Consider the following 230686-nt stretch of genomic DNA (forward strand, 5'->3'; position numbering starts at 1 on the left):
AGCAAGACAGATTTTAGCGTTTGTTCCGCTCGTGCTTGTAGGGGTTGCAAACAAATTTTTTACTGTTTCTATTCCAAAGTGGTACCCAGACGGTTTTGATTTTGCCAAAATTGGCCTTGAAGCGTTCGGAAAAGTAGATTTAACCGCAGTTGTTGGTATTTGGTCAGTGGAGTTAGCACTTGTTATTGGAATTATTACGACGATTGCGTATGACTGGAAGAGAGTGACCACCGGTTTCCAAGCGGGTCTTAACGCAAGTATTGGCGGAGCGCTTCTCGCTGCGATGAACACGGGAGCTGAGTATGGCTTTGGAGGCGTTATTTCATCTCTTCCTGGCTTTGCAACCGTTCGCGATGGTATTTCACATACCTTTACAAATCCGCTTGTCAATGGAGCCGTTACGACAAACATTTTAGCCGGTATTACAGGATCCGCTTCTGGAGGTATGGGAATTGCGCTTAGTGCGATGGGAGATAAGTATGTAGAAGCTATTAATCAATACAATATTCCTCCTGAAGTTATGCACAGAGTTGTAGCGATGGCATCAGGCGGTATGGATACGCTTCCTCATAACGGAGCCGTTATTACCCTGCTTGCTATTACCGGGTTAACCCACAAGCAGTCTTACCGAGATATTTTTGCCATCACTGTTATAAAAACGCTTGCATGTTTCTTAATCATTGGAATCTACAGCTTAACTGGACTCGTATAACAAATAAAGAGGCTGAGTGTAGTTGAAGAAAGATCCGAACGATAAATCGTTCGGATTTTTTTATTGTTGCAGTGATTTTGTATATCGAGCCTTTTGCTCTAAAACAGATTCTTTGACTTTCTAAACTGTAAGTATTATGATTACACTACTTTCTAGAATACTATATGCCGTTACATTAATTCTTAGCATGTTTATGAAGAAAGGAGAATGACTGTGAAGCTATTTGAAGGAAATTTAAAAGTAGGCGACTGGGTCAAAGGAAAGTCTCGCGACGGTGAACTTATATACGGATATATAAAAACGATTAATCCATCTAAAAAAGCCGCACTAATCAATGTAGTGAAAAGTGATGATGAAAAAATGGTCGGCACAACCATTGGCATGATGGATGAAAAAATAGAGAAGCTGCCCCTTCAAAAAACGGCGCACGAAGAGCAGATTCTTTCATTGATTGATCTTGCGCTGCTAACAAAAGACGAAGCTTGGTTTATTGAATTAACAGCTGAATTAAAAAGAGTACAAGATAAAAAGCAAGGCTGACATTCCTAGTAAAGGAATGAAGGCCCTGCTTTTTTTATTATTCCTAGGGGAAAAGCAGGAATGGAAAGCAGCTTGCGAGAAGAAGTAAATGACGACATTAAAAGAAAAGGTGATAAAAGATGAGTAAACGTGTCTTGATTTTAACAGGAGATGCCGTGGAGGCTTTAGAAGTTTTTTATCCGTATTATCGCTGTTTAGAAGAAGATATTCAGTGTACCATTGCCTCTCCCGTGAAAAAGAAGCTCCAAACGGTTGTTCATGATTTTCTTCCAGAAATGGAAACATTCACAGAAAAAACGGGATATAAAATTGATTCTCATGCTTCTGTAGATGAAGTGGATCCCGCTGATTTTGACGGACTTATTATTCCTGGAGGACGAGCGCCTGAATATATTCGAATGAACACAAAAGTTCAGGAAATTGCCGCTCATTTTTTAAAAGAAAACAAACCTTTAGGCGTTATTTGTCATGGTCAGCTCGTGTTAACGACGGTTAGAGAGTATTTGCAAGACAGAGAAGTGACAGCGTATCCTGCTTGCCGTCCGGAAGTAGAAGCGGCGGGTGCTGTATTTGTTGAACAGACGCTCCACGTAGACAGAAACTTAGTAACCGGACAAGCTTGGCCGGATTTACCTAAATTTATGAAAGAGTTTTTTAACGTGCTAAAAAAAGCTGAAAAAGTGAACGCATAATAAAAAAAGCGGGCTGAGAGAAAACCATTCTTTCAGCTCTTTTAATTGATGATAGGTGAGGTGTAAACAACGTGCAGCTAGTGTCTGAACTGTCGAAGAAAATTATAAAAGAAGTACAGCTGGTGATGAAAGAACATGTAATTGTAACGGATACACGCGGAATTATTATTGCGTCTACAGAAGAAAAGCGGGTTGGTTTTTTTCATGAAGGCGCGTGGAACGTGATGCAAAAAAAGCAAAAACTATATATTTCCAAAAAAGAAGCAGCAGATTTAAAAGGAGTTAAGCCAGGAATTAATTTGCCTATCAGTTATCAAGGAGACATTATTGGCGTTATTGGCATTACAGGTACCCCAGAAGCTGTTGAGCCTTTTGCAGATATTATTCGAAGATTAACAGAGTTAATTATTCGCGAAGCATACTACATAGAAACAAAGGAATGGGAAAATAAAGGAGTAGAAGCTTTTTTTCGTGAATGGATTTATAGCCAGCAGGTAGATGCAGAATTTATTGAACGAGGTCATATTTTAGGAGTACAAGTAGACAGTCCTTATTGCTGCACGCTGTTTCAAATTGACTCATCTCTTTCGAAAAAGAAGCAGCAGCAGGTACAAGAAACAATTCGCTACTGGTTTGAAAGTCATAAAGGTGAAGGAGATTATATCGCAAATTGGGGATACGATCGCTTGCTTTTACTGAAAGAAGCTGTAGATGAAAAGGCAAGACAAGGATTTAAAGAAGAACTAAAAAAATGTCAGCAGTACATTCAAGCAAATAATCAAGTTATGATTACTATTGGCGTAGGGAAGCCAGCGGAGCAATTTGATTTGCATGCTTCATATGAAGAAGCAAAAAAAGCGCTTAAAGTAGCTTCAAAACGTCAAGCCGTTGTTTTTTATGAGGAACTGCTGATGGACATGATTTTAGAAGACGTTTCTGAACCTGTAAAAAAGGAATTCTTAAGTCGAGTGCTTTCCGCTCTTTTAAAAGAAAAAGAGCTTCTCGAAACGCTGAAATGCTATTTAGCCAATGATCAATCGTTAAAAAAAACGGCGTTTGATTTACATATTCATATCAATACGCTTCATTACCGCTTGAAGCAAATGAAAGAACTAACAGACATTGATCCTAAAAGTGTAAAGGGTCTCACGCTTTTTTACCTTGCGCTGTCTCTACTAGAATAAAGTGCGCTATTCATTAGATAAACATACAAAAAATGAGTTTTTAAAGCGCTTTTTTTTAGTTTTTTATCTATAGTCCCTCGTTGCTTCTGCAACTATAATAAGAGTAAGAGATACATATAAGGAGGAACGTTATGCTTAATGAACGAACAAAAGCAAAGCTCATTGAAGTTGTAGGGTCAGCCAATTTTCAAGATAGCAGTGAAGCAAGACTCGTGTATTCCTATGACGCAACACCTAACTTTCAGTCGCTTCCTGATGCGGTTATTATGCCTGAAAATAAAGAACAAGTGAAAAGAATTTTAACGATATGCAACGAAGATCACGTTCCTATTGTGCCAAGAGGCTCAGGCACAAATTTAAGCGCAGGAACGTGTCCAACGCAAGGCGGAATTGTTCTTACCTTTAACCGAATGAATAAAATTTTGGAAATTGATGAAGAAAATTTAACCGCTACCGTGCAGCCGGGTGTTATTACGTTAGACTTAATTAATGCCGTAGAGGCAAAAGGTTTATTTTATCCTCCTGATCCAAGCTCTATGAAAATATCAACCATTGGAGGAAACATCAATGAATGCTCAGGAGGATTACGAGGCTTAAAATACGGAGTAACAAAAGATTACGTTCTTGGTCTTGAAGTAATTCTTGCAAACGGCGATTGTATTAAGACAGGAGGCAAGCTGGCTAAAGATGTAGCTGGCTACGATTTAACGAACTTGTTTGTCGGGTCTGAGGGAACGCTTGGCGTCGTGACAGAAGCCATTTTAAAGCTCATTCCAATACCTGAAACAAAACAAACTCTGCTTGCGCTGTTTGAAGACATGGACGCAGCTGCTAAGACGGTTTCAGCAATTATCGCCAATAAGATTATTCCGGCTACGCTTGAATTTTTAGATCAGCCGACGTGTGAAGTAGTAGAAGATTTTGCCCAAGTTGGGCTTCCAACTGATGTAAACGCTGTCTTATTGATTGAACAAGATGGCCCGCCAGAAGTGGTGAAGCGCGATATTGAAATGATTTCACGCATCTGCAGCGAAGGAAAGGCTGTATCGGTGAAAGTAGCGGCTTCGCAAGCAGAAGCAGAAGCGTTAAGTACAGCAAGAAGATCAGCTCTTTCTGCTTTAGCACGAATGAAGCCAACGACGATTTTAGAAGACGCAACCGTCCCGCGGTCTAAAATTAGTGAAATGGTCAAAGCGATTAATGAAATTGCTGTAAAATACAACGTTAAAATCTGTACGTTTGGTCATGCGGGAGACGGAAATCTGCATCCGACTTGTTTAACAGATGCGCGTGACGAAGAGGAGCTTCACCGAGTCGAACAAGCTTTTGAAGCAATTTTTCATAAAGCCATTGAGCTTGGAGGAACGATTACAGGTGAACACGGAGTCGGAGAAATGAAAGCACCGTATTTAGCATTGAAGATGGGCGGAGAAGGAGTAGCTGCGATGAAAGCAATTAAGTATGCTTTGGACCCGCAAGGAATTATGAATCCAGGGAAAATTTTTGCTAAAGACACGAGAAAAAGAGTGGTGGTTCGTTCATGACGGCAACAAAAGACATTCAGCAAGCGTTTAAAGAACGGTTAGATTATGACGAGTTAATGAATTGTATGAGATGCGGTTTTTGTTTGCCGAGCTGTCCGACGTATGGCCAAACCAATCAATATGAAGCAGCGTCACCGCGCGGAAGAATTGCTTTGATGAAAGGAGTTGTAGATGGGCTTATTGAACCGGATGAATCGGTTGAAAAGCAATTGAATCTTTGCCTTGGCTGCCGAGCGTGTGAGCCTGTTTGTCCTTCGGGTGTGAAGTACGGACACTTATTAGAAGAAGCGCGTGATATTATTCAGCAGAAAAAACGACATAAATGGCCGGTAAAAGCGCTCAGGCATATGGTGTTCGAACAGCTTTTTCCGCATAAAGAACGATTAAAAAATGTACATTCTCTGCTTGCTTTCTATCAAAGAAGCGGCTTGCAAAAAGCTGTTCAAAAAACAAATATATTAAACGTCCTGCCCGGTAATTTAGCGCAAATGGAAAAAACGCTTCCGCCTGTGCCAACAAAAAAAGAAATGAAGAAACGTCCTTTTTTATTTGAAGCAGAAGGAACAAGAGAGCGTACAGTTGCTTTTTTTACAGGGTGTTTAATGGATACGATGTTTATGGAAACAAACAACGCGACGATTGCACTTTTACAAAAAGCGGGGTGTAAGGTCGTTATACCAGAAGTGCAGACGTGCTGTGGCGCCCTGCATGCGCACGGCGGAGAAAAAGATCAGGCAAAAAAGTTAGCAAAACAAAATATTATGGCGTTTGAATCCATTCAAGCGGATGATATTGTCCTTAATGCAGGCGGCTGCGGTGCGCTGTTAGTGGAATACGATCATCTATTAAAAGATGAGCCGGAATGGAAAGAAAGAGCAGCGGTCTTTTCTGCAAAAGTCAAAGATTTCTCAGAGATTTTATTGCAGCAGCAGTTTGTAGAAAGACAAAAGTTATCGCTTCCAAGTCAAATTATTACGTATCAAGATTCGTGTCATTTAAGAAACGTGATGAAAACGTCCAGCGCACCGAGAAAACTGATCCAAGCGATTAACGGAACGGTGTTTAATGAAATGGAAAATGCGGATCATTGCTGCGGCTCAGCTGGTATTTATAACTTAACGGAACAAGAGATGTCTATGCAAATTTTAGATTATAAAATGGAAAAAGTGAAAGAAGCCCATGCCCATACAATTGTAACAGCAAACCCGGGCTGTCTCATTCAAATGAAGCTAGGCGTAGTCAGAGAAGGAGTAGAAGAAAGTGTAAGGGCCGTTCATCTTGCAGATTTACTTCTTGAAGCAGTAGAAAGCAAATAAAAAGGCCGGACGTGTCCGGCCTTTTTATTATTTGAACAGCTGAGAAACAATTTCGTACGAACGAAGGCGAGCTTTGTGATCGTAAATTTGAGCGTTAATCATCAGTTCATCTGCTTCTGTTTCTTCAATAAACTGTTCAAGCTTGACTTTAATCGTCTCAGGACTTCCGACAATAGAAGAGCCCAGCTGCTGTTGAAGAGAAGCTTTTTCAAAGTCAGTCCATAGTTCATCCATATTATCCACAGGAGCTTTTAGTTTACCCGGTGTGTTTCGAATTAAATTTAGAAACTGCTGTTGCATAGAAGTAGCCAAGCGTTCAGCTTCTCTATCTGTATCAGCAGCGATTACGTTTACACCTAACATTGCATATGGTTTCTCTAACACGTCGGACGGCTTAAAATAACGACGGTACATGTTAAGAGCTGTCATTGTATTATTAGGCGAAAAGTGACTTGCAAATGAAAATGGCAAGCCTAGCTGTGCAGAAAGCTGTGCGCTAAAACCGCTTGAGCCAAGGAGCCAAATCGGAATATTTAAACCTTGACCGGGAACAGCTTTAACACGCATCTGACTTTCTGAAGCAGGTTTAAAGTATTCTTGCAGTTCGGCCAGCTGTTCTGGGAAGTCACTGCCGTCGCTTCTGCGGTCGCGTCGCAGCGCCTGCGCTGTCAGCTGATCTGTCCCTGGCGCTCTTCCTAAGCCTAAATCAATACGTCCTGGAAATAGTGATTCAAGCGTACCAAAATGCTCAGCAATAACAAGCGGAGAATGGTTAGGAAGCATAATGCCTCCAGAGCCTACGCGAATGCGTGACGTGCCAGCAGCCACATGACCAATTACAACAGATGTAGCGGAGCTTGCGATACCTGTCATATTATGATGTTCAGCTAGCCAATAGCGGTTATACCCCCATTTTTCAGCGTGCTGAGCTAAATCTAATGTATTTCTAAGTGAGTCAGATACAGTTCCTCCTTCAACTACAGGAGAAAGATCTAACACGGAAATCGGAATATCTTTTAATGCTTTACTCATCAATTTCATCTTCTTTCTTTAAAGACTTCATAGGCCTTGTTATTTCAATGGAATACAAGTATTTTAACAATAATCTTTCGAGTTCCAAAATATTTTGCTTCGGTTGTTTTTTAAAATTCCTTACTCTTTTATTACACAAGCTCCTAAAACGCAAAAAGCTTGTACGGTATAAGGCAGAAGCCGCCTCTTTCTATAAAAAGCTGTCATATTTTATAGGAGAAGGGAGGATGAACATGGTTACTTTAAATGAACTAAAAAGCAAGCAGTACGATATGATATACAGTTTAGGCTATAACTGTTTTCCAGGGATATACATGAAAAAATATTCTTTGCGAAAACAAGCCGGCGTGATTGATTGGTGTATTAGTATTTCTCTTTCTCATGTTAACCAGCTGTTGAAAAATCGTTGTAAAGACTTATTTGTATATGAACACTTAACCTATATCAGTTCTTTCGGAGATGGTTCCACGCTTAGACTGCGTGATAAGGTGTATCAAATTGATTCTGCTCATGATTTTCCGTCGTCTATTAATACAGAAGCTAACTGGCTTTCATATAATGAAGTCAAAGAAAAATATGAACGGAGAACAGAGCGATTTTTAACGTCAATGGAGACCAGTTCTTGTATATTGTTTATTCGTATGGGCGGAACGTATGAAGAAGCGAAAGAATTAGAGCATGTTTTAAAGAGAATGGTCAAAAACGATTTCTATGTACTGCTGCTGACAAACAGTGAAAAAGAGCTTTTATCCGAAGCTAACTGGGACTTGCCTTATACATGTGTTTTACATGCACCTATTTTTTCAATGGACGTGCTGCGCGACGATAAAGTATGGGAAGAGCTCTTAAGCGGGCTTGTTATAAAATAAAAGAAACACTTTTTGTGTAATACGGGAATGAAAAAGCTCGTTTTTTTCATAGACTTTGTTATATCTGTGTATCAAAGGAGATGAAAAGATGGAGTCCAATGTGCGGAAGGCGATAAAAGAAATTGTATGGCTGCTGCTAGAACAAGATCAGCGTTGGAATGAGTATCTAGTACAGCTGGAGGATTTGAAAATACAAGTGGATTTGAATAGTTCCGCATATGAAGTCCTGAGAAAGATGACGGGTAATTACGAAGTGCTGCTTGAACATATGGATCTCATTCAGCAGTTTGAAAATCATTCTAAAAGTGAAACGGCGCTGAATGACTTAGTTACTATCGTTATGAAGCATTACTCATTAAAAAATTCATAAGCCTGCTTTGTGCAGGTTTATGGAGTTTAAGCTCTCAATGGAATTCAGTAGAGATTATCGTTTATAATAAGTACGTATGGTGATGAGAGGGTGATCGATATGGAAGAGAAACAAGAAATTGTACCCGTTCGTACAGAGGAAACAGCCAAATATTATTCGGAAGAAAAATTTTGGGACAAGCTTAAAAAGTTTGGTAAAAAAGCGGGAGCAAACGTTGTTTATGCCGTACTGCTTTTATACTACACGCTGCAAAAACCTGATATTCCTCCAAAAGCAAAAGCAGTCATTATAGGAGCGTTAGGTTATTTTATTCTTCCTTTAGATTTAATTCCGGACTTTGCAGCAGGAGTTGGATTTACAGATGATTTAGGAGCTCTGGGGCTTGCATTGATTCAAGTTGCCATGTACATTGATGAAGATGTTAAACTGAAAGCAAAAGAAAAAATCAAAACGTGGTTTTCAGAAGAACACAATTTTTCCATTATTGATGCTAAAATAAAGTAACGTTATGATCAAAATGTCATTATTAAATAAAGTGAGCAAAAGAAGGTGATAGATGAATCATCTTCTTTTTAACCGATAATATATAGGTCTTTATGACTATTTTAATCCGTTTTATGTAAAAAAAACAGGATTAAAATATTTTTTTCATTAAAATTTTAAGCAATGTAATTGAATAATTCCCCTACAAATGTTAAGTTAAAACATGTTCATAAATTCGTCACAGAAAGCAATATACAAATAAGTAAGATAGTTTGTAAAAACTTTGTGAAATTATGGAACTTTTTAACTGAGAGTTTCAAACTCTTAGAGATTCTTCCTCATCAATCAGAAGTCGCTTTCTTTCGTCACAAGATTAAGCATCTTTCATTTGAAGGTGTTTTTTTTCAGCCTAAGTAAGCCAACAACATGATTGTATGACAAGTTTTTACTAAGGTTGTAGAGTTACTGTATTGTATGACAAGTTTTATGTGATTTGATGTTGATTAAATGAACAGTTTCGAAGTAAATAAATGATTGCAGAAAAACAAAGTCCATGCGTTTTCATGAACCATTATACGTTACTTCATATTTGTAGAGATGTTTAGCAAAAGGGGAGATGAATGGCCTGACGTAAACAATATCCATAGACAAGCCTTAGAAGATAATTATCTTTCTAAGAAAGCAAATTTATATGATTGATTCTAATCTAAACAATGGAGTGTTCAAAAATGGAAATTAGTCAAATCTTTATTATTTTAACCCCAATCTTTTTTGTTATTTTGCTAGGTTATTTAGCAGGATATTTTAAAAAGTTTGATGCAACAACATCTAAAGGGTTAAATACGCTTGTAACAAAATTTGCGTTACCTGCACATCTATTCGTTGGTATTACAACAACATCAAAACAAACGCTTATTGAAAAATGGCCGTTTTTACTAGCATTAGTTCTTGGTATTATTGGATTTTATGTTCTTTTCTTACTTGTTGCAAAATATGTATTCAAATACTCACTAACAGGCGCGTCTATGTTCTCTTTAAACTCTACGCAGCCAACGTTTGCGTTTATGGGTATTCCCGTATTAGGTAGCTTGTTTGGCGCGGATGTAGTAGCAATTCCAATCGCTATTACGGGTATCGTAGTAAATGCGATGCTTGATCCTTTAGCAACTATTATTGGTACGGTTGGACAGCGCGAAAGAAGTGAAGGGGATTCTGAAGAAAGCTTATTTAAAGTAACGATTAAATCAATCTTACACGGTCTTTCTGAACCGTTAGCTTGTGTTCCGTTAATCGCAGTAGTATTAGTGCTATGTGGGTTCCAATCTCCAGATTTACTATCAAGCAGTTTAGATCAAATTGGTTCAATTACATCTGGTGCGGCACTATTCGCAGTTGGGGTAACAATTGGTATCCGTAAAATTCAATTTAGCCCAGCGGCATTTGGTATTGCGATTTTAAAAGTGGCTATTCAGCCGCTTGTAATGTTAGGAATTGCAACAGCAATGGGTCTATCATCAGCTGACATCGTAAAATTAGTGTTATTAGTAGCGTTCCCAGGTTCAGCTGTAGCAGCGATGATTTCAGTGCGCTTTGATAGCCTAGCTGGTGAAACAGCTTCAGCATTCGTACTTAGTGCCATTATGTCACTTGTTACATTACCGCTATTAATTTCTTGGTTAATGTAGTCACATATATCAATATAAAATAAAAAAGGCTTTGCTATTTTAGCAAAGCCTTTTTTGTGCATCTATACTTAAAAAAGCTTTAAAAATTCTTGAGCGATTTTGGGGAGATAACTATCGGTACGCCACGTAACTAAAGGCTCAATTACAAATGGATTATCTTCTATGCTTAAAATTTTAATATGTTCTAGCGAAAAAGAAGATAGCATCGAATAAGGAACAATAGCAGCACCAAGGCCACGACATACTAAATTAAGAAGCATCGCTGAGTCATGGCATTCGCATAAAATGGTAGGTGTTATATCCATCTTTTTAAATTCCTTTATAATGCGATTGTATATGCTTATTTCCCGATTTGAACGAAGAAGAATAAGAGGGAGAGAAGCGATTTCAGCGACTGAAATCTTTTCTGTTGCATAACTACTTTCTTTGGGAACTGCTACAACAAAGACATCTGGTGCAAGTGTTTTTGTTTTTACCTGTTGATAAGGTAAGTCTGTAGTGGTGACTGCTACATCAATCTTTCCATCCGTCAACAACTCGTTTAAATGAGCTGGTTCGTTTTCATAGATATTAAAAGTACTGTTTGGATACTGTTTTTGAATAAGAGCTAGCTTATCTAGAACCGTTGATGCACAGTAGATTGTACATCCGACTTCAAGCTTTTCATTTGTTACGTTTTTACATTCCTGTACTTCCAATACTGATTTTTCGATCCTTTGCACAATTTCTTTCGCTCGTTTTAAAAAAAGCTCTCCTTCGGCCGTTAACAATAAGCGCTTGTTATTGTTTCGTTCAAAAAGCAAAAGGCCCAGCTCATTTTCGAGCTGCTTTAGCTGTCTGCTTAAAGGAGGCTGAGCCATGTGCAGACGCTTGGCTGCTTTAGTTACATTTAATTCTTCAGCTATGACAATAAAATAATGCAGCTGTCTTAATTCCACTATATTCAACTCCATACTTTAAAGGTATTATTATATACTTTATCAATATTTTAATTGTATGGAAAATGAGTGTAAAGTTAAATGTGTGACCAAAGCAGAGAGGAGGAAAAGAAATGAAAATAGCTGTAGGAATAACAGGAGCCACAGGAGCTATTCTAGGTATTCGAATTTTAGAGCTTTTGAAGAAGGCTTCTGTTGAAACGCATTTAGTCATGTCGTCTTGGGCTCATGCCACAATTAAGCTGGAAACACCGTATAGCGTTAGGCAAGTAGAAGCGCTAGCAGATTATTGTTATTCATATCAAGACCAAGCAGCAAAAATTTCGAGCGGTTCATTTCGTATAGACGGAATGATTGTAAGTCCTTGCAGCATGAAAACATTAGCATCTATTCGAATGGGACTAGCAGATAACTTAATAGCAAGAACGGCAGATGTGATGTTAAAAGAAAGAAAGCCACTGGTGCTACTTCCTCGAGAAACGCCTTTGAATACGATTCATTTAGAAAACATGCTGGATCTCTCAAAAATGGGAGCTATCCTCGTGCCTCCTATGCCAGCTTTTTATAACAAACCTGAGACAATTGATGATATTGTCACGCATATTGCTGTTCGAACGTTAGATCAATTAGGAATTGAGCTTCCTGAGGCAAAAAGATGGAATGGAATTAAACATTTATCACAAGGAGGAAAATAAACATGGCTTATAAAGACTTTAGAGATTTCCTTGATACGCTACATAAAGAAGGGCAGCTGCTGACGATTACAGATGAAGTGCAGCCAGATCCGGATTTAGGTTCAGCAGGTCAAGCCATCAGTAATTTAGGAGATCAAACGCCGGGATTATTATTTACAAATATTTATGGATATAACAACGCAAAGGTAGCTCTAAACGTAATGGGTTCCTGGTCAAATCACGCGTTAATGATGGGACTGCCTAAATCAACTCCTGTAAAAGAACAGTTCTTTGAGTTTGCTCGGAGATATGAAAAATTTCCTGTTAAAGTGAAAAGAGAAGAAACAGCGCCATTTCATGAGTGTGAAATTAAAGATGATATTAACTTATTCGACCTTTTGCCATTGTTCCGCTTGAATCAAGGAGACGGAGGCTATTATCTAGATAAAGCGTGCGTTATTTCTCGTGATCAGCATGATAAGGCGCATTTCGGCAAACAAAACGTAGGTATATATCGTATGCAGGTCAAAGGGAAAGACCGTCTAGGCATTCAGCCCGTGCCACAGCATGATATTGCCATTCACTTGAAACAAGCCGAAGAAAAAGGTGAAAACCTCCCTGTATCAATTGCTTTAGGATGTGAACCCGCGATTGTCACAGCAGCTGCTACGCCGCTTCATTACGATCAATCAGAGTATGAAATGGCAGGAGCTATTCAAGGTGAGCCGTACAGAATTGTGAAGTCTCAGCTTTCTGATTTAGATGTACCTTGGGGAGCAGAAGTGATTTTAGAGGGAGAAATCTTAGCTGGTGAACGTGAGTATGAGGGTCCTTTTGGTGAATTTACAGGTCATTACTCCGGTGGGAGAAGCATGCCTGTTATCAAAATCAATCGCGTATACCATCGCAAAGATCCTATTTTTGAAAGTCTATATATCGGTATGCCTTGGACAGAAACAGATTATTTAATTGGAATCAATACAAGCGTTCCTTTATATCAGCAGCTAAAAGAAGCATATCCTGAAGAGATTGAAGCGGTGAACGCGATGTATACTCATGGTCTCGTTGCTATCATTTCAACGAAAAGCCGATACGGAGGATTTGCTAAGGCGGTTGGTATGAGGGCATTGACTACGCCGCATGGATTAGGATATTGCAAGCTAGTTATTTTAGTAGACGAAGATGTGGATCCGTTTAATTTACCGCAAGTCATGTGGGCGCTATCGACAAAAATGCACCCAAAACATGATGTTATAACAGTGCCTAATCTCTCAGTTCTGCCACTTGATCCAGGATCTGATCCGGCTGGTATTACAGATAAAATGATTTTGGATGCTACAACACCGGTTGCACCAGAAACAAGAGGCCACTACTCGCAGCCTTTAGATACACCACTTGAAACTGAAAAATGGGAAAAAATCTTAACGAATATGATGCAAAAATAAACAAGGAGGAATCGACATGCATACTTGTCCAAGATGTGAAGCCAAACAAGCGAACTTAGTATCTAAATCACCAGTTGAAGGAGCCTGGGAGATTTACTTATGCAACGTGTGTTTGTTTACTTGGCGTTCTTCTGAACCTGAGACGATCACCAATCCTGAAAAATACCCTCGACCATTTAAAATCAATCCAAAAGACGTACCGCTGGCAACGCACGTGCCTCCTGTGCCACCCCGATCTTAATCAGCAAAGGTGGTAAGTAAAATGAATAAAGCAGAGCTGCCAAAAGCCGTGCGCGTATTTTTAAATGGAAAAGATCTAGAAAGGAAACAGCATGCTGCGATGCTGCTATCTACAGTGACATCCGAGGGGTTTCCTCATGTAGCAATGATTAGCGCAGGAGAGCTGGTAGCTATTAGCTCTTCGCGCGTCAAGCTGTTAGTATGGAAAGATACCACGTCTTCAAAAAACATGATACAGAATCATAAGGCAACCGTTACATTAGTTGTTGAAGGCAAAGCTTATTACATTAAATTTTGGCTAAAAAAAGAAGCTCCTGTGTTATCAGGCTATGAGCTATTTACGGGAGAAGTAGCCGCTGTTAAAGAAGATTACGCAAAATATGCAGTTTTAACATCGGGCATTCAATTTCAGCTTCATGATTCCAAAGAGGTACTGAGCCGCTGGGAGCAATCAATTAAGGCTGTTCTTTCTACTGAAAAAACCGATTCTTAAAAATAAGAATCGGTTTTTTAGCTGTAGTGAAATTTTTTCAAATAGCACGCTAGCTGCACTTTTAATAGATGTTCACTATTTGTAAATGATATGTTCATTTTATCTTCGATTTTCTTCAACCGCTGATAGAGTGTATTAACGTGAATATGAAGCTGCTTAGCTGTAAGTGAAGCAGAACGGTTGTTATCAAAATACGCTTCTAGCGTTTGCTCTAAAGGTTCATCATTCAAATGATTGTTTTTAAGAGGGACAAATACTTCATCAATAAAGGTTTTGACTTCTTCTTTCGATTGATTAATAAATAAGCGGTTAATTCCTATTTCCTCATACAACATGCATCCATCTTGCTGCTGAGACAGAAGGTAAGAGACAGCTTTTTCAGCTTCACTATAACTTTTTTCTATTTGGGTAAAGTGAAAATAACGACTTCCAATCCCTATTTTTATATGACATTCATTGTAGTAACGCCATTTTGAGAGTGAATCTTCTAATTGTTTGATAATAGCATGATGGTCTTCATAAGAATCAAGCGTGAATACAATGGTTACTTTCGTGTCGAATCCGTATACGACCGGCGCTTTTGAACTAAAAACCGATTTGATGTCAGATACAAGGCGATGAAGATGTAAGTTTAAGAGCTGCAGGTCCGCCTGTGAACGAATGGTAATAAGAGCGACTAGAATATGCTTTTTTGTATCAATGTTTAGCTCATTTGCTTTTTGATACAGTAAAGTGGTGTCATAACATGATAAGTATTCACTAAATAGTTCATGCGTTCGCTTGTAAAATAAATCGACTAACGTTTGTTTTTTCAGCATTTCTAGTGCAATAACAGAGCTGCTTTGTTCGAGTGCCACTTGATCTAGAGAGGAAAGATCTTCTTGATTTGTCTGCAGAATAACTAACCCTAAGAGCGTATCAATGCCGTGTATCGGTTGAATGTAGACGCTGTGCTTCTGGTTGTGTGACTCAATAGTATAAAAGCAAGCTTTTGTATGTAAAACAAAATGCGTGTGAAATTCAGCTGTTTTTGTGTCTATATCAAAGGATTTCAAGAAGCCATAGGTCTTATTATCAACAAAATCTACAATGGTGACAGGAGATGTAACCATTCGGCGTAATTCGTTAAGTATCGGTTCAATTCCTTTACTTTGAAGGGAAACATTCATGAAGGTGCGATGAATTTGATCGCGGCGTATTAAAAGTTCATTTTGTTTTTTTACATCTTCAAAAAGCGCTGAGTTTAAGAGAGCAATCGATACTTGATCGGAAAAGCTTTCTAACAATTCTTTATCCTCTTCATTTAAAAGAGGGGTTGTACCATTTTGATAAATAATGAGTACGCATACCGTCTGTTCTTCCATACAAATGGGGACAGAAATAATAGATTGAATGTTTGTAAATGTATAGGACTGATTAAGATAGTGAATATTATCGTCAGTCATAGTAGAAGAATCGTGTATTATATCCTCTAAGTTCGTATACGTATAGCTTTTATTATGCTGAAATGTCTTTCCGATAATTCCTTCGCCAACTTTCATTTTCATGTTTTGAATTTCATTGTTTGGCCCCCCGGACCAGGCGCGAGGCAAAAGAAATTCAGTGGAAGAATCAAACATCCACAGCACGCCCATATCCGCAACAGAAATAACTGAAAGAGCATTTTCTAGAATTCTTGTTAATAGATAGTCAGAGTCTTGTAAAAGCGAGATTTCCTTAATGCTTTTCATAAGTACGTTCAAAATGTGCTCATGCCGCTCTAGCTTTTTTTGCAGCACATAAGGAGAAAAGTTAGCGGATAGCTTCTTTATTTGTTGTGGTGTCCATTCGTGCTTAGCAAATATGCGAACAACAAACGCATACCGGTTTGGAAAGGATAAGTAAATTTCTTCGAACTCTTCATATGCGATATGCTTTTGAAAGGAATCACTGCCGTTATGTAGGCTAGTGGGAGGCGTGTAAGTCAGGGATGAGCATGAAGAACTGGAAAAAATCATGTTAAAATTTGCAGAATCAATACTTGTCCAAATTTGATAAGAACTGTTTTTAATAATAGATGTAAGATAACCTTTCATATTAGCTAATAAATCACTCATATTAACAACCCCTTATAGACTACTTAATGTAAAAAAATACATAGTTATAGTTCTTATTATATAGAAATGCACATTGAAAAAATAGTCAGAATTTTTTAATATTTATGTAACGAATCGATTTGTTACAAAACGTTACATTAAATGGAATAAAAAGGAGTTGAGTGCATTTATGCTAGCAAGGTCGAACTGGAAATACATCATTTTATTTTTATTATTTTTAGGCTGGTCGCTTGGAAACTTAGATCGTTTTATTATTAATTACGCTATTTTAGATATCTCGAAAGATCTACACCTTAATGCTTCTTCTACAGGTATCATCTTAAGCAGTTTTTTTGCAGGATACGCACTGATGCAAATACCTGGTGGGTGGCTGGCAGACCGCTTTGGGTTTAAAAAAGTCATTACAATTGCCGTGCTTTTATGGTCTTTGTTTACAGTTTTTACCGGAATGGCCTGGTCTTTTGCTTCTATTATTATCATTCGCTTTTTATTTGGATTAGGGGAAGGGAGCTATTTTCCATCTGCGTCAAAAGGAATCGCAGGGTGGTTTCCTCAGCAAGAACGCAGTAGAGCCATGTCCTTTTTGTTATCGTCAGGTACGATCATGGGCGTGGTGACACCGATTCTAGCGACGCAGCTGATGCAAACGATAAGCTGGAGAAGTATCTTTTATATCATAGGAGCCATCGGGCTTGTTATTACAGTTCTGTTTGTTTTTTTACTAAAAGAAAAGCAGCAGGGGGAAAAAAGAGAGGCTTCTGCTATTCCTGCTAAGCAGATGACATTAAAAGAAATTATCAAAACCCCGATGATTTGGAATTTATTTATTGCCTATTTCAGTATTTACGCTATTAACTGGGGGCTCATGTCGTGGATGCCTACATATTTAGCCGAAGTAAGACATTTGAATTTAACAGACATCGGTTTTCTTTCCGCTATCCCAGCATTTGTAGGCATTATAGGAATGTTTGTTAGCGGCTTTATTTTAGATAAGCTTCCAGATGGAAAAGACAAGATGATAGCGGCGGTTTTTGGTTTACTGATGGGCGTTTTTCTTTGCTTAATGGCTATTTCACCTAGCGTAGGCATGTTTATCGTTTTTCAAAGCGCAGTAACTTTACTGTTTTCATTTAATGTGATTTTAATCGCTTCAGCTCCTTTAAAAATGTTGCCTGAATCAGTGGTCGGTTCAGCAAATGGTTTTATTAATACAGGGGCTCAAGCAGCCGGCGTATTAACACCAATGCTTATTGGTTTTTTAGTACAATCGTTTGGCGGGTCGTATAATGCAGCGTTTGCTTTATTAATTATCTGCGCTCTTGTCTGTGCTATTTCGTTGTTTTCGATTCGACCTGCAAAAGTGGTAGTGAACGCACAAAATGCTGTTAAATAATAAGGGAAAAAGGAGAGTGTCTCATGGGTATTGTCAAAAAAGTCGAACAACTTATTGAACAAAAGCGACACGAGCTAACTCAAATCAGTGATCAAATATGGGAATATGCAGAAACGAGGTTTGAAGAGTATAAGTCGGCACAGCTAATTTGCGACATGTTAGAAAAAGAAGAGTTTACGCTTCGTACACATATTGCTAACCTTGAAACAGGTTTTATTGGAAGTTACGGGCACGGTTATCCGATTATCGCTATTCTTGGTGAATATGATGCGCTTACCGGGCTGAGTCAAAAAGATAAGTGTGCAGTAGCAGATCCAGTCAAAAAAAATGGAAATGGCCATGGGTGTGGACATAACCTACTTGGCGTAGGCTCACTAGCAGCTGCGCTTGCAGTCAAAGAATACTTAAAAGAAAAAAATGTTCCGGGAACCGTTCAATACTATGGATGTCCAGCTGAAGAAAGTGGCTACGGAAAGACGTATATGGTACGAGAAGGATTTTTCCAAGATGTAGACATCGCGTTTTCGTGGCATCCGGCTACCGTTAATGGTGTCATGCATACGTCATCGAATGCGGTTATGCAAGCAACTTTTAAATTTAAAGGAAGAAGCAGTCATGCAGCTGCTAGTCCTCACCTTGGCAGAAGCGCTTTAGACGCTGTAGAGTTGATGAATATTGGTGTGAATTATATGCGTGAACATATGATAGATGAAGCGCGCGTACACTATGCCATTACAAACAGCGGAGGCATTTCTCCTAATGTTGTTCAAGCAGAAGCGGAAGTCATGTACTTAATTCGTGCTCCGAAGCCATCTCAAGTAAAAGAACTTTATGAACGGGTTGTGAAAATTGCAAAGGGAGCGGCTTTAATGACTGAAACACAAGTGGAACAGGAAATTCAAGGAGCCTGCGCTAATCTAATTCCAAATCAAACAATGGAGCAGCTGATGCATAAGCAAATGATGCAGATAAATTTGGCTGAAGTGAAACAAGAAGACATGGCTTTCGCCAAAGCTATTTACGAGTCTACATCCGCTGAAGACAAAGAAGCAGCAAAAAAACAAGTCGGTTCACTGCTAGACAGAGCTTTAGCAAATCATCCAGTCTTCAACCAAATTGCTCCTATGTCTAAAAATGTTTCCTTCATGACGGGATCAACCGATGTCGCAGACGTTAGCTGGAATGTTCCAACTGCACAGTGCGTGACCGCAACGTGGGCTTATGCTACGCCGTTTCATACATGGCAAGCTGTTGCTCAAGGGAAAACAGAGTATGCTCACGATGCGATGTTGTTAGCTGGAAAAGCCATTGCGGCTACGGCGATTGAAATGATAGAAAATCAAGAGCTGATTAGTCAAGCGAAACAAGAGCTAGAGGATAGGCTAGAAGGGGAAAGCTATGAATGTCTTGTGCCTTCCCATATACAGCCGCCTAATTACTCAGAAAGTGAGCACGAAGACTATAGCATGGTGTAAAAAACGTATTTTCGTGTAAGGAAAATCCGAACGATGAATCGTTCGGATTTTTTTATTGTTAGGTTGAACGTAGATTTCATTTATACCGTTTGGTCGTCTTTAGATTGGATTGATGTAGTTATGGCTCAATCTCTTTTTTGTTTTCATTAAAAATAAATGGTTAAAAATATATCTCTTTGCTGAACCTAACCCTATCTAATTGTTCAAGAAAAGAGGTAAAAACATGAGAGCGTATAAAGTAGAAAGAGATGGGTCAATTTCAACTTCACTAAAAGGAAAATCAGTTTTATCCACTTCTTATTTAAATAAAGGTTCTGCTTTTACTGAAGAAGAAAGAAAAGAGCTTCATCTGCAGGGACTTCTTCCTCCAACGGTCTTAACGTTAGAAGAGCAGGCAAAAAGAGCATATGAGCAGTTCAAAAAAGCACCGAATGATCTTCAAAAAAATAATTCGTTAAATGATCTGCATAACCGGAACGTTGTGTTGTTTTATCGTTTATTAACCGATCATTTAAGTAAAATGCTTCCCATTATTTACACGCCTACTGTAGGTCAATCTATTCAAGAATACAGCCATGAATACCATCGTCCTGACGGCTTATATTTATCCGTAAATGAAGCGGACAGATTAAGTGAGGCGATTGAAAACTTAGGGCTCGACAGCGAAGATATTGATTTGCTTGTAGTCACGGATTCAGAAAGTATTTTAGGAATTGGGGACTGGGGAGTAGGAGGGATCAATATCGCAGTTGGAAAGTTAGCGGTCTACACAGCTGCAGCAGGAATTGACCCAAGCCGCGTACTGCCTGTTGTTCTTGACATGGGGACCAATAATAAAAAGCTTCTTGAAGATCCTTTGTATTTAGGAAATCGTCATGAACGAGTAAAAGGAGAAGACTATAATCGTTTTATCGCTCAATTTGTAAAAGAAATAACGGCCAAGTTTCCTAAAGCGCTTCTTCATTGGGAGGATCTTGGGAATATTAATGCGCGTCACATTATGAAAGAATACGGAGATAAAATTTTAACATTTAATGATGATATTCAAGGAACGGGAGTAATTACTCTTGCAGCCGTTTTAACAGCCGTCCGTATTACAGGTACGCCTTTAAAAGATCAGCGGGTTGTTGTATTTGGACCGGGATCTGCTGGAATTGGGAATGCTGATCGTATTCATAGTGCGATGATGCTTGAAGGGTTATCTGAAGAAGAAGCATATGATCGTTTTTGGGCATATGATTACAGAGGTCTGTTAACGGAAGATATGGAAGATTTAGCTCCTTTTCAACAGCCATATGTTCGCCAAAATGAAGAGATTAAAGAATGGGAAAAGGGCGATGAAAATAAAATTTCACTGTTGGAGCTTGTCAAGCAAGTGAAGCCAACGATTTTAATTGGAACATCAGGCGTCACGGATGCTTTTACCGAAGAAATTATTAAAGAAATGGCAAAGCATGTAGAGCGCCCGGTGATTATGCCGCTTTCAAACCCAACTAAACTTGCTGAAGCTGTTCCAGAAAATATTATAAAATGGACGGAAGGAAAAGCCCTTATTGCAACGGGAAGTCCATTTGAACCCGTTGAATATAACGGGCACACTTACGAAATCGGACAGGCTAATAATGCATTTGTGTTTCCAGGTCTTGGTTTAGGTGCAATTGTGGTTCGCGCTCAAAAGTTTACTGAATCTATGTTTGCAGAAGCAGCCAATGCAGTAGCGCGTATAGCAGAAACAGATACAAAAGGAGATACGCTTCTTCCAAATATTAAAGATCTTCAAAAAGTATCAAAGGCGGTTGCTGTGGCAGTTGCCGATGCTGCTGTAAAAGATAACGTAGCAACTGTTACCGAAAAAAATGTAGCTGAACTTGTAGAAGAAGCGGTATGGCAGCCTGTTTATAAACCTGTTAAGGCAAGAAATGAATGAGGTGAATGATAAATGAGCATAGGTCAAATTTTTCTCATTCTCGCGCCTATCTTTTTTGTCATTTTGCTTGGTTATTTAGCAGGGCATTTTAAAAAATTTGACAAGCAAACGTCTAAGGGGCTTAACACATTAGTAACGAAGTTTGCGCTTCCTGCACACTTATTTGTAGGTGTGACGACAACGCCAAGAAAAACACTCATAGATGAATGGCCGTTTTTAGTTGCGCTGATTTTAGGCATCGTCGGGTTTTATCTCATTATATTGCTCATCGTGAAGTATGCAGGGAAGCATACGCTAACTTCTTCTTCTATGTTTGCTCTAAACTCAGCTCAGCCAACGTTTGCTTTTATGGGCATTCCGGTACTTGGAGGCTTGTTTGGTGCAGGTGCAGTAGCGATTCCAATTGCCATCACAGGAATCGTGGTGAACGCGATTTTAGATCCGTTGGCAACGATTTTGGGAACCGTTGGCCAAAGGGGACGAAAAGAAGGGGAAGAGAAAACAAGTTTATTCAAAGTAACGGTTCATTCTATTTTGCATGGTCTATCTGAGCCTTTGGCATGCGTCCCGTTAATTGGAGTGATTTTAACGCTTTGCGGCTTTCAGTCACCTAAACTGTTACAGGATATGCTTGATCAAATTGGAAGTATCACATCCGGAGCAGCTTTGTTTGCGGTAGGAGTAACGATTGGAATTGGAAAAATTAACTTCAGTAAAGGCGCGCTCGGGATCGCTGTCTTAAAAGTAGCAGTTCAACCGATCGTTATGCTTGGAATTGCAGTATGGATAGGGTTGTCTTCAGATGAAGTGACAAAAGCTATTTTACTGGTAGCTTTTCCTGGATCTGCTGTAGCTGCGATGATTGCCTTGCGGTTTGAAAGCATGGAAAACGAAACGGCCTCTGCTTTTGTTATTAGTGCTATTTTATCGCTGGTTACGCTGCCGCTTCTTATTTCTTGGCTTATGTAAATAAAAAAAAACGAAAGAGGAATTTCCCTCTTTCGTTTTAAGACGGATTAATAAGCTAATGCGAATAATCCTTTGATATGAGATAAGTAACGAACGTTACTTGCTTCTTTCATAAGTGATGCTGGTAAACCTTTTAATTGCGTTTTGTTTCCGCCGATTGTACCAATTGCATCTTTGCGTCCAAGACTTCCTAGTGTACCAGAGAAGACAGGAACGAATGATTCCATTGCTCCGCCGCGAATAGCTACTGCTAAGTTCACGCCTACAACTTCACCCATTTGCCAAGCTAATTGAGCAGTAGGTGGGTAAGGGCGACCTTCTGGACCCATTACAACCGCTGAGTCACCAGCAAGGAATACATCTTTATGAGATGTAGATTGTAAGAATTCATTTACAAGTGCACGACCGCGGTTTACTTCGATACCTGAGTTAGCAACTACAGAGTTACCTTGAACTCCGCCAGTCCATACCATTGTTTTTGTTTCAATTTTGCTGCCGTCTTTAAGTTCAACAGTTGTAGCATCCATTTTTGTTACAGGTGTACCAGTAACAAATGTAACGCCACGTTTTGTTAAGCTTGATTGAGCACGCTCTACTAATTCAGCAGGGAAGCCTGGAAGAACTGTAGGAGCTGCTTCTACACAGTATAGAGAAATTTCTTTTGGATCCACACCGTGTTTTAGGCATAGGCTTGGCATTAAGTCAGCGTATTCACCAACAAGTTCGATACCTGTTAATCCGCCACCGCCAACTACGATTGTACCGTCAGCTTTATTTTTTGTTTTGCTGTATTCAGCGATACAAGCTTCTACGTGTGCACGTAAACGGTTTGCATCATTTACTGATTTAAGAACGAAGCTGTGCTCTTCTAAACCAGGGATACCGAAGTAAGCAGTTTCACTACCTAAAGCTGTAACAAGGTAGTCGTAGCTTAATTTTGTACCATCTTCAAGAGATACTTCACGTTGATCTGGTGAAATTTCTTTTACCGTTGCAATTTTTAAATCAACGTTGTAGTTTTTAAGTAATTTATCAAGTGGTAAAGCTACCGCTTGTTCAGAAACGCCGCCTACAGCTAGACGGTGTAATTCTGTAATGATTTGGTGAGTAGCAAAACGGTTCACTACTGTAATTTTTGCTTCATCCGCACTTAGGTGTTGGCGAGCTGTCATTGCAGTTAATAAACCACCGTAACCGCCGCCTAAAATTAAAATATGTTTTGACATAGTCGATCCTCCGTCCACACTTTTTAATGAAAATTATTTTTGTTTTTCGTTTGTAATGTCTAAATACGCTTGTGCAAAGCGGAATAGTTTTTGAGCTTGTGGATCTTTAAGCATGCGTAATAAACCGAATAAACCGATTGAATTAGAAGCATTTGCTTCTGCACGATCGTTTGCTTCGATTGCAGTAGCTGCAAGACCTTTTACTGTTCCTTCTACTGGCTCGATAAATTCTTTTACTCCACCAAGTAGATCTTCTTTTAATACGTCGTCAGTTAATAATGATTGCGCAACGTCGTAAGTTTTTGTAAGCACCGTTACCATTTCAGATAATTTTGGTAAATTATCTACAAGAACAGTAAGAGCTTCTTGTACTTCAGGCTTTAACAATTGATCTAACACATCCGCTTGACCTTTGTTAACCGCCGCTTCTGTTTGTACAGCAGCATTTTCCTCTGCAGCTGATTTTTGAATAGTTGATTGAGACATGAAAAGTCCTCCTTTGCTGGATACTGTTGCATATGTAGTTCCTAGTTATCTGCTAGACTTTCAAACTACATTGTGAAGTTGTGAAATCTTGCACATAATTCTATTTTAATTTTAATACGAGATAAAATCAACTCATTTCGTTGAAAAAATAAGTGAAGAACCTCGTAACCCTTTGTTTAATAAAAGTTTATAAAAAATAAAGCGAATAATTGCCTAGGTAAATAAAATTAAAATAGGGAACTAACATAATTCCTCTTCCTACGATAAAACAAATAACGTCATATTTCAACACATACGAACTTAATATTCTATAAGTAGTAAAAAGATAGGGCGCATTTACTATTTAAAGAGTTTTCAAAAAATTACATTGACTTACTATAGTGTTCTACATATAATCTAAATATAACATCTTATGTAAGGAGATATAACATGGTTATAGTGGATGAACTTTATCATAATGTGGTCATTACATTGCCTCAATTAAAATTAATTGAATTTATAATGAAGTTAAAAGAAGCTAAAGCACAAGAAATAGAAGATATAAAAGCGAAAATTAGTAAATACGAAGAGAAGAAACGTGCTGAAGAAGCTTGGTACCAATCACTATCACCGTTTCGTAAATTTTTTACCGGGCGTCCTTTAAGTCAGCATCAAGCGGTCGAGTATATGGTATACGTAAAGGAACGCTTTAAAAAAATTGATCACCTTAAAGCACAAATGCGAGAACTTCATGAAGTTCTTGAATTAATAAAAGCGGAAAATGAAGAAACAAGTGAAATTACGCTTTCGCCTGCTATTGTACAAGAAATAAAACGACTAAAAAGCAGTGGAGGCGTTGGGATATGAGTGTTAATGAACTAAGTTTAGGTATAAATACGACGTGGGTTGTATTAACAGCGGCGATGATTTTGCTAATGGAAGGCGGCTTTGCCTTGCTAGAGGCAGGTTTTGTCCGATATAAAAATAGCGTCAATATTATTATGAAAGTATTCGCTGATATTACAATAGGAACGCTTTGTTTCTATTTAATTGGGTTTGGATTAATGTACGGAGATGATTTAGGCGGAATCGTCGGTAAAAGCGGTTTTGCGCTCTCAGGTAATTTATCGCACCTTGACATTCCAATTGGGCTTGAAACATTTTGGCTGTTTCAATGTGCGTTTGTTATTGCGGTCATTTCTATCGTTTCTGGAGCGGTGGCAGAACGAATTAATTTCCGCGCATACCTTTTATATGCGATTTTAATGACTACATTTATTTATCCTATAGCCGGCCACTGGATTTGGGGAGGCGGATGGATTAGTAAGCTAGGAATGCTTGATTTTGCCGGTTCGGCAGTTATCCATGCTCTTGGCGGTTTTTCAGCTTTAGCAGCTGCAATAATGATTGGACCGAGAAAAGGGAAGTTCACGAAAAATGGAATTAGTTCTGTTTCTCTTCCAAGCAATTTGCCGCTTGCATCAGTTGGTGCTTTTTTATTATGGTTTGGATGGTTCGGGTTTAATGCAGGAAGTACGCTAAGTGCCACTGACGTTAGAATTGGTCACATTGCTATTGTCACAATGTTATCAGCAGCAGCAGGCGGAGCAGCTACTTTATTTTATACTTTATTTCGCTACAACCGTTCAGATGCACCTTCTGTAATAAATGGATCGCTTGCCGGACTGGTTGGCATTACGGCCGGGTGCGCTTTTGTTAACACACCATCTGCTATTTTTATTGGAGCTGTATCTGGCTTATTAATGATGGCAGCTACAAACTGGCTCGAAGCACGTCAAATCGACGATCCTGTAGGAGCTTTTCCTGTACACGCTGCTTCGGGAATATGGGGCACGTTGGCTGTGGGCTTGTTTTCTACAGACGGCGGTGTGTTTACAGGAGGGGGCTGGACGTTATTAGGTGTTCAACTTCTCGGATTAATTGCTCTATGCGCTTGGGGATTTGTTACGACGTGGATAGGGTTAAAGGTTATTTCCTTGGTGGTTCCGCTTCGATCTACGGAAGAAGAAGAAGAAGTGGGCTTAGACATCAGTTACCACGGTATCATGGCAGCTCATCAAGCTCCTGAATTTATTGAATATGAAAACTACTATGCGGAAGTAAAAGAAAAAGCCGCAGATTCGTAATAAAAGGCCGCGCCTTATAACAAAAGGGCGGCCTTTTTATGTGGAAAAAAATAGATGTAAAATACTTGGTTTAAATGATTGAAAAGTCAGAATATTTGTGTTATATTATAAAAAAGCCAAGGAGTTGATTTCTTATGAAAAAGAATTTACTTAATTCACCGCAAAAATCCAACGGAAAGGTGCTTGATGCATTATTCGCTGAGATGATTTTAGACAAGGCGATTGCAGAATTTCGTAAAGCACAGCTAAAAGAAGAAATCGACCGCACGCTATTGATGAAAAATAAAGAAGAGTTTTTAAAACTCTCATCAGAACTTAAACAAATTTCTTAATTACTTACTATACTTCACACACCATCTATTTTAGATGGTGTGTTTTATTTTTGAGACCTACTAAAAGGGATTAATTAGTAATAATTATGGACTTCCATGTACGCTTAATGGGTTTACAGGATCTCGAAACGGGGAAACCGTTCCAGAGTTCAAATTTGATAACTATTATCCACCAGCAAGCGGAGCGGAACTATATCAAGTGGTAAATGAGGAAGAAGTACTTTTAGCTACCTACGTGGCAGAAGAAAAACGATTTGTACCAGCGGTTGCTAAACCAATGTAAAGGAATGTTTTTTATGATTCGAAAAGGTTTGTATGCAGCATATAATGAACGAGACTACGAATGTTATGAAACGGAAAACGGGTGTGTAAAGCTGATTAGCTATGATAAAGGCGATGTAGCAAATGGATTCATTCCATACAATGACACGACTTTTACAAAAGAAGTTCCTCGTGATGCTGTTGAAGAAGTGTTTTTTGTAGCTCCGTATGCTACTTATCAAAATGAAACGTTTGGTGTGTCAGCTGCTTCTGATGGTCAAGTGCTTTTGACCACATCTGAAAAAGAAAAAGCTGATAAATATCATTTTCAACGAACGGATAAATATCTATATGAAAAACGTGTGTTAAAGGAAGAAGTGAAGTTAACGGAGAAAAAAACTCCTTATTCATAAGACGCCAAAATAAAAAGAGGATGCACTCGCATCCTCTTTTTATTTAATCAATTTTCTTGAAGTGTTTCTGTTCGTATTATCATTTGTACGAAGGAAGGTAATGCCAAGACCGATTAATCCTCCTACAATAGCAGGAACTACCCAGCCGAGACCCACTCCATACATAGGTAGAATCGATGTAAACAGATCGTTTACTGCGGCAATTTTGAATCCAGCAGCATTTAAGCCATCAAATAAACTAACGATAAACGTGAACAGAAGGCTTACTTGGTAAACTTCAGAACGTCCTTTAAATAAAGGATGTAAGAATGTTAAAGCAATTAACACAATAGCTAACGGATAAATAGCTGTTAAGACTGGAACCGAAATAGCGATTAATTCCGTTAGGCCAAAATTTGCTACAACGGCACTGAAAGCTGATAAAATGACAGCAATCAACTTATAAGAGACCTTTGGAAACAGCTTATGGAAAAAAGATGAACAAGATGTTACAAGACCTACACTTGTTGTTAAACAAGCAACGGTAATCATCAGACCTAAAAGAATTCCTCCGTAAGAGCCAAAGTAGTAATTTGATACTTCAGCCAAAACCGTACCTCCGTTATCAAGACGTCCAAGCTCTGATACGCTTGAAGCACCCATATAGGACAATGCGCTATAAATAAGAGCTAAAATAACGGCAGCGATAGCCGTAGCTTTTGCACAAATTGTAATAATTTGTCGGTTGGTTTTTGCCCCTTTTTCTTTAATTGCATTAATAATAATAATTCCAAAAACAAATGATGCTAATGTATCCATTGTTAAGTAGCCTTCTTGGAAGCCTTTGAAAAATGAGTGTGTTGTATAAGCTTCGCTTGGTGCTTCGAACTTTCCAATTGGGTTCACAACGGCTACAACTACCAATATTCCAATAAACGTTAATTTAATAGGTGTTAAAACTTTTCCTACTAAATCGACAATTTTCGCAGGATTTAGCGAAAAAAAGCACGTAATCGTAAAGAAAATTACCGTGAAAATGATAAGGGGAAGGTGACCTGAATTTTCTGATAAAAAAGGCTTAACGCCAATTTCAAACGAAACACTTCCCGTTCTTGGCATTGCAAAAAGCGGTCCGATTGCCAAGTATAAAATCGTAGTAAAGATAATACCGAAAGCTGGGTGTACGCGACTAGCTAAAGACTGCAGATCCTCTTTTCCGGAAAAACCAAATGCGAGAACGCCTAGCAGAGGCAGACCTACACCCGTTACTAAAAATCCAGCATTTGCTGACCAAATATTGCTTCCAGCAGACTGACCTAACATTGCAGGGAAAATTAAATTACCTGCGCCGAAGAATAGGGCAAAAAGCATAAAGCCAATAACCACTATAAATGAAAAAGGAACTTTGTTTGACACATTAAAACCTCCAAAATTATAAATGCTTTTTATTATCGTGTTGAATAATTAAAATTTTCAGAATTTTATATTCGAATAATAAAAATAAACATGTATCGTATTATACTAACCTAAAATGCATATTTCAATATAAAATTTTATTTTTTTTATTTATTCGCTGAAATAGCAAAAATAGAAAAATACTTAGCAAAAAAATCTCAGTGTACAACAATTATTTGATATGATAAAACAGAACCGTGGCTTTTAAAAATTTGCATGTGCGGCCTTACATCCTTATTAGTAAAGAACTGTTTACATAAGGTGCTGTAAGGATGTATATTTATACACGGTTCGTTGAACCGCATATGCTCGATGGGTGAAAGTCAACTGTGCGAAAGGAGCAAGAAAGTGAAAAGGTTAGGTCTAGCAACTCAGATTCTAATTGGACTGATTTTAGGCGTAGCTGTAGGTGCTATCTTTTACGGAAGCGATACGGCCATTTCTATTTTACAGCCAATTGGAGACATATTTATTCATTTAATTAAGATGATTGTCGTACCGATCGTGATTTCAGCATTAATCGTAGCGGTCGCAGGAGTAGGCGATATCAAAAAATTAGGTAAGCTTGGCGGAAAAACAATTCTTTATTTTGAAATTGTTACAACCATTGCGATTGTAGTGGGGATTATTGCCGCGAACTTATTCCACCCTGGTGCAGGGGTTGATATGGGACATATTGAAAAAAGCGATATTTCTCAATATGAGGCAACGGCAAAAACGTCTGAAAGTACAGGGATTGCTCAGGAGCTTCTTCATATTGTTCCGACAAACGTCTTTCAGTCGGTAGCAGAAGGCGATCTTTTACCAATCATTTTATTTTCCGTACTGTTTGGTGTAGGCGTAGCTTCGATTGGACAGAGAGGAAAACCTGTTTTAGCCTTTTTTGAAGGCGTCTTGGATGCAATGTTTTGGGTAACTAATTTGGTGATGAAATTTGCTCCAGTAGGTGTATTTGCACTTATTGGTGTTAATATTATAAAGTTTGGTGTCGGATCACTTATTCCATTAGGGAAATTAGTGTTCGCCGTTTACTTCACCATGATTTTCTTTGTGCTTGTGGTTCTTGGAATTATTGCTAAAATGGCTGGAACAAGCATGTTTACGCTCATAAAAGTGTTAAAAGACGAGCTGCTTCTTGCTTTTACAACAGCAAGTTCAGAAGCCGTTTTACCATCTCTTATCAAAAAGATGGAAGACTTCGGTTGTTCTAAATCGGTTACATCGTTTGTTATTCCAACAGGCTACACGTTTAATTTAGATGGTTCAACCATTTATCAGGCGCTGGCATCGCTGTTTATTGCTCAAATGTACGGCATTGACCTTTCCATTATGGATCAAATTCAGCTCCTTCTTGTGCTAATGTTAACCTCAAAAGGGATGGCTGGTGTACCAGGGGCATCGTTTGTAGTTGTACTTGCTACGCTTGAATCTATGGGCTTCCCTCTTGAAGGCATGGCATTTATTGCAGGAATTGACCGCATTCTTGATATGATGCGTACCACAGTTAACGTAGTAGGAAATGCTTTAGCTGCAATTGTAATGTCCAAGTCTGAAGGCGAGTTTGATAAGCAAAAATCATTAAATTACACAAATGAATTAAAGAAATCAAACATAGCTTAAAACAAAAAAGCCGGGCAGCTGCCTGGCTTTTTTGTTTGGAGCTGCCTGTTATCTTTTTTGAAACATATGGTAAAATAAAAGAAATGAGAGACAAAGGAAGTGTCATAATGACGGAAACTGTTCAGTTAATTAAAAAGCTTGTTTCGATTCCCAGTCCTTCTGGAAATACAGAAAAGGTGATTTCATTTGTCGAAGACTATGTAAAAGAGCTAAATATTCAAACGTATCGCAATCGAAAAGGAGGCTTAGTCGCTACTATTCCCGGTAAAGATACGGATCATCACCGCATGCTGACGGCTCATGTCGATACATTAGGTGCTATGGTAAAAGAAATCAAACCGAGTGGACGTCTGAAAATCGACTTGATTGGAGGGTTCCGCTACAATTCCATTGAAGGAGAATATTGTGAAATCGAAACGTCAGCAGGAGAAGTATTTACAGGGACCATCCTTATGCATCAAACATCTGTTCATGTGTATAAAGATGCAGGTAAAGCTGAGCGAAATCAAGATAATATAGAAATTCGATTGGATGAAAAAGTACATAGCGCAGAAGATGTTCGCAGTCTTGGAATTGAAGTCGGCGACTTTGTTTCGTTTAATCCTCGTGTAGAAATAACAAAAAGCGGTTTTATTAAATCTCGTCATCTCGATGATAAAGCAAGCGTAGCTTTATTGCTTCAGCTCATGAAAACAATTCAAGAAGAGCAGATCGAACTGCCATACACTACGCACTTTCTTATTTCAAATAATGAAGAAATTGGATACGGAGGAAATTCGAATATTACGCCTCAAACGGTAGAATACTTAGCGGTTGATATGGGTGCCATGGGAGATGGACAATCTACTGATGAATACACCGTGTCTATTTGTGTAAAAGATTCAAGCGGCCCATATCATTACGGTTTGAGAAAGCATTTGGTGGAGCTAGCTAAGCAGCATGATATTCAGTACAAATTAGATATTTATCCGTTTTACGGATCAGATGCTTCTGCTGCTATTCGTGCCGGGCATGACATCGTACACGGCTTAATTGGTCCAGGAATTGATTCTTCTCATGCGTTTGAGAGAACGCATCAAGATTCATTGAACCATACGTACAAGCTTCTTTACCACTATGTGCAATCGAACATGGTTCTGCTTTAAGAAAGGAATATTTAATTAGTGTATTTTTATGCAAAACAAAGAGCAGGACGGGACTGTGATGTCTGTACTTTCCTTTCCTAAAAAAGAAGCCGGCTGTCCGGCTTCTTTTTTTAATAAATACTATATATATTTTTACTGGTGAAGCAACAGTTGGTAAAAAAAGCACCTTTTTTAAAGAGGTATAATACGGCTTAAACCTTTTGTACATTTTGTTCATTTACAGAAGTTAAAATGTTTTTAAATTTTTAAAAGTTTCTTGTGACAAGTTTTGTAGAATGGGTTTTCAAAAGGATATGGTTTCGTCATAATGTGGATATAGCGATCACTACAATAATCGGAGGCGAATCTTTTCATGTGGGTACTGACGGTATATGCTGGAAAAGAAATGAAAATGTTTGAATTTGAAACTGAAACGCAGGCGAGAGAAGCTTTTGCAAAAACAAATGGCTGTAAAGTTCTTTCAGAAGTCGTGTATTATAATGATCCTCATTTAACATTAGTAGCTATATAATGAAAAAACAAGAGCTGACTTTATGCTCTTGTTTTTTTTATAGCTTCTTGTATCTTACGAAAAGAATAGAGTTGAAATAAAAAAAAATGTACGCTATGATATGGTAGTTACTTCTATTATTCTGATAGTTTAAAAGGTTCATATATATCAAACAGCAACAGTAAAGATGCCAAGAAGGCTTAATAGGGAAACTGGTGAAAGACCAGTACTGCCCCCGCAACTGTAAGTGTGGACGAACGAGTATAACCACTGTGGAAAAATCACGGGAAGGTTCTCAAGTAGAATGATACACAAGTCAGGAGACCTGTCTTTATTGTGAAGTTTCTATTTCTCCGGGGAGCGGGAAGGGAAACGTTGGCTTAAAGTGGCATTCGTGTACACTTTTATTCTGACGTTTTACCTGCTCGCATATTAGCGAAGCGGGTTTTTCTCGTAGCACAAAACTACATATCGTGCAAAAAAGGTGCGCAATGCTCACATTGCGTTAAATGGGAAGTCTGGTGTGAAGCCAGCGCGGTACCCGCCACTGTGAAGAGGAGCTGATTGCATATGCCACTGTATTCGGGAAGGCGCAATCAAGTGATGAATCGAAGTCAGGAAACCAGCCTTTTTCTAATGCGAAGCTTACCCTACGGGATATAGGTGGAAGTGCAAAAACTTAGTTTGAATTTTTCTGCGCCTCTATCATTGATAGAGGCGTTTTTTTAGTAAAGGAGCGAATAAGTGTGACGACGTGGAACTTAAATGGAACAAAACATCACGTATTGATTTGTAATGGAAGCAGCTGTATGAGAAAAGGTGGAGAAGAAGCCACGCAAGCTATTCGAAATAAAGTGACTGAACTGAATCTAGATGAAGCGGTTCACACAACCCGTACGCGCTGTAACGGAAGATGCAAAGATGCTCCTGTAGCTATCGTGTACCCTTCAGGAGATTGGTACAAGCAGGTCACTGAAAACGTAGCTCATCGAATTGTTGAAGAACATTTAGCAGGAGGCTGCAGTATAAAGGAATCACTTATTTATGAATATGATCAAAACAGTTTTGTTTCTCCGGAAAAGAGTGACTCCATAGAAGGAATTGACAAAGTAAAAAGTAACGCATAAAGGAGGAGCTAGCATGAAAGGTAAACTGTTAGTTATTGGATTCGGCCCAGGAAGCTTTGAACATATTACACAGCGAGCAAGAGAATCCATTCAAGAAAGTGATATGATCATTGGTTATAAAACCTATGTGGAATTAATTCAAGGACTATTAACGAATCAGCAAATTATTAGTACAGGAATGACCGAAGAAGTAAGCCGTGCACAAGAAGCCGTAAAGCAAGCTGAAGCGGGAAAAACCGTGGCGGTCATTTCAAGCGGAGATGCAGGAGTATACGGAATGGCCGGCCTTGTGTATGAAGTGTTGATTGAAAAAGGATGGAAAAAAGAAACGGGCGTAGAGCTGGAAGTGATTCCTGGCATTTCGGCTATTAATTCATGCGCATCCCTCCTTGGGGCGCCCGTGATGCATGATGCCTGTACGATTAGTTTAAGTGACCACCTTACGCCTTGGGAGTTAATCGAAAAACGAATCGAAGCAGCTGCACAAGCAGATTTTGTAGTAGCTTTTTATAATCCGAAAAGCGGAAGACGCACAAGACAAATTGTGGAAGCGCAAAGGATTTTATTAAAATACCGTTCCCCCGATACGCCTGTTGGTCTTGTGAAAAGCGCTTATCGTGACCGTGAAGAAGTGGTAATGACCAATTTAAAAGACATGTTAAATCATGAAATAGGCATGCTGACTACCGTTGTTGTCGGAAATTCATCTACGTTCTTTTACGATGACTTAATGATTACACCGCGCGGGTATCAGCGGAAATATACCCTCAACCAAACAGAGCAGCCGCTAAGACCGCATCAGCGACTTCGAAAAGAAGCAGAACCATGGGCTCTTGATCAAGAGGAGACTGTAAAGCAAACGGCTTCAGCTATTGAAGATGTTCAGAATACAAAAGAAGAAAAAGCAGCTTCACGAGCTCTGGCAGAAGAAGCGCTTCAAGCAATTTTAGGTGAAACTACTTCACCGGTCGTACACCAGCCAATTGAGTCTATTTTTGAAGTGGCAGTTAGTCCAGGGCTTGCAAATAAGAAGTTTACGCCCGTTCAAATGACAACACTAGCAGAAGTTGTTGGTGAAAAAGGTACGATGGAGTATACGCCTGACCATCAAATCAAACTGCAAATTCCAACGGCTCAGCCAGATGTGATTATTAAAAAGCTCCAATCAGCTTCCTTTTTACTATCTCCAGTCGGAGACGTGTTTACAATTAAAGCGTGTGATTTTTGTGATGGAGAAAAAAGTGACGCCATCCCGCATACGGAACAATTACAAAAGCGTCTCGGTGGAATGGACATGCCAAAAGAGCTGAAGCTTGGTATTAATGGATGCGGTATGGCCTGTTACGGTGCTGTTCAAGAAGATATCGGCATTGTCTACAGAAAAGGTGCGTTTGACTTATTTTTAGGGGCTAAAACGGTTGGACGAAACGCCCATTCAGGTCAAATTGTGGCGGAAGGCATAGCGCCCGATGACATTGTTGAAATAGTGGAGAACATTGTCCATGAATATAAAGAAAAAGGTCATCCAAATGAGCGGTTTCATAAATTCTTTAAGCGTGTGAAGAATGTTTATGGATTCGACTATCAAGATATAACACCAAAAATAAAAGTAGAACCAGCTCCGTGTGGAGATTAAAAATGGGAGGGCATTATATGAAATCAGTTTTATTTGTCGGTCATGGAAGTAGAGATCCTGAAGGGAACGATCAAATTCGCGAGTTTATCTCGACTATGAAGCATGATTGGGACCCATCTATTTTAGTAGAAACGTGTTTTCTAGAGTTTGAACGTCCGAATGTAAGTCAAGGCATTGATACATGTGTGGCAAAAGGAGCGACAGATGTAGTTGTAGTTCCAATTATGCTCTTGCCAGCTGGCCACTCAAAAATACATATTCCGGCGGCTATAGATGAAGCTAAGGAAAAATATCCACACGTAAACTTCGTGTACGGACGTCCCATTGGCGTTCATGAAGAAGCCCTTGAAATTTTAAAAACGAGATTACAAGAATCAGGAGAAAATTTAGAAACTCCAGCTGAAGACACGGCTGTTATTGTCTTAGGGCGAGGAGGAAGCGATCCTGATGCAAACAGTGATTTATATAAAATTACGCGCCTTCTTTGGGAAAAAACAAACTACAAAATCGTCGAAACTTCTTTTATGGGCGTGACCGCTCCATTGATTGATGAAGGAGTGGAACGATGTTTAAAACTGGACGCTAAAAAAGTGGTTATTCTTCCGTATTTCTTATTTACAGGAGTACTAATTAAGCGTTTGGAAGAAATGGTGAAGCAGTATAAAATGCAGCATGAAAACATTGAGTTTAAGCTAGCCGGCTATTTCGGTTTTCATCCAAAACTGCAGACAATTTTAAAAGAACGTGCTGAAGAAGGATTAGAAGGCGAAGTGAAAATGAACTGCGATACATGTCAATATCGCCTCGGCATTATGGAGCATATTGATCACCATCATCATCACGATCATGATCATGATCACGGGCACCATCACCACGATCACCATCATGACCATCACCACCATGAAGATAAGGTCGGCGAGTTAAAATGATTTTATTGTTAGCGGGAACTAGCGATGCACGTGCATTAGCTGTTCAAGTGAAAAAAGAAGGTTACGACGTTACGGCGACGGTTGTAACCGACAATGCAGCAATCGAATTACAGCGAGCAGAAGTGAAAGTGAAAATTGGACGTCTCACACAAGAAGATATGATGACTTTTATAAACGAACATGGTGTAAAAGCTATTGTGGATGCAAGTCACCCCTTTGCCGAAGAAGCATCTAAAAACGCCATCGGTGCGGCTGCTGAAACATCGATTCCTTACATACGCTATGAGCGGGCTTCGCAGGCTTTTACCTACGACAATATGACGATGGTTTCTACGTATGAAGAAGCAGCTGAAGTAGCAGCTGAGAAAAAAGGAGTTATTATGCTGACAACAGGCAGCAAGACGCTGCAGGTTTTTACAGAAAAGCTCCTTCCTCTTTCAGATGTACGGCTTGTTGCTCGTATGCTTCCAAGGCTGGATAATATGGAAAAGTGTCAGCAGTTAGGATTGCCGCAAAAAAATATTATTGCTATTCAAGGTCCGTTTACAAAAGAGTTTGATCAAGCGCTTTATAAGCAATACGGAGTGACGGTCATGGTCACAAAAGAAAGCGGAAAAGTTGGATCTGTGGATGAAAAAGTGGAAGCAGCTAAAGAGTTAGGCTTAGATATCATTATGATTGGGCGACCGAAAATTGAGTATGGGACCGTGTATTCCACGTTTGAAGAAGTGGTTCATGCTTTAGTAAACCAAACTAGGAGTTGATTGAGATGGATTTTCGTACAGAATTTAAACCGTTAACTGTTCAGCCTCAGCAAATTGAAGGAAAAAGTTTTGAAATGATTACAGAAGAGCTTGGACCTCATCCGTTTACAGATGAACAGTACCCAATTGTGCAGCGGGTAATTCACGCGTCTGCAGACTTTGAGCTTGGACGCAGTATGCTGTTTCATCCAGATGCGATTCAAGCAGGAATTAAAGCCATTCGCAGCGGCAAGCAAGTGGTTGCAGATGTACAAATGGTGCAAGTAGGAACAAACAAGCAGCGAATTGAAAAACACGGCGGTGAAATCAAAGTTTATATTTCAGATCCGGACGTAATGGAAGAAGCAAAGCGCTTAAATACAACGCGTGCAATTATTTCTATGCGAAAAGCAATTAAAGAAGCAGACGGCGGGATTTTTGCAATTGGGAACGCACCGACAGCGTTACTTGAGTTAATTCGTTTGATTAAAGAAGGAGAAGCGAAGCCTGGGCTTGTTATTGGTCTGCCGGTAGGGTTTGTTTCAGCGGCTGAATCGAAAGAAGAACTTGCCAAACTTGACGTGCCGTTTATTACAAACATCGGGCGAAAAGGCGGCAGTACGGTAACGGTTGCTGCATTAAATGCAATTTCAATTCTTGCAGATCAGGTGTAACGCATGAAGGAAGTACCAAAAGAACCTAAGAAACTCAGAGAAGGCTATACGACGGGCGCTTGTGCAACGGCAGCTACGAGAGCAGCTCTGCTTACGCTAATTTCAGGAGAAGTGCAAGAGGAGTCAACGATTTACTTACCTGTTGGTCGCTTTGCTACGTTTCATCTTGAAGAATGCGAGTATCGCACAAGCAGCGCTGTAGCCAGCATCATTAAAGATGCTGGAGATGATCCCGATGCCACGCACGGAGCGCTGATTATTTCTGAAGTTTCGTGGTGTAATGGTGCAGACATTATCATTGATGGAGGAGTGGGAGTAGGGCGTGTGACAAAGCCCGGTCTCCCAGTTCCTGTCGGTGAAGCAGCCATTAACCCTGTGCCAAGAAAGATGCTGAAAGAAACGGCTGAACAGCTTCTAGCCCAATACAACATACAAAAAGGCGTTAAGATTGTCATCTCGGTTCCTGAAGGAGAAGAAATGGCGAAAAAGACATTAAATGCGCGTCTAGGTATTTTAGGAGGCATTTCGATACTGGGGACGCGGGGAATTGTTGTTCCGTTCTCAACAGCTGCTTATAAAGCAAGTATCGTGCAGGCCATTAGCGTTGCCAAAGCGAGTAATTGTGAGCACGTTGTCATTACGACAGGGGGACGAAGCGAAAAATATGGAATGAAACAGTTCCCAGAACTTCCGGAAGAAGCATTTATCGAAATGGGAGATTTTGTTGGATTTACGTTAAAACAATGTAAAAAGCAAGGAATGAAAAAAGTGTCGCTCGTAGGCATGATGGGAAAGTTTTCAAAAGTCGCGCAAGGCGTTATGATGGTTCATTCAAAAAGTGCACCTATTGATTTTAATTTTTTAGCAAAAGCAGCTTCTGAGTCAGGCGCTTCTGCTGAACTGGTAGAGGAAATAAAAGGCGCAAACACAGCTTCTCAAGTGGGAGATTTAATGACGCAAAGCGGTCATCATCAGTTTTTCGAAAAACTGTGCGAGTACTGCTGCTTATCAGCATTAAAGGAAGTAGGGGACGGAATCGATGTCGATACGTCTCTTTACACATTAAAAGGAGATTTTTTAGGACAGGCGGTGCAACATGGCAATTAAAATTATTGGAATTGGTGACGACGGGAAGTTAAGTCTACTTCCTATGTATGAACAGTGGGTGTATGAAAGTGATGTGCTAATTGGAGGAAAGCGTCACCTTGACTTTTTTCAAGATTTCGAAGGAGAAAAAGTAGCCATTGAAGGAGGTCTTTCTTCCCTTGTTGAACGTTTAAAAAACGAAGAAGGAAATGCGGTTGTGTTAGCCTCAGGCGATCCGTTATTTTACGGAATTGGAAGCTATCTTTCTGCGAAGCTAGACGTTGAAATATATCCTTATTTAAGTTCTATTCAGCTTGCATTCTCACGTCTAAAAGAGCGATGGCAAGACGCTTATTTTACAAGCGTGCACGGCAGAAGTATAAAAGGGCTGGCTCAGCGCATTGACGGTTATAAAAAAGTGGCGATTTTAACCGATGAGCAAAATTCTCCTAGTGCTCTGGCAAACTACTTGTTATCATTCGGCATGACAGAATACAAGATGTTTGTGGCAGAGAATCTAGGTGGAGAGGCGGAGCGCTGTCAGCTGCTTTCGCTGGAAGAGGCGGCGAATCAACTCTTTTCTCCGCTTAATGTCGTGATATTAAAACAGGTAGAAAAAAGTCCAGTCTGGCCTCTCGGAATAGAGGACGATGAATTTATTCAACGCAAGCCGGACAAGGGACTTATTACTAAAAAAGAAGTTCGTACACTTAGTATTAGTGCCCTGCAGCTAAAGAGAGACAGCGTCGTATGGGATATCGGAACATGTACAGGTTCAGTCGCGATTGAAGCAGCTAAAATTGCGCGTGAAGGACAAATTTTTGCTGTGGAAAAAAACGAAGCAGACTTGGAAAACTGCAGGGGAAATCTAGCGAAATTTCGAGTAGATGCCCATACTGTGCACGGAAAAGCACCGGAAGGGTTAGGTGAGTTTGCTGATCCTGATGCGGTGTTTATTGGAGGGACAGCAGGAGGCATGGAAACCATTTTAGACGTGTGCTGCAGCCGATTAAATTCAGGAGGGCGCATCGTATTAAATGCCGTAACGATTGAAAATTTGGCAGAAGCGATGAAAGCTTTTAAAGAGCGAGGATTTGAGACTGCTGTTACCCTTGCACAAGTTTCAAGAAGCAAGCCAATTTTACACTTAACACGATTTGACGCTTTAAACCCCATTTATATTATTACAGCTAAAAGAGGAGAATGAACATGATTGGAACATTGTACGGACTTGGAGTTGGACCAGGAGATCCAGAATTAATTACAGTAAAAGCATTTCGTAAATTAAAAGAATCACCCGTTATTGCGTACCCAAAAAAGCAAAAAGGAAGCAAAAGCTACGCCCAAAAAATTATTGATGTCTATTTCAGTGCAAATGAAAAAGACATGCTAGGCCTTGTGTTTCCAATGACAAAAGATCCTGCTATTTTAGAGAAAAAATGGACCGAAACAGTGGAACGAGTATGGGAAAAGCTCCAGGAGGGAAAAGATGTAGCATTTGTGACAGAGGGAGATCCTATGCTTTATAGCACGTTTATTCACATGATGCGCCTGATGCAAGAACGTCACCCTCAAGCTCCTATTCAAGTAATTCCTGGTATTTCATCTATTAACGGCGCTGCGTCTCGCTTAGGCATTCCATTAGCAGACGGTGATGAACATGTGGCCATTGTTCCTGCTCGTGAAGATTATGAAACAATGAAAAAAGTATTGGTGGAAAACGACTGCGTTATTTTTATTAAAGTGGCTAAAGTCATCGATTTTATGGTCGGTCTTTTAAAAGAGCTTGATCTGCTTGAAAAAGCATCGGTGGTAACAAAAGTAACGTCAGATGAAGAAATTATTTGGAAAGCTTCAGAACTAGAAGGAGCCGATTTACAATACTTAACGCTAATGGTGGTGCGAAAATGAAGTTATACATAATCGGAGCTGGACCCGGAGATCCAGATTTAATTACCGTAAAAGGCTTAAAATTACTTCAGCAGGCAGATGTTGTTTTATACGCTGACTCACTAGTAAGTGAAGAGCTAGTTGCTAAGTCCAAACCAGGAGCTGAAGTGTTAAAAACAGCTGGTATGCATTTAGAAGAAATGGTCAGTACGATGCTTGATCGCATGCGTGAAGGAAAAATGGTTGTAAGAGTTCATACCGGAGATCCGGCTATGTACGGAGCCATTATGGAACAAATGGTACTTTTAAAAAGAGAAGGCGTTGATATTGAAATTGTTCCGGGAGTCAGCTCCGTATTTGCTGCAGCAGCAGCGGCTGAAGCAGAATTAACCATTCCAGATTTGACTCAAACGGTTATTTTAACTCGTGCTGAAGGAAGAACGCCTGTACCTGAGTTTGAAAAATTAACTGATTTAGCAAAACATAAATGTACCATTGCTTTATTTTTAAGTGCGACGCTCACAAAAAAAGTAATGAAAGAATTTATAAGCGCCGGTTGGAGTGAGGACACGCCGGTTGTAGTAGTCTATAAAGCAACGTGGCCAGATGAAAAAATTGTTCGCACGACGGTAAAAGACCTGGATGATGCTATGCGAACAAACGGCATTCGTAAGCAGGCGATGATTTTGGCAGGTTGGGCCCTTGACCCCCACATTCATGACAAAGATTATCGATCAAAACTTTATGATAAAACATTTACCCATGGCTTTCGAAGAGGAGTGAAGTCGGAATGATTCAACTCCAAGAAGGAAAAAAAGCTCTCATTACACAGCGCGGGGATTATGCTGTCGTGGCCATCACGAAGCATGGCGTAGAAATTGCAAGAAATCTAGGCCGCACTTTTCAGCAGTCCGATGTGTATTACATGAGCAAGTTTGAAAAAGGAGACGAAAGAGAACAGAACATTCAGCTGTTTTCAGGAAGCGTGCGGATGCTCTTGCCTTCTCTTTTTGAATCGTATAAAGGACTTATTATTATTATTTCACTGGGAGCAGTTGTACGTATGATTGCCCCTATTTTAAAAGATAAGAAAACGGATCCTGCGGTTGTTGTCATTGATGATAAAGGCGAAAATGTCATCAGCGTGCTTTCAGGTCATATCGGAGGAGCAAATGAGCTAACGCGTGAAGTTGCGGCAGCACTTGAAGCTCATCCTGTTATTACAACAGCATCCGATGTTCAGAAAACGATTCCCGTTGATTTATTTGGTAAGCGCTTTGGATGGGTGTGGGAATCAGCAGAAAAGCTAACCCCTGTCAGCGCTTCTGTAGTAAACGAAGAAGCAATAGCGGTGGTTCAAGAATCAGGTGAAAAGGGCTGGTGGCACTATGAGCACCCTGTTCCAGCTAACATTAAAACGTACTCATCGATTCAGACAGCTCTCGAAGCATCGCCACATGCAGCCTTGGTCGTAACGCATCGCAATTTAAAAAAAGAAGAAGAAGCGATCTTAGAAAACGGTGTTCTTTACCGTCCAAAAGTACTGGCGATTGGGATGGGGTGCAACAGAGGAACAAGCGCAGCGGAAATTGAAACCGTTATTGAAAAAACGCTTGCTGAACTTCAGTTTTCAATGAAAAGTGTAAAAGTATTATGTACAATAGAGTTAAAGAAAGATGAAGAAGGGCTGCTAGAAGTGGCGTCTAAGTACGGCTGGGAGTTTGTCTATTATTCGCCCCAAGAGCTAAACAGCATAAGTATCCAACAGCCTTCAGATACTGTCTTTAAATATACAGGTGCATATGGCGTTAGTGAACCTGCTGCTATGTTATACAGCGGTGCTGATACGCTTGAACTTGTGAAGAAAAAGTCAGGGAATGTCACCATTTCAGTGGCGCTTATTCCATATGACTAAAGGAGAGAACAAGATGTCAAACAGAAGACTCGTCATTGCCGGTACCGGAAGTGGCGTAGGGAAAACAACACTTACAATTGGGCTGATGGCGGCATTAAAACAAGCTGGTTATAGAGTTCAAGGGTTTAAATGCGGACCCGATTATATTGATCCAACGTATCATACGGCTGTTACAGAACGAGCGTCTCGTAATATAGACAGCTGGATGCTTGAACACGATATGGTTAGGGAAATTGTAGCTCGAGCTAGTGAAGACGCTGATATTTCCATCATGGAAGGAGTTATGGGATTTTTTGATGGGAAAAATCCGTTAACGAGCGAAGGGACAACAGCAGAAATCAGCTTAATCACCAATAGTCCTGTCCTTTTAGTTGTCAATTGTGCTAGTATGGCTAGAAGTGCAGCGGCAATTGTAAAAGGGTTTCAGCAATTTTTACCGGAAGCGAACATTGTCGGTGTAATTGCTAACCGAGTTGGAAGTGAAGGGCATTATAAACTTGTTAAGGCAGCGATTGAGCAGGAATGTCATATCCCTGTAGTAGGCTACTTGAAAAGAAACGATGATCTTACGATTCCTGAACGTCACCTCGGGCTGATCCCGTCGATTGAACGAGGAGAATTAACACCGTTTTTTGAACAGTTAGGGCAGCTTGTTCATGATACAATTGATATTGAAAAAGTATATGAACTGGCTTTAGCTCCTAAAATAGAAATTAATGATCCTATCTTTACAAAGCCGTCCGTACCTCAAGTGAAAATTGCTGTGGCAAGAGATGCCGCTTTTAACTTTTATTATGAAGAAAATTTCGAATTGTTAAAAGCTTACGGAGCAGAGCTTGTAGAATTTTCGCCTTTAAAAGGAGAGACGGTTCCGCAAGATGCTGATGGCCTTTACATAGGAGGCGGATTTCCAGAAGAATTTGCTGAAACGCTGGCTCAGCAAATTGACGTTAAAAATTCTGTTCGAGCAGCCATCGAAAAAGGGATTCCTACACTTGCTGAGTGCGGAGGCTTTATGTTTTTAACAGATGCTATTGTCACAACAGATGATACATGCCATGAAATGGTGGGGCTTATTCCCGGACAAGTAAGAATGCAGACAAAATTGGCTGCTTTAGGGTACCGAGAAGTGACGGGAAAGCCAGGGAATTTTTTATTTAAAGGCGATATACAAGCTAAAGGCCATGAATTTCATTATTCAACCTTTCATTCAGAGAAAGAGTTTTCGCCTGCCTATGATACAAAAGGGATGCGAGGAATGAAAGAAGAAGGCTATATGAACAATAATTTAATTGCCGGCTATACGCACTTTCATTTCGGCTCTTCTACGAAGATGGTAGAAAACTGGGTGGAACAGTGTAAAGCGGTAAAAAAAGAAAGAAGAGATGCCGTGTGACAGTTGGAAAAGTATATTTAGTAGGAGCCGGACCAGGAGATCCGAAGCTAATAACCGTATATGGAATGGAGTGTATTCAAGAGGCGGATGTCATTTTATATGATCGCTTAGCTAATGAACAGTTATTAAACTATGCTAAAAAAGACGCGGAGCTTATTTTTTGCGGGAAATTACCGGGCAAGCACGGAGTCATCCAAGATCGTATTCACGAACTGCTTGTTGAAAAAGCACTTCAAGGAAAAGTAGTGACGCGCTTAAAAGGAGGCGATCCTTTTGTGTTTGGCCGCGGAGCAGAGGAAGCTGAAGTACTTGCTACTCAAGGAATTCCTTACGAAGTCGTGCCTGGTATCACGTCAGGAATTGCAGCTCCAGCTTATGCAGGAATTCCTGTTACCCACAGAGATCATGCTACTTCTTTTGCGATTGTAACGGGGCATGGAAGAGAAGAAAAAGGAAAAGATTATTTAAACTGGTCAGCGCTTGCTCAAGGAATAGATACAATTGCGTTTTATATGGGCGTTGGAAATTTACCTCATATATGCAAGCAGTTGATGGACCATGGACGAGATAAACATACGCCAGTAGCGCTTGTTCAATGGGGAACGACGAAGTATCAGCGCACCGTAACGGGAACGCTTGCCACAATCGAAGAAATAGCAAAAAAAGCAGAAATTGCTCATCCTGCCATCGTGCTTGTAGGTGAAGTAGTGACAATTAGAGAAAAAATAAAATGGTTCGAAGAAAGAGCGGAAAATATTCTGCTTTAACGTTAAAAGGAGGAGACAATATGACGATTATTTCACAGCTAAAAGAACGAAGAGCGGTACGAGATCATGAACCGCGTGAAGTCGAACAAGAGAAAATCGAACAGCTGCTTGAAGCAGCGACGTGGGCTCCAAATGACAGAATGAGAGAGCCCTGGAGCTTTTATGTGATTCAAGGAGAAGCAAAAAAGAAGTATGAAGAACTGGCTGAAGCGTATCTAAAGGAGCGCTTTCCGACAAAGCCTCATTTAGTAGAAAGTTCGTTAAAAGCAGTGAAAAATACACCTGTACATATTGTTGTAACAGCTGATACAGTTGAAGGAGACGAAGAAGCCACGGAAGATAACAAATATGCGGTTTCGTGCGCGATTCATTCCATGTGGCTAGCAGCTAAAGAATTAGGGCTTGGATTCGTTTGGAGAACAAGAGGAGTTGGTCTTGTTCGAGACGAGCGACTGTATGAGTTTATCGGAAAGCCTGCAGGTAAAGTCGTGGTAGGAAACGTATTTTTAGGCTATCCAAATGAAGAGTCTCTTACAAAAATGAAAGAGCCTGCTAGAACATCGTTTACAGAAAAAACAACATGGCTGTAAACTGAAATTCGAAGAAAAAGAGGTTTTTAGATTGAAAGACAAACGGGGTCTTACGTTAATTTATACCGGAGACGGAAAAGGGAAAACAACCGCTGCTTTAGGTCTTGCGTTGCGCGCTACGGGACGCGGACAAAAAGTATTAATGATTCAATTTATTAAATCTCCTCAGCGTACATATGGCGAAAAGCTGATGTTTGACAGAATAGGAATTGAAATGATTCAAACAGGAGTCGGCTTTACGTGGACAAAAACACCGCCTGAACATCGTGAAGCTTTGCAAAAAGCCTGGGCGCTCACGAAGGACAAAGTCTTCTCGAACGAATATGATGTGGTTATTTTAGACGAGTTAAATAATGCACTGGCTATCGATAAATTTCCTATTGATGATGTGCTACCGCTACACGAAGTAATTGACCTTATTCAAAAGCGCCCTGAGCATATGCATTTGGTCATTACCGGACGTTCTGCCAAAAAAGAAGTGATGGAAGCAGCAGATCTTGTGACGGAAATGAAGCCTCATAAACATTATTACGATGAAGGAATTCCGGCTGTAAAAGGAATTGAATTTTAAAAAGCCCTCAGTGAAGAGGGCTTTTTTTATGGAGCAGGGGCATCTACTTTTTCAGCTTGCCAGTAAAATTGGCTAATGACATCAGACAGTGCTTTTGTTGTGTTGGTTAGTTCATCAAAGTTATTGTCAACTCCACCCACTTCGATTAAAATCGCATTTTTGGAAACATCTTGATTATATACACCGTTACCGCTGGATTTGTTTTTGCCAATAACTCCGCGGCTTAAGCCGGGATATTTCTTTTCAAGTCCTTCATGAAGCGCTTTTGCCATTTTTAAGTTTTGTTCAAAGTTTTGATTCGCTTTCCCTAAAACAAACACAACTTTTGCATACGATTTATTGTTAATCTTAATGGTTGTATTATCTTTTCGAAGCGAATCTCGGTGCAAATCGATAAAGTAAGTTAAATCTCTATTTTCAGTCATCGCCGTTTCAATGACTGTGCGAGACATGGCGTACGATTGATTGGTGTTCCAACCTTTTTCTTTTAATTTCTGTCCAATATTGGTTTGATCAACTTCTGCCCCAATTCCCTGAGCCTCTAAATCTTTTCCTAGCATATTTGCAACAATATTAATATTTGTTTTGCTATCCACTGCTTTATTAGCATCTGGATCACCTTCAAGTCCTAACAGAGGCAAGTAAGATTCCCAGCTGTGCGTATGATAAATATAAAATACCTTTTTCCCGCCAGTTGTATTATTATTTTGAGCGTTCGTACCATTGTTTTCTTTAGGCTGCTGAACTTTTGTAGTAGAATTTCTTTCTTTTAGCGTTTCATCTAGCGGCGGTGCAGATTCTCTAGGGAAGTTTGTGAAATTTGTGCCTTCACCGGCGATAATGATATTGGAGTCGTAAATACTGAATCCAGGAAGTTCGGAACCAAACAAGCTTCTCGCGTCTTCTGCTCGAATACTTGTTGATAACTCGAGCAGTGTAGAAGAAAGACCGGGAGGCGAGTAGTTTTTATCAAAAGCCGTTGAAAAATGATGGTTTTCTTGGCTCATTAAATAATAAAGACTTTCTGCTTTATGCTTTGATAACGTTTGATAGACAATAGAAGAATTGAACTGTTCTTTAAATGCTGAGTAACTTACTAGAACAATGATAGATGATGTCATTAAAACAACGGATAAAATAACAAGAACCATCTTATATGTTAACACTACAAAATTGGCGCGATTACTAGATTTCAATGGCGAAATCTCCTCTCTATGTCAGCGTCAGGCTAATAGGTATGAAGGACTTTGCTAATCTAGTAATAATTATATGAATGGAATTTTCTAATTATGATAAGCATTTAATAGAGAAAGTAGTCTTCAAAATCAAAAAAGAAGAATCACGTGAGATACAATCTCATATTCTCCGTGATTCTTCTTCAAATAGACCTCGGATGGCTTCTCCTTTTGGAGTGAGGCTGAATCCTTTTTTCTCTTTTTTAAGCAGCTGATAGTTTTGTAATTCTTGTAAATACGTAACAATGCGCTTGCGCTTTACGGAATTTAATAATCCAAATGCGGGTATTTTATCGAGCTCTTTTTGACGAATGCTGTTAGTAGAAACGCCTTCTAAAATTTGTACGTAACTCTGCTGAGTTTCCGTGTTTTTTAAGGTATCTATAAGCGTTAATAACTGTAACATTTGGTTTGAATCGAAAGTTATTTGACCGATTTTTAGCGGAGTCAAAAGCAGGTTCTGACGCTGCTTATGAAGTTCATTTTCTATCTTAGCGCTTATTTCTGTCAGCTTCGTTTCTATTTCGTTTGGACCCATATAACATATAAATTTGTTTGTTTCCTGCAGCAGGGTGACATCTGAAAAATCCCACTGTGAAAACCATTGTATGGAACCAATTTTGAGATTGGCATTCGGTGTTTTTACTTGTAATACGTTTTGAATGAAGGAAAGAAAAGGATCATTTTCCCGTAAAACTTGTTCTTCATTAAGTTGATAAGTGGTTAGGCTGCACAATTTGTCTTGGATTTCTTTGATGTGCACTTCATGATGCTTTAAAAGACTTTTCCACTTAAAAAAGACAAGCAGTTTTTGAATCACTTCTTCATTTTCATCTATAATCTCTTCGAACTGCCGCTGAGTTGTAGCTAATCGTTTGGCTGCTAGCACTACATTATACTCATCACCGAGTGAAATAGCATCATTTGTGACATCATATGTTACAGCGAGACCTCTGTTTTCTGAAGTTAAGCGAATGATCTCGTTTTCTCCGTGAACAGTTAATACCGTATCTTCCGTATCTGCAAATCCTCTCTCAAAGGCGGTGGAAGAAAGAGAGCGAAAAGGTCTCATAATGATTTCAATCCGATTGCGCCAAAAAGCAATTTGCTCAGGGTTTTTCATAATAAAAAGCAAAGGTGATTTTTTTGATTGTTCAATTGCTTCAATCACATCTGCATTTCGGTGATAAAGAGAAATGAGGGGATGTTTGAAAAAACACTTATTAATATGCTGAATCCATTCTTCTTTTGAAGAATCATGTATTCTAGCGCAAAACATGTAATCTTTCATAATGCTTCCGAGATAATTTTCCAACTCATTTTTAGTCAAAACCGTAAAATCTTGAGAATAAAACTCATCATGATGAATAGGAATGCCGCGATTCTTATTATATTCTTTCCATAGAAATGAAGTTGGTTTCCAAAAGTAAGGATAAACGTCTTCATTTTTATCAATTGCGACGGGAAAACCGCCCCTATGATTTCCATATAAGAATGTTTGAAAAAGGATGATATCTTCTTGAGGTAACTGATTCATTGCTCGCTCAAAGTAGTCGTCTAAACGTCCAAGCAACCCTTTAGTATGTTTACTTCCTACGGACCGAATCGATTTATTCTTACGTCCGAGCGGAAGGAATGTTAAGTGGTTGTAAGCTGTAAAATCAACTGGCAAATTCTCTGGTAAAGTCATTTATCTAACTCCTTTCATTTATTGAGTATTTTACCCATTAAAGAAAAGAAGAAAAAGTTTTAATGTGTCTTGAACGCAAGAATGATTTTTAAAAATTTTCTGTTAATTAACCTTTAGAAATAAAGAAAAGGGATTCAAAGTAATTTTGAATGGGTATAGTAATAAAAATTTTGACACATATTATCGAATATATATGAATGTTGTCAAAAAAACCAACAAAAGTGATGATTCATCCAAAGGAGGAAGCTTATGGAGAATAAAGGTCCGTTTAAAAAGACGATATCCCTATTAGATTTAACATTGATTGGATTAGGGGCTATTTTTGGTTCCGCTTGGCTGTTTGCCGTTAGTAATGTCGCTACGCAAGCAGGTCCTGCAGGAAGTTTTTCTTGGGTTATTGGTGGAGTTATTATTTTATTAATAGGCCTTGTATACGCTGAGCTAGGGGCTGCCTTGCCTCGTACAGGAGGAATTATTCGATATCCTGTTTATTCACACGGTCATCTTGTAGGCTATATGATTTCGTTTATTACGATCGTAGCTTACACTAGTTTAATCGCTATCGAAGTAACAGCAGTGAGACAGTATGTGGCTTACTGGTTTCCAGGTTTAACAAAATCCGGATCTGATTCACCAACGATATCTGGATGGATTCTACAATTTGTGTTGCTTTGCTTATTCTTTTTACTCAATTACTGGAGTGTAAAAGCATTTGCGAAATCGAATATTATCATTTCTATTTTCAAATATTTTGTACCGCTTACGGTAATTGTAACGCTGGCATTTTATTTTAAGTCAGGAAACTTTACGATGGGAGAGTTTGCTCCCGGGGGATTTGATGGTATCCAGGCCGCCATTGCTACAGGCGGGGTTATGTTTGCTTACTTAGGCCTTCATCCGATTGTATCGGTAGCTGGAGAGGTGAAAAATCCTCAGCGCAATATTCCAATTGCTCTTGTGATTTGTATCATTCTAGCAGCTCTCATTTATACTGCTCTACAAGTATTGTTTATCGGAGCTATTCCATCTGATATGATTAAAGGCGGTTGGTCCGGCATTCAAGATAAATTCTCACTGCCGTTTAAAGATATCGCTGTTGTTCTTGGCCTTGGCTGGCTAGCAACACTTGTTATTTTAGACGCTATTTTATCACCGGGTGGTAACGGTAATATTTTTATGAATACAACATCTAGACTTATCTATGCTTGGTCTCGTAACGGTACGTTATTTAAAACGTTTGCTCATGTGGATAAAAAAACAGGGATTCCACGATCATCTTTATGGCTTTCATTAGGACTTTCGATTTTTTGGACACTGCCATTTCCTTCGTGGAATGCACTCGTAAACGTATGCTCTGTTGCGCTTATTCTATCTTACGCGATTGCACCAATTTCATCAGCGGCCTTTATGGTGAACGCAAAAGATTTGGAAAAGCCTTTTAAATTAAGAGGAATGAGTATAATTGGTCCATTATCCTTTATTTTTGCTTCCTTTATTGTGTACTGGTCAGGATGGAAGACTATTTCGTGGCTGCTAACTTCTCAACTGGTCATGTTTGTTATATATTTGATTTTTGCTAAATATGTGCCTAAAAATGAAGTAAGTCTTCGTCAGCAGATTAAATCAACATGGTGGCTAGTTGCTTATTATATCATCATGCTCTTTATTTCTTATATCGGTTCGTTCGGCGGAGGGAAAGGTTTAATCGATACGCCTGTAGACTTAATTATCATAGCGGTCGTATCTCTTGGGATTTATTATTGGGCTAAATATACGGGCCTTCCAAAAGCGCTTATTGATTACGATCACCATCCTGAACAGGAAGAAAAAGCGCCTGTATAACCTGTAAAGCAGCGACATTCGCTGCTTTTTTCTATGTTATGCAAACATGAATTTCTAAAGTTTATCGTATAATTGAGTAGGAAAGAAGGAATTAGCACATTATTGTTTAATTAATGTAATGTAACCGTTTTAAATCCAACGCTTGGAGGAAGAGTATGATTGAAAAAATAATAAATTCACTTCGAAAGCGGCTGTGGGAAAACAATAATGTTATAGAAGTGTGTAAAAATGAAGGAGAAGTATACAGAACCACTTGTACTTTTTTTGATGGAGTAAGCAAGAACCAACTGCAAGTTTTTGAAGAAGAAATGCATGTATCACTTCCTGAAGACTACAAGCAGTTTTTGCAGCTAACAAATGGGTGTAATTTGTTCATTGATGCTGACAAAAAAATAACAGGGAATCTTTATAGCTTAGAAGACGTAAGAGAAACAGCTTATAAAAGTCAGAGTCTTTATATGACAATTGGGTCTGTCGGAGAAGAAGAGATTATCATTGACTCTAAAAAATCAGCGCATCCTGCATATATAATAGTAAAAAAGCGGAACGCATCGTTTCAAGATGCACATGTATTACATATGAATTTTCAGAAATGGCTGGATTGTTTTATAGTGAGTCAAGGGAATTGTTTTTGGCACTGGAATAGGCTTTGTAATAAAGCTCATTCAACGGATAAAAAGACAACGGCTCAATAATATTATCTTCTAATAAATAAACGAGCACACTAGTGTGCTCGTTTATTTATTAGAAGGAAGACGTTCCCAACCGTATGCTTCGTCTTCAACTTTAGTTTCTCCAAATTGACTTGTACGATTCAAGCTTTTTTTGCCGCCTAATTTTTTATAAAACTGAACGGCTTTCTTATTTTTCTTCATGGCCCAAATAATCATAGACGTATAGTGCTGATCAGTAAATTCTTTTACTGAATGAGAAAACAGAAGACGACCAACTCCTTGGTTTTGCACTTCCTTGCAAACGTATAGCGCGTATATTTCAGCAGCGGACAAATGAGGTTTACCCGCTGAAAAGCCGACAATCTCTTCTCGTTCATCGATAGCGAGCAAAATAAAATGAGAAGGCTCGGTAAGAAAAAGGGACCACTTTTCTGCACTTTGTTTATAAGACAAGTTGTTTAAATAAGCATCAGGTACTAACCCTTTGTATGTAATGCGCCAGCTGTCTACGTACAGACGGGCAACAGAAGGGATGTGAGAGGAAGTAGCTTTAATAATTTTCATTAAAAAGTCTCCTTTTTTAAAATATTAAGGCATATAATATACCTTTCAGCCTAAGAATATTATGAAAAATAGATCATAATTTTCCAGTAATTCATAAAATGGTAAAAAAGGTGGTGTTCATTCTCACTCTATCACGGTAAAGTGAGAATATACATTTGTTTTGTTGTTTTAATTTTTACTATATGTATAATGTCTAACGATCTATTTGTTATTCACCTTTACTAGTCTATCAAATAGTTTTGTTAAAGCCAAAGGGGCATAGGGTAAGTCATGTCAATTCAGCTGCGTTTTGTTTTAACGTATATCAGTATTGTGTTTGTTTTTATTATTTTGCTTTTTTTATCGGGCTTTCTTATTTTTTTCTCCATTACTGGAGACGCCGATTTTGTAAGAAAACTGTACAGCCACTCCTATGAGTATAAATTGTTAACGCCAGAAGAAGAAAATGCATTCTTAGATTTAAAGTTATTGAGTGAAAAAAAACCAGAACAGCTGCTGCGGCCGGAGACAGTTAAAAAATATGAATTTGAAAATATTGATATTGTGATTCAAAAAAACACAGAGGTTGTATATGCTTCAGAATCCATTAAAGGAGAAAACCTTCGTAAATACTTGCCAAAGCATCAAAAAAGTAAAGGAAATCATTCGTATCAGCAGGACATGCTGCGCATAGGCAAGCAGTATTTTACATATATCAACCTTGATTTTCCTTTCTCAAATCAAGAAAAAGGAAGCATTTACGTTTTGCGAAAAATCAGTCCTTATGTAGGCATTATTAATCGGATTTTCCCTTTTTTAATCTTTCTACTATTAATTTTAGTGATTGTGATTATTGGATTTTTAAACTATCTTGTTTCAAGAAGCATTATTAAACCCATTCGTGAATTAAAAGAAGCAGCCGAAAAAATAAAACAAGGTGATCTTCACTTTGAGATCTCTGCTAATTCAAAGGATGAAATAGGCGAATTAACGCAAGCTTTTGAAGAAATGAGGCAAAAACTAAAATCTTCTGTTGAACTGCAAATTCAATATGAAGATAATCGAAAGCAGCTGCTTTCAAGTATTTCACACGATTTACGAACTCCCATTACTTCCATTGTAGGATATGTAGAAGGAATTCAAGATGGCGTAGCTAATACGCCAGATAAGCTTTCTAAATATTTGTTAACGATTTCAACGAAAGCAAAAGACATGAATGCGTTAATCGATGAGCTGTTTTTATTTTCTAAATTGGATTTGCATGAAATTCCATTTGTGTTTAAAAAACTTAATATTTCTGCTTTTATGAAAAGCTATGTGCAAGAGCTTCAGTTTGAAATGAGCGAACATGATATTGATGTTTTATTTTCTAATGATTCTCTAACGACACTGTATGCAAAGGCAGATGCTGAGCAGCTGCGAAGAGTTTTAATAAATTTAACAACCAACAGCATTAAATTTATGGATAAAGAAAAAAGAAGAATCGATATCGTTCTTTCTGCTACCGAAAGTGAACTCATTATTGAAGTAAAAGACAACGGCTCTGGGATTTCACCGGAAGCATTAGCGCATATTTTTGACCGGTTTTATCGAGCAGAACAGTCCCGCAATAGCAATACTGGAGGAAGTGGACTTGGACTGGCCATCGCAAAACAAATTGTTGAACGCCACGGGGGAGACATCTGGGCACTAAGTAAGCTTGGCGAAGGAACAAGTATTTTCTTTTCTTTGCAAAAAATGAATGAAAATGGTGATACACATGAAGAAGATATTGTTAATTGAAGATGAAGTAAGTATTGCTGAATTGCAAAGAGATTATTTAGAAATTAACGATTTTGAAATAGACGTTCAATATAGCGGGGATAAGGGATTAGAAAAAGCGTTAAATGAACATTTTGATTTGATTATTTTGGATATTATGCTCCCTAAAGTGAGCGGATTTGAAGTGTGCAAGCAAATTCGAGCTGCAAAAGATATTCCAATCATTTTAGTTTCAGCTAAAAAAGAAGAAATTGATAAAATTAGAGGGCTCGGGCTAGGTGCAGATGACTATATTACCAAGCCATTCAGCCCTGGGGAGCTGGTCGCAAGAGTCAAAGCGCATTTAGCGAGATATGAAAGACTCTCTGATAAGCAGGAAAAGCGTATGATTCGCATTCATGGTTTAGCGATTGATACGCTCGCTAGAAGAGTATTTGTGAATGACAAAGAAGTGTTTTTTACAGCGAAGGAATTCGATTTGCTGAAGTTTATCGTTTCTCATCCAAATCAAGTATTAAGTAAAGAACATCTATTTGAAAAAATTTGGGGATTTGATTCTTCAGGAGACATTTCAACCGTAACAGTTCACATTCGAAAACTAAGAGAAAAGCTAGAAGAAAACCCAGCAGATCCTCAGTACCTAGAAACGGTTTGGGGAGCAGGGTACCGGTTTAATATTTAAAAAAAGAGATCCGAACGTTTAATCGTTCGGATCTCTTTTTTATTACGTAGTAACGATTCTATGACGAGCTTTAATCTTACTCACGGGAGGTTCGGAAGAAAATATATTTTTTTCACCGATTTTATCATATAGACCGGTTGACTTTAACATTTCTTTCGGCTGGTGCTGTAAGCCAGAAATAACGACTTGGCTATGCGAATCTTTCAAACGTTCGACCACCTTCGATAGTAAAGCTTCTCCAGATGTATCAATAAAGGAGACTTGGCTCATTCGAAGCAATAAAACTTTCGGTTTCGCTTCAGCGATGTTATCAAAGGAATCTTCTAATACTTCAGCTGATCCAAAGAAAAGAGATCCTTGCATGGTATATTCCATCAGCTCAGATTTGTGAGCGTTTTCAGATGTTTCCGCTAAAACCTTTGAAATCTTCAGTGATCCGCTCATTCGTTTCACGAACATAACAATAGCTAAAAGTAGACCTACGCCTACACCTGTTGTTAAATCGATTGAAACTGTTAATAAAAACGTAGCTACAAGTACAAATGAATCAGCTGACTTGGTTTTTAAAATATGTGCAAATTCTTTACGTTCACTCATATTCCAAGCCACAAACATTAAAATAGGTGCCATACTTGCCAGCGGAATGTTTGATGCATAAGGAGCCAGCATCACAAGGACCAATAAAACAACTAAGCCGTGTATAACTCCTGATAACGGAGAAGCTGCGCCGTTTTTGATATTAGTAGCTGTTCTGGCAATGGCACCAGTTGCAGGAATTCCGCCAAATAGCGAGGTAGCGATATTAGCAATTCCTTGACCCACAAGCTCTTTATTGCTATTATGCTTGGTTTTGGCCATATTATCAGCAACAACAGCTGATAGTAAAGATTCAATACCTCCAAGCATCGCAATTACGCAGGCAGCAGGAAATAGCATCACGATGTTATCCCATGTTAAATCTGGGAAGCTAAAAGATGGTAGTTTACTCGGAATGGCACCGTAAGTAGAGCCAATCGTTGCAACTTTTCCTGGGAACAGTGTAATGGCTACAAGTGTGGAGACAAGAAGACCTAGAAGGGCACCGGGAATTTTAGGTAAAAACTTTGGCGTTATAATCACGATAGCTAAACAAATAGCGGCTATGATGACGCTGTAAATGTTAATCGTTGCAATTTTTCGTAGGATTTCAATCATATTTAAATGAAATTCCTCATGTTTTGCAATTCCCTTTAGGCCTAAAAAGTTAGCGATCTGACCTGAGAAAATAATAATCGCAATTCCTGCTGTAAATCCAATCGTCACAGGGCGCGGAATAAACTTTATAAGTTTCCCTAGTTTAAATATTCCGAGAAGCGTAATCATAATTCCAGCCATAAAGCCGGCAATAATGAGGTTCTCATAACCATATTGCATGACAACTCCAAGCAGCACCGGAACAAATGCACCTGTTGGGCCTGCAATTTGAAATTTCGATCCGCCTAATATTGAAACCATAATCCCTGCGATAATGGTTGTATAAATTCCGTATTCAGGTCTTACACCAGAAGCGATGGCAAAGGCCATTGCTAAAGGAATAGCAACGACCCCAACAACCAAACCGGCGATAATGTCTTTTTGTAAATGCCCTGCTGAATAGCCTTGAAATCGGTTATCTTTTAGCATTCGATAAAACCCTCCTTCATGAGCTTACGGTTTCAGCTCGGTCTTGGGAATAGCCGTTTACAACGACGTCAAGTTTTCCTGTTGAAGGATGAATAACCATTCCAGAAACAAGCACGTCTTTTGGTAATAAAGGGTGATTTCGAATCATATCCACACTGTTTTCGACACTATCCTCTACACATTCAAACCCAGTCAGCCATGATTCTAAATCAATACCAGCATATTTTAGATTACGAATCTGTTCCGTGCTAATCCCTCTTTGTTCAGCAGAGGCTAAAATAGCTTCAGCTTTCATGCCCGTCATTCCACATTCATGATGACCGATGACACATACTTCATCAGCTTGCAAAGCGTAGACGGCAACTAAGATACTTCTCATGACGCTACCAAAGGGATGGGAGATAACAGCTCCGGCATTTTTTACTATTTTTGCATCTCCATTTTTTAGCCCCATAGCTTTAGGAAGTAATTCTAACAAACGTGTATCCATACAAGTTAAAATGACTATTTTTTTGTCAGGAAATTTGGATGTTTGAAAAGCCTCAAATTGATTATTGGTTACAAATTTTTCATTAAACTTTAAAACTTCAGATAGACAAGTCATTGTTTTCCTCCTGCGTTATTTATTTTTAACTTATTTTTTAGTCTAAAGATAAAGTTTAAAAACGAACTAAATAAAATATTAAAATTTTCTTAAAATATTCAGAAAAAACTTATAAATAAACAGAAATTATATGCGTGAAATTATGTAAGCGTATTCTTTGTTTGTTTTCACGAAAAATAGGAATTATATGTTAAAATGGTACAAAGTTGGAATTTTATAAAAGAATGGTAGAGAGGAGGAAGGCAAAAGTGAAGGTTCTTATAGTAATAGGCATTATTTTCTGTTGTTTAGTAGGGTGCAGTTCTAATGCCCAAGTCACCAACGACAAAGAAATGGGAGAGAATATTCAGCAATCATTTGAAAAAAAAGGTGTAAGCTCAGTGGATGTATCGAAGTTAAGTGATTTTAAATGGGAAAAAGGATATTTATTCACAAACAAAAGCAAGAAAGCCGACGTAGAAAAACTTGTAAACGCACCGGTTAGTGAAGAAGTGATGAAAAAAATATCTGCTGCTGATCAAATGCTTGTGTTTGTACACGAAGGAGAGGTTGTCCGCTATGTAGAACTACCCCAAGATTTCATAGCGCATGATAAAAACCAACTTGAATTTTCATCTTCTCATTCGGAACTAAAATTTAATAAAAACAGGGAGGGCAAGCCTATAAAAGCAGGAGATAAAACGTTAAGTTCAGAAGATGCTTTAACTGTAGAATCAATTATGAAACAAATTCAATGGAAAAAAGCTGATTACAGCGTCGCTCTTGACCCAGATGTACAGCTTACTTATGAGGGCGCTGTATATAATGTACGATTCACCTCCGATAGTGCGGAACTTACTTCTAAAAAAAGAGGAGTGTACGGTAAAGTAACAGGAGAAACAGCACAGCAGCTATATGACATATTGATGTAACCTATTGATTTTTCAATAGGTTTTTTTGTGCACATATTTTTAAGATTTACATAAAATACCTTAATATTATTGACATTAACGTTAACGTTAATCTATAATGAGTATACGAATGATTAACGTTAACGTTAATGTTAATGAGAGGTGAGGTGAAACATATGTATTTAATCGATGACGTGACGAAAATGACCGGTTTGACCAAGCGAGCTCTTCGGTATTATGAAGAGATTGGACTCATTTTACCCCCGCAGCGCACAAAAGGAAATGCACGAATTTATTCCGAAGAAGAGGTAAAAGAACTAAGAAAAGTAGCAGAAGCAAAAGAAGTTCTCGGTTTTTCTCTACAGGAGCTGCAGCAGTTTATGTCGCTTAAAAGAATGATTGAAGAAAGAAGTGAGCGGCAAGGATTGTCATTGAAAGAGATCACGCAAATAGAAGATTTGCTAGAAAATCAAATCAAGATGATTGATTTTAAAGTCGTAAAAATGCAGGCATTTAAAACAGAATTAAAAGAAATGCGAGAATCTGCTATGGCAATACATGAAAAAACAAAAACAAAAGGAGAGATGAAAGAGTGGAAGGACAGCATTCAACTAACCGATTAGGTCAAATTATTACGGTAGTAGCTACTTTTTTAGCATTTATGGGAATTGGAGTAGTAGATCCAATTTTACCGGAAATTGCTAAGCAAATTGGAGCTTCTCATTGGCAAGTAGAAATGTTATTTACTTCCTATTTGTTAATGATGGCTATTATGATGATTCCAGCAGGCATTCTAGCGTCACGTGTAGGAGACAAGCGCTTAATGGTAACAGGACTTATCATTGTGACGATTTTTGCAGCCCTATGCGGGTTTTCTAACAACATTCCTCAGCTTTCCATTTTCCGAGCAGGTTGGGGACTTGGTAATTCGTTTTTCTTTGCAACAGCTATGACGCTGCTTATTGCATTATCAGGTGAAGTGAAAAAAGCAGTAGGATTATATGAAGCTGCAATTGGTTTGGGGATGGCCGGAGGACCGCTTGTAGGAGGCGTGTTAGGAAATGCTTCTTGGAGATTGCCGTTTTTCGGTACAAGTGCTTTAATTTTTATCGCCTTTATTTTAGTATTAACGATTGTTAAACAGCCTACAAGTACTAAACCTCGTAAAGCAGCAGGTTTTAAAGACATGGTTAAACTTTATAAATTAAAACCATTTACTCAAGGCGCTGTATCAGGCATGCTTTATTACTACGGATTTTTTACAGTGTTAGCTTATACGCCGCTTATTCTATCGATCGGAGCTCTTCAAATTGGCTTTGTTTTCTTTGGATGGGGATTATGTTTAGCTTATGGCTCAGCGGTTTTAGCACATCAGTTAGAAAAAAGATATCAGCCAAAACAAGTGTTACATGTTAGCTTAATTGTTTTTTCACTTATTTTAATTTGTTTATTTGCCTTTGATGCAACATGGTTGCGCATTGTTTTAATTATGGCAGCAGGTCTTGTATCAGGACTTAATAATGCCTTATTTACGAGTCATGTAATGGAAGTATCTCCTTATGAACGAGGAATTACATCTGGAGGATATAATTTCTTAAGATGGTTAGGCGCAGCGTTTGCTCCTTTATTATCAGGAGTTATCGGCAATGCCGTAGCGCCTCAAGCTCCTTTTCTTGTAGCAGCGATTCTTGGATTGCTCGCTTTTGTTATTATGGTTATAAAAGTAAAAACAACTTCTCAAACGAATGAAGCTGTTTCTAAATAAACGTTGAAATAAAAGGCTTTTTCCTGTAAAAAGCCTTTTATTTTGTTTTATGTTATAATAGTAAAAACGTTTTTAATCATAAAAATGAAACTCTTTACCAACTTGTACGTATACTTTATATGTACATAAATTCTTTTTAGGAGCGTGATGCCCATGGCCACCTGTCAAAATTGTAATCATAAATGGAACTGGAGGACAACCTTTAAACAACTGTTAACATTTAGAAACGTTTTAGAATGCCCACACTGTGACAAACAACAGTATATCTCTGCAAAATCCCAAAAACGATTATCAATCTACTCATTTGCACCCCTTATTATTTGGCTTATTCTCTCACTATTTGACTTTTCCTTTCCATCCATTGTTGTCGCGGAGCTTATTTTCTTCATAGCAGCGGTTGTTATGATGCCACTTTCTTATGAAGTAAGCAGCGAAGAAGAACCCTTGTGGTAATAAAAAAACCTTCCGTTAACACGGAAGGTTTTTTATGCGGCTTTACCGTCTAGCTGCTGTCTGTGATGGCGCTGATAATACACCCACCCAGCATTCAACAGTAGAAGAACACTCGTTGTTAAAAATACGTAAGGAATTCCTTTAGCTCCGGCAATTTGTCCGCCAATAACTGGACCGGCTAAATTCCCGAAGTATTGTGCTGTTTGATTATAGCCAAACATTTTACCTGTAATCGAGTCCGGCACAATTTTCTTCAAATAAGAATTAATAGAAGGTAACAATCCTCCCATTGCAAAACCGAGTAAGAAACGTAGTAAAAATAGCTGCCAAGTACTATGCACAAAGGCCTGTAAGCCGCAAATAACCGCTACGATGAGCAGGCATATTTGAAGCACATTTTGAGGACCCACGCGATCGCTGACTTTGCCAAGTCTGGATGCAGCTAAAATATTTGATATTCCTGTTGCCGCCACGACAAAACCTGAAATAAGGGCAAGGTGATCGGTATGAGTAGACAGTTGTTTTACATACAGTGTAACGATTGGCTGAATAGCCATAACCGCAAGCTGCAGTAAAAAAGTTGTAACAAATACACCAATCACGGCCTTTGAATTCTTAAGAGAAAGTAACCCAATGTTAGATTCTTTCGTGGTTTTCGCCGTCTCTTTTTTGTCTTCTTGAATTAAATTTACAATTAAAAAAGACAAAAACATAAATGCACCTGTCACGAAAAAGACGTGACGCAATCCAATTGTATCTCCTAAGTAGCCGCCTACTAGCGGTCCTAATAAAGATCCTGATACAGCCCCTGTAGACAACGTCCCTAATGCTTTACCGCTGTGCTCTTTAGGTGTTTGAGTCGCTACTAACGTAATGGCTGCAGAGATGAAGCCGGAAACGGCCCCCATTAAAAAGCGCAGTCCGACAAGCTGATAGACATTTTGTACAAAACCAATAGAAGTCATAACAATTGCCATACCCAAGCTTGCGCGAAGGAGCATCAGCTTTCGACCGTATTTGTCGGCCAAACTTCCCCATAAAGGAGAAACAATAGCGGCCATTAAAAAGGTAGCTCCAAATGCAATACCAGCCCATCTGCTGATGGAGCTTGTATCGTGAACCCCCAGCTTTTCAATATAAAGCGGTAAAAACGGAATAACTAAACTCATCCCGGCTGTGGTGCAAAAAGAACCGAACCAGCAAATGTACAAGTTTCGTTTCCATAATTCCATTCTATTTCCTTCTTTCGTTGTGCCGCATAGCGTAAAAACAACAAAAGAGCGAAACCATACGGCCTGCTCTTTTAGCATACATGCAGCATCTTTTTATCAGCTTAAATTATACCACATATTAGAAATATTTAAAAATAAAATGATTCACTTAGTGAACTATTAACATGAAATGAAAACAGAAAGATGTGCTGCGGTTACACTCCGCCTAGAACATAAAGTGACCCTTAGTTCACTCATTACCTTATGCTGTAACAGAAGGGGATATGTACAGAACTTATGCTTCACTGAAAAAAGCGTCAGATAATCTGTCTAAAATATACGTTATATTCACACAGTATTATATTGCGGAAACGAACTTAGCTTACGTAATGAAAGGCAAACAAAATAAAATAGTATCCATGATCCTTAAGGCAGCTCTTTTAGCCACTACTTTGTACGGGTCTATCCGAACAGCTGAAACTGCATGGGCATTAGCAGACATCGGAGTTGGAATAATGGTTTGGCTCAATTTAATTGCAATTTTGATTTTAGCTAAGCTTGCTTTAATAACCTTAAAAGATTATCGCGAGCAGAGAAAACAAGGAATAGATCCTGTCTTTTCTCCTGGGAAATTAGGAATTCAAAACGCTGATTATTGGGACGAGGAATATCAGCATGATCAAGATAAAGAAAATGTTTCACAAACTAAAAAAAAGCCAACTGGGGTTGGCTTTTTTTAGTTTGTGAAGAAGCTCTTTCGACCGCTTGAAAATGGTAATGATTCGTTTTTTTCGGGTATAATGTGGCATGAAGCGTCCTCAATTTATTTTCGTTTGAGCATTTATTTATAATAGAAGACATATAAAAGGACGGTGGTATGTGCATGACTAAAAAAGAAAATGAATCTATTTATATTCAGCAGCATTTAGCAAATGAACGAACGTATTTAGCGTGGATTCGAACGTCTATTGCTACACTCGGCATTGGTTTTGTTGCAGGCGGCCTGCATTTCAATTCCGGAAAAAAATTAAGTGAAGCAGCCGATACTCTTATTATTGCTGTTATCATCTTTTCTTTAGCTGCAAGTGCAGGTTTGCTTCTTTTCTCAACCTATCATTATTTTTCAACACGTAAAAAAATTAACAGCCAAACGTATCAATCTTCTCACGCTTTGGTTATTTTCGTTTCAATGATTATGCTGATGCTGATCGGGGCTCTTATGTTTTACTTTTTTAACATAGCGTAAAAAGTTTAAGGTGTAAGAAAAAAGGGAATACACCCCCAAAGAATTTACGGTTTTATGAAAGAAAAAGAAGATCTATTGATATGGTGGTAATGGCAGATGTAATTATAATAATATCTTCTTTATGAACCGGCTGTATAATTTTACAGGTTAAATTCTTTGTTAACCGCGGATAATGGAAAAGGAAAGCTTTATAAGCCGAAACTTATCCAATCCATGTTGAACATAAAAAATTGAATATGAATTTCACTGTAGGGTGAAGCGAAAGTAAAGGAGAACGCTGTATGATTCAAACATCTAAGACCGTTGCCGCTCGTTTTTTTACGGAGCGTTTCTTTGATCAGGCTGCTCAAACAGCCTACTATTTTTTGTTATCTTTTGTACCGTTTATTATCTTTCTTTTTTCTCTGCTGAGTTTTTTTCCAATTGATACAAACAATTTGCTGATATTTATTGAACCATTTACACCTAAAAGCGCCTACGACGTAATTGAACGGTCAATTGAAACAGTTAACAATAGCGGGAAAAAAGTTTTATCTTTTAGTTTATTGGCGACTTTTTGGCTCGCATCTATGGCTATACAATCTTTGGTTCGTTCGTTAAATGACGCGTATCATATTCAAAGAAAACAAACGTTTTTGCGCGGTTTAATCAATGATTTAATTTTAACTTTTGGTTTTATGGTTGTAGTAGCTATTTCATTATTTGTACCAATTATTGAAGAGGTCATTCGACATTTGGTCCTAACAAAAGTCCATGTTCCTGACATATGGTTTCAAAGCTGGACGACAATTAGATGGGGAATTGGGACATTATTTTTATTAGGCTTTTTTATTCTTTTTTACAAACTGATGCCAAGCGCAAGAGTAACGTGGAAAGATGTACTTCCAGGAGCTGTTTTCTCCACGCTAGGATGGCAAGTTGTATCTACCGGATTTGGATACTATGTCCAGTTTGGAAGCTACTCGCAAATCTATGGTCAGCTTGGAAGTATTATTATTTTAATGGTCTGGTTTTATTTAACGGCCGCTATTTTATTAATTGGCGGTTTAATAAACGGTAATAAGTTCATCAAAGCTCACAAGACCACATATAGAGACGCGGAAAATGACTAGGGAAACCTAGTCGTTTTTTTATATTCAGTTTTACAGTTAGAAAGTTTATCAAAAAAATATTGCGGGTACCTATTGAATATCTCGTTACCTTTTCCTGTACACACAACAAAAAAGCAGTAGGAGTTTACGTTGAGATGAGGTGGAAAATTGAATAATTTTAATCGGTTTTTAATCGCAGTTATTGGAATTGCAGGACTGATTTGTTCCGGTATGTTAGCACTGATGGTTTATAAGGTTCCTCACCTTTCGAACTGGGTAGAAAAGTGGCGGCATCAGGAGTGGTTTTACTACACAATTTTGTCAATAAGCGCATTTTTAGCAGTTATTTTTATTATTTTTCTTTTAACAGGCATATTTAGCAGGCCGCCTAAAAAGAATTTAGCAATTGTAACTGGTGAAGGCAAAATAACCATTTCTAAAGCAACGATCGAATCTACAGCTTTACGAGCAATTAGAAGCTTTCAGGGAATACGCTCTCCTGAAGTCCAGGCATCTATTCATTCTCGCAAAGAAAAAGTTAGTCTGTATATCAACTGTTCGCTGTTTGGACGAGATGGGCTACCAACACTAGGAAAAGAGATACAGCTTGAAACAAAACGCGCCGTGGAGGCCTTACTTGAGCTTCCCGTTCACTCCGTTCGTATTAACTTAACGGATACACAAACACGAAAGAAAGAGCGTGTTGTGTGATGAAGGAGGGACATAATGGGTACTCCAGATAAATTGATTCCATACCGTGGCCGAGTACTTGGTATTTTGGCAGGTTTAGTGTTGGCAATTTTACTATTAACAATTGGTTTTGGCCCCACGCTGCTAATCGTAGCTTTTATGGGAATTGGTTATGTAATTGGGAAGTGGCGAGACGGTCATTTAGACATACATGCCTGGGTAGGATTCTTTACTAGAGGAAGATAGAAAATCACTTTAAGGGAGATGTTCGTTATGGCAGTTAATGAAACAAATACAGCAGTAAAACCTCAGGAAAATACACATCAAAATACCTTAACATTTGAAGATCAAGTCATTAAAAAAATTGCTGGAATTGCAGCTAATGAAATTAAAGGGATTTTATCAATGAGCGGCGGATTTATGAGCGGGTTAACAGATCGCTTCCGCAGCACGGAAGACATCACAAAAGGGATTAATGCTGAAGTAGGAGAAAAGCAAGTTGCTCTTGATTTAAAAGTAATTGTTGAATACGGAAAAAATGTTCCAGCGATTTTCTCCGAAACTGTTCATAACGTGAAAAAATCAGTTCACGATATGACGGGCTTAGAAGTAGTAGAAGTAAATATGCACGTAGAGGACGTAATGACTCGCTCTGAATTTGAAGCAAAAACGGATCGAGACAAAGAGCAGGAGTCAAAGCGTGATCTTGAATAAAATATAAAAGGTAAACACTTCCATTCGTCATATATTCTTTGTATGATGAATGAGAAGTGTTTTTTTATGGGAGGGAGAATTCTGTGATATTGGTTAGTTCTTGCTTAGCAGGTCAAGCTTGCAGATATAATGGAAGCAGTGCCTTAGTTAAGGAAACGGAAGCGCTCGTTGAAAATAAAGAAGCGGTGATGATATGTCCGGAACTGTTAGGTGGATTTCACACGCCTAGAGAACCGGCAGAAATTATAAAAGGAACGGGAATAGACGTAATAAACGGAAATGCGCGAGTTATTGAACGATCGGGAAAAGACGTGACAGATATATACATAGACGGGGCCTATAAGGCACTGAACATCGCAAAAGAAATAAAAGCTACTGTTATTGTACTAAAAGAAAACAGTCCTTCATGCGGAAGTGAACATATATATAACGGAGCATTTCTAGGTGTTAAAATAGCCGGTGAAGGGGTAACGACTGCGTTGTTAAGAAAGCATGGTTTTACCGTTATATCCGAATCTCAATTTGCAGCTGAAATGCATGGAGACCAATCATAATCAAAAAAAGCGTACACTATGTGTGTACGCTTTTTTTCTAAAAGCTTATTTACTGTGAAGCGTATCTGCTGTGCTTTCTGTTCGTGTTACCGCATAAAGAGAGAAGCAAAGACCAAGCAATACAAAAATAGACCCGACCCAGCCGTTATAAATAACAGAGTATTGATTAACGACAATTCCTCCGACATAGGAGCCGATCGCAATTCCTACGTGTGAAATCGCTGCATTGGTGCTGATTAAAATGTCCGACGTGTCGCGTGCACTATGAATAATTAAATTGCTTTGAGCCGGTGAGACCGCCCAGCTGAGCGCACTCCAAATAATCATAAGAAGCAAGAACACAACGAATGGCAAATGAACGCCAAACGGCATAGCAATCATGCTAACAAAAAAGAGAGCAATCATGGTGATAACAGACGAAGAAGGGTTCCATCTATCAGAAACAGCTCCTCCAAGTCCTCCTCCTGCCACTGCAGCAAGACCGAAAATACCATAAATAATGGTTACCATCGTTGTATTTAATCCTAGCGTTTCTTGTAAAAATGGCGTGAAGTACGCATAAAGCGTTAAATGGCCCGCCAGTACAAACAATGTTGCTAGGTGAATAGCAAGCATTTTTTTATTGCGTAAAGCTTTTACCTGAGTCTTTAAAGGTACAATTGGAGCGGGAGCTAGACGTTCCATTGTAAACCAAACGGTAATCATAATAATAGCAGTTAAGATTGCAATCATAACAAATACTTGACGCCAGCCAAGCGCATTTCCAATCAAAATACCAAGAGGAATACCCAAAACAAGTGAGCCGCTGATTCCCATAAACACAACGCCAATTGCTCTGCCTTGATATTCAGGCTTTACCATTCTAGAGGCCATTGTGGTAGATAGGACAATAATAAAAGAGCCGCTCGCAGCAGCGAGAATACGCCCGATTAATAGCATATAATAACCTGAACTGTAGGCTGAAAATACATTGCTCAATAAGAAAATAAATAATGTCCACATATAAACTTTTTTCCGCTCTATCTTAGCCGTCACATTTAGTAAAATCGGCGCAGACAAAGCATAAACAAACGAATAAATAGAGATTAAATAACCTGCTTTTGCTAGTGATACATGAAATGCATCGGCAATTAAGTCCAAGATGCCTCCTAGAATTAATTCGACCGTTCCAACAACAAAAGAAGCAATCGCAAGTATGTAAACTTTTTTATTCATCAAAAAACCCCCTCTTTAAAAAGTTACAACTAGAATAGTAACCTTTTTTAGAGTGGATTTCAATAGGTAATATTAAAAAGGTTACTAATAAATTAGTAACCTTTTTAATATCGCAGTCGAGTAAGCAGCTCCATGATCTCAGAATCCTGAAGAAGCTGCTCTTGATATTTCTTTGTAATATGGGTAAGTGCGACATCATGATAAAAGAAATCAGCAAAAACTTTTACAAGAGGCTGCGACATGGTTTTTATTGCTTTCCATGTCTCATGTTCAATGCCGGCAAATAAAAGGTAGGCATCGTCAACAATAATCAACTGCGACGGCTCAAGGTTTTTATGATCATCTATTGGATTTAATGTATGTAAATGTTTGAGGGCAGTCTGCAAGTTTCCTATGGTTAAGACCTCGACGTTTACGCCTTGTTTCTCTTTTTCTTCTAGCAATGAGCGGTAATGTTCCAACTCATCATTCCAAGCCGATAAAATAATAGAAGATTCCGCTTCTTGAATCAACTGTTCAATGTGAGCAGAAATAGAGGATTTATCTTTTAAACTCCAAACATGATCATCTGTAAACGTTCTTTTAATTTTATATGTTTTTAATTCATTAATGTCATTTTCAAAATCAGCAGTAAGTTTTTGAATGACGGTTTGAAGGGCTACCGCTGAATAAAGTTTCTTTTTCCCGGACAATGTATTTACTACAATGCCTTTATCAATTAAACGATTAAGTACTTCATAAATCTTTGCTTTTGGAACATGCGAATACGTGACAATCGAACTAGCATCCAGCGGACCTTCATTCGCAAGCAGCGCTTCATATACTTGACTTTCATACTGAGAAAAACCAAATTTTTGCAGCATAATTCTCTATTCATCATCCTTTCTTTTTTTTAGTATATCACGATTTGTAAAAGTATTACTAATTGCAACTATATCTTATTAAACTATGTTCTAAATAATCAACAAAGATAAAAAATAGGCTATTAAAGGGTCTTTACTACGATAAAACTATTTTTAATCATGTGCTTCTCATACTAAAACACTCATCATCGGGTAAAGAAAAGAAAGAGGTGAAAAAAATGAAGAAAAATGAAAAACTACTGTTGAAAAAAATGAACATGAAACAGCAAAGAGAAGTGGCTGCTCAGCTTGAAGACGTACTGGATTCCTTACTGTCTCTTGAAGAAAAATTATGCTCAGCACCTGATAATAGCGAGTGGCTTTCTTTACAAGCTCAGCTTGAAAAAAGAGAACATGAGCTGAGATTTAAGCATAAAATGCTGTGTGAAGAATGGAATGCACTATAAAAGACAGGCATTTTGTCTGTCTTTCATTGCATCTAAATTTTTATGACCCGGATAGGACTCACCATCAAAATAGCTAAAATAATCATAAGATAAGGGTTCACATAATAAAACATGCCAAGCAGTGCGATAATTAGAGCAGGAAAAGGAATAGGAAGCCCTATAAAATAACCTACGGTTGGATTTGCGCTAAATTTAGCTAATCTCAATGCACCCATGCTTGGATAAATCATAAAAGCGAGTACCGTTAGCCAAGAGTGGGGAGAAAGAGTATGAAATAGCATTGCAGGCGCTACGCCAAAGCTTATAATATCAGCCAAAGAATCTAGCTCTACACCAAACTCACTGTTAACTTTTAGCTTTCTCGCAATTTTGCCGTCAAATAAATCGAAAAAAGCGGCTAGAAAAATAAAAAGAGCAGCTAAGCGTTCGTAGCTGTTCATATTAAAGGCTATGGAAAATACGCCGCTTAGCAAATTTCCAATCGTAAAGAGATTCGGAACCCATTTTAACAGTCGAAGAATCAATGTCATACAACCGCCTTTCACAGTGTGTACAATTAGTGTAACTGTTAAATCGTATTATTATGTGATATGCAAGATAAAAAGAAAGGAGTATTGAAAACTGGCTGTCGTTTCTGTAATATATATCGTATAATACGATAATAACTAAAAATACGATATAAAGGAGCAGGATCATGAAAGTAGAGGAGTTAAACAGCTATTGGACGTCTATTTATTATCATTTGCACTATACGCATCAAGAGAAAATTACGCACCAAACCATACGTCTTTTGCAGCATATCGACAAATCATCTTCGGTTGGAATAAGAGAAATCGCAGATTATTTAACTATTTCACATAATACGGCATCTGAACATGTAAAGAGAAGCATCAAGAAAGGATATATGTATAAAAATAGAGATATACAGGATGAAAGAAAAGTAATTCTGCATTTAACAGAAGCAGGAAAAGACATCTTAAAACGGAATTCAAGCTTGGATGAAGAAAAAGTATCAGCTATTTTACGCGAAATGACAGCATCTGAAAAACAGCTGATTCAACAGGCTTTTCAGTTATTGAGCGAGCGTGCAGAACATGTATAGTATCATCAAAATTTTAATGTCGGCTCTTATTATTGCAGGGGTAACAGAAATGGCCAAAAGATTTCCGGCATACGGTGGAATCGTGGCTGCTCTTCCAATTGTGAGCTTACTAAGTATTATATGGTTGTCAGTGCAAGGAGAAAAAAAGGAAGTGGTCAGTCAGTTTACACTTGGCGTTCTTTATGGACTCCCAGGCACTATTTTATTACTTGCTGTCGTCTATATTTGTGTAAAAAACTCCCTTCATTTGTTTGTGAGTTTATCCATAGGAGTTATGTGTTGGGCCTTGTTTTTAGTGCTTCAAAAGATGGTGATTAACCTAATTACTACATAAACTATTGGAATTTAATCCAATTTTCTGTAAAATAAAGGTCTAAGTAAAAGATAGGAGCTGAGTAGAGTTGAGTTTAGCAGAGAAAAAGTTAGGAATTGACCGAGTTGTTTTTATCGGCAGAATGTTTGAAGAGTATAGAGCTATGTTTAATTTGAATGACAAGCGTTTAAAAGGAAAAAAAGTGTTAGATTGTGCTAGCGGAGCCTGTTCTTTTACTGCTCATGCCTTGCAGCAAGGTACGAAGGCTACTAGCTGTGATATTGCCTATAAATTTACGGCAGAAGAGCTTGAAAAGAAGGGAAGCTTAGATTTAATTCATACGATGAATCAAATGCAGCACGTACAGGAGCAATATGTGTGGACGTATTTTTCGTCTATTGATGATTTAACGGAACATCGAAAAAGAGCATTAAAAGATTGTATTGCTCATATGAAAAAGAACCCGGAAGCCTATCAGTACGGAGCCCTTCCTAATTTGCCGTTTCAAAAGAACGAGTTTGATTTAACGCTTTGTGCAAACTTTTTATTTATGTACAGCGACCGGTTAGATTATACGTTTCATTTAGAGGCTTTAAAAGAACTGATACGCGTTACAAAAGAGGAAGTGCGCTTGTTTCCTTTAACGGACCTGAGCGGCAAGATTTCTACCTATTTGCCGCAGCTTTTAGAAGAGATTGCGCCTCTAGTAAAAGGAACAGAAATAGCAGATGTCCCGTATGAATTTCAAAAAGGTGCCAATCAAATGCTGAAAATATATGTATAACAAATGTAATGAAGAAGCTGAGGAAAAAGTATTTTAGCCCAAGTGAAAAACGAACCCTTGATCAAACATGTTAATCAAGGGTTCGTCTTTAGATTGGATTCATTTCGTCATGTCTTAACCTCTTTTAACATTCAAACGTTTTTTAGCAGTTTGAGTATGCTTCGTTATGGTTTCACATCCAAGCGCTTTAGCTAAGCCGAACGAAGGCATATTCACATATACTGATTCATAATTTCCTGCAGGAATGACGTACGTTTCATGATAAATGCCAACTGCATTCGTTTTTGAAGCCTGTTTATAAAAAGAATTCCAAGCTTTTAAGTGCTGAGGACCTTTGGCATAGGAGGTCAATTGATCAACTGACTCCCAATATTGAATCAGCGTAATGGTTCTTAAATTAAAAGATCCTTGCAAAGATAAAAAGCCAAGATTTTTGTTTGCATACAACTCTCGAATCATAGGAGGCATTGCTTTAAATACAGGGAGCCATTTGTGTACGGCTGTCCATTTATTAATACGCATTCCTATAACAAAGACGACCAGATCCTGACCGGGCTTAGCCATTACACGATTGGAATGAATCATAAATTCTGCGCCTCCTCATCATATAATTTATTAATCGTATCTTTGCACCATTCTATCGAAGCACGAGTTGTTCGTTTACCGTAGTCTAGGGTAATAAGCCAATACGTTCTGTCAGGAGAAGGGCTTTTAGAAATGCTGTCTTCGATTCCGCAATACATGTGATAGCGTTCAGTTAGTTTCTGCTGAGCGTTTTTTAACTGCGAAATTGTGAGCTGTTTTTCTTGGTGACTACTAAAAAATAGTTTTAACAAAAGTTCATTTCGTTCTGAGGGGAGCTGCTTAATAGGTTCACGCAGCCAATCTTGCAGAACTTCTTTTCCTTTAGTTGTTATTGCGTACACTTTTTTATCCGGCTTATCAGTTTGAGCAACGGAATTGACCGTCGCTAGTTCTTCATTCACAAGCTTTTGTAAAGTGGGATAAATTTGACCATAGCTAATTTTCCAAAAATGATTTAAACTTCGATCCATTAACCGCTTAATTTCATAACCAGTTCTGCATTCAGTGGTAAGCAGTCCTAAAATCGCATATGTTGTTTGATTTTCCTTCATTTACTTTCCTCATCTATATCTTTTTGATATATATATATTACCATAAACAGGATATTATTCAATCAAAAAACGCGAGAGTTATGCACTCTCGCGTCTAAAAAAAGGTTTGTATTGCTGAACCATCATTTGCGAAGCAGCAATAAATAAAAAGATAAAGCCTCCACACATTAGCAACATGACAGCACCTATTCTCCATAAAAGCTTTGGCATCAGCATATCTCCTTTTTTGAAGTTATTACCTATAGTGTAAAGAATAGCTTGCAAAAATTCTAGTCATAACTAAATATAATTTTATAACTTTTTTAGACTGACTCTTCCCTTGGATCATCTTCATCAAAAATAGGAACTTCTGTATACGCTTCTTCTTTTTCGAAGGCGGGAGAAGAATTCTCTTTATCCTCTTGTGCAGGCTTCGTTTTACCAGAAGAAATATCTGATTTAGCGTTTTTTAACTCTTCCATATCTTTTTGGATTTGGTCCGTGAAATCCTTTGGTATAGCTCCGCTTCCGTATGTAGCTCCGATGTTTAAAGCACCGCCGAGCTCCTTAATGCCCACTTGGCCAATATTGTTGTTTTGTTCGTATTTATCAAGAAAAAATTTATCAATATGAATAGGCGGAGGAGCATTTTCTAAAAGTGCCGCTTTTTGATGAATCAATCTTACTTCTTCTTGAAGAGAAGACGTACGTTTTAGCATGTCCACCTGTACTTCAGTTAAAAGCGACATACTTCGCTCTAATGCTGAAACTCTGTTATCTAGTTCGGTCATTTTCTCGAGATAAGGAGCCATTTGTTTCTCTACAGATTGTTCTACTAAGCTAGCTATATCCGGATAAGGCACAGCTTCTTTCTTTTTATCGCGAGGGTTTTGCGTGGAGATGATTTGTTCCAATTGTGCTACTTTTTCTTTTAAAAAATGAAGCTGCCTAGCAGTATCCTGCATGTCTTTTGTATATGATTGTTCAGTGTTTTTGTGAGCACTTCTTTGTGAAGATGAAGAATCGTTGGAAAGCACTGGCTGAGCCTCCAGCTTTTTTTTGAACATTATGAGAGAACCCATTTGCGGTTCGAGTTTTAAAAAACGGTTCATGTGAACTTCAAGCGTGTTAATACGCTTGATTTGATGTTTGAAGTCCGCTAGCTCAGTTTGAAGATGTTGGTTAGTCTGTTTGGGGTTGAAAAATCCTTTCATAGACATTTCGCTTCTCCTCATCTTGGGCTTATTTCCTCTGTAATCACAGTTAGATAAATAAATATTGATTCAGTTTGGGAGTTAATATTAAATTTTTTGCATTTATAAATGCTTATGTGCAGCATTACATTTCATTCGTAAAACTACTAAACCTTATTCAATATGAATACGCTCTTCTTGAAAAAACTGCCTGTGATAAGAAAGAATAAGCAGTCCATTTTCAAATTTTGCACGCAGATGATGCGCATCTGTAGGCTCAGGCAATTCGATAATTCGGTTAAAATCTCCAGAAGGTCGTTCTTGTACAACAGGCTGCCCTGTAATGAGAGGGTGGGGCGAGCCTTTTAATAGAAGCCGGCTGCCTGAAACAGAAACGTGCAAGTTTTCTTTTAGATAACCAGGCAGGTCAGCGATAACAATGATCTCGTGAGGAGTAACATAAATGTCGATAGGTGGAAAATTACTTCTAGGAGGTTGAGGAGCCTGATGCGAATCCTGAGCAGTCATATCCATATTTTCTTTCATAAATTCGTTAAAAGCAGTTTGATCAAAAACACCGTTCCAAAAGTCGTTTGTTTGATATTTTTTAGCGAATTCCATCCACTGCATAAGTTTATCAAAGTCCATATGGTTTCCTCCTTACCACACATCATAAAAAGATGGAATTTGAATATAGTTTGAAAAGGGGGTGGTTTAAATGGCAGGTGCATCTATAAATATTAATATTTTAATGCTAAAGATAAATTCCTTTGAAAATGCGTCTGCGGTAAATATCGGACAGAATTTACTAGCAGACTGGAATAATTCAGATAAAAAAACACAGGGGTTTGGGCAAAATTTCGGTGATGATAGCGGGTTTATAGGAACGAGAAGCTGTGTTGATGATCGTGATCAAATTGATAGCCCATCGTCTTTTCAAAAAGTACCCATTTCATAGAAAGAGCCTAATAAATATAGCCAGTTCAGACGCAGGTTATATTTATTAGGCTTCAGATTGAATACTGATAGACAAATAGATGAAGGTATGCTGCTAGTCATGCTCGTTAGAGGCGGTGTAGAAGCTTAAATTACGCTGTTTTTAACTGAGTTTGAATCGTTTACATCTGAATCTATAATCCATGAGAACGGAGTTACGTTTGGAGAAAAATCTCCGTTTGATTCTCCTAGTCCTTGATTACGTTTATAAGATACGAACACGTCAAGCTGCTGATTAGGTCCTATGCTTAAAACAGATGAATTATCCAGAACGTTCACTTTGAAGGCTTGTAAGTTAATGACCATAGGCGAAAAAATCATATGGTTTCCTCCTTATTTATCATTTTTTGTTGCAAATGCATCTACATAATCATTATCTACAGTTTTGTAAGCAGATCCTGCTGAAAAACATTGATCAGCGAGCTGCTGTCCGAAGGCCTGATTTTTCTTTGCTGTGACATACCTTGTAACTTTTAACGTATTTCCAATAGAAATATTACTTGCTTGATCAGCACTGCGAACGTTCAATTTTCCTAGGTTGATTTTTGTTGAGTCAAATAGCATATTATTCTCCTTTCAAACGACAGTTCTTCTAAGTCTTTAAAAGCTTATTGTAGCTTCGTTGAAAATATGAATAATACATGGATTCATTCCGAGAGCAGAAGTAGCCTACTGTAGCGTATTTTAGTTCTCCACAAAACGTGAAAAGATTTTAAAAAATCAGTAGTAAAAGGAGGAAATAATAAAAATGCACGACATTTTACATACTGTAGAAAAATCAACAGTAAAAAGCGTGTTGGCAACGATTGTTCATGTAGAAGGATCCTCATATTTAAAAGAAGGAACGTCCATGCTGTTTCAAGAAAACGGGGAGAACATTGGGATGTTAAGCGCTGGTTGTGTAGAAGCAGATATTGCCGAGCGCGTAAAAGAGTTGTTCCACACAGAACATGTATTAACCGTTACGTACAATTTAAAAGAAGAAGGTGATGCAGGATGGGGACAAGGAGCAGGCTGCAATGGAATCCTCTATATTCTCCTAGAGCCCGTAACTGCGAGGATGAAGCAAAACCTTTTGCGCTTAAAACGTCAGTTAGATAACCGAAATCCTGTTTTACATATTAAAAAATTAGAAAAAGACTTTATTCAAACAACCTCTTTTTATGTAGAAAAGACGGGCCAAACATTTGGTGCAAATAGCGACGAATCATCTTTTGCAACAGATGATTGGAATGGGAGAAAGAGCGGTATTCAACTTTCAAATTGCTCTCTGCTCACATATGCTCATCTATATAAACCGAAGCCTCGTCTAATTATATGGGGAGCAGGTGCTGATGCAAAATATTTAGTATCACTTGCTGCCAATACGGGGTTTTTTGTTACCTTATGCGACTGGAGACCAGCTTTATGTAATAAGGAACATTTTCCGTTAGCAGAGGAAATACATATTGGATTCCCAGAGGAAGTAGACAAACAATTGTCCGTGCAGAGCGATAATTTTGTTGTGATCATGACGCATAATTTTTATCGCGATCAAGAAATTCTCTCGCTATTAAAATCAAAATCTGTAAAGTATATAGGAGTTTTAGGATCTAAAAAGCGAACACTTCGATTATTGAATACTGATATTTCTTCACATATTCATTCCCCGGTGGGACTTTCTATAGGAGCGGTAGGACCGCAGGAAATTGCTGTTAGTATTCTTGCTGAACTAATTCAAAACCTCCGAATGTATGATGAAAAAAAGGGATGAAAATGTCCGGGTTAAATATTGTTGCTGTTTATCTTGCCGCAGGAGCTAGTAAAAGGATGGGCAGAAATAAACTGCTGCTGCCTTTAGGGAATGGATGTTTAGGGAGTAAAGCTTTACGAACAGCGGTTTGTTCAAAAGTAAATCATACGATAGTAGTCACAAAGAAAGGAGATTCTCTTGAGTGGATTGACCCTATTCTTTTTTCAGAAGCATATCAGCAGAAGTGGAGTCATACTTCTTGTAGTAGCGCCTTAAAAGGTCAGTCTGCGTCTTTAAAATGCGGATTAAAAAAAGCAAAAGAATTAAGCGCTGATGCTATTATTGTGCTGCTGGCAGATCAGCCTCTTATAAGTATCGTGCTGATAGATACATTTGTTTCTCTGTTTGAGAACCATTTTTCCGCTCCGTTTATTTCTTCTTTTTATCAAGGAATTGCCAGAGCACCGGTTTTATTTTCAAAACAAATGTTTTCAAGCTTGGATAAGCTGCAAGGAGATCAAGGAGCAAGAAAAATTATAAGGCAAAACGGACCTGGAAATGGAATGTTTTATGAATGTACCGACGCTTCCTTTTTTATGGATGTTGATACAAAACAAGCGTATGAACGCATTAAAAAGATATATAAAGAGAAATGTAGACGGGTTTGATTGATGGAGGTGAAAAGAGTGGATGTTATTGGGAAAAGCGTGATTCGAAAAGATGCGTTAGAAAAAGTAACGGGTACGGCTAGGTACACAAATGATTACAGTTTTAAAGGTTCCCTGCATGCCAAAATAGTGGTCAGCCCTTACGCTCATGCAAGGATTCAAGCAATAGACGTTCAAGCAGCGATTGCTACTCCCGGTGTTCACGCGGTTGTGACCGGTGAGCATTTGCCGTTAACCGGGGAAGGAGTTCGTGACCGGCGACCGCTTGCGTTTGAAAAAGTGCGGTATCACGGAGAAGCGGTAGTCCTTGTAGTAGCAGAAAATCCTGCACTCGCTGAGCGTGCGGCGAGTGCTGTTCATATTCAATATGAGCCGTTACCTGTCGTTCATTCTCCTAGCGCCGCTATTGAGCCGGATTCTCCTTTAGTGCATGAACATATGCACATCTACAAGCATGATGAAACGGTGTATCCAGAGCCCGGCACCAACGTAGCAAACAGAGTCAAAATACGAAAAGGCAATACGGAAGAAGGTTGGCAAAAAAGTGAGTTAATAGTTGAAGAAACGTTTTCTCTATCTCCTTCAGATCACGCGGCAATGGAAACAAGAAGTGCCGCTGCTGAAATTCTTCCGAATGGATTAGTTAAAATTATCACTTCTTCTCAAGCTCCTTTTATGGTGAAAAAATTAATCAGTGAGTACTTTGAAATTGAAGCGGGAAAAGTGATCGTTGAAACACCGCTAGTAGGAGGAGGCTACGGAGGAAAAGCAGCTGTCCAGCTGGAGTTGCTTGCATATATAGCTTCAAAAGCTGTTGGTGGAAGACTGGTTAAAATATTAAATACAAGAGAAGAAGATATGCTCACTTCGCCTGCTCACATAGGTCTAGATGCCAAAATCAAGCTAGGTTGTTCTAAAGAGGGACTCTTGCAGGCTGCTGACATTCTTTATTTGTTTGACAGCGGTGCTTATGCAGATAAAGGAACGGACCTGAGTAAAGCTGCAGCAGCTGACTGTACGGGACCTTATCGTCTTGAACATATTGTTTGTGATTCATTATGTGTATATACAAATCACCCTTACGCTTCTCCTTTCCGAGGATTCAGCCACTCAGAACTATTGTTTGCGTTTGAGCGTACGATGGACATCCTTGCTAAAAAAGCAGGTATAGATCCTTTGGAGTTTAGAGAAAAAAATGCTATTTTGCCGGGCGATACTACTCCTACGCAAGTACGTTTAACGTCTAGCAGCGTCGGTAACTTACCGGAATGTATTCGTCGCTTGAAGCAGCTGATCAAATGGGAGGAAGGACAGAGAACGGTGCATGAAAACGGCCTTATTACTGCCAAAGGGATTAGCTGCGTCTGGAAAACCTCTACAATTGAAACAAACGCAGGTTCCGGTGTTATTCTCACATTCAATCCGGATGGAAGCGTGAATTTAATGTCTGGCGTTATTGAATTAGGCACGGGGACGAAAACCGTGCTAGCACAAATACTGGCTGAAAAATTGCAGATGCCCGTGGAACGTATTCATGTGCGAATGGAAGTAGATACTCAAACGACTCCTGAACACTGGAAAACGGTGGCTAGCAGAGGCACTTTTATGGCAGGAAGAGCGGTTTTAGAAGCGGCTGAAGATGTGATTAATCAATTAAAAAAGATAGCTTCTTGTATATTTCGAGCTTCTGAGGAAGATATCGAAATAAAAAATGAAAAAGTTTTTTTACGGGATGAGCCTGAGACTTCTTTGAAATTTAAAGAAATTGTGTATGGCTATAAATATCCGAACGGAAATGCAATTGGAGGGCAAATCATAGGGAGAGGAAACTATATTTTAAGAGGCATGACCTACTTGGATAAAGAAACGGGAGCTGGGCGTCCGGGGCCTGAATGGACGGTAGCAGCTGAAGGAGTTGAAGTGGAATATAACCCTAGAACGTATAGATATCGTATTGTAAAAGCTATTTCTGTTATTGATATAGGAACCGTGCTAAACGAGAAAATGGCAAGAGGGCAAGTCATGGGTGCCATGAGTATGGGACTATCGTTTGCAGGCAGAGAAACATTTTGGTTTGATTCAAATGGCCGTATTTTAAATCCTCAGCTTCGGAAATATCGTCCTCTTCGCTACGGAGAGCATCCGGAGTACGTAGTAGATTTTGTTCATACGCCTCAATTAGATGCGGCGTACGGAGCTAGAGGAGTCGGAGAACACGGGCTGCTTGGTATGCCGGCTTCTTTAGGAAACAGCTTAACGGTGGCAGCAGAAACAGAATTAAATCAACTTCCTCTTATTCCAGAATTGATTTGGAGAATGAAAGAAGGGAATGCAGATGATTTCGTTTGACTTTGAATACTATAAACCTGCAACTGTTTCAGAAGCAGTTGCCTTGTTTCAAGAGTTAGAGAATCAAGGCAAACAGCCGCGGTATTATGCTGGCGGCACCGAAGTTCTGACATTAGGCAGATTGGGTTTGTTTGTTACCCATGCTGTTATTGATATAAAAAATATACCTGAATTTCAACAAACCGAAGCTAATGAAGATTGGCTGATTTTTGGTGCAGGAGTAACGTTAACTGAACTGGAAGAGAAAAATTTGTTTCCTTTATTAAGTAAGTCTGCTAGCGAAGTGGCTGATCACACGGCTCGAAATAAAATAACGCTAGGAGGAAATATTTGTGGGCATATTTTTTATCGAGAAGCGGTATTGCCGCTGCTTTTAACGGATAGTCAACTTGCGGTGGCAGGTCCTGCTGGAACAAATATCTATTCGATTCACGACCTTTTTAACCGGCGTTTGCAGCTGAAAAACGGAGAACTTCTTGTTCAGGTGTTTGTTGAAACGAAGTATGCTGCCCTGCCATATATGAGTATAAAAGAGCGCCAGCAGTGGGATACAGGATATCCGTTAGTGACAATAGCAGCGTTAAAAACAGAAGGAACCATTCGAGTAGCTTTCAGCGGAGTATGTTCGTTTCCTTTTCGCTCAGCAGAAATAGAAGAAGTGCTAAATCATAAAGAAACGCCATTAGAAGCTCGAATTCAAACTGCTCTTGAGTATATACCCGCTCCGATTTTGAATGATGGAGAAGGGTCGGATCGCTATCGCAAATTTGTGATTAAAAATTTATTGTTTGATATTTTCACAGAGTTGGGGGGAACGTAATGTGCTAAAAGATGAACGGTATAGAATAACAATTAAGCTAAAGGTTAATGGTGAAGAAAAAATGGTTGATATCCGAACAGCAGATACGTTGCTTTATGTATTAAGAGAAAAGCTGGGCCTTACCGGAGCAAAACCAGGCTGTTTAAACGGGGACTGCGGAGCTTGTACAGTAGGGATAAATCAGCGGCCAATGAAATCTTGCCTCATGTTAGCGGCAGAAACAGAAGAGAAAGAAATAATGACTATAGAAGGGCTGAAGAGTTCACCTATGCAAAAAGCTTTTATTGAACACTTTGCTTTTCAGTGCGGTTATTGCACATCGGGTTTTATCATGAATGCTCATTTGCTTTCCAAACACCATCCTTCAGGCAGTGACGATATTATAAAGGAGTGGCTTGCTTCCAATATATGCAGATGTACAGGATATAAAGAAATTGAAGACGCAGTAAAATCTGTTTTACACTTTTCGGAGCGGGAGTGAGACAGGAAAAAGAAAAAATAGAATAACATTTACACGTGCTTAGAATAGTATGTGCTAAGGGTGTGGAGAATGTGGAATGGAAAAGCGGCTTTGACAAAGAAAGGGAACTGATCTTTGCCATTCAACGAAATCTGGATGTAGTAACAGCTATATTATTATTAACTGGCCAAATAACAATTATAGGCGTATTTGTGACACCCGGAGCTTTTCGTATTTCAGTAGGGGGACCTATTACAGGAACTAGCCGAATAGAAGGAAAAGGCGGAGATGCGGGAATTAATATCATTATTGATATGATTGATGTAATTCTTGCGGCGTTGCTGCTTAATAACCAGATTAATGTGTCGGGCGCCTTTATTTCTTCTGGAAGGTTTACCATTAATGTAAGTGGACCTATTTTTGGCGTTCCTAAAACAGAACCTGCATTAAGTGAACTAAATCAATCCTCTCAGTTTTTTCATCGTACCGTATCAAAACATTTTTATGTAAATCCTGACTTAGTTGAAAAATTTACAAAGGACTGATTAAGATGTCATTAACGGATATACCTACAGTAAGACCTTCAGAGACGAGTATTTTTCTTATGGCGCTGCCGCTGGTTATTTTTATTTTTTTCTTTACTCAGCCAAAAGCATCAGACATTAAATAATCGTGTAGCATAATGGCGATTGTATCACTGCGTACAGAAGCTGCCTAATTTTCTGTTCGTATCATTACCTCTTCATTCATTAAGCCCCCTAACGCTTTTCTTTTCTGTCATGTTTCATTAAAATGAACATAAACATATATGTAGAGATAAGTAGAGAAAAGAATAATGTAGTGTTTTCTAACGTTATAAAATAGCTTACGATACGAAGAAAACGTCTATAATAAAAGAAACGAAACTTTTGCGTGGTCAGCTGACGATGCTTTTTATTTTTACAAACTGCAGTGAAGGCAGAAAGGAGAGAATTCGATGAGTTTGCGCGATCGGCTGCTTTATGTAGCGGAACATTATAAACAAATGGGTGGAGACGTACTTGTAAAACACGAAGTAGAAAATATGCTTACACGCAGGCTTCCGATTTCTCTTTATCGATTGGATCATATAAATCGAGAAGAAATGCGTATATCGGGCCACCACGCTGAAACATTTCCTTACGTGACTCTTACTAATAAGAATATAGAGAGTGATGTGATAGTAGCATATTTATTCAGTGAAGACGGTCAGCGCATTTACTTAGTCATGATGAAAGGAGATGCAGGGGAAGGAACTGATCTGAAAGACATTCGTTTTTTTACTCCTGAACATGCCCGCGTATTGAAAGATAATCATATTGTCATTGGTACAAGCATGGAAGCGAAAAGCTTTGAGGATAGAGTAGCTCTTTACCTTCCTTACAATATAGCAGACTTACCTAACAATGATCAGCTTCAAGATGATTTGCATTTACTGCTGAGTATACATGAACAGTATATAAAAACATACGGAATGAGCAAAGAGATGATGGGCGATAAAGACGCCATCGTCCACATTCATGAGTATATTAAGAAATCTGGATTTACATACGAACGACAAGATATAGCCAACGCCTACTTTGCTTTAAAGACCAAGCCGTTTATTGTTTTATCAGGAATGAGCGGGACGGGAAAAACAAAGCTTGCGCAGCTCTTGGCAGATAGTATCGGTGCTACGATTGAAAATGGAAGACAAGTGCTTATTCCAGTTCGGCCCGATTGGCACGATAGTTCAGATTTATTAGGGTATATTGATTTAAGAGGAGATTTTCGCAGAGGATCGTTTCTGTCGATTATGCAGCAAGCCATTCAGCATCCAGCTTATACATATGTTGCCATATTGGATGAAATGAACTTAGCTCGAGTTGAACATTATTTTAGCGATATTTTAAGCGTGATGGAAAGCAGAAGCTGGTCAAAAGGGAAAATCAAAACAGCTCCTTTATTTCCTGGACATAAGATGTTCCGAGATATTTATTTGCCGTCTAACCTTCTCATTATTGGTACGATTAATATGGATGAAACAACTCATGGGTTCAGTCAAAAGTTGTTAGATCGTACCAACACCATTGAGCTGAATAAGATTCAGCTAGATTCTTTTGATTTTTTAGATGATAGAGATCCACCTCGGCACAGTATTGAAAATGTACAAATTCAAAGTCAATACGTTCACTTAAAAGATGCGTATGTTGAACATGCTGAGCTCATTCACGAAGTAACAAATGAACTGCTAACCGTCAACGAGATGCTTACAGAAGTCGATTTGCAAATAGGTTACCGCGTACGCGACGAAATATGCTTTTATTTAATTTACGCAGTGAAAAGCGGAGTGTTTACATTTGATCAGGCGTTTGATTTTCAGATATTGCAAAAAGTTTTGCCTCGTATTTCAGGAAGCGATGGGTACACATTTGATTTATTAAAAAACCTTTACTATTACTGTACAAATACGCTGTTAGATGATGAATTTGAGACAGCTGTCGTAAATGCAGATGGGATGAGATTTCCTAAAAGCGCACGCAAAATAATGGAGATGATGAGACGTTTTGAAGTATACGGATACACGTCATTTTGGATTAATACCGTACGTTGAAATTGAAACTGACACGTGTACGGTGGTTATAAAAGGGAAAAATAAGAAAAAAATAAAATCTGCAGAAGAAATGATGTTTTTTTCTTGTACAGGAAAAGGAATTACACATGTAAAAGTATTAAATCAAACAAAAGGCATGATGACTTCAAAACCGCCGCTTGAGCCTTTATTTTTTGAAAATGAAACCTATCAAATTACAGTTGTTTCTAAAAATCAAACAAGACTGTTTGTTAACCACGATTCAAAAGGGGTTGAACAAAGCTTTCAAAGCGTAGGATTTCCCTACATTTTGACGGGAAATATAAGCTTTCAAAATGAGGTAGGGTATTCTACGTTTCATGTTTACAGCGAAAGAGAAAAAGAGCTGTCTTTTACTCTTGAAATTTTCCCTTCAAAGATGAGCTACAAGACAGACTATGTACACATGGTCGATGAAGTGAACGAATACATTCATGATTTGGCATACGATATGCTTCGTAAAACATATATTCAAGCCAAATCTGTTTGGTCTAAGCAAGCAACATGGACAGAATTTTATCATGTTCTCTCTCACTATATGAAACCCTTTCTTCATTCTGTGCGTCAGATTGAAAATCAGCCGTTTCAATCGGTAAAAGTTGAACATGAGCTCATGAGAGGAGATCAAATAAAAAAACAAGATAGCCGTGCTATATCTTTTGTCCGAACCCACCCTACCTATCTTGCACCTTCAAGCAGGGGGATTAAAATTGATCGAAATATAAAAGTAGTACCCACAAAAGCGATTGGCACCAGGCATGTGTCTACCTATGATAATCTGGAAAATCAAAGTGTAAAATGGATGATGACGCAGCTGTATCACAAGCTAACTACACTAATTGACAAATTGATAGAAGATAGATATGTAAAAAAAGAAGCCGTATCGGCTCTAGAAACCAATCATACCGAATTAAAAAGGCTGCTAAACAATGTGTTCTGGCAAAGAGTGAAGACCATACAAGTTTCAACGCTTTCTTCTACACTGCGTACGGCACCCCGCTACCGGGAAGCAAGCAGATACTTTATGTTCTTAACGCGAGGGTTGGCTCTTAACGGAGAGTTTTACCACCTTTCATTAAAAGATATCGCAACTCTCTATGAATACTGGACGTATGTTAGTCTTTTAAAGAAGTTGCAAATTTACGGCAAACGGATAGAACAAAACATCATGACAACGACAGAACAAGGGTTGAACGTCAGGATGCAGCCGTCTTATCATCGTTTTCAAGTGGGGAAAGCAGAAGTCACGCTATGGTATCAGAAAGCATACCATCATACTCATACCGTTATTCAAAAGCCTGACTTACTGCTTGAATTAAAGCAAGGGGAGAAAAAAAGTGTATACCTTTTTGACGCTAAGTATCGTATCAAACCAAATCACGATACGCCTTCACCTAGAGAAGAAGATATTAATACCATGCATCGTTACCGAGACGCTATTGTAGAGGGAAATGGAATAAAACCGGTACAAACAGCGGTTGTGCTGTTTCCAGGGAAAGCAGAAGGCTATAAGCAGCATCATTTTTATAAAAGTATTGAACGCGTTGGAGTGGGTGCGCTGCCTTTTTTGCCGGGAGAGGAAGGGCTAGTAGAAGAATTTATTAAAACTATTTGTACGGAAGAACCAAATCTTTTCAGCGCTGATTAGGTAAATAGGTAGAACGTGAACAAGCCTTTTTTTTATGCGTTGACATAGTGTTAAGTTTTTTATGTTTTGATGACATTTCGAGATTTTAGTTGTATTTTCCTGTTGAATTTTCTAGAATAGTAGATAATAAAACCGTATCGAAAAGAAGTCGTATCATGTGCAGAGAACGTATCAGGAGGACAACGAAGTGAAAAAGATTCTACTATTCACGTTAGTAGCGCTATTGGCAACTTTTTTTATTGACAGGGTATACAGCGAACGCAACCAAGCGCAACTTCAGCAAACCGTAATTAATGAAATTAAAAAAACAAATCAAAGTAAAGAAGAAGCTTCCATCCTTGATTTTAATGAATTATGTGATTTTAGATGGGATAAAGTATATGTTTTTGGACCGGAAACGACCCGCAGTGAGGTAAATGAAAAGCTGGGCTTCAATTGGTCTGAAGCAAAAGCAAAAGGTATTGGAAAAGATAAAAAAGATAACTTTATTGTTTTTGTGGAAAATGATCAAGTAACGCAATATTTAAAAATACCGGCGTCATATGGAGCAATTATTCCTAAGACTTCTGTTGCAAATGAAAGCTAACGAACTTCTTCGTTAGCTTTTTTTATGCTTTCTTTTTTAAAGATGACGTTTTTTTCTCTGCTGTTGATTTTGTCGGCTGTAAAGTAGAAGGATCTATGCTCACTTTTAACATTTCCATCAAATGTCGAATGTCTCTTTCTTCACTTTCGTTGCTTTTTGTAACTTCGCCTTGATTTATTTTTTGTTGAATGACGTTTTGTAAGGCGTCTCGGTAGTTGTTTTTGTAAATAGACGGATTAAAAGAAGTAGATAGCTTATCAATTAATTCCACCGTCACTTGGGTATCACTTTCATTAATAGAAGAAGTACTAGATAAGTTAGGCACATCTGTAACTGAACGAAGTTCTTCTTCAAAATGCATCGTGTGAAGAACGAGAGAGCCGCCCACGGAACGAATAATGGCGATTTGCTGTTTGGAATATAAAAATACATTGGCAATACCGACTTTATTCGTTATTTCAAGCGCATTTAACAACGTATAATAAGCTTTTAGGCTCGTTTCTCCAGGAGAGATATAGTAGGGCTTATCAAAAAACAGGGGATCAATGTCATTTAATGAAACAAAGTGTAACAATTCAACAGCTTTGTTTGCTGCGAAGGGTCCTTTGACACTGTCAATTTCCTGTTGTGAAAGTACAACAAACTGACCGGTCGCTGTTTCGTATCCTTTAACCAGTTCATCGGATTCTACTTCTCGTCCACACGTTTGGCAATGTTTTTCTTGATGAATAGGTGTATGGCAAACGGAGTGTAGCGTGCGCAGCTTTACATCTTTTTCCTCAATTGCTCCGTGGAGTTTAATAGGGATATCAATTAATCCAAAGCTGATTTTACCTTTCCAAGCAGTATGAAGCATAAACGTTCTCCTTTTACTCTTTTTTAGTAGTGTGCCGTAAAACCAATTAGATATCCTAGGGTTTTGAAAAGGAAAACTTTCTAAAAAAACTATGTGCTAAATAAACAATTAAATAGTTCCAATAAAGCTGCAGAGACAACATCTGCAGCTTTATTGGAACTCAATAGGAACTATTTGCTGATTAGATTCATTTGTCTCATGTTTGGAAATCGTAATTTCAAGGATTTCGTTACTAAATGTAGCGGTAATCTTTTTATTCAACAATAAAAATGGAAAGTCAATTGTACGTTCAACGCTTTCTTCCATTTGTTCTCTTGCAAGCGTTCCTTGCTTTTCATCATGAAATTCTCTAATACAGTATTTTTTGGCTGTCAGCTGTAAATGGTCAGCTTGTATCTGAACGATAATATCCTTAGGGTGATACCCTAACAATTCAGCTTCAACAATAAATGATTGTTCCGTTTCAAATAAATCTATACGAACGGAATCATAATCTAAATAACTCATAAAGGGATTTGAAAGCATGACTTCTAACAACTCTTGAAAGCCTTTTACAAACATTTGGTCTGCTGGCAGACGCTTGTTTTTCATTTCTACGTTCCTCCATTATTTAAACTGTTTCACTATACTATCATATGCGCGTTTATGTACTTAGTGAACTCCTGTTCAAAGAATAAGCTTGAAGTACTAGCTGCCTTTTCTATGCATAAAAAAGCAAGCTCTGTAGAGAGCTTGCCGCTGTTTTACATATCATGTCCGCTATTGTGTTTTTGGCGAGAATGCTTACGGTTCTTTACTTTATGAGATCCGCTTAGCGGTTCGGGCTGTCCAGAATTGCTTTTTGGCGCATTTCTTCTGATGTCTTTGCTGCTGTTTTTGTTCATAGTTAAACCCTCCCTTTCATTTATTAGGGTGGGATAGTGACAGGGGATTTATCCGATGAAAAATTCCCCTTTCTAAAAATAGGTTTAGCAAAAACAGGAAATGGGAACAGAAAAAAAGCGCCATATATAATGACGCCTTCTCGTTAGATTTCATGGAGTTAAACGATTTTGCTTTTCTAACTAGTGATTAGTATATCCAATAAGAGAGTGTTTTATTGATTTTTTTTGCGTTTTTTATTATTTTGTTTCTGTTGTTCGGTTAATGGTTCATTTGAAAATTCTTCATTATAACCCGCTCCTTTTCCTTGAGCGCTAGCCGCGTTAGCTCCAGGAATGACGTGGTTTGACTTGCGTTTAGCCATGTTGAATCACCTCCGTTTCTAGCATGCGTAAAAATCAATGAAATATGAATTATTAGAAAAATAAAAGGAAGATGGAAAAAGGTTATAAGTGAAACTTATGTTAATTAATAACATTCTTTTTATTTACTTATGTATAATATTATATTAAGATAGATGGTGAAGGGAATAGAGGATGGGGTAAGAAAATCCTTTATACATAGAATTTTAAGGGGGTAAAAGCAATGACTAAAAAAGACGTTTTTAACGCTCGTTCGTCATTCGATCTTAATGGCAGCACATATAATTATTACCGCTTACAAGCTTTAGAGGAAGCAGGTTTAGGTAACGTATCTAAGCTGCCGTATTCAATTAAAGTATTATTAGAATCTGTTCTTCGTCAGGTAGATGGCCGTGTTATTACAAAAGAACACGTCGAAAACCTTGCAAAATGGGGAACAAAAGATATCAAAGATATCGATGTTCCTTTCAAACCATCTCGTGTTATTCTTCAAGATTTCACTGGAGTTCCAGCGGTTGTAGACTTAGCGTCACTTCGTAAAGCAATGGCTGATTTAGGAGGAGATCCTGACAAAATCAATCCAGAAATTCCAGTAGACCTCGTTGTCGACCACTCCGTACAAGTTGATAAAGCAGGTACAGCTGATTCATTACGAATTAATATGGACCTTGAGTTTCAACGTAATACAGAGCGCTATAATTTCTTAAGCTGGGCTCAAAAATCATTTAATAACTATCGTGCAGTTCCGCCAGCTACTGGTATCGTGCATCAAGTAAATTTAGAATATTTAGCAAACGTTGTTCATGCTGTTGAAGAAGACGGTGAATTCGTAGCTTTCCCTGATTCTCTAGTAGGTACTGACTCTCATACAACGATGATTAATGGTATCGGTGTTTTAGGATGGGGTGTTGGCGGTATTGAAGCGGAAGCAGGCATGCTTGGTCAACCTTCTTATTTCCCAGTTCCTGAAGTAATCGGTGTTAAACTTGTTGGTGAATTACCAAACGGTACTACAGCTACAGACTTAGCGTTAAAAGTTACGCAAGTGCTTCGTCAAAAAGGAGTAGTCGGAAAATTCGTTGAATTCTTCGGTCCTGGCGTAGCAGAACTTCCATTAGCTGACCGTGCAACAATTGCTAATATGGCTCCTGAATACGGTGCAACATGTGGATTCTTCCCAGTTGACGCAGAGGCATTAGCATACATGCGTTTAACAGGAAGAGATGAAAAAGACATTCAGGTTGTCGAACAATATACAAAAGCAAACGGTTTATTCTTTACACCAGAAAATGAAGATCCAGTTTTCACTGATGTTGTGGAGATTAATCTTGCTGAGATTGAAGCAAATCTTTCAGGTCCAAAGCGTCCGCAAGATTTAATTCCACTTTCTCAAATGCAAACAGAATTCAAGAAAGCTTTAACAGCTCCTGTTAGCAATCAAAGCTTCGGACTTGATGCTAAAGACGCGGATAAAGAAATTATGTTTAAGCTTGCAGACGGTTCAGAAACAACAATGAAAACAGGTGCCATTGCCATTGCCGCTATCACAAGCTGTACGAACACATCAAATCCTTACGTATTAGTAGCAGCCGGTTTAGTTGCGAAAAAAGCGGTAGAAAAAGGATTGGATGTTCCAGCTTACGTGAAAACTTCTTTAGCACCAGGTTCAAAAGTAGTAACGGCTTACCTTCAAAATTCAGGGCTGCTTCCATACTTAGATAAAATTGGCTTTAACATCGTAGGTTATGGCTGTACGACTTGTATCGGTAACTCTGGTCCATTAGAAGCTGAAATTGAAGCAGCGATTGCAGACAGCGACTTGCTTGTAACGTCTGTTCTTTCAGGAAACCGTAACTTTGAAGGACGTATTCATCCATTAGTAAAAGGTAACTACCTTGCTTCTCCGCCGCTTGTTGTAGCATATGCACTGGCTGGAACGGTAGATGTAGATTTACAAAAAGATCCAATCGGCATTGATACAGACGGCAATGAAGTATTCTTTAGCGACATCTGGCCTTCTCAAGATGAAATTAAAGAAGTGGTTAGCCGTACCGTAACGCCTGAACTATTCCGCAACGAGTATGAGCGTGTATTCGATGACAATGAGCGCTGGAATGAAATTAAAACGAGCGAAGATGCTCTTTATACGTGGGAGAATGATTCAACATACATTCAAAACCCACCGTTCTTTGAAGGCTTATCAGAAGAGCCAGGTGAAGTAGAACCGTTAAATAAGCTTCGCGTAGTAGCGAAATTTGGTGACTCAGTGACAACGGATCATATTTCACCAGCGGGTTCAATTGCTAAAACATCACCTGCAGGTCTTTACCTTCAAGAAAACGGTGTAGCACCAAAAGACTTTAACTCATACGGTTCTCGTCGTGGTAACCATGAAGTGATGATGCGCGGTACGTTTGCAAACATCCGCATTAAAAACCAAGTAGCTCCTGGTACAGAAGGCGGCTGGACAACGTACTGGCCAACAAATGACGTAATGAGCATTTATGATGCTTGTATGAAATACAAAGAGCAAGGTACAGGTCTTGTTGTACTTGCAGGTAAAGATTACGGCATGGGAAGTTCTCGTGACTGGGCAGCAAAAGGCACAAATCTTTTAGGTATTAAAACAGTAATCGCTGAAAGCTTTGAGCGTATTCACCGTTCAAACCTAGTATTAATGGGTGTTTTACCTCTTCAATTTAAAGATGGTGAAAGCGCGGATACATTAGGTTTAACTGGAAAAGAAACAATTGCAGTAGCAGTTGATGAAACAGTAAAACCACGTGATCTTGTAAAAGTAACAGCAACTGATGAAGCTGGAAACAAAAAAGAATTTGAAGTACTGGTTCGTTTCGATAGTGAAGTTGAAATTGATTACTATCGTCACGGTGGTATCCTTCAAATGGTGCTTCGTGATAAATTACAGTCTAAAACACATGCGTAAGGTATAAAGAAAAAGAGCGGTTCTCGTGAGCCGCTCTTTTTTTATGCAAACGTACCGTTTTCGACAAAAAGTGAGAGGGAAATATGCTATATTATAAAAGAAAATGCCCGATAAAAGGATTATTTTAGTAGATATTGCACATATCTATTAGTACATAGATTATCACTTTTTAGAAGAAATAAAGGAGCCGATCATATGGTTAAAAAAATAATTGCGGTCTTGCTTCTAGTAGGCTTTCTTAGCTACGCACTTTGGGAAGGGCTTTCTCCAAATGAAGCATCCGATAATTCTAACTTAAGCGAATACAAGGATTTAAATATTAAAAAAGGCGATAGTGCTCGTCAGGCTTCTGGTCAAGCTTATGGGTTAGAACCAAAAGATACAGCACCTCCGTTTACACTTTCAGATACGAACGGAAAAACTGTTCAATTATCGGACTTTAAAGGAAAAAAAGTTATTTTAAACTTTTGGGCCACATGGTGTCCGCCGTGTCAAAAAGAAATGCCCGATATGCAAGCATTTTATAAGAAATATGGAAACGACGTACAGCTGCTTGCGGTTAATTTAACTTCATCAGAAGGTAGTAAACAGGCAGTATCTAAGTTTCTGAAAGAAAAACAGTTTACGTTTCATGTATTATTGGACGACCAAGATACTGTGGGAAGTAAAAAATACCGGGTGTCCACCATTCCGGCATCTTACTTTATAGATGAAGAAGGGAAAATTGTTCAGCGAGTAAATGGTCCAATGACGCTTAAACAAATGGAAAACTTTGCCCAACAAGCAGCGAATTAACTTCGCTGCTTGTTTTATTAAAAATGAAACTTATTTACTTTACCATCGTATATATAGATAAGTCAGTAAATATGTCAAACTTTCTTACAACTTTTCAAAAAGTATGTTTACTTATCTGACAAATTGGTTACAATATAGATAGTTATATGATATCAGTTTCTTTTGATTTTTCAGATTTTTCATAAAAATTACATAAAGTAGGTGTTGGAATCATGAGAAAATTACGCAAACGTTCATTTGAAGAGTTAGTGCAAGAAAATAAAACGCAGCTGTTAAAAGATCAGTCAGAAATTGAACGCATTGAATTGGAAATTGAAAAGCGGTTAGAAGATCGTATGCTTGAAAGAGCTGAATAACTTTAAAGTAAGTTGGTTAGAGTAACGGTGAGGAGGGGATAAGCATGGGAAATCCTAAAAAACAAAGCAAAAGTTTTGTTCCGAATCACATCGGCACTCAACCGAGAGAAGCTGGTGGAAATAACGGAAAACAAATGCAAGATACATCCGGCAAGCATCCTCAAGTTATTCAAACCAAAGGTGAATGAATAAAAAGTCGCTGAATTCAGCGACTTTTTATTATTTGAATTCTACTGTGAATAAATAAACGTAAGGGTTGCTCGAAATAAGCTCTTTAACAACTTCTCCGTCATCGGTTGAAAGCGGAGCAACTCGTATGCCACTGCCATCGTCACCAAATAAAGCAGCAACTGGATATGGTTTATTCATTTTCACTTTTTGTTTTTTCTCTAATCCAGTAAAGGAATAGCCGTTCATTTTCTTTGGCTTTTCCGCTTCTATCCCTAGGTTTGTATCGTTGCTTCCCACATTAAACATTACTTTGTGAGTATCATCATCGATTTTATATGTAATAGCAAACATATCAAATTCTTTTGAAACAGTCAACCCTCCTGAGAATAAAGGTTGTTTGGCTTTTCCCTTTTCATAATAAGTAGCTTTTACATAAGCTTCTTTTGCTCCATTAGGAGCTTTAACATCGTATGCCATGATATTGCTTTTGTAGTCTAAGTTTGTCACGGCTAACATTTTTTCTTCATGTTTTGAGTAATGGTGAGGCTTGATAGAGGCACTTATTGTCAATTTTGATGCCAATGAAGTTTGCGACATAAAAAATACGGCAAGCACTGCAATAAAGATGACGCTTAGTAATGTTATCATTCGTTTGGTCATAGCGATTCCCCCTTTGTATGTATATATTACCATATTATGTATGTTTTATATATACATTTTAACTTAATTATAATTATATTATGTAAACTAAAATCATTTTTTTCCACTTATAGAGATGAACAAATCCGGCATACTACAATTGTAACAAAGTTATTTTGAGGAGGAAGATACAATGGCATGGAATAAACCGAATCCAGACGATCGCAGTGATAACGTTGAAAAATTACAAACAATGGTACAAAATACAATGAAAAACATTGAAGAAGCAGAAGAAGCTGCTGCATGCAGCACTGAAGAAGAACGTCAGCGCATTCAGCAAAAAAATCACAATCGCGAAGTAAGCATTGAAGCAATGCGCAGCGAAATAAAAGATGAATCAGAAGCTCGTCAAAATGGTTACGAAGGTACGATTTAATAAGTAAAACAGCGACAATAAGCAGCTAAAAATAAACGGTTTTAGCTGCTTTCTTTCTATATTTTTTTAGTAAGGTCAATAATAATATAAACTAGCGAAGAGGTTTATGTAGGTGAAAAAGCATGTGAAAAAGAAAATAGTAAGGATTTTGGTCAGTTTACTTGTCGTTTTGATTATTGTGGGCTCTTATCACACGCATAAGCCCTTGCCTAAAGGAGTTTCATACGAAAGTAAGCCTCACAAAGTAGAAGATGTATTTCTTTTATCGAACCTAACGTATCAAGATCAGCAGACGTCGGTTTCCGAACAACATATTTTTCAAGCAGTTACGAATGCGATTGATGACGCAAAAGCTTTTATTATTATGGATATGTTTCTATTTAATGGCTACTATAACCAAGGTGAAACGTTTCCTCACCTTAGTGATACGCTTGCAAGTAAGCTGATTGAAAAGAAACGAAAACATCCTACTATCGAAATCGTCTTTATTACAGATGAAATCAATACAACTTACGGCTCACATGATTCAAAGTGGTTAGATTCACTGCGGCTAAACGGAATCAAAGTGGTGCAAACCAATTTATCTAAGCTCAGGGACTCCATTCCACTATATTCTTCAGTGTGGAGAACTTTTGTTCAGTGGTTTGGTGAAAAAGGAACTGGATGGATCACGAATCCTTTCGGAAATAATGCGCCTAACGTGACGGCCCGTGCTTATTTTAAGTTGTTAAATGTAAAGGCTAATCACAGAAAAGTAGTAGCAACCGATCAAAGCGTTATTATCTCCTCTGCCAATCCTCATGATGCAAGCTTTTATAATTCCAACATGGCCTTTGAAGTAAAAGGGAATATCATTGGAGATGTTGTAAAAAGCGAACAAGCCGTGTCTGATTTTTCTTACGGAGGAGATTTACCTCTATATAAAAAGAAAGAAAAAGAAAAGGGAGACCTCTATGTTCAGCTGTTAACAGAAGGCAAAATCTATAAGCACGTATTACAAGATTTACGTCATGCTAAAAAAGGCGATGATGTGTGGCTTGGCATGTTTTATCTTGGAGATCGAGACGTAATAAAGGCGCTTTTGAAAGCTTCCGAACAAGGGGCAAACGTACGATTAATTTTAGACCCTAATGAAAATGCGTTCGGAAGAAAAAAGTTCGGACTGCCTAACCGTCCAGTCGCAGCAGAACTTGTGAAAAAATCTAAAGGCGATATTAAAGTTCGCTGGTATCATACGGGAAAAGAGCAGTATCATCCTAAAACTTTATTTATTCGAAACAAAAGAAAGGCAATGATTATTGCAGGAGCAGCAAATTTCACAAAACGAAATTTGGATGATTTGAACTTAGAAACGGATATTAAAGTATCAGGACCTCCTAACAAAAAGGTTATGACGGAACTAAACGCTTATTTTGACCGTCTATGGACAAATAAGGACTACACATACACACTTCCTTATAAAAGGTATGAAAATAAGATGACGGGGCTGGAAACACTGATATATCGTATTCAAGATGCGCTTAGTCTTACAACATATTGAGTAATAACCAAACTAGTAGGAGTATATTCTCCTTATATGGTAAGATAAAACAGGAACAGTGCAAGAGGAGGTAGAGTCATGCTAGTATCGAAGAAAGAAATCGAAGTGCGCTATGCAGAAACCGATCAGATGGGCGTTGTGTATCATGCTAACTATTTAGTATGGATGGAAATAGGCCGAACACAGTTTATCAGTGATTTAGGTTTTAGCTATGCACAAATGGAAAGAGACGGTGTGCTGTCGCCAGTTATTGATATACAGGCATCATATAAAAAGCCGCTTCATTATGGCGAGACAGCTGTGGTACATACTTGGGTTGAGAACTATGACGGTCTACGCGTTGTGTACGGATACGAAATTTTTAATTCAGATGAAGAACTTGCGTTAACAGGAACATCGTCACACGTATGTGTAAAAAAAGAAAACTTTAAGCCTATTTCGATTCGCCGTAATTATCCGGAATGGCATAAAGCCTATGAAGACGCCAAAAAGCAGGGTTAAGCGTAAGAATAAAAAGCATCGATAAATCGATGCTTTTTTTCTTACGCTTCGTAATGAAAGTCAGGTTCTTTTGTTTCTTCATTATAATTTACGGTCAAATCATGACCATCAAAGTACCAAAGGTCTTCATCTTCTACGAAAAATGTTAAACCGTCAACTTTTGTTTCAACGCCAACGTTTTTAGGAGAATCTGTGTTTACACCTAAAGAAAAACCTTTTTGAACGTTGCTGCATCCGCCGTAGCGAACAAAAAAGCGAATTGTTTCGTTTCCTTCTAGCATCATTTCGTCTTTGTACCACGTAGCTGCTGCTTCTGTTACTGTTAATTTCATTAATTATGCTCCTTCCAATACTGCGGATACATTTATTATAGTAGAAAGATAGATAAATTACCAATATATACGAATCCAGCTAGGAAGGAATAAGATAAAATAAAATAAAACGATTTAATATAGAGGCGAATGCTTCATTTCTATATTAAATCGTTTCATTCTTTCATTTAAAATCATATTGTTTTCCAATGGTTTCCCAGCAGTGAACGCAGTAGCGGCTTCCTTCTAGCTGTGAATCCATTTTCTTATTACGTTTGCAAATGGGACATTTTTTCTTCACATTATTCACCTCCTTATTTTAGTATCAGTATAACTAATAAACAAGAAATGTATTCGCTTACAAAGTGATTATAAAAAAAGAAATAAGAGGATCTTTCTCTTATTTCTTTTTACCTGAAAAAAATGTGACTTTCGGTTCTGTTTTGTTAAGAATTCGCGTAATGTTTGCGCGGTGTCTGTAAATGACAAAGGCTACAATTACACCAATAATCATAATAAGCATGTAGTCTTGTTTAAATAGCGTGTAGATAAAGGTTAATACCCCAGTAACCATTGATGACAGTGATACATACTTCGTTATGTATAAGCAGATAAAAAAACATAATAGCACGAAAACAAATAAAAGAGGTTCATAACATAAAATCACTCCGGCGGATGTGGCAACAGCTTTCCCGCCTTTAAATTTTGCGAAAATAGGAAAAATATGACCAATGACAGCAAATAAACCAATGAAGAGAATGTTCTGATTTGTATCAAATAAAAGCGGTAAAGAAGCTGCTAAGGTGCCTTTTAGAATGTCTCCAAGCGTAACGATAATTCCGGCTTTTACACCCAATGTACGAAATGAGTTGGTGCCGCCTAAATTGCCGCTTCCATGCTCTCGTATATCGATGCCGTATCCTAGTTTTCCAACAACTAGTCCAAAAGGAATAGAGCCCAAGATATAGGCAAGAATAGGTAATAAATAATTCATGTTTGAAAGCTCCTTTATTTCTATATCGTTTCTATTTTACCATGAGATACTTAAAAAAACATAGTTAGTTTTGGGTGAGAGCCAATTATTTTTAAAAAAGAAGACGTTTACAAAAATAGAGAAAACGGGTACTATATGCAGGAAATCAACTGTAAATCGCGAATGTTGTTCAGTACATATTATATAGCTAAGAGAGGTAATAGACATGTCCATTAAAATTCCTTCCCGTCAAGAGATTGGAAAAATATTGAAAAAAAGCAAGCGCATTGCTGTAGTAGGTTTATCAGATAATCCTCATCGAACGTCTTATATGGTTTCAGAAGCCATGCAGCAGCAAGGTTACGAGATAATTCCGGTGAACCCAACAATCAACTCAGCGCTCGGCGTAAAAGCCGTATCTTCATTAAAAGAAATTGAAGGGCATATTGATATCGTTAATGTATTTCGTCGCTCTGAGCATTTGCTTGAAGTTGCAGAAGAGTTTTTAAAAGTAGATGCAGACGTATTTTGGGCACAATCTGGTTTAATTAATGAAGAAGCATATGACCTGCTCGCTAAAAAAGGGTATACTGTAGTTATGGATCGTTGTATAAAAGTCGAGCATGCTTTAACAAAGTAAGATCTATAAGCAGAACAACCAACCCATGCACACTGCTTGCATGGGTTTCACCATGCGTTGAAATAGTAAGAGAGTTTCCGCTACAATAGACGTTAGACAGCTAGCTTTATAAGGCTTATAATCCATGAATACACAAGATATTGCTTTTATAATACGGAAATTTGTGCTAAAATCTTGTAAGTACGCAAAAATAGAAACATACGTTCTGTTGATGCGAACACTATAAAATTAAAAGATAGGATACATGATCATTTATTCTTAGACACGAAGCGCAAACGTTTGTGTTTCATACATAATGTAGTAATGTTCGTTGTGATGAAAGGGGTAGTATGAATGGCTCGGAAACAACAATTTAATTATAATGAAGATGCAATTCAAGTACTAGAAGGATTAGATGCCGTTCGTAAACGTCCTGGTATGTATATTGGAAGTACGGATACACGAGGTCTGCATCATTTAGTATATGAAATCGTCGACAACTCTGTCGATGAAGCTCTAGCAGGCTACGGAGAAGAAATTATTGTAACCATTCACAAAGATAATTCAATTTCTGTACAAGATAAAGGTCGAGGTATGCCAACGGGCATGCATAAACTAGGAAAACCAACGCCTGAAGTTATTTTAACCATCTTGCATGCAGGAGGTAAATTCGGACAGGGTGGATATAAAACAAGCGGAGGCTTACACGGAGTAGGTGCATCTGTTGTAAATGCGCTGTCTGAATGGTTGACTGTAACTATTCATAGAGATGGATTTATTTATGAACAGCGTTTTGAAAATGGAGGAAAGCCGGTTACGACGCTAGAAAAAATAGGGAAAACAAAAAAAACGGGAACAACGATTCATTTCAAACCGGATGCCACGATTTTTTCAACAACCGTGTACAATTATGATACGCTTTGTGAACGGCTCCGCGAATCGGCTTTTCTGTTAAAAGGATTCAAAATAGAGTTAATCGATAAAAGGCATGATCGTCAAGATATCTTTCATTATGAAACAGGTATTCAAGCCTTCGTTTCATATTTAAATGAAGAAAAAGATTCACTTCATCCAGTCGTCTTTTTTGAAGGGATTCATCATAATATTGAAGTTGAATTTGCGTTTCAATTTAACGATGGTTATTCTGAAACCATTTTATCATTTGTTAATAATGTTCGTACCAAAGACGGGGGAACGCATGAGTCCGGTGCAAAAAGCGCTATGACGCGTGCGTTTAATGAATACGCCCGTAAAGTAAGCCTGCTAAAAGAAAAAGACAAAAACTTAGAAGGAACGGATATACGAGAAGGATTAGGAGCCATCGTTTCCGTTAGAATACCTGAAGAGTTGCTTCAGTTTGAAGGACAAACCAAAGGAAAGTTAGGTACAAGTGAAGCTCGTTCGTCGGTAGATGCAGTTATTTCTGAAAAACTTGCCTATTTCCTAGAAGAAAATCCAGACGTAAGCTCTCTTCTTGTAAAAAAAGCAATCAAAGCTGCTCAAGCGCGTGAAGCGGCACGTAAGGCGAGAGAAGACGCAAGAAACGGGAAAAAACGAAAGCGTCAAGAAACCGTTCTAAGCGGGAAGTTGACGCCTGCGCAATCAAGAAATCCTCAGCGAAACGAACTGTACCTAGTCGAAGGGGATTCCGCCGGAGGTTCAGCAAAACAAGGAAGGGATCGCCGCTTTCAAGCTGTGCTGCCGCTGCGAGGGAAAGTTATCAATACCGAAAAAGCCAAACTTCAAGATATTTTTAAAAACGAAGAAATTAGTACGATCATTCACGCGATAGGCGGAGGAGTAGGCGCAGATTTTACAATCGATGATATTAACTACGATAAAATAGTCATCATGACCGATGCGGATACGGATGGGGCTCATATTCAAGTGCTTCTTCTAACGTTTTTCTACCGCTATATGAAACCGCTTGTGGAAGCAGGAAAAGTATTTATTGCTCTTCCACCGCTCTACAAAGTAAGTAAAGGGTCAGGTAAAAAAGAAGTGGTTGAATATTCATGGAGTGACGAAGAGTTGCAAGGTGCTATCGATAAGGTAGGAAGAGGGTATATGATTCAACGCTATAAAGGTCTCGGTGAAATGAACGCAGATCAGCTTTGGGAAACAACAATGAACCCAGAGACGCGTACGCTGATTCGTGTTCGTATTGATGATGCTGCTCGCGCTGATCGTCGTGTGACCACTTTGATGGGCGATAAAGTAGAACCACGCAGAAAATGGATTGAAAGCAACGTAGCGTTTGGATTAGAAGAAGATCCAAATATTTTAGATAATGAAAATGTATTAACGGTCGCAGAGGAGGACGTACAATGACACAAACAGAACGCTTTTTAGATTTACCTCTTGAGGATGTACTAGGCGACCGTTTTGGTCGATACAGTAAATATATTATTCAAGAGCGTGCACTGCCGGATGCAAGAGACGGGTTAAAACCCGTTCAGCGCCGTATTTTATATGCAATGCACGTAGATGGAAATACAGCAGAAAAAGGGTTTCGCAAGTCAGCCAAAACTGTAGGGAACGTAATTGGTAACTATCACCCTCATGGTGATTCATCTGTATATGATGCCATGGTTCGAATGAGTCAAGAATGGAAAGTTAGAAATGTATTAATCGAAATGCACGGAAACAACGGAAGTATTGATGGAGATCCCCCAGCAGCAATGCGTTATACAGAAGCTCGCCTTTCATCGATTGCTGCAGAACTTCTACGAGATATTGACAAACAAACGGTTGAGTTTGTGTCTAACTTCGATGATACAAGCAGCGAACCAACTGTGTTACCAGCTATGTTTCCTAACTTGCTAGTGAATGGATCCACGGGTATTTCAGCTGGTTATGCTACAGAACTTCCTCCTCATCATTTAGGTGAAGTAATTGACGCAACGATCATGCGAATTGATAAACCAACGTGTACAATTGAAGAATTAATGACGGCTATCCAAGGTCCTGATTTTCCTACAGGGGGAATCATTCAAGGTGTAGACGGGATTAAGAAAGCCTACGAGACAGGTAAAGGGAAAATTATTATTCGCGGAAAAACGGAAGTGGAGTCCATTCGCGGCGGAAAACAGCAAATTGTCATTACGGAAATTCCGTTTGAAGTAAACAAAGCCAACCTTGTGAAGAAAATGGATGAGCTTCGTTTAGATAAAAAAGTGGAAGGTATTGCTGAAGTTCGCGACGAAACGGATCGTACGGGTCTGCGCATCGTAGTAGAATTAAAAAAAGACGCAAATGCTCAAGGAGTACTTCACTTCCTTTATAAAAATACGGATCTGCAAGTACCGTATAATTTTAACATGGTTGCCATTGCTAAAAAGCGACCAAAGCTTATGAGTTTGGCTAACATTCTTGATGCTTATATTGATCATCAAAAAGAAGTAGTAACAAATCGTTCTAAATACGAACTGCAAAAAGCACGTGAACGTGAACATATTGTAGCGGGATTGATTAAGGCACTGTCGATTTTAGATGAAGTTATTGCGACGATTAGAGCTTCTAAAGATAAGCGCGACGCTAAAAATAATTTAATTGGCAAATATGAATTTACAGAACCTCAAGCAGAAGCGATTGTGTCGCTTCAATTATACCGTTTGACAAACACGGACATTACAGCTCTACAAGCGGAAGCTGAAGAGCTAGGTGCTAAAATTAACGAGTTAGAAGAAATCTTACATAGCGAGAAAAAACTTTTTAATGTAATCAAAAAAGAATTACGCCGTGTAAAAAAGCAATACAGTACAGAACGCCGCTCAAAAATTGAAGCGGAAATCGAAGAGATTAAAATTAATCTAGAAGTGATGGTTCCATCTGAAGAAGTGATGGTAACAGTCACAAAAGACGGATATGTAAAACGAACAAGTCTTCGTTCTTACGCCGCGTCTAACGGGCAAGACTTCGGTATGAAAGATACGGACCGAATTTTAGCGAAGTATGAAATTAATACAACCGAAACGCTGCTCATCTTCACAAACAAAGGGAATTATTTATATATGCCAGTGCACGAACTTCCTGATATCAGGTGGAAAGACATGGGTCAGCATATCATGAACATTGTTCCAATTGATAAAGAAGAGCAGATTGTACGAGCGATACCGGTAAAAGAATTTAAAGAAAATCAGTATCTGCTTTTCTTTACGAAAAATGGTATGGTCAAAAAATCAGAATTACTTCAATATAAAGCACAGCGCTACTCCAAAGCTCTTGTCGCCGTTAATTTAAAAGGCGATGATGAAGTAGTGGACGTATATCAAACGGATGGTAAAAAACAAGTGTTTATTGCCACTCGCTCTGGCTACGGACTGCGTTTCCGGGAAGAAGAAATTAATATTGTAGGAACTCGCGCTTCTGGTGTAAAAGGAATTAACTTAAAAGACGATGATTATGTTGTAAGCGGCGTTATCTTCGATGAAGATGAAGCTCTATCAACTGAATTATTTATCGCCACGCAGCGAGGAGCTGTGAAAAAGACAAAAATTGCTGAGTTTGAAGAATCAGCACGAGCAAAACGAGGGCTAGTGATGGTCCGAGAACTAAAATCTAATCCGCATCAAATTGCAAAAGTAAAAGTAATCTCTAAAGAGCATTATATGATAGTGGAATCATCTAAAGGTCAAATCGAGCAGGTTGATCCATCTACAATGCGAGCTAGTGACCGATACAGCAACGGTTCATTCGTATTGGACCAAAGCGAAGCTGGGAATTTAGTTGATATGTGGCTGGAAGAAAAATAACAAAAAAAGTAGTAAAGTTTTTAAAGCTTTACTACTTTTTTTACCCAATATTTTTAAATTAAACTATGTTCTAAATAAACAGTATAAAATGATTTTCCTACTCCTCATTCCAAATAAAAATCATACATCTCCTACACAAGCCTCTAAGAAACTTTTGAATGTTCAAATTGTCCAAAACATATATATATAAGAACATCTAGGAGGTGTTATATATGAACTATTTTATTCACGTAACTCCTAAGACTAAACTTTTTGTTCGGGATATTGGAAAAGGGGAACCCGTTCTTTTCCTTCACGGGTGGCCTGTTAACGCTAAAATGTACGAATACCAATTTACAACGCTGCCGGCCTGCGGTATTCGGTGTATTGCTCCTGATCTTCGGGGATTTGGAAAATCAGATACGCCTTTCACCGGCTATTCTTACAATCAATTAGCGGATGATATTCGTATGTTAGTAGAAAAATTAGGACTTAAAAATTATACGCTAGTAGGCTTTTCTATGGGGGGAGCCATTGCCATTCGATATATGAGTAGACACTTAGGATATGGCGTGAAGAAGTTAATTTTATTAGGGGCAGCGGCTCCAAGCTTTATTCAAAAAACTGATTTTCCATACGGACTTCCTTCTGAAGAAGTAAATACAATTATTCAAAATACGTATAGAGATCGTCCTAACATGCTTGAAGACTTTGGGAAAAAATTTTTTAATCAGCCTGTCAGCGCAGCTTTTAGAGGATGGTTTCAAGATTTAGGTTTAGAGGCATCTGGCCATGGAACGATTAAAACTGCGGTGTCTTTACGAGACGAAGACTTACGGGAAGATTTGAGTCAAATTTTCGCTGAGACATATATATTACACGGAAAAAAAGATCAAATTTGTCCATTTGATCTTGCAAAAGTAATGAATCGCCACATTTCATTTTCTACACTGATCCCATTTGAAAATAGTGGACACGGTCTTTTTTATGATGAACGTGAGAAAGTAAATGACACCCTTATTGAACTCATCAATAAAAGCTCAGCCGATAAGTAAGGATACACATTTAAAACCGAATTGGCAGCCAAATAAAAAAAGTAAAAAACCAGCACCTAACGTAATGAGGCGAAAAAGCTTAGGCGTGATAAATTTTCTTGTAAAATGAATGCTGCTCGCAATATTTAAATTCCAAAGAATGATGCCAAAAATAATAAAGAAGCTATGAAAAAAGACGGATAGCCACGTTTGACTTTGAAGGCTTTCGCTTAAGCTTGATCCAAATACACCAAACCAAAACACAATATTTAAAGGGTTCATAAGAGCAATAAAAAAACCTGTAAAAAACGACTTATCTTTTTTAGCAGAAGGGTTATTTACATCTACTGAAAAGGAACGAGAGACAGCTTGTTTCATACTTTGAAAGCCAACAAATGTGAGCATGACAAAACCCGTTGCATACAGGACAACCGTAACAGCCTGCATCTGAACAAAAGGGGTTAACCCTATTAAAATGAGAAGCATAAATAAGATATCGGCTGTCATTCCTCCTAAACCAACTAGCCAAGAAGCCCAAAATCCTTTTGTCAGACCTCTTTTAATCATCTCTATATTAATTGGACCTACCGGTGCTGCGAGACTAATACCTAGAATTATTTGTTTTATAGCAATCAAAAACCACTCCACAAACACAGCCTCCTTTCTAACTTGTCCAATAGTAGCTTATATATATATAGATTAGAATTTTATAATTTAGAAGCGAGATTTAGTTAAAAATACTCATAAACTTTCTTTTTTTTAATACACATGTAACGTTGAGTTCCATAAGGAGGGTTTTAATGGCATCAAAAATGCTTTTTCGAGCTAATGAGATTTTAGAGTCAACGCATGTCCCGTTCTGGGGGAAAGATGCTTTTCAATATTTCCAAAGCGATATATTATCAGAAGAAAATCCATTTCCCTGTATATTAGGGGTAGAAGGCTTTAAAAAAGATTTACTGCGTTTTTCATTTGTGACGACTCCTTATAACTATCAAGATATTAAACATGCAGCGGCGGCACTTAGAGAATACATAGATACATTTAAGACCATAGGTCGCTATACATCCTTTGTGTTATTCTTTAAGCCTGAACATAAAGAACGGTCAATGGAAGAGTACGAAACGATGTTTTGGGATACGCTGACGTTTCTTCATCAAATTGATCAAAAGAAATGGCCGCAAGATATTCCGAAAGACCCAAAAGATGCATTATGGGAATTTTGTTTTCACGGAGAACCTATTTTTGTCGTCTGTAATACGCCTGCTCATTCTCTACGTAAAAGCCGTAAGAGCAGAGGATTTATGATTACATTTCAGCCGCGGTGGGTGTTTGAAGGTATGACAGGAGATTCAAAAATAGGGAAGCATGTACAAAAAGTCGTCCGCGATCGGTTAAAAACATATGATGACGTATCAGCTCACCCTGAGTTAGGCTGGTATGGACAGCAGGAAAACAGAGAGTGGAAGCAATATTTTTTACACGATGATAATAACAATACTACTGGACAGTGTCCATTTAAATTAAAAAGGAGTGAGCAGCATGGACGTAAAAAAAGCCTCTATTAAAAAAGGAGTTGGCGGAAAGTTTGAAGAAGTAATTAAAGAGCTGCTTCCGGCGTATACTGGATACGTTGAAGTACAGCACGATATTGCTTTTCAAACACATCCGTCTCATACGCATCCAACTGATGAAATTCTTCATATACTTGAAGGATCTATTTACTTTACAGTTGAACGTGATACGGTTCTATGTCAGGCCGGAGATCGGATACATTTACCGAAACAAACGGTTCATTCTTCAAAAGCCGGTCCTGATGGATGCACATACGTTATTTCCATTTTAAAATAAAGACGAAAGAAGATGATGCTTATGCTACGTTCCCGGCCAGTGTTGCTACTTATCGATGTACAAGAAGGGTTTTATTCACCCCAGTGGGGAGAAAGAAACAATTTAGATGCAGAAAAGAATATGCTGACGCTACTGCAAGCATGGAGGCGCCAAGACTATCCTGTCATTCACGTGCAGCATGCATCAGAAAATCCAGACTCTCCTTTACATCCAAGTTCAAAGGGGTTTCAGTTCAAAGAAGGATTTGGTCCACAAGAAGACGAATACTTAATTCGCAAGCACGTGAACAGCTGTTTCATTGGAACAGAGCTAGATAGCTATTTAAAAGCAAATGGCTATGATACGCTTATCTTAATAGGACTAACTACTAATCACTGCGTCTCTACGACTGCGCGCATGGCTGGAAATCTAGGGTATAGGACGTATGTTGCGAACGATGCAACGGCCTGTTTTGATTGTATGTCCTACGATGGAAAAACCAGACTTCTTGCAGAAGATGTACATACATTCGCACTGTCTTCCTTGCACGGAGAGTTTGCAACGGTCGTTTCTACAAAAGAGACTCTTCAAGTCCTTCAAACCTTTCAATATGCCCAAAACCAATAACCGATGTGCATGCGCACATCGGTTTTTTATGTAGATTATGTTTCTTAAAAGAAGTAAAATAAAGATAATTCTATACTATAAGGAGTTTGTACATATGATCATTCGTTATGCTAAAGAAGAAGATTTACCTATGCTTGTTGAAATTTATAATCAGTCCGTTCAAACAAGTGCTGCTACTTTTGACTTAACGCCTGTAACAGTAGAACAAAGAAGGGGCTGGTTTAATAATCATATTGGCAATGAACTTTTTCCACTTATTGTCGCGGAAAAAGATGGAGTAGTAGCGGGCTATGCTTCGCTTTCCTCGTATCGAGATAAAGAAGCGTACATTCAAACAGTAGAGCTATCGATTTATATTGATAAAAATCAACAAGGGCATGGTATTGGGAAACAGCTTATGAAGCGCATTTTGGAATTAGCTAAAGAGCTCGACCATCACGTTGTCATTTCAGGAATTACAAAAGGGAATGATATCAGTATCAAAATGCATGAGCAATTTAATTTTACATTTTGCGGAGAGTTTAAAGAAGTGGGCTGGAAATTTGATCAGTGGCAAGATGTACTTTTTTATCAGCTTATTTTATAAGATGTATGACACCTTTACACATTGTAACGTTTTAGTTTCATGTGTAAAGGTTATTAAAATAATAAGTTGTTTTATTATTTTAATACGAAAGGTGTTAGCTATCATGAGTACACATTTTCAATATCAACATCTAAGAGCTGTGCCGAAAAGATGGTCCCAAAAAGAACTGCATATCCAGCTGAATAGAATCAAACACAATTCTGAACTATCTACTATAGCAGCAGATCCGCTTTTTCATCTGTTAGAATGTACCCGTTCAGGCCTTCAAACTAAACAAGAAATCATAGACTACATCCAAACCATTCCTAATCACCAACTTCCATCTTTTGCAACTCATTTAAGCAGGTTAATTCAGCGTATTTATTATATCGAAGCTGCTGATTACTATAACCGTCCCCTCAAAGGTTATATGCTTGTTATGAAAAACCAACCCGCTTATATATCTCTTCATTTTGCCGATCAGCTCATATAAAAAAAGCGCTCTATTCTTTTGAATAGAGCGCTTTTTTTATTCGTATTTTTTCACTGTTACTTGACATTCTTTTAACGGGATAAGCTTCGACTTTTTCGTCCATTTGTATCCTAACCAAACAATTAAGAATAAAGGAAGTCCGATATAAGAAACAAGTACACCGTACCAGTCAATCGAGTCACCCATAAACGCCGAATAGTTTTGGCCTAAAATAACAACGGCACATAAAATAAAGGCAAAGATAGGGCCAAATGGGAAAAGTTTTGCATGATATGGAAGTTCACTCAAATCATGACCTTGAGCAACAAATGCTCTTCTAAAACGATAGTGGCTGATCGCAATTCCTAACCAAGCAATAAAACCAGACATACCAGAAGCGTTAAGTAACCACGTATATACCGCACCGTCTCCAAAAAATGAAGCACCAAATGCAAGTGTACCGACAAGTGCCGTTGCGATTAAGGCATTAACTGGAACGCCTCGTTTATTCACTTTTGCTAAAAACCTTGGTGCTTTTCCATCTTTCGCTAAGTTCCACAGCATACGCGTAGAAGCATACATGCCTGAGTTACCAGCAGATAAAACAGCTGTTAAAATAACGGCATTAATCGCTGATGCTGCAAACGCCAGACCTGCTCGTTCGAATATCAAAGTAAACGGACTTACTCGCACGTCATCACTTGCTAATGAATTCGCTGTGTATGGAATAAGCATTCCAATAACAAAAATAGCTAAAATATAAAATAACAAGATGCGCCAGAAGACTTGTTTAACTGCGCGAGGAACCGTTTTTTCCGGATCTTCACTTTCTCCAGCTGCGACTCCAAGCAACTCTGTTCCTTGGAATGAAAAACCAGCTGCCATAAAGATACCTAGTACAGTGAAGAATCCACCGTGAATCGGTCCATCACCAAGCGTGAAGTTTTTAAAACCTGGTGCTTCATTGTTAAAGATACCAAAAATCATCATAATACCAATAACTAAAAAGATAATAACCGTTACTACTTTAATTAACGAAAACCAAAATTCAGATTCACCAAATCCTTTTACAGAAAGGTAGTTAAGCCCAAACATAATTAATAAAAACAGGGCACTCCATAAAATAGAAGAAGAGTTTGGGAACCAAAATTTCATAATAAGGGCTCCAGCGGATAATTCAGCTGCAATCGTAATAGCCCAGTTATACCAGTAGTTCCAGCCGAGAGCGAAACCAAAGGATGGATCTACAAAACGAGACGCATACGTACTAAATGAACCAGCTTCAGGCATATAAGCTGCGAGCTCTGCTAGGCTGGTCATCAAAAAGTAAACCATGACGCCAATGATAGCGTAAGCTAAAAGCGCTCCCCCAGGTCCTGCTGTGTGAATTGCTCCACCACTTGCTAGGAATAAGCCGGTTCCGATGGCTCCTCCTAATGAAATCATCGTTAAGTGGCGAGATTTCAACCCACGTTTTAATTCTTGCTGCTCTTGCATAGATAAATACTCCTTTCGAATGTACGGAAAGAGACGGGATAACATAAAAAAAGCCCGCAGTATATGTGCGCGCTTTTAAATCTGAAAACCGCGTCAACCTTCCGTGAAGATAGCTCTTCACATCACTCGCATGATGTGACAGTTCTGTTCCTGTTCGGAGACAGCCCCAGCTTAAATCAACCGAGAAGTGATCTAAACTTCGGCAATTTTTCCTTTCAAGCAACATCCTCAATGTTCTCTGCATTTCCGTTACTTTACTATTAAAAACTGCGACCTCTACCTCATCGATTAGGATGAGGGTTTTTTATATTCAATTGACATAAAAGAAGTATAACAAATACTAAAACGATTGTCATTATAAAAAATAGATTCAGAAAATAGAAACATCTTTGAAATCTCTCGAATCTATTTTGTTACATATGGTATAATAAACATTGTCTTTATACTACATAAATATCCAAACGTACCACAGGGGGAGCCGCCGTGCTGAGAGTGAACGAAACGTTCAGACCCTTAGAACCTGTTAGTTAACGCTAGCGTAGGAATGTGGGAATAGTAGCATATATTTGCTTACTCCTGTGTAAACCGTTTGATATGAATGATTCAAAAACAGGAGTGAGAAACGTGAATAAAGCATTACCTTTACAGGCTAAAATTGAAATAGCTATTTTTGCAGCATTGGCACTTCTACTTGACCTTTTGCCTTCCATTAAGATTGCAACGGCTGTAAGTATTTCGTTCTCCATGGTGCCCATTTTTATTATGTGCTTTCGCTGGGGAGTAAAAGGCGGGGCTCTATCTGGTCTATTATGGGGGCTTTTGCAGTTAGCGACAGGAACGGCTTATATTTTAACAGCGCTACAAACATTTATTGAATATATTGTGGCTTTTGCTTTTATAGGTTTTGGAGGTATTTTTTCACAATCTATTAAAACAAATTTAGCTACCAATAACAGATCAAAAGCTTTTGTTTTGATTGTTTTATCCCTTATTATCGGAAGCTTCGCACGTTATTTCTGGCACTTTATTGCTGGTATTATTTTCTGGGGATCGTACGCACCAAAAGGTATGTCCGCTCTGTGGTATTCTTTTTCAATGAACGGTATTTCAATGGTAGGGTCACTAATAGCCTGCTTAGTCATTCTTTCATTGTTAATTCCATCGGCATCAAGAATGATTGTAACTAAATCACATTCATCATAAGAAAAAAGACTAAATCTACCAAGATTTAGTCTTTTTTTTCATTTGTCACCTTTGTTTACACAAAAGTGTGTCAGGTTTGATAACATAGTTAGTGAAATATTCAAAAAACTGTTTTATGATAGTCAACATATTCAAACGAGATAAAGGATTGATCGTATGCTACAGAAATGGATCACGAGCATAGGTTTAGATATTGGAACAAGCACAACAAAACTGATTGTAAGCAAACTGTTAATAGCAAATCAACAAAATCAGTTTACGCTGCCAGGCTGTCAAATTATTGATCGTCAAGTAACGTATGCAAGTTCTATCTATACCACACCTATGCTAAACGAGGTTGAAATCGATGTTCAACGATTAACGGTACTACTAGAACAAGAGTACAAGAATGCAGAAATCTCCTTAGATCAAGTGGAGGCGGGCGCTGTGATCATCACAGGAGAAACTGCTAGAAAGCAAAATGCAGAAACTATCGTTCACTATCTAGCCGAACATGCTGGAGATTTTGTTGTTGCAACAGCCGGTGCTGACTTGGAAGGAATATTGGCGGCAAAAGGATCAGGAGCAATACAACATTCCGCTGAAACAAATGCAGTAATTGCCAATATTGATGTAGGAGGAGGCACCGCTAACATCGCTTTATGTCAAAACGGAAAAGTGATCGAAACGTTTACGCTGCATGTAGGTGGAAGATTAATTCGGCTGAATTCAGACGGCTTTGTTACCTACGTTTCACCTTATTTAACTGAATTTTTAAAAAATAATTCTTTAATACTGCGAGAAGGTGAAAAAGCAACATTTGAAAAACTCTCGTCTATCTGTCAATTACTATCTGTCAATTACTAGCTGAAGAAACCGTGAATTATGTAAGAGCACTAATTCAAACCTCTTCGCTGCTCGTTTCTCCTCATACAAGATCTTCTATCCAACCAGAAACAATTATGATTTCAGGAGGGGTAGGAGCAATGATGGAGAAGCAAAAGCCGAAAACAGTGAGGGAAGTGGCTGTACATGGAGACATTGGTCCTCTGCTAGCGTATCAGTTTCAATCCATACACGTATCTCAAGCCGCTGAAACAACGCGCGCTACTGTCATTGGGGCTGGCATGCAAAATACAGAAGTTAGCGGATCAACCGTATACATTAAGTCTAAAAAACTGCCGCTGAAAAACATTCCGATTATAGAAATACCTGTACAGCCAGAGGAGGAGTGGAATCCGCAGCTGTTTCAAGAAAGAGCTCGAGCGTCATGTATGCAGGCTTCAACTGTTTTCAGCGCAGAAGATCCTCCCGTTGCTATTGCTTTATCTCATTTCCCTTACTGCAGCTATATAATGCTGCAAGAATTAGCAAAAGTAATAAGCGCTGAATTTGGTGCTTGTTTTAAAGGAGCTAAGTGCCTCGTTGTTTTATGCGAGCAGGATATTGCTAAAGCTTTAGGACAAGCACTAGCCAAACAGGAGAACGAATTAGAAATTATTTGTTTAGATCAAATTGACTTTACCCACGGAGATTATATCGATCTAGGGTTACCCGTAGCTGGAGAGGCAATCTCTGTTTCGATTAAAACACTCGCTTTTTCATCATAATCAACTGAACATACAAGGAGGAAAAGATGTTTAAAACTACCCGGTTGTTAGGAGAAACATTTTCATTTTATAGCTTGAAAGAAATTATGGCCAAAGCAAACGAAGAACGTTCTGGAGATCAGCTCGCAGGAGTTAGCGCTGAGTCAACGAAAGAACGAATGGCAGCCAAACAAGTGCTAGCTGATATCACACTTGCTGATATTCGAAATTACCCGCTGCTAAGCGCAGATGAAGACAACGTCTCGGCATTAATCGAAAGTCAGGTTGATTCATCGGTTTACGACATTATTAAAAATTGGACAGTAGGGGAGTTAAGAGAATACATCTTATCTGATGAGCATACCGGAGAAGACCTTCTTGCGCTTAGCAAAGGATTAAACAGCGAAATGATTGCGGCAGCTACTAAAATTATGTCCAATTTAGATTTAATTCAAGGAGCTGCCAAGATAGAAGTGCAAACTACTTGTCAAACGACTATCGGTCAAAAAGGCGTATTGGCTTCAAGAGCCCAGCCTAATCATCCTTCAGATAACTTAAAAGGAATGAGAGCATCTCTCTACGAAGCGTTAAGCTATGGAATTGGAGATGCGGTTATCGGAATTAACCCTGTTATTGATACAACGGATAATATCTACGCGCTTTTAAATGAAACAAAAAATATAATCAACGAATGGTCGATTCCTACTCAAAACTGTGTATTATCACATGTGACGAGCCAAATGAGAGCAATCGAAAAAGGAGCAGCTGCTGACTTGATTTTCCAAAGTTTAGCAGGCACAGAAGCCGGTAATGATTCATTTGGGATTTCACTGTCTATGCTCGATGAAGCGACAGCGTTAATTCATGAAAAAGGGACAGCAAAAGGTCCGAACCGCTGGTATTTTGAAACAGGACAAGGTTCTGAACTGTCAGCAGAAGCCCACTATAATATTGATCAAGTAACGCTCGAAGCTAGATGCTATGGCTTAGCTCGCCACTACAAGCCTTTCTTAGTTAACACGGTTGTTGGATTTATTGGACCTGAATATTTATATAACAGCAAACAAGTTCTGCGAGCTGGGTTAGAAGATCATTTTATGGGCAAAATGCACGGCTTGCCTATGGGAGTAGACGTATGTTACACCAATCACATGGATGCTGATCAAAACGATATGGATAATTTAAGTATGCTTCTAGGAACAGCTGGGGTGAACTTTGTAATAGGAGTGCCCATGGCTGATGACTGCATGCTAAACTATCAGTCTCTTAGTTATCATGATATCGCAACCGTGCGCAATGTACTCGGCCGTACCCCAACTCCGTTATTTCAAAAATGGCTTGAAGATCAGCGTATTATGGAAAACGGACGCTTCACATCAAGAGCTGGAGACCCAACTATTTTTATGAATTTGATTTAAGGAAGGTGCTTACTATGATACCAAAGTCAAATCGCGATCCGCTTGAAACACTGAAACAATTTACCCCTGCCCGCATAGGTGTTGGCCGTACGGGAACAAGGCCGCTAACAAAAGACGTTTTATCTTTTCGCACAGATCATGCCGCAGCCGTAGACTCTGTATACGGCTCAGTTTCAGAAGATATTCTATCTGAGTTTAACCTTTTTTCTGTGAATACACGCGCGGAGTCAAAAGAACATTATTTAAAACGGCCGGATCAAGGGAGGTTATTAGCAGATGGCGCTAAGAAAGAGATTTTAAAAAACTGCGTGCCACAGCCTGATGTACAAGTAGTGGTATCAGATGGACTGAGCGCTAAGGCAATTGAAGAAAACATGAGCGACGTGTATCCTGCTTTAATTGATTCACTGGAGTCATATGGACTTCGTATCGGGACTTCGTTTTTTGTAAAAGGAGGACGAGTTGCATGTATGGATGAAATTGGTGAAATCATAAAGCCAAAAGCACTTGTGCTATTGATTGGAGAGCGACCTGGGCTGGTCAGTGCTGAATCCATGAGTGCTTACATGTGCTATGAACCTAGCAAAGGCAAAAAAGAGTCTGATCGTATGGTTATTTCTAATATTCATAAAAGAGGAACGCCTCCTATTGAGGCAGCCGCACATATCGGTACCATGATTGACAAAATGATTAAGCAGCAAACAAGCGGTGTACATCTTATTGTCTAAACATCAAAAGGAGGAGAACGTATGGCGTTACAAAAACAATTAAAACCTATTCATTTATGGGCTATTTCAGTTGGTATGGTTATTTCAGGACAATACTTTGGGTGGAACTACGGGTTTGAACAAGGCGGGATTATCGGACTTGCAATTGCAACCTTAATTGTAACGGTGTTTTACACAACGTTTATGTTCAGCTATGCAGAGCTTTCAACATCTATCCCGCAAGCTGGTGGACCTTCAGCTTATGCAAGAAGAGCACTTGGACCTTTTGGCGGATATATCGCCGGAATTGCATGCTTGCTTGAATTTATTTTTGCTCCTCCTGCTATTGCGGTATCAACAGGAGCATACCTGCACTTTCTTATCCCAGCCGTTAACCCTGTATATGCAACGGTAGGTGCCTTTATTTTCTTTGTTTTACTAAATTTAATCGGGGTAAAAGAAGTAGCGGTGATTGAGCTTACAGCTACCATTGTTGCACTAATTGGTTTATCTATTTTTTATGTAGCTGGTTTGCCTCATGTACAAACATCAAATATTTTTAACGATCATTCATTTATTAACGGGCCAACAGGGGTACTAGCGGCTATTCCATTCGCTGTTTGGTTCTATCTTGCAATAGAAGGCGGAGCAATGGCAGCGGAAGAAGTGGAAAACCCTAAGAAAAACATTCCTAAAGGATTTATTGGAGCGATTATTACTCTTGCAACCGCAACGTTGTTTACGCTATTTGTAACAGCAGGACTTGGCGGAGGAAGCGGGAAGCTAGCCGATTATCCACTTCCGCAGGCACTGTCTTCTGTATACGGAAACGGCATTTCAACCGTTGTTGCTATTATCGGGCTATTCGGATTGATTGCTAGTTTAAATGGAATCATCATGGGATTTTCAAGACAAACCTATGCGCTTGCACGAGATGGTTACTTCCCTAAATTTCTTGCTAAAACGAATAAAAAAGGAGTTCCTGTCGGCGGTTTGTTGATTCCGGGAGCAATCGGTGTGATTTGTGCTGGATCTGCCACGTTTGCCAATGCCCTTATTATCTTATCTGTATTCGGAGCAATGATGATGTACTGCATCAGTTTAGTTTCTCTTTTTATTTTACGCAAAAAAGAACCTAACTTGTCTCGTCCTTTTAAAGTAAATTACCCGGTAGTGCCAAGCGTTGCTTTAGTATTAGGGATTCTGTGCTTATACAGCATTATAAAATACAGTGTGCTTACAACAAGTTTAATGCTGTTTGGTGTTTCTCTACCTTTAATGTATGTGATTCTTGGCATTTTCCTTCTTTCAATTATTTACTATGTTTTTTATGGTTCAAGACAGCTTAAAAAAGAGGCATCCAATTCATATCAAGAAGCATCTATTAAATAAGAAGAAAAACGGCTGCTGTAAGAGCAAGCCGTTTTTCTTGTGAAATTAAAGGGTTGAGCGTTTTTTTGTAGAATGATATACTAGGTCTGTTTGTTGGAAGAATATACATACATTTATATTAGATAAAGAAGGGGCAATTATGATGAACAAACGTAATACAATCATTATCACGGTTGTTTCATCTATTCTGTTATCAGCCTGTCAGCAAGAAGAGACAATAAAAGACGGAAATACAATGATAGTAGAAAAAGATGCAAAAAAAGTACTAAATGAACCAAAAACACAGGTAGAAAGCATTCAATCAATTGATTTGAATAAAGAAGCAATGAGCGGAAAATTTATCACAGCCTGGATGACTGATTATTTTTCAGCGTTCGGAAAAGCAGTTGATGACAACTCTTTTAATGATCTAAAAGCTTTTTTGAAAGCGGACAGTTCTTTTTATAAAGAGCAGAACCTTCTTGTTGAAAATTTCACACGACAAGGCATCGAGCAGAAGAAGCAAACGTTTCATATTGTCAATTGGTATGAAGAACCTAACCATGTGTTCAAAATACAAACCCACGAGGAAAGCTTATTAAAACAGCCCGGCAAAGATCCTTACAGCAAAGTTTGCGACCGCCTTTATACAGCTGTTTACCAAAACGATACGTTAAAGCTATCGAGTGTAGAACCATTCGACTTTTCATCTAAACCAAATACACACACTGAAACTCCCACTACACAAACAACAGATTTACACGACTACGATGGAAAATGGACCACTGGCAATGATAACGGATCTCCTATCATTCAATTTCTTGCTACATCCAACTCGGAAGCGACGATTAAAATAAATTCGTACCAGCCACCTAGCAAAATCCGCGTGTCAACCGTTGAACAAAAAAATATTCGCTTTGAAAATAACCAAGCCGCCATTGAATATGAAAATGATGGGCAAGGAAATAAAGGAACCATTGTCATTACGCTTAAAGAAAACTCCATTTCGTTACTTGCTAAAACAGTTCAACATAAAAAGGCAAAATGGGGAATTCCAAGCGGTGATTACGTACTCGATACGTTCGAAAATTAAAGATCCTTTTAAGAATAGACTAAATTCGGCATTGAGGAGGACACCTTATGCATAAAAAATGGACGATTGCATTCGTTCTACTGCTGCTAATGGTTTTGACGGCCTGTGAAGAAAAAGAAACAGTTAAGTTATCCAAACCAACCGAACCTTCCTCAGATGAAGTGATCCCAAAAGATCAAGCTAAGTCATCTACCAAGCCTGATCTTGTATCAGAAAAAAAAGCAGAAAAAACTGCAGTTGAGACGATGAATAAAATTTCAAGCACCTATAAAGAATTAGGTGAAGAGTATGAATGGGATAATGAATCTAACCCTGCTGATTATGAAACGTTAAAAAAAGCGCTAACGCCATATGCAACATCATCTTTAATTGCAACAAAGTTAAAAAGTATCTCCACTAACTATTACTGTAAAGAATGTAATATGAGCTTTTTCCCTGATGTTAATCATCTTATTCGATTTGAACTTATTAACAATCACGCCGGGCAATTTTCGGTGTCAGCCATTGAACCAATTAGTAAAGAAGGAAGCGGCGGACTGACCATTTACATGAATTTTAAATACGTTAATAAGCAATGGAAGTTAAATGAATGGGATGAAGTTACCTATCATCAAAAATACCTCAACATTACGGCTGATGAATATATGGAATACGTGAAGTCAATTAATCCTTCTAGTGATATTTCATACCAAGGCGAAACAACCCGCACAAATGAAAAAGGGGAAAAGGAAGAAATCATGGTTTTCAAAGAGAACCATACAAAGTATGCCATCAGCAAAAACAGCTCTCAGCGAATCGACGACTTTAAAGAAGGTGAAAAAGAAAAAGAAGAGAAGGAAGAAAAAGATTTTAATTTAAAAAACATCCAAAAAGTTGATCAAGAAACAGCGGATATTTTCATTGAACATTATTTGCGAGATTTAACAAAGTCCATTAACACAAATAAATTCGAACACGTACAGCCTTATATCCAGCGTGACAGTGTTTTGTGGAATGATCAAAAGCAGCTTGTGAAAATGCTGTATGAAAGAGACATTCGAGAAGAACTCGTTGATTATTCGGTATTAGACGTTGAACCTGTGAGTGAAGAAGAAGATGATGATGAAACGGTCTATACAATCCAAACAAAAGAAGTTATTTCCATTACAACGAACGGTCAAAGTCAAGAAAAAGAGTATTACCGAACGTATACCGTTTCTTACAGCAACAAACAGTTGTATCTGACAAAAATTGAATCACTTTAAAAAACATCACGTTCTGCGTGATGTTTTTATGTATACACAATTTGTGTAATTCCTATCATGATAGATTTTAACGTTCCACCATAAAAAGCAAATCTTTAGAAAGAGCATTTTAAAAAATACTTTACTATACTAACGCAAGATAACTCTTCCTTATCAAGCGTTCACATGATAAAGTAGAGTAATAAGCAGAAAATAGAATTTATTTTACATATAATGGATGTTTTTATTAAAATCTTAAAAAAACGGCTTTCTAAATTGAGTTTTGAGAGGTTTTTGAAAAATTTTAATGGTATTTGTTGCAGTTTGATAAAAATTCATTATATACAATTTTGGATCATTTAAAAGGTATTCATTTATTTGTGGTAATTAGGAGGGTTAAAATGGAAGAATTTGAATTATCGCCTGCGAAAAATTCGTTTCGCCAGCTAAAAGAGCAGTGGGAAGAGGCAGAGCTCTTAGATGAAGATAACAACTTGAATTTAAAGCACGTTTCAGATGAAGAATTTATTCAGCTCTTTTTTTCAATGCGTATTATCAAAAAATCACTTTCTCCTCATACGATCAGATCTTACAATCAAGACATGAAAACGATTCTGTCTTTTTTCTATGAACGAGAGATTACATTAAAATCGATTGGATTTATGGAAGTCAAATTATTTAATGAAGAAATGATAAATCAATATGCCAATCGCACTGCTGCAAGAAAACTAGAATTTTTTAGAAGAATGCTAGAGTTTGGACACGCTACTCATTTTTATCCTTCGCTGTATACGACGTGGATTGAAAAACCATCTATCGCAAAAGGACATTACAGTGATAAGGAAAAACAAAATCGTACCGAATACCGAGAGCTAACCGATCGCGAAGCCCAGGTGATTGTAAATGCGTTAGAATCCGTCGTGCGCATTCGCCAGCATGAAAAGGAATTCAAAGCGCGCAATCGCTTAATGGGAATGCTTTTGTATATGAGTGGAATGCGTTCAAGTGAACTGCTAAGTTTAAATTGGGGAAGCTTCCGCGAAGACCGCCGCGGAAATTTGGTTGTAGATGTGATTGGTAAAGGAAAAAAAGAACGCACTATTCCCGTGTTTGATGATGTGAAAGAAACGCTTTTCACTTATCGGCAAGCGTTAAATGAAAGCACCGAACTAAGTCCTTTTGACACTGAACCGCTTTTTTACTCCATTAAAGAGTATTATCGTACCGGCGAAAAAAAGCGATTATCCTATACAACGTTGTATCGAACGATTAAATCAGCTGTTTATAAAGTGAAAGGAAACGCGTCTATTTCTCCTCATTGGTTTCGTCATACCTTTATTACAAATAGTTTAGCTAATGACGTTCCGCTTGCGGTTGTGAAACAAGTAGTAGGGCATTCTTCTATTGCTACAACGAACGTTTATCTTGAAAAACTTCAAGAGGATATGGTATACGACGCGTTTCGAAAGTCGGGCTATCGCTAATCACTTATAATATTTTTATGTAAACTAAAAAATATATATTTTCATTTTTACTGCTTATGCGTATGAAATAAGTTGTATAAATGAATAAGTTACTTTTCCTACAATATACTGGTAGAAAGTCGATAAAGGAGGGAGCTACCTATGACGGCTAAACATCCGCTTCACTACCATTTCGGAGAAGTAACGGAGCTTTTTCATTACATATACGAAGTTTGTGAAACAGCAGGTATTTATATTGACTGGAGCGGAACAGCCCAAACCGTTCAGCTATATCGAAGTAAAGAATCTTTTTTATCCGGAGAACGCTACATCGGAGCGATTCAATATGAAGGGAGCAATCAGTTTCAAAAAAGATGGCCTTCTACCGTCAGTTTGAGATTTCGACGTGCAAACTTGTCGTTTATTTTAAAATATTGTTTAGAACAAATTGAAGACTACCGCAAAGACACAAATAAAGAACCCTTCATTAATCCAAATGCAGAATCCATCGCGTTTAAATTCACCTCTTTAACAGATGAAACCAAACAAGTGATTTCAAAAATTAAAGAAGTATTATGTATTGCCAACTACGTATAAAACCCCGCAGAATGTTACCTGTGGGGTTTTGGGTATTTAACGCAGGTTTTCTGCGTCTTGAAGCAATTGTTCGGCGCGGAATTCAAGTTTTTGTAAAGTGTCGGTATAAATCTTTACCTGCTGCTCGTTTAGCTGGGACGTTAATTCGGAAAATACCTGTTCTACAGCAGGCGTCACTTCTGTTTTTAAACGCAGGCCGTCTTCTGTTATTTGAATAAAAAACGAGCGGCGATCTTCTGGGTTTCTAACACGCTGAATCCAATTTTGTTTTTCTAGTAAATCTAAAATTTTAGTCAGCGTCGCTTGATCTTTATCTGCTCGCTCAGCTAATTGCTTCTGTGTACTATATTCAGCTTCTGATACGCGCTTTAAAACGGTCCACTGTTCTGGCGTAATCCCAAAAGGACGTAAGTGTGCGGCAACGACTCTGCTTAAGCGCTTACTTGTACGAACGGTGGGAATGCCGAATATTTCTTCTAACGATTCCATATAAAACCTCCTGCATATATACCTGCTGTGATTATATCAGCTGTTTTTATTTCTGTAAATTTGTTTGTAAAGGTGATCCTTTATAAAAATAAATTTACACAATAAATTGCAAATACACTAGACTTATTGTGTGTATCCTTGTAATCTAGTGTAAGAATAGTTAAACTTTTTCAAAAACAGTAGGGGGTACACACATCCATGATTAAAGCGGTTTTTTTCGACCTAGATGACACGCTACTTTGGGATCAAAAAAGCGTAAAAGAAGCATTCGTTGCAACATGTACATATGCAAGTGAAAAATATAATCTAAAACCTGAAGAACTAGAAGAAACGGTGCGTAAGGAAGCAAGAGAATTATATGCTTCGTATGAAACCTATGAATTTACGCAAATGATTGGCATTAATCCATTTGAAGGGTTATGGGGAAATTTTTTAGACGATCATGATCAATTCCGAAAAATGAAAGATATTGTTCCTACTTATCGAAAAGAAGCTTGGACTCGAGGCCTTCGTGCTCTAGGAATTCACGACGATGCTTTTGGAGCGGAATTAGCTGAACGTTTTCCATTAGAGCGCCGCAAAACACCTTTTGTATACGAAGAAACGTTTGAAGTGCTTGATCAATTAAAAGGAAAGTACAAGCTGCTGCTGTTAACAAACGGTTCACCTGACTTACAAAATACCAAATTAGATATTACATCAGAACTAGTTCCATATTTTGATGAGATTGTGATTTCAGGGGCATTTGGCCGGGGTAAGCCTGATCCATCTATTTTCGACCATGCTTTATCACTTATGGATTTAAAGAAAGATGAAGCGATCATGGTTGGAGATAATTTAATGACAGATATACTGGGTTCTTCTCGCGTTGGAATGAAATCTGTATGGATTAATCGTCACGATAAAGAGCGAAATGAAGTCATTCCTACTTATGAAATTACCCATTTAAGTGAACTGCATTCAATTTTAGATGAACTAAATTCGTAATACGAACAAACAAAAAGAGGCGTAAATCGTCTCTTTTTTTGTTGTAAAAACAAGTACAAAAGTCTCTGAAAGTCCTATATCCGTTCCAAATCTCACTGACTTCAGTCACTTTTTCTTCTTCCTGCATAGTAAACCAATCTTATCCTTGATTCCCAGATAAATACCATGTAGCATAGTATATAGACTAGTCATTGGAGGAATAACATGAATAAAATAGTTACCAGAAGCCTTGTAGCGGCTGTTTTGTTCACAAGTCTCGCCGCTTGTGAAGACAAACAAGGCGATACGCACGTCACTTACAAAAATCCTCAACCTAAACATGCCCCTGGAGCAGACACCATTTCAGCAACAGATGAAACGATGGCGCCTGTAAGCCGGGTAGCGACAGAAGATGAAACCGATGATCGATTAGCGTTTGGAGAACGATCAAAACACGGTCAATATTATGTTTCCACAACGGATGCACAATTTTTTCCTGTTAAAGGAGCTAAACAAGTAAACACTCAGTACGTTGTCGTATCCGTTCAGTTTCAGCGAACACCTAATGAACATTCGACTGTAGTATTAAACGACACAACGTTTACATTACAAGACACAACAACTTATCAAATCTACGAACCGTCTGATGGAGGGAATTTATCGACAGAAACCTCGCACACCTTGTGGACAGCTTTTTCATCACCGTCATTATCTGACGACGAACCACTTAACCTCGATGTTGCATTTAAAATTCCAAAAAAGGCCAACCATACGTATAACCTGTTGATTACACAACAATCAGAACGAGCAGATGTATTCAAGTTTGAAGAAGCTAAACAAGAGTATTAATTACATATAGAAAAAACGCCTGTCTTTTGTTTTATAGAAAAAGAGAGTAGACATTAAACGTGTTGATGTAGTCAATTTTAAAAAGAACGTGTATCATTGTAAGTGCTGGTAACAAAAGTTGGACATAAAATGTGGATAAAAAGTTACGAGAAAGGAAAAGGTGCGTACATCACGTTAAAGACATATGAATCATAAACATACAAAAACAAATACTGAATTCAGTAATAAAAAAATAAACATGCATTTAAATAGAAAACTATCAGCGGCTATCATAGCTGCCTTTCTTTTCGCTTTGCTTTTTTGTTTTATACCAGGGATAAAAGAGTCAATTCCCAATTTTACTATAAAGAAAAACAGTTCGCATTTCAGCGAATTATTTCCTTTATACCTTTTGTTCTTTACGCCCTTTTTTTTAATAATGGGGACGTTAGGCACAGTTATTGTTGATTTATTAGTCAGCGCTTTTGTTAAAGAACGCAGTAAAAAAATTGATTTTATCATGTCATTCTTATTTCATGGTATTTTTGGATTTTTAATGTTTGAATTTGGAATGATGGGCGTCATTCTTATTTTTATTGTTGACCGTATTCTTTCAATCCGTAAAGAAAGCTACACTTATTTATATCCACTGGTTTGCTTAGTGGTGTCGGCTATTATTGGAACTCTTGTCCATTTCATTTCTACTATCGGCTAATAAAAATGCTAAAAAAGAGACCTCAAAGGGTTAGGTACCGCCTAACAATTGAGGTCTCTTTTTTTAAAAACACCATTTGGCTAAGTTATTTGCTTTACTGCGCTAACGTTTGATAAATCAAAAAGATATTTAAACAAATGACTAATGCAGCTATCACCCAAGCTACAGTAGTTGTTGCTTTATGATTAACCAACCCGCCCATGATTTTTTTATTACTTGTAAACATGATAAGAGGTACAAGCGCAAATGCAATTCCGAACGATAAAATAACTTGACTGACAACTAGTGCACTTGTTGGATTTACGCCAAGTCCGATAATCAAAAGCGGCGGAATAATTGTAATGAAACGACGAAGATATAAAGGAATTCTGCGTTTAATAAATCCTTGCATGATGACATCTCCAGACATTGTTCCGACCGAAGAACTTGAAAGTCCTGAAGATAATAATCCAACACCGAACGCAATAGCTGCAAAAGGACCAATTAAATGTTCAAATTGTGTAAAAGCCACGTCCAAATCTTGCACGTTTAGTCCGTTTTTAAAGAATAGAGCGGCTGCGACAATCAGCATGCTTGCATTAATTGCACCAGCGATAATCATGGCAATCACAATATCGATAAATTCAAAGCGGAAAATCGCTTTTTTCTCCGCTTCAGTAGTTCCTACCACGCGGCGCTGCGTAAGAGCTGAGTGCAAATAAATCGCGTGCGGCATAACTGTAGCACCTAAAATCCCAGAAGCTAACAGCACGCTGTCTGTCCCGTGAAACTGAGGGACAAATAAGCCGTGGACAACACTTGCGCCGTCTGGATGCGCAAGAAACATTTGAGTCCCAAAAGCTAATACCACAATAAAAACCATTGCCGCAATCGCTGCTTCTAGCAGTCGAACACCTCGTCTTTGTAACTCTAAAATAGCAAAAGAACCTACCGCTGCGATGAGTGCAGCTGGGAACAAAGGAATATGAAATAATAAATAAATTCCAAGAGCAGCCCCAATAAATTCTGCTAAATCCGTCGCCATAATGACTAATTCCCCTTGGATCCAAAGCCCAAAAGAAACGAAGGACGGGAAGTGTTCCTGTGCTATCTCGGGTAAATTCAAGCCTGTTGCAATACCTAATTTAGCTGATAACGATTGAATTAAGACAGCCATTAAGTTAGAAATTAATACAACCCAAAGCAACATGTATCCGTATTGAGAGCCTGCTGCGATGTTAGTAGCAAAATTACCTGGGTCAATATAAGCAACCGCTGCGATAAAGGCAGGCCCTAAGAAAGGTAATAATCGCTTAATTCCTTTTGTTTTACCCGACAATACGTCTTGAGCACTTAGCTGCATAGCTGATAATGCTTTACTGCCGTTTTGATCTTTCATGTCTAGTGCTCCTTTCTTTGATGAACAATAAATAGCCCAAGCTAATTTTTTTAAATGAAGTATAAAATGTTTCCTTAATGCAAATTATATGCTAGCAAAGGTTCTTTTGACAATAAAAAAGTTTAGCAAAAAATATAAATCATCTTCAGCTGTTTTTTATCCCGTTTGGCACAATTCTTTAAATGCACACCCGTGACAGGAGGAAGGCGTATCTGCTTGAGGGAAATGCTCAAGCGGAAGAGGCTGATTTACCTCTGAGTGTTCCAAAAAAGTTTTCATATAGTCAATGCTTGTATCGATTTGCCGAAGAACAGCTTCAATTTCGTGAAGAGTAAGCTGATACGTACGCGCACTGCCTGAAAGCAAGTATTCGTTTCGGACTTTTATCTGATCAACGGAAATATTATATTCAGCTAGCACGTAGAGAGCGTAAATTGCCAGTTGAAACAAATCATCTTTTGTTTGTTTACTTGTTTTCCAATCAACAATCGTAAATTCGTCTGTGACTGGATTTTTAAAAAGGGAATGAAAAGGCGCATATACTTTATGGTCATACACATTTATAGAACGAAACGACTGAGGAGAATCTACTTCTAAAGAAGGTGAAGACACCACGTCGCAAAACGATTTACTTTGTAAAAAGTTATGTACACAAATGTGTACCCGCTTTTGCATGTCTTTAAGATCTTTTTTAGAAATATAGCCGTTTTCGTAGAATTCTAAAAGCATCTTATACTGAGCGGGCTTATGATACCAAAGCTCTCCATAGTCAGTAGAATCACGCAGTGCGTTATTTAGTAGCTGCTGTACTTTCTTCACTAAATTTTGTTCACCCGGGACAATCTGTGTAGATGTATAGTCAGAAATGGCTTCTGTAATCACCTGACGGACGGCTTGTCCTGCGTACATAGATAAAGTAGAAATCTTTTTTAAACGATAAGCGCTTTGAGACTGTGCAGAAGCGCTGTCAAGCCATCCGTTGTGTGAGACATAATAATGATATGCATACTTTCGTTTGCACTGTGTGATCATTTTATGCCTGGAATAGGACCATGAAAATTCAGGGAAATCAGTGATTTGAAACAAGCTATTCACATCCTTTTTCAAAAACTGCGCATAGGTTGGTCTATTAGTGTATTCGTATATGAGTTAAAATAGACTAAAAATGTAGAGAGTGAATAGCTACGCATGCATATTATTTTGTGGATTCTTGCGAAATATGTATAAATAGAAAAAACTATTTAAAAATTGGTTGCTTTTTTCTATGGCAGATGTTATATTAATAAAGCGATGAGCTAATTTGTGTAAGTCGAAGGACATGCTTTCGAGCTAAACGTGTGAATGTGGTCACACGGTCCCCGCCACAAACGCATCAAAGACGTCCTGCGTGGACGTCTTTTTCATTTTATAAAAAAGAGAGCATATTGCTCTCTTTTTTTGTGGTAACTTTTTGATCCCTTCTATAATTTCTGCCCCTTTTATTTACTGCAGCCAAACTTACTGTATTTGCACATTTGCCGCATATTGCATTGTTCCTCTTGTAGAGTTAATCACGATATCTACAACGTAAAAACCTTGATTTTCAGGAATCTTAAATTCATTATTTTTGACAAACAGCTTGGTTTTTTCACCGTTATTTTTCCATATATGCACGCTCACGCCGCGAATATAAGCGCCGTCTAGGTTGGAAAAATGGAGCTTAACCAATTGTTGCTGCTTTAAAGGGATACTTTTTTGCTGCGATATGTATGTATATAAATCATATACATTTATTTCTTTTTTTGTTGTTGAACGGCCGTTTGACCAGTTAATAGAACCTTTGTGAAGGTGATAGGTATGTTCGCTCACCGCAAGCGCAGCTTCAGGTTTGTTTTGGTCGTATTCTTCCTCTAGAAAGAAAGCACTGTTCTTAAGTAAAAGTAAGAAGAACACCGTAACAGCTCCTAGACCGCTTAAGACATATACACCACATTTTGCGGGTTGTACTTTCATAATAATTTCCTTTCACAGACCAATAATTAAGGAGGATAGGTACATAAAATTTCCACTTTTTCTATTCTAAACGATTACAAGTGAAATTACATTTATTGCTTTCTTTCTTCACAAAAAACAGGATAATAGTCATGTGTTTTCTATAAAAGATCCCCTTAGATCAAAATCAACCCCGCAGAAAAGGAAGATAAATGGAAATTAAAAGAGGGAATCTAAAAAATTTACAGAAGTTGATAAGTGATTTAAAATTATACAGAGGAAAAAAGCATTTCAAAAAAAGGGAGATTAGTAGGTTTTTTGTTCTACTTCCACTTCTTAAAAAGTCGTATTTTTCGTAAGAAACTGTAAAGTTATATTTTATAAAGGTGAACCAATACATATACAAAGAAAAGGGACACAAAAAAAAGGGGGATCAGCATGGAAATTAGAGAACTAGAATTACATGATGCTGCAAACTTTGTAGATTTGCTTAAACAGATTGAAGAAGAAAGTAAGTTTATGCTGTTCGAAAGCGGAGAGCGAAAGCTGAGTACGGATCAGCAGGAGAAAAACATCGAAATCTTTAAGCAGCAGCCAAACTCTACGATTATTGTAGCAGAAGAAAGCGAGATGCTTGTGGGATATATAGCTGCAACAGGGGGTGAAGCTAACCGAAACGCTCACATCGCTGCTCTGACATTAGGTATTCGAAAAACGTTTCAAAATCAAGGGATTGGTACGGCTTTATTCGCTGCGCTTGAGGAATGGGCAAGAGAACACCATATTCACCGTCTTGAGCTCACAGTCGCTGTACAGCATGAAAAGGCTCTTTCTTTATATCATAAAGTAGGATTCGAAATTGAAGGAACGAAAAAACATTCCCTGCGAATTGGCGGTTTGTTTATTGATGAGTACTATATGTCTAAATTGCTGAATTAAAAAAGAAACGACGTTTAAAGACGCCGTTTCTTTTTTAACTTCCTCTATAAATTTGGTATCCCCACGGTGATACAAGCAAAGGGATGTGATAATGTTCTTGTTCAGAAGACAATCCGACTCGAACAGAAACTTGATTTAAAAAGGGGGGATTTGTTGTTTGGACTTCTTGTTTTTTATAGTATTCCCCAATATGGAACAAAAGTTCATAATCTCCTGATTCAAACGCTTCAGAAGAGAAGAGCGGGTTTGCTAATCTTCCGTCTTCATTTGTAGTACCATGAGAAAGCTTTATTCGTTTACTTTCTGACTGGATGTGATAGAAATCAACTTTGACAAAAGCAGCCGGACATCCGTGAGTGAGGTCTAAAATATGCGTTGTAATTTTAGTCATGCTCGTTTCTTTGTCTCCTTATCTTCAGTAATTTTATCAGTTAAACGAAAGAAAGCAATTTTATATACTTCTTCTAACGCTGTAGCAAACTCCGTTTGTTTGGTATTCTGTAAGCGACTTTGCATTGCCTCGTAAATATCTTCTTTTTGTTTACCTCGTACTGCCAAAATAAAAGGGAAAGGAAACTTTTCCATATACATTCCATTAAGAGAAGAAAACTGTTCATACTCATTTTGTGTTAAGTTTTGTAAGCCTGCTTTTGTTTGTTCTTCAGTAGAAGCAGATGTCATAGCGATATTTTCACCTAGATTTGGATGAGCTTTCAGCAACTTAAGCTGTTTTTCTACAGATGCTTGCGCTACAATTTCTTTCATCTTTCCGTGAAGTTGTTCAACGGAAGAGAAAGGGCGCTTAGAATAAGCTTCTTCTGCAACCCAAGGTGAATGTTCAAATATATCGCCAACTAATGAGACAAAATGCTGCTTGCTAAGCTGATTTACATACTGCACAGATACATTATTCATACTAAACCACCTTTACTTTACTTCTGAATAATCTGTTTTCTCTAAAGAGACAGAAGGTACTTTTCGTTCAACCGATGCGTTAAAAAAGAGATTTAATAAAATGGCAGCTAAACTTCCAGTAATAACTCCATCACTTACAATCACACGCAAAGCATTTGGGAGCTGGGCGAATAAATCGGGTACCACCGTTACACCAAGACCCAGCGAAAGAGAGCACGCAATAATCAGCAAATTTTCTTGTTTAGCCAAATCAACAGCGCTTAGCATTTTGATGCCTGATGAAATAACTAAACCAAACAACACGACCATTGCTCCTCCTAAAACAGGAGTAGGAATAATGGTTGTAAAAGCAGCTATTTTAGGAACAAGTCCCAATAATACGAGAATAAAGCCGGCTACTACCACTACATTTTTTGTTTTTACTTTCGATAATTGAACCAGTCCTACATTCTGAGCGAATGTATTGTAAGGAAAAGCATTAAATAGCCCTCCAAGAACAATGGCGATTCCTTCGGCGCGGTAGCCTTTTGTAAAATCTTTTTCAGTTAATTCCCGATCACACAGTTTTCCTAACGCTAAAAATACGCCTGTAGACTCAATAATAATGACCAAGCATACGAGAATCATCGTTAAAATCGGTCCAATTTCAAAAGTGGGCATCCCAAAATAAAAAGGAGTGGGAATGTGCAGCCAAGAAGCTTCATTAAAGTTAGTGAAATTAACTTTTCCCATTAATACAGCGGCTATTGTTCCGGCTACAATTCCAATCAACACAGAAAGAGAACGAAGGAAACCGCTGAAAAATCGATTTAAAATTAAAATAAGCGCTAGAACACCAAAAGATAGAAGAAGATTAGAAAGAGAACCAAAATCTTTACTTCCTACTCCTCCTGCCATATTTCGGACAGCGGATGGTATAAGTGATAAACCAATCATCGTCACAACCGTTCCTGTGACAACTGGAGGAAAAAATTTAATAATTTTGCCTAAAAAACTTGCTGCCAGTACGATGAAAATACCACCGGCAATAATCGCTCCGTAAACAGCACTAATTCCATATTGAGTTCCAATCGCAATCATAGGAGTCACCGCTACAAATGAACTTCCAAGTACAACAGGAAGACCAATCCCAAACCACTTGTTCGTCCAAGCCTGCAGCAGCGTAGCTAGTCCGCAGGTCAGTAAATCAATGGCTACGAGATAGGCTAAGTCATGTGCATTTAAATTTAATGCGCGTCCTACCATCAGCGGGACGAGAATGGCACCCGCATACATAGCGAGTACGTGCTGTAATCCCAATGAAGCTAGTCGAAACGGTCGATTTTGGTTATTCACCTAAAAACCTCCTTTAATTATATCACATGTAATGTTAATAAATATTACATTTAGAATGATACATTAATAGTAAAATGTTTTTTAAGGGATGTCATTAGTCAAGTTGACCAAAAACAGAGGTTTCAATATCTCCTTTTTTACAATATATAGAGAAGTAGGTAAGCTACCGTGTAAAAAGATGTTACATTCCTTTTTTTAGTACCAACTCTTAATATCAAGTGATATAATTTTTGTATATATTTTCAACTAATAGAGAGAAGAGGAAACACTTATGTATAATATTGCGGCTCACACATGTAAATTTTTATTAAAAAGAAGGGGGAAGTTTCGGGTAAGGAACAGAGAGTATTTGCCAGCGGATACAGGCTTTGTGATCGCTTGTTCGCATAAAGGATGGGTAGACGTCGTAGCGCTTGGTGCGGCTATTTTGCCTCACCAAATTCATTTTATGGCAAAAAAGGAGCTTTTTAATCATATACTCACTAGTAATGTATTAAAAAAACTTAACGCATTCCCAGTAGATCGTAACAACCCGGGACCCAGCAGCATTAAAACACCTATTAAATTGGCAAAACAAGGACATATCGTCGGGATTTTCCCTAGCGGCACGCGAACAGAGGAAGACGTTCCCTTAAAAAGAGGAGCAGTCACTATAGCAAGTATGGCAAAGGTTCCTATTGTACCCGCAGTTTACAAAGGACCCGCAAATGTAAAAGAGATATTTTCAAAGGAGCCCGTTGTTATTTCCTTTGGGAAGCCCTTCTATCTTGCTGAAGGAAAGCTGACAAAAGATCGGCTCGCCGACGTGTCAAATCACTTAACAGCTTCGATTCGTGCGTTAGAGGAAACAGAAACATAACTTCATAGCGGAGGTGCATCATGAAGGATTGGGTACAGAGAAAGCTAAACGATGTGATTAGTGATGATGTGCAGGCAAAAATGAAAGAAAAGATGGCTGAAAGCGGTGTAACCGTTCCTATATCCGCTTCTATGCTCATGCGGATTTTTCAAAAGCAAATGACAAAGCAAGATCAAATTCAGCAATTTTCTATTTCATTTCAAGACTCCTATATTCACGTGAATGGAATTATTAAAAAATTTCTGGTGAGAATTCCATTTTCTATTGTGCTAGAACCTCTTGAAGCAAAAGAACGTACGCTTGTATTCAAAATCCATGAAATGAAACCTCTTAATCAAAATTGGATCAACTATCGAATTTTTCATAAGCCGCCTGTTACTACGTATGAAGAAAAACAAATTCATATCAATCTCAATGAAATTGATAAAATAAAGGTCATTCCAGTAGGGAAAATCAAACAATTTTCAATACAAGATGAAAAGCTTCGAGTGAAAATTGGTTTATAAATGGTTGTAAATAAAATGTAGAAATAGTTTTTTTAGAAAGAAAACCTTTTCAATTCAGCACTTAATTCGATTAGGTGCTATTTCTTTATAATTTTTATAAAATTTTTAGAATTTTTCGTCTCTAACTATTGTGACACGCTTCCCTAAAGTTGTACAATGTAACTTATATAGAGGTTTAAGCGAAAAACCCGTAAATATAAAGAGCAAGGAGAAACAACTATGACAACTTATTCAATCGATGTGACACTAAGTCAAACAAAAAAAGAAAAGCCGCAATCTGATCAATTGCAATTCGGGAAAATCTTCACGGACCATATGTTCATTATGGATTATACAGAAGGCCAAGGCTGGCACGATGCTCGTATTGTACCTTATCAACCTATCACATTAGATCCGGCATCTATGATCTTTCATTACGGGCAGTCTGTTTTTGAAGGACTAAAAGCATATGTAACAAAAAAAGAGCAAGTATTATTATTTAGACCAGATGAGAATTTCAAACGTTTAAATAAATCAAACGATCGTCTTTGTATTCCTCATGTTGACGAAGACTTAGCATTAGAAGCGTTAAAACAGCTGATTAAAATTGACCGCGAATGGATTCCTACTGCTGAAGGTACATCACTATACATTCGTCCATTTGTCATCGCGACAGAGCCTTACTTAGGAGTAGCGCCATCTGACCGCTACCAATTTATCATTATTCTATCTCCAGTTGGCTCATATTATAAAGAAGGAATTGCTCCTGTAAAAATTGCGGTTGAAAGCGAATTTGTTCGTGCTGTAGCCGGAGGGACAGGGACTGCTAAAACAGGCGGAAACTATGCTTCAAGCTTAAAAGCTCAGCAGCTTTCTGACTCAAAAGGCTATTCACAAGTACTGTGGTTAGACGGAGTTGAACGCAAGTACATTGAAGAAGTAGGAAGCATGAATATTTTCTTCAAAATTGATGGAGAAGTAGTAACGCCATCTGTGAACGGAAGCATTTTAGAAGGAATTACGCGTAAATCCATCATTGAGCTGCTAAAACACTGGGATATGCCTGTAACTGAGCGCCGTATTTCTATGGAAGAAATTAAGCAAGCTTATTCGGAAGGCAAACTAGAAGAGGCATTTGGAACAGGTACAGCTGCAGTTATTTCTCCGATTGGCGAGCTATTTTGGAATAACGAGAAAATGGTCATCAACGGTGGAAACACAGGAGAAGTATCACAAAAACTGTATGACACTCTAACAGGTATTCAAAATGGTACAGTGGAAGATCCATTCGGCTGGGCAGTGGAAGTAGAATAAATTTCGGTAATCGAATATCTTTTTACGTAAAAGAAGCGGGACAGCTCCCGCTTCTTTTTTTGTTTGCTATCGAATAGTCCAAAAGAAATAAGTTATTTTTTGAATATTTAGAACTATTTATATACTTTAATTGTAAAATAAAATATAATTATCCTTATAAAAGCAATACGTTGTCTTTATTGAAATTCACAGCATTACTTATTCGTTATATAAGGGGGAGAACAAAATGCTCTTTTTATCACATGATGAAAAAATTAAACAGCTGGCTTCACACTTAGCTGAACGACTCGAATGGGAATTAAACCAAGAAACCTCAGATGAACAAATGCACGTGCTCATCGGCTACTTATTTGCTTCTCATTTAATCGAGCACCGTCCTACAGGTTATTACGTAAGGTCTCAATACCCTGAGCAGCTAAAAGATTTATATGAAACTTTACACGTCCACCAATAAATTATCTCTTCCTCTTTTGTCCTATATCGTGTAGAATTTTAGAAAATATATGATTTTCTAGTTGATGGCAGAGCTAGGATATAGCGTGGTGTGGCATTTACCTTTAAATGATTAAGTAATGGCTTTAGAGGTGAATAATGTTAGCGCAGATTAAAGAAATGAGTTTAGATAAAAATCGTCGTAATCCACATTACCGCGTGTTGTTGCAGTGTCCAGACGGGAGTGAACTATTCATTCACTTTAATTATACATACCGATCAAAAACATATTGGTCAAGAGATGTATATTACAACAATGTTCATAAAAAATCTCAGCTTGCTTGGTATACCCAAAGCGTAGAGGAAATGACTGCTCAGCAGTTTCTTGAAGAGCTAGGAGCTATAGTAAATGAACATTTCAACTTTACACTGCGACGATAACCAAGAAAAGCATCCTTTAACAAGGGTGCTTTTCTTGGTTATTTTACATAAATAAGGACAGAATAATATATATTCTCTTTTTGAAAGTGAAAGGTGGAAAGCTCATGGCGCAAATCGTAATGTGGGTGCTTTTTATCGGTCCTTGGCTATTGCTTTTTGCAGTTGATAAAGAGCGAGTAAAGCGGTATATGGCTGTATCGCTATTCGGAGTGGTATTGTTAACCGTGGTTTTTCAAATTGCAGATCGCTTTAACTGGTGGGAAGTCAATGAAACTCTTTTTTTCTTTGTTAATATGACGCCTTTTCCTTTTGGCATATTTATAATAGGAACGCTTTTTATTTTTTATTTTACCTATCCTGGCTTTTGGATGTTTATGATTATCAATGCAGCGTTCGATTTATTTCAGGCATTTGTCATGAGTCCTATCTTTGAAAAACTAGACATTTATACACTGAAGGGAATGAATCATTTTTTATTATTTGTACTAATGATGGTTATTGCTGTTCTACTTTTTCTTTATCAAAAGTGGCAAGATACTGCGTTTAAGTTATCTATCAAGTGATAGAGAGACAGGTTGTGTTTTATCGTTAACTTTTATATAATGAACGTATAAAACCCTCTATTTATATCGGAAATAGAGGTGTTTTTACTGTGAAAAAGATACAAAATGGCAAAATATCTGCGGATGAACATCATTTTTCGCAAAAAAATTAAAAAAATGTAAAAGTTTATGTTAAAATGGCAATGTTGCGTGAACGAATTAACTAACTTTACGCAAGAATGCTATTTACATACGTAAGAAGGAGAGAGATTTAAGATGGCAAAGACGTTAATTTTTGGACATAAAAATCCTGACACAGATACAATCTGTTCTGCAATTGCATACGCTGATTTAAAGAATAAATTAGGTGTAGACGCTGAACCAATTCGATTAGGCGATATTAACGGTGAAACGCAATTCGCTCTTGAAAAGTTCAACGCTGAACTACCACGTTTCGTTGATGAAGTATCTAAAGAAACAAATGAAGTTATTTTAGTGGACCACAACGAACGCCAGCAAAGTGCAAACGATATTGATCAAGTTCGTGTGCTTGAAGTAATTGATCATCACCGTATTGCTAACTTCGAAACAGCAGATCCTTTATACTATCGTGCAGAGCCAGTTGGATGTACGGCAACGATCTTAAACAAGATGTATAAAGAAAACGGCGTAGAAATCGAACCTAACATCGCAGGTCTTATGCTATCAGCTATCATTTCTGATTCTTTATTATTCAAATCACCAACTTGCACAGACCAAGACGTTGCAGCTGCTAAAGAATTAGCGGAAATTGCAGGCGTAGATGCAGAAGAGTACGGATTAGCAATGCTAAAAGCTGGAGCTGACTTAGGCGATAAAACAGCTTCACAATTAATTTCATTAGATGCTAAAGAATTCAGCATGGGCACAAGCAAAGTTGAAATTGCACAAGTGAATGCAATTGACGTAAACGACGTTTTAGTGCGCAAAGTTGAATTGGAAGAAGCGATTACTAAAACAATCGAAGAAAAAGGATTACAATTATTCCTTTTAGTTGTTACAGATATTTTAAACAGCAACTCTACTGCATTAGCATTAGGTTCTGCTGCTTCAAAAGTAGAAGAAGCATACAATGTAACGCTTGAAAACAATACAGCTGTCTTAGAAGGCGTTGTATCACGTAAAAAACAAGTAGTACCTGTATTAACATCTGTATTTGCTTAATAAAAAAACGGTTCGTGTCTACACACGAACCGTTTTTTTGTCTATTTGCACGTTAAGCCAATTTAGTATATCTTCTATCACTTCATCTTTATTTAATTCATTCAGCAATTCATGACGGCACTCTTTAAAAAAACGGTAACTTACATCCTGTAATCCTGCCTTTTTAAAGTCGTTATATACTTTGACTACGCCTTTTGTATAGTTGCCTACTGGATCATATTCTCCAGATACCAAATAAATAGGCAGGCTTGATGGAACTAACTTTATATTAGCTAAGTTAGAGATTTGTTTGATTCCTGTTAGTAAGTCATAGAAAAACCCCGCTGTGAAAACCCCACCGCAATAAGGGTCATTTACATATAAATCTACAGCTTCATTATCTTGACTTAACCAATCAAAAGGTGTCCGAGCAGGATGAAATGATTTATTGTATTGTCCAAAAGAGAGCTTATCAAGCAAAGGGCTAGGAGATCGTAACCCTTTTCTCTTTATCTCTATTTGCGCAGCTAATATACCGCCCTGCAGTGAAAGGGAAGGAATGCTGCCAGTACCTGAGAGTATCACACCATGAATGTGCTCTGTATCCAATTGAATATATCTTCTCGTTAGAAAAGACCCCATGCTGTGACCGAAAAGAAAGATCGGTAGGTCGGAGTGTTCCGTCGAAATGTGCTTAGTCAGAGCAATCATGTCGTAGACTACTGTATCAAAACCATTTTCTTCAGCAAAAAAACGCTTGTCTTCATCTTTTAAAGCTGTTTGACCGTGACCTCGGTGATCATTCCCATATACGATATATCCATGTTGCGTTAATACATTAGCAAAGTACTCGTAGCGTCCAATATGTTCGGCCATCCCATGGGCTATTTGGACAACGCCTTTTGCAGAATGGTTTTCAACATTCCATTTTTGTGCAAATATTTCTTTTTCTTGATGACCTCTGTAATAAAAGGATTGTTTCATGCTCAGCATCCACCTTCTGTTTTCCTGTAAAATAAGGGATATATGTATATATTATACTAATTTATGCAGGTGATTTTACTATTTTAAAATAAAAAATGATTATTTTGTCATAAACCTTTACAAACCTTTGTGTGATTTGTTAAATTAGTATTTATATTAAAAATTATTAAACAATTTAAAAAGATTTAGTTTTTAATAGGTTAGATGAATACGGAGGGAATTATTGTGGCAGAATTAAGAAGTAACATGATCAAAAAAGGATTCGACAGAGCACCACACCGCAGCCTACTGCGTGCAGCTGGTGTAAAAGAAGAGGATTTCGGCAAACCGTTTATTGCGGTTGTCAATTCATATATTGATATTGTACCAGGTCATGTTCACTTACAGGAGTTTGGTAAAATCGTAAAAGATGCGATTCGCGAAGCTGGTGGCGTACCTTTTGAAATGAACACTATCGGTGTAGATGACGGTATTGCGATGGGACATATCGGTATGCGTTATTCATTACCAAGTCGTGAAATCATTGCTGACTCAGTTGAAACGGTAGTATCTGCTCACTGGTTTGATGGAATGGTATGTATTCCAAACTGTGATAAAATCACGCCTGGGATGTTAATGGCTTCGTTACGTCTGAATATTCCGACAGTTTTTGTTAGCGGCGGACCAATGAAGGCTGGCGTAACGAGCGACGGCCGTAAGATTTCTCTTTCTTCAGTATTTGAAGGCGTAGGAGCTCATCAAGCTGGTAAACTTGATGATAAAGGATTACTTGAATTAGAACAATTTGGCTGTCCGACATGCGGATCTTGTTCAGGAATGTTTACAGCGAACTCAATGAACTGCTTAGCTGAAGCGTTAGGACTTGCTTTACCTGGAAATGGTACAATCTTAGCAGTTGCTCCTGAACGTAGAGAATTTGTTAAAAAATCAGCTAAACAACTTATGGAATTAATTAAATTAGATTTAAAACCACGTGATATCGTAACAGAAAAAGCAATCGACAACGCATTTGCTTTAGACATGGCGTTAGGTGGTTCTACAAATACAGTTCTTCATACGCTAGCTCTTGCGAATGAAGCTGAAATTGATTATCCGTTAGAACGCATTAATGAAGTAGCGGAACGCGTGCCTCACTTGGCAAAACTCGCTCCGGCTTCGGATGTATTTATTGAAGACTTACATGAAGCAGGAGGCGTATCGGCTGCTTTAAACGAGCTATCTAAAAAAGAAGGAGCTCTTCATTTAGATACGATGACGGTTACTGGAAAAACGCTAGGCGAAAACATTGCAGGATGCGATGTAAAAGATTATAACGTTATTCATCCAATCGATAAGCCGTTCACAGAAAAAGGCGGACTTGCTGTATTGTTTGGTAACTTAGCTCCAGACGGCGCGATCATTAAAACAGGCGGTGTTCAAGACGGCATTACTCGCCACGAAGGACCAGCAATTGTATTTGAGTCTCAAGACGAGGCGCTGCATGGTATTGCTAACGGAAAAGTAAAAGAAGGACATGTCGTAGTCATTCGTTATGAAGGACCAAAAGGCGGACCGGGAATGCCTGAAATGTTAGCTCCAACTTCTCAAATTATGGGAATGGGACTAGGTGCAAAAGTAGCACTATTAACAGACGGACGCTTCTCTGGCGCTTCACGTGGATTATCAATCGGCCACGCATCTCCAGAAGCTGCTGAAGGCGGACCGCTAGCATTTGTCGAAGATGGCGACCACATCGTGATTGACATTGAAGATCGTTCAATGAATGTTCAAGTTTCTCCAGATGTTTGGGCAGAACGAAAAGCAAACTGGAAAGGCTTTGAGCCAAAAGTGAAAAAAGGCTATCTTGCAAGATATTCTAAACTTGTAACTTCTGCAAGCACAGGCGGAATTATGAAAATCTAATAGCACAAAAAAGGCTCTCTACGGAGAGCCTTTTTCTTTACTAAAGCAACTGTGCAAAGAAGCCTTTTTAACACGTAAACTCTTTTTTCATAATAACGTGTGGAATACCGTCTTCCATAAAGACATCAGAAGCAGTCTTATACCCTAATTTATGATAAAAAGGTTCAGCTTGAACTTGACCGTGAAGCTTAGATTGAGTTAAGCCTTCTTTTTTCGCTGCTTCTTCTAAGCTGGTCACCACTTCTTTTCCGAGCCCGTATTTTCTAAATTCCTTTAATACGCATATTCGCTCTATTTTGGCGTAATCGTCTACTATGCGGAATCTACCAGAAGCAGCTGGTTCGTTGTTATAATAAATCAACATATGTTTTGCCTTTTCTTCATGCTCATCAAATTCATCTTTCAAGGGCACGCCTTGTTCTTCAACAAACACTGTTTTACGTATACGGAATACTTCTTCAAGCTGCTCTTTTGTTGTAACATGCTCAATTTTCATTAAAATCCTTCCTTTTCTACGAATTTAGGCTTCTTTTTTGTATAATAAAAATACGTGATATAAAAAGAGTATAAAGGAAAAATAAAATGTTGTAAATGCAACAAAAAGCAACCAATAAACATTTTACACAAATTTGTGGTCATTACTCACTGTTTAAACGACCTCAACAATAGTAAGATCAACTGAAACATGTTAAAAAAGCAAAGAAAATGGATTATGAAGCGCTGTGAATCTACATAAATTGTAAAAAGAGAACTATTCACAATAGTAGTGGGATGAAAAAGGGGAATGTATCATGCAAATAACCTTAGTGTATAAAGATGAGCAATCGAATAAATTTTGGAAAGTTGAAAGAAGAGACAGCAAGTTAATCATTCACTTTGGAAAAGTTGATACAGCCGGTCGCATGCAAGTGAAAGAGTTTGCTTCCGCAGAAGCTTGTGAAGCAGAAGCTGAAAAGCTGATTCGTGCAAAATTGAAGAAAGGATATAAGCCTTTAACTTGTTCGATGCAAGTAATGAAAGACAGCACGATGTCAGAGTCTCTCTTTTGGGAATTGATAAAAAAGGCGAAGACAAAATTAGATGTCGATGAGCAAATGGAATGGCTCCGCTCCACGCTAGCGAAGCGTTCTGAAAAGGACATTTTTCGCTTTGATCAGCTACTAAATCAGCATTTTGATCAATCCTATACTTCTTCATTGTGGGCAGCAGCTTATATTGTAATGGGCGGTTGTTCAGATGATTGTTTTGATTATTTTAGAGCGTGGCTTTTATATCAGGGAAAAGACATATATTATAAAGCGATTGAATCTCCTGAGACGATGATTTCTGTACTTAAACCATTAGAAGCAGAAGGCTATGCTCCTCAATTAGAAGAATTACTTTCTGTAGCGTGTGAAGCTTACGAAGAAAAGACAGGTTTAGATAACGACTATTATTATGATAAATATGACCAGTTTGATCCAGTGTGGTACGATGAGCAAGATTTGGATCTTGATTGGGATGAAGATGATGAGGATGGTTTACAGATGCGATTCCCTGTGCTTTGGAGCCGCTATTGGAACAATCATCTCGAATATTAAAAAGAGGAGATGGAAACCTTTAAACAGATTTTCATCTCCTCTTTTTTTATTTTGATAGAGTACGCGACGGAGGGGCCGAAGACAGTTTTGTTTTTTTGTTTAGCATACTGTTCATAATCATTCCAATTACGATTATCGTCATACCAGCTAACGCAATCCCTGTTGGCATACGTCCATTTAATAAAAACACTTCGCCAAGCACGGTAAAAATCATGCTGCCTGATTGAGTTGCTTCAACCGCTCCAAGCAAACCTAAATTTTCTTTTGCCAAGTCTGTTGCGTAAAAGAACGTCATCGTAGCAATTACACCTGAACTCATTGCTAAGATAAAGGCTTGAGAAAATTGGGGAGAACTTGGGATACCTGTAGTAAAGAAGCCGTATATGGCGTAAATAATACTTAACGGAATACTTGCTAATGCCATTCCTAAAACGCGTTGAAACGTATCGAGCTTCCCGCTGCATATTTCCATCATTTTACGATTTCCAAGCGGGTATAAAAAAGCAGCGACAACCACAGGTAGAAACCCTAAGATAAACTGCATAGGCGTAATATTTTCTGCTTCTTTCACCTGCATAAGAATAACGCCTACTAAAATAAACGCTGAAACACTAAGCGTTTTTAGCGGGATTTTCCCTCTCACTTTTTTATATCCTTCCGCAGTTTGAACCTTTATAAAAAACAAGGGCGAAAGAAGAGCTCCTGCTAAAATAGTCACTTGCCACGTTCCCGCCACCAGCCAAGATGGTCCAAAAAGGGAGGAGAAACTTAAGAGAGAATAAAAACCTACTCCTGCAAGTGTTCCCCAGCCAAGCCAAGCCCAAGGGTGTTTTTTCATTTCCTGCCATAGAGGCATAAATTTCTTTTGCAGCAGCACTAAAATGAGTAAAATAGGAATAGCGAATAAAAAGCGGAGGGATGCAGTCCATGCCCAACTCGTTCCAGATACATTCATTGCTCGGTTAACAATAAACGTAGCCGAAAAGAACATGGAAGATAATAGTCCCCATATTATTGCTTTCATTGTTTACCCTCCTTATTAAATATATTATAATATGTTAATTACTTAAAAAAGTTTATCATAATATACAAAAGAAAGGAAGGAAGAAATGCACACAGAAGAGATGATTAGAAAAGTAGGCAGTGAATTACGAAAAATCAGGGTGCAAAATCATTTGACTCTGGATGAACTAGCTGAAAAGACAGGAGTCAGTAAACTTACATTAGGAAAAATTGAAAGAGGAGAGACCAATCCCACTTTAGGGGTGATGTGGAAAATAACCACAGGTTTAAATATTCCTTTAACCAAATTAGTATCAGTGGAGCCTTCAGTATCCCTATCTAAGTGCGGAGAAGGATTTTCTCTCAAAGGGCCAGATGAAGCGTGGAAAATTGAATTTATGTTTCAAAACCAAATGGATTCGACGATTGAAATGTACCGAGCCTTTCTTGCGCCTCTCGCTACATACCGTCCTGAACCGCATCACAAAGGATTAATTGAAGTAGCAACGGTAATGGAAGGAAGAATCGAAATGAAAATAGAAGAAGAGCTATACGAGCTAAAACAATTTGACTCTATAAAATTTGAAGGAAGTCATGTACACTCATACAAAAATCTTGAAGAACGTCCCGCTGTTCTGCATTTACTGCTAAAATATGAGGAGTAAAACGGCAGAGCCGCAGTAAAACGAACCATAAAAAATGATTCGTTTTACTGCGGCTCTAATAGCTGTTTATTCATCAGCTTGTTTTGATAGCTAATATATTTTTTTACTCTAATGATAATTAAGGAATATTCTTCAATCAAACGGTGGATGGATTGAACCATACACTCTGGATAATGATGTTTCTTCTGTAAGTACCCTTTATACTTTCGAATTTGTCTTTCGAAATATAAAATAACTTGCTCAGGCGTTTTCACCAGTAAAGATTGCATGTATTCATCTACTTGCTTTTCGAGAAACGAATAGCGATTTGTGATAAAAAATGTCTTCATCTTATTTTCCTCCCTATATGTTAGTGGTACAAAAAAGAAACCCTTGTGCTAGGATTTCTTTTTTGCTTTTTATTTGAATCAGCTGTGCGCACCTTTTAGGCGCTGATACTTGAAATCGAAGACTGTCTATATTTTTTTATTTTGCATTTTATATATGTAGGCGTTTCGCCGAAGAGATTTGCTACATGTGCAATAGCTCCGTAATACGTTTTAGCATCCATCATTTCTTTATTTACAATATAGTCATACAGGGATGATTCGATATCATCAACAAAAGCTAAAATGTGACGCTTTTCGAATAGGAGTTGATAAAGTTCATTAATTAAGTATGGGCTTTGATCAAATTTGTCTTGAAGCTGCTCTACTCGGTACTTTGTCATAGGCACTTCACACAAGATAATGTATCGTAACTCTTCTAAAAATAATTTATTCATCTTTCTCACATCCCTATTCTGTTAATAATTATATAATAGCACTATGCCTTCATATTTGGAAGCGTTTTCAATGGATTAATTTTAATATTTTTTTCTTCTCATTTCCCTTCATTTTTTCTGTTCTTACGTGAATTATCTGTAGTATAGTTCGTTTTACGTAAAGACTCTAGCTAATTGTTAAACTACCTGACATACTTTTTGAATTTTTCATTATTGGTGTCAAAAACTCTTACATACCTAAGCAAAAACACCTTAAAAATAAAGTCCTATGAGTCGGAATCATCTTTAATTGTGATAAAATAAAAAATGGAAAATACATCATATAGGAGAGAGGCTATGGAAAAAGATCATATTTCAGAGCTTAAGATTTTAAAAGACATTGCCGAGATTTTAAATGAAGGCACTAATTTACATACAATGCTTCACGATGCTCTTTTAAAACTGCTGCAAATAACAGATTTACAAACAGGATGGATCTTTTTTATTGACGAAAATGGAAAACATGAGATGATTGCCGCTCAGCATTTGCCGCCGGCTTTACTAAATAAAACCGCTCAGCCTATGTGTAACGGAAGCTGCTGGTGTGTTGATCGGTACATGGATGGCCGGCTTCAAAAAGCGTCTAATATTATGGAGTGTAAGAGACTTGAAGATTCCGTCATTCATGAGTGGGGAGATACACATGACATTACTCATCATGCAACGGTTCCTTTACAAGCAGGGGATGAACGCTTTGGATTATTAAATGTAGCTGCCCCTCATAAAATTCATTTTGAACAGCGAGAGCTTGATTTATTAGGATCCGTCGCTCTTCAAATTGGCACGGCTATCAAGCGGATTAAGCTGACTCAATCTCAGCAGGAAGTAAAACTTATTGAAGAAAGAAACAGGCTGGCAAAAGACCTTCACGATTCTGTTAATCAGCTGTTGTTTTCAATTAATGTCACAGCCAAAGCCGGAAGCAGCTTAGCAAAAGATGTGCAGTTAAAAGAGACTTTTTCCTTAATCCAAGAAACCGCTCAGCATGCTCAAGTGGAAATGAAAGCTTTAATTTGGCAGCTTCGTCCTCAAGGATTAGAAAACGGCATTGTCAGTGCGTTAAAAAGCTATGGTCAAATGCTAGGGCTTAACGTAAAAGAACAAATTAAAGGAGTGTCCGTTTTGCCTGCTGTAATTGAAGAGACACTGTGGAGAGTCGGACAAGAAGCTTTTAATAATTGCCGAAAGCATGCGGGTACGGCAGAGGTACATCTAAACGTAAATATAAGCAAAGACCAAGTAATTATGAAAGTCTGGGATAGCGGCAATGGATTTATGTATAGCCCTTCAGCAGAATTGCCGACGCTTGGGCTAAAAACTATGCACGAGCGAATAAAAAGATTAAATGGAAAACTATCTGTTACAAGCAGCATAGGAAACGGAACGGTTGTGGAAGTATCTATTCCTCTTTCATAACGGAAAGGAGCGCACATGAAAATAAAGATTTTAATCGCAGATGATCACCATGTCGTCCGAAAAGGACTTGTCTTTTTCTTACAAACGCAGCCTGATTTAGAAGTTGTAGGAGAAGCTTCTAACGGGGAAGAAGCTATAAAGTTAGCGACATCTCTAGAGCCTCATATTGTGTTAATGGATTTATCGATGCCGGTTCTCGATGGAATCGAAGCAACAAAAGAACTAAAAAAACAAGCACCGCATATACAAGTCATGATTCTAACAAGCTTTTCAGATCAAGATCACGTGATACCGGCATTAGAAGCAGGAGCTTCAGGCTATCAGCTAAAAGAAAGCGATCCAGATGAACTTGTAGCGGCTATTCGAAAGCTAATGAACGGAGAAAATCAGCTTCATCCCAAAGTCACTACGCACTTGCTAACACGGTTAACCAAAAGCAGCGAAAAGAAAGTCAATTTTATTGATCACTTAACAAAACGAGAAAAAGACGTATTAAAAGAAATTGCAAAAGGCAAAAGCAACAAAGAAATTGGTGCTGCCTTACATATTACAGAAAAAACAGTAAAAACACATGTGTCTAATATTTTATCGAAGCTTGGGGTTCAAGACCGCACGCAAGCTGCTCTATATGCTGTTCAGCATGGAATTTCCTAACCTACGACTTTAGTTGTAGGTTTTTCTCTGTTCACCTCAGTCTATATTGGTAGCTTTCTTTCTATCAATAGCATGACGAAAAAAAGTTCAATCATCCCTATACTATACATATAACCAAACGACAGAGGGGTAGATAAATATGAATATACTTATTATTAACGGAAGTCCTAGAGAAACAGGCCGAACAACACAAGTAACGAGAGAACTTCACAAAAGCTATCAAAGTTCTTTTCTAGATTTAAGTCAATTATCACTTCCTATATTCACCGGTGAACCTCATCAGTATGAAATAGAAGAAGTGAAAGTGCTGACTGAAGCAATAGAAAAAGCGGATGGTATCTTACTTGCGACGCCTGAGTACCACGGCGCTATGAGCGGAGCATTAAAAAACGCGTTTGACTTTTTAAACAGTGCGTATTTTGCACATAAGCCCGTCGCACTTGTAGCCGTATCAGGAGGAGGAAAAGGAGGTATCAATGCTTTAAACAACCTTAGAACCGTTACACGCGCTTTGTATGCGAATGTTCTATCTAAGCAGTTGGTATTAGACCTTGCAGACATCGTGGAAAAAGGAACTTTACGAAAAAACGCCGCTGACGGAATTCATGAATTAGTTAATGAGCTGACTCTGTATACACAAGTGTCTAAGCAAATTTTAGAAGCTAAGCAAAATGTTTGATGAAGGCGCTTTATAAGGACCGTCGCTTTCAAGCCGTAGTTGCTGCGAATGTTTTATCCTCTATTGGTTCCGGTATTACGATGCTTGCCATTCCTTTACTGTTAGTTGCATCTCCAGATGGAAATAAACTATTTGGCACGATTATGCTGATTATGACGGTGATTAGCTTTGTGGCTACTCCGTATATAGGTGTTCTTATTGATCGAATGTCACGAAAGAAAATGTTGTTAACCGTAGAATTGATAGGTTTTATCACGGTCATGCTATTTGTTATCGTTGGTTTTATGACAGACTATTCAACCATTCACTACATCATTTTGTACGGAACCGGAAACCTTTACTACACGTTTTTTTATCCAACGATTTTTGCATTAAATCAAGAAGTTTTTTCAAAAGATGTGTTTCAATCATTAAACAGTATTATGGAAATACAAGGCCAGCTATCGAGTATGCTTGCAGGGGCTGCAGCGAGTCTAGTCATTACCCGTTGGTCGCTTCAATGGATTTTAACAGTAGATGCAGCTACGTACATAGCTGCATTCCTTTTTCTATTGAGTATTCCATATAAACAAAGCAGTGAACGAAGCGATAAAAAACACACTGCGATGAAAGAGGGATTAGCATTCATAAAAGAAAATCGCTCGGTATCTCTTTTTTTACTGCTTTCTTTTATGCCTTTCATTGCTGTGATGATGACGAACTATTTGTTTCCTATTTATCTGACTCAAGAATTAAACGCAAGTCCAGCAGCATACGGGATTGAAAGTGCTGTATATGGTTTCGGAGCATTAACCGCAGGGATATTGATCGTATCTATTATGAAAAGAACAGGCACTGAGCTAGCTATTATGCTGAATATAAGCCTTTTTGCACTTGGAATATCGATCATCTTCTTTATGAAGCTTCTGCCCGTTTACTTTTCTATTGTATTTCTTCTTGCTTTTGCAAATGCAGGTACAAGAGTAGCTCGAAATACGTTTATGATGCAAAAAATACCGAATATTATCGTGGGAAGAGTCGACAGCTGTTTTCGCTTTATCACGTTAGGGATTCGTATTTTATTGATTTTCTTCTTTACGTACGTTACGGCTAATGATCGTATAGGACTGGCTTTTTTAGGACTTAGCCTGCTTTTATTATCATCCGCTGTGGCAGGCTGGACGCTCTACAAAAGAAAACAACGAAAACAGTCTGCACTGCTTAAGAGTGTTTTATAATGTCTGTTGCATGTTATAATAGAAGAATTGACAAATAATGTTCAACGTTTATGACGTTGAACATTATTTGTTCTGAATAGAAATTAAACAGCAACAGCATTGACTGTTATGCGATTGGAAGATTGTGAAGCGATGATAAATAAAACATTAAACAAAGAACAATTAAAAGATTCGTACTCAAGCAGAACGTACTATAGAGGACACACGTATTACAAGCAGGGGCGTGTGCTTGATTTGGAATACAATGAACAGACCACTACGTGGACAGCATCCGTTCGAGGTGCAGAAATGTATACGGTAATGGTTGAACAAAAAGGAAATTCTTTTTATTCATTCTGCGATTGTCCTGCTTATCACGAGTTTTCAGAATGCAAACACGAAGTAGCTGTTTTATTAACCATTTGCGATGAGCGCGCAAAGCCGCAGCCAATTAAAACAAAGCCTTTTCGCCAAAGCAAAGAATACGAAAATGTAAATCATTTTATCGACTTATTTTCGAGCTATCAGCAAACCATAAGCGACCATAAGAAATATGCAGATAAAGATCCGTTGAAAGTAGAATTTATTTGCAAGTCTTACTCAGAAGAATTTTTACGTTCAGAAGGAATGTACGTAGCGCTTGAAATGAAAGTAGGCGTCGACCGGACATATGTAGTAAAAAACATTCAAGAATTTTTAACAGACGTTAAAGAATTCCAAACTCACGAATTTACTAAGCGCTTCGAATATGACCCTGAGGAAAATTTTTTTATAGAAGAAGATAAGAAAATCATTGAGCTGCTGATGGATATTATGACAAATGAATCATTTTATAAAAATTCTTATTCCATGTATCGTTCGTCTGCAAATAACAGAGAACTAATCATTCCCTCCATCATAGCCGAAAAGTTATTTAAACTCCTTAAAGATCGGAACTTTACATTTATTCATGACGGGCACTCGTATGAAAATATTATTTTTGCTGAAAGCTCAGCTCCTTTTTCATTTCAAATAAATAAGCATTCGGCAGCTGGATTTGAGCTAGACTTTACGGAACTTCATCAAGCTTCATTTTTTGATCGATATGGATGGTTATTTTTAAACGGGACGTTTTATGAGCTATCTCAAGATCAGCGAATGCTTCTTGAAGGACTTCGAAAAACGGCGCCTTTAAAGCCAGTCGTACCTATAGCAGAAGAGCAGATGGGCAATTTTTTATCTCACGTCGTTCCAGGACTAAAAAAAGTGGGGAAAGTAGATATCGCAAAGGAAGTATCTCATCAGATTATTGCACCTGAACTAAAAGCAAAAGTATTTATTGATCGTGAGGATGAACAACTTTTTGTGACGCTTCGGTACAATTACGGAGAGATTTCAATTAATCCATTTTCACCTCAACCTGAAAAGTACGATAAAATCTTAATACGAGATTTAGAAAAAGAAGACCGCGTTATGGACTTAATTGAAACAGCTCCTTTAAACATTTATAAAAACCAGCTGTATTTAAATCAAGACGAATCATCTTTATATCAATTTTTGTTTCATATTGTTCCAAAGCTTGATGAAATAGCGGATGTGTATATTACGGATGAGATGAAAGACTATGCCTATACGGATTTTTCGGAACCCGTAACAACGGTTGACATCAAAAACAGCAATGGGTTATTAGAGATCAATTTTGACTTAGGAGGCATTGATCATCAGACCGTTCAAGATGTTTTAAAATCTGTTTTAGAAAAGAAAAGCTATCATCGTCTAGATAACGGTGCGTTTATTCCTCTTGAAAACGAAGGCTTTGAACATATCCAAAATCTGTTTCGTGAGCTGAACGTAACGGAAAAAGATTTAAAGGATAACTCATTGCAGGTACCTTTATATAGAGGAATGCAAGTGGAAGAGATTATGAGTGCGGGTGATAAATCAGCTGCTAAATTTGGCTCAGCATTTAAAAGGTTACTTACACAGCTCAAATCTCCAGAGGAAATGGATTGGGAAGTACCGGAATCCCTACAGGCATCACTGCGTGATTATCAGTACAATGGGTTTAAGTGGTTTAAATCGCTGGCTCACTACTCTTTAGGAGGCGTGCTGGCTGATGATATGGGGCTTGGAAAAACGCTTCAAAGCATTGCCTATATCCTATCTGAAAAAGAGCTTGATGAAGACAGCAGTGCTTTTTTAATTGTTGTGCCGGCTTCCTTGATTTATAACTGGCGCAACGAATTGGAGAAATTCGCACCGAATTTAACGGTTCAAACCATTACAGGAACGCCGAGCGAGCGTGAGGAGAAGCTAAAACGCACAGCTGACGTATGGATTACATCTTACCCAACGCTGCGTCAAGATATCGATTTGTATCAGCATCTTCATTTTCATGCTTTAATTCTAGATGAGGCTCAAAGTATTAAAAATCATACAACGAAGACAGCAGTAGCTGTTAGGACTATTTCAGCTAAAAAACGTTTTGCGCTTAGCGGTACTCCTATTGAAAACTCACTTGATGAGCTTTGGTCAATTTTCCAGACCATTCTTCCTGGCTTATTTCCAGGGCTTCGCCAGTTTAAAAACATGTCATCGGAGCAGGTCGGCCGAATTGTAAGACCATTTTTACTGCGACGAGTAAAAAAGGATGTGTTAAAAGAACTGCCTGATAAAATTGAAACCACTCATTTATCTGAGCTGACTAAAGAACAAAAAGAGTTATATGTAGGCTATTTAGAGCAATTAAAATCATCTTTAGCCGGTGAAGATTTTAATAAAAACCGAATGAAGATCTTGGCGGGATTAACAAGACTTCGCCAGATTTGCTGTCATCCGTCCCTATTCGTTGAAAATTACGAAGGGTATTCAAGCAAATTAGAGCAGCTGCTTGAAATTACAAGAAATGCGGTTGCCAACGGAAAACGCTTGTTAATCTTTTCTCAGTTTACAAGCATGCTTCATATTATTCGAGAAGAGCTTCAAAAAGAAAATCTCTCATACTTTTATTTAGACGGTCAAACGCCATCAAAAGAACGAGTGGAAATGGCGGATCGGTTTAATAATGGAGAACAAGACATTTTCTTAATTTCATTAAAAGCCGGAGGCACGGGTTTAAATTTAACGGGAGCCGATACGGTTATTTTATACGACTTATGGTGGAACCCCGCGATTGAAGAACAAGCGGCAGGCCGTGCACACCGCATTGGACAAAAAAATGTTGTGCAGGTCATCAAGCTTATTTCTCAAGGAACCATCGAAGAAAAAATTTACGCCTTGCAGCAAAAGAAAAAAGAACTCATCGAACAGGTTATTCAACCGGGAGAAACAATGCTTTCTAGTTTGACAGAAGAAGAGCTCCGAGAACTGCTTAGTATGTAGCAAAGGATGTGTGAGGAATGAAAAAATGGGCGTTTGTATCAGATTTTGATGGAACGATTTCAAAAAAAGATTTTTACTGGATTGTGATTGAAAAGTATTTTCCAGAAGGTGAAGAGCTTTTCCGCCGGTGGAAAGCAGGAGAAATGAAAGATATTGATTTTTTATCTACTGTTTTTCAATCCATTCACCAAGAAGAACCGAAAATTTTAGAAGAAGTAGCGAATATTCCAATTGATAAATACGTGCCCGCTTTTATTAAAGCTGTTCAGAAAAACGGCGGGGATTTTTATATTTTAAGCGCTGGAACAACGTACTATATTAAACCGCTGTTAGATAAATACGGTGTTGAAAAAGTGGAAGTTTATTCGAATGAAGGATATTTCCATCAAAACAACGTTCACTTGCGTCTAGATCCTGCTCACAGATGGCATTCAGAACGCTACGGCATTGATAAATCTGTTGTTATTCAAGAACTAAAAGAGGCATACGAAACGATTTATTTTGCTGGAGACAGCGAACCGGATTCACATCCCGCAAAACATGCAGATGTTACCTTTGCGAAAGATTCTTTGCAAGATTTACTGCGCGAACAAAACGTTTCATTTGTTCCGGTTGAGACATTTAAAGATATTGAGCAATATTTGATGCAACATAATGTAATAAAAAAGGCATAAAAACAGCGGTATTATTTGATTACTTCAAATAATACCGCTGTTCCTATTCCGCCTCCGCTTCCTAAAGCTGCTATGACATATCGCACGTCACGGCGCTTGCTCTCATAAAAAAGACGCGTAGCTAAAATAGCTCCTGATGCTCCGTAAGGGTGTCCTAAGGTCAATGCTCCTCCGCGAATATTCACTTTTTCTTCTGATATTCCCAGTTCTTGCATGCAAGCGACAACTTTAACAGCAAATGCTTCATTGATTTCAAATAAATCAATATCATCTACCGTAAGAGAATTTCGCTTCAAGATATTTTTAATCGCAGAAACTGGTGCAATAGCAGGGTAAAGAGGTGACACTCCTGAAATATCAGCGTCAATAAAACGCAAAACGGGCTGAAAGCCTAAAGCGCGTGCTTTTTGCTCTTCCATCACAAGCGCAATGCAGGCTCCGTCGTTAATTCCACAGCTGTTGGCTGCAGTGACGGTGCCTTCTTTTTTTAAAAAGACGGGGCTGGCTTTTTGCAGCAGCTTTGTTAGGTTTCGTTTTTTCATAAATGCTTCATCGTGCATCACGTTTGGAAGAGGAAGCGTTTCTTCTTCAAACAACCTTTTTTCAAAAGCCTCCCAGCTTCTTTCATGACTTAAAAGAGCATATCTGTCCTGCTGATCTTTAGATATATTGTATCGCTGAGCTACGTTTTCTGCTGCGATCCCCATGTCAGGGTCACCAATTTTATCAGGAGAAAAACGTGCTCTTTTTTCAAAAGGAGAAGTACTTGTACTTTCAACGCCTCCAGCTAAATAGCACGTTCCTGCACCTGCTTTTATCAAATAGCTGGCCATTCGAATCGCCTCTAAGCCAGCTCCGCACTGACGATCAATGGTCATTCCCGGGATAGAAAAAGGGAGGTCCGCTTCTAAAGCGGATAACCTGGCTACATTTCCTCCTGGACCTACAACATTTCCTAAAATAACGTCATCAATTTCATGTTCAATTCCAGCGCTAAGCTGTTTTAATAAAGGAGCTGCTAGCTCTTGAACATGAAAATCTTTCAGTAGACCGTTTTCTTTTCCAATGACCGTACGCTTCGCTTTTACAATTGCTGCTTGATAGATAAGTCATCACTTCCTTACATAGAAGCCGTGTTCGAACGGCCAGGTACCGCTACTGCTTTTCGAACTTTTGTAATTAAATAAGCCGCGACCGCTGCTTTTATACAGTCACCTGGAAGGTAAACAAAGCTTAGCTGAAGAGACTTCAGAAACGGAATGTGAAGCTGCATTGCCTGCACAGGAATACCACAGGCATAGACTAACACAATCCCAAATAACACATTGACAGCAAAAACTTTTGCAACCGTTACATTTTTTAACTTTGTTAACGTCCAGCCAATAAAGAAAGCGGCAAACACATAGCCAATGATATATCCAGCACTCGGACTCAAAAATACCCCAATTCCTCCGCGTCCTCCAGCAAGTAAAGGAACGCCAGCTGCTAGCAAACATAAAAAAAGAAATTGACTTAAAGCTCCTAATCTAGCGCCAAGAATTCCTCCCGACAGCATAACACCCATAGGCTGAAGAGTAATTGGAACAGGTGTAAAAGATAAAAAAATAGGAGGGACGAGTCCTAGAGCTCCCATTATAGCCGTGAATAAAGAAACGTACGTCATATCTTTTGTTTTCATCGTAAACCTCCGCTATGTAGGATAAAACATGACTATCGTATCTTATTAAACTTAAATTAGTCAACTTAATTTTTATTGAAGTTTACATTTTTCTTTTCTCAAACCCGTATTTACGGTACACTAAAAGTAAAATAAAAAGGAGCTTACGGAGTAATGAATCGAATTGAAGAACTAGTTTTTAATCAGTGTCAACAAACGCCGGACAGACTCGCACTATCGGATTCTGTTAATAAACTAAGCTACGGTCAAATGTGGGATCATGTATGCAAAGCCGAAAATCAGCTGAAAGAAAAAGGGATGGAAAAAGGAGAGCTCGTTGCGTTAAGTATGCCAAACAATGCAGAAGCTGTTGTGTCATTTTTAGCGATTTTAAAAGCTGGTGGAATTGTGATGCTTTTACATAATGAGCTAACAGAGGCTGAAGTGGATACCTATTTTTCTATTCAGTCCCCGAATTGGCTATGGAAAACGTCTTCTTTAACTAACATGACAAAAGAAAAACCAATCCTGCCCGTACGGCAAGTGAATGCACTGTCCGATTTATTTTTATTTGGATTTACCTCTGGATCAACAGGGAGACCAAAAGGGTTTGTAAAATCGCATTATTCTTGGTCTTCATCATTTCAAGAGTGGTCGGATATATTTTCTTTAGAGCAACACGACAAAGTGCTTGTTCCTTTACATATCTCGTATTCTGCCCAGCTTTACCCAGTTTTGCATGCGCTTTGCAGCGGGATGCACGCTATCATGCTAGAAGCGTTTACACCTTCTGCTGTTTTTAACAAGGAAGCTAGCTGTATGTCTATTACACCCGCGTTAATTTCTCCTTTGCTTCGGTACATACAAAGCAGACCGAAAGAAAAACGACTTTTGCCAAAAACCGTGATTTCAGTAGGAAATAAATTATCGCCTTCCGTTCGAAAGAAATTTTCACGAGCGTTTTCTAACTCCTCTCTTTATGAATATTACGGATCTTCTGAAATGGGATTTGTTACGGTACTTTCACCAGATACCGCTGAAACGCTGCCTCATACAGTAGGCTATCCTGTTGACAGTGTAGACGTTTTAATCCTGAACGAACGTGGAAAAGAAGTAGAAAAAGGAGACAAAGGAATACTGTTTGTGAAAACAACTCAAGCATTCGAAGGGTTTGTTAAGGACAGCGAAGAAACGAACCGCTCATTTTTTAACGGATATGTTACATCGCATGATATTGCGGTTCAGCTTCCAGACGGAAACATTACCATCGTAGGAAGAGACAAAAATGTAATCAAAAGCAGCGGAAGCTTAGTATATGCTGAAGAAATTGAAGAGCTGCTACTACAAATATCGGGCGTTAGCGAAGCAGCCGTTTTTAGCGTAGCAGATGCTGAACGTTCAGAAGTCGTAGGTGCAGCAATTGTCTTAGAGAACATTTCTCTTTCTGATGTAAGACAAGCGCTGACAAAACGAGTATCCTCTTATAAAATCCCGCGCGTATGGAGAGTTTTAACGTCCTTTCCGCGAATGAAAAATGGTAAAATTGACAAAGCAACGATATACAGCTACTTTACAGAGAAAGAAGGGAAGACATATGATTTCATTTGAACCCGTTACAGCTGACACGATGTATATTGTGTCAGAGATTATCAATTCAAACGAAGCTTATAACGTGTTAGAAAACGGCAAGAAAGAGCGGAGGGAAGAAGAGCTTTTTAAAGAATATATGAATGAAAAAACAGACAGTTATTTTATAAAAGCCGACGATACATACGTAGGGGTTATTGATTACATGAAACAAAACCCTAACGATGATCATCCGTGGATTGGAGCTTTCATTATTCATAGCGCCTATCACAATTTCAGTTTCGGAACGCAGGCATATTTAGCATTCGAAGACAAGCTAAAAGAAGAAGGAATTTCTGTTCTACGCCTTGGTGTCCTGTCTCAAAATCCTAGAGCCAAGCTGTTTTGGGAGCGCCTTGGTTTTACCCAGTACGCCACTAAGCCGCTGCATCATAATCAAGTTAACTGTTTGGAAAAAGAACTGTAAGAAAATCCGTGGATTATATCCGCGGATTTTTTATTGTACATTAAATGATCAAAAGAAAGAAAATATAGGAACCACTTTATTATTATCAGAGCCTTATGCTCCTGTTGAAGACAGCGTAATCCTTCTATTCGACGTGACTTGAAGGATCTTGCAATTGTACTCAATTTTAGCAGAAGAAAAGAATCTGGTTTTAATATAAAATTAACTATTTAAACTGTTTAGCAGATGTATAAAAAACTGCTTTTTTATGCATTCTTTCTTCATCTATTTCTCTGATAAAGCCTTTCATATCAAGGATGTATAAAAAGCTGCCTACCATATATATTTTTCTGCCTAAGAACCCTTACTCTCAAAAGGGTTCTTTTTTGTGGTGTGTTCCGGAAAGAGGTATTATGTTAACTGGATTTGTATATGGTATACATATAAATTTTAAAAATATGGATACTTCACTGATTATTGATAAACGTTTAGTTTTAGTAGTTCTTCTACGTAAGTAGATAATGATTTTAAATGGTTTCCAACGTAAGTATTTGTTTTTGATTCAATAATTTCTGCTGCAGGTACCATTGATAATTGGGCTGCCGAAACAATTTTATCAGGGTGATTATTTATAAGTTGATTTAATCCACTTGTTACAGCTTCTATATATTCTTCTTTCTTACCTTCCATAACAAGATTAAAGGTGTTTTCTAAGAGATAAGGTTCAACTTGAATGTTTTTTTTCTGTTTAGTTGCAAAGTTAATTAGCTGATTCATTGTTCCTTCTACGGTGTTTGTGTTGGTGAAGACTAAAATTTGGGGTTCACCTTTCTCACAGATTGAATGAAATAAAGGATCATCAATTTTAATAATAGGAATCGAGTAGGCAAGTTTATCTTGTTCGATATTAGCTGTAAAAAAGGTACATGTAATCAAAATAGCGTCTACGTGACAACTTGATATCCATTCTAACGTATCCTTAATTTTCTTTTGTGCTGCTTCTTTTGTAAAGTTAGAATCCATTTTAATACGATCTAAGCCAGGATCTACGAAATGAATTAGTTCAATGTTGTAGGGTTTTAGAGCTTTTTCGATATGTTCAATATTAGAGTGATGAGCATGGAAACAACCTAATCTCTTTTTCATTAAATAACCACCTTAAGTATTTTAAATAACATAAATTAAATTTAACACAAAATGGTAGTTTTATATTGTTTAATTAAAATAATCTTATCAATAAATGCCATGATATTGGTTCTTATAACGTGGATTATGGTAACTAAAAATGTACGGTATATACACCAACTGATTACCTCTAAATACCTTTTATGGTAAAATTAATTAGAAAGGAATAGAAATAATAAAGCAATATTATCTAGTTTATATAACTTCTAATGTTGTTTAGGAAAGAGGAAACAAACTTGTTTAAAAGCTTGTCATCTGTTACATACCTTTTTTTATTTATAGTTTTTACATTTCTTTTTTTGCACGAGTTTCTTTTTATGCCATTTATATTTAATTTTTCAATTTTAGAATATATACATCTAGAGTGGCTAGGGTTTTGGTCCATATTTTTAGCGATAATTTTTCTTGGATTATTCCTACGAAAAACTTACAACTTAAACACCAAAAAGACTTTCCTAATAATAGGAGGCTCAATTTTATTAGTATTTGTGATTCTTTTAATTTTACTGTTATCAGTAGCCGGACAGTTGTAAAAAGTTGCTTACAACATTAAAAATATGTATAGAATCCATGCTTTCTAGATTAGTAATTATTTAAACTGGAATTTCAGTGCCTGATGGAGGAGTGAATTAGTATGTCTGATAAAGAGAAAGAGGAATCGGAAATTGAAAAGCCTAGCCTAGATAGAGCAGGGATAAAATCTTATATGGGTAACCCAGAGAAATTCGAGTTCTCACTTTATGGAGTCTTAATGGCTTGTGTGCCTTTAATTATAGTCGGAATTTTTATTTGGTATAACTGGTAAAGAGCTTGGATCAATTGATTCAAGCTCTTTATTGCTGCCGATAATAGGTTTTATGTTAACTAATTTTGTATAGGATATTGATAAATCTAGCGCTTCTCAAAGGACTTATTCTTTCCTAATTTCCTAAGTTAATCAGGGATAGTAGCCTTTTATGTACTAGTAAGGAATACTAATATATACTTAAATAGTTTGTGTAGATAGATTTTATCTAAATAATTAATGGAGGATTGATATAGAAATGGAAAACTTCCCAGTAATTCGTATGAGAAGAAATCGAAAGGACGATTGGAATCGTCGTTTAATTGCCCAGCATGAATTAACAGTTAATGACTTAATTTGGCCAATATTTGTAAAAGAAGAGGCAGGAGTAGAAGAAATTAATTCTATGCCAGGTCAATTTCGAGTCGGTTTAGATTGTTTAGTTCAACATGTAAAAGAAGCTGTAGAATTAGGGATTCCAGCAATTGCTTTATTTCCAGTTATTCCAGACAGTAAAAAAGATTCAATTGGAACTGAGGCGTTAAATTCAAATAATGTAATCTGTCAGGCAGCAAAACTACTTAAGGAAGCATACCCAAATGTCGGTTTAATTGGGGATGTCGCTTTAGATCCTTATACAGATCACGGCCATGATGGAATACTTGTTAATGGTTATGTTGATAATGACGAAAGCGTTCGTGTGTTGGTTCAACAAGCATTAATATTAGCAAAGTCTGGAATAGATGTTGTTGCTCCATCTGATATGATGGATGGTCGCATATTTGCTATTCGAACTGCCTTAGATAAAGAGAATTTACACAACACTAGAATAATGTCGTATGCAGCAAAATATGCCTCTAGCTATTATGGTCCTTTCCGCGATGCCTTAAATTCAAGTGAGAGACTTAAAGGGGATAAAAAAACGTATCAAATGGATCCTGCAAACTCGGATGAGGCTTTACGTGAAGTAGAACTAGATATAAAAGAAGGCGCTGATATGATAATGATAAAACCAGGCCTACCTTACTTAGATATTGTTCAACGTGTAAAAACTAAGTTTTCTGTTCCTACTTTTGCTTATCAAGTGAGTGGAGAATATTCTATGATGATGGCGTCTTTTGAAAAAGGTTGGCTAAATCCAGATGAAGTGATTATAGAGACTTTACTTGCATTTAAACGTGGAGGGTGTGATGGTATTCTCACTTATTTTGCAGTAGATGCTGCCCGTAAAATACAAAGTAAAGAGTAGTGTAAAAAAAGAATCTAGTATTATGATTAGGTGCTTTTTTTGTTACGGATAACGCGTTTATGTTAACTAAAAGCATGTATCATACGCTGATTAAAAGTAGATAAGAATACTGTTCGTGAACTAGCCTCCAGGTGTTAAACTGTGTCTAACACCTGAGCTAGTTCATTTTAGTTCACTTGTATTTAATTTTTATCTTTAATTAGGGTTAATTCATTCGTTTGAGATATTAAATCAATTTTTTTATTTCCTTTTTCATAATAAGTAGAGGCTCTTTCTCGATCTTTCTCCTGCCACCCTTTTGATTTAGTTGCTAATTTATATCCTGATGGTATCCCATTTTCTTCAGAAGCTTTAGACCAATCATACATGTCTAAACGTTCGTTTTCTTTTACTAATTGTGCATTTTTAGGTACAGGGGAACCGGAGAATTTATCAGACGGGATATATGCAAAAAATGTAACGAAGTAGAAAGTTGCTGCCCCTATTAGTACAATTGCTGTAAGAGTGATTGTCACATTATTTTTCAATTTACTTCCCTCCTTTTATATTCATTATTTTACCATTAATTATAAAGGAAATTTATTTGCCAGGTTTTTCATCTCAAGAAATATCTGTATAAAAAAATCCTTTGCCCGAGAGGCAAAGGATTTTCAAATTTATTGGATTAGGGGGGAATACGTTATTAGTCTGGCCAAATTTGTAGATTCATATGCATATATCTTTAAAAATAAGTGTTGTAATTAAATCTTTTTTAGAGAATAACTTTATCTATGTTTTTAATTACAGTAAGTAAATGTTAAAGTATTGACTCAAGTCCAGTCTATACGTAGAGGTATATTCAACGCATGTAATCGGACGTTCTATGATGTTGTTATACATGATATAAACCTGAAATAAACATTTATACCTATAAGTATTATCTTCTATTTTGAAATTATATCCTTTTTAATGCATCATTACACTTATAAAAGGTCTTATTATCCTATTTAGATAGTGTACTAGTAATCTTATAATGGATAATAGAGGAAAATGTCGCATCAGAGATGCATTAATCATAAGGTAAAGAGGGTTTATAATAAATGGGAAAAGTATATGAAGCCAATATGCTTTTGGCCTATGCAAAAGACCGTGTACAAGCGTATAAAGTATTCGATGAGCAGTTAGAAGCATTAAAAAAAGCTCTTCATGCAATGGCTACACTAGATCATGAATTTCAAGGAAAAGGTGCCGATAACATCAAAGGCTTTTATAAAACACAAGTGGATACCGTCACACATTGGAAAAGTCTTGTTTCCTCACATCGATCCTATTTTAATAGTATTGCAGACTATGCCGAACATGCTAAATTAAAAGGTGACACGTTTGTAGATGTATCGTTTTTAGAACAAGAGCTGGAAGTTGCCAATGATCGTTCCAAGCAGATGGTTGAACAGCAGCACGCTGAACTTGAATCGATTTTAAGCAATATTGAAGATATTATACATATTACACCGTTTTCTACAGACGCATTTGAAGATGATTTAAGCGCAACTGAGAAAAAGAGAACAGATACCATCACAGCAGTAGAAGAACTAGATAATCAGCTTTCAAGTGAATATGGAATGTTAGATTCCTTCTATGAATCTGTGCAATTCAGCGTAAATAGTTTGGAACAGATGACCTCCCAAGGAGGCAGTGCTTATCAGCTAGTCTTTGATGCCAATGCCTACAAAAATAGTGAAGCATACAAAACACAGCAGCAAATCGATAAAGTCGCTTCAGGTTATGTAGAAGAAAAAGCAGAACAAAAGCAGCGAATCAAAGCTCAAAAGGAAGCTATTGAAGCTGAAAAGCAAGGACAAATTCAAGCTAATAAACCATGGTATGAAAAAGGCCTGGATATCGTTGGAGAACTTACTGGATACTATGATTATAAGCGAGCCGTAGAGGGCGTCGATCCGGTTACACATACAAAGCTTTCTACAACGCAACGAGTGACAGCTGGAGCGATGGCAGCAGCTGGATTTATTCCATTTGTAGGTTGGGCAGGGCGAGCTGTAAAAGGAGGCAGTGTGGTCTACAAAACCACTAAAGGCATGAGTGCCGCGCATCATGCAATGGCTCTTTATCATACACCAAAAGCTTTCAAAACACTCCAACAAACAGAAAAAGGTCTCTATGGTCTCTTGTTAACGAATGGGATGTACGAGTATACAATGGGGAAAGACTTATTAGGAAACAAACTTACCAAAGAAGAGAAGCAAACTAGCTTGCTTCAAGCTGCAGGAGGTCTCTTAGGAGTAGGGGTTTCTGTGAAAGGCACAGCTGGGATTGCAGAAGATGTAAAACAAGCCGCCGATTTAAGTGGATTCCTAAAAAGGAAAGTTCAATATAGTCTGGACCAACTTTCTACAAAGAATTTGGGGTCAACTCCTCAAAGGAGCCTAGCCTTTGCTGAGCAAAGAAAAAATATTAATACACTAAGTAGTACATATGTTAAAAACGTCACTTCAGAAATTAATGACTCTACAATGATGTTATTTTCTAGAAGTAGTGAAGGGGCTCAAAGTCCAAGAGGTGTTACATCCCATACGGTAGAACATGTTTTCCATGGACAAGTAAATCGACGTCAAAAAGCAGTAGGTTATCATCACGAGAGTATGATGGGCGGAGGAAAAGTTGTAGAGGTAATAGACCCTCCTGACAGCAGAGGAATTTATCGTGCAAAAGTTTCTGTGAATGGTATTGAAAAAATACCTGTTTCTACTTTTTTCCAAAGGATTGGAACAGAGCTCAAGTTCTTAATGCAATTAACGAAGCTTATGAAAATAAACGCATTATTAACCCTCAATCAGGTTTATATGCAGGAAGGACTTCTGAGGGTTTAACAATTAGGATGTATATAAATTCAGAAGGAAAGATAAATACTGCTTTTCCAATAAGAGAAAGAGGAGGGAACCAGTAATGAAATATAATGTTCAAATCTATGAAGATAACCAGGGAATGCTTATGATAAATGTACCTGATGAAATTTTTTTAGTTATAGATTTATTATCAAGTGATGTACAAGAAGATGGATCGAAATTATGGCTAGATTTAATTGATAAAGTACTTTCAAAGCAATCTTCTTATGAAGAATTAACTGGAAATGCCTGTACTATAGAAATTAAATATGATGTAACAAAAATTGTGAATGAATATGCTGAAGAAGGTCAAAAGGCGTATTGTCTAATTGAAACAGATGAGCTAAAACAGATTCTGCTTATGTGGGATGATGCTGTTAGAAATAAATACGCATAATAGAAATTAATTAACTTAAAAGTATGGTGGAGCCTTTATACGAGATGAAGAAAAAAGAAATCTCGTATAAAGGCTCCTTTTTGGTTACCATCATGCTAGGTCTCAGAATAGAAAAAAGAATATCTTTGTGAACGAAAATTAAACTTAATTAACGAACGTTTTTCAATGTCAGTTTAGGTTTAAAAACCATATAAAATCGCCTTTGATCTAGCACAGAACTTTTATAATCGTTTTATATAGTTTGTAGAAAAATATGAACTTTTTCTACAAAGTATGTAATAGACAAAATTATTTTTAAGTAAATAATTTAAACACTACTCAAAGGTAGTAGATGTTTATGTGCAAACTAATGATTTAAGAAATAGTTATTTTTATATTAAGAATTATTTTTTTATTCAAAAAACTACGTTGACAAAATGAGTAGATAGATATAATATTGCATGTAATCAAATAATGATAAGCAAAGATTGGAAATAGTAGAAGGATATATAAACTTGTCAGAGAGCCGATGGTTGGTGAGAATCGGTAGTTATTGCCTTTGAACTCATCCAAGAGCTACTCCCTGAATATTATAAGTAGGGGATGTCGGTTTTCTACCGTTATGAAGATAGGTGGTGATAGCTGCCGAAAATGAGTGGGTTAATTATGTAATGATTGATCAATTAGAGTGGTACCGCGAGCAACGCCTCGTCTCTATGTTTTTATAGAGACGGGGCTTTTTTTATACATTAATATGACAAAGGAGTGTTTCTGAAATGACGAGAAAAATTTGGATGTTTGATACGACTTTAAGAGATGGCGAGCAAGTTCCGGGGGCTAAGCTGAACCTGTATGAAAAACTAGAAGTAGCACAGCAACTAAAGAAGCTGAAAGTCGATATTATCGAAGCTGGTTTTCCTTCATCTTCAGCTGGTGATTTTAATGCTGTGAAAGAAATTGCTATGAAAATAGGAAATACAGACGAAACGATCATTACAGCGTTAGCAAGAGCAGTAAAGGCTGATATTGATGCTGTTTATAATAGTGTGAAATATGCTAAAAAACCGTTAATCCATATAGTTTTAGGCGCTTCAGACATTCACGTGGAGAAGAAGTTTGGAAAATCGAAAAGTCAAATTTTAGATCTTGGTGTTGATGCAGTAAAATATGCAAAAACACTTCTACCAGACGTACAATATTCAACGGAGGATGCGTCTCGCTCCGATTTTGAATATTTATGGGCAACGATTGAAGCTGTTGTAAAGGCAGGAGCTACCATTATTAATGTGCCCGATACAGTTGGCTATGCCGAGCCAGAAGAGTTTGGTGAACTAATCTTTAAAATAAATAATCGCTTGAAAAATTTGAATGATAAAGTGCTTTTAAGTGTCCATTGTCATAATGATCTTGGTATGGCAACTGCGAATACGTTAGCTGCAATTAAAAATGGGGCAGATAAAGTCGAGTGTACGATAAATGGCATTGGTGAGCGTGCAGGCAATGCTGCACTAGAAGAGGTCGTCATGGCAATTAATACGCGCTCATCAGTTTATAATGCGTACACAAATATTAATACAAAAGAAATCATGAATACATCTAGATTGGTAAGTAGTTTAATGGGATTAGATGTACAAGTAAACAAAGCTATTACAGGTGATAATGCTTTTGCTCATTCTTCAGGTATACATCAAGACGGCTTATTAAAAGCAAGAGATGCTTACGAAATCATTAGCCCAATTGAAGTCGGTTTAGACGATATGGAACTTGTTTTAACCGCCCGTTCTGGACGTCATGCGGTGAAAAATGCCCTTGAATCATTAGGCTTTAATGGGATGACTAACATGCAATTTGAAGGGATATTTGAAGCTTTCCTTGCATTGGCAGATGCAAAAAAAGAAGTATATAATCATGACTTATATGTCATCGTTGAGAATTATTATGCGAAAAATGATATTCATAATCAGGATATAATGCACTATAGTCATCATTTTTATGAACTAATCGATTTGCAAGTGATTAGTAATACAAATTTCCCGTCTGCAAGTGTGAAGATTAAAAAGGGTGATCAAATATTGAAAAGTAGTGCAGTCGGTTCTGGCCCGATTGATGCCTTGTATTCAGCTATTACAGAAATTAGTGATTTAGATATTAAATTGATCGAATATAATATTAGCAGTGTATCAAGAGGTAAGGAAGCATTGGGAAAAGTAAAGATCCAAGTGGAATACAAAGACGAAAAGTATATTGCCAAGGCAACAGATACGGATGTTATGAAAGCAAGTGCATTTGCATATATCAATGCTGTAAACAGTATCGTGGTTGATACTTTACTTCCGATTGAATAAATAAAAGGTAATATTTAATGGAATGTACTTAGTTTGTTAAGGTATGGACTTGTCAATATTTACTGGATATTAAGTTAGGCTACTATGACGAATGAAAAGAAACATGAATATAAAAACCTTAGGAATCTATGGATTTCTAAGGTTTTTGTATTGCGGGAACCTGAATTACTTTAACTAAAATTGAATATGACATATCGGCTATAAAGGTAAATTGCTTTTTGCTTGTCCAAAAAGGTCTAATTTATTAACTAAACAGACCTTATATCAATCATGTAACTATTTTTAAAAGAGGGCAGGGCGGATGCGCGAGTACGACAGTTGTAGCATAGGAGGAATAAAACACCCTTTAGGTAATTACCAAGTAATCACGTAAAGGGTGTTTTAAATTATTTTATCAAAACCGTTGTATTCGCCGGAATTACAAGCTGATTTTTGACTTTTTTAGCACCTTTTTCACTAGCAAAAATCAATTTACCTTTCGCTGCTACAGATACTTTTACAGGTTGATTTGAAATATTATGATACACACTAATGGAGTTGCCTTTATACGTACGGCTATAAGCAACAACTTCTTTACTGTCTACTGAAATAGATTGAAGCGTTCCTTTTACTAACTCTTCGTGCTGCTGACGTACGCGAATCATTTCACGGTAATGATTTAACAAAGAGTCCTTTTGTTTGGTTTGTGCTTCTACAGACACGCCGTTGCCGCCTTTATTGTATACAGGTGTTTCCCAACTAGTTTGTCCAAGTCCGTTTCCTTCGTACCAGCGGAACGGTTCACGGATTAATTCATCAGGCTTTTCACCGGTCATGCCGATTTCTTCACCGTAATAAATATACGGGTTGCCAGGAAGCGTAAGTAAGATAGAGGCAGCTGACTTTGCTTTATTGACATCTCCGCTTAACTCACTCATGACGCGATTTTGGTCATGATTGGTTAAGAAAATGCCGTCAATTTTATTTGGATTGTATGATTTGAACAGTTCATCTGTTGCCGCTGCTGCAGTAGCGATTCCTTGATCATTTCCTGCTTTTACAGAGCTGACAATTTTTCCTGCTAAATCAAAGTTAAATAGGGAATCAAGCGACTGATAATAAGGAGCTACTACTTCCGGCTGATCCCATACTTCACCCGTTAGATATACGTTAGGGTTTTCTTTTTTCATCGCATCTCTAAACTCATTCCACCACAGGAGATTTTTCTTAGCGCCTTCAGGTGTTTGACCTTTAAAGATATGGAGGGCAGCATCTAAGCGGAACCCGTCAACGCCTTGCTTTAGCCAAAACTTTCCGACGTTAATCATTTCTTTTCTTACTTCAGGGTTATCGTAATTTAAGTCAGGCATTCCTTCCCAGAACGTTCCGTAAAAATACTCTCCGTTTGGAGCTTTGTGCCATACTTGTTGTCCCCAAGATCCTTTTTCATTCAAATCGGTATTTTTATCAGCCCAAATATAGTAATCTCTGTACTTGCTGTTTTTATCTTTTAACGCAGCTTGAAACCAAGGGTGTTCACTGCTCGTATGATTCACAACGAGGTCCATAATAACTTTTACATCTCGTTTATCTGCTTCTTTCATTAGCTTGCGAAAATCTTGCAGATTTCCGTACTGAGGATCAATGTTATAATAGTCCGTTACATCATATTTATGATAGCTAGGAGAAGGGTTGACCGGCATCATCCAAATCCCGTTTACTTGAAGATCATTCTTTGTATGAGAATTGCCATCATTTAAATAGTCCAGTTTTTGTGTAAGACCTTTTAAATCACCATGTCCATCTTTATTTGCATCGTAAAAAGAGTTTACATACACCTCATAAAAGACACCGTTTTTATCTGCAGCTGGAGATTTACCTTTATGTACGGTTTCGGCGTGAACGCCTGTTGATAAGCTAGCAGCCAGCGGCAGTGTTAGAGCTAAAGCTGTCCATTTTTTCCCTTTCATCGTTTCATCCCCTTTTTTTTGCAATCGTTTGCATAAATTGACTACAATTGAAATATAGCACCTCTTTGAAAACGATTACAACGAAAATTTTATTTTGATTATTTTGAACTAGTAATTATTCTGACAACCTAGTTATTTACTGTGTCCAATGGCATTAAGAAGCTGCATTATATTAAGGCTATAGATAGAAAATACAAATAAAATAAGGGAGTATTATCCAAATAAAAATAATGACTATGTCAAATATTCTGACAATGTTGTTGTTCAATTCATCATCTCGTGCTAAAATCCAAATATAACTGAAAAACGGTACTGAAGTTCCGAAAAACGGAACTTGAAGTATTGATGCAGATAATTCAGCTTGGATTTTATTTACTATCTGCAAATGATTACGCTTACAATGAAGTTTTTAAGGGGGAAGAACGAATTGAATAAAGTAGATTTAAACTGTGATTTAGGGGAAAGCTTTGGTGCTTATCGCATTGGCAATGATGAAGCCATTTTAGAACACGTGACGTCTGTGAACGTAGCCTGTGGATTTCATGCAGGGGATCCAAGCGTCATGAGAAAAACGGTAAAATTGGCCGCTGAAAAAAAAGTGCAAATTGGTGCTCATCCTGGTCTACAGGACCTTATCGGTTTTGGACGCAGAAACATCAATATTTCACCTCAGGAAGCCTACGATATCGTAGTCTATCAAATTGGTGCATTAAACGGTTTTTTGCAAGCAGAAGGGTTATCAATGCAGCATGTAAAACCTCACGGTGCACTATATAACATGGCTGCTAAAAATAAAGCGTTGTCTGAAGCAATAGCAAAAGCTGTTTACAACGTAAATCCTGAGCTGATTTTGTTTGGATTATCTGGAAGTGAGCTGATTCAAGCCGGTAACAGAATTGGTTTGAAAACGGCCAACGAAGTATTTGCAGACCGTACCTATCAGTTAGACGGTTCTCTTACGCCTCGTACAGAACCAAATGCTTTAATTGAAAATGACAACGAAGCTGTTTCTCAAGTTATTACAATGGTGAAAGAAGGGAAAGTCAAATCTCAGCAAGGCAAGGATGTAGAATTGCAGGCAGACACGATTTGTATTCACGGAGACGGGGCTCACGCACTTGAATTTGCTCGTCATGTCAACCGTTCTTTACAAGCATCAGAAGTGGTAGTTAAGGCTATTTCACAATAAAAACTACATACAATCAGGAGGAAGATGATATTGGAGCCAATAAAAAAATCAACACCTCAGCAAAAGCTTTCGGCTGCACCTAAAGTAAACTGGACGTTAATGCTTGGAGCCGCTTTTTTAATGGCCACATCGGCTATTGGACCAGGCTTTTTAACTCAAACTACCGTATTTACACAAAATTTAGCCGCAAGCTTTGGATTCGTTATTTTAATTTCAATTATTCTTGATATCTTTGCTCAAACCAACGTATGGAGGATTATTGCCGTTTCTGAAAAACGCGGACAAGAAATCGCCAATATGGTATTTCCCGGATTAGGATACGTGCTCGCTATTTTAATTGTAATTGGAGGACTTGCATTTAATATTGGAAATATTGCCGGTGCCGGTCTTGGATTAAATGCGATTACAGGTATTTCTCCAACAGCCGGAGCTGCAATTAGTGCAGTTATTGCCGTGCTAATCTTCGTTGTAAAAGAAGCTGGAAAAGCAATGGATCGCTTCACGCAAATTGCAGGTTTTGTCATGATTGGGCTAATGCTATATGTAGCAGCTACTACTTCACCTCCCGTTGGAGAAGCTGTAGTGAAATCTTTTAAACCTGATCAAATCGACATCATTGCGATCGTTACGCTTGTTGGAGGTACTGTTGGTGGTTATATTACCTTTGCAGGCGGACATCGTCTTTTAGATGCCGGGGTAAAAGGCATCGATTCTTTACCTCAAGTCACTAAAAGTTCTGTAACAGGAATTCTTATCACTTCCGTTATGCGAATCGCTTTGTTTTTAGCTGTACTTGGCGTTGTATCTAAAGGGTTACAAATTGACCCGGCCAATCCTCCAGCATCCGTGTTTCAGCTCGCAGCAGGAAACGTCGGTTATAAAATCTTTGGTATTGTCATGTGGTCTGCTGCTATTACGTCTGTAGTGGGAGCTGCTTATACATCCGTTTCGTTTATTCAAACGTTTAGTGAAAAACTTAATAAAAACTCAAACTGGATTATTATTGGATTTATTATTATTTCAACTCTGTCGTTTGTCTTAATTGGAAAACCTGTAAAAGTTCTTCTGTTAGTTGGAGCAATTAATGGATTAATTCTTCCGATTGCCCTTGGAACATTACTAGTTGCTGCATATAAAAAAAGCATCGTTGGTGAGTATAAGCATCCTTTATGGCTTACCATTTCTGGTGTACTTGTCGTTATTGTAATGGCTTTAATGGGCGGTTATACGTTAATGGATCAGCTTCCTCAATTATTTAAATAAAACAATGTGCCCGCACGCAAGTTGTGTGCGGGTAATGATGGGAGATAGAAACATGTCAAACCTTTCACAACTAACTCCAGCTGAACTTCGTCAGCAAATCCGTAACAACCAGCTTATTCACCCAACGGCAGGCATGGCAAACGGCTATGCTCAAGCTAATTTAGCTATTTTACCAAAGAAACAAGCCTTTGACTTTCTATTGTTCTGTCAGCGTAATCCTAAATCTTGTCCTCTTTTAGATGTAACGGACGTTGGATCTCCTGTTCCAAAGTTTGCGGCTCCGTCCGGAGATATTCGTACAGACATTCCGAAGTATCGAATCTATGAAAATGGGGAACTGGTAAAAGAAGTAACCGATATCAAAGACTATTGGACAGAAGATATGGTAGCTTTTCTCATCGGCTGCAGTTTTACATTTGAACACGCACTTTTAAACAACGGCATACCTGTTCGTCACATTGAAGAAAACTGTAATGTTCCTATGTATAAAACAAATATTTCATGCGCTGAAGCGGGAATATTCCACGGCTCGACGGTCGTTAGTATGCGCCCAATTCCTCAGCAAGACGTAGTGCGGGCAGCGCAAGTAACTTCACGTTTTCCAGCTGTGCACGGAGGACCTGTTCACATTGGAAACCCCACTGCAATAGGTATTGAAGACCTTCACTCTCCGGATTTTGGCGATGCTGTTTCCGTCAAAGAAGGCGAAGTTCCCGTGTTCTGGGCTTGTGGCGTAACTCCTCAAGCTGTAGCAATGGAAACAAAACCTTCTATTATGATTACACATGCTCCTGGACATATGTTTATTACAGATATTCGAGATGAAAAACTAGGTGTTTTATAAAAGAAAGAGGTGTAGATATGAATCAAACCATAACAAAAGCGCCAGCTGTTATTTCTCCGCTTGGCGACTCAGCGCTTGTTATAACGTTTGGAGATAGTATTCAGTACGATATTCATAAACAAATCAAAACGTGTAAAGATTCAATAGAATTAAATCCTTTCCCTGGGTTTATTGAATGCGTGCCGGCATTTACGAACCTTACGATCTTTTATAACCCTCTTGAAGTGGTAGCAGCTGTGAAAAAGAAGGAGAAAAAAGAATTTGTGTCTCCTTTTGAAGTAGTGTCTTCTATCCTTCAAAGCAAATTAGAGAACGAACAGACAGAAAAAGAGTTAGACCATCGTACGGTTTCCATTCCAGTTTGCTACGGAGGAGAGTATGGACCTGATCTTGAATATGTCGCTCGTCACCATAACTTAACACCTGAAGAGGTAATAAGTATTCATTCTGAAGGCGAGTACTTAGCGTACATGATTGGATTTGCTCCTGGATTTCCGTTTCTCGGAGGACTATCTGAAAAAATTGCTACGCCTCGCCGCTCGTCTCCTCGCACCTCTATTCCTGCAGGTTCGGTTGGTATTGCAGGAATGCAAACAGGAGTGTATCCTATTTCCACTCCCGGAGGATGGCAGCTAATTGGTCAAACGCCGATTAAACTGTTTTTGCCGGAGCAAAATCCTCCAAGTTTGCTGCAGGCTGGAGATATTGTAAAATTTGAGCCTATCTCTAAAGAAGAGCATCAAGAACTACAGGCAAAGGAGGGAGAAAAATGAGTATAAGAGTTAGTAAAGCCGGGTTATTGACAAGCATTCAAGATTTGGGAAGAAAAGGATTTCAGCAGCACGGTGTAATTGTAAGCGGTGCAATGGATTCTTATTCTCTTCGAATTGCTAATTTACTAGTTGGTAACGATGAAAAAGAAGCGGGACTTGAAGTTACGCTAATGGGGCCTACCCTTGAAATAGAAAGTGATTGTTTAGTAGCGATCACAGGTGGAGATTTAACTCCTTCGGTCAACGGAAAGCCAGTCCCGATGTGGAAACCTTTATTTATTCCAAAAGGAGGCACTTTATCATTTGGGCCTTGTAGAACTGGTTGTCGTTCCTATCTATCTGTAGCTGGAGGATTTTCTATTAATGAAGTGTTAAATAGTAAAAGCACGTATTTGAGGGGGGAAATTGGTGGCTATAAAGGAAGAGCATTACAAACAGACGACGTTTTACCTCTATCTGTTCCTGCTGCTTCAAAGCCTGCTTTTCTTTCCAATGAACTGATAAAAGGAGTATATACTTCTTCATGGTCCGTAAATTATAAAGAATTTGTCCATTTTACAAAGAAACCAAGTGTCCGTGTTATGAATGGGGGTCAATTTGATTTATTTACAGCTGAAAGCCAAAGTCATTTTACTCAAGAACCCTTTAAAGTATCAAATCAATCAGATCGAATGGGCTATCGAATGGATGGACCTTCTCTTCAGCTTCAAGAAAAAAAAGAGCTATTGTCTGAAGCCGTCTCACAAGGTTCTGTTCAAGTCCCGCCAGATGGAAATCCCATTATCCTGTTAGCAGACCGTCAAACTACAGGAGGATATCCTAAAATCGCTCAAGTCATCACAGCGGATTTACCGCTTTTAGCTCAAGTAAAGCCCGGAGAATCCATCTATTTTTCTCACATTTCGCTTCATGAAGCAGAAAAAATCTATTTAGAAAAAGAACAGATGCTTCAAGAATTGAAGATTGCTATTAACCTTGCTTCAACTAAATAACACAAAACGGGAGTGACAAGAAATGATAAACGTACGTGAATTGCAAGAAGTTGTTTCATTAATGAATGAATCTGGTATTCAAAAGCTCCATATTGAACATGAAGGAACAAAAGTTGTCATTGATAAAGCGGGAATTCCTTTAGAAGACACAGCTGTTACAGAAGTAAAAACAGAGGAAGTAAAAGCCGCTGCTGCTGAGCAAACGCCTCAAGATTCTATGTCTGTAAACGCAGCAGAGAATAATGAAAAACAAATCTTATCACCAATGGTTGGAACCTTTTACGCCAAGCCAGAAGCAGACGCTGATCCGTTTGTTCAAGTAGGACAAACTATTGAACGTAAAGATGTTGTATGTGTAATTGAAGCGATGAAGCTGTTTAACGAAGTAGATGCAGGAATGGAAGGAGAAGTGCTTGAAATTCTTGTGAAAGACGGAGATGTTGTTGAGTTTGGACAGCCTCTATTTACCGTAAAATCATATTAAAGTATACATATTGTCAGGAGGAGCCACTATGTTCAAAAAAGTGTTAATCGCAAACCGCGGTGAGATTGCAGTTCGTATCATTCGAGCTTGTAAAGAGATGGGAATTGCAACCGTGGCCGTGTATTCAGAAGCAGACAAAGATGCACTTCACGTAAAGCTAGCAGATGAGTCATTTTGTATTGGTAAAACATCTTCTAAAGAAAGCTACTTAAATATTCGGAATTTGCTTACCGTAGCACAAGTAACCAAGGCAGACGCTGTTCATCCCGGCTACGGATTTTTAGCTGAAAATGCTGATTTTGCTGAGATGTGTGAATCCTATGATATTACCTTTATTGGTCCAAAAGCGGAAGCCATCCGTAAAATGGGAGCAAAAGCTGTAGCAAGAGAAACAATGAAACAAGCCGGTGTGCCTATTGTACCTGGCACGGAAGGACTGATTGAAGATAGCAGCACCGCTATTCCAGTAGCAAGAGAAATAGGCTATCCAATCATTGTAAAAGCTACAGCGGGCGGCGGCGGAAAAGGAATGCGGCTAGCTCATAGCGAAGAGGAGCTAGAAAAAGCGATTCGTCAAGCTCAGCACGAAGCAGAAACAGCTTTTGGAAACGGCGGAGTATACCTTGAAAAATATTTAGAAGAACCGAAACATATCGAAATTCAAATTGTTGCTGATGAAGAAGGTAATGTAGTTCATTTAGGTGAACGAGATTGTTCAATTCAGCGACGTCATCAAAAATTAGTAGAAGAAGCTCCGTCTCCTGCAGTAGATGAAAATCTTCGTGCGAAAATGGGCAAGGCGGCAGTCTCGGCAGCTAAAGCAGTCGATTATACAGGTGTGGGAACGGTGGAGTTTCTGTTAGATAAACACGGACATTTTTACTTTATGGAAATGAACACACGGATTCAAGTTGAACACCCTGTTACAGAACTTGTAACAAATATCGACTTAATTAAAGAACAAATTTCAGTAGCAGCAGGCTACCCGCTATCATTTGCTCAGCGGGATGTTCAGTTAAAGGGATGGGCAATTGAATGTCGAATCAACGCAGAAAATCCGGCTAAAAACTTTATGCCTTCTCCTGGAAAAGTCGAGATGTATTTACCTCCTGGCGGCTACGGCGTTCGTGTAGACAGCGCGGTTTACCCAGGCTATGAAATTTCTCCATTTTATGATTCAATGGTGGCGAAATTAATTGTAACAGGGAAAGACCGAAATGAAGCGATTCAACGAATGAAACGTGCGCTCGAAGAATTTATCATTATAGGTATTCACACAACTATTCCTTTTCATTTAGAATTACTGAATCATCCTTCTTTTAAAGAAGGGGATTTTACAACCAAATTTCTAGAAAGTAACCCTATTTCAATTAAAGAACTAGAAACGGTGTAAGAAAGGAAAGTGCTCTTATAAGGGAGTGCTTTCCTTTTTTTCTTCATGTATAATAAAAAGAACATATGATTAGCTAGTAAGCTATACTTCTATCAAATACATGTATTCGCACAAATAAGGGAGAAGGTTTTATGCAAGCTAACAATAAAACAGTCGTTAAATCCATGCAGATTCTCACGCTTTTTATCAACCACCCTAAGCTGACCTTCACAGAAATGATGGAATATTCAGGCGTTCCGAAAACTTCTTTGCATCGAATGGTTGGTTCGCTTGAAGAGATGGGATTTTTAACAAAAGACGCGCAAGGATACTATTCGCTAGGACTTTTATTCTTGCAATTTGGTCAGCTAGTGGCTAATCGCTTAGATATTAGAAATATCGCAAAGCCCGTAATGGAAACGCTCCGAGACGAAGTAGAAGAAGCGGTTAATCTAATTGTACGAGATGGGGATCAAGCCATGTATATTGAAAAAGTAGATACGCTTCATCCCGTGCGTCTCTATACATCAATTGGAAGGCGTTCACCTCTTTATGCAGGAGCTTGTTCACGCATTATTTTGGCGCATTTACCCGAAAAAGAACAAGAGGCATATATTACTCAAACGGAGCTAACTCCAATAGGTGTTGGAACCATTACAGATCAAAAGAAACTAAGAAATGTATTAAAAGAAGCAAAAGAAAAAGGGTATACCATTAGCACCTCTGAATTAGAAAACTTTACAACATCCGTGAGCGCGCCGATTGTAAATCATCAAAATGACGTGGTTGCAGGCATTAGCGTAGCGGGAATTGAAGCGAGATTTCAAGGAGACAGACTGCCGTTCATTATTCAAAAAGTAACAGAAGCGGCGAGCCTAATTTCTGAAAAACTCGGTTATCAAGGTTCATTAAAGTAGCATACATAGAAAAATGGAGGTAAACCATTGAAACGATTAGAAGGTAAAACAGTCGCACTCGTAGGTCAGCGTAAAGTAGAAGAAATCAGCAAAATTGTTGAAAACCTTGGCGGGACCCCGCTTGTACGACCTGCACAAGGAACCATCTTTTTAGATGACACACACTTAGAAGCAGATATTAAAGAACTGGTAAAAGGAAATTATGATTGGTTTATTTTTACGACAGGCGTCGGGACGGAAATTTTATATAAAACAGCAGATAAGCTAGGACTAGCTGATGAATTCCTTTCTTCTTTACAAGCAGCTAATATTGCTGCACGCGGGTATAAAACCGTAAATATGTTAAAAAAGCTCGGTGTTACTCCAACCGTTCGAGATGATGATGGAAGTACAGCGGGCCTAGTCAGAGCGCTTCATTCGTTTTCTTTTGAAGGAAAGCATGTAGCGCTTCAGCTTCACGGAGATCCTGCACCAAAATTGATTGATTTTCTTTCGAATCAAAAAGCCCAATTTAAAGAGATTTTACCGTATCAGCATATTCCTCCAAAAGCAGAAGTCATGGAACAGCTTATAAACGAATTAACAAGCGGGAAAGTCGATGCTGTTAATTTCACAAGCGCTCCCCAAGCCCGCTTTTTATTTTCGTTTGCAAGAGAACACGGACAAGCTGATCACATTCGAGAACTCTTTGAAAGCTCTGTAGTAGCTGTGGCCGTTGGGAAAGTAACCGCTGCTGCTTTAAAAGAAGAAGGAGTAGATCGTATTGTTATTCCTGACCAAGAAAGAATGGGAAGCGCAATTGTAGCTTTAGAACACTATTATCAGCAGCGTGATTAAAAAAACCTTCTCGCCTCATGGCGAGAAGGTTTTTTGTATGGCTTCATCCAAGCGTTGTCGAATATTGTTTGAAAATTGCCTATTGTCCTCTTTTTGAACTTCTTCAAACATCGAATAGAAATAAATTCATTGTTATTCCAGAAAATCATTTTCAAATATTGTAAAAATGGTAGATAAAGGGTAAAAATAGACGAATATGTTAAAGAGTTGTTACGTTTCTTTTAGAAATATCTTAAATCTAAACAGCTTAAACAATAATAATTATCTACTTTATAACGCTAAAAGCACTGCTGTTTGAAGCTTGATAGATCTTTCACTGGCATGGGGAAATAAAGGTATATTTTTGCAGGCAAGAAGTGAATGTATACACAAGCGTTAAATGTTACATTACTGAAATACAATTGTAATATTGTTATTCTTTTTTTGAACGTTTATCGTGGTATAATTTTCGTAGATTTTCATTAGCATATTTAGCTATTTATCGACAAATACAGTGAACTTTACATAAATTGTCAGACTTTTATACATATTGATACATAATTAGAAATTACTAGTTTAACAGAGCGAGAAAGCGGAGGAATTCATATTGAAAAAGAAAATGCTTTTACTTAACACAACGGTTTTATTAGGCCTAGGAGGAGTTTTATCAACTCCAGCGTATGCCTCTACCATTCAGGATATGGAATCACAAAAATCTCAAATTCAAAATCAACGCCAAGATGTGCAATCTAACATCAAAGCAGCTTCTGATGAATTAACACGCCTTCAAGCAGAACAAGATCAAATGAAAGCACAGCTTGAGCGATTAACATTAGCAGAAGAAGAAAATAATAAAAAAGCCCAAAAAACAGAAGCGGATATTAAAGAAACGTCTAAACAAGTAGACCAGCTTGAAAAAGAAATTAAGCTGCTTCAAGAAAAACTTGAAAAGCGCAATGATATTTTAAAAGATCGTGCACGTTCCATGCAAGAAAGCGGCGGTAACGTAGAGTATTTACAAGTTTTACTCGGTTCTTCAAGTTTTGGTGATTTTGTAGACCGCGCGCTAGCTGTTTCGACTATTGTAGATGCAGACCGCGGTATTTTAAAAGAAACTAAAAATATGCAAGACGAACTAAAAACAAAACAAGCAGATGTTAAATCTAAGCTTGCTAGCTTAGAAGATATGAAGGCAGAACTGGATGAAATGACTGTCCAGCTAGCAGCTCAAAAGAAACAAAAAGATGCGTTGGCAAAAGAACTAAAAGATAAAGAAGCAAAAAATGAAGAACTAAAAGCTTCTCTACAATCAAAAGACAGCTCTCTTGCGAATGAACAGTCTACGCTTGAACAAAATATTAAAGATCAAAAAGCGGCGGAAGCAGCAGCAAGAAAAGCAGCTGAACAAGCAGCTAAAGAGGCAGCTAAGAAAGCAGCCGAACAAGCTCAAAAAGCAGCGGCGGAAGCAGCTGAAAAAGCTGATTCGCCTTCTCCTAAAGCAGCACCAAAAGCAAGCAGCAATGATGTTGCACCTACAAGCGCTCCGGCTCCAAAAGCTAGCAATGTTGTAACGGTAGGAAACCGCTGGATTGGAAACTCTGCTTACGTATTTGGCGGAGGACGCAGCCAGTCTGATATTAACCACGGTTTATTTGACTGCTCGTCATTTGTACACTGGGCATATTCTCAAGTTGGTGTTAACCTTGGGCCTCTTGGATCTGTAAGTACAGAAACGTTAAAGCATGCTGGAACGCAAGTGTCTTCTAGTCAAATCCAGCCTGGAGATCTTGTTTTCTTCGATACATATAAAAAAGACGGACACGTTGGTATTTATGTAGGCGGCGGTAAGTTCATCGGTGCTCAAAGCTCAACAGGTGTTGCAATTGCAAACATGAGCAGCGGCTACTGGAAACAAAAATTCAACGGACGCGTAGTTCGTATTTAATAGGGTATAGTAAAAAGAAAACATCCAATTTGGATGTTTTCTTTTTACATTGTAAGGAGCGTATGACTATGAACTCTATTTTTGATCATATACAGCCCAACTTAGATATTTTATTTGTCGGTTTTAACCCAAGCATCCGTTCCGGTGAAACGGGTCATCATTTTGCTAATCCAACCAATCGTTTCTGGACGATTCTTCATAAAGCAGGTTTAACAGATCGTAAATACCATCCCGAGGAAGATCACTCGCTGTTACAGCTAGGATACGGTTTAACAAATATTGTGGAGCGTCCTACAAAGGCAGCTGATGAGATTACAAAAGAAGAATATGCAGAAGGCAGAGAAATCCTAAAGAAAAAAATCGCTACATACACGCCTAAAATCGTTTGTTTTGTTGGAAAAGGTGTCTATCAGCAGTACAGTGGACGCAAGCAAGTGAGGTGGGGCAAACAAGAAGAATCGATGGTATCAGGAATAATGGATTTTGTTGCCCCGTCTTCAAGCGGGCTCGTTCGGATGAAAATAGATGAAGTAGTGGCTATTTACGCAGAACTTCCGAAGTTGCTGCGTACATTAAAATAGAGAAAGCCTTAGGGCTTTCTCTATTTTGTAAATGAAATATCAATTTGAATAATTTCTGACCGGCTTCCGATTCGAAGAGGAGGACCCCAAAAGCCAAATCCTGAAGAGACAATGGTATGCAGCTGATTAGTTTGTTTGTAGCCCCAATCAATTTCAAATAACCGCTTTGTGATCAAATGATTAGGGGCCATTTGTCCTCTGTGAGTATGACCGCATAAAAGTAAATCTACGCCTGCTTGTTCCGCTTCTTTTAAAGAAAGCGGCTGATGATCCATCGCAATGACTGGAAGAGAACGATCCGTTTCACTCGCTAAATCGAAAAAGCTGTCTCGATTTTTATCCGTCTTATCTTTTCTTCCAATTAAGTACAAGCTATCTTCTATGTTTAACACTTCATCCATTAAAATAGGAATGTTCATTTCTTTCATTCTTTCCACAAACTGAGGGATCTTCCCACCGTAATACTCATGATTTCCCAAAATTCCATATGTGCCTAAAGGCGCTTTGAGCTGCTTCATCATATAATCCATTTCTTTTTTAAAGAATACGTGGGGATCATCGTCAATAATATCTCCAGGAAGTAAAATAAGATCTGGCTGTATCTTTTGTACATGAGTGATTAGCCGCTGTAAATGTTTTTTGCCGGACAATGTGCCAAAGTGCATATCAGATGCTACGGCAATGCGAAGGTTTTTCCGATTGGTCTTTTTAGCAAGCGAAATTGTATATTTTCTTACTACAGGACTGTAAGCATTATACGTACCGTAAGCAAAAATGAATAAAAAAGCAGCAATCATGAAAAGTCCGATTGAATCGATAGCTGTAGAAAGCGAAGCGCCTAGAAAAGTGAGAATATATACGGCTAGATTACTTATAGGAAGCAAAAGAACTGAATATTGAATAAATCCTAACCAATACGATCCTACAATTTTAAACATGCTCACTTGTTGAAACGCGCGACTGATGATAAAGGAATAAGCAAAAAACACAACGATCACCGTAAGAATCCATTTGTTTTCCACTTCAAACATTGTGTGAAGCCACACCCAAGCGTTCCATCCGATGTACAGAACGAATAAATTATATAAAATAACAACTAAAATAGACCTTACTAACACACTTACTTTCATACGCTAACCTCTTTTCTTTCATCCGTAATTCCACTATAGCTCATTTTTATTGCTTCAACAAAATTTTATCTCTTCTTTCATCAATAAAATTTTTGCCTGTTGCACAAACGAAAAAACACACCTATAAAACAAGGTGTGTTTTTTGTATTAATGATGGTGATGCGCGTGGTGAAGGCTGCTAATCACAAATTCAGGCTCTGGAACGTGGAAATATTGAATCCATACGCCTTCTAAAAATTTCTCGCGTTTATCTAAAACGATATCGATATCTTTATCTGTTTTTACGATTTCATCATGTTCAGTCGGCGTATCGAATTTCCAATCATAATGCGCATGATCACCGTGGTCGATAGTTACATATACACGGATCATTTTTCCTTGACCTTCTGGGCTAGCCAAGGCATTTTTTAATACTTTTGCTGCGTTTCGATTAATTTTTACTTCCATTTCGAAAACTCCATTCTGTAACTTAGTATGTAAAGTATTTTCGCAAACTTAAACGAAAAAGAGAAATTTTTTGCCTGACGCTCCGTATAGAGTTGCTTCATTACAACATAATACGCTACACTACACCATATTGAATGAAAAAGGAGCGTATCATAAATGAAGATCGTTATTTTAGGTGACACTCATATCCCCAAAAGAGCGAAACATTTTCCAAAAAGACTCCTAGCCGAACTGAAAACAGCTGATGCGATTATTCATACCGGAGATTTTCAAACGATAGATGTCTACAATGAACTGCGCGTTTTTGCTCCTGTACACGGCGTGATTGGAAATGTGGACAGTGAAGAGCTTCAGCAAGTACTTCCAACTTCATTACTTCTTCCGTTTGATGATGTTACGATTGGCGTAGTCCACGGTCATGGCAAAGGAAAAACGACTGAAAAACGTGCACTTTTGGCATTTGAACATCAACAAGTCGATGCAGTAATTTTTGGTCATTCTCATATTCCTGTTCATAAACAAATTGGTGATATTACATTGTTTAATCCAGGTTCCGCTACTGACAAGCGGCGTCAAAAGCAATTTTCGTTTGGGCTGCTGTACATACAAAAAGACACGCTGCACTTTGAACATGTTTTTTATGATTCTAAAGACTAAAACAAGAGGGGACTCTTGTTTTAGCACTTTTACGTTTACGTTGTGTGGTCTAAATGAGCGATATATTCGTGAAGCTTATTTTCTTCATAGTCGTTTAAGTCATGCATCGGAATAACCTGCTGAGTTTGAGGATCCGTTCCTCTTACTTCCGCAATTTTTACTCCTTCTTTATAGATATTAAAAATATCTTTTTCTTCTCCGCGCTGAACCTTTTCTGTTTCAAACATTGAAAAAGACTTGCTGTTTTTACTTTCTTCCATTAAAATCACCTACTTTTTTTATCGTACTCTTATCTTTTCACTCCCATTGTTAATTATGTATACACTCGATGACTAAAGGAATATGAAGTCTTGCCGATAGAAAGGAAGTGCACGATCACTTTTAACTACAGAGAGAGAGGCTACATAGCATGGAGAGAGTAAGAAAAAAAAGGTCCCTTAATAACTTTAAGACAAAGCTGGTGCTAGCATTTGCAGCGATCTTATTAGTGCCATCTGTTACGATAGGTGTATCAGCTTACATAACAGCGAAACATGAAATTGAAAACCAAATTATTAACACAGCACAGCAAAATGTACAGTCCATTAATTCGGTGATTGACGATACCATTGGACCAAAAATTCATGATGTAGAGTTTTTTGCATCAGTGGTAAACAACGAGCGCTACAATGAAAAAGATATGGCTACTTTAAGCAAAAATTTTAACTTATATGCTTCGCTTCATCCAGAAGCCGTCAGCATTTTTACAGGAAATCAGCAGGGGAAGTTTATTCAAGCGCCTAAAAAAGTGACACAAGCAGGCTATGATCCCAGAAAACGAGATTGGTACAAGCTAGCCATGCAAAACAAAGGGAAAACAGTTGTCACTGAACCTTATCCCTCAGCCTCTACAGGTCAAACCGTTATTACTGTAGCAAAAACAACGGCTGATGGCACAGGGGTTATTGCTTTAAATTTAGATATAAGCCGCATCAATAAAGCTGTCAGCAAAGTGAAAATCGGAGAAAAAGGATATCCATTTCTTTTAGATGGAGAAAGAAAATATATTGTTCACCCTACGGAAAAAGCAGGTACAAAAGCAACAGATTCTCTTTTTGACAAGCTTTATGCAAAGAGATCCGGATTCTTTGAATATACCTTTAACGGTGATGAAAAAAAGATGGTCTTTACGACAAATAAAACAACGAACTGGAAAGTTGCAGGCACTATGTATTCATCAGAAGTGAGTGAAGCAGCACATCCTATTTTTTACAAAACACTATTTATTATTGTAGTTTGTCTGATAATCGGGAGTCTTACCATTTTTGTGGTGTTACAATCGATTATTAAACCGCTCAAACAGCTTAAGAATCAGGCTCTAAGCGTTAGTGAAGGAGATTTGACAACAGCGATTACCGTCAATTCAAAGGATGAAATCGGTGAGTTAGGGTATGCTTTTATTCAGATGCAAAACAACCTTCGTACATTAATTCAAAATGTTGAAATGAGTGCAGAACAAGTGGCTGCTTCTTCAGAAGAGCTAACGGCCAGTTCACAGCAAACGAGCGCTGCGACTGAACAAGTATCGGTTGCGATACAAGAAGTGGCTTCTAGTGCGGAAAAACAAACGGCTGTTATTGACCAAAATGCAGCTTCTTTAGATGAGATTGTACAAGGAGTTTATACGATTGCCAAGCGTACAGAAACTGTTTCTCAGCTATCAAATCACACAACGTCTGAAGCGGTAGAAGGTGGAAAAGCTGTGAGAGAAACGGTCGAACAAATGGAATCCATTTCTCAGTCCGTCGAGCTATCTAATACAACGATTCGTACTTTGTTTCAACGTTCAAAAGAAGTTGGAACCATTTTAGAAGTAATCAGCGGCATTGCTGCTCAAACAAATTTACTAGCCTTAAATGCTGCAATCGAAGCGGCACGAGCTGGGGAACATGGAAAAGGTTTTTCTGTTGTAGCAGCGGAAGTGAGAAAGCTGGCAGAACAATCACAAGTTTCTGCGTCTCAAATTTCTGAGCTTATTCAAGCTATTCAACAAGATACTCAGGAATCTGTACATACAATGGAGCAAGTTACAAACAAAGTTGAAGAAGGACGAACAATTTCACAAACGGCTATTCAAAAGTTCGAACAGATCCTAAGCAGCATGAATGAAACGACTCCGCAAGTAGAAGAAGTGGCTGCGACTGCTCAGCAAATTTCAGCAGCGGTTGAAGAAGTGGCTCGTACAGCAGGTGAAATGGCAATCCTTGCTAAAGGAAATGCAGCTACATCTGAAGAAGTGGCTGCATCAACTGAAGAGCAGCTGGCTTCAATGGAGGAAATTGCTGTTTCCGCACAATCTCTGTCTCAAATGGCAGAACAATTAACAGCGCTCATCAGTAAATTTAATTTGTAAACTTTCGTCAAATCGTCATAGACCTCTTTTATATTGGAAAAAGTAGAACATACACACACGAAAGAGGTGAAAGTATCTGATGGAGCAAACAAAAATGACCTTTGAGCCAGCTTCAATTAACGATGATATGCATGCGAAGCTTAAACAACTAGAAGAGCAGTTTCAACAAACGTTGGGAAAAAGAGTAGCTTTAGTTGCATACGAAGCTGAAAAATAAAAAAACAAAAAAAGAAAAGACACTAGGTCTTTTCTTTTTTTGTTTCAATAAGGTTAACATACATTAAATTACAAGATTTTTTCATATATTTTCTCAAGATAAGTTATAATATAGTGTAAAAATACACTATATTAGTGTTATTTCACTTTTTGTATGGTATAATTTCACAGAAATAAAGAAAGGAGCTTACAGTTTGTGATGAAGAAAAACCTGTTGTTAGGATCTTTTTTATCTTTTTATCTAGTAGGTTCGTATACCTCATATCATATCTATAAACAGCAGCAAACCCGTCCTGTAACGGAGGATGTTGCGCAGCTTCTTCCTACAAAAGTCAAAGAAATAAAGCATGGAACCACTGAAAAACAGCTGAAAAATTGGGTAAAAACCGCTTCACAGCATCATGAAAAAATAGCGATTTCAGGCATGCAGCACAGCCAAGGAGGGCAGACATACTATCCTAATGCTATTTTACTTGATATGAAGCAGTACAATAAAATTATAGATTACAAGCCCCGTCAAAAAGAAATTACGGTTCAAAGCGGGACAACGTGGAATGATATTCAGCAATATATACATAAAGACGGTCTTGCTCTTAAAGTTATGCAATCACAAAATATTTTTACCGTTGGAGGTTCTATTAGCGTGAACGTACACGGCAGAGATATTCGATACGGTTCTTTAATGGATACGGTCAAATCTATGCGTCTCCTGCAGGCGGACGGATCTATTATCGAAATTAGCCGGACGAAACACCCCGAGCTGTTTTCTTTAGTAAACGGAGGCTACGGGTTATTTGGGGTCATTTTAGATGTGACGCTTCGTTTGACGGACGATGAATGGTACGAAGATGAAATTATTCGCTTAGATTATAGGCAGTATACAGCGTATTTTAAAAACTACGTACAGCATAATCCTGACGTTCGTATGCATATGGCGCGTATTTCCGTTTCTCCTAATCAATTGCTAACAGATATGTACGTCACAAACTACCGTTTATCTTCTCAAAATACTTCTACTGCAAACGAACCGCTCAAAACAGAAAAAATAGTGGCACTTCCTAAATTTATGCTAGGGCTGTCTCGGTATAGCGACTGGGGCAAAGATATGCTGTGGGAAACACAAAAGGCTTATTTCTTAAAACAAAATGGACGGCTTGAAACAAGAAATAATGTTATGCGTTCTGAAAGTGATTTTATGGAATACGAAAGTGCTAGCCGGACGGAAATTTTGCAAGAATACTTTGTTCCAGTTGATGAATTTGCTTCTTACATCGATGATTTACGTCAAGTGTTATCAACTGAGGAATTAAATTTATTGAACATTACCGTTCGCTATGTAGAGAAGGATAATAAAGCCGTCATGTCTTATGCAAAAGACGATATGTTTGCTCTTGTTTTACTTATTAACCAGAAAAGAGACAATCAAGGCATCTCTGATACACAAAGAGTTGTCCGAAAAATGGTGGATGTGACGCTGCAGCATCAGGGAAGCTATTACTTGCCTTACTACGGCTACCCAAGCAAGAAGCAGTTAGAAGAGGCTTACCCTCATACAACCGCCTTTTTTAATTTGAAAAGAAAATATGACCGGAACGAAACGTTCGTTAATTTATTTTATAAGGAGTATGGAAAATGACGTACAAACAACTCTTACATTCACAAAGCCTGATGATTACCGCAAGCAGTATTGTGTTTCCTTTTTACCTTTTACTGCTTCGAAATCTTGGCGATAGCTATTCACAATTTGGCTTAGCTTACGGAATTTTTGCTTTAACCGCAGCTTTGAGTCATCCGTTGATCGGTTCATGGAGTGACAGAGTAGGAGAAAAGCGCTTGCTTCTTTTATATACGTTTGGGATGGCCGTTGTTATGATTGTGATTCCCGTTTTAACAACGATCACACAGGTGTATATCATTCAAATTATAATGGGTCTGCTTGGAGCTCTTCAAAAAACAGCAGAAAAAATAGCGTTATCTAGGCAGACAGATCGTGCTCACACAGGAAAACAAGTAGGACACTATCATTTATGGACCTCTATATGGGCAGCCTTGGCCGTTATTGTAACAGGGTATATCATTGATTTTCTGACAATCGGAAGCCTTTTTTACATCACTTCGTTTATGTACGTAGCGGCAGGGGTATTAATATGGCAAAAACCAAAAACAATCGAGCTTGAACGCCACCATTCGCTGTAAAAGCATATATGGACAGGTCACCTGAATTTTTTAGTTCGTACAGTAAGATACTATAAAAAATTTATGTTCTCCCGATATAAGTACTGAAAGGAGAAACGTTTATGCAAGGTATAAGTATATCAGGGCAAGATGCATGGTCTTCTATTATAGTATCGTTCGCTATTTTCATCATTATATGGGGTCTGATTCCAGGCTTAACTATAAAGTATGTATGTAAAAGTCAAACACTAGGTATAGCAAGTTTTTTTATCGGTATTGTCTATGGAGTTAAAGCAGGTCATTTTCTTATTTAAATACGGTTTAGGTTAAATAAGGAAGCTTGGACCGCTATTAGCTAAGTCGGAGTCCCTTTTGTTTCCTGTTATTTTTTTAGAGCAATTCTCCATAATAACAGTTAAAGAGGTGAATCCGATGACAGATAATAATGTCGGGGTTGGAGTTAGCGGAAGCGAAGAGACTAGAAAAAAATCTACTGTTTCTAGTAAAACTCCTATATCTAATGATGTACAACAAAATCAAAAACAAGATAACTACGAAAAGCTTAGCCATCAACTAAATTCATTATCTGATGATGAATTTAGAGCAGATCGTGATGAAGATTAAGGGCTACCTATCAAAAAAGAATATTTAAATTAAATAAAGTATTATGAAAGTAAACTAAGTGGATTCCATGACTTTAACGTGATAGCATTAAGTACTGGTACAAACATACCACTTGACTATTTTGACATGCTATCTTGTCAAAGTTCTTAGTTATTTCTTTGATAACTGAGAATTCATTTGTAACCTTTAAGTAGAGATATAAAGGTAATCCTTCACTTTAATAAGTGAAGGATTTTTTTTCATTCTGTAAAAGTTTTGCAATTGTTTGGATTAATAAGAATAAAACAGATACATTGTATACAATGTAAACGTCGTCATGTATAATGTAACTTATTCTTAGTTGAAAACTTGAATGAGCAGGACAGACATACTCGAGATAAGCGGAGGCATACACCGGTGTCTAAAAAAATACATGATTTTAATGATATTATCCGAAAGCTGCGCAAAAAACTTTTTGGAAAAGGTCCAGAACGAATTCATACTGTATTCGTTCAAAACATGGCTATTTCAACTTTGTACGGCAACTTAACGCCAGCTGAACAATTTATCGCGAGAACAACCGAAGGTAAAGAGACGGTACATATGGCAAGAACGAAGCTTATTCAAAACCTTTATGCTTCATCTCCTCCAGAAGGACTTGAAGACTTGTTAGGAGCTAAGCTGAACTATTTATTTTCCGATATCAAAGTGGAAGAAGATATCGCCGTTTCCGTATTTGTGTTTGAAACCAATATTCAGTAGAAGAACAACGCAAAATACATAATTTAATTAAATGAAAGAGAAGTAGGATCTGCTTGTTTTTTATTTAGTTTTATTATAGATAATGATGACTGATATACTGTAAAGAAAGTGCAGGATTATTAGGCAGCATTCAAAAACCTTGTGTAAAAGGTGTTTTTGAGTGCTGCCTTTTTTAATTAAGGAGGAGTTTTATGGCATTTCACAAGCCGGATAAAATGTTAAACATCGCTTTAGAAGCGGGGGTTTCAAAGACGAAGTTATCCCTTTCTTCTATTCTTATGCTTGGGTTTCTAGGAGGCGCATTTATTGCGCTTGGTTTTTTACTAGATGTGCGCGTCATTGGTAATTTACCAGCTGAATGGGGAAGTTTATCAAATCTTTTAGGAGGGGCCGTCTTTCCTGTAGGTCTTATGCTGGTAGTACTTGGGGGAGCAGAGCTCATTACGGGGAATATGATGTCTGTCTCCATTGCCCTGTATGCAAGAAAAATTTCGCTTCGTCACTTGCTTCATAACTGGTTTTGGGTTACGCTTGCTAACTTTTTAGGTGCCGTATTTATTGCGTATTTCTTTGGACATATTGTCGGGTTAACAGAAACGGGGCCTTTTTTAGATAAAACGGTAGCAATTGCTCAAGCTAAAATTGACGACTCATTTTTTAAAACGCTTATTTCTGCCGCGGGCTGCAACTGGCTTGTATGTTTAGCTATTTGGCTTTCATACGGCGCTGACGACGTTACGGGGAAAATTCTTGGTATTTGGTTTCCGATTATGGCATTTGTTGCGATTGGCTTTCAGCACGTTGTAGCCAATATGTTTATTATTCCCGCCGCTATTTTTGCAGGTCATTTTACATGGATTGATTTTATGACAAATATTATCCCTACCTTTATTGGAAATATGATAGGTGGAGCTGTATTTGTAGGCCTTATTTATTTTTCTTCTTATCAACAGAAACAAAAAGAACGATTAAAAAAAGCTTCTTAATCAGGATTTATCAGTTGTCATTAAAAAAGCAGTCTCTTAGTAAAGAGGCTGCTTTTTTGATAGTGAAAGGTGAAAAAATGTACTTTTAACAATTTATGTATGATAACATATAAAACAATTAAGGTTCGGTAAAGGGTCAAGTTCGTTTTTTATTTTCATAATAATATTATGGTTAACTAGATGGTAAGGAATACATGTATAAGGGAGAGAAATAAATATTGAATATTGGTATAGGATTGATTCTAATATCTGTCGCACTACTATTTCTTATATCAGGAATGTTTTTACGCAAAAAGAGAAAAAAGGTATGTAGCAGCAGTTTGTTAATCGGAGGAACATTGATTTTATCAGCAGGTCTATTATTACTTACTGGTTTATATGATCCGTATGCAAATCATATTTAATAACTTACTAACGGAGAGTGAAGAAATTGAAGTTCATGTTTGCTGTTTTATTGATTATATTTGGCAGCATTTTAGGTGGGTTGACCAGTAACAGTCTAGGCGCGACAGGTAATAACATCATGCATTTAGCTGGAATTGGGTGCCTTATAGCAGCTATTTTTATAGTAAAAGACAAAAAAGATATCAAACACCGTACAAAAAAGGAATGCGATGTTTAATCACGCATTCTTTTTTGATGTAAGCAGCTCTAGGCCTTTGTCGTCCACTTTTTCTTACGATTATTATAAAATAGAGAATAACAGCTATACATACAGCAGTAAGGTGGTATTTAACAATGAAACAATCTAACAAAACAATCGGTATTGCAGCGCATGTGGATGCAGGGAAGACTACGTTTTCCGAGCAGCTTCTTTACCACACAAAAAGTATTAAACAGCGAGGAAGAGTTGACCACAAAGACTCGTTTCTTGATACTCATACGATTGAGAAAGAACGGGGCATTACGGTATTTGCTGATCAAGGAACTTTTTCATATAACGGTTCTACTTATTATTTAATTGATACACCTGGCCACGTCGATTTTTCACCTGAAATGGAACGTTCTATTCAAGTGATGGACTATGCGATTGTTATCTTAAGCGCAGTCGAGGGAGTCGAAGGGCACACAGAAACGGTTTGGCAGCTGCTTCAAAAACATCGTGTGCCCGTATTCTTTTTCATCAATAAAATCGATCGTGTAGGAGCAGATCCTGAACGTATTATAAATGATATTAAACATAACTTAACCCCTGATGTTTTTGATATAACTTCAGAGCTTGTAGACGGCTCGTTAAGTGAGGAACTTATTGAATTTACAGCTGAAAAAGATGAAGAGTTTTTAGATGCATTTATGGAAGGCAAGAATGATCAAGCTTATTGGAAAGCGGCTATGCAAAAGCTTATTCAAGCCAATCAGATTTTCCCGTGTGCTTGTGGCTCAGCTTTGCAAGACATCGGTATTGAAAGTTTTTTAGAAAAGCTCGATTTGCTATCAGAAACTCACTACTCGCAGGAAGAAGCATTTTCAGGGCGTGTATATAAAATTCGGCACGATGAAAACGGCATGCGCATCACGTTTATCAAAGCTCTAAGCGGGACACTGCAAGTGCGTGATGAAGTGGCTTATGAAAAAAACGGAGAGCTATACGAAGAAAAAATCACTCAAATTCGTGCTTATAACGGAAGCACATTCAAAAACGTAAATGAAGGTTCAGCCGGCGAACTTTTTGCAGTTACAGGATTGACTTCAGCATCCGTTGGAGACGGTCTTGGAACGTTAAAAGAAAGCCGCTCCTACGAACTTTTGCCTACGTTAAAATCAAAAGTTGTTTTTGAGCCTTCTGTTCATCCAAAAGAAGGAATTAAACTTTTTCAACTATTAGATGCCGAAGATCCTTCTTTACATGTGACGTGGGAAGAAAGGACTCAAGAGCTTCATATTCATGTGATGGGAGCCATTCAGCTTGAAGTTCTCGAAAAACTGATAAAAGAACGTTTTAATATAAACGTACAGTTCGAAGAACCAGAAATTTTGTACAAAGAATCCATTGAAAATACAGTGACGGGCTACGGGCATTTTGAACCGTTAAAACACTATGCAGAAGTTCATTTGAAAATAGAAGCATCGGAACGAAACAGCGGAATCACCTTTGAAAATGCTTGTCACGCCGATGATTTATCTGTTGGGTATCAAAATCTAGTCCGTCAGCATATATTTGAGAAGCCACATCACGGTTTGCTAACGGGGTCGCCTATTACTGATTTAAAAGTGACGTTATGTACTGGACGGGCTCATAATAAGCATACAAGCGGAGGAGATTTTAGAGAAGCAACGTACCGTGCACTGCGACAAGGCTTAGAAAAAGCCAAAAACATTGTGCTAGAACCGTATTATGATTTTAAAATTAAAGTGGATATTGATCAAATGGGCAGAGTATTAGCTGATGTTCAAAGTGCACACGGTCGCTTTGATTCTCCTGTAACAACCGAAAACAAAGCGGTTATTACAGGAAAAGTTCCTGTTGCTACTTTTATGAACTACGGTTCGACGCTAGCATCTTTTACGCACGGAAAAGGAGCGATGTCTCTATTATTCGGAGGGTATGAACGTTGTCATAATGAAGAAGAAGTGATTGAACGAATCCGCTACAATAAAGAGGCAGATCCGGAATACAGCTCATCCTCTGTCTTTTGCGCCAAAGGACAGGGATATACGGTTCCTTGGAAAGAAGCAGAAGAAAAAATGCACTGTTTATAACAAGCACTGTAGCAATCGCTACAGTGTTTGTTTCGTCATATGCTTTCACCAGCTGCTTTCTCCATACCTTTACAATAAAAACCACATTATAGTATAGTTTACTTATATTTCTAGAAATGAGGTGATAGAAGCGTGGATGCTACTGTTAAAACAACTAAAAGCGGGATAATAGGTGGAATTCTCGGAGGAATTTCACTTTTATATGTCATTATTAATACTTTATTGATCCTTAACTTTTTTACAGGACTTATTGCGGCTGAAAAGCTTCAAGGTCTTCCTATTATCACACCTATCTTTTTAGTTCCGCTCATGGTTGTTCCTGCAATTATTGGTTTTTTTATAAAAAAAGACAAGCTCTGTCTATGGGCGATTATTTTAAATATCATCTTGTTTCTTGTACCAATTGGCTACCATGTCATCGGTACGTTAGTATTCGGCCCTTAATTAAAAAACGAACAAACTTTATATTGAAGTTTGTTCGTTTTTTTATATCATATAACCTTCTATAACCACTATTGAGCCGGAGCAGTAGCTGTACTGCTGTTTTCGTCTTTCACCATCATCCTTACACCTTGTACAACCGCAATTCCTTCCCACTTATCAAGATCAGGTTCAAGAAATTCTAAAGCAAACGTGTGCGGACGTAATGACAGAAACGAAGAAAGTGTGCGGACTTGAATGACAGGAACGCCGGAACGTAAAACGTCAAATTTACGATCTGTTATATTCCCCGTAATTTCATATGTATCGCCGTCGTTTCTAATATAAAGATACTTCTTTTTTAAAAAAGTGAATTTCCGTTGAATCATTCCAACTTCATTTCCGTGGTGATCTGAAATAATCATCTTTGGCATAAGGGCAAACATTTTAGATTTACCTGTAAACACGATCTCTTCGTTTTTTAAAATCTCAAATTTATTAGCAATAGATAACTTATATGCGACATTTCCAACAATGTCTTGTGATTCATTATAAATAGGAGATTCACCTAATTCGAAAAACTTGTCTTGCAAAATAATTCCTTGTTTCTCCATCTAAAAACCTCCTTTAGAATATATTACCATATCTTACACCTTTTGAGTTTGATAAGACTATTTTCATGGGTATTATTAAATAAAGTTCGTCCTTACGTGCTGCGAATAATGAAAAGAATGAAAATAGGTTTCAAAGCTCATAATGTGTAAAGGAGACCTGCTTGTTACAAGACCAGGTGGAACGTAAAGCAATTTGTTAGATATACATAAGGAGATGATACTTTATGCCTCAATGGCATCCGCATCGTGAACAAAAAAATTTACCTGATGAATTTCCTGTTAATCCGCTTTTTTCTCGACAAGGAGAAGTGACGATTCCAAGGCTTCGTATTAGTGATCAAGGTATGCTTCCCGAAACAGCTTATCAAATCATTCATGACGAAATTGCTTTAGACGGGAATGCCCGCTTAAATTTAGCTACCTTTGTTACTACGTGGATGGAGCCTGATGCAAAGCGTTTGTACGGCGAATCTTTTGATAAAAATATGATTGATAAAGATGAGTATCCGCAGACAGCGGCTATTGAAGAGAGATGCGTACGTATTTTAGCGGATTTGTGGAATTCTCCTAATCCAGATACAACGATGGGCGTTTCAACTACGGGTTCATCTGAAGCATGTATGCTTGGCGGACTTGCGTTAAAAAGACGCTGGCAAAAACTGCGTAAAAGTAAAGGGCTATCAACAGAACGGCCGAACATTGTATTTAGTTCATCTGTTCAAGTGGTATGGGAGAAATTCGCAAACTATTGGGACGTAGAGCCTCGTTATGTGAACATTAATGAAGATCATCCTTATTTAGATGCAGAAGGCGTCATTAATGCGGTTGATGAAAATACAATTGGTGTCGTACCGATTCTTGGAGTCACATATACAGGAGTTTACGAACCAATTGCTGCTATCGCAAAAGCATTGGATGAGTTACAGGAGAAAACAGGGTTAGATATTCCTATCCACGTAGACGCTGCTTCTGGAGGTTTTATCGCTCCGTTTCTTCAACCAGACCTTATCTGGGATTTCCGCTTGCCGCGAGTAAAGTCCATTAACGTATCGGGACACAAGTACGGTTTAGTCTATCCTGGCTTAGGATGGGTGATTTGGAGAGAAAAAGAAGACTTGCCTGAAGATCTTATTTTCCGCGTTTCTTACTTAGGAGGCAACATGCCAACCTTTGCGCTTAACTTCTCTAGACCAGGAGCACAAGTCCTTTTACAGTACTACAATTTCTTACGTTTAGGTAAAGAGGGCTATTATGCCGTGCAAAAAACCTCCCAAGAAAACGCGCTGTTTCTCAGCAAAGAAATTGGAGAAATGGACGCATTCGAAATTATCGCCGATGGTTCAGATATCCCGGTTCTTGCTTGGAAACTAAAAGAAGGATACACGCCAAACTGGACTCTTTATGACCTGTCTAGACAATTGCGCACGTATGGATGGCAAGTGCCTGCTTATCCACTCCCAGCAGACATGGAAGAAATCACAATCATGCGCATTGTTGTTAGAAATGGATTTTCAAGAGACCTTGCTCATTTATTTATGGTTAATTTCAAACAAGCCGTTGAATTTCTTAACTCATTGGATAGACCTGTTCTTAAAGACACGAAATACGACAATGGATTTCATCATTAACATCGATTACGAACACACAAAGCCGTGTTATGAAAAGTACATGGCTTTGTGTTTTTTTATGCATAAAAAGATAATCTTTTCAAAAAAATACCATAAATCAAACAAGAAAATATTCTTATATTTTCTTAATTTTGGTATAATAACCCCTAAGGTTTTATAGTTCTTTAGAATTATATAAAACCTAAAAAAAGATAAAAAAAGGGGATAATAGTCTATGAAAATGTTGAAAGTTGCTTTTGGTATTCCGTTGTTAGCCGTATTGCTAGCAGGGTGTAGTGATGAGTCCAGTGAAACGGTATCGCAAAAAGAAGAGTCTGCAGAGAAATCAACAGCGGTTCATACGAAAGAAAACGGCAACAAAACGGCTGTAAAAGAATCATCGCCAAATACATTACAAACAAAAGCATCAACCATTAAAAAAGCCGTTAATTCTAAAGAAGCTGATCGCGATTACTTATTAAACGTAATGAATGGTTATCAGTATATCCAAGTAGGTGACAATCAGTATATTTACTACGGGATTAATCAAGAGCAAAATGTTTTTTGTATGATGGAAGTTAATTTTGACGCCAGTGGTGATTATGTAGAAAACATCAATTTTGTTGATAATGCTTCAGAAGAACAAATTGCTTTGCTTCAAAACCAAATACAAGAACAACAAAAGCAATTATCAGACCTTGAACAGCAGCAAATGGAAAAAGAATTAGATGATTACTACGCGCAGCTAGAAGAAGACAGACAAAAAGAAGAAGAGGCGCAGGCCAAGGCTGATGCAGAAGCTGAAGCTCAGGCAGAAGCTGATCGTAAAGCGGAAGAAGAACGTTTAGCAGAAGAAGAAAAGAAACAGCAGGAGGAAGAGGAAGCTCAGGCAAAAGCGGATGAGGAAGAAGCTCAGGCTGATTCAGAAGATGAGACGCAAACAGAAACCGAATCAGAACCAGATCAAGAAGAAGATACCGAAGCAATTGAGGAAGAAGAACCAGCCGAACAAACAGTTTCCCAAGAGCAAGCTATCCAGCTAGTTCGTGACCAACAAGGCATATCTGAAGATTCACCTCTTCTTGTAGAATACGATCACCTTGACGACTCAGGAAACTATATTATCCATGTTTATGAAAATGTTGTGGATAATGAAGATACAGGAGAAGGTCATACAGCTACACAAGGTTGGTATCAAGTAAGTCCTAGTGATGGGTCAATTACTGATGTTACGGTAGATGGTTACTAATAAAAAGAAAAAAGGTTTATTAAAAGAAGCGTTCCTAACTAAAAGGGAGTTGCTTCTTTTTTAAGGTATAATTTCATAGAATATATTTCTAAATTATGCACAAAAGGAGAAATCAGATGAAAAAGCGTTATATATTCGCACTGCTTGCTCTCTTTCTACTCACGACCGCTTGCCAAAATCCCTCTCCACCTGTGGATAAAACGAGCGGACTAAGTAAAAAAGATGCTCACGAGTTAGGAAATCACCTTGAACTTGTGAAAGTGGATGTATCGATTGTTACGGATAAACGTTTAGTTGGTTCAACCATTATCACAGAAGGAAAAGACAAAGGAAAAGAGCTCGTGCCTACTAGTTTATATTACGAAATCGACTTAAAAAACACAGGTAAAAAACGCGTTGGGAAAGAACATCCGGACAAAGGAATTGAAATGGAAATTCAGCCTCATATACCATTAAAAAATGCACTAGAAGAGAGCGCTGGCTTCAATGTATTTAATCCTGATGATAATCAAGATAGGTCTGGACTGGGATATGGTTTTTCGTCTCCTAGCATTCTCAAATATAATGAACAAGGAAATTTTACTTTGAATTATGATTTAGGGTTTAAAGGTTCAACTAATAAAGAGCAAGCTTCTCCTTTGAAAGCATCTGACCAACAGTTAAAAAAGCTAGAACTACAACTTTTAGATGGAGTTTTAGTTGTCAAGCAAGAAAAACAGGTGTTAGCCAAATTTGATATGAAAACTAAAAAGAGAATTGAAAAATAATAAACAACGGTAACATGGTAAAAGCCTACTTGACTAAGTAGGCTTTTTTAGAACCACATTTTTTTACATACGTTTTTACGATGAATGTCATATATTTGGCTGATGCCGTGTTTATCAAATTTATCAAGTAGCTTATCAGTTCCACACTTCATTTTATAGTTCATTTCACTTTCGTAAAGAGGAAGTACATTATAGAACTCAACATCTTTTCCTTCACGGATATGAACGCTCCAGGCTTCTTCTTCAGTTAGTGGAGGGAGTAAAAGAGAAGCACAAAGCTTTGTATTAGAGCTAAATGGTTTAATTGGGTTGTCATTTTGAATCGTGTGGCCAAACCCTACCCATGTATCTAATTCATGGGGGAAGCGAGCTAAAAATTTTAAATTTTCAATTGGCCAATATATTTCTTCTTGCTTAAATCCTTCTTCTGAAAGGTCCCATTCTGGTGGTAAAAAACAAAGGAGTTCAGTATAACGACCACCTTCGACTTCTGGCGGAGTATTCATTGCCTTATCACTCATTCCTTGAGTAATAAGCGTATGGTAAGGACGTTCTTCACTAGGTGCAATATGATAGACATCTACATGTACAAGATGAGACATAATTTCATGATAGACCATATAAATAGGTCCAAAATAACGTTCAATATGAGCTTCCATAATCTCTCTTGCTTCTTCATCTATGTCAACATTTGGATCAAAATCCTTACCTGAACCTTTATGAGTGTATAAAACATCCCCTGATTCTGTGTATTCATATTTATCTTCATTGTTTGACATGCTTTTAATTCCTTTCTATCTAGTAATTAGATAAATCAGCTATTTTAAAAGGTAAATAACCTATTTTGGTGATAACCTATGATAGACTTATATTACCATAATCACCTAAATAAAGTTAGTTAGGATTATTCAGTTAAAGCAGGAGGCAGTGGCAGCAGAAAGTAATTAAAGTTATCAGGGATATTTTATTGCTTAAAAACATAACAAGGAAACGAGGAGATTAGCAATGGAACTTGACCTAACTGTAAATTCGAAGAGACGCTACGCAAATTTTGTTAAAAGAGTTTCAGAAAGCACTGTGGTCTGGGGATTAAAAAGTGAAGACGGCTGGTGCGTATGTGAATCGAATAAATATGAAAAGACAGTCGTTATGCTTTTTTGGTCGGATGAAGCATATGCAAAGCAATGTGCAGTAGAAGGATGGTCACATTATAAATCAGCATCTATACCGTTGGAGGAATTTATGGATAATTGGCTATACGGAATGAATGACGACGATTTGTTAGTTGGTGTTAACTGGAATGCCAAGTTAATTGGGTTAGAAGTCGAGCCGTATGATTTATTGACAGAATTAGAAGACTTGTTAGAAAAACAGTAGATTTACTTTTCTTTTTTATAATATAAGGAGTGACCAAGTTTGAACATTGAAGCGGCGACTATTTTTAGTATTGAACCTGATGACACTTATTTAACTATTATTGATGCAGATTATAGAGATGAATATGGACTAGTCTTAGTTCAAAAACGTCATAATAAATTCGAACTGTCTGTAAACGGTACTACACTTTATCCACGTTTAAAAATAAACTATCCTTTTGTCAGATGGATTGATTATAAGCATTTTTTGATAATGAATGCCAGAACCAAGGGAGAAGAGCACAATCTTTTTATTATGAATATTGCTGGAGAAGTCATTCGGTCATTTTATTGTGGAGATGCTGTACAAGACATAGCTGTTAGTAAAGATGGAATATGGTGCAGCTATTTTGACGAAGGCGTTTTTGGTGAAGGGATATCAACAGAAGGGTTAGTATTATTTGATAATACAGGTTCACCAACTTTTCAATATCATTCTCATTTACCAGATGCTCCGTCCATTGCAGATTGCTATGCAATTTGCAGAGGTAAAAATATGACACTTTGGCTATATCCATATACAGATTTTGAGTTAATTCAAGTAAATCCCGAGAAAAATTCCTTCATTGTACATCAAACTCCTGAAACGTTACATGGATCACAAGCAATAAGTATTAGAGGAGAATATAGCTATTTTTACAGTCCATACAATAAGGGAGGAGCATTATACAGTTGGAAAGCAGGAGAGAGTAGTTTTAAAAAAATAGGTAAGTTAAGCGGAACCCTTAGAGGGCTAGATACAAGGCAAAAAGCTCATTTTATAGGTATTGAGGAAAAGAACATAAAAGTTTACACCATCATGAACCCAAAAGAGTATTAAAACATAAGTTTAGATTATCTAAAAATTTTATTTATAAAACGAAGGAGTTTCCATGGAACAAAATTACTTTTCTAACTATCCGTTTGCAGAATTGTCTGCACAGGATGGACTTTCTTGTCTTAAGATTTGTACTTATGCATACGCGTACCCAGAAGCAGATAACATCCATGATGCAGATTGGCATAAAAATTATCTTACATTTAATATTCCTGCATTTAAAGCTGAAATTGACGAGGTTATTTTAGAAGGGCGTACAATAAAGTACTATCTTAACGAGTTAAAGAAATTCTCAGCTTTAAAGCAGAAGAAAGTACTTTTTGAACCCACTGAACCCTATTTTGGTTTCACATTGACTATGAATGGAAGAAAAAATGTTAGTGTAGATGGGTTTATACAGTATCCCGCTGGCTGGGGAACAGAACTAAAGTTTGAATTTGAAACAGATTTAACTTACATAGATGCGTTTATTCAAGGGTTAGAATCCATTTTAATTCAGTATCCAATTAAAGAAATTTAAATTATATAAATCAAAGAGGTAATGTATTGTATGAAAAATTGGTTCAAAAAACATGCTAACAATAAAAAAATTGAGGATAATACACCTTGGCAATTAGATAACGTTTACAAAAGAAACAAAGAATCTCCTTATACATTTTACAAGCCAAGCAAAGCGGTGACGGATAAATTAAAAGCGGGAGACCTGGTGAAGTTAGTTTTCTTTAGTGATTCAGATACAGATGGTTACAAAGGAGAAAGAATGTGGGTGGAAATTACGGATAGAAACAAAGAGAACTTTGTTGGAAAGCTTGATAATGAACCTTATCATTTAAAGAGCTTAAAACTTGGTCAAATCCTGCATTTTGGCACTGAACATATTTGTGATACTGAATATGAAGACGATGACGCTGAAAAGATGGACTATTACTTTAATGCTCTCGTAACAGTTAGCAATGATGTTTTAGAAAGAAACGAGTTTAATTTTCTGTTAAAGGATAAACCAAATGAACCGAATGATTCAGGATGGGTTATCTTTAGCGGATACGAAGAAGATGAGTTCAACAGTAATCCAGATAATTTTCAAATTGTAGCTCTAGGAGTTGTTTTAAATGTTGATGACTCAATTTTAGCTTTTATAAATGAAACACCGCTATGTGCTTACGAAAGAAATGAGTTTGGGCAATTTAACAAAATTCATGACTACGATTGGGAAACGTACCTTAGTGTGTGAAGCCTTGAAACTAGTAACTTGAAAAGTTTGTATGACAAGCGGATGGAGGGGAAGAAGTTGTTCTTTTTCCTTTTTTTTCGCTTCTACATTAAATCAACTACTATCACACTGATTCATAGCTACTTTAAACTTGGGATGCAAAATTGTAAAGTTCTAGGATAAACCATAAGGCATTACTTAATTACATATAAAATGATACGTACTGGCGTATTCAGGAGATTGCGATTAAGTGAGCGGTCATTTTAACCATTTCTAAGATATAATCTATAGCTTGTACATATTTCAGCTCATTTGACTTTAAAAGCATCATTCAGTCGATTTTTAAGAGTTCTGTTTACAGCTCCAAATTAAACTCATGGGAGTAAAAACAGCTGACTTGAAAACAAATCTACACACTTTAAAGAAAAAGCAAAAGGTGATAGACATTTCAAGGATCTAAGAGTAAGGGAGACCTCAATGATTTTATTTCTTTTTCTAGTTTACATAATATATATTCTAGGAACCAATTGATAAAACACAAATTCTGTCTCATTATAAAAGTATGCTTGTTATATTGAGACAGAATTTAAAAATGAGATAGGGTTCGTATTTATATGATCTAACTCACTAAACTAATTAGCAACAAGATTTGTTCTAATTGAACAATTGCAGATATGATTTTATAGAAATACATATGAATTTCACCAGTTTATTTTTAGGATTGATCAGTTCGATTGATGTTTAGATTATATTTAGAGAGTTTGAAAAATGAATGACTTATATAAATTAAATTTTACACTCATTCATTTTTTCTCATCGTATTCTCAATGAACCTTTTGCAAAACGATGAAATCTGTTTGTAATTAATATCTTAAGGATTTATTTGCTACTGAACGTATATTTTTCATTTAGTACATATGTTTGCATTAAATGGATTTTTATTCATAAACAAAAGTAAAAACCTCGTATTTTCTGTAATAAAATACAGTTATAAGTATTTTTATTCTACCTAATTCCTTGTTAAAATCACTATAAACCCCTTTCCTATCAGCTTTTTAGTGATTTTAGTTGTAGTTTCCTTTTTCATCGGGTATAATATTAAACAAATAGATGACGGTATAAATTGGATGTCATTATCCAGTTTTAAAGGAGCGATACTCATGAACATTACAATTTATTATGGAAATCATGAAGATAAAACAATTCACACAATGGATTGTCACGTAGATATCGATTTAGATGATGAAGATATGGTAGCTTTAACAGAAGCTCGTTAATGAATATATAAAAGGCTGTGGATGCTTTTCATCTGCAGCCTTTTATTTTTTTGCTCCCCCTCTTCTTTTCCACCTTTTAATGACCGCTGCGTTTTAAGATCATTAGCTACTTTTATTATAAAATTTCAAATTCTCCGTTAACTTCTCTTTACTTTTCGACACATTTTTTGTATCATTAGACAAGAGCATATGTTCGATTTATTTTTTATCGTATTGATGATCACAAGGAGTGTTTTTGAATGACGGTACGAAAAAGAAAAAGAAAGAAGCTCCCTCCTACCCTATCCAATACAGGCTTTATTGGAGCAACGTTTGCTGATACAGATGAATTAGCACGCAACGAATATCACTTTCCTCGCAAACAAATGAAAATTACCCATCATGTCTTAGATGCTTTGCTTCAAGGGGCAACGCACTTATTTCAACAGCATAAAGTTGAAGCCGCTATCTCATGCGTGTATCTGCCCAAGTACAAAAAGATCGGTTTGGTTCTTTCTAAACAACCTTTTGGCCGCGATGAAGGCATTGGGTATTTTATTAATTACTTAAAGGAAATCGGACATATTGAATGGGTTGAAAAAACGAAAGACTACGAAATACATAATACGAGTTTTATCGGCGTGGTATTTGCAGATCTAGAAAAAATTGCTAAGTTCACCTTCGACTTTGAGTTAGAATTACTGTCGAAGTTCGTCAAGGACTTAATTATTCCCGCTAAAGAGCTATTCTTGCAGCATAATGTAAAAGCGTATCTCTCAGGCGTTGAAAATGAAGATCAGCATAAAGTAGGGTTTGTTTTATCGATTAAGCCTTATGATGAACGTAAGGAAGCAGACTTATATTTTGTGGAATACTTAAAAGAACGTGGTTTATACGAAGAGGACGAGTCTGAAGAAGAGCTAGTACCTATTCATACAAAATGGAGCTTATTTAAATAACATATGTTATACCCGCTGTCGTAATAAGACAAGCGGGTCTTTTTTTTGCTTTTTTACTAAAACCCAAAACAAATTAGTAGCAAGTACTAATAGTTAGTAATATAATAATAGTAATGATAAAAAATCATTGATATCTATAATATAAGGAGTCGTTTTTATGATTCAACTAAAAGATTTAGTTCCAAGTGAACATTACAACTTAACAGAGGAAATTGAAAAACATGCATCTGATCAGCTTGCGCTAAAGTGGCAGGACGCTGACGGTGTGCGTGAGGAAATTACATATAACCAGCTGTTAGCAAAAGCAAATAAGGTGGCAAACGGGCTAACGGAGCTAGGATTAACAAAAGGTGATCACGTGTTGGTTATCGCACCTCGCCTTATTGAATCGTATGCTATTTACTTAGCATGTTTAAAAGCAGGTATTATTGTAATTCCTTCTTCAGAACTATTACGCGCAAAAGATATCCAATATCGTTTACATCACGCTGAAGCAAAAGCGATTATTTCTTACCATCCTTTCTGCAATGAGATCGATAAGATTGAAAACTTCCCTACTTCTCTACAACATAAAATTACATTTGGTGCTGATGTTACGTCGTGGACGCGCTTAGAGTCACTTACAGTGGATGCATCACAACAGTTCCAAGCAGCTAACACAACTAAGGATGATACGGCATTCCTTCCTTATACATCTGGTACAACAGGACAGCCAAAAGGCGTTGTTCATACTCATGGATGGGCTTATGCTCACCTTCGTATCGCTGCTGCTGAATGGTTAGATATTAAAAAAGGCGATACGGTCTGGGCAACAGCAGGTCCTGGTTGGCAAAAATGGATTTGGACTCCGTTTTTATCTGTACTTGGACAAGGTGCAACAGGCATTATCTATAACGGACGTTTTGAACCTAAAAAGTTTTTAGAAATTTTACAGGATGAACAAGTAAACGTACTGTGCTGCACGCCAACAGAGTATCGCTTTATGGCTAAAATTGATGAGCTTGAACGTTTTGACCTGTCTCACCTTCATAGCGCTGTATCTGCCGGAGAACCGCTAAATGAAGAAGTAATTAATGTGTTTAAAAAATATTTTAATATCCAAGTACGTGATGGATACGGCCAAACGGAAAATACCCTTTTGATTGGTACCTTAAAAGGTGTAAAAACGAAGATTGGTTCAATGGGTAAACCAATGCTTGAAGGGTTTGTAGAAATCATTAATGAAGACGGCGAGCCTTGTGAGCCTGGAGAAGTTGGAGACATTGCCGTTCGTAGAGACCTCCCTTCTCTTTTCAAGCACTACTATAAAGACATGGAGCGCACTGAGAAAACGTATAAAGGAAACTACTATTTAACAGGTGACCGCGCTTCTAAAGATGAAGAGAACTATTACTGGTTCCAAGGACGCGGAGATGATATTATTATCAGTTCCGGCTATACAATTGGGCCGTTTGAAGTTGAAGATGCGTTAATTAAGCATCCAGCAGTGAAAGAATGTGCCGTTGTAGCTAGTCCAGATGCTGATCGCGGCCATGTAGTAAAAGCGTATGTTGTTCTTGTTGATCATGTAAAAACAACAGATACAGGGTTTATTAAAGAGCTGCAAAATCACGTAAAAACTCTTACTGCACCTTACAAGTATCCTCGCGTAATTGAATTTATTGATGAATTACCAAAAACTAATTCAGGTAAAATTCGACGTGTGGAACTTCGTGAACGAGAGCAACAAAAAGCATAATAAATGAAAAAAAGACGTATCTGTTAGGATACGTCTTTTTTTATTAGATAGCACGCTGTGAAGTACGAACATCTACCGTTAAAACACCTGTATTTACGTTTGCATATGCTTTAATGATGACAGGATAATCTTTGTTGTTTGTGAACTTAAAATCAGGTCCTCCCCACGATACGGTCGCATCTCTTCCCGCAGGTACATAACCTACATGTTTTGAATGGTGAGACCTAGCTGTCACTTGAAGACCAGCGCCGTCAATCGCGTTAAATAACGTAGAAGATGTTTGACAAATACCTCCGCCAATTCCCATCACCAGCTGTTTATTGATAATTTCAGGAGCAGGCTGATAGCCTCTTTCTGCTGTGCGCTCCCCAACTGTTTGATTATAAGAAAATGAATCTCCTGGTCCTAACACAACGTTATTAATTGCTTCTGCTGATAGCTGAACATTTCTATTTCTGCTTGTATCACTTGGACGAAAACGTGTAGAATACGAAGCTAATGATACATCGGCGATCCCTTGAGCAGATGCTGCCGTGACATTTGGAGCGGTTTCGTATATCGGAACCTTTACCTCCAATTGTTTCGTATTTAAGTTCTGGAGATTTTTAACAAGTTCTGCTTCTTTTAAGATGATTTGCTTGGATCCGCCAGTCAACGATCCATTTTCATCTATTTTTATGTTTTGCATAGGTGTATCGATCCCTTTTGCCAGCTCAGACGCTAACTGTTTAATTTCTTGATCATATACACCTTTATCCTTGTAATGAACCGGCTTGAATTCTTTCATTACTTCTCCTGTACGGGAATCTTTTAACTGATACGTCAGTTCTTCGACTTTAAGGACTGGCTTTTTCTTTTTCTCAGCCTTTTTTTCTGGTTTTTTAGCCGCTTGTTTTTGTTCTATCGCAGCTGTTTGCTTTGCGGAATGATTTGTATACATGCCGTACGCAATAAACGCACTAACAATTGTCGCGCCAAGCAAGAGCGCCCCTAAGACTTTCTTCATGTAATTGAATCCCCCCATATCTCGGCTTTACCTCAATATGTTTTTTCTATAAAAATATGTATACATTCATTTTATACAAACATCTTATAAAAGACGATCTGCCAAAGTGAATACTCACCATTTTTTATATTTTTTTCTTTATTCAACACATGAGGTAAAGCGGAATGATGTTCATAGACCCCATTTTTTCTTATGAACTCAATAGAAAACAAATGTTGTATGCGTTTCCTGTTATTACTATTCTTATATATAATAGCACGAAAACAAGGATTTTTTAACGAATTATGGTAATTATTTTAAAATTTTTCTGACAATTTTCGCGGTGTTGTTCATTTTTCTATGGGCATTATACATGGTATAATGGTAAAAATGGAATTTGTTTTATGAGGAGGATTTACGCTTGACTGAACGTTATAGCAAAGAAGAGATTAGTCATCAGCTAGAAAGTATAGATCATGTAAAAGAAGCTCTTTTAAAATATAAAAACACCGTAATCGGTGAGAAATATGATTTGCTTCCCTACCATTTAACTTCAACAAAAGAGGCAATCTTAAAGACGATTCACGATAAAAAAAGCTGTATTGTTAGCGATATCACAAAAGTACTTGGGCTCTCACCCGGTGCTATCACCATTGTATTAAATCAATTAGAAGATGATGAGCTTGTGAATCGTATATATAAAAAGCAAAACCGCCGAAGCGTGTGGGTAGAGTTGACGGAAAAAGGCGAAAAAGTTGTCGAAATATTGCAAGCTACTCGTGTCGATTTTTGGTCAGATTTACTTTCACACTTATCAGAAGAAGAAAGAGATCAATACTTTCACATTATGAAAAAAATATCTCAAAAATTACAGCAATAAATATAAAAAAAGCGGCTATAAGGCCGCTTTTTTATTATGCGTGTGCTAAGGCTTGTTTTTTCACTTCGTTTTTCAACACTTTTCCTACACTGTTTTTAGGAAGTGATGAAACAAATACAACAGTTGGCACTTTATATGGTGCTAGTCGTTCTTTACAGAAATTCACTACGTCTTCTTCAGTTAGAGCTGACGCTGCTTGTTTAACAACAAATGCATATGGAACTTCGCCGTACACATCATCAGGCATGCCGACAACTGTCGCTTCTAACACACCGTCTGCTGCTAGAACAACTTCTTCTACTTGATCTGGGTAGATGTTGTCTCCTCCATATACAATTACATCTTTATAGCGTCCTTCAATATAAAGAAATCCGTCTTCATCTAATCGACCTGCATCGCCCATCGCTAACCAGCCATCTTGTAAGACAGCATTTGTTGCTTCTTCGTTTTGCCAGTAGCCTTTAAATAGATAAGGGCTTCGTACAAGCACTTCACCTTTTTCTCCAGTTGGAACTTCTTGACGTGTTTCTGGGTCTACAATTTTAACTTCCACATGTGGAGCCGGTTTCCCAGCTGAGCTTACTTTCTTCCATCCCATTTGAGGATGCCATGAACTGATAATCCAAGCTTCTGTGCTTCCGTATCCTTGAGCTAAAATCATTCCGTTACGGTCATATTGTTCGATTAAAGACTCTGATACTTTTGTTCCGCCTGACACAGCAAGTTTTAGAGGGAAATCATAGTGATCTCCTTTTTCAAGCTCTTCTACGATGTATTTTAATGCTGGTGGTAGTGCAAACAGCATTTTAATGTTTTCTTTTTCGATTACCTCAATTACTTTAGCTGGATCTGTTTCTTCAGAACATACCATTGTGTTTCCTGTGTTAATGCACATAAATAAAATGCTCATCGAACTCATGTGGAAGAATGGATGAACAAATAAATAGCGCATGCTTTTATCAATATTTGCACGTTCTTCCTGTCCGCCAGAGTTTAAAAAGGCACTTACCGATCCGTGTGCAATCATACATCCTTTTGATTTACCTGTTGTACCTGATGTAAACATCATTAATGCTAAATCTTCAGGAAGTACTTCAGGAAGTGCTTCTGGTGTGTTTGTGTTATACGCTGAGAATTGAGTTGTAAATTCTTTTGCATCCTCAATTTTTAACGTAAAGCTAAGTCCAGCCGTTTGTTCCGCTTTTTCTAATACAGACGTAAATTCATTGTGGTGGATAATCGCTTTTAACTGTCCGCTTGTAATAATGCTATCAAGCTCATAAGGTGTCATGCTCTTACTTAATGGAACAACGACTGCTCCCACTTGTAAAATCCCCATTGTAACAACTGGGTAAGCAATGCTTGTATGAGCTAAAATACCAATACGATCTCCTTTTTGAATTCCTTTCTCTAAGAAGTAATGAGACAATTGATTTACTTTTTCATGAAATTCATTAAATGTATAACGTTCATTATGTTCAACTAGTGCTTCATGTTGAGGAGAAATCTCTGCACGTTCTGCGACTAAGTATTGTAATGTGTTCATTTTATCCTCTCCTTTGTCCGCTCGGACTAAATATTTCGTTCGTGAATATTTTAATGACTAAAACATAATAACAAAAAATTTTTCCGAAGTAAAAGTTTAAAATTATCAAAATGTGTTTATATAGGTTGTATCGGGAAATGTTAAAAGAGATACTGTTTTTAAGAAGTGTTGTATTACCAAGGGTTTGAGAAAAATTTACAAAATTTAAACAGTTCAGACACTGGGTTTAATGAACTATTTTTTTCCTTTTTTTGTTTGTAAATTAGTTTTTATTTCTTGTTTTTCATTTTTTTAATATATTTTCTTACTTTCCCCTTATTCACCGGATTTTGAGCTCATTCATTGAATGAAAACGGTGAATATGAAACAATAATATATAAGTATTTGGATTTGAAAGGAGCAAATTTAGACATGAAAGTTCTTGTAATTGGTGCGAATGGTCAAGTAGGCAAACATATTGTAAACATTTTGAATGAAAGTGATGTGCACACTGTACGTGCGATGGTTCGTAAAGAAGAACAAGCAAAAGAGCTTGAAGCAAGAGGTGTAGAAACGGCTTTTGCAAGCTTAGAAGGCACTGTACATGAAATTAAGGAAGTGATGAAAGGCTGTGACGCCGTTATCTTTAGCGCAGGATCAGGCGGCAGCACAGGTCATGATAAGACACTTTTAATTGATTTAGATGGAGCAGTAAAAGCGATGGAAGCTGCAGAAGATTTAGGAATTAAACGATTTGTGATGGTAAGCGCCCTTCAAGCACATCACCGTGAAAACTGGAATACTTCACTAATTCCTTACTATGTAGCCAAACATTATGCAGATAAAATCTTAGAAGCAAGCGGATTAACATATACAATTGTTCGTCCAGGCGGATTGTTAAACGAACCAGGAACAGGACGTGTAGATGCTGGGGAGAACAAAGAGCGCGGATCCATTCCTCGTGAAGATGTCGCGCGTGTGGTAGTAGAAACGTTAAGTGAAGATCATACATTCGGACGTTCTTTTGATTTAGTTTCAGGTGATACACCTATCACAGAAGCTATTCAATCTATTTAATATAAAAAAGCAGCGAATGCGTATTCGCTGCTTTTTATTTATCATTTAATACATGTATTAAATGATAAATTACTTTTGCTGTCAGTCCCCATATGACTCGATCTTCATAGTAATAAAAATGTTCTTCCATCTCTCTTGTTTGCCAATTATAATTTTCACCACCAATAATCGCGTCATAAGGAAAATTATGTTCGGGTTCTACTCTGAAATTAATATTGTGTATATCAGGTTCGGTACGCTGAAAAAAAGAAAGAGGCACGGTAAATACTTCTGCTACTTCCGAAGGATTCGGTCGAAGTTCAAGCAACTCATCAATGAAACCTACATAAGGATAAATGATTGTTCCGAATTGAGAAACAATATAATCTAAAGCTTGTACGTGCTGAATAGATTGGGGTGTAATCCCTAACTCTTCAGAGGTTTCACGGATAGCCGTTTCTTTTTCATCTGCATCCGTCTTTTCAACACGCCCTCCTGGAAAACAAATTTCTCCGGGCTGTCTACGTAAATCGAGCGCTCTTACTTCAAATAAAACTTGTAGTTCCCCTTGTTTTTCAATAAGCGGAACAAGAATGCCGAAGCGGGAGAACTGCTCCATCCCAAGGATTGTCGGCATCCGGTTTTCTAACTTAGCTATAATGCGGGATGCATCCATACGTCCACTTCCTTTCACAAAATGAATTATCAAAAGAATAGCGAGTTATAAGCTGCGATGTCAACTAACCTGCAAAAGAAAGCTGTTATCTTTATTATATGAAGAGATGTATTGAATTGACACTACAATTGATAAAAATATATAACATAAATATAAATAAAAACAGATAGCACCGGCTACCTGTCTTTTTGTCTTGTTTTTAACAAACCATAAATAAGTAAAAAGAATGCCACCACACTGATAAGCAATCCTCCTACTTGCTTATCAGTGAGTCCAAAACGAAGCTGAAGCCAAAAGATAACCAAGCAAATCAAAATGACGCTGGTAGCTAAATAAAAGTAAATGCTGTAGAAAAACGGATTCGTTCTTTTCCGTTTGTAGACAAGTAGTGAGATGCCTATATACGTACCCAATAGTGTGAGTAATACAACAACTTCCGTTAATGTTCTCACTGCATTCTCCCCTCTCCCTTTTTTCTTCTATACCCCGTTTCTTCTTTTATCAAAAGGTAAAAAGGTATTCATAAAAAACCGCTTTTACGACATAAGGCGGTTTTCTCGCTACGCTTTATCCTGAATTATTTCCTTTTTTACATCGGTCGTTTTCATCTTACTAACATCAGCTGCTTTTTTACAAAGGCGTTTGTATTATACATCAAGAGCAAAGGTAATGACCGCTTCACAAGCTAATTCGCTGCCTACAAATGCTTTTCCTTTTCCTTTTACAATCTTTCCGCGCTGCTTAAGAATCTCAAATTCTAAGCGTAGTGTATCTCCTGGCCTTACTTGACGCTTAAAGCGACATTCATCTATTCCTGCTAAAAAAGCAAGTCTTCCTTTTTGATGGTCATCCGTAGCCATGGCAAATCCGCCGAGCTGAGCAAGAGCCTCCACAATAAGTACACCAGGCATTACCATGTAGTCCGGGAAGTGACCTTGAAAAAAAGGTTCATTTGCTGTTACTTGTTTAATTCCTACAGCAAGCTTTCCTTCTTCTTGCTCTAAGATGCGATCAACAAGTAAAAAAGGATAGCGGTGTTGAAGGGTATGTTTTATTTGTTTTATATCTTTCATATGTATCGCTCCTTTTTCTTATAATAAAGGGTCCTTACCGTCAAATGCAGGAAACGTATCTGGATGAAGAAGCGGCGCGAGTTTTTTTAACCCTAACAGCAATCGAGGTGAAGGACGACAATACAGCCATTCTTCTAGTACATATACACGATGTTCTTTTATGGACGGCATGTCAGACCAGTTCGGTCTCTTGTGTAAAATCGTTGGATTTACTTTGTTTGTCTGTACGCCTACCCAAGCCAAACACACGTGATGTGGATTTCGTTTGAGCACTTCTTCCCAATCACTCTGTACATTTGCTTCTTTGTGATCAGCAAATATATTTTCTCCTCCCGCTAACGCGCTAATTTCGGTCAGCCAGTTTGCTTTTCCAGGAGTAAAAACGGGTTTTGGCCACCATTCCCAGTATACAGTGGTTTTTTCGATTTGACGTGCCATTCCTTTATATGTAGAAAGAAACTGATCATACCGCTCTAACAGTTCAGCTGCTTTTGTTTCAATATTTAATCGCTGGCCTAAATCCTGTAGATTTTGACGGATATCTTCTAGCGAATTAGGATTATATACGACGTAAGGTATCTTTCGTTTTTTAAGTTCTTCAATATTTCGCTCCATTCCAGGAACGCTTAGTGAAGCTAGGACTAAATCTGGCTTGGCTTTTTCCACCGCATCCATATTAATAGATAAATCGGGACCTAAACGCGGCAGACCTCCAATAGACTGCGGCCAATCGGAATAATCATCAATTGCTACGAGCAAATGCTCACATTTTAAATACGCTATTAGTTCTGTATTGCTTGGACAAAGCGAAACAATTCGCATATTTCCCCTCCTGCATCCATTTCTTTTTTTTCTATTATACAATAGATTTCCATATAAAAAGCAGAGACTTTCACTGAAGTCTCTGCTTTTGGTGCTCTTTCTTATCCACCCATCGCACGATAAAAGAAATAAAAGAAACCCAAACAGCCAAGTGAACTAATGCTTGTAGTCAAAATACCGATTGAAAGCAGCACCTGTCCGTCTCTTTTTTGTTTGTATCGCAGCATATAATAAAAAGCTAAAAGGGTGCCAATAAGTAAATAAATAGCCCATATGTAAGGTAGATTCTTTAGTTGAAAGATGTATCCTTGATTAAATAATAAACAGTAAATAAAAAAAAGATTTACGATAAAAAAGATAGGAAGTACACTTTTATTCATCTATTAAACCCTCTTCTATTCTTTATTTTCTGCTATAGTTATCTTGTTTTGATTTCTCAGTTCATCCCGTATTTCACGTAAATATTGATTTCTCTCTTTCATTCGCTTTAACACTATAACAATAACAGCTATCATACCAGCAATGATTCCTATATAAAGAACTCCAAACACTAAGATAGGTACTACACCCCAAAGCTCTATCTCATCCCTCCTACTTTTTGGTTATTACCTTATTTTACCGTATTTTGTAAAGATGTCACGTCTTTTATCCATGAAAAAGGGAGTTTGAATATACATTCAAACCCCCTAAAGAGATAATAAAAAATAATATTTATTATAGCGCTTTGCTTTTGACACTTGCTCCCGTTCCGAAGAACTTATCAAAAATTTGATAAAGAGCAGACAGGCCAACTAACCAATAAATCGTTGTTACTAACCAATCCCAAGAGCCAAATAGCTCTTCTACTACATTCACGCCTAATGCTACAGCTAACCAATTTAAACCGCCTAAAATCACAAGAAGAGTCGTTAAACCTGAAAGAAATTTCACGTTGTCACCTCCTTGCGAACTGCATTAGGAAAAGCAGCTCATGTTACATCTTATGCGCTGTATAGATCAGTATATGCATAGGCGCTATGTAAAATAGTTATAAAGAATATGTAATTTATTCTTTTTTATTTCCTTATTGTGCAGCTGCTGCTTTCCCAATTTGCTTAATCGTTTCTACATGCATCGCTTCGTGATAGAAACTGAATAAAAACGTTTCGCCAACTGTTGTAAAGTTGATGCCCGCTTTATTTGTAAAAGGTGTGATTAACTGCTTATCAAACTGTCCCGGCATGAACTCTTTAATACGGCGTGCTTGGTCTTTCAACACATTCGCAATTTCTTCAAGAGAAGGAGCAGCCTCCGTCCAATCAGCAGGTTTTGTTCCTGCGCCGAAACAGCTTTCATAACTCTCTGGTGTTTGCATCGGTTCACCAGCTAAGCCAAACACAAGCTTTTCTTGAATAAAGGCAATGTGTCCAAGATTCCAGCGAATATTGTTATTGAACCCTTTTGGTGTGATGTCCGCTGCCTCTTCTGTTGTTTTTTCAAGGATACTAATCGTAATTCCTCTTACAACGTCCATATGTTTTAAAATCATGTTTTCCATCGTCTAATCTCTCCTTACGTTGTCGTATTAGATAAACTATTCAATGTCTATTGTGCACAAATTACCCCTTAAATGCCACTCATAACATTTAAACCTTAAAATAAAAGAAAATTCAAAAGAAAATCCCCCTATATAAAAACTAGGGGGATTTTTTAAGCAGAAGACTTTAAATTTGAGACAGGTCCTTTGTTTGGCTTCGGTTTTAGCTGACCAAGCTTATTTTTCAGATAATCTTTTAATGCGCCGCGTTTTCTCTTGCGTCTTTTATCACGATTTTTAATAGTAATCTCCTCCTTTCCTTTTAGTTTTAAGACCTGCGTATTAAATGGATTCTTCTTTTATACATAAAATCCTTTTGAATTCTCAAATTTACCTTCATGTAATTCTTTCCTTTTTACAAAAAAAGACCAAAGTATCAAAACTTTGATCATTCAAGCTACATACGTAATCGATCCAATAGTGGAAATAATAGCGCTGTTTCTGTCATACCAAACAACAGGTTCGTATCTAACCGCCAAATAACTGAGGTGAGCGGTGTGAAGTCTGACAATTTCATCTGACAGGTAAGCTGATTGCTTTGCGTTGTCTTTTCTCTTTAAATTTAACACTTCAATAATTCTTTCCCGCGTCGTAATTCCAATTCCATGACCAAAATATAGAGTTTCATCTAATACAATGGTGTTTTCACCTTTCCACTGGGGAGTATCAGGGTTATAATCAGGGTTTTTAAAATACGCACAGTCTCCGGGCAAGTAGTCAGATCCTTTATAACCATGGAGCTCAAGATCTTCATCGTATTGCCAATCGTGTAAGTAAAGATCAGCAAAAAGCCTGTTAAAATTTGCTTTTCCAATATTATTTAATACAGCTTTGTAAAAGATGATGATAACAGCCGTCGCGCACTCAAACGCGTATTCGTGTCCGTTGTAAAAAATATCATCGATGGCCTGATGAGGAGAAACGGTAGGTAGTAGCTGAAACCCTCCGTTATCGGTTCGTTTCCAACACTTTTCGTTGCACCTAGAACGGGCGAATGTAGCAAACCTAGCGCCGCTTTTGCGCAGCAACACAGACGATTCAATAATTTGTAATTTAACAGATACATCAAAATCAAGCTGGTCAAATGTAGCATACTCATACACTTCCCTATAGGCATCCATTTGTTTTAAAATGTCTGCTTTTTCTTTTGTTAACGAACTATTATTTAAATCGCTTATTTTCACAATTTGTTGATTAACTTTAATCATAGACGTTCTCTCCTTTACAGAAAATGATATCAATCACCTTCTCTAACAGGATATTGATAAAAATTTTTTTTGTGTATCTTCATTTATTTAAAATCGTGAAGATTAGGGAAAACGATGAAAAAAGTAAGTTAACCGCTAATTTTTTCATTTGTTCCTTTTTGTCCTTTTGTCACCTTTTTAAATATAAAGCGAGCAACTAACACGTACAGTGGTAACACAATAATGACGGCAATAACATTTAAAATCCAAGGTATTGTCCCCATAAAAACGTTTGAAGATGCTTTATCATACCAGCTCACAATCAGTAGTAAAAAGACCACACTGGATATAAAAGTACTTATATATCCCTTCTTATAGTTTGTACTTCTCACAGCAACAACAAAGCCAATTACCAATGAAATGCCTGCTGACATTAAGACAAAAATCAAAAATAAATTTGCTACCTTTTGAACGTCCATTACTTCCCTCTTTCTTATAAGATTTTCACTCCAGAATTTTCGTTGCGTCACTTATAAAAAAAGTAAATTTAAGTACTTTGAACTGCCTAAAACAATTAACGCCCTTTTCTAGATACAATTCCTACAGTATTTTGATTAGCCGCTTCACTTTGTTTTTGATCAAAAGTTACTATTAAATTGTATATAAAAATTAACAAACCACACCCAACCATAATCCAACGCATACTTCCTTGGAATGCAGAATTAAAAATGTTTGCTAAAACTATTATAAGTCCTGTTGACATGTTAAGATAATTCCAAAACAAGCAAATCGCCCCTCCTTAACCATTGCTTCTTCTTTTCTTAGGTCTTAATATAAATTCGTAGATGAACCAATAAATTAGAGGAAATAAAACGATAACGAGAAACCCGTTTTCAGCCGGTATATATTTGTAGATTAATAGCATAATAATTGCAAACACAAGGTAAGCTATCCAAAACCCTTTATCTCTTTTACGCATACTTACCACCTCTCTCTGAACTGAAATAGCATCCTAACGTCTAACGTATTTTCTATATACACAACCAAATCCTTTCTTAAAAGTACGTTATTAGCGAACGCCATACCAAGATAAGCCTAATTTTTAAGTCTAGGCTTATCTTGGTACTACCTATTTAGCAAGAAATACTTCTTCATTCACATTTTCAAAAAACGACTCCAACCTAGAAAAGTCCTCCTTGTTTCCCCGTGTAGAGAAAACTTCTTGATCATCATGAACAACAACCATCGTAAAAGTTGATTTGAAAATTGTAAGGATTTGCTTTCCTGTTTTTATTTCCCTGATTTTATTAAATGGGATATGTAATACAATAGGCAGCTTAGAGAAAACTTCTCCGTAAAAAAGTAGGCTTTTTTCTGTATAAGCTAAAACACCTCGAATAGGTACAGAATTTCCATTTGGTACACCTACAAGTCCCGAAAATCCACTTTCACATTCATAGTAAGTTAAAATAGATTCTCTAATTTCTTCGTCGCTATCTACCCTTTCTTTAAACTCTTTAGTTGCTCTCTCTTTTAAACTCATACTATCCCCCCTATAGAAATTACTTCTGTTTAACGTACACCTAACTAAATTTTATAATAATTACACTTTTTTGTAAATTTTAGGTATCTGCCACCTAATTAATCTTTCTAGTTAAAATAATTCATACAAAAAAGTGCTTGGATATTTAAATATCCAAGCACTTTTTGTTAATCCCCTCAAACTCCAAAAACTTTATAGGAAGGATGCGTTTTTAATACTCAGGCTTAGCAACACCTAAATCCGATTCAAAATCAGTAAGGTACGTGCGGGCTCCGTTATATTTTTCTTCTTCTTCATAGTCATAATTATTACTTGTGTACGGATTGTTAACAATGTTTTTATATGATCTGATGGTTTTTAATTGAGTATCCAAGGAATAATCAAAACCTTTCATTGCTGTTTCTAATTCTTCAAGCTGTTCCTTACTAAAATCATCTCGATGCTTTTGTAATTCATCTTTTATTATATGCAGTTTGTATACTGGTCCGTTTGTTATGTCATTAACTGTAGGTTTTATATCTCTATTAATATCTTCTTGAGAAGAATGGAGGTGGTCGTAGAAGAATGATATACCTAGATCCTTGCCGTCATCCCAACCTCTGGTGGCCTCGATAACCGAATGCATATTTTTCATCATTGTCACTTTATATATTGTTTTAGGGGAAGTGTATTTCGTATAAGCTTTTAAAGCCTCTTCTCCATTTAGTTTATCAACATCTTTTTCAAGGTTATTGATACTTATTTCTAACTCGTCATTATTCATTTTATTAACCTTTGCAGTACTGTTAACGGACGTAGATAACAAATTAAAATCATTTTTATAACTTTGAAACGTTTTTTCTATGTCCTCATCTTTATTAATAAGACGATCACATTCATTTTGGAGAAACGTTAACTCTATTTTTATTTCTTTTTGGGCTTCTTCTTGTTTTGTATTTTTGCTAATTGATTCTTTTGAGGTACATCCCATTAAACTAAAAGCAACAGTTAGAACAGCTGCTCCTGCTGCTATCTTCCTTGAATTCTTCATTGTGAAACTCCATTTCTTTGTTGTTTAACTTTTACATACTGAACAACTATATCACATAAATGGATTATTTTAACTATTTATATTAAGATTAAAATTAAAGAAATTAATAAAACGGGGGTTTGTATGAAAAAGTTATATTCTGCATTACTCGCATCTCTACTGTCAGCCATTATACTAACGGCTTGTTCAGAAACGAACGTAAACAGTAAAAAAGACGTGGGATTCTATTCTAGTGAAGATGAAGCCTTTGAAAATGCAAAAAAAGAGTCTACAGGAATACAAGATATTATCGGTGAAAGCAAATATGTAGATAACGAAAAGATTGTTATCTATACAATTAAAGAAAAATCGAATGTAGGTATAGGAACAGCTACATTAACTCAAAAGGATCAAAAAATCCGTTGGTATTTTAATGGGAATCCAGCTATTATTAAACAATCAAAGGGAAATACAGATATCACTAGTGAAATAACGACTCCAAAAGGTGTAAAGTACGATTTTTATGCCGGTACCCCAACAAAATCAAATATGACAATTGAAACCCGTACCGATACTGAAGTGGTCCCTCATATTGATAAAGAATATGATATTTATTATTACCTCTCCCCTGTTCCAAGCAATTAAGCAGCAATTTTTTATTAGTCGCAACTAACTAAGGGGGACATTATATATGAAAGAGTTTATAAAATTATCTCTGTTTATGTTTATTATCGTTGGATTATCAGGGTGTATAGGCGAGGAATATGACTTCTCTCCCCCTACGGTTACATTATCGGCCAATGATGTTGTGGATGTTGAACTGAAAGAAACTAATGTAGATTGGCGCGGTGAAGAAGGAAAACAGTACAGAAAGGAAACAAATACAAAGAATAGTATAAATAGAGCTAAAAAGCAACAACAGCTAGCTGTAGCCCCTGAAACACCAGGGAATTTAAGGTTTGATAGCGAAGATTTTCTTGTTAATGACATTAGTTCTTATACAATAAGCACTAGTAATGCGAAGCAAGATATTAGAATAAACGAACAAGATAGAACTTTTGCGTTCCCGAAGAAAAAAGGGAATTATGTTTATTTGCTAGAACTCCAAACTGATAGAGGCTACGCACAATATGTAGGGAACGTTGTTGTTAAATAAATAACATAGAAAGTAATAAACCCCAACCTCTACAAAGAGATTGGGGTTTATTACTATTATAGTATTCTACTATACCTACATGAGAGGTCACTTATTGTCATTAGTAAGCTCTATAGAAAGATCTTGTCCAGATATTTTTCGACTTACGTATGAGAATAAAAAAGTGCTAACTACAAGCATTGATACTACTACAGAAAGAATTGTTTTATAATCTATAACAAACTTCCCTGGATCCATTAATAGCAGAATTAATGTTATTAAAAGTCCCATTACAATTCCATATATTACTCCAATCGTAATATATAAATTCACTTGTGAAAGAATGACTTTACGAATGGATTTTGGCGTCATGCCCATCGCGCGTAAAACAGCAAATTCTTTTCGTTTTGAATAAATATTATTTGCCAATGAATTAAATACTCCTATCATGGTAGAAAGAACCAATGTGGCAATAACAACTATAAAAATTCCCCAACGCTGATAAAACATTTCGTTTGCTTCTTTAACAGATTGATCATAGCTGCTTACCTTTAATTCGGGATACTGGCTTTTTAAGCCCTCAATTTCTTTTACAGCGGCCTTTACATTCGTAGCATCTATATATAGGCGGTAAAAATTCACATCTTTAAACTCCTTGTTTTTCCAGTCTAAAAATGCCTCATAGTTGTCAAGAAGATGGTCAGGTATAGCTGTTACGACATAATCTCCTTTAGGTATTATATGCCCCTCTATAATTGATCCATCTTGATTTTTAGCATACATACCTAAATGGAGTACCTGACCTACTTTTACATTATGACTTTCAGCAAATTTTTTAGACACTATTATACTATTCTCTTTATTACTTCCTTTTACATAAGAGAAGTGCTCTAGAAGTCCTTGCTTCTGCAATCTTTTCAAGTCAACCACATTGTAAAGAATATCTGTAACCTTTTTTGACTTTGAAATCTCCCCTAAGCCCTGGTTGCTCATGTTGCTAACGCTTTTTACGTGAGGCAATTGTTCAGCCTTTCTAGTGAGTTCTGCTACATCTATTTTTGAATCATCAAGGCGAGTTTCCACAATAATGGGCATTACATATTCTTTTTTTAAGTAGGTTAGTCCATTATTTTGAATGGTTCTAAATGTAATTGACCCAAATACAGTAATGACCATTAATCCGCATATTATTAAGATAATCATTGTATTTTTTCTAACTTGAGGAATTAGATTTTTAACGGAAATATAAAATTCTTTCCCAAATAGTTTTTTTCCATATGGTAAAAACCACTTTAATCCTTTAGTCACTAGGATAGGAAAGATTAGTATAAAGGCAAACAAGACTAAAATAACTGTAATTAGTAACATCCCAGGTCCGTATGTGCCTCTTGTAGGAAATACCTGGCTTCCTATAACTAAAAATAAGGACATTGCTATTAGTACCTTGAAAATTACTATTCTTGTCTTGGAAAAACCATAGTTAATTTTCTCGTTCTTCTGCATTGTTTTTAGTGGCAATACTTTTGTACTTCGATAAGCTGGAATGAGTAAAAAGAATTGAATAATAACAAACATTACAACTGTAATGATAACGGCAGTACCTACGTTAAAATCAGATGGAGAGGAAGCTATTTTCGACACTTTTCCTAACCAGCTGTATAAGTACCTTTGACTGCAAAAGGTTAGCAAAAACCCGACACCTGTACCTACGGTGTTTATAACGGTGCTTTGAAGTGTGATAATCTCGCTAATCTGTTTAGCAGTGGCTCCTATCGACCGCATAATGGCGAACTGATTCCTCATTTTGTAAAGCAAAAGCTCAAAGTTTGAAATGAGAATAAGAGACGTGATGATTAATACCAATGCCGATAAAACCATAATAAATGTATGTAAGGATTGTAAATTATTTTGCACGCCTGCATCTTGTTCAGCTATATCAATACGTAAGTCCTTGTTATATGATTTAATATGATTGGCCAACTTTAAGGCGCTCTCGTTTTTTTGTGCCTTTATTAATAAATAAGTCGCTTCTGCGCTGCTTTTTTCTTTTGTTTGAATATAGCGTTTTACATTCTTTTGATTAAGTATCAGCATATCCGGTGCTACTCCAGTAGCGGATAAATCATTTACGGTTTCCGCTAATGTGTATGTTCTGTTTTCAATAAGGACTTTATCACCAATTTTTATGTCTAAATCTTGGGCTAAGCTCTTATTCATTGCCACAGAGCTACTATTTAGAGGTTTGGAAAAGTGATATCGACTTTTAGCTAAGTAATCATTTTCAACACCTACTGTATAGATAGAGGCATGTAGTTGATTTAGGTTTAAATGAGCAATAGATACTTTTGATACCTTATCTACCATTTTATCCTGGTGAATTTCTTCAACTAAAGTTGATGTCAAAATTTTGCCTTGATTCATATCAAACCCTACGGACAAATCCATCGCACCGTAAGTTTGTTTTAATTGACTTTTTAATGTGTCCTGCGCATTAAAAGAGAATAAAACCATACTAAGTACAAGCATGGTAGAAATAGCTACACTTACAATAGACGAAAACACAATGAATTTATTGGACTTAAATAAACGAAAAGCTAAACCTCGTAGTGTTTTCATATCTTAAGACTCTCGGCTTTTGTAATAAGCTTAAACTTCTCTAGTATATGATCCAAATCACTATTTCCACTACAGATATACGTATCGACAATAGAGCCATCATGAAAGAATAGAACGCGATCTGCATAAGTAGCTACATTAGGGTCGTGAGTAACAAGAAGTATGCTTTGGCTAAGTTCGTTTTTTGTGGTTACCAGTGTGTCTAGTATGCCTTCGGAAGTATTAAAATCAAGGTTACCTGTAGGTTCATCTGCCAGAATAATAGGTGGGTCAGTTATAATAGCCCTTCCTATAGCTACGCGTTGCTGTTGTCCACCTGACAGTTGTACAGGGCGGTGTTTTTTCCAAGCTGTTAAGCCCAAGAGCTCAACAACGTTATTTACTTTTAAATCAATTACGTCCGATGTAAGTTCCTTTAAAACTAGCGGAAGAGCTATGTTTTCTTCTACAGATAAATCTTTTAATAAGTGGAATGATTGAAAGATAAATCCAATGTTATCTCGTCTGTACGCTGAAGCTTGAGGTTCTTGGAACATATCTTTTGAAAGCATTCCGTTTAATTTAATCGTTCCACTAGTTGGCTCATCAAGTGCTCCTAAAATGTTCAGCAGTGTACTTTTTCCTGAACCACTTGTTCCCATAACAGCAACCATTTCACCTGCCCCTAACTGAAAGGATATATCATTTAGTGCAGTAACTTCATAGCCCTCTCCTTTATAAACTTTAGTTAAATTTCCCACCTCTAAAATATGTTGATTCTTCACGTCTTCACCTCGAAGTAAGTTTCTTTTTTTGTAGTAGCAAAGGTAGTTCACGCTTTTATTACATCTACCTCGTAAATCCCACTATATCTAGTACGTTTCAAAACAGGAATAGTTTTACATTTTGTGAAAAAAAGGAAAATTTTTTAGTTATTTATAAGAAACACAGAAAAGTAGAAGTTTATGAGATAAGCTGCTACATTCAAATTCAAACAAAAACAGTGTTGTATTTGACTCTGTTTTCTTGCTTAAATTCACTTGAACTCACATAAAACATTTCCACTTTTACCCTTATGTCTTGTAGTCCCACACGTAAACAATTATACTTATTTTAGTAAATATTCATAAAAAAGGAAGGAGAGGAACGTCATGCCGCCAAATCCATCACACCATCCTATTATTCTATTTGATGGTGTTTGCAATCTTTGCAACGGATGGGTACAGTTTGTTATCAAACGAGATTCACGTGCTCTATTTCGTTTTGCGTCGCTTCAATCTGATACTGCGGGAACCTTGCTGCGTAAGCATAACTATGAGCACCCACCACTTCACTCGGTCATTCTTCTTATGAACGGGAATCTTTACACAGAGTCTACGGCTATCCTACATATTGTCCGCCAGCTTCGAGGACCCATTCAACTAATGGCGTGTTTCCAAGTGGTTCCCGCGTTCATTCGAAACCTGTTCTATCGTTTCATTGCACGTAATCGGTATAAGTGGTTTGGAAAACAAACGTCATGTATGTTGCCAACCCCTGAAGCCAAAATGCGATTTTTGGACTAAGCATACAAATGGAGGAAAACAATGCGTTTATCAACAAAAGAGAAATTTCGTTTAAGTATTCTTGCGACCCTAAGGTGGACCATGGCTATTACGTTTCTTATGTATGGAATGGCCAAAATCTACCCAGGACAATTTATAACAGGCGATTTCGTGTTTGATTCAACAAAAGATTCTGCGATGAAACTGGCGTGGTATTTCTTTGGGTATTCTGATTTCTACAACTATTTTATTGCCACTGGCGAATTATTAGCTGCGTTGTTATTGGTGATTCCGCGTACCGCGACACTAGGGAACATTATTTTTCTCCCCATTATTGCTAACATCACCGTCCTTAACTATTGTTTCAACATTCCTGCCAAAGTGGTGTGTGTTCCGCTTCTTGTGATGAGTTTGCTATTAGTATTGATGGAATACTCCAAGTTAAAAGGCATCTTCTTTGTCAACACTGCTACCCCAACGCAGAAAGTAGACGTTCAATCATCCGAAAGGAAGGTGACCGTTAAATGATCGTCTTTCTTTTGCCGCCCATTATCTTCGGTTTGGCGTGTACTTATTATTTTGGTCTTCGCAAAGAAGACTGAACACAGACAACTCCTTTTTGGTTCTGACTAGTATTTACGGAAACCAGGGAAGTTCGCGATAAGATACTAAAAAGAACTGCTGCAGGTAAACCCATAAAAGTGCAAATTGATGCCGCTGCATGTTGGCATTAAATTTCTTTATGCCACTTTTCAAAAACAATAAAAAAGGCAGAAGCTCAACTTATGAGCTGCTGCCTTTTATTTATAGAAACACAGAAATAACCTTTTAACGATACCAAATGGTTTTATCTTGATACGGAATACGTTTTGATGAAGCTTCTTTATTAGGATGTCCGACGTAAATTAAACCTAGGAGCTTATCGCCGTCTTCTAGAGATAAAAAGTCATTCAGTTCTGACTGATAGACAATATCACCCGTTCTCCAAATTGTCGCCAAACCTTGTTCTTCCGCTACTAATAGCATATTTTGTATGCTTGCCGCTACGGCAGAGATTTCTTCAATTTCAGGCACTTTTCCTGAAGGACTTACTGCTACAGCAATAATGACAGGAGCGCGAAGCGGTCCTTTTTTTGCTTTTGTTGTTTTTTTCAACGCTTCTTCTTCACTTAAGTGAGCAGTTTTTTGCTTCATAATACGTTCCATTTCGTCTCCTAAACGAACGCGTGAATCCCCTGTAAACACTCGGAATTTCCAAGGCTCTGTCTTTTTATGGTTAGGAGCCCAAGTGCCTGCTTCTAACATAAGGTTGATAGCATTTTCTGATACGTCTTTGTCTTGCATAGCCCCAATCGTTCTTCTGGCTTTAATAATATCTAATACACTCATGCTTTCTGTCTCCTTTTTTACATTCAATTTATTAGTATAGGTATGTATATATCTTATATATAGAATAATTGAAAATCATTCTCACTGTCAATTGTTTTGCCATCATTCGGGTTGCGATAAATAAATATGCCAATTTTTTATGCATGTTTGTTTTTTTAGCAGGTTTTCTTTTAATTATTTGGCAGTTCTGGTAAATAAAAAACGATTTGGAACATGTAGTCCAAATCGTTTTTTTATCTTATACCCAGCCGCGGAAACGAGAAGCTTCAGCTGATTTTTTGATTCCTGCCATGTAAGCAGCAAGTCTCATGTCTACGTCATTTTCTTGAGCGATTTGATAGATCGTTTCAAATGAATCCACCATTACCTTGCGTAATTTGTAAGCTACTTCCTCTTCAGACCAATAGTAGCCTTGATTATTTTGCACCCATTCGAAGTATGAAACCGTTACGCCTCCAGCACTTGCTAAAATATCTGGCACTAAAAGCACGCCTTTTTCATCTAAAATGCGCGTGGCTTCAAGCGTAGTCGGTCCGTTCGCCGCTTCGACTACAATAGAGGCTTTAATGTGATCCGCGTTGCGAACCGTAATTTGATTCGAAATGGCTGCGGGTACTAAAATATCACATTCTTTTTCTAATAGTTCTTCGTTTGTCATCACATTGGTAAATAAATTCGTTACGGTACCAAAACTGTCGCGTCGATCAAGCAGGTAATCAATATCAAGACCAAGCGGATCATAAAGAGCTCCATACGCGTCTGAAATGCCAATTACTTTTGCACCTGCATCATGCATGAACTTAGCAAGAAAACTGCCGGCATTTCCGAAGCCTTGAATAATAATCCGTGCTTCTTGCAAGTTAAGGTTTTTCTTTTTAACAGCTTCTTCTATACAAATGGTTACTCCTTTAGCCGTTGCAGTTTCGCGTCCTTGAGATCCTCCGAGTACGATAGGTTTTCCGGTAATAAAACCAGGAGAATCGAACTCACGCAGTCGGCTATATTCGTCCATCATCCACGCCATGATTTGAGAATTTGTATAGACATCCGGTGCAGGAATATCTTTAGTAGGCCCAACTATTTGACTGATGGCTCTTACATAGCCGCGGCTGAGTCGCTCTAGTTCACCAAACGACATGTTTCTTGGGTCACATACAATTCCGCCTTTACCTCCGCCGTACGGAAGGTCGACAATCCCGCATTTTAAACTCATCCAAATGGATAATGCCTTCACTTCTTCTTCATTTACTTCAGGATGAAAGCGTACGCCTCCTTTAGTAGGCCCGACAGCATCATTATGCTGAGAGCGGTAGCCCGTAAATACTTTTACCGATCCGTTATCCATTTTAACTGGAATACGAACCGTCATCATGCGCAGCGGTTCTTTCAACAAATGATACATTTCTTCACCATACCCTAGTTTTTGAAGCGCTTCTTGAATAACAGTTTGAGTAGATAAAAATAAATTAAGTGATTCCTGTTCTTGCTGCTGTTCTTTTTTTAATTCACTAGCTGTTTTTGTAATGGACATTCTGTTCACCCCATATTAATCATTGAAATTTCTCAATGATTTAATATGCAATTCCTGTGCCAATTTCAGCGGTTTTACAACGCTTTTATTTTATAAATAATCTGCATTAGCACGCCTTATATTCCCTGCATAGGCTGATATTAGTATATACTTAAAGAAATAAGACAAACTATTTATACTGAAAAGGAGGAAAGTGCTATGTTACATGAAAGAAAAGAACAAGAGCGAAACAATCACCATATAGAATGCTGTTCCATCTGTGGAGAAAGGCTAACATCTTTTCAAGAAAAAGAAATCTTCACATGCGACAGCTGTTTTGAACAAAAAGTCAACGATGTGCTTTCTGAGTTGTAATCAGGTACTCTATTTTTTAGAAACAGGTGTCACAATATTAAAGTTTGGATCAATAGAATCCTGACAAGACAAAAAGAAATCCCATTTTGATTTATCTCCTTGAACAAATATGACCGAGCTATAAGAGTGATCATTTGTAGTTGTTAGCCGGTATAAGGTATCTTGCCACATCGTTACCGTCACCTCAGCTTTCTTTCGCGTATCTCCAAGATACCTAAAGATTCCATGCTTAAGTTCTGTGAGAGCTACTTCATTACAATCGGGTATCACAAACAATATACGATAGTTACATGCGCCCGCCTTTAATCCATCTACGCGAATGCTAAATAGTTCTAAAATATTTTTCAAAGGAAGTGTATCCCATACTTCTTTTGTAATAATGTTGACTGGCAGCGGTATATTACCTAAACGAAGTTCTTTGGCTCCTGTTAAATATTCATTTCGCCAAGTACCAGATTCAGCTATATACCCTAATTGTTCAAGCGCGTCTGCGCATAAAAGTTTTGCCTTTACATGGTGAGGATCAGCGTAAATAACTTGTTTGGTCACTTCAGCTACCCATTGATAGTCGCCTTGTTGAAAACAGCGCTGTGCTTTTTGGACAATGTTGTCCGCTCCGCCCATATACTCTACATATTTCTTAGCTGACTCTTCAGGAAACAGTTTATTTAAATCTACAGGATTGCTGTTATACCAGCCCATATAGCGCTGATAAACCGCTTTTGCGTTATGGTTAACCGTTCCATAAAAGCCGTTTGTATACCACTCGTGAGATAGGGTTTCCGGTAGCTTCATCATTCGGCCGACGTGGTCGATGGTATAGCCTTGATTCATCAGCCTTAATGTTTGATCATGAATATATTGATAAACATCTCGTTGATTTTCGATATATGTGATGCACGACTCGTTTCCGAACCTTGGCCAATTATGTACCCCAAATACAGTTGTTAGTTCTTGGCCAAATAAATCGATTGCTTGCTGCAAGTATTTTGCCCACGCTGCTGCGTCTCTTACTTTTGCTCCTCTAAGGGTATAGAGGTTGTGCTGAGTGGCCGTACAGTTTTCTGCAATACAAAGAGCCTTTTCACTAGGAATATAGATGTTCATTTCAGCAGGCGCCTCCGTCCCTGGCGTAAGCTGAAACTGAAATGAGACGCCGTCAATTTTCTTACTTACATAAGAATGATGTTCGGAAGGATGAATTTCTTCTATTCCTTTAATAAGCGTGATTGTTCCAAATGAAATTTCTTTTCCGATGCCGTTGTCAATTAAGCCTTTTTCATCGCGTCGCAGTCGAATACCGTACATGTATTGACTTCTTCGTGTCATTGCTGTTGCCGCCGTGACGTTTTCATCAATAACCGCATCCATAAATCCAGCAGGAGCATAAACTTTACTAGTTTTATTTTGTATTGAGTCAGGTAATATCCCTAGAACTCCGCCATAATGATCTAGATGCGAATGAGAGAAGATAACAGCTCTAACAGGACGCTTCCCGCACTGCTGGTTTACTAGTTCAAGCGCTTTTTCTGCCGTTTCTTTGGATGTTAAGCAATCAATAACAATCCACCCCGTTTTCCCTTTAACAAATGTAATATTAGCCATATCAAAGCCTCTTACCTGAAAGATGTTTTCAGTTACTTGATATAAACCGGCTTGTACATTTAATTTTCCTTGTTCCCACAGTTTAGGGTGGACAGTAGCAGGTGTAGATTGTTCAAATAAAAAAGCGTACTTTCTTAAATCCCATACAGGATACAGCTGATTTTTTTTGAAAACCAGCGGAAAAGGTACGCGTACAAGGGCTTGGTCATCCGCAAGATTTTGTTCTGATTTCACTTGTTCCCAGTCTATTTTTTTATAAGTCTCAGCATTAGTCGCTGCAGTCTTTTGAGTAGCATCTTTTCGGTCAATCGTTAACTCCCGTTCATAATCAAACAGCATAACCCCCTCCTTTTTATTATTTTATGCGTAAAAATAAGACGAAGTACAAAAGAGAGAGAAAATAGAGTCAACAAAAAAGAAGATGCGCTTAGCACGCATCTTCTTTTTTATACTGAATGTTATGTTTGAATAGAATAGTCGAGTATTCTGTCTGAATTAGACAGCCTAGCACTTAGTATAACGATTGTTTACCAATGTTCCTTTTGTAATTAAAGCAAATCTTCCTTCTAAGGTGCTCAATACGTTTCTTGAAGTCGCTGTAAAACAATGCATGTGTACAGTCTCTCCTTTCCTGTATTGGCCTTACATAGAATATATACCCGGGGAAAAATAATTAAAACTTGATTTGGGTATTTTTTCAAAAATAATAATAAATCCATTCCGGTGTTTTTTTAAGAGAACGTTCCCATTTAGGGATTTCATCTATTACTGTTTTGGTTAATCTGCGGCTGTTTGTTTTATCTTCATTAATTTCTCGTTCTATGTGTGCAATCATCTCGCGATCATAAATAAGACAGCTCGCTTCATCATTTAAATAAAAACTTCGGGGATCCCAGTTGGCTGTGCTAATATTGGCAATCGTATGATCGATGACCATTACTTTTCCGTGAAAAAACCCCTTTTTATATAAGAAAATTCGAATACCTTTGTTTAATAGTTGCTCTGTTTTAGGGTAACTAGGCGGTTTAGTGAACCACGCATCAGTATTGTCCGGAAGTATAATATCGATTAAAACGCCTTTTTCTTTTGCTGAAATAAGTGCATTCATTAAATGTTCACTTGGAATAAAATAAGGGGTAGCAATGGTAAGCTTTACTTTGGCACGGTTGATTAGATCAATCATCTTTTGCTCAAGTTCTTCTCCAGTTGAAAACAATAGCTGATAGTTTGCTCCATGAGAGCGAGCGATAGGAACTCGCTGAGCAGATATATGTTGTCCCGTGTCTTCTTCCCAATCTTTCAAAAATTGCTTTTCAATTTCAAAAATACCTTCTCCTTTAATTCGCAAGTGGTAATCACGCCAATAGCCCAATTTTTTATGCTTCCCTAAGTATTCTTCTCCTATATTAAAACCTCCGAGATAGGCTTCTTGGCCATCTACTACGACAAACTTTCGATGATTTCGATGATTAATGCTATAAAAAAAGTGCTGCCTGCTTGCTTTTCGACTAAAGGTAAACTCAACTCCATTTTTCTTAAGATCATCTATGAGTGTTCGGGAGAGATCGTTTCCTCCAAAACGATCTACAGAAAGTTTAATCTTTACCCCTTCAGCTGCTTTCTCTTTCAATAGCTCAAATAGCTTCATGCTGATGTTGTCCGCTCGAATAATAAAAAATTGAATGTACACGTACTTTTTTGCTTTTTTAATATCCTCAAATAAAGTAGGATATAAACTACTTCCTTGTGTATACAGCGCTATCTTGCCTTGGTAAACAGGCGTTTCGATAAGCGGATGTACACGAACATAAGCGTTATAGCCTTTTTTTACGTCCCATTGAAAAAACAAACACAAACAAAGCCCGCATACTAAAATAAACAGCATTTTTTTAACCATACTGTACTCCTGATTTGTCTAATATGTATATATAGGCTTTGGAGGTTTGTTTTATTTTATATGAGGAAATGTATGGAAATATAAAACGTGTAACACGAAAAGCTTAATCATGTTTTGATTAAGCCTTTGTGTACTTCGCTAGCATTTAGTAAATATAGTCCTTATACAAGTCAGACTGAATAACCTTTTTATAAGCGAGACCGTGTTTCTTAGTAAGAGCTTTTACCTCATCTACACAGCTTTGAGCGCTTCTTGGCGATACGTAAATATCGTTGATAAGCTGATGTAAATTACATGTAAGGAGGTTGCCATGCTCGTGAGAAAACTCATACGATCTTTTTTCGAGGATATCCATTCGTTTTTGCCATTGATTTGCGGAAATACCTTGAATTTCGAATAGCTTTTGCAGCTTCCAAGCGTGTATACGACTTGCTACAATAACAAGCCTCAATTCATTTTCATGCTGATAGGATTTGCGCTTGTAAAATAACGTGTCATATACAGAGTGACTGATCATTTCTTTTTGGAAGTCTATGTACTGCACTTTTCCAGAGAAGATTTTATAGCGTAAATCTTTAATACTGCACAATAAGTTTTCATAGGTGGTTTTAATAGCTACGCCATCATTCCCCTTTAAATATAGGTCCCACATTCCAGCAGCTTCGTAATTATTGATATGCCAGGATGAAACAGCAGAAAATTCATGGATTTTTCTTATATAGGTTCTAGAGGTACGGTTATGACGTTCGCCTTTTTTTCTTAACTCTTCTATGTTCCACATCGAAGAGCATCCTTCAAGGGGGTCTGAAAATGCATCAGGTTTTGCGAAAAAAAGCGCATTGGTTTCTAGTAAATCTTGAAAATCAGACAGCGGCATAAATCGCCATACCGTCGGATTATTGTGCACCTTATAGCGTTCATCATAATCGTCATAGCTAGATTCGAATCTTTTGGCATATTCGTACGCTTTCTCTCTATAAGCTAAATCCATTGGTTTTCCTCCTCTGAATGCATATTCATACTTGAATTATAGCACTTAATTGTTGTAATTTTCAAAATTATCCACCTACATTAAGTTCTACTGTTATCAGAAAAGAAGACACACCTCAACATCTACAGCGTGTCTTCTTATTTAATGAAATGAATGTTTTGCTTAACACTTTCACTTTCTGGCTGATTTAATTCCAATAAATAAATTTCATCCGCTCGAAAATCCGTATTCTTCATTTCTTTTTTTAAGGTACGAATAAAGGCAGCTGAACTTTTTCCATAGGCTTCAAAATAATGAAACGTGTGTACAACAAATAAAATGGATGCGCCACTGTAATCTTTTTTGCTCTTTTTTTGAATGTTCTCTAGCACTTTTTCTATATACTCTTCCACAGAACCTTCCGTCTGGATACGGGGTAGAGCAAAATTTCCTGAATTGACCCTCTGTGCATCTTCAAATTCCAGTTTCCCATCTTTGTAAGAAGTAATTTCAATTCGTTTTTCAGTACCATCCGGCTGAATAATTAATCCGTCGTATCCTTGACTTCCAATAATAAGCTTCAATTTTGAATTCCTCGGACAATAAGAAGATTGGCTGAAGCAATAAAGCGGATAAAACTCTTCAAAAAACTTTTTGAAACGCCCTTTTTTAAGTCTGGCTAATTTTATATACTCTTTGTTTTGATGAATCATTTGCTGCGTATGTTCAAAATACTGCTTCATTTCTTCTTGCGTTCTGTACAGATCAAGATCTTTAAATAATTCATCCATCTTTTTCACCTTCAATCCCACCAACTAAAAAAGTCTTCTTACTTAGTAGATACATATTCATAAATGTGTGTGACAATTTTCTTTTTTTAAAGATATAGCTTTTTTAAAACAAAACGTGCACACTTTTCATTTTTTTGCATATCCTGTTATTCGTGCGTTCAATCATAAGCGTACGTTTCAGCCTTTAGTTGTAAAAGATAAACCGTAAAGTTACAGCTGATGGCCGATGATATGCGTCTGCTGATTTCATAAACTATAACAAACAGGAAACTTAACAATAATTGAGGTGTTGGAAATGTTTGATAATGATTACGTAGTTAAAACCATTCACGATTTACATGTAAAACGTACAGAAAGTCAATTAAAAGTTTTATTAACTTATTTTTTCCATAAAAAATAACACGTATTTATAGATGGTAATATATAGTCAGTTGTTACTTGATGTTTTTTATAAGAAGAATAGTTTGATACAAATAAAAAGGAATAGTGGGTAATCCACTATTCCTTTTTTTACTATACTTGCAATTCCCGAATCAGTTCAGCAAGAATTTCAATGCTTCTATCGATATCTGGTAAAGAGGCATAGGCGTAAGAAAGCCGAAGATAACTGCCGGTTTCTTGTGCATAAATACTTCCAGAGTTAAGCAATATCCCTCTTTTTAAAGCACGAGAGTATAAAGATTTCATTGAAATAGAAGGTTGAATATGCACCCATATAAAAAAGCCTCCTTCAGGATTCGTCCATGTTGCTATATCTCCTGCGTATGTTTCCAAAGCATTCAGCATCACTTTTCTTCTTGTTCGCAATTCCGTTCGTACAGTTTCCATATGCTGTTGATATAAACCATTTTTAAACCATTCTGCTGCTACTCTTTGAGATAATGAGCTAGATCCATAATCTGTTTGCATTTTAATATCCGCCAAACGCTCAATGACTGGTTCTGGGCCGACTATCCATCCGATCCGTAATCCCGGGCTTAGTGTTTTAGAAAGACTGCTAACATATAACACGTGTCCATTTTTATCTAAAGCTTTTAATGGCAGCGCAGGCCGTTTATCTAGCCATAATTCGCGGTATAAATCATCTTCAATAATAGGAAGCTGATGTTCCTCACATTCTTTCAACAAATCGTAACGCCTATTTTGTGACATTAATGTTCCCGTTGGGTTATGGAAACATGGATTTGTATATAAAATAGCTTGCCCTTCTTGAGGGTCGGCCCGTTTTATAGCTGTTACTTTTATTCCTTCCTCATCCATAGCAAGGCCTTTGAGTTTCATTCCGGCTGATTGAAATACATGTAAGGAATATAGATAAGAAGGTTTTTCGAGCAAAACCGAAGAGTTTCTTTGCAGCAGTCCAATTGAAATAAGCTGAAGAGCTTGAAGAGCGCCGGAAACAATTAAAATAGAATCTGGAGAAGATTCAATCCCTATTGTTTTCATATATGCACTTAATTCTTTTCGTAAAGGAAAATACCCCTTTGGTTCTTCGTATCCTAGAACCTCCATATTTTCTGCTACTTTTTCTACGGCGTATTTCATTTTGTTTTTAGGAAATATGTCAGATGAAAGCTCTCCTTTGCTTAATTGAATAAGGTTTGAGTTAAATTCGGATTCATTAATATCTTGTACCATTGCTTGACTCGGATGATGCATGCCTGATTTCACATGAACATCCCAATCGGGCGGAGTTGTAGCCAAAAGTGTCCACGTATTATTTATAACGATGGTTCCCTTTCCCATCTTACCTTCAATTAAACCGTCCGCTGTTAATTCCTCTAATGCGGTGATGACCGTACTTCGGTTAACATCAAACATAGCAGCAAGCTTTCGCTGACTAGGAATTTTACTTCCAATCGGCCATTCTCCACGCGCAATTTTCTCTTTCATAAAATCAATGATTTGCTTGTATTTTGGATAACTCGAACTGTTCTCTTGATTCATACACGTACTCCTGTTTTTAAAGTGGTTGGGTTAATTGCTTTCAAACTGGTTGAAGACATTTTATCAAATGTTTATTAACATGGGAACCACAATAGATACTGGTTGGATTCAAAATGAAAAATGGAGATGAATAGGTATGAAATTAACGTTTAGTCTGGTGTTCTTACATATACTGATGATTAGCTTATGGGCTTCAGCATTTCCAGTTATTCAAATAGGGCTGGAATCGTTTTCTCCTCAGCACCTCGCTTTTGTTCGGTTAAGTATTGCTTCTGTAGTGCTGTTAGTTATTGCAATAGCCACACGCATGCCCTTGCCTGACATAAAAGATATTCCACTTCTTTTAGCTCTCGGTTTTTTAGGTTTTGCCGTCTATCACACGGCCTTAAACATTGGAGAAAAAACGGTAAGTGCGGGTATTGCGAGTTTACTGATCTCGACTACTCCTATTTTTTCTTCGCTTTTAGCTATTTTTCTTTTTCAGGAGGAGTTCGGAAAAAGAAAATGGATTGGATCTGCAGTAAGCTTTGCGGGTATTGTACTTTTAACCTTCAGCAAAGAGAATTTTGTACACTCAGTTAATGGAATCTTACTGGTTCTGCTAGCTGCCCTTGCAGAAAGCGTCTATATAGTATGTCAAAAAAATTTATTAAAAAAATATGGTTTCCTTTCTTTTGTGACGTACAGTATTTGGGGAGCTGCAATTTCTATGCTTGTTTTTTTACCTGGGTTAGAAACGGAACTTGCGTATATCTCTGTCAGATCAGCAATAAGCGTGATATATTTAGGATTATTTCCAACCGTTATTCCCTATATGGTACTCGCTTATCTGACATCGCGTATAGGTTCTGCTGAGGCTGCCATCTCTCTTTACTTAACTCCTGCGCTGTCCTTTTTCTTAGCGTGGCTGCTTTTAAAAGATATCCCGAGTGCAGCTTCCATTGTTGGAAGCATCATTACGTTATGCGGCGTGTTGCTTACACATAGTAAAAGAGAGAAAGTTCACAATGCAAAGGTAATGCGTAGGGCTTAGGGAATTCTCTTAAATGCTATGTTTTTTATTTATATATTTTATTTAGAATATACTTTAATTTCTTCTTTTTGCAGTTTAATTAATAATTAATATAAAAAAGCGCCTTTCTTTAATGTTTGAAATTTAAAGAAAGGCGCTTTTTTATGTAGTTTCTAATTCTGCTTTTATTTTCCCAGCCACTGCGTGAGTCAGCTGCTGAAGATCGTAAATCTCTTCTCCTGAAAGTACTACGTGTCCGTTTAAAACGTGGTTATGTTTATATGCTCGATACGTCACTTCAATACTTTTTATCGCACGCTCTACTTCATCGTTCACCATAATGTTTTCGTAGTGATAGGACAGTGTTTCAATTCGAATCTGCGTATTTTTCATATTCATTCACCCTCCATGAACTGTTGACTAAAAATATGACTGTTAGAGGTGAACTATACATAGAACCTTTTTTGTTACCACCTACTTTGTTATTTAGAACATATTTTAATTACTTAATTGATGTTTGCTATTCTTATTTTATAAAATCCCAAACCAAAACCCCGCTCTTCGGAGCAGGGTTTTATTGCTTGTAGTACCAACCTTTTTTATCTAAAAACTGCTTAACTTTTACGAAATCAAGTCCAGCTACTGTGAGTTCGGCTGACGGATTACCTATTGCATGTACATTTAATTCACTGTCAATTCCTTCATTCTTTAAGAAAGCACGGAACTCCGTTTCCATGTCTTTACTTAATCCACCTGTTTTAATTGTAACTGGGATAGGTTCTACGTCTTTCATTTGCACAAATCCACCCGGAACAGCCCATGCTGCATACGTATAGCCATATACGCTAAATACCGTATCTTTTTTTATAGTTCTAAAATTTTTTGTTACATTGGCATACTTGTAAACCCCAATATCCTTCTTCGCTTTTACTTGGAAAGAATATTTATCTCCCAGTGAAGTAACCTTAGGTAATGCTTCTTCTATAGGATTGCTTACACCTTTAAGCAATTCCATCATTTTAGCTAATGTTTTCTCATCAGCTTTTCCAGTTGACGTTAATCCATACTTTTCTTGAAAAGCTTTAACAGCTGCAACGGTTTCATTTCCGTATTGGGCATCGGTTCCTTGCTGGGAAAGCTCAAATCCTAATTTAGTTAAGTTTTGCTGCAGTTCTTTTACAGCTAGTCCGCTATCACCTTGCTGCAATTGTGCTGATGGCTGATTATTTTCCACCATCGTCACCCCTGTGTTAATACTATTAAAGAAATCCAGATCCATTTCATTGATATCAACATTGCCTTTAATCCCGTTTACTTTTCCTTGATCTGTATATTGAAACATAGACCATCTATCCCAAATGGCCGTATCACCTGGATTAGTAAATCCCTTGGAACGGTTACTTCCACTGTAACGAGCTATCCATAGCGGATATCTTGCCACGGCGCTTGTAAAATTGGATTTAATAAAACTATACCCGGTGTAAAGAATAGGCGTAATGCTTGTTTTCCTTTCAATATATTCCATCCATCTAACTGCAAAGGCTGTGACCTGCGCTTTTGTTTTTCCTTTATTTTCTTCCAAATCTAAGCAATGAGGCAAATCAACCTTCATGCTGCCTAATTTATTTAAAAAGAAATTAACTTCTGCAATAGGATCATTATCAGCATGAGCAAAGTGATAAAAGCCTACACGTAGACCTGCATTTTTTGCTCCTATATAATTATCATATGATTTTTTATCTAAGAAGGTTGTACCTTCTGTTAATTTAATATACGCGCCTTTTACCCCATCCGACGCCACTTTTGCCCAATTAATTGTTCCGTTGTGATGAGAAACATCAATGACCTTAATATTTTGATTATTACGGTTTTGCATTGTTATCACTCCTTCATACAAACTATGAATAAAAGAGGAAATGGCAACTGATACAGGCCTATTAAATAGATATTAGGCTTTATAAAAAACCGTACAATAAGAAGGGCTTTTGGTAGCCTTACCTTATTATAAGAAATGAATTTGTGCAATTTCATAACGTTAGAAGAGCTATATTCGTTTATACTAATAATATGAAGATATACTGTATAAAAAATGGAGGAATATGATGTCTTTAATAAAAGAAGCACGTAGGTATGCAGAACACGCTCATACCGGCCAAATGCGCAAGCTTTCCGATACACCTTATATTGTTCATCCTATTAACGTAGGTAATATTTTAGAAAAAGCAGGTTTTAGTGAAGAAGTAATTGCAGCAGCTTATCTGCATGATGCTGTAGAAGATACAAGTGTAACACTCGAAGAAATTGTACAAAGATTTGGTTTAGAGGTAGCAGGGATTGTTGAAGCTCATACAGAAAACAAATCAAAAAGCTGGGAAGAACGTAAACAGCATACAATTCAAATTGTGAAAACTGGTTCTCTTGAAGTGAAATCTTTAATTGTAGCAGATAAATTAGACAATTTACGGTCTTTAAAAGAAAGCTACGATCAGCAAGGAGATACGATTTGGAATAGTTTTAAAAGAGGATTCGAAAAACAGAAATGGTACTACGAGTCCATCAGCAAATACGCTGAAAAAGGATTGGAACCAAGCCAAATTCCAAGTTTTTTTAATACGTACAAACAAGAAGTAAATGATTTTTTTAGAAGTTAATATTCATATGAAGAAATTAGAAAACACTGAAAATAACTATTGCGAACGTGCGTCATACGTATTAAAATATAGTAGAGTCAACAGGCAATAAAGACTCTACATAAGCGGGACTGTAGTTCAGTGGGAGAATACTTGTCTGGCAGACAAGGGGTCGTGGGTTCGAATCCCATCAGTTCCATAAAACCAGTCGCATCAAGAGTTTAAAACACTTTAAAACTCTGCCGGATGGAATGGGTGTAATACTATTTCATCTGACCTCTTCATGATTTTCATGAAGAGGTTTTTTATTTTCTTTTTACGATTGATCCTCATGATTTTTATAATTATTCTTTTCACTGCTCCTGCTTACAATTTCTCTAAGTTCGCCCTCGTCGCCTTTTGCATTGATGATTTCAAAAAGCTGATTCAGCCCTTCACTTGTTTCATCGTTTGGTTCTTTGCTCATTCTATCCCCTCCTTTTGCTTTTAGGGTGCCCATCTTTTTCGCATTGTTTCATGTAAAAAGCAATTTATCAATATTAATCGGCCATAAAAGTATACCTTTACGATCCTTGTACGATTACTGGTTGTACAGATATACTCAATCAATCCTTGAAATTTTGCAGCGTTTTATAGGGTTTCTAATACTCATCTATAATGAAATAATCATCACAAACTTCGTTAAAATCGTTCTCTTCTTGGAGATCTCCTTCTTTATCTTTAGATATCTCGGTTTCTTGTGTAAATAGTCTAAAAAGCTTGTTTAACATTGTTTCACCTCGTATCTTTCATTAATACATTCAGTATGATTCATTTATATGAAGCCAGTATGAATTGAAACTTAAGATAATGTGAATGTAGACATGAACGTGAGATGTTAAGCATGCTTATATCCTGGACAAAAAAGTTACTTCATTCTACTTATGTATTATCGCTTTGCTTCTTGAGTCCTCAACTTCTTTAAATGCCGTTCAAATCGCTTGCGTAATCGGAATTATACGTTTGCTTGTTTTTCTTTAGTTATATCTACAATCAAACGAAAAAACGCAAGCTATAAAAAAGAACTTTGGATGCTACTGTAAAGTTCTTTTCATAAACACTTACCGTTTGTTAAGAACTGTATTAAATATGAAATAGCTCATACACTTCTCATACAATCGCTAAGACCTATTCAGTTAACAGTCCTTCTTACGTTTTTTCTCGAACCATCCATATGCAATTTCAGCTTCAATTTCTTTATTTCCTGGAGAAACTAAGAAAATAACGTATGAACCGTTGTTTGGAAAGATAAATTTGCCGTCTTCATCACTTACTAATGTACTTTTCGGCGGAACAACACGGTTAAATACGTTTATCCCTTTAGCAGGAACGCCTTTTACCATTTCTGCAAATTTAATTTTCCCTTTTGGCTTTGAACGTATTGTAGTATTTGCTGGACTCACATTATCTGAAGTTGTTCCTTTTCCAGGGGGGATAGAATTAAACCAAATTTCAGCAGTAAAAGGTTCGTTTGAATAGTTAGTGATAGTAAAAGCATTCACAAATAAATCTACTCCGGAGCCGGAAGGGTTCACTAATCCGCCCGAAGCGTTTCTATTTCCACCAAAACGAATAGGCTCAGTTTGTCCAACAAAATAGTCTCCTTTTAACGATTGATATAAAGGATTAGGTATATTAACGGATTTAATATACGGTTTGCTCGACTCGTAATTTGACATACAATCGTCTCCTTTCTGGACTATATTTTAGGAGTTTTTTCTGTAAATGCTTGGACACATGCATATATAAATATATTTAATCTTTATATAAACGCAAAAAGATAGACCCGGTACTGAGCCTATCTTTTTCTATCGTTTTTACAAAAAATTTCTCCTTGGCCCTTTCCTTACTAATGCCCTCGTCGACTGCTGGTGTATAAACGGATTGTTTTTTTGACTTTATATTGCGATGCTTTTTTAATCCGTCTACTACCCCTTCTTAAAGTAGTAATCACCTATTCTTTTGTAGTCATAAAATGAAGAATCCTTACCTTTTTTTCACAATACTCAATAATTTCATAACAGGTTGTGAGGATATCATGTCTAGACAGTTCTATTTCATCCAATACAAACTTTGAAAGCTGCTTTTGCAGAACCTCCAACTTTTTGCTGTCTTCTTCATCGATCCATAGTCCTTCCGTAATACACACATCTGCTAGTTTGTTAATAGATTGAGCCGTCCAGTTTAAGCCGGCTGAAGAAACGGTTATTGTCAGTAGATCATTTTTTATAGCTAGAATAACTTGACACACATGGGTATAGACATCAACTTTCTTTTGGATAAATGCTTTGCGAAGCTCTTGCTTGTATTGCTCTTTCGACATCGCTATAGCTACGACAGACGTAATGAATGTTCCTGCCAGCGCGATGAGCGACCCTATCAAAATTCCTATCATTTCTTCTGACAAAACGTTCACCTCTTTAAAGATATTTCTATATGCTATGGGACTGAAGGAAATGATATGAGGATAAATACCATGTAAAAACAGCCCTAACTTAGAAAAGTTAGGGCTGAAACACTAAAATATGATGGTAACCAAATTAGATAATACGACTTGTAATGATTCCTTCAATTTGACCAATTTTTTCTTCTAGCTCAGGCACAATCTCGTCACTTACTTGATTGTCAATATCGATCATTGTATATGCATATTCACCGCGGCTTCTGTTCACCATATCTGCGATGTTTAAATTGTAGTTTGAGAATACTTGCGTAAGCTGTCCTACCATATTCGGTACGTTGTGATGGAAAGCAGCTACGCGTTTTTTCCCAGTGTAAGGTAGAGATGCATTCGGGAAGTTCACTGAATTTTTAACGTTTCCTGTTTCTAAGAAATTTTTCACTTGACGTGCTGCCATTACCGCACAGTTTTCTTCTGATTCTTGAGTTGATGCCCCTAAATGAGGAATTGGCACAACATTTTTCATGTTCAAGACATTTTGATTTGGGAAATCTGTAATATATCGACCAACTTTTCCACTTTCAAGAGCAGCTTTCATATCTTCTTCGTTTACAAGCTCACCGCGTGAGAAGTTCAAAATATGAACATCAGGTTTCATGATGCTAAACGTTTCTTTATTGAAAACACCTTTTGTGTCGTCCGTTAATGGAACGTGAACCGTAATATAGTCAGATGCTGCAAATAGTTCTTCTAGAGACATTGCACGCTGTACGTTGCGAGACAAATTCCAAGCTGTATTAACAGAAATGAATGGATCAAAACCAATTACGTCCATATCTAAATCAAGCGCGTCGTTTGCTACAAGAGCACCAATTGCACCTAAACCAATAACGCCTAATGTTTTACCTTTGATTTCTTTTCCAACAAACTGTTTTTTACCTGCTTCAACTAACTTAGGAATTTGATCACCTTGGCCGTCTAATCCTTTTGTCCATTCAACTCCAGCAAATAAGTTACGAGAAGAAGCCATAATTGTAGTTAAAACCATTTCTTTTACTGCGTTTGCATTAGCTCCTGGCGTATTAAATACAACGATACCTTGCTCTGT

244 protein-coding genes, 1 tRNA gene, 1 pseudogene, 4 riboswitches and 1 other annotated feature (2 of these 251 only partly in view) are annotated in these 230686 nt (G+C 37.6%); of the genes and pseudogenes, 164 read left to right on the plus strand and 82 right to left on the minus strand.

The window, feature by feature from the left end; all coding sequences use genetic code 11:
• From ACWATA_RS11205 to ACWATA_RS11230, 6 genes are all read left to right on the plus strand, one after another.
• Window positions 1–712 carry the 3' portion of a GntP family permease gene (locus tag ACWATA_RS11205; protein ID WP_013083445.1) on the plus strand. Its footprint begins 722 nt before the window's first position, so only the last 712 of its 1434 coding nucleotides appear in the window; the start codon falls outside the window, past its left edge; its stop codon occupies window positions 710–712.
• A gap of 207 nt (window positions 713–919) precedes the next feature.
• Window positions 920–1252: an IDEAL domain-containing protein gene (locus tag ACWATA_RS11210; RefSeq protein WP_205689613.1), complete on the plus strand. Its 333-nt coding sequence runs from the start codon at window positions 920–922 to the stop codon at window positions 1250–1252.
• A 119-nt stretch (window positions 1253–1371) separates the two neighbouring features.
• Entirely contained in the window at window positions 1372–1944 is a 573-nt protein-coding gene (locus ACWATA_RS11215) for a DJ-1/PfpI family protein (RefSeq protein WP_013057347.1), read from the plus strand.
• 71 nt (window positions 1945–2015) lie between these two features.
• Window positions 2016–3128, plus strand: coding sequence for a CdaR family transcriptional regulator (locus tag ACWATA_RS11220; RefSeq protein WP_098113060.1), 1113 nt, complete (start codon window positions 2016–2018; stop codon window positions 3126–3128).
• Window positions 3129–3259: 131 nt separating this feature from the next.
• Complete coding sequence (gene glcD, locus ACWATA_RS11225; RefSeq protein WP_154973001.1) at window positions 3260–4672, plus strand: glycolate oxidase subunit GlcD; 1413 nt, start codon at window positions 3260–3262, stop codon at window positions 4670–4672.
• Window positions 4669–5988 carry a (Fe-S)-binding protein gene (locus ACWATA_RS11230; protein ID WP_099331072.1) on the plus strand — a complete coding sequence of 440 codons (1320 nt, stop codon included), beginning with the start codon at window positions 4669–4671 and terminating at the stop codon, window positions 5986–5988. Before glcD ends, ACWATA_RS11230 begins: the two co-directional genes overlap by 4 nt.
• A gap of 27 nt (window positions 5989–6015) precedes the next feature.
• Here the strand turns inward: ACWATA_RS11230 and ACWATA_RS11235 are convergent, their stop codons facing one another.
• Window positions 6016–7020: an LLM class flavin-dependent oxidoreductase gene (locus ACWATA_RS11235; protein WP_074680799.1), complete on the minus strand. Its 1005-nt coding sequence runs from the start codon at window positions 7018–7020 to the stop codon at window positions 6016–6018.
• A gap of 227 nt (window positions 7021–7247) precedes the next feature.
• Here ACWATA_RS11235 and ACWATA_RS11240 point away from each other — a divergent pair, with 227 nt between their 5' ends.
• The 4 genes from ACWATA_RS11240 (at window position 7248) to ACWATA_RS11255 (ending at window position 10427) form a co-directional block, all read left to right on the plus strand.
• The gene (locus tag ACWATA_RS11240) at window positions 7248–7889 is read left to right on the plus strand and encodes a DUF1796 family putative cysteine peptidase (RefSeq protein ID WP_473049843.1); all 642 of its coding nucleotides are present in this window, start codon (window positions 7248–7250) and stop codon (window positions 7887–7889) included.
• A gap of 88 nt (window positions 7890–7977) precedes the next feature.
• Window positions 7978–8259: a hypothetical protein gene (locus ACWATA_RS11245; RefSeq protein ID WP_013083437.1), complete on the plus strand. Its 282-nt coding sequence runs from the start codon at window positions 7978–7980 to the stop codon at window positions 8257–8259.
• A 99-nt stretch (window positions 8260–8358) separates the two neighbouring features.
• The gene (locus tag ACWATA_RS11250) at window positions 8359–8763 is read left to right on the plus strand and encodes a YkvA family protein (protein WP_028413100.1); all 405 of its coding nucleotides are present in this window, start codon (window positions 8359–8361) and stop codon (window positions 8761–8763) included.
• Window positions 8764–9470: 707 nt separating this feature from the next.
• Entirely contained in the window at window positions 9471–10427 is a 957-nt protein-coding gene (locus ACWATA_RS11255) for an AEC family transporter (protein ID WP_028408284.1), read from the plus strand.
• Between the two features lie 68 nt (window positions 10428–10495).
• On the opposite strand, the gene ACWATA_RS11260 is transcribed toward ACWATA_RS11255, so the two are convergent.
• A complete protein-coding gene (locus ACWATA_RS11260; RefSeq protein WP_154991251.1) occupies window positions 10496–11365 on the minus strand; it encodes a LysR family transcriptional regulator in 870 nt (289 codons plus the stop codon).
• A 113-nt stretch (window positions 11366–11478) separates the two neighbouring features.
• Between ACWATA_RS11260 and ACWATA_RS11265 the strand changes: the two genes are divergently transcribed.
• Genes ACWATA_RS11265 through ACWATA_RS11280 form a run of 4 tightly spaced genes read left to right on the plus strand, consistent with a single transcriptional unit; the run spans window position 11479 to window position 14217 of the window.
• Window positions 11479–12060: a non-oxidative hydroxyarylic acid decarboxylases subunit B gene (locus tag ACWATA_RS11265; RefSeq protein ID WP_028413102.1), complete on the plus strand. Its 582-nt coding sequence runs from the start codon at window positions 11479–11481 to the stop codon at window positions 12058–12060.
• A 2-nt stretch (window positions 12061–12062) separates the two neighbouring features.
• Window positions 12063–13484: a non-oxidative hydroxyarylic acid decarboxylases subunit C gene (locus ACWATA_RS11270; protein WP_028413103.1), complete on the plus strand. Its 1422-nt coding sequence runs from the start codon at window positions 12063–12065 to the stop codon at window positions 13482–13484.
• A 16-nt stretch (window positions 13485–13500) separates the two neighbouring features.
• Window positions 13501–13725: a non-oxidative hydroxyarylic acid decarboxylases subunit D gene (locus tag ACWATA_RS11275; protein ID WP_028413104.1), complete on the plus strand. Its 225-nt coding sequence runs from the start codon at window positions 13501–13503 to the stop codon at window positions 13723–13725.
• 21 nt (window positions 13726–13746) lie between these two features.
• Window positions 13747–14217 (plus strand): hypothetical protein, encoded by a 471-nt coding sequence (locus ACWATA_RS11280; RefSeq protein WP_154972997.1) that lies wholly within the window; start codon window positions 13747–13749, stop codon window positions 14215–14217.
• Between the two features lie 17 nt (window positions 14218–14234).
• Here ACWATA_RS11280 and ACWATA_RS11285 read toward each other — a convergent pair whose 3' ends face one another.
• Complete coding sequence (locus tag ACWATA_RS11285; protein ID WP_473049844.1) at window positions 14235–16313, minus strand: helix-turn-helix domain-containing protein; 2079 nt, start codon at window positions 16311–16313, stop codon at window positions 14235–14237.
• 169 nt (window positions 16314–16482) lie between these two features.
• Between ACWATA_RS11285 and ACWATA_RS11290 the strand changes: the two genes are divergently transcribed.
• The 4 genes from ACWATA_RS11290 (at window position 16483) to ACWATA_RS11305 (ending at window position 22077) form a co-directional block, all read left to right on the plus strand.
• Window positions 16483–17706 (plus strand): MFS transporter, encoded by a 1224-nt coding sequence (locus ACWATA_RS11290; protein WP_028413107.1) that lies wholly within the window; start codon window positions 16483–16485, stop codon window positions 17704–17706.
• A 23-nt stretch (window positions 17707–17729) separates the two neighbouring features.
• On the plus strand, window positions 17730–19181 hold the full coding sequence (locus tag ACWATA_RS11295; RefSeq protein ID WP_028413108.1) for a M20 family metallopeptidase: 1452 nt from the start codon (window positions 17730–17732) through the stop codon (window positions 19179–19181).
• Window positions 19182–19404: 223 nt separating this feature from the next.
• Window positions 19405–21108 carry an NAD-dependent malic enzyme gene (locus tag ACWATA_RS11300; protein ID WP_473049845.1) on the plus strand — a complete coding sequence of 568 codons (1704 nt, stop codon included), beginning with the start codon at window positions 19405–19407 and terminating at the stop codon, window positions 21106–21108.
• 12 nt (window positions 21109–21120) lie between these two features.
• The gene (locus ACWATA_RS11305) at window positions 21121–22077 is read left to right on the plus strand and encodes an AEC family transporter (RefSeq protein WP_028413110.1); all 957 of its coding nucleotides are present in this window, start codon (window positions 21121–21123) and stop codon (window positions 22075–22077) included.
• A gap of 47 nt (window positions 22078–22124) precedes the next feature.
• Here ACWATA_RS11305 and ACWATA_RS11310 read toward each other — a convergent pair whose 3' ends face one another.
• Together ACWATA_RS11310 and ACWATA_RS11315 are read right to left on the minus strand one after the other, a co-directional pair.
• Window positions 22125–23303 carry an NAD(P)/FAD-dependent oxidoreductase gene (locus ACWATA_RS11310; RefSeq protein WP_013057328.1) on the minus strand — a complete coding sequence of 393 codons (1179 nt, stop codon included), beginning with the start codon at window positions 23301–23303 and terminating at the stop codon, window positions 22125–22127.
• A 33-nt stretch (window positions 23304–23336) separates the two neighbouring features.
• Window positions 23337–23789, minus strand: a complete 453-nt coding sequence (locus tag ACWATA_RS11315; protein ID WP_013057327.1) for a DUF1641 domain-containing protein — start codon at window positions 23787–23789, stop codon at window positions 23337–23339.
• A 429-nt stretch (window positions 23790–24218) separates the two neighbouring features.
• Between ACWATA_RS11315 and ACWATA_RS11320 the strand changes: the two genes are divergently transcribed.
• The 4 genes from ACWATA_RS11320 (at window position 24219) to ACWATA_RS11335 (ending at window position 26921) form a co-directional block, all read left to right on the plus strand.
• On the plus strand, window positions 24219–24635 hold the full coding sequence (locus ACWATA_RS11320) for a hypothetical protein (RefSeq protein ID WP_028413111.1): 417 nt from the start codon (window positions 24219–24221) through the stop codon (window positions 24633–24635).
• On the plus strand, window positions 24632–25915 hold the full coding sequence (locus ACWATA_RS11325) for an ammonium transporter (protein ID WP_098999400.1): 1284 nt from the start codon (window positions 24632–24634) through the stop codon (window positions 25913–25915). The genes ACWATA_RS11320 and ACWATA_RS11325 overlap by 4 nt, the downstream gene beginning before the upstream one ends.
• A 134-nt stretch (window positions 25916–26049) precedes the next feature.
• Window positions 26050–26247, plus strand: coding sequence for an IDEAL domain-containing protein (locus tag ACWATA_RS11330; protein WP_013057324.1), 198 nt, complete (start codon window positions 26050–26052; stop codon window positions 26245–26247).
• A gap of 296 nt (window positions 26248–26543) precedes the next feature.
• The gene (locus ACWATA_RS11335; RefSeq protein ID WP_034269163.1) at window positions 26544–26921 is read left to right on the plus strand and encodes a UCP033725 family protein; all 378 of its coding nucleotides are present in this window, start codon (window positions 26544–26546) and stop codon (window positions 26919–26921) included.
• 39 nt (window positions 26922–26960) lie between these two features.
• Here the strand turns inward: ACWATA_RS11335 and brnQ are convergent, their stop codons facing one another.
• Window positions 26961–28316 carry a branched-chain amino acid transport system II carrier protein gene (gene brnQ, locus ACWATA_RS11340; protein WP_049164898.1) on the minus strand — a complete coding sequence of 452 codons (1356 nt, stop codon included), beginning with the start codon at window positions 28314–28316 and terminating at the stop codon, window positions 26961–26963.
• A gap of 387 nt (window positions 28317–28703) precedes the next feature.
• On the opposite strand from brnQ, the gene ACWATA_RS11345 reads away from it, so the two are divergent.
• From ACWATA_RS11345 to cobO, 17 genes are all read left to right on the plus strand, one after another.
• Window positions 28704–29975, plus strand: coding sequence for a cation:dicarboxylate symporter family transporter (locus tag ACWATA_RS11345; protein WP_033579176.1), 1272 nt, complete (start codon window positions 28704–28706; stop codon window positions 29973–29975).
• Between the two features lie 107 nt (window positions 29976–30082).
• Window positions 30083–31120, plus strand: a complete 1038-nt coding sequence (locus tag ACWATA_RS11350) for a M42 family metallopeptidase (RefSeq protein ID WP_049164895.1) — start codon at window positions 30083–30085, stop codon at window positions 31118–31120.
• A gap of 352 nt (window positions 31121–31472) precedes the next feature.
• Complete coding sequence (locus ACWATA_RS11355; protein WP_014459832.1) at window positions 31473–31631, plus strand: hypothetical protein; 159 nt, start codon at window positions 31473–31475, stop codon at window positions 31629–31631.
• Window positions 31632–31778: 147 nt separating this feature from the next.
• Window positions 31779–31957, plus strand: a riboswitch (cobalamin riboswitch).
• A 118-nt stretch (window positions 31958–32075) separates the two neighbouring features.
• Window positions 32076–32255, plus strand: a riboswitch (cobalamin riboswitch).
• Window positions 32256–32356: 101 nt separating this feature from the next.
• Window positions 32357–32737, plus strand: a complete 381-nt coding sequence (locus ACWATA_RS11360; RefSeq protein ID WP_154991254.1) for a (2Fe-2S) ferredoxin domain-containing protein — start codon at window positions 32357–32359, stop codon at window positions 32735–32737.
• A gap of 13 nt (window positions 32738–32750) precedes the next feature.
• Window positions 32751–34373, plus strand: coding sequence for a precorrin-3B C(17)-methyltransferase (cobJ, locus tag ACWATA_RS11365; protein WP_473049846.1), 1623 nt, complete (start codon window positions 32751–32753; stop codon window positions 34371–34373).
• Window positions 34374–34390: 17 nt separating this feature from the next.
• Window positions 34391–35302 carry a sirohydrochlorin chelatase gene (locus ACWATA_RS11370; protein ID WP_034269200.1) on the plus strand — a complete coding sequence of 304 codons (912 nt, stop codon included), beginning with the start codon at window positions 34391–34393 and terminating at the stop codon, window positions 35300–35302.
• Window positions 35299–36066 carry a precorrin-6A reductase gene (gene cobK, locus ACWATA_RS11375; RefSeq protein WP_033579172.1) on the plus strand — a complete coding sequence of 256 codons (768 nt, stop codon included), beginning with the start codon at window positions 35299–35301 and terminating at the stop codon, window positions 36064–36066. Before ACWATA_RS11370 ends, cobK begins: the two co-directional genes overlap by 4 nt.
• A 5-nt stretch (window positions 36067–36071) precedes the next feature.
• On the plus strand, window positions 36072–36719 hold the full coding sequence (locus tag ACWATA_RS11380; RefSeq protein WP_013083415.1) for a precorrin-8X methylmutase: 648 nt from the start codon (window positions 36072–36074) through the stop codon (window positions 36717–36719).
• Between the two features lie 3 nt (window positions 36720–36722).
• Window positions 36723–37826, plus strand: coding sequence for a cobalt-precorrin-5B (C(1))-methyltransferase (locus tag ACWATA_RS11385; protein ID WP_033579170.1), 1104 nt, complete (start codon window positions 36723–36725; stop codon window positions 37824–37826).
• A complete protein-coding gene (locus tag ACWATA_RS11390; RefSeq protein WP_033579169.1) occupies window positions 37816–39012 on the plus strand; it encodes a bifunctional cobalt-precorrin-7 (C(5))-methyltransferase/cobalt-precorrin-6B (C(15))-methyltransferase in 1197 nt (398 codons plus the stop codon). Before ACWATA_RS11385 ends, ACWATA_RS11390 begins: the two co-directional genes overlap by 11 nt.
• A 2-nt stretch (window positions 39013–39014) precedes the next feature.
• Window positions 39015–39716 carry a precorrin-2 C(20)-methyltransferase gene (gene cobI / locus ACWATA_RS11395; RefSeq protein ID WP_033579168.1) on the plus strand — a complete coding sequence of 234 codons (702 nt, stop codon included), beginning with the start codon at window positions 39015–39017 and terminating at the stop codon, window positions 39714–39716.
• Window positions 39713–40489 (plus strand): precorrin-4 C(11)-methyltransferase, encoded by a 777-nt coding sequence (gene cobM, locus ACWATA_RS11400; protein WP_033579167.1) that lies wholly within the window; start codon window positions 39713–39715, stop codon window positions 40487–40489. Before cobI ends, cobM begins: the two co-directional genes overlap by 4 nt.
• Entirely contained in the window at window positions 40486–41610 is a 1125-nt protein-coding gene (locus ACWATA_RS11405; protein ID WP_325075371.1) for a cobalt-precorrin 5A hydrolase, read from the plus strand. Before cobM ends, ACWATA_RS11405 begins: the two co-directional genes overlap by 4 nt.
• A 13-nt stretch (window positions 41611–41623) precedes the next feature.
• The gene (locus ACWATA_RS11410; RefSeq protein WP_034269187.1) at window positions 41624–43006 is read left to right on the plus strand and encodes a cobyrinic acid a,c-diamide synthase CobB; all 1383 of its coding nucleotides are present in this window, start codon (window positions 41624–41626) and stop codon (window positions 43004–43006) included.
• Complete coding sequence (cobA, locus tag ACWATA_RS11415) at window positions 43003–43773, plus strand: uroporphyrinogen-III C-methyltransferase (RefSeq protein ID WP_013057306.1); 771 nt, start codon at window positions 43003–43005, stop codon at window positions 43771–43773. Before ACWATA_RS11410 ends, cobA begins: the two co-directional genes overlap by 4 nt.
• A gap of 20 nt (window positions 43774–43793) precedes the next feature.
• Complete coding sequence (locus ACWATA_RS11420) at window positions 43794–44363, plus strand: nitroreductase family protein (protein WP_033579163.1); 570 nt, start codon at window positions 43794–43796, stop codon at window positions 44361–44363.
• Window positions 44364–44394: 31 nt separating this feature from the next.
• The gene (cobO, locus tag ACWATA_RS11425) at window positions 44395–44934 is read left to right on the plus strand and encodes a cob(I)yrinic acid a,c-diamide adenosyltransferase (RefSeq protein ID WP_028408311.1); all 540 of its coding nucleotides are present in this window, start codon (window positions 44395–44397) and stop codon (window positions 44932–44934) included.
• A gap of 26 nt (window positions 44935–44960) precedes the next feature.
• Here the strand turns inward: cobO and spoIIP are convergent, their stop codons facing one another.
• Both spoIIP and ACWATA_RS11435 read right to left on the minus strand, forming a co-directional pair.
• Entirely contained in the window at window positions 44961–46130 is a 1170-nt protein-coding gene (spoIIP, locus tag ACWATA_RS11430) for a stage II sporulation protein P (RefSeq protein WP_034269194.1), read from the minus strand.
• Between the two features lie 160 nt (window positions 46131–46290).
• Window positions 46291–47859: an RQC-minor-2 family DNA-binding protein gene (locus ACWATA_RS11435; protein WP_154991257.1), complete on the minus strand. Its 1569-nt coding sequence runs from the start codon at window positions 47857–47859 to the stop codon at window positions 46291–46293.
• Window positions 47860–48108: 249 nt separating this feature from the next.
• On the opposite strand from ACWATA_RS11435, the gene ACWATA_RS11440 reads away from it, so the two are divergent.
• Both ACWATA_RS11440 and ACWATA_RS11445 read left to right on the plus strand, forming a co-directional pair.
• Window positions 48109–49701 carry an APC family permease gene (locus ACWATA_RS11440; RefSeq protein WP_013057301.1) on the plus strand — a complete coding sequence of 531 codons (1593 nt, stop codon included), beginning with the start codon at window positions 48109–48111 and terminating at the stop codon, window positions 49699–49701.
• Window positions 49702–49856: 155 nt separating this feature from the next.
• On the plus strand, window positions 49857–50396 hold the full coding sequence (locus tag ACWATA_RS11445; protein ID WP_033579160.1) for an SMI1/KNR4 family protein: 540 nt from the start codon (window positions 49857–49859) through the stop codon (window positions 50394–50396).
• A 42-nt stretch (window positions 50397–50438) separates the two neighbouring features.
• Here the strand turns inward: ACWATA_RS11445 and ACWATA_RS11450 are convergent, their stop codons facing one another.
• The gene (locus tag ACWATA_RS11450) at window positions 50439–50939 is read right to left on the minus strand and encodes a GNAT family N-acetyltransferase (protein WP_033579159.1); all 501 of its coding nucleotides are present in this window, start codon (window positions 50937–50939) and stop codon (window positions 50439–50441) included.
• Window positions 50940–51209: 270 nt separating this feature from the next.
• Here ACWATA_RS11450 and ACWATA_RS11455 point away from each other — a divergent pair, with 270 nt between their 5' ends.
• Window positions 51210–52700, plus strand: coding sequence for an ATP-binding protein (locus tag ACWATA_RS11455; RefSeq protein WP_165635248.1), 1491 nt, complete (start codon window positions 51210–51212; stop codon window positions 52698–52700).
• Window positions 52678–53361: a response regulator transcription factor gene (locus ACWATA_RS11460; protein WP_033579157.1), complete on the plus strand. Its 684-nt coding sequence runs from the start codon at window positions 52678–52680 to the stop codon at window positions 53359–53361. The genes ACWATA_RS11455 and ACWATA_RS11460 overlap by 23 nt, the downstream gene beginning before the upstream one ends.
• A 42-nt stretch (window positions 53362–53403) precedes the next feature.
• On the opposite strand, the gene ACWATA_RS11465 is transcribed toward ACWATA_RS11460, so the two are convergent.
• Entirely contained in the window at window positions 53404–55023 is a 1620-nt protein-coding gene (locus ACWATA_RS11465) for a SulP family inorganic anion transporter (protein ID WP_047750849.1), read from the minus strand.
• Window positions 55024–55039: 16 nt separating this feature from the next.
• On the minus strand, window positions 55040–55627 hold the full coding sequence (locus tag ACWATA_RS11470) for a beta-class carbonic anhydrase (protein ID WP_034269209.1): 588 nt from the start codon (window positions 55625–55627) through the stop codon (window positions 55040–55042).
• 248 nt (window positions 55628–55875) lie between these two features.
• Here ACWATA_RS11470 and ACWATA_RS11475 point away from each other — a divergent pair, with 248 nt between their 5' ends.
• From ACWATA_RS11475 to ACWATA_RS11490, 4 genes are all read left to right on the plus strand, one after another.
• Window positions 55876–56538, plus strand: a complete 663-nt coding sequence (locus tag ACWATA_RS11475; RefSeq protein WP_034269212.1) for a hypothetical protein — start codon at window positions 55876–55878, stop codon at window positions 56536–56538.
• A 155-nt stretch (window positions 56539–56693) separates the two neighbouring features.
• Complete coding sequence (locus ACWATA_RS11480) at window positions 56694–57140, plus strand: MerR family transcriptional regulator (protein WP_047750850.1); 447 nt, start codon at window positions 56694–56696, stop codon at window positions 57138–57140.
• Complete coding sequence (locus ACWATA_RS11485; RefSeq protein ID WP_047750851.1) at window positions 57110–58282, plus strand: MFS transporter; 1173 nt, start codon at window positions 57110–57112, stop codon at window positions 58280–58282. Before ACWATA_RS11480 ends, ACWATA_RS11485 begins: the two co-directional genes overlap by 31 nt.
• Window positions 58283–58435: 153 nt before the next feature.
• Window positions 58436–58735, plus strand: coding sequence for a TIGR04104 family putative zinc finger protein (locus tag ACWATA_RS11490; RefSeq protein WP_016764349.1), 300 nt, complete (start codon window positions 58436–58438; stop codon window positions 58733–58735).
• Window positions 58736–58767: 32 nt separating this feature from the next.
• Here ACWATA_RS11490 and ACWATA_RS11495 read toward each other — a convergent pair whose 3' ends face one another.
• Window positions 58768–59967, minus strand: a complete 1200-nt coding sequence (locus ACWATA_RS11495; protein ID WP_047751852.1) for a multidrug efflux MFS transporter — start codon at window positions 59965–59967, stop codon at window positions 58768–58770.
• A gap of 263 nt (window positions 59968–60230) precedes the next feature.
• On the opposite strand from ACWATA_RS11495, the gene ACWATA_RS11500 reads away from it, so the two are divergent.
• From ACWATA_RS11500 to ACWATA_RS11530, 7 genes are all read left to right on the plus strand, one after another.
• On the plus strand, window positions 60231–60686 hold the full coding sequence (locus ACWATA_RS11500) for an alanine:cation symporter family protein (RefSeq protein ID WP_473049847.1): 456 nt from the start codon (window positions 60231–60233) through the stop codon (window positions 60684–60686).
• 143 nt (window positions 60687–60829) lie between these two features.
• Window positions 60830–61192, plus strand: a complete 363-nt coding sequence (locus ACWATA_RS11505) for a YidH family protein (protein WP_016764347.1) — start codon at window positions 60830–60832, stop codon at window positions 61190–61192.
• Window positions 61193–61473: 281 nt separating this feature from the next.
• Complete coding sequence (locus ACWATA_RS11510; RefSeq protein ID WP_013057287.1) at window positions 61474–62304, plus strand: YihY/virulence factor BrkB family protein; 831 nt, start codon at window positions 61474–61476, stop codon at window positions 62302–62304.
• Window positions 62305–62451: 147 nt separating this feature from the next.
• Window positions 62452–62994, plus strand: coding sequence for an alkaline shock response membrane anchor protein AmaP (gene amaP, locus ACWATA_RS11515; RefSeq protein ID WP_176343972.1), 543 nt, complete (start codon window positions 62452–62454; stop codon window positions 62992–62994).
• 15 nt (window positions 62995–63009) lie between these two features.
• Window positions 63010–63219, plus strand: a complete 210-nt coding sequence (locus ACWATA_RS11520) for a DUF2273 domain-containing protein (protein WP_033579149.1) — start codon at window positions 63010–63012, stop codon at window positions 63217–63219.
• Window positions 63220–63246: 27 nt separating this feature from the next.
• Entirely contained in the window at window positions 63247–63687 is a 441-nt protein-coding gene (locus ACWATA_RS11525) for an Asp23/Gls24 family envelope stress response protein (RefSeq protein WP_034269226.1), read from the plus strand.
• 83 nt (window positions 63688–63770) lie between these two features.
• Window positions 63771–64241: a 2-thiouracil desulfurase family protein gene (locus ACWATA_RS11530; protein ID WP_473049848.1), complete on the plus strand. Its 471-nt coding sequence runs from the start codon at window positions 63771–63773 to the stop codon at window positions 64239–64241.
• A 45-nt stretch (window positions 64242–64286) separates the two neighbouring features.
• Here ACWATA_RS11530 and ACWATA_RS11535 read toward each other — a convergent pair whose 3' ends face one another.
• Together ACWATA_RS11535 and ACWATA_RS11540 are read right to left on the minus strand one after the other, a co-directional pair.
• Window positions 64287–65456: an MFS transporter gene (locus ACWATA_RS11535; protein WP_047750855.1), complete on the minus strand. Its 1170-nt coding sequence runs from the start codon at window positions 65454–65456 to the stop codon at window positions 64287–64289.
• A 104-nt stretch (window positions 65457–65560) separates the two neighbouring features.
• On the minus strand, window positions 65561–66319 hold the full coding sequence (locus tag ACWATA_RS11540; RefSeq protein WP_033579145.1) for a TrmB family transcriptional regulator: 759 nt from the start codon (window positions 66317–66319) through the stop codon (window positions 65561–65563).
• Between the two features lie 218 nt (window positions 66320–66537).
• On the opposite strand from ACWATA_RS11540, the gene ACWATA_RS11545 reads away from it, so the two are divergent.
• Window positions 66538–66765: a hypothetical protein gene (locus ACWATA_RS11545; protein WP_047750857.1), complete on the plus strand. Its 228-nt coding sequence runs from the start codon at window positions 66538–66540 to the stop codon at window positions 66763–66765.
• Window positions 66766–66797: 32 nt separating this feature from the next.
• Here ACWATA_RS11545 and pssA read toward each other — a convergent pair whose 3' ends face one another.
• Window positions 66798–67289 (minus strand): CDP-diacylglycerol--serine O-phosphatidyltransferase, encoded by a 492-nt coding sequence (gene pssA, locus ACWATA_RS11550; RefSeq protein ID WP_182029361.1) that lies wholly within the window; start codon window positions 67287–67289, stop codon window positions 66798–66800.
• 170 nt (window positions 67290–67459) lie between these two features.
• Here pssA and ACWATA_RS11555 point away from each other — a divergent pair, with 170 nt between their 5' ends.
• The 3 genes from ACWATA_RS11555 (at window position 67460) to ACWATA_RS11565 (ending at window position 68964) form a co-directional block, all read left to right on the plus strand.
• Entirely contained in the window at window positions 67460–67867 is a 408-nt protein-coding gene (locus tag ACWATA_RS11555; protein ID WP_473049849.1) for a MarR family winged helix-turn-helix transcriptional regulator, read from the plus strand.
• Window positions 67860–68201 carry a DUF3147 family protein gene (locus ACWATA_RS11560; RefSeq protein WP_047750859.1) on the plus strand — a complete coding sequence of 114 codons (342 nt, stop codon included), beginning with the start codon at window positions 67860–67862 and terminating at the stop codon, window positions 68199–68201. Before ACWATA_RS11555 ends, ACWATA_RS11560 begins: the two co-directional genes overlap by 8 nt.
• A gap of 67 nt (window positions 68202–68268) precedes the next feature.
• Window positions 68269–68964, plus strand: coding sequence for a class I SAM-dependent methyltransferase (locus tag ACWATA_RS11565; protein ID WP_473049850.1), 696 nt, complete (start codon window positions 68269–68271; stop codon window positions 68962–68964).
• 114 nt (window positions 68965–69078) lie between these two features.
• Here ACWATA_RS11565 and ACWATA_RS11570 read toward each other — a convergent pair whose 3' ends face one another.
• The 5 genes from ACWATA_RS11570 to ACWATA_RS11590 all read right to left on the minus strand — a co-directional run bounded on the left by ACWATA_RS11570 (window position 69079) and on the right by ACWATA_RS11590 (window position 71920).
• Window positions 69079–69549, minus strand: a complete 471-nt coding sequence (locus ACWATA_RS11570; protein ID WP_033579138.1) for a DUF4188 domain-containing protein — start codon at window positions 69547–69549, stop codon at window positions 69079–69081.
• Window positions 69546–70100 (minus strand): PadR family transcriptional regulator, encoded by a 555-nt coding sequence (locus tag ACWATA_RS11575; RefSeq protein WP_033579137.1) that lies wholly within the window; start codon window positions 70098–70100, stop codon window positions 69546–69548. The genes ACWATA_RS11570 and ACWATA_RS11575 overlap by 4 nt, the downstream gene beginning before the upstream one ends.
• 78 nt (window positions 70101–70178) lie before the next feature.
• Window positions 70179–70310, minus strand: coding sequence for a hypothetical protein (locus ACWATA_RS11580; RefSeq protein WP_013057274.1), 132 nt, complete (start codon window positions 70308–70310; stop codon window positions 70179–70181).
• A 92-nt stretch (window positions 70311–70402) separates the two neighbouring features.
• Window positions 70403–71299 carry a dynamitin family protein gene (locus ACWATA_RS11585; protein ID WP_176343975.1) on the minus strand — a complete coding sequence of 299 codons (897 nt, stop codon included), beginning with the start codon at window positions 71297–71299 and terminating at the stop codon, window positions 70403–70405.
• Between the two features lie 147 nt (window positions 71300–71446).
• On the minus strand, window positions 71447–71920 hold the full coding sequence (locus tag ACWATA_RS11590) for an Hsp20/alpha crystallin family protein (protein WP_047750864.1): 474 nt from the start codon (window positions 71918–71920) through the stop codon (window positions 71447–71449).
• Between the two features lie 70 nt (window positions 71921–71990).
• On the opposite strand from ACWATA_RS11590, the gene ACWATA_RS11595 reads away from it, so the two are divergent.
• Window positions 71991–72230: a hypothetical protein gene (locus ACWATA_RS11595; protein WP_013057271.1), complete on the plus strand. Its 240-nt coding sequence runs from the start codon at window positions 71991–71993 to the stop codon at window positions 72228–72230.
• A gap of 125 nt (window positions 72231–72355) precedes the next feature.
• Here ACWATA_RS11595 and ACWATA_RS11600 read toward each other — a convergent pair whose 3' ends face one another.
• Both ACWATA_RS11600 and ACWATA_RS11605 read right to left on the minus strand, forming a co-directional pair.
• Complete coding sequence (locus ACWATA_RS11600; protein ID WP_013057270.1) at window positions 72356–72589, minus strand: hypothetical protein; 234 nt, start codon at window positions 72587–72589, stop codon at window positions 72356–72358.
• Between the two features lie 12 nt (window positions 72590–72601).
• The gene (locus tag ACWATA_RS11605) at window positions 72602–72832 is read right to left on the minus strand and encodes a hypothetical protein (RefSeq protein ID WP_045291705.1); all 231 of its coding nucleotides are present in this window, start codon (window positions 72830–72832) and stop codon (window positions 72602–72604) included.
• Window positions 72833–73016: 184 nt separating this feature from the next.
• Between ACWATA_RS11605 and ACWATA_RS11610 the strand changes: the two genes are divergently transcribed.
• From ACWATA_RS11610 to ACWATA_RS11650, 9 genes are all read left to right on the plus strand, one after another.
• Entirely contained in the window at window positions 73017–74021 is a 1005-nt protein-coding gene (locus ACWATA_RS11610; protein ID WP_473049851.1) for an XdhC family protein, read from the plus strand.
• Between the two features lie 2 nt (window positions 74022–74023).
• Window positions 74024–74668: an NTP transferase domain-containing protein gene (locus ACWATA_RS11615; RefSeq protein WP_473049852.1), complete on the plus strand. Its 645-nt coding sequence runs from the start codon at window positions 74024–74026 to the stop codon at window positions 74666–74668.
• Window positions 74669–74686: 18 nt separating this feature from the next.
• Window positions 74687–77017 carry a xanthine dehydrogenase family protein molybdopterin-binding subunit gene (locus ACWATA_RS11620; RefSeq protein WP_243494715.1) on the plus strand — a complete coding sequence of 777 codons (2331 nt, stop codon included), beginning with the start codon at window positions 74687–74689 and terminating at the stop codon, window positions 77015–77017.
• The gene (locus ACWATA_RS11625; RefSeq protein WP_243494714.1) at window positions 77004–77837 is read left to right on the plus strand and encodes an FAD binding domain-containing protein; all 834 of its coding nucleotides are present in this window, start codon (window positions 77004–77006) and stop codon (window positions 77835–77837) included. The genes ACWATA_RS11620 and ACWATA_RS11625 overlap by 14 nt, the downstream gene beginning before the upstream one ends.
• A 1-nt stretch (window position 77838) precedes the next feature.
• Window positions 77839–78318: a (2Fe-2S)-binding protein gene (locus ACWATA_RS11630; protein ID WP_063247888.1), complete on the plus strand. Its 480-nt coding sequence runs from the start codon at window positions 77839–77841 to the stop codon at window positions 78316–78318.
• Window positions 78319–78389: 71 nt separating this feature from the next.
• The gene (locus ACWATA_RS11635) at window positions 78390–78842 is read left to right on the plus strand and encodes a hypothetical protein (RefSeq protein WP_372451734.1); all 453 of its coding nucleotides are present in this window, start codon (window positions 78390–78392) and stop codon (window positions 78840–78842) included.
• 431 nt (window positions 78843–79273) lie between these two features.
• A complete protein-coding gene (locus tag ACWATA_RS11640) occupies window positions 79274–80908 on the plus strand; it encodes an MrcB family domain-containing protein (RefSeq protein WP_459372026.1) in 1635 nt (544 codons plus the stop codon).
• On the plus strand, window positions 80862–82574 hold the full coding sequence (locus ACWATA_RS11645) for a DUF2357 domain-containing protein (protein ID WP_473049853.1): 1713 nt from the start codon (window positions 80862–80864) through the stop codon (window positions 82572–82574). Before ACWATA_RS11640 ends, ACWATA_RS11645 begins: the two co-directional genes overlap by 47 nt.
• A 187-nt stretch (window positions 82575–82761) precedes the next feature.
• Entirely contained in the window at window positions 82762–83160 is a 399-nt protein-coding gene (locus tag ACWATA_RS11650; RefSeq protein WP_048019233.1) for a hypothetical protein, read from the plus strand.
• A 22-nt stretch (window positions 83161–83182) separates the two neighbouring features.
• Here the strand turns inward: ACWATA_RS11650 and ku are convergent, their stop codons facing one another.
• The 4 genes from ku to sspO form a co-directional block, all read right to left on the minus strand.
• The gene (gene ku / locus ACWATA_RS11655) at window positions 83183–84016 is read right to left on the minus strand and encodes a non-homologous end joining protein Ku (RefSeq protein WP_473049854.1); all 834 of its coding nucleotides are present in this window, start codon (window positions 84014–84016) and stop codon (window positions 83183–83185) included.
• A 150-nt stretch (window positions 84017–84166) separates the two neighbouring features.
• On the minus strand, window positions 84167–84607 hold the full coding sequence (locus ACWATA_RS11660; protein ID WP_048019235.1) for an Hsp20/alpha crystallin family protein: 441 nt from the start codon (window positions 84605–84607) through the stop codon (window positions 84167–84169).
• A 152-nt stretch (window positions 84608–84759) separates the two neighbouring features.
• Window positions 84760–84900, minus strand: coding sequence for a small acid-soluble spore protein P (locus ACWATA_RS11665; RefSeq protein WP_013057256.1), 141 nt, complete (start codon window positions 84898–84900; stop codon window positions 84760–84762).
• Window positions 84901–85112: 212 nt separating this feature from the next.
• Complete coding sequence (gene sspO, locus ACWATA_RS11670) at window positions 85113–85262, minus strand: small acid-soluble spore protein SspO (RefSeq protein WP_013083371.1); 150 nt, start codon at window positions 85260–85262, stop codon at window positions 85113–85115.
• 221 nt (window positions 85263–85483) lie between these two features.
• Here sspO and acnA point away from each other — a divergent pair, with 221 nt between their 5' ends.
• From acnA to ACWATA_RS11690, 4 genes are all read left to right on the plus strand, one after another.
• On the plus strand, window positions 85484–88204 hold the full coding sequence (gene acnA / locus ACWATA_RS11675; protein WP_221834053.1) for an aconitate hydratase AcnA: 2721 nt from the start codon (window positions 85484–85486) through the stop codon (window positions 88202–88204).
• 195 nt (window positions 88205–88399) lie between these two features.
• On the plus strand, window positions 88400–88999 hold the full coding sequence (locus ACWATA_RS11680; RefSeq protein WP_473049855.1) for a TlpA disulfide reductase family protein: 600 nt from the start codon (window positions 88400–88402) through the stop codon (window positions 88997–88999).
• 212 nt (window positions 89000–89211) lie between these two features.
• Window positions 89212–89355 carry an FbpB family small basic protein gene (locus ACWATA_RS11685; RefSeq protein ID WP_014459884.1) on the plus strand — a complete coding sequence of 48 codons (144 nt, stop codon included), beginning with the start codon at window positions 89212–89214 and terminating at the stop codon, window positions 89353–89355.
• Between the two features lie 44 nt (window positions 89356–89399).
• A complete protein-coding gene (locus ACWATA_RS11690) occupies window positions 89400–89543 on the plus strand; it encodes an acid-soluble spore protein N (RefSeq protein ID WP_014459885.1) in 144 nt (47 codons plus the stop codon).
• Between the two features lie 31 nt (window positions 89544–89574).
• On the opposite strand, the gene ACWATA_RS11695 is transcribed toward ACWATA_RS11690, so the two are convergent.
• Complete coding sequence (locus ACWATA_RS11695; RefSeq protein WP_034266493.1) at window positions 89575–90186, minus strand: YgaN family protein; 612 nt, start codon at window positions 90184–90186, stop codon at window positions 89575–89577.
• A 172-nt stretch (window positions 90187–90358) separates the two neighbouring features.
• On the opposite strand from ACWATA_RS11695, the gene tlp reads away from it, so the two are divergent.
• The 3 genes from tlp to ACWATA_RS11710 all read left to right on the plus strand — a co-directional run bounded on the left by tlp (window position 90359) and on the right by ACWATA_RS11710 (window position 92642).
• On the plus strand, window positions 90359–90601 hold the full coding sequence (gene tlp, locus ACWATA_RS11700) for a small acid-soluble spore protein Tlp (RefSeq protein WP_013057249.1): 243 nt from the start codon (window positions 90359–90361) through the stop codon (window positions 90599–90601).
• Window positions 90602–90713: 112 nt separating this feature from the next.
• Window positions 90714–92141 (plus strand): phospholipase D family protein, encoded by a 1428-nt coding sequence (locus ACWATA_RS11705; RefSeq protein ID WP_473049856.1) that lies wholly within the window; start codon window positions 90714–90716, stop codon window positions 92139–92141.
• A gap of 78 nt (window positions 92142–92219) precedes the next feature.
• A complete protein-coding gene (locus tag ACWATA_RS11710) occupies window positions 92220–92642 on the plus strand; it encodes an acyl-CoA thioesterase (protein ID WP_048019239.1) in 423 nt (140 codons plus the stop codon).
• Window positions 92643–92683: 41 nt separating this feature from the next.
• Here the strand turns inward: ACWATA_RS11710 and ACWATA_RS11715 are convergent, their stop codons facing one another.
• Together ACWATA_RS11715 and plsY are read right to left on the minus strand one after the other, a co-directional pair.
• A complete protein-coding gene (locus tag ACWATA_RS11715) occupies window positions 92684–92974 on the minus strand; it encodes a HesB/YadR/YfhF family protein (protein ID WP_013057245.1) in 291 nt (96 codons plus the stop codon).
• Window positions 92975–93353: 379 nt separating this feature from the next.
• On the minus strand, window positions 93354–93947 hold the full coding sequence (gene plsY, locus ACWATA_RS11720; protein ID WP_063247896.1) for a glycerol-3-phosphate 1-O-acyltransferase PlsY: 594 nt from the start codon (window positions 93945–93947) through the stop codon (window positions 93354–93356).
• Window positions 93948–94152: 205 nt separating this feature from the next.
• On the opposite strand from plsY, the gene ACWATA_RS11725 reads away from it, so the two are divergent.
• The 4 genes from ACWATA_RS11725 to ACWATA_RS11740 all read left to right on the plus strand — a co-directional run bounded on the left by ACWATA_RS11725 (window position 94153) and on the right by ACWATA_RS11740 (window position 100333).
• Complete coding sequence (locus ACWATA_RS11725) at window positions 94153–94566, plus strand: CoA-binding protein (protein ID WP_473049857.1); 414 nt, start codon at window positions 94153–94155, stop codon at window positions 94564–94566.
• A 333-nt stretch (window positions 94567–94899) separates the two neighbouring features.
• Window positions 94900–96876, plus strand: coding sequence for a DNA topoisomerase IV subunit B (gene parE / locus ACWATA_RS11730; protein ID WP_028413163.1), 1977 nt, complete (start codon window positions 94900–94902; stop codon window positions 96874–96876).
• Window positions 96873–99299, plus strand: coding sequence for a DNA topoisomerase IV subunit A (gene parC, locus ACWATA_RS11735; protein ID WP_033579117.1), 2427 nt, complete (start codon window positions 96873–96875; stop codon window positions 99297–99299). The genes parE and parC overlap by 4 nt, the downstream gene beginning before the upstream one ends.
• A 212-nt stretch (window positions 99300–99511) precedes the next feature.
• Entirely contained in the window at window positions 99512–100333 is an 822-nt protein-coding gene (locus ACWATA_RS11740) for an alpha/beta fold hydrolase (RefSeq protein ID WP_048019242.1), read from the plus strand.
• On the opposite strand, the gene ACWATA_RS11745 is transcribed toward ACWATA_RS11740, so the two are convergent.
• Window positions 100319–100960, minus strand: a complete 642-nt coding sequence (locus tag ACWATA_RS11745; protein WP_033579115.1) for a LysE family transporter — start codon at window positions 100958–100960, stop codon at window positions 100319–100321. The genes ACWATA_RS11740 and ACWATA_RS11745 overlap by 15 nt on opposite strands.
• Window positions 100961–101112: 152 nt before the next feature.
• On the opposite strand from ACWATA_RS11745, the gene ACWATA_RS11750 reads away from it, so the two are divergent.
• The 5 genes from ACWATA_RS11750 (at window position 101113) to ACWATA_RS11770 (ending at window position 103827) form a co-directional block, all read left to right on the plus strand.
• Entirely contained in the window at window positions 101113–101880 is a 768-nt protein-coding gene (locus ACWATA_RS11750) for a YqcI/YcgG family protein (protein WP_473049858.1), read from the plus strand.
• Window positions 101855–102163 (plus strand): cupin domain-containing protein, encoded by a 309-nt coding sequence (locus tag ACWATA_RS11755; RefSeq protein WP_013057236.1) that lies wholly within the window; start codon window positions 101855–101857, stop codon window positions 102161–102163. Before ACWATA_RS11750 ends, ACWATA_RS11755 begins: the two co-directional genes overlap by 26 nt.
• A gap of 21 nt (window positions 102164–102184) precedes the next feature.
• Window positions 102185–102769: a cysteine hydrolase family protein gene (locus ACWATA_RS11760; RefSeq protein ID WP_063248105.1), complete on the plus strand. Its 585-nt coding sequence runs from the start codon at window positions 102185–102187 to the stop codon at window positions 102767–102769.
• Between the two features lie 94 nt (window positions 102770–102863).
• Complete coding sequence (locus tag ACWATA_RS11765; RefSeq protein WP_473049859.1) at window positions 102864–103355, plus strand: GNAT family N-acetyltransferase; 492 nt, start codon at window positions 102864–102866, stop codon at window positions 103353–103355.
• A 103-nt stretch (window positions 103356–103458) separates the two neighbouring features.
• Window positions 103459–103827, plus strand: coding sequence for a hypothetical protein (locus ACWATA_RS11770; RefSeq protein ID WP_033579111.1), 369 nt, complete (start codon window positions 103459–103461; stop codon window positions 103825–103827).
• Window positions 103828–103863: 36 nt separating this feature from the next.
• Here the strand turns inward: ACWATA_RS11770 and ACWATA_RS11775 are convergent, their stop codons facing one another.
• Window positions 103864–105303 carry an amino acid permease gene (locus tag ACWATA_RS11775; RefSeq protein ID WP_047750873.1) on the minus strand — a complete coding sequence of 480 codons (1440 nt, stop codon included), beginning with the start codon at window positions 105301–105303 and terminating at the stop codon, window positions 103864–103866.
• Between the two features lie 102 nt (window positions 105304–105405).
• Window positions 105406–105590: riboswitch (Lysine riboswitch) on the minus strand.
• A 174-nt stretch (window positions 105591–105764) separates the two neighbouring features.
• Window positions 105765–105865, plus strand: a riboswitch (TPP riboswitch).
• A 32-nt stretch (window positions 105866–105897) separates the two neighbouring features.
• Between ACWATA_RS11775 and thiT the strand changes: the two genes are divergently transcribed.
• The 10 genes from thiT to ACWATA_RS11825 all read left to right on the plus strand — a co-directional run bounded on the left by thiT (window position 105898) and on the right by ACWATA_RS11825 (window position 115946).
• Window positions 105898–106506: an energy-coupled thiamine transporter ThiT gene (gene thiT / locus ACWATA_RS11780; protein WP_047751853.1), complete on the plus strand. Its 609-nt coding sequence runs from the start codon at window positions 105898–105900 to the stop codon at window positions 106504–106506.
• A gap of 156 nt (window positions 106507–106662) precedes the next feature.
• Complete coding sequence (locus ACWATA_RS11785; RefSeq protein ID WP_473049860.1) at window positions 106663–107352, plus strand: ethanolamine ammonia-lyase reactivating factor EutA; 690 nt, start codon at window positions 106663–106665, stop codon at window positions 107350–107352.
• 11 nt (window positions 107353–107363) lie between these two features.
• Entirely contained in the window at window positions 107364–108095 is a 732-nt protein-coding gene (locus tag ACWATA_RS11790; RefSeq protein WP_473049861.1) for an ethanolamine ammonia-lyase reactivating factor EutA, read from the plus strand.
• Between the two features lie 26 nt (window positions 108096–108121).
• Window positions 108122–109492: an ethanolamine ammonia-lyase subunit EutB gene (locus ACWATA_RS11795; RefSeq protein ID WP_473049862.1), complete on the plus strand. Its 1371-nt coding sequence runs from the start codon at window positions 108122–108124 to the stop codon at window positions 109490–109492.
• Window positions 109493–109506: 14 nt separating this feature from the next.
• Window positions 109507–110220: an ethanolamine ammonia-lyase subunit EutC gene (gene eutC, locus ACWATA_RS11800; RefSeq protein ID WP_034266476.1), complete on the plus strand. Its 714-nt coding sequence runs from the start codon at window positions 109507–109509 to the stop codon at window positions 110218–110220.
• Window positions 110221–110241: 21 nt separating this feature from the next.
• Window positions 110242–111591, plus strand: a complete 1350-nt coding sequence (gene eat, locus ACWATA_RS11805) for an ethanolamine permease (RefSeq protein ID WP_034266474.1) — start codon at window positions 110242–110244, stop codon at window positions 111589–111591.
• A 142-nt stretch (window positions 111592–111733) separates the two neighbouring features.
• The gene (locus ACWATA_RS11810; protein WP_223546630.1) at window positions 111734–112663 is read left to right on the plus strand and encodes a TcaA NTF2-like domain-containing protein; all 930 of its coding nucleotides are present in this window, start codon (window positions 111734–111736) and stop codon (window positions 112661–112663) included.
• A 47-nt stretch (window positions 112664–112710) separates the two neighbouring features.
• On the plus strand, window positions 112711–113907 hold the full coding sequence (locus ACWATA_RS11815; protein ID WP_473049863.1) for a TcaA NTF2-like domain-containing protein: 1197 nt from the start codon (window positions 112711–112713) through the stop codon (window positions 113905–113907).
• A 380-nt stretch (window positions 113908–114287) separates the two neighbouring features.
• On the plus strand, window positions 114288–115370 hold the full coding sequence (locus tag ACWATA_RS11820; protein WP_154991271.1) for a tyrosine-type recombinase/integrase: 1083 nt from the start codon (window positions 114288–114290) through the stop codon (window positions 115368–115370).
• A gap of 141 nt (window positions 115371–115511) precedes the next feature.
• On the plus strand, window positions 115512–115946 hold the full coding sequence (locus tag ACWATA_RS11825) for a hypothetical protein (protein WP_013083346.1): 435 nt from the start codon (window positions 115512–115514) through the stop codon (window positions 115944–115946).
• A gap of 36 nt (window positions 115947–115982) precedes the next feature.
• Here ACWATA_RS11825 and ACWATA_RS11830 read toward each other — a convergent pair whose 3' ends face one another.
• On the minus strand, window positions 115983–116435 hold the full coding sequence (locus tag ACWATA_RS11830) for a MarR family winged helix-turn-helix transcriptional regulator (RefSeq protein WP_033579104.1): 453 nt from the start codon (window positions 116433–116435) through the stop codon (window positions 115983–115985).
• A 198-nt stretch (window positions 116436–116633) separates the two neighbouring features.
• Here ACWATA_RS11830 and ACWATA_RS11835 point away from each other — a divergent pair, with 198 nt between their 5' ends.
• The 3 genes from ACWATA_RS11835 (at window position 116634) to ACWATA_RS11845 (ending at window position 118944) form a co-directional block, all read left to right on the plus strand.
• Window positions 116634–117422 carry an HAD family hydrolase gene (locus ACWATA_RS11835; protein WP_154991272.1) on the plus strand — a complete coding sequence of 263 codons (789 nt, stop codon included), beginning with the start codon at window positions 116634–116636 and terminating at the stop codon, window positions 117420–117422.
• 204 nt (window positions 117423–117626) lie between these two features.
• Window positions 117627–118250 carry a hypothetical protein gene (locus tag ACWATA_RS11840; protein WP_154991273.1) on the plus strand — a complete coding sequence of 208 codons (624 nt, stop codon included), beginning with the start codon at window positions 117627–117629 and terminating at the stop codon, window positions 118248–118250.
• Window positions 118251–118434: 184 nt separating this feature from the next.
• Window positions 118435–118944, plus strand: coding sequence for a hypothetical protein (locus tag ACWATA_RS11845; protein WP_154991274.1), 510 nt, complete (start codon window positions 118435–118437; stop codon window positions 118942–118944).
• A gap of 94 nt (window positions 118945–119038) precedes the next feature.
• Here the strand turns inward: ACWATA_RS11845 and ACWATA_RS11850 are convergent, their stop codons facing one another.
• From ACWATA_RS11850 to ACWATA_RS11860, 3 genes are all read right to left on the minus strand, one after another.
• A complete protein-coding gene (locus ACWATA_RS11850; protein ID WP_154991275.1) occupies window positions 119039–120322 on the minus strand; it encodes an Nramp family divalent metal transporter in 1284 nt (427 codons plus the stop codon).
• Between the two features lie 156 nt (window positions 120323–120478).
• The gene (locus ACWATA_RS11855; RefSeq protein WP_473049864.1) at window positions 120479–121408 is read right to left on the minus strand and encodes a PD-(D/E)XK nuclease family protein; all 930 of its coding nucleotides are present in this window, start codon (window positions 121406–121408) and stop codon (window positions 120479–120481) included.
• Window positions 121409–121819: 411 nt separating this feature from the next.
• A complete protein-coding gene (locus ACWATA_RS11860) occupies window positions 121820–122314 on the minus strand; it encodes a hypothetical protein (RefSeq protein ID WP_033579100.1) in 495 nt (164 codons plus the stop codon).
• Window positions 122315–122731: 417 nt separating this feature from the next.
• On the opposite strand from ACWATA_RS11860, the gene ACWATA_RS11865 reads away from it, so the two are divergent.
• Entirely contained in the window at window positions 122732–123232 is a 501-nt protein-coding gene (locus tag ACWATA_RS11865) for a GNAT family N-acetyltransferase (protein ID WP_033579099.1), read from the plus strand.
• Window positions 123233–123266: 34 nt separating this feature from the next.
• On the opposite strand, the gene uraH is transcribed toward ACWATA_RS11865, so the two are convergent.
• From uraH to ACWATA_RS11880, 3 genes are read right to left on the minus strand one after another with little or no spacing between them, the layout of a single operon-like run.
• A complete protein-coding gene (uraH, locus tag ACWATA_RS11870; protein WP_033579098.1) occupies window positions 123267–123623 on the minus strand; it encodes a hydroxyisourate hydrolase in 357 nt (118 codons plus the stop codon).
• Entirely contained in the window at window positions 123620–124147 is a 528-nt protein-coding gene (gene uraD, locus ACWATA_RS11875; protein ID WP_028413185.1) for a 2-oxo-4-hydroxy-4-carboxy-5-ureidoimidazoline decarboxylase, read from the minus strand. Before uraD ends, uraH begins: the two co-directional genes overlap by 4 nt.
• A gap of 12 nt (window positions 124148–124159) precedes the next feature.
• Window positions 124160–125482, minus strand: coding sequence for a nucleobase:cation symporter-2 family protein (locus tag ACWATA_RS11880; RefSeq protein WP_367032200.1), 1323 nt, complete (start codon window positions 125480–125482; stop codon window positions 124160–124162).
• A 271-nt stretch (window positions 125483–125753) separates the two neighbouring features.
• Here ACWATA_RS11880 and ACWATA_RS11885 point away from each other — a divergent pair, with 271 nt between their 5' ends.
• The 7 genes from ACWATA_RS11885 to ACWATA_RS11915 all read left to right on the plus strand — a co-directional run bounded on the left by ACWATA_RS11885 (window position 125754) and on the right by ACWATA_RS11915 (window position 130758).
• A complete protein-coding gene (locus ACWATA_RS11885; RefSeq protein ID WP_249886965.1) occupies window positions 125754–126341 on the plus strand; it encodes a lysophospholipid acyltransferase family protein in 588 nt (195 codons plus the stop codon).
• Between the two features lie 20 nt (window positions 126342–126361).
• Entirely contained in the window at window positions 126362–126847 is a 486-nt protein-coding gene (locus tag ACWATA_RS11890; protein WP_249886966.1) for a hypothetical protein, read from the plus strand.
• A gap of 219 nt (window positions 126848–127066) precedes the next feature.
• Window positions 127067–128140, plus strand: a complete 1074-nt coding sequence (locus tag ACWATA_RS11895; RefSeq protein ID WP_028413189.1) for a branched-chain amino acid aminotransferase — start codon at window positions 127067–127069, stop codon at window positions 128138–128140.
• A gap of 226 nt (window positions 128141–128366) precedes the next feature.
• Window positions 128367–128594 (plus strand): hypothetical protein, encoded by a 228-nt coding sequence (locus ACWATA_RS11900; RefSeq protein WP_028413190.1) that lies wholly within the window; start codon window positions 128367–128369, stop codon window positions 128592–128594.
• Window positions 128595–128731: 137 nt separating this feature from the next.
• Window positions 128732–129013, plus strand: a complete 282-nt coding sequence (locus tag ACWATA_RS11905) for a hypothetical protein (protein WP_028413191.1) — start codon at window positions 128732–128734, stop codon at window positions 129011–129013.
• Between the two features lie 104 nt (window positions 129014–129117).
• On the plus strand, window positions 129118–129576 hold the full coding sequence (locus ACWATA_RS11910) for a hypothetical protein (protein WP_034266457.1): 459 nt from the start codon (window positions 129118–129120) through the stop codon (window positions 129574–129576).
• 255 nt (window positions 129577–129831) lie between these two features.
• Entirely contained in the window at window positions 129832–130758 is a 927-nt protein-coding gene (locus ACWATA_RS11915; RefSeq protein WP_014459925.1) for a manganese-dependent inorganic pyrophosphatase, read from the plus strand.
• Window positions 130759–130776: 18 nt separating this feature from the next.
• Here the strand turns inward: ACWATA_RS11915 and ACWATA_RS11920 are convergent, their stop codons facing one another.
• On the minus strand, window positions 130777–131721 hold the full coding sequence (locus tag ACWATA_RS11920; RefSeq protein WP_049164806.1) for an alpha/beta hydrolase: 945 nt from the start codon (window positions 131719–131721) through the stop codon (window positions 130777–130779).
• 225 nt (window positions 131722–131946) lie between these two features.
• Between ACWATA_RS11920 and ilvD the strand changes: the two genes are divergently transcribed.
• The gene (gene ilvD, locus ACWATA_RS11925; RefSeq protein WP_013083330.1) at window positions 131947–133623 is read left to right on the plus strand and encodes a dihydroxy-acid dehydratase; all 1677 of its coding nucleotides are present in this window, start codon (window positions 131947–131949) and stop codon (window positions 133621–133623) included.
• A gap of 67 nt (window positions 133624–133690) precedes the next feature.
• Here ilvD and ACWATA_RS11930 read toward each other — a convergent pair whose 3' ends face one another.
• Entirely contained in the window at window positions 133691–134119 is a 429-nt protein-coding gene (locus ACWATA_RS11930) for a GNAT family N-acetyltransferase (RefSeq protein ID WP_048019263.1), read from the minus strand.
• Between the two features lie 295 nt (window positions 134120–134414).
• Here ACWATA_RS11930 and ACWATA_RS11935 point away from each other — a divergent pair, with 295 nt between their 5' ends.
• Window positions 134415–135203 carry a DUF4240 domain-containing protein gene (locus ACWATA_RS11935; RefSeq protein WP_047750885.1) on the plus strand — a complete coding sequence of 263 codons (789 nt, stop codon included), beginning with the start codon at window positions 134415–134417 and terminating at the stop codon, window positions 135201–135203.
• A gap of 46 nt (window positions 135204–135249) precedes the next feature.
• Here the strand turns inward: ACWATA_RS11935 and ACWATA_RS11940 are convergent, their stop codons facing one another.
• Window positions 135250–136227 (minus strand): DMT family transporter, encoded by a 978-nt coding sequence (locus ACWATA_RS11940; protein WP_473049865.1) that lies wholly within the window; start codon window positions 136225–136227, stop codon window positions 135250–135252.
• Between the two features lie 85 nt (window positions 136228–136312).
• Between ACWATA_RS11940 and ACWATA_RS11945 the strand changes: the two genes are divergently transcribed.
• Window positions 136313–136870, plus strand: a complete 558-nt coding sequence (locus tag ACWATA_RS11945; protein ID WP_028413197.1) for a helix-turn-helix domain-containing protein — start codon at window positions 136313–136315, stop codon at window positions 136868–136870.
• A gap of 44 nt (window positions 136871–136914) precedes the next feature.
• Here ACWATA_RS11945 and ACWATA_RS11950 read toward each other — a convergent pair whose 3' ends face one another.
• Together ACWATA_RS11950 and ACWATA_RS11955 are read right to left on the minus strand one after the other, a co-directional pair.
• A complete protein-coding gene (locus ACWATA_RS11950; protein ID WP_014459932.1) occupies window positions 136915–137199 on the minus strand; it encodes a hypothetical protein in 285 nt (94 codons plus the stop codon).
• A gap of 95 nt (window positions 137200–137294) precedes the next feature.
• Entirely contained in the window at window positions 137295–137633 is a 339-nt protein-coding gene (locus ACWATA_RS11955; protein WP_013057201.1) for a hypothetical protein, read from the minus strand.
• Between the two features lie 336 nt (window positions 137634–137969).
• Here ACWATA_RS11955 and ACWATA_RS11960 point away from each other — a divergent pair, with 336 nt between their 5' ends.
• The 6 genes from ACWATA_RS11960 to ACWATA_RS11985 all read left to right on the plus strand — a co-directional run bounded on the left by ACWATA_RS11960 (window position 137970) and on the right by ACWATA_RS11985 (window position 145651).
• Window positions 137970–139088 (plus strand): GAF domain-containing sensor histidine kinase, encoded by a 1119-nt coding sequence (locus tag ACWATA_RS11960; RefSeq protein ID WP_473049866.1) that lies wholly within the window; start codon window positions 137970–137972, stop codon window positions 139086–139088.
• 15 nt (window positions 139089–139103) lie between these two features.
• Window positions 139104–139742, plus strand: coding sequence for a response regulator (locus ACWATA_RS11965; RefSeq protein WP_033579092.1), 639 nt, complete (start codon window positions 139104–139106; stop codon window positions 139740–139742).
• Window positions 139743–139881: 139 nt separating this feature from the next.
• On the plus strand, window positions 139882–140421 hold the full coding sequence (locus ACWATA_RS11970; protein ID WP_473049867.1) for an NADPH-dependent FMN reductase: 540 nt from the start codon (window positions 139882–139884) through the stop codon (window positions 140419–140421).
• Window positions 140421–141638, plus strand: coding sequence for an MFS transporter (locus ACWATA_RS11975; protein ID WP_048019268.1), 1218 nt, complete (start codon window positions 140421–140423; stop codon window positions 141636–141638). The genes ACWATA_RS11970 and ACWATA_RS11975 overlap by 1 nt, the downstream gene beginning before the upstream one ends.
• A gap of 132 nt (window positions 141639–141770) precedes the next feature.
• A complete protein-coding gene (locus ACWATA_RS11980) occupies window positions 141771–144977 on the plus strand; it encodes an SNF2 helicase associated domain-containing protein (protein ID WP_473049868.1) in 3207 nt (1068 codons plus the stop codon).
• Between the two features lie 17 nt (window positions 144978–144994).
• Window positions 144995–145651: an MtnX-like HAD-IB family phosphatase gene (locus ACWATA_RS11985; protein WP_028413203.1), complete on the plus strand. Its 657-nt coding sequence runs from the start codon at window positions 144995–144997 to the stop codon at window positions 145649–145651.
• An 11-nt stretch (window positions 145652–145662) separates the two neighbouring features.
• Here the strand turns inward: ACWATA_RS11985 and ACWATA_RS11990 are convergent, their stop codons facing one another.
• Window positions 145663–146757, minus strand: coding sequence for an acetyl-CoA C-acyltransferase (locus ACWATA_RS11990; protein ID WP_462857351.1), 1095 nt, complete (start codon window positions 146755–146757; stop codon window positions 145663–145665).
• Between the two features lie 14 nt (window positions 146758–146771).
• Complete coding sequence (locus ACWATA_RS11995; RefSeq protein ID WP_473049869.1) at window positions 146772–147329, minus strand: biotin transporter BioY; 558 nt, start codon at window positions 147327–147329, stop codon at window positions 146772–146774.
• Window positions 147330–147482: 153 nt separating this feature from the next.
• Here ACWATA_RS11995 and ACWATA_RS12000 point away from each other — a divergent pair, with 153 nt between their 5' ends.
• On the plus strand, window positions 147483–148916 hold the full coding sequence (locus ACWATA_RS12000) for a class I adenylate-forming enzyme family protein (protein ID WP_473049870.1): 1434 nt from the start codon (window positions 147483–147485) through the stop codon (window positions 148914–148916).
• Window positions 148903–149361: a GNAT family N-acetyltransferase gene (locus ACWATA_RS12005; RefSeq protein ID WP_028413207.1), complete on the plus strand. Its 459-nt coding sequence runs from the start codon at window positions 148903–148905 to the stop codon at window positions 149359–149361. The genes ACWATA_RS12000 and ACWATA_RS12005 overlap by 14 nt, the downstream gene beginning before the upstream one ends.
• 453 nt (window positions 149362–149814) lie before the next feature.
• Here ACWATA_RS12005 and ACWATA_RS12010 read toward each other — a convergent pair whose 3' ends face one another.
• Window positions 149815–150486, minus strand: coding sequence for a hypothetical protein (locus ACWATA_RS12010; RefSeq protein WP_473049871.1), 672 nt, complete (start codon window positions 150484–150486; stop codon window positions 149815–149817).
• A gap of 673 nt (window positions 150487–151159) precedes the next feature.
• On the opposite strand from ACWATA_RS12010, the gene ACWATA_RS12015 reads away from it, so the two are divergent.
• The gene (locus ACWATA_RS12015; RefSeq protein WP_473049872.1) at window positions 151160–151330 is read left to right on the plus strand and encodes a hypothetical protein; all 171 of its coding nucleotides are present in this window, start codon (window positions 151160–151162) and stop codon (window positions 151328–151330) included.
• 238 nt (window positions 151331–151568) lie between these two features.
• Entirely contained in the window at window positions 151569–152558 is a 990-nt protein-coding gene (gene hemB, locus ACWATA_RS12020) for a porphobilinogen synthase (protein WP_033579082.1), read from the plus strand.
• Window positions 152559–152740: 182 nt separating this feature from the next.
• Here the strand turns inward: hemB and ACWATA_RS12025 are convergent, their stop codons facing one another.
• Window positions 152741–153085, minus strand: coding sequence for a hypothetical protein (locus tag ACWATA_RS12025; protein ID WP_047750898.1), 345 nt, complete (start codon window positions 153083–153085; stop codon window positions 152741–152743).
• Window positions 153086–153637: 552 nt separating this feature from the next.
• Between ACWATA_RS12025 and ACWATA_RS12030 the strand changes: the two are divergent.
• From ACWATA_RS12030 to ACWATA_RS12045, 4 genes and pseudogenes are all read left to right on the plus strand, one after another.
• Window positions 153638–154594, plus strand: a pseudogene (locus ACWATA_RS12030) (T7SS effector LXG polymorphic toxin); the annotation flags it as partial.
• A 752-nt stretch (window positions 154595–155346) separates the two neighbouring features.
• Window positions 155347–155502, plus strand: coding sequence for an EndoU domain-containing protein (locus ACWATA_RS12035; protein ID WP_473050221.1), 156 nt, complete (start codon window positions 155347–155349; stop codon window positions 155500–155502).
• Window positions 155502–155837, plus strand: coding sequence for a hypothetical protein (locus ACWATA_RS12040; RefSeq protein WP_049164703.1), 336 nt, complete (start codon window positions 155502–155504; stop codon window positions 155835–155837). The genes ACWATA_RS12035 and ACWATA_RS12040 overlap by 1 nt, the downstream gene beginning before the upstream one ends.
• 454 nt (window positions 155838–156291) lie before the next feature.
• Window positions 156292–156535: a binding site (T-box leader), on the plus strand.
• 57 nt (window positions 156536–156592) lie between these two features.
• Window positions 156593–158161, plus strand: coding sequence for a 2-isopropylmalate synthase (locus ACWATA_RS12045; RefSeq protein WP_049164699.1), 1569 nt, complete (start codon window positions 156593–156595; stop codon window positions 158159–158161).
• Between the two features lie 386 nt (window positions 158162–158547).
• Here the strand turns inward: ACWATA_RS12045 and ACWATA_RS12050 are convergent, their stop codons facing one another.
• Window positions 158548–160110, minus strand: coding sequence for an alpha-amylase family glycosyl hydrolase (locus ACWATA_RS12050; RefSeq protein WP_034266384.1), 1563 nt, complete (start codon window positions 160108–160110; stop codon window positions 158548–158550).
• A gap of 427 nt (window positions 160111–160537) precedes the next feature.
• On the opposite strand from ACWATA_RS12050, the gene pxpA reads away from it, so the two are divergent.
• The 11 genes from pxpA (at window position 160538) to mug (ending at window position 171286) form a co-directional block, all read left to right on the plus strand.
• Window positions 160538–161299 (plus strand): 5-oxoprolinase subunit PxpA, encoded by a 762-nt coding sequence (gene pxpA, locus ACWATA_RS12055; RefSeq protein ID WP_028413248.1) that lies wholly within the window; start codon window positions 160538–160540, stop codon window positions 161297–161299.
• Window positions 161300–161323: 24 nt separating this feature from the next.
• Window positions 161324–162562, plus strand: coding sequence for an NRAMP family divalent metal transporter (locus tag ACWATA_RS12060; protein WP_033579076.1), 1239 nt, complete (start codon window positions 161324–161326; stop codon window positions 162560–162562).
• 52 nt (window positions 162563–162614) lie between these two features.
• Window positions 162615–163406 (plus strand): putative hydro-lyase, encoded by a 792-nt coding sequence (locus tag ACWATA_RS12065; protein ID WP_430093801.1) that lies wholly within the window; start codon window positions 162615–162617, stop codon window positions 163404–163406.
• 17 nt (window positions 163407–163423) lie between these two features.
• The gene (pxpB, locus tag ACWATA_RS12070; protein WP_430093804.1) at window positions 163424–164179 is read left to right on the plus strand and encodes a 5-oxoprolinase subunit PxpB; all 756 of its coding nucleotides are present in this window, start codon (window positions 163424–163426) and stop codon (window positions 164177–164179) included.
• Window positions 164176–165171 carry a 5-oxoprolinase subunit C family protein gene (locus tag ACWATA_RS12075; RefSeq protein WP_155008094.1) on the plus strand — a complete coding sequence of 332 codons (996 nt, stop codon included), beginning with the start codon at window positions 164176–164178 and terminating at the stop codon, window positions 165169–165171. The genes pxpB and ACWATA_RS12075 overlap by 4 nt, the downstream gene beginning before the upstream one ends.
• Window positions 165172–165193: 22 nt before the next feature.
• Entirely contained in the window at window positions 165194–165655 is a 462-nt protein-coding gene (accB, locus tag ACWATA_RS12080) for an acetyl-CoA carboxylase biotin carboxyl carrier protein (protein ID WP_034266373.1), read from the plus strand.
• 28 nt (window positions 165656–165683) lie between these two features.
• Window positions 165684–167048 carry an acetyl-CoA carboxylase biotin carboxylase subunit gene (accC, locus tag ACWATA_RS12085; protein ID WP_049164688.1) on the plus strand — a complete coding sequence of 455 codons (1365 nt, stop codon included), beginning with the start codon at window positions 165684–165686 and terminating at the stop codon, window positions 167046–167048.
• Between the two features lie 131 nt (window positions 167049–167179).
• Window positions 167180–167944, plus strand: a complete 765-nt coding sequence (locus tag ACWATA_RS12090) for an IclR family transcriptional regulator (protein ID WP_430093808.1) — start codon at window positions 167180–167182, stop codon at window positions 167942–167944.
• 27 nt (window positions 167945–167971) lie between these two features.
• Entirely contained in the window at window positions 167972–168781 is an 810-nt protein-coding gene (locus ACWATA_RS12095) for a uroporphyrinogen-III synthase (RefSeq protein ID WP_033579069.1), read from the plus strand.
• Window positions 168782–169367: 586 nt separating this feature from the next.
• Window positions 169368–170705 (plus strand): coiled-coil domain-containing protein, encoded by a 1338-nt coding sequence (locus ACWATA_RS12100; RefSeq protein ID WP_430093811.1) that lies wholly within the window; start codon window positions 169368–169370, stop codon window positions 170703–170705.
• A gap of 68 nt (window positions 170706–170773) precedes the next feature.
• Window positions 170774–171286: a G/U mismatch-specific DNA glycosylase gene (mug, locus tag ACWATA_RS12105; RefSeq protein ID WP_034266359.1), complete on the plus strand. Its 513-nt coding sequence runs from the start codon at window positions 170774–170776 to the stop codon at window positions 171284–171286.
• A gap of 20 nt (window positions 171287–171306) precedes the next feature.
• Here the strand turns inward: mug and ACWATA_RS12110 are convergent, their stop codons facing one another.
• Together ACWATA_RS12110 and ACWATA_RS12115 are read right to left on the minus strand one after the other, a co-directional pair.
• On the minus strand, window positions 171307–172416 hold the full coding sequence (locus ACWATA_RS12110; protein WP_473049873.1) for a metallophosphoesterase: 1110 nt from the start codon (window positions 172414–172416) through the stop codon (window positions 171307–171309).
• Window positions 172417–172563: 147 nt separating this feature from the next.
• Entirely contained in the window at window positions 172564–172863 is a 300-nt protein-coding gene (locus ACWATA_RS12115; RefSeq protein ID WP_013083290.1) for a hypothetical protein, read from the minus strand.
• Window positions 172864–173019: 156 nt separating this feature from the next.
• Between ACWATA_RS12115 and ACWATA_RS12120 the strand changes: the two genes are divergently transcribed.
• Window positions 173020–173520, plus strand: a complete 501-nt coding sequence (locus ACWATA_RS12120; protein WP_033579065.1) for a metallophosphoesterase family protein — start codon at window positions 173020–173022, stop codon at window positions 173518–173520.
• A 35-nt stretch (window positions 173521–173555) separates the two neighbouring features.
• On the opposite strand, the gene ACWATA_RS12125 is transcribed toward ACWATA_RS12120, so the two are convergent.
• On the minus strand, window positions 173556–173780 hold the full coding sequence (locus tag ACWATA_RS12125; RefSeq protein WP_014459961.1) for a hypothetical protein: 225 nt from the start codon (window positions 173778–173780) through the stop codon (window positions 173556–173558).
• 149 nt (window positions 173781–173929) lie between these two features.
• Between ACWATA_RS12125 and ACWATA_RS12130 the strand changes: the two genes are divergently transcribed.
• The 11 genes from ACWATA_RS12130 to ACWATA_RS12180 all read left to right on the plus strand — a co-directional run bounded on the left by ACWATA_RS12130 (window position 173930) and on the right by ACWATA_RS12180 (window position 183798).
• On the plus strand, window positions 173930–175912 hold the full coding sequence (locus ACWATA_RS12130) for a methyl-accepting chemotaxis protein (RefSeq protein ID WP_473049874.1): 1983 nt from the start codon (window positions 173930–173932) through the stop codon (window positions 175910–175912).
• A 79-nt stretch (window positions 175913–175991) separates the two neighbouring features.
• Window positions 175992–176129, plus strand: a complete 138-nt coding sequence (locus ACWATA_RS12135; RefSeq protein WP_014459963.1) for a hypothetical protein — start codon at window positions 175992–175994, stop codon at window positions 176127–176129.
• 198 nt (window positions 176130–176327) lie between these two features.
• Window positions 176328–177764, plus strand: a complete 1437-nt coding sequence (locus ACWATA_RS12140; RefSeq protein ID WP_340843313.1) for an FAD-binding protein — start codon at window positions 176328–176330, stop codon at window positions 177762–177764.
• Window positions 177761–178324 (plus strand): MFS transporter, encoded by a 564-nt coding sequence (locus ACWATA_RS12145; RefSeq protein WP_154988718.1) that lies wholly within the window; start codon window positions 177761–177763, stop codon window positions 178322–178324. Before ACWATA_RS12140 ends, ACWATA_RS12145 begins: the two co-directional genes overlap by 4 nt.
• 101 nt (window positions 178325–178425) lie before the next feature.
• On the plus strand, window positions 178426–178617 hold the full coding sequence (locus ACWATA_RS12150) for a hypothetical protein (RefSeq protein ID WP_028413263.1): 192 nt from the start codon (window positions 178426–178428) through the stop codon (window positions 178615–178617).
• 118 nt (window positions 178618–178735) lie between these two features.
• On the plus strand, window positions 178736–178927 hold the full coding sequence (locus ACWATA_RS12155; protein WP_028413264.1) for a hypothetical protein: 192 nt from the start codon (window positions 178736–178738) through the stop codon (window positions 178925–178927).
• 396 nt (window positions 178928–179323) lie between these two features.
• Window positions 179324–179668: a Na-translocating system protein MpsC family protein gene (locus ACWATA_RS12160; protein WP_048020788.1), complete on the plus strand. Its 345-nt coding sequence runs from the start codon at window positions 179324–179326 to the stop codon at window positions 179666–179668.
• Window positions 179669–179859: 191 nt separating this feature from the next.
• Complete coding sequence (locus tag ACWATA_RS12165; RefSeq protein ID WP_154972938.1) at window positions 179860–180654, plus strand: formate/nitrite transporter family protein; 795 nt, start codon at window positions 179860–179862, stop codon at window positions 180652–180654.
• A 439-nt stretch (window positions 180655–181093) separates the two neighbouring features.
• On the plus strand, window positions 181094–181276 hold the full coding sequence (locus tag ACWATA_RS12170) for a hypothetical protein (protein ID WP_261763675.1): 183 nt from the start codon (window positions 181094–181096) through the stop codon (window positions 181274–181276).
• 116 nt (window positions 181277–181392) lie between these two features.
• Window positions 181393–183354: a GTP-binding protein gene (locus ACWATA_RS12175; protein WP_473049875.1), complete on the plus strand. Its 1962-nt coding sequence runs from the start codon at window positions 181393–181395 to the stop codon at window positions 183352–183354.
• Between the two features lie 132 nt (window positions 183355–183486).
• Entirely contained in the window at window positions 183487–183798 is a 312-nt protein-coding gene (locus ACWATA_RS12180; RefSeq protein WP_176344025.1) for a YnaG family membrane protein, read from the plus strand.
• A gap of 68 nt (window positions 183799–183866) precedes the next feature.
• Here ACWATA_RS12180 and ACWATA_RS12185 read toward each other — a convergent pair whose 3' ends face one another.
• Entirely contained in the window at window positions 183867–184388 is a 522-nt protein-coding gene (locus tag ACWATA_RS12185; protein ID WP_473049876.1) for an LURP-one-related family protein, read from the minus strand.
• A 224-nt stretch (window positions 184389–184612) separates the two neighbouring features.
• On the opposite strand from ACWATA_RS12185, the gene gad reads away from it, so the two are divergent.
• From gad to ACWATA_RS12200, 3 genes are all read left to right on the plus strand, one after another.
• Window positions 184613–186016 (plus strand): glutamate decarboxylase, encoded by a 1404-nt coding sequence (gene gad, locus ACWATA_RS12190; protein WP_033579053.1) that lies wholly within the window; start codon window positions 184613–184615, stop codon window positions 186014–186016.
• 214 nt (window positions 186017–186230) lie between these two features.
• Window positions 186231–187244, plus strand: a complete 1014-nt coding sequence (locus ACWATA_RS12195; protein ID WP_473049877.1) for a hypothetical protein — start codon at window positions 186231–186233, stop codon at window positions 187242–187244.
• A 116-nt stretch (window positions 187245–187360) separates the two neighbouring features.
• Window positions 187361–188011, plus strand: coding sequence for a hypothetical protein (locus ACWATA_RS12200; RefSeq protein WP_473049878.1), 651 nt, complete (start codon window positions 187361–187363; stop codon window positions 188009–188011).
• A gap of 47 nt (window positions 188012–188058) precedes the next feature.
• On the opposite strand, the gene ACWATA_RS12205 is transcribed toward ACWATA_RS12200, so the two are convergent.
• The gene (locus ACWATA_RS12205; RefSeq protein ID WP_473049879.1) at window positions 188059–188790 is read right to left on the minus strand and encodes a suppressor of fused domain protein; all 732 of its coding nucleotides are present in this window, start codon (window positions 188788–188790) and stop codon (window positions 188059–188061) included.
• Window positions 188791–189016: 226 nt separating this feature from the next.
• Between ACWATA_RS12205 and ACWATA_RS12210 the strand changes: the two genes are divergently transcribed.
• From ACWATA_RS12210 to mbcS, 6 genes are all read left to right on the plus strand, one after another.
• Window positions 189017–189388, plus strand: coding sequence for a DUF2750 domain-containing protein (locus ACWATA_RS12210; protein WP_098112647.1), 372 nt, complete (start codon window positions 189017–189019; stop codon window positions 189386–189388).
• 39 nt (window positions 189389–189427) lie between these two features.
• Window positions 189428–190246: a TetR family transcriptional regulator gene (locus ACWATA_RS12215; RefSeq protein ID WP_098626525.1), complete on the plus strand. Its 819-nt coding sequence runs from the start codon at window positions 189428–189430 to the stop codon at window positions 190244–190246.
• A gap of 52 nt (window positions 190247–190298) precedes the next feature.
• The gene (locus tag ACWATA_RS12220; RefSeq protein WP_098112645.1) at window positions 190299–190763 is read left to right on the plus strand and encodes a WapI family immunity protein; all 465 of its coding nucleotides are present in this window, start codon (window positions 190299–190301) and stop codon (window positions 190761–190763) included.
• A gap of 30 nt (window positions 190764–190793) precedes the next feature.
• Window positions 190794–191474: an immunity protein Imm33 domain-containing protein gene (locus ACWATA_RS12225; protein ID WP_473049880.1), complete on the plus strand. Its 681-nt coding sequence runs from the start codon at window positions 190794–190796 to the stop codon at window positions 191472–191474.
• Window positions 191475–192969: 1495 nt separating this feature from the next.
• Window positions 192970–193668: a hypothetical protein gene (locus ACWATA_RS12230; RefSeq protein ID WP_473049881.1), complete on the plus strand. Its 699-nt coding sequence runs from the start codon at window positions 192970–192972 to the stop codon at window positions 193666–193668.
• 157 nt (window positions 193669–193825) lie between these two features.
• Window positions 193826–195406, plus strand: a complete 1581-nt coding sequence (mbcS, locus tag ACWATA_RS12235) for an acyl-CoA synthetase MbcS (protein ID WP_155008102.1) — start codon at window positions 193826–193828, stop codon at window positions 195404–195406.
• Window positions 195407–195449: 43 nt separating this feature from the next.
• Here mbcS and ACWATA_RS12240 read toward each other — a convergent pair whose 3' ends face one another.
• The gene (locus ACWATA_RS12240) at window positions 195450–196412 is read right to left on the minus strand and encodes a VanW family protein (protein ID WP_033579048.1); all 963 of its coding nucleotides are present in this window, start codon (window positions 196410–196412) and stop codon (window positions 195450–195452) included.
• A gap of 400 nt (window positions 196413–196812) precedes the next feature.
• Here ACWATA_RS12240 and ACWATA_RS12245 point away from each other — a divergent pair, with 400 nt between their 5' ends.
• Entirely contained in the window at window positions 196813–197271 is a 459-nt protein-coding gene (locus ACWATA_RS12245) for a MarR family winged helix-turn-helix transcriptional regulator (RefSeq protein ID WP_013057155.1), read from the plus strand.
• Window positions 197272–197305: 34 nt separating this feature from the next.
• Here the strand turns inward: ACWATA_RS12245 and ACWATA_RS12250 are convergent, their stop codons facing one another.
• Window positions 197306–198817: a class I adenylate-forming enzyme family protein gene (locus tag ACWATA_RS12250; protein ID WP_033579047.1), complete on the minus strand. Its 1512-nt coding sequence runs from the start codon at window positions 198815–198817 to the stop codon at window positions 197306–197308.
• 411 nt (window positions 198818–199228) lie between these two features.
• Between ACWATA_RS12250 and ACWATA_RS12255 the strand changes: the two genes are divergently transcribed.
• Complete coding sequence (locus ACWATA_RS12255) at window positions 199229–199873, plus strand: SDR family oxidoreductase (RefSeq protein WP_028413280.1); 645 nt, start codon at window positions 199229–199231, stop codon at window positions 199871–199873.
• Between the two features lie 34 nt (window positions 199874–199907).
• Here the strand turns inward: ACWATA_RS12255 and ACWATA_RS12260 are convergent, their stop codons facing one another.
• The 12 genes from ACWATA_RS12260 to ACWATA_RS12315 all read right to left on the minus strand — a co-directional run bounded on the left by ACWATA_RS12260 (window position 199908) and on the right by ACWATA_RS12315 (window position 207759).
• Window positions 199908–200528 carry an NUDIX hydrolase gene (locus ACWATA_RS12260; protein ID WP_310876453.1) on the minus strand — a complete coding sequence of 207 codons (621 nt, stop codon included), beginning with the start codon at window positions 200526–200528 and terminating at the stop codon, window positions 199908–199910.
• Window positions 200529–200704: 176 nt separating this feature from the next.
• Window positions 200705–200980, minus strand: a complete 276-nt coding sequence (locus ACWATA_RS12265; RefSeq protein ID WP_014459988.1) for a hypothetical protein — start codon at window positions 200978–200980, stop codon at window positions 200705–200707.
• A 195-nt stretch (window positions 200981–201175) separates the two neighbouring features.
• The gene (fabZ, locus tag ACWATA_RS12270) at window positions 201176–201601 is read right to left on the minus strand and encodes a 3-hydroxyacyl-ACP dehydratase FabZ (RefSeq protein ID WP_028413283.1); all 426 of its coding nucleotides are present in this window, start codon (window positions 201599–201601) and stop codon (window positions 201176–201178) included.
• 18 nt (window positions 201602–201619) lie between these two features.
• Window positions 201620–202423 carry a cobalamin-binding protein gene (locus tag ACWATA_RS12275; protein WP_028413284.1) on the minus strand — a complete coding sequence of 268 codons (804 nt, stop codon included), beginning with the start codon at window positions 202421–202423 and terminating at the stop codon, window positions 201620–201622.
• A gap of 101 nt (window positions 202424–202524) precedes the next feature.
• Complete coding sequence (locus ACWATA_RS12280; protein ID WP_048020820.1) at window positions 202525–202803, minus strand: hypothetical protein; 279 nt, start codon at window positions 202801–202803, stop codon at window positions 202525–202527.
• A gap of 334 nt (window positions 202804–203137) precedes the next feature.
• The gene (locus ACWATA_RS12285; protein ID WP_013057146.1) at window positions 203138–203353 is read right to left on the minus strand and encodes a DUF378 domain-containing protein; all 216 of its coding nucleotides are present in this window, start codon (window positions 203351–203353) and stop codon (window positions 203138–203140) included.
• A gap of 133 nt (window positions 203354–203486) precedes the next feature.
• Entirely contained in the window at window positions 203487–203960 is a 474-nt protein-coding gene (locus ACWATA_RS12290; protein WP_473049882.1) for a DinB family protein, read from the minus strand.
• A 431-nt stretch (window positions 203961–204391) separates the two neighbouring features.
• Window positions 204392–205207 (minus strand): protein-glutamine gamma-glutamyltransferase, encoded by an 816-nt coding sequence (locus ACWATA_RS12295; protein ID WP_221817429.1) that lies wholly within the window; start codon window positions 205205–205207, stop codon window positions 204392–204394.
• 128 nt (window positions 205208–205335) lie between these two features.
• On the minus strand, window positions 205336–205665 hold the full coding sequence (locus tag ACWATA_RS12300; RefSeq protein ID WP_028413289.1) for a hypothetical protein: 330 nt from the start codon (window positions 205663–205665) through the stop codon (window positions 205336–205338).
• Between the two features lie 95 nt (window positions 205666–205760).
• Window positions 205761–205970, minus strand: a complete 210-nt coding sequence (locus tag ACWATA_RS12305) for a hypothetical protein (RefSeq protein WP_033579038.1) — start codon at window positions 205968–205970, stop codon at window positions 205761–205763.
• A gap of 345 nt (window positions 205971–206315) precedes the next feature.
• Complete coding sequence (locus ACWATA_RS12310; protein WP_033579036.1) at window positions 206316–206729, minus strand: hypothetical protein; 414 nt, start codon at window positions 206727–206729, stop codon at window positions 206316–206318.
• Window positions 206730–206940: 211 nt separating this feature from the next.
• Window positions 206941–207759, minus strand: coding sequence for a hypothetical protein (locus tag ACWATA_RS12315; RefSeq protein WP_473049883.1), 819 nt, complete (start codon window positions 207757–207759; stop codon window positions 206941–206943).
• A 123-nt stretch (window positions 207760–207882) separates the two neighbouring features.
• On the opposite strand from ACWATA_RS12315, the gene ACWATA_RS12320 reads away from it, so the two are divergent.
• A complete protein-coding gene (locus ACWATA_RS12320; RefSeq protein ID WP_154972926.1) occupies window positions 207883–208383 on the plus strand; it encodes a hypothetical protein in 501 nt (166 codons plus the stop codon).
• Between the two features lie 46 nt (window positions 208384–208429).
• Window positions 208430–208894: a hypothetical protein gene (locus tag ACWATA_RS12325; RefSeq protein WP_473049884.1), complete on the plus strand. Its 465-nt coding sequence runs from the start codon at window positions 208430–208432 to the stop codon at window positions 208892–208894.
• Between the two features lie 87 nt (window positions 208895–208981).
• On the opposite strand, the gene ACWATA_RS12330 is transcribed toward ACWATA_RS12325, so the two are convergent.
• Window positions 208982–211489, minus strand: a complete 2508-nt coding sequence (locus ACWATA_RS12330) for an FtsX-like permease family protein (RefSeq protein ID WP_311264528.1) — start codon at window positions 211487–211489, stop codon at window positions 208982–208984.
• Entirely contained in the window at window positions 211486–212253 is a 768-nt protein-coding gene (locus ACWATA_RS12335) for an ABC transporter ATP-binding protein (RefSeq protein WP_080754425.1), read from the minus strand. The genes ACWATA_RS12330 and ACWATA_RS12335 overlap by 4 nt, the downstream gene beginning before the upstream one ends.
• Window positions 212254–212619: 366 nt before the next feature.
• Here ACWATA_RS12335 and ACWATA_RS12340 point away from each other — a divergent pair, with 366 nt between their 5' ends.
• Window positions 212620–213033, plus strand: coding sequence for a thiol-disulfide oxidoreductase DCC family protein (locus ACWATA_RS12340; protein ID WP_033579032.1), 414 nt, complete (start codon window positions 212620–212622; stop codon window positions 213031–213033).
• Window positions 213034–213054: 21 nt separating this feature from the next.
• Window positions 213055–213540, plus strand: a complete 486-nt coding sequence (locus ACWATA_RS12345; protein ID WP_033579031.1) for a hypothetical protein — start codon at window positions 213055–213057, stop codon at window positions 213538–213540.
• A 300-nt stretch (window positions 213541–213840) separates the two neighbouring features.
• On the opposite strand, the gene ACWATA_RS12350 is transcribed toward ACWATA_RS12345, so the two are convergent.
• Window positions 213841–214401, minus strand: a complete 561-nt coding sequence (locus tag ACWATA_RS12350; protein ID WP_047750926.1) for a nitroreductase family protein — start codon at window positions 214399–214401, stop codon at window positions 213841–213843.
• 238 nt (window positions 214402–214639) lie between these two features.
• Window positions 214640–215932, minus strand: coding sequence for a Glu/Leu/Phe/Val family dehydrogenase (locus ACWATA_RS12355; protein WP_335577098.1), 1293 nt, complete (start codon window positions 215930–215932; stop codon window positions 214640–214642).
• A 198-nt stretch (window positions 215933–216130) separates the two neighbouring features.
• On the opposite strand from ACWATA_RS12355, the gene ACWATA_RS12360 reads away from it, so the two are divergent.
• The gene (locus tag ACWATA_RS12360) at window positions 216131–216286 is read left to right on the plus strand and encodes a hypothetical protein (protein ID WP_335577099.1); all 156 of its coding nucleotides are present in this window, start codon (window positions 216131–216133) and stop codon (window positions 216284–216286) included.
• A 9-nt stretch (window positions 216287–216295) separates the two neighbouring features.
• Here the strand turns inward: ACWATA_RS12360 and ACWATA_RS12365 are convergent, their stop codons facing one another.
• The 5 genes from ACWATA_RS12365 to pdxR form a co-directional block, all read right to left on the minus strand.
• Window positions 216296–218230, minus strand: a complete 1935-nt coding sequence (locus ACWATA_RS12365; RefSeq protein ID WP_473049885.1) for an alkyl/aryl-sulfatase — start codon at window positions 218228–218230, stop codon at window positions 216296–216298.
• A 358-nt stretch (window positions 218231–218588) separates the two neighbouring features.
• The gene (locus ACWATA_RS12370; protein ID WP_028413294.1) at window positions 218589–219788 is read right to left on the minus strand and encodes a phospholipase D-like domain-containing protein; all 1200 of its coding nucleotides are present in this window, start codon (window positions 219786–219788) and stop codon (window positions 218589–218591) included.
• Window positions 219789–219933: 145 nt separating this feature from the next.
• On the minus strand, window positions 219934–220779 hold the full coding sequence (locus ACWATA_RS12375; RefSeq protein WP_154988750.1) for a DUF2971 domain-containing protein: 846 nt from the start codon (window positions 220777–220779) through the stop codon (window positions 219934–219936).
• Window positions 220780–220916: 137 nt separating this feature from the next.
• On the minus strand, window positions 220917–221549 hold the full coding sequence (locus ACWATA_RS12380; RefSeq protein WP_034266280.1) for a hypothetical protein: 633 nt from the start codon (window positions 221547–221549) through the stop codon (window positions 220917–220919).
• Between the two features lie 513 nt (window positions 221550–222062).
• A complete protein-coding gene (gene pdxR / locus ACWATA_RS12385; RefSeq protein ID WP_473049886.1) occupies window positions 222063–223496 on the minus strand; it encodes a MocR-like pyridoxine biosynthesis transcription factor PdxR in 1434 nt (477 codons plus the stop codon).
• A gap of 136 nt (window positions 223497–223632) precedes the next feature.
• On the opposite strand from pdxR, the gene ACWATA_RS12390 reads away from it, so the two are divergent.
• Window positions 223633–224529: a DMT family transporter gene (locus ACWATA_RS12390; RefSeq protein WP_098112633.1), complete on the plus strand. Its 897-nt coding sequence runs from the start codon at window positions 223633–223635 to the stop codon at window positions 224527–224529.
• Window positions 224530–224670: 141 nt separating this feature from the next.
• Here ACWATA_RS12390 and ACWATA_RS12395 read toward each other — a convergent pair whose 3' ends face one another.
• Complete coding sequence (locus tag ACWATA_RS12395; protein ID WP_228307756.1) at window positions 224671–224901, minus strand: hypothetical protein; 231 nt, start codon at window positions 224899–224901, stop codon at window positions 224671–224673.
• Between the two features lie 181 nt (window positions 224902–225082).
• Window positions 225083–226384 (minus strand): GH25 family lysozyme, encoded by a 1302-nt coding sequence (locus tag ACWATA_RS12400; RefSeq protein WP_154972921.1) that lies wholly within the window; start codon window positions 226382–226384, stop codon window positions 225083–225085.
• A gap of 226 nt (window positions 226385–226610) precedes the next feature.
• Between ACWATA_RS12400 and ACWATA_RS12405 the strand changes: the two genes are divergently transcribed.
• Both ACWATA_RS12405 and ACWATA_RS12410 read left to right on the plus strand, forming a co-directional pair.
• Window positions 226611–227159 carry an HD domain-containing protein gene (locus ACWATA_RS12405; RefSeq protein WP_098112631.1) on the plus strand — a complete coding sequence of 183 codons (549 nt, stop codon included), beginning with the start codon at window positions 226611–226613 and terminating at the stop codon, window positions 227157–227159.
• A 106-nt stretch (window positions 227160–227265) separates the two neighbouring features.
• A tRNA-Ala gene (locus ACWATA_RS12410) sits at window positions 227266–227337 on the plus strand.
• A gap of 117 nt (window positions 227338–227454) precedes the next feature.
• Here ACWATA_RS12410 and ACWATA_RS12415 read toward each other — a convergent pair.
• The 4 genes from ACWATA_RS12415 to ACWATA_RS12430 form a co-directional block, all read right to left on the minus strand.
• Window positions 227455–227604: a hypothetical protein gene (locus ACWATA_RS12415; protein ID WP_167387320.1), complete on the minus strand. Its 150-nt coding sequence runs from the start codon at window positions 227602–227604 to the stop codon at window positions 227455–227457.
• A 709-nt stretch (window positions 227605–228313) separates the two neighbouring features.
• Window positions 228314–228856 carry a DUF6143 family protein gene (locus tag ACWATA_RS12420; protein WP_473049887.1) on the minus strand — a complete coding sequence of 181 codons (543 nt, stop codon included), beginning with the start codon at window positions 228854–228856 and terminating at the stop codon, window positions 228314–228316.
• Window positions 228857–229131: 275 nt separating this feature from the next.
• A complete protein-coding gene (locus ACWATA_RS12425) occupies window positions 229132–229584 on the minus strand; it encodes a hypothetical protein (RefSeq protein WP_473049888.1) in 453 nt (150 codons plus the stop codon).
• A gap of 133 nt (window positions 229585–229717) precedes the next feature.
• Window positions 229718–230686, minus strand: partial view of a phosphoglycerate dehydrogenase gene (locus ACWATA_RS12430; protein ID WP_013057119.1) — the 3' portion only. Its footprint extends 231 nt past the window's final position; 969 of the gene's 1200 nt are visible here — the last part of the coding sequence; the start codon falls outside the window, past its right edge; the stop codon is at window positions 229718–229720.

It is taken from the genome of Priestia sp. USM5 (genome assembly GCF_058323215.1).

Bases quoted from the DNA above. Each gene is read 5' to 3' on its own strand.
- ACWATA_RS11210 (WP_205689613.1), top strand. From the start codon at position 920: ATGACTGTGAAGCTATTTGAAGGAAATTTAAAAGTAGGCGACTGGGTC.
- ACWATA_RS11215 (WP_013057347.1), top strand. From the start codon at position 1,372: ATGAGTAAACGTGTCTTGATTTTAACAGGAGATGCCGTGGAGGCTTTA.
- glcD (WP_154973001.1), top strand. From the start codon at position 3,260: ATGCTTAATGAACGAACAAAAGCAAAGCTCATTGAAGTTGTAGGGTCA.
- ACWATA_RS11230 (WP_099331072.1), top strand. From the start codon at position 4,669: ATGACGGCAACAAAAGACATTCAGCAAGCGTTTAAAGAACGGTTAGAT.
- ACWATA_RS11235 (WP_074680799.1), bottom strand. From the start codon at position 7,020: ATGAGTAAAGCATTAAAAGATATTCCGATTTCCGTGTTAGATCTTTCT.
- ACWATA_RS11240 (WP_473049843.1), top strand. From the start codon at position 7,248: ATGAACATGGTTACTTTAAATGAACTAAAAAGCAAGCAGTACGATATG.
- ACWATA_RS11245 (WP_013083437.1), top strand. From the start codon at position 7,978: ATGGAGTCCAATGTGCGGAAGGCGATAAAAGAAATTGTATGGCTGCTG.
- ACWATA_RS11250 (WP_028413100.1), top strand. From the start codon at position 8,359: ATGGAAGAGAAACAAGAAATTGTACCCGTTCGTACAGAGGAAACAGCC.
- ACWATA_RS11255 (WP_028408284.1), top strand. From the start codon at position 9,471: ATGGAAATTAGTCAAATCTTTATTATTTTAACCCCAATCTTTTTTGTT.
- ACWATA_RS11265 (WP_028413102.1), top strand. From the start codon at position 11,479: ATGAAAATAGCTGTAGGAATAACAGGAGCCACAGGAGCTATTCTAGGT.
- ACWATA_RS11270 (WP_028413103.1), top strand. From the start codon at position 12,063: ATGGCTTATAAAGACTTTAGAGATTTCCTTGATACGCTACATAAAGAA.
- ACWATA_RS11275 (WP_028413104.1), top strand. From the start codon at position 13,501: ATGCATACTTGTCCAAGATGTGAAGCCAAACAAGCGAACTTAGTATCT.
- ACWATA_RS11280 (WP_154972997.1), top strand. From the start codon at position 13,747: ATGAATAAAGCAGAGCTGCCAAAAGCCGTGCGCGTATTTTTAAATGGA.
- ACWATA_RS11285 (WP_473049844.1), bottom strand. From the start codon at position 16,313: ATGAGTGATTTATTAGCTAATATGAAAGGTTATCTTACATCTATTATT.
- ACWATA_RS11290 (WP_028413107.1), top strand. From the start codon at position 16,483: ATGCTAGCAAGGTCGAACTGGAAATACATCATTTTATTTTTATTATTT.
- ACWATA_RS11295 (WP_028413108.1), top strand. From the start codon at position 17,730: ATGGGTATTGTCAAAAAAGTCGAACAACTTATTGAACAAAAGCGACAC.
- ACWATA_RS11300 (WP_473049845.1), top strand. From the start codon at position 19,405: ATGAGAGCGTATAAAGTAGAAAGAGATGGGTCAATTTCAACTTCACTA.
- ACWATA_RS11305 (WP_028413110.1), top strand. From the start codon at position 21,121: ATGAGCATAGGTCAAATTTTTCTCATTCTCGCGCCTATCTTTTTTGTC.
- ACWATA_RS11310 (WP_013057328.1), bottom strand. From the start codon at position 23,303: ATGTCAAAACATATTTTAATTTTAGGCGGCGGTTACGGTGGTTTATTA.
- ACWATA_RS11315 (WP_013057327.1), bottom strand. From the start codon at position 23,789: ATGTCTCAATCAACTATTCAAAAATCAGCTGCAGAGGAAAATGCTGCT.
- ACWATA_RS11320 (WP_028413111.1), top strand. From the start codon at position 24,219: ATGGTTATAGTGGATGAACTTTATCATAATGTGGTCATTACATTGCCT.
- ACWATA_RS11325 (WP_098999400.1), top strand. From the start codon at position 24,632: ATGAGTGTTAATGAACTAAGTTTAGGTATAAATACGACGTGGGTTGTA.
- ACWATA_RS11330 (WP_013057324.1), top strand. From the start codon at position 26,050: ATGAAAAAGAATTTACTTAATTCACCGCAAAAATCCAACGGAAAGGTG.
- ACWATA_RS11335 (WP_034269163.1), top strand. From the start codon at position 26,544: ATGATTCGAAAAGGTTTGTATGCAGCATATAATGAACGAGACTACGAA.
- ACWATA_RS11350 (WP_049164895.1), top strand. From the start codon at position 30,083: ATGACGGAAACTGTTCAGTTAATTAAAAAGCTTGTTTCGATTCCCAGT.
- ACWATA_RS11355 (WP_014459832.1), top strand. From the start codon at position 31,473: ATGTGGGTACTGACGGTATATGCTGGAAAAGAAATGAAAATGTTTGAA.
- cobJ (WP_473049846.1), top strand. From the start codon at position 32,751: ATGAAAGGTAAACTGTTAGTTATTGGATTCGGCCCAGGAAGCTTTGAA.
- ACWATA_RS11370 (WP_034269200.1), top strand. From the start codon at position 34,391: ATGAAATCAGTTTTATTTGTCGGTCATGGAAGTAGAGATCCTGAAGGG.
- cobK (WP_033579172.1), top strand. From the start codon at position 35,299: ATGATTTTATTGTTAGCGGGAACTAGCGATGCACGTGCATTAGCTGTT.
- ACWATA_RS11380 (WP_013083415.1), top strand. From the start codon at position 36,072: ATGGATTTTCGTACAGAATTTAAACCGTTAACTGTTCAGCCTCAGCAA.
- ACWATA_RS11385 (WP_033579170.1), top strand. From the start codon at position 36,723: ATGAAGGAAGTACCAAAAGAACCTAAGAAACTCAGAGAAGGCTATACG.
- ACWATA_RS11390 (WP_033579169.1), top strand. From the start codon at position 37,816: ATGGCAATTAAAATTATTGGAATTGGTGACGACGGGAAGTTAAGTCTA.
- cobI (WP_033579168.1), top strand. From the start codon at position 39,015: ATGATTGGAACATTGTACGGACTTGGAGTTGGACCAGGAGATCCAGAA.
- cobM (WP_033579167.1), top strand. From the start codon at position 39,713: ATGAAGTTATACATAATCGGAGCTGGACCCGGAGATCCAGATTTAATT.
- ACWATA_RS11405 (WP_325075371.1), top strand. From the start codon at position 40,486: ATGATTCAACTCCAAGAAGGAAAAAAAGCTCTCATTACACAGCGCGGG.
- ACWATA_RS11410 (WP_034269187.1), top strand. From the start codon at position 41,624: ATGTCAAACAGAAGACTCGTCATTGCCGGTACCGGAAGTGGCGTAGGG.
- ACWATA_RS11420 (WP_033579163.1), top strand. From the start codon at position 43,794: ATGACGATTATTTCACAGCTAAAAGAACGAAGAGCGGTACGAGATCAT.
- ACWATA_RS11435 (WP_154991257.1), bottom strand. From the start codon at position 47,859: ATGACTTTACCAGAGAATTTGCCAGTTGATTTTACAGCTTACAACCAC.
- ACWATA_RS11440 (WP_013057301.1), top strand. From the start codon at position 48,109: ATGGAGAATAAAGGTCCGTTTAAAAAGACGATATCCCTATTAGATTTA.
- ACWATA_RS11445 (WP_033579160.1), top strand. From the start codon at position 49,857: ATGATTGAAAAAATAATAAATTCACTTCGAAAGCGGCTGTGGGAAAAC.
- ACWATA_RS11450 (WP_033579159.1), bottom strand. From the start codon at position 50,939: ATGAAAATTATTAAAGCTACTTCCTCTCACATCCCTTCTGTTGCCCGT.
- ACWATA_RS11455 (WP_165635248.1), top strand. From the start codon at position 51,210: ATGTCAATTCAGCTGCGTTTTGTTTTAACGTATATCAGTATTGTGTTT.
- ACWATA_RS11460 (WP_033579157.1), top strand. From the start codon at position 52,678: ATGAAGAAGATATTGTTAATTGAAGATGAAGTAAGTATTGCTGAATTG.
- ACWATA_RS11465 (WP_047750849.1), bottom strand. From the start codon at position 55,023: ATGCTAAAAGATAACCGATTTCAAGGCTATTCAGCAGGGCATTTACAA.
- ACWATA_RS11470 (WP_034269209.1), bottom strand. From the start codon at position 55,627: ATGACTTGTCTATCTGAAGTTTTAAAGTTTAATGAAAAATTTGTAACC.
- ACWATA_RS11480 (WP_047750850.1), top strand. From the start codon at position 56,694: ATGTATTTAATCGATGACGTGACGAAAATGACCGGTTTGACCAAGCGA.
- ACWATA_RS11490 (WP_016764349.1), top strand. From the start codon at position 58,436: ATGGCCACCTGTCAAAATTGTAATCATAAATGGAACTGGAGGACAACC.
- ACWATA_RS11495 (WP_047751852.1), bottom strand. From the start codon at position 59,967: ATGGAATTATGGAAACGAAACTTGTACATTTGCTGGTTCGGTTCTTTT.
- ACWATA_RS11500 (WP_473049847.1), top strand. From the start codon at position 60,231: ATGTACAGAACTTATGCTTCACTGAAAAAAGCGTCAGATAATCTGTCT.
- ACWATA_RS11505 (WP_016764347.1), top strand. From the start codon at position 60,830: ATGACTAAAAAAGAAAATGAATCTATTTATATTCAGCAGCATTTAGCA.
- ACWATA_RS11510 (WP_013057287.1), top strand. From the start codon at position 61,474: ATGATTCAAACATCTAAGACCGTTGCCGCTCGTTTTTTTACGGAGCGT.
- ACWATA_RS11520 (WP_033579149.1), top strand. From the start codon at position 63,010: ATGGGTACTCCAGATAAATTGATTCCATACCGTGGCCGAGTACTTGGT.
- ACWATA_RS11525 (WP_034269226.1), top strand. From the start codon at position 63,247: ATGGCAGTTAATGAAACAAATACAGCAGTAAAACCTCAGGAAAATACA.
- ACWATA_RS11535 (WP_047750855.1), bottom strand. From the start codon at position 65,456: ATGAATAAAAAAGTTTACATACTTGCGATTGCTTCTTTTGTTGTTGGA.
- ACWATA_RS11540 (WP_033579145.1), bottom strand. From the start codon at position 66,319: ATGCTGCAAAAATTTGGTTTTTCTCAGTATGAAAGTCAAGTATATGAA.
- ACWATA_RS11545 (WP_047750857.1), top strand. From the start codon at position 66,538: ATGAAGAAAAATGAAAAACTACTGTTGAAAAAAATGAACATGAAACAG.
- ACWATA_RS11555 (WP_473049849.1), top strand. From the start codon at position 67,460: ATGAAAGTAGAGGAGTTAAACAGCTATTGGACGTCTATTTATTATCAT.
- ACWATA_RS11560 (WP_047750859.1), top strand. From the start codon at position 67,860: ATGTATAGTATCATCAAAATTTTAATGTCGGCTCTTATTATTGCAGGG.
- ACWATA_RS11570 (WP_033579138.1), bottom strand. From the start codon at position 69,549: ATGATTCATTCCAATCGTGTAATGGCTAAGCCCGGTCAGGATCTGGTC.
- ACWATA_RS11575 (WP_033579137.1), bottom strand. From the start codon at position 70,100: ATGAAGGAAAATCAAACAACATATGCGATTTTAGGACTGCTTACCACT.
- ACWATA_RS11580 (WP_013057274.1), bottom strand. From the start codon at position 70,310: ATGCCAAAGCTTTTATGGAGAATAGGTGCTGTCATGTTGCTAATGTGT.
- ACWATA_RS11585 (WP_176343975.1), bottom strand. From the start codon at position 71,299: ATGTCTATGAAAGGATTTTTCAACCCCAAACAGACTAACCAACATCTT.
- ACWATA_RS11590 (WP_047750864.1), bottom strand. From the start codon at position 71,920: ATGGACTTTGATAAACTTATGCAGTGGATGGAATTCGCTAAAAAATAT.
- ACWATA_RS11595 (WP_013057271.1), top strand. From the start codon at position 71,991: ATGGCAGGTGCATCTATAAATATTAATATTTTAATGCTAAAGATAAAT.
- ACWATA_RS11600 (WP_013057270.1), bottom strand. From the start codon at position 72,589: ATGATTTTTTCGCCTATGGTCATTAACTTACAAGCCTTCAAAGTGAAC.
- ACWATA_RS11605 (WP_045291705.1), bottom strand. From the start codon at position 72,832: ATGCTATTTGACTCAACAAAAATCAACCTAGGAAAATTGAACGTTCGC.
- ACWATA_RS11610 (WP_473049851.1), top strand. From the start codon at position 73,017: ATGCACGACATTTTACATACTGTAGAAAAATCAACAGTAAAAAGCGTG.
- ACWATA_RS11615 (WP_473049852.1), top strand. From the start codon at position 74,024: ATGTCCGGGTTAAATATTGTTGCTGTTTATCTTGCCGCAGGAGCTAGT.
- ACWATA_RS11625 (WP_243494714.1), top strand. From the start codon at position 77,004: ATGATTTCGTTTGACTTTGAATACTATAAACCTGCAACTGTTTCAGAA.
- ACWATA_RS11640 (WP_459372026.1), top strand. From the start codon at position 79,274: ATGAGTTTGCGCGATCGGCTGCTTTATGTAGCGGAACATTATAAACAA.
- ku (WP_473049854.1), bottom strand. From the start codon at position 84,016: ATGCTTCATACTGCTTGGAAAGGTAAAATCAGCTTTGGATTAATTGAT.
- ACWATA_RS11660 (WP_048019235.1), bottom strand. From the start codon at position 84,607: ATGAAAAACAAGCGTCTGCCAGCAGACCAAATGTTTGTAAAAGGCTTT.
- ACWATA_RS11665 (WP_013057256.1), bottom strand. From the start codon at position 84,900: ATGAACAAAAACAGCAGCAAAGACATCAGAAGAAATGCGCCAAAAAGC.
- sspO (WP_013083371.1), bottom strand. From the start codon at position 85,262: ATGGCTAAACGCAAGTCAAACCACGTCATTCCTGGAGCTAACGCGGCT.
- acnA (WP_221834053.1), top strand. From the start codon at position 85,484: ATGACTAAAAAAGACGTTTTTAACGCTCGTTCGTCATTCGATCTTAAT.
- ACWATA_RS11680 (WP_473049855.1), top strand. From the start codon at position 88,400: ATGGTTAAAAAAATAATTGCGGTCTTGCTTCTAGTAGGCTTTCTTAGC.
- ACWATA_RS11685 (WP_014459884.1), top strand. From the start codon at position 89,212: ATGAGAAAATTACGCAAACGTTCATTTGAAGAGTTAGTGCAAGAAAAT.
- ACWATA_RS11690 (WP_014459885.1), top strand. From the start codon at position 89,400: ATGGGAAATCCTAAAAAACAAAGCAAAAGTTTTGTTCCGAATCACATC.
- ACWATA_RS11695 (WP_034266493.1), bottom strand. From the start codon at position 90,186: ATGACCAAACGAATGATAACATTACTAAGCGTCATCTTTATTGCAGTG.
- tlp (WP_013057249.1), top strand. From the start codon at position 90,359: ATGGCATGGAATAAACCGAATCCAGACGATCGCAGTGATAACGTTGAA.
- ACWATA_RS11710 (WP_048019239.1), top strand. From the start codon at position 92,220: ATGCTAGTATCGAAGAAAGAAATCGAAGTGCGCTATGCAGAAACCGAT.
- ACWATA_RS11715 (WP_013057245.1), bottom strand. From the start codon at position 92,974: ATGAAATTAACAGTAACAGAAGCAGCAGCTACGTGGTACAAAGACGAA.
- plsY (WP_063247896.1), bottom strand. From the start codon at position 93,947: ATGAATTATTTATTACCTATTCTTGCCTATATCTTGGGCTCTATTCCT.
- ACWATA_RS11725 (WP_473049857.1), top strand. From the start codon at position 94,153: ATGTCCATTAAAATTCCTTCCCGTCAAGAGATTGGAAAAATATTGAAA.
- parE (WP_028413163.1), top strand. From the start codon at position 94,900: ATGGCTCGGAAACAACAATTTAATTATAATGAAGATGCAATTCAAGTA.
- parC (WP_033579117.1), top strand. From the start codon at position 96,873: ATGACACAAACAGAACGCTTTTTAGATTTACCTCTTGAGGATGTACTA.
- ACWATA_RS11740 (WP_048019242.1), top strand. From the start codon at position 99,512: ATGAACTATTTTATTCACGTAACTCCTAAGACTAAACTTTTTGTTCGG.
- ACWATA_RS11750 (WP_473049858.1), top strand. From the start codon at position 101,113: ATGGCATCAAAAATGCTTTTTCGAGCTAATGAGATTTTAGAGTCAACG.
- ACWATA_RS11755 (WP_013057236.1), top strand. From the start codon at position 101,855: ATGGACGTAAAAAAAGCCTCTATTAAAAAAGGAGTTGGCGGAAAGTTT.
- ACWATA_RS11760 (WP_063248105.1), top strand. From the start codon at position 102,185: ATGCTACGTTCCCGGCCAGTGTTGCTACTTATCGATGTACAAGAAGGG.
- ACWATA_RS11765 (WP_473049859.1), top strand. From the start codon at position 102,864: ATGATCATTCGTTATGCTAAAGAAGAAGATTTACCTATGCTTGTTGAA.
- ACWATA_RS11770 (WP_033579111.1), top strand. From the start codon at position 103,459: ATGAGTACACATTTTCAATATCAACATCTAAGAGCTGTGCCGAAAAGA.
- ACWATA_RS11775 (WP_047750873.1), bottom strand. From the start codon at position 105,303: ATGCAAGAGCAGCAAGAATTAAAACGTGGGTTGAAATCTCGCCACTTA.
- thiT (WP_047751853.1), top strand. From the start codon at position 105,898: ATGAATGATTCAAAAACAGGAGTGAGAAACGTGAATAAAGCATTACCT.
- ACWATA_RS11785 (WP_473049860.1), top strand. From the start codon at position 106,663: ATGCTACAGAAATGGATCACGAGCATAGGTTTAGATATTGGAACAAGC.
- ACWATA_RS11795 (WP_473049862.1), top strand. From the start codon at position 108,122: ATGTTTAAAACTACCCGGTTGTTAGGAGAAACATTTTCATTTTATAGC.
- eutC (WP_034266476.1), top strand. From the start codon at position 109,507: ATGATACCAAAGTCAAATCGCGATCCGCTTGAAACACTGAAACAATTT.
- eat (WP_034266474.1), top strand. From the start codon at position 110,242: ATGGCGTTACAAAAACAATTAAAACCTATTCATTTATGGGCTATTTCA.
- ACWATA_RS11810 (WP_223546630.1), top strand. From the start codon at position 111,734: ATGAACAAACGTAATACAATCATTATCACGGTTGTTTCATCTATTCTG.
- ACWATA_RS11815 (WP_473049863.1), top strand. From the start codon at position 112,711: ATGCATAAAAAATGGACGATTGCATTCGTTCTACTGCTGCTAATGGTT.
- ACWATA_RS11820 (WP_154991271.1), top strand. From the start codon at position 114,288: ATGGAAGAATTTGAATTATCGCCTGCGAAAAATTCGTTTCGCCAGCTA.
- ACWATA_RS11825 (WP_013083346.1), top strand. From the start codon at position 115,512: ATGACGGCTAAACATCCGCTTCACTACCATTTCGGAGAAGTAACGGAG.
- ACWATA_RS11830 (WP_033579104.1), bottom strand. From the start codon at position 116,435: ATGGAATCGTTAGAAGAAATATTCGGCATTCCCACCGTTCGTACAAGT.
- ACWATA_RS11835 (WP_154991272.1), top strand. From the start codon at position 116,634: ATGATTAAAGCGGTTTTTTTCGACCTAGATGACACGCTACTTTGGGAT.
- ACWATA_RS11840 (WP_154991273.1), top strand. From the start codon at position 117,627: ATGAATAAAATAGTTACCAGAAGCCTTGTAGCGGCTGTTTTGTTCACA.
- ACWATA_RS11845 (WP_154991274.1), top strand. From the start codon at position 118,435: ATGAATCATAAACATACAAAAACAAATACTGAATTCAGTAATAAAAAA.
- ACWATA_RS11850 (WP_154991275.1), bottom strand. From the start codon at position 120,322: ATGAAAGATCAAAACGGCAGTAAAGCATTATCAGCTATGCAGCTAAGT.
- ACWATA_RS11860 (WP_033579100.1), bottom strand. From the start codon at position 122,314: ATGAAAGTACAACCCGCAAAATGTGGTGTATATGTCTTAAGCGGTCTA.
- ACWATA_RS11865 (WP_033579099.1), top strand. From the start codon at position 122,732: ATGGAAATTAGAGAACTAGAATTACATGATGCTGCAAACTTTGTAGAT.
- uraH (WP_033579098.1), bottom strand. From the start codon at position 123,623: ATGACTAAAATTACAACGCATATTTTAGACCTCACTCACGGATGTCCG.
- uraD (WP_028413185.1), bottom strand. From the start codon at position 124,147: ATGAATAATGTATCTGTGCAGTATGTAAATCAGCTTAGCAAGCAGCAT.
- ACWATA_RS11885 (WP_249886965.1), top strand. From the start codon at position 125,754: ATGTATAATATTGCGGCTCACACATGTAAATTTTTATTAAAAAGAAGG.
- ACWATA_RS11890 (WP_249886966.1), top strand. From the start codon at position 126,362: ATGAAGGATTGGGTACAGAGAAAGCTAAACGATGTGATTAGTGATGAT.
- ACWATA_RS11895 (WP_028413189.1), top strand. From the start codon at position 127,067: ATGACAACTTATTCAATCGATGTGACACTAAGTCAAACAAAAAAAGAA.
- ACWATA_RS11900 (WP_028413190.1), top strand. From the start codon at position 128,367: ATGCTCTTTTTATCACATGATGAAAAAATTAAACAGCTGGCTTCACAC.
- ACWATA_RS11905 (WP_028413191.1), top strand. From the start codon at position 128,732: ATGTTAGCGCAGATTAAAGAAATGAGTTTAGATAAAAATCGTCGTAAT.
- ACWATA_RS11910 (WP_034266457.1), top strand. From the start codon at position 129,118: ATGGCGCAAATCGTAATGTGGGTGCTTTTTATCGGTCCTTGGCTATTG.
- ACWATA_RS11915 (WP_014459925.1), top strand. From the start codon at position 129,832: ATGGCAAAGACGTTAATTTTTGGACATAAAAATCCTGACACAGATACA.
- ACWATA_RS11920 (WP_049164806.1), bottom strand. From the start codon at position 131,721: ATGAAACAATCCTTTTATTACAGAGGTCATCAAGAAAAAGAAATATTT.
- ACWATA_RS11930 (WP_048019263.1), bottom strand. From the start codon at position 134,119: ATGAAAATTGAGCATGTTACAACAAAAGAGCAGCTTGAAGAAGTATTC.
- ACWATA_RS11935 (WP_047750885.1), top strand. From the start codon at position 134,415: ATGCAAATAACCTTAGTGTATAAAGATGAGCAATCGAATAAATTTTGG.
- ACWATA_RS11940 (WP_473049865.1), bottom strand. From the start codon at position 136,227: ATGAAAGCAATAATATGGGGACTATTATCTTCCATGTTCTTTTCGGCT.
- ACWATA_RS11945 (WP_028413197.1), top strand. From the start codon at position 136,313: ATGCACACAGAAGAGATGATTAGAAAAGTAGGCAGTGAATTACGAAAA.
- ACWATA_RS11950 (WP_014459932.1), bottom strand. From the start codon at position 137,199: ATGAAGACATTTTTTATCACAAATCGCTATTCGTTTCTCGAAAAGCAA.
- ACWATA_RS11955 (WP_013057201.1), bottom strand. From the start codon at position 137,633: ATGAATAAATTATTTTTAGAAGAGTTACGATACATTATCTTGTGTGAA.
- ACWATA_RS11960 (WP_473049866.1), top strand. From the start codon at position 137,970: ATGGAAAAAGATCATATTTCAGAGCTTAAGATTTTAAAAGACATTGCC.
- ACWATA_RS11965 (WP_033579092.1), top strand. From the start codon at position 139,104: ATGAAAATAAAGATTTTAATCGCAGATGATCACCATGTCGTCCGAAAA.
- ACWATA_RS11970 (WP_473049867.1), top strand. From the start codon at position 139,882: ATGAATATACTTATTATTAACGGAAGTCCTAGAGAAACAGGCCGAACA.
- ACWATA_RS11975 (WP_048019268.1), top strand. From the start codon at position 140,421: ATGAAGGCGCTTTATAAGGACCGTCGCTTTCAAGCCGTAGTTGCTGCG.
- ACWATA_RS11980 (WP_473049868.1), top strand. From the start codon at position 141,771: ATGATAAATAAAACATTAAACAAAGAACAATTAAAAGATTCGTACTCA.
- ACWATA_RS11985 (WP_028413203.1), top strand. From the start codon at position 144,995: ATGAAAAAATGGGCGTTTGTATCAGATTTTGATGGAACGATTTCAAAA.
- ACWATA_RS11995 (WP_473049869.1), bottom strand. From the start codon at position 147,329: ATGAAAACAAAAGATATGACGTACGTTTCTTTATTCACGGCTATAATG.
- ACWATA_RS12000 (WP_473049870.1), top strand. From the start codon at position 147,483: ATGAATCGAATTGAAGAACTAGTTTTTAATCAGTGTCAACAAACGCCG.
- ACWATA_RS12005 (WP_028413207.1), top strand. From the start codon at position 148,903: ATGATTTCATTTGAACCCGTTACAGCTGACACGATGTATATTGTGTCA.
- ACWATA_RS12010 (WP_473049871.1), bottom strand. From the start codon at position 150,486: ATGAAAAAGAGATTAGGTTGTTTCCATGCTCATCACTCTAATATTGAA.
- ACWATA_RS12015 (WP_473049872.1), top strand. From the start codon at position 151,160: ATGTCTGATAAAGAGAAAGAGGAATCGGAAATTGAAAAGCCTAGCCTA.
- hemB (WP_033579082.1), top strand. From the start codon at position 151,569: ATGGAAAACTTCCCAGTAATTCGTATGAGAAGAAATCGAAAGGACGAT.
- ACWATA_RS12040 (WP_049164703.1), top strand. From the start codon at position 155,502: ATGAAATATAATGTTCAAATCTATGAAGATAACCAGGGAATGCTTATG.
- ACWATA_RS12045 (WP_049164699.1), top strand. From the start codon at position 156,593: ATGACGAGAAAAATTTGGATGTTTGATACGACTTTAAGAGATGGCGAG.
- ACWATA_RS12050 (WP_034266384.1), bottom strand. From the start codon at position 160,110: ATGAAAGGGAAAAAATGGACAGCTTTAGCTCTAACACTGCCGCTGGCT.
- ACWATA_RS12060 (WP_033579076.1), top strand. From the start codon at position 161,324: ATGATATTGGAGCCAATAAAAAAATCAACACCTCAGCAAAAGCTTTCG.
- ACWATA_RS12065 (WP_430093801.1), top strand. From the start codon at position 162,615: ATGTCAAACCTTTCACAACTAACTCCAGCTGAACTTCGTCAGCAAATC.
- pxpB (WP_430093804.1), top strand. From the start codon at position 163,424: ATGAATCAAACCATAACAAAAGCGCCAGCTGTTATTTCTCCGCTTGGC.
- ACWATA_RS12075 (WP_155008094.1), top strand. From the start codon at position 164,176: ATGAGTATAAGAGTTAGTAAAGCCGGGTTATTGACAAGCATTCAAGAT.
- accB (WP_034266373.1), top strand. From the start codon at position 165,194: ATGATAAACGTACGTGAATTGCAAGAAGTTGTTTCATTAATGAATGAA.
- accC (WP_049164688.1), top strand. From the start codon at position 165,684: ATGTTCAAAAAAGTGTTAATCGCAAACCGCGGTGAGATTGCAGTTCGT.
- ACWATA_RS12090 (WP_430093808.1), top strand. From the start codon at position 167,180: ATGCAAGCTAACAATAAAACAGTCGTTAAATCCATGCAGATTCTCACG.
- mug (WP_034266359.1), top strand. From the start codon at position 170,774: ATGAACTCTATTTTTGATCATATACAGCCCAACTTAGATATTTTATTT.
- ACWATA_RS12110 (WP_473049873.1), bottom strand. From the start codon at position 172,416: ATGAAAGTAAGTGTGTTAGTAAGGTCTATTTTAGTTGTTATTTTATAT.
- ACWATA_RS12115 (WP_013083290.1), bottom strand. From the start codon at position 172,863: ATGGAAGTAAAAATTAATCGAAACGCAGCAAAAGTATTAAAAAATGCC.
- ACWATA_RS12120 (WP_033579065.1), top strand. From the start codon at position 173,020: ATGAAGATCGTTATTTTAGGTGACACTCATATCCCCAAAAGAGCGAAA.
- ACWATA_RS12125 (WP_014459961.1), bottom strand. From the start codon at position 173,780: ATGGAAGAAAGTAAAAACAGCAAGTCTTTTTCAATGTTTGAAACAGAA.
- ACWATA_RS12130 (WP_473049874.1), top strand. From the start codon at position 173,930: ATGGAGAGAGTAAGAAAAAAAAGGTCCCTTAATAACTTTAAGACAAAG.
- ACWATA_RS12135 (WP_014459963.1), top strand. From the start codon at position 175,992: ATGGAGCAAACAAAAATGACCTTTGAGCCAGCTTCAATTAACGATGAT.
- ACWATA_RS12140 (WP_340843313.1), top strand. From the start codon at position 176,328: ATGAAGAAAAACCTGTTGTTAGGATCTTTTTTATCTTTTTATCTAGTA.
- ACWATA_RS12145 (WP_154988718.1), top strand. From the start codon at position 177,761: ATGACGTACAAACAACTCTTACATTCACAAAGCCTGATGATTACCGCA.
- ACWATA_RS12150 (WP_028413263.1), top strand. From the start codon at position 178,426: ATGCAAGGTATAAGTATATCAGGGCAAGATGCATGGTCTTCTATTATA.
- ACWATA_RS12155 (WP_028413264.1), top strand. From the start codon at position 178,736: ATGACAGATAATAATGTCGGGGTTGGAGTTAGCGGAAGCGAAGAGACT.
- ACWATA_RS12165 (WP_154972938.1), top strand. From the start codon at position 179,860: ATGGCATTTCACAAGCCGGATAAAATGTTAAACATCGCTTTAGAAGCG.
- ACWATA_RS12170 (WP_261763675.1), top strand. From the start codon at position 181,094: ATGTTTGCTGTTTTATTGATTATATTTGGCAGCATTTTAGGTGGGTTG.
- ACWATA_RS12175 (WP_473049875.1), top strand. From the start codon at position 181,393: ATGAAACAATCTAACAAAACAATCGGTATTGCAGCGCATGTGGATGCA.
- ACWATA_RS12185 (WP_473049876.1), bottom strand. From the start codon at position 184,388: ATGGAGAAACAAGGAATTATTTTGCAAGACAAGTTTTTCGAATTAGGT.
- gad (WP_033579053.1), top strand. From the start codon at position 184,613: ATGCCTCAATGGCATCCGCATCGTGAACAAAAAAATTTACCTGATGAA.
- ACWATA_RS12195 (WP_473049877.1), top strand. From the start codon at position 186,231: ATGAAAATGTTGAAAGTTGCTTTTGGTATTCCGTTGTTAGCCGTATTG.
- ACWATA_RS12200 (WP_473049878.1), top strand. From the start codon at position 187,361: ATGAAAAAGCGTTATATATTCGCACTGCTTGCTCTCTTTCTACTCACG.
- ACWATA_RS12205 (WP_473049879.1), bottom strand. From the start codon at position 188,790: ATGTCAAACAATGAAGATAAATATGAATACACAGAATCAGGGGATGTT.
- ACWATA_RS12210 (WP_098112647.1), top strand. From the start codon at position 189,017: ATGGAACTTGACCTAACTGTAAATTCGAAGAGACGCTACGCAAATTTT.
- ACWATA_RS12220 (WP_098112645.1), top strand. From the start codon at position 190,299: ATGGAACAAAATTACTTTTCTAACTATCCGTTTGCAGAATTGTCTGCA.
- ACWATA_RS12225 (WP_473049880.1), top strand. From the start codon at position 190,794: ATGAAAAATTGGTTCAAAAAACATGCTAACAATAAAAAAATTGAGGAT.
- ACWATA_RS12230 (WP_473049881.1), top strand. From the start codon at position 192,970: ATGACGGTACGAAAAAGAAAAAGAAAGAAGCTCCCTCCTACCCTATCC.
- mbcS (WP_155008102.1), top strand. From the start codon at position 193,826: ATGATTCAACTAAAAGATTTAGTTCCAAGTGAACATTACAACTTAACA.
- ACWATA_RS12240 (WP_033579048.1), bottom strand. From the start codon at position 196,412: ATGAAGAAAGTCTTAGGGGCGCTCTTGCTTGGCGCGACAATTGTTAGT.
- ACWATA_RS12250 (WP_033579047.1), bottom strand. From the start codon at position 198,817: ATGAACACATTACAATACTTAGTCGCAGAACGTGCAGAGATTTCTCCT.
- ACWATA_RS12255 (WP_028413280.1), top strand. From the start codon at position 199,229: ATGAAAGTTCTTGTAATTGGTGCGAATGGTCAAGTAGGCAAACATATT.
- ACWATA_RS12260 (WP_310876453.1), bottom strand. From the start codon at position 200,528: ATGGATGCATCCCGCATTATAGCTAAGTTAGAAAACCGGATGCCGACA.
- fabZ (WP_028413283.1), bottom strand. From the start codon at position 201,601: ATGAAAGATATAAAACAAATAAAACATACCCTTCAACACCGCTATCCT.
- ACWATA_RS12275 (WP_028413284.1), bottom strand. From the start codon at position 202,423: ATGCGAATTGTTTCGCTTTGTCCAAGCAATACAGAACTAATAGCGTAT.
- ACWATA_RS12280 (WP_048020820.1), bottom strand. From the start codon at position 202,803: ATGAATAAAAGTGTACTTCCTATCTTTTTTATCGTAAATCTTTTTTTT.
- ACWATA_RS12290 (WP_473049882.1), bottom strand. From the start codon at position 203,960: ATGGAAAACATGATTTTAAAACATATGGACGTTGTAAGAGGAATTACG.
- ACWATA_RS12295 (WP_221817429.1), bottom strand. From the start codon at position 205,207: ATGATTAAAGTTAATCAACAAATTGTGAAAATAAGCGATTTAAATAAT.
- ACWATA_RS12300 (WP_028413289.1), bottom strand. From the start codon at position 205,665: ATGGACGTTCAAAAGGTAGCAAATTTATTTTTGATTTTTGTCTTAATG.
- ACWATA_RS12310 (WP_033579036.1), bottom strand. From the start codon at position 206,729: ATGAGTTTAAAAGAGAGAGCAACTAAAGAGTTTAAAGAAAGGGTAGAT.
- ACWATA_RS12315 (WP_473049883.1), bottom strand. From the start codon at position 207,759: ATGAAGAATTCAAGGAAGATAGCAGCAGGAGCAGCTGTTCTAACTGTT.
- ACWATA_RS12320 (WP_154972926.1), top strand. From the start codon at position 207,883: ATGAAAAAGTTATATTCTGCATTACTCGCATCTCTACTGTCAGCCATT.
- ACWATA_RS12325 (WP_473049884.1), top strand. From the start codon at position 208,430: ATGAAAGAGTTTATAAAATTATCTCTGTTTATGTTTATTATCGTTGGA.
- ACWATA_RS12330 (WP_311264528.1), bottom strand. From the start codon at position 211,489: ATGAAAACACTACGAGGTTTAGCTTTTCGTTTATTTAAGTCCAATAAA.
- ACWATA_RS12340 (WP_033579032.1), top strand. From the start codon at position 212,620: ATGCCGCCAAATCCATCACACCATCCTATTATTCTATTTGATGGTGTT.
- ACWATA_RS12345 (WP_033579031.1), top strand. From the start codon at position 213,055: ATGCGTTTATCAACAAAAGAGAAATTTCGTTTAAGTATTCTTGCGACC.
- ACWATA_RS12350 (WP_047750926.1), bottom strand. From the start codon at position 214,401: ATGAGTGTATTAGATATTATTAAAGCCAGAAGAACGATTGGGGCTATG.
- ACWATA_RS12355 (WP_335577098.1), bottom strand. From the start codon at position 215,932: ATGTCCATTACAAAAACAGCTAGTGAATTAAAAAAAGAACAGCAGCAA.
- ACWATA_RS12360 (WP_335577099.1), top strand. From the start codon at position 216,131: ATGTTACATGAAAGAAAAGAACAAGAGCGAAACAATCACCATATAGAA.
- ACWATA_RS12365 (WP_473049885.1), bottom strand. From the start codon at position 218,230: ATGCTGTTTGATTATGAACGGGAGTTAACGATTGACCGAAAAGATGCT.
- ACWATA_RS12370 (WP_028413294.1), bottom strand. From the start codon at position 219,788: ATGGTTAAAAAAATGCTGTTTATTTTAGTATGCGGGCTTTGTTTGTGT.
- ACWATA_RS12375 (WP_154988750.1), bottom strand. From the start codon at position 220,779: ATGGATTTAGCTTATAGAGAGAAAGCGTACGAATATGCCAAAAGATTC.
- ACWATA_RS12380 (WP_034266280.1), bottom strand. From the start codon at position 221,549: ATGGATGAATTATTTAAAGATCTTGATCTGTACAGAACGCAAGAAGAA.
- pdxR (WP_473049886.1), bottom strand. From the start codon at position 223,496: ATGAATCAAGAGAACAGTTCGAGTTATCCAAAATACAAGCAAATCATT.
- ACWATA_RS12390 (WP_098112633.1), top strand. From the start codon at position 223,633: ATGAAATTAACGTTTAGTCTGGTGTTCTTACATATACTGATGATTAGC.
- ACWATA_RS12395 (WP_228307756.1), bottom strand. From the start codon at position 224,901: ATGAAAAATACGCAGATTCGAATTGAAACACTGTCCTATCACTACGAA.
- ACWATA_RS12400 (WP_154972921.1), bottom strand. From the start codon at position 226,384: ATGCAAAACCGTAATAATCAAAATATTAAGGTCATTGATGTTTCTCAT.
- ACWATA_RS12405 (WP_098112631.1), top strand. From the start codon at position 226,611: ATGTCTTTAATAAAAGAAGCACGTAGGTATGCAGAACACGCTCATACC.
- ACWATA_RS12415 (WP_167387320.1), bottom strand. From the start codon at position 227,604: ATGAGCAAAGAACCAAACGATGAAACAAGTGAAGGGCTGAATCAGCTT.
- ACWATA_RS12420 (WP_473049887.1), bottom strand. From the start codon at position 228,856: ATGTCAAATTACGAGTCGAGCAAACCGTATATTAAATCCGTTAATATA.